This window comes from Nocardioides segetis (assembly GCF_051390595.1).
Taxonomy (GTDB): domain Bacteria; phylum Actinomycetota; class Actinomycetes; order Propionibacteriales; family Nocardioidaceae; genus Nocardioides.
This window is the reverse complement of the sequence record NZ_JBNINR010000002.1, coordinates 186,639-411,438: the sequence shown is the minus strand read 5'-3', so window position 1 is coordinate 411,438 and position 224,800 is coordinate 186,639. Positions and strand designations below refer to the sequence as shown.

The following is a 224,800-nucleotide window of genomic DNA, read 5'->3' as shown; positions in this document are numbered from 1 at the left end:
CGCGACCGACGGCGGCGTCGACGCCGGCCTGTTCGACGTGGCCAAGTACGACGCGGACATCTCCTCGATCGCCGAGGTCTCCTGGCAGCCCGTGCCCGCCTGCACGGGAGCCTTCGTCGCGTTCGCGCCCGGCTACTACGACGACGCCGCCGCGCTGGAGGCGCTCAACAGCTGCAACAAGCCGCTGTGGTTCAAGCCAGGGACCTACTACTTCGACTTCCACAACGACGACAACGGCGACCCGCTGTTCGAGGCCGGGATCGCCGGCGACACCGACAACGAGTGGCTGATCGAAGGGCGCAAGGTGATCGGCGGCGCGCTCAAGCCCGGACTGACCCTCGACAACAGCACGCCGGTGCCGGGCGCCTGCCAGAACCCGATCGAGGACGTGACCGCGCAGGGGGTGCAGTTCGTCCTCGGCGGCGACAGCCGGATCAACGTCGGGTCGGACTCGCTCGTGGAGCTGTGCGCGGACTACCGGGCCGACCAGCCGCCCATGGTGGTCTACGGACCGCGCGCGACGGACGCGGACTTCGGCGGCAACCCCACGCTCACGCAGCTGACGGGCAGCACGAACGGGTCGACCACGACCGCGGACGCCGCCGTGACCGCCCCCGGCAGCCACGGCACCTTCGTGGGCGGGACGCGGGCTGCCTTGCAGGACGCGGGCAACGGCTCCGCGGTGTGGAGCCGGACCACCTCCACCGGGGGCGCGCAGACGCGGACGCTCACCATGACGGGGTTCCCGCCGTCCCAGGCGGTGCCGAGGGGCGCGGTCCTGACCCAGGCACGCGCGATCGTGCGCCATCGCAACGGCGGGACGGCCACCAACGCGGCCACCCTCCGCATCGTGCCGGCGGCCGCCGGGGCGCCTGCCCTCGACCCGGTCGTGCTCGGCCGCCCCGCGAGCCTCACCGACGAGACCGTGGACCTCAAGACGGCGCTGTCGGCGGCCCAGTGGAGCCGCTTCGCCAAGGGCGTGCACGACCACGGCTACACGGGCGCGACGGTCGAGTACGCCGCGACGCTCCCGACCGGGTCCGCGGGCTCCCCACGCGTCGCCGAGGTCGACCTCGTCCGCCTGGAGCTGGAGTACTACGTCCCCCGGCTCCGGGGCACCTCGGCGATCCCGACCAACTGCGTCACCACGATCGGCGCGAGCGGCTGCTTCCAGCTCGACACCCACAAGAAGTCCGAGGTCTACCTCCAGGGCACGACCTTCCTGCCGCAGGGGCGCATCGACCTCGAGGTGGCGAACACCGACCACCAGGTGTTCCGGTGGGGGGTGATCGCCCGCTCGATCCAGGCGAACCTCAACGGCGCGTACAAGGAGGACGGAGCGCTCATCGAGCTGCCCGACAACTCGCCGGGCCTCGGGCTGAACGGGACCATCGTCCAGTTCGACGTCCATCTCTGTCCCGATGCGCCCACCTGTGACGCCAGCGGCCGGCTCGCCCTCAAGGTCCGCGCCCAGATCTGGGACGTCGACGGCGACGCGACCACCACGGGCGACCGCGAGGTGACGGTCATGAGCTGGAGCCACCAGCGCTGAGCGAGCACGCCTTCCTCGCCGTCGCCGTACCGGCGCTCGCCGGCCTCCTCGGGCTGGCGGTCGGGTCGTTCCTCAACGTCGTGGCGCAGCGGGTGCCGGCAGGGCGGTCCGTCGCGCGGCCGCCGTCGGCCTGCCCGCGCTGCGCCCATCCGATCCGCGCCCGCCACAACGTCCCGGTGCTGGGCTGGCTGGTGCTGCGGGGGAGGTGCTTCGACTGCGAGGCGCCGATCAGCGCGCGCTACCCGCTGGTCGAGGCCGGCACCGGGCTGGCGTTCGTGCTCGTGGCGGTGCGCTTCGGCGCCGACCCGGAGGGCCTGCGGCTGCTCCCGGCGTATCTCACCTTCGCCGCGGTGGCCGTCGCGCTCGCCCTGATCGACCTCGACGTGCACCGGCTGCCGGACGCGATCGTGCTTCCGTCGTACCCGGCCCTCGCCCTGTTGCTGGCGGTCGGCGGGGACGGTCGGGCGCTGTCGCGGGCCGCGACCGGGGCGGTGCTGCTCGGTCTCTTCTTCCTCGTCGTCTGGTACGTCGCACCCGGCGGGATGGGGTTCGGCGACGTCAAGCTCTCCGGCCTGGTGGGCGCGATGACGGCGTACCTGACATGGGGCACCTTCCTGGTCGGCGCCTTCCTCGGGTTCGTCCTGGGCGCCGTGGCCGGGGTGCTGCTGATGGCGGCCGGGCGGGCCGGGCGGCGGACGGCACTGCCGTTCGGCCCGTTCCTCGTGGTGGGAGCGTGGAGTGCCATCCTCGGGGCCGGTCGGCTCGGCGACCTCTATCTGACCTCGCTCGGTCGCTGACCGCGTGGTCCGCGACGCGCTGGACCGGGTCGCTCACGCGCAGCCGTTGTACATGTCCGTGCGCGACGAACAGACTCCGCCGGCGCCGCCCAGACCCCCGCCGCGACGGCAGCGACGATTCCCATCGCCCAACCGATCACCCAGTCGGGGAACGGGTGCCCCACCACCGCGCCTACGCCCACGCTCTCGCCGCCCTGCTCGAGTCCCTCGACCCTGACCAGCGACGCCACTGCCGTCATCGTCACGATGACCATGGGCCCAGCCACCTACTGTCCGAGACCTGTCGTCGCGGTGCCTCAGGGCTGGTTGAGGAACCAGCGTTGCCCGAACGGATCGCGGAAGGAGGCGACCCGCCCGGCCGGGGGCGCGTCCTCGGGGCCGCGGTCGAGGGAGGTCCCCGCGGCGACGACCCGCGCGCAGAGCCCGTCGGCGTCGGGCACCGTGAGGTGCAACGTGACCGGGAGGCCGCGGTCGCCGCGGGGCGCCTCGGCATGCAGCTCCGGGAACTCGTCCGACATCATCCAGCGGGCGCCGCCGACGGCGAGCTCGACATGACCCAGCCGGCCGTCGGGCATCTCGATGGGGTCGGCGACGATCTGCGCGCCGAGCGTGTCGACGTACCACGCGATCGCCGCGCGGGCGTCGCGGACATGGAGATAGGGGGTCAGTTCGGAGGCCATGCTCCAGGGTGCACCCTCAGGGGCGGTCGTCGTAGGGGCGGTCGTCGTAGTGGCGGACCGTGCGCTCGCGGCGCCACGGTGGCGCGACCACGAGGGAGAGGACGATCGCCAGCGCACCGGCGACGATGAGGATGGTGCCCAACAGGTCGTCGTTGACGTAGTCGATGTCCACCGTGATGACGTCGAGCGCGAGGATCAGGCCCAGGACGAGCAGGATGATGCCGAGTCCGATGTACATGCTCCGGTAGTGCCCGGAACGGGGCCGGGGATACGCCCTGGCGTGGGCTGTAACTACCTGTCCTCGCCTCCACCTGACCGGTCTACGGGTCAGGTGGCAGCATGAACAGGTAGTTACACCCCAGGTGACCGCAAACCTCAGCGCTGCGAGAAGCAGAGGAGGCAGGAGCCCGCGGCGTGCTGGATGCCGCTCTCGTGCAGGCGGGAGGCGCGCACCAGCAGGGTGTCGAGGGCGCGCTCGGAGGCGGCGATCTCCAGCATGACCTCCCCGAGGTCCACCGGGAGGCGGGATTCGGCCTCCGGTCGACGCGGGTCAGGCTCGACGATGGTCGCCTCGAGTGCGCTCATGGGTCCTCCCCGGAACTCGGGACCGAAGTCCTTGTGTCCTTCGAGGATCGGGGCAGCGGCGCGCCGGGGCAACAGGGCGGCCGAAGGTCCGGCCCATCGGCGCCGACCGCTGGTCCGTTCGGGCCATCGGGCCGGGACCGGCCGTCCTCACTGCAGCGCGGCGGTCAGCCGGGCGACGTTGTCGACGTACTTCGCGCCGGGGGAGCGCTCGCTCCACGCCGCGAGCGTCAGCTCCTTCGACAGGGAGCGGTAGGCGTCCTCGATGCGGCGCATCTTCGCGACCACGGCGGGGTCCGGCATCATCAGCGACACCTCGTAGTTGAGGGCGAACGAGCGCATGTCCATGTTGCTGGAGCCCACCACGGCGACGTGGTCGTCGATGGTGAAGTGCTTCGAGTGGAGGATGTACGGCGCCGGGTACTGGTAGATCCGCACGCCGGCCTCGAGCAGTGCCTTGTAGTACGACGCCTGCGCATGCCCGACGAGGAACTGGTCGGACACCTCGCTCACGAACAGCTCGACGTCGATCCCGCGCTCGGCGGCGGTGGTGACGGCGTAGAGGAGCGACTCGTCCGGCACGAAGTACGGCGAGGTGAGCGAGATCCGCTCCGTCGCGGCGTAGAGCAGCGTGGTGAACATCCGCAGGTTGTTCTCCGCCACGAGGCCGGGCCCGCTCGGCACCACCTGACACGGGACGTCGAAGACCTCCTCGGGGCGCCGGTCGGGCTCGCCATGGACGGCGACGAGGTCGACCACCTGCCCGGTCTCCACGTACCAGTCGGAGGCGAACACGGCGTTGAGGGCTCCGACGACCGGACCCTCCAGGCGCACCATCAGCTCGACCCACTCGCGTCCGAGCCGCTGGTTGGCGGGCTTGTTGTAGCAGGGCTCGGTGAGGTTCAGCGACCCGGTGAAGCCGACACTGCCGTCGACGACCAGGATCTTGCGGTGGTTGCGCAGGTCCGGGCGGCGGAACCGGCCCCGGAGCGGCTTGATCGGCAGCATCGGGTGCCACGCGATGGACGTGCCGCGCAGCCGCCTGACCATCGACCGGTAGCCGGGGATCCGCCGCGAGCCGATGTGGTCGAAGAGCAGGCGCACGTCGACGCCACGCTCGGTGGCGCGGATCAGTGCCTGGAAGACCGGGTCGGTGACGTCGTCCCAGGCGGTGATGTAGAACTGCACGTGCACATGGCTGCGTGCGCGGTCGATCTCCCGCGCCATCTCCGCCATGAGCGCGCGGTAGTCGGACCACAGCTCGACCTCGTTGCCACCCGTGATCGGGAGTGCGCCGAGGCGCTCGTTCAGGGTGGTCACCCCGGCCACCGGGCGAGGCAGCCGCGCGGTGTCGAACGCCAGGGGCAGCCGCTCGCTGCGCTCGCGGATGGCGGCGATCGCCGTGCGCTGGCGCTTGATCCGGCGGGTGCCCAGCCTGATCCGGCCGAAGAGCAGGAAGATCGAGAACCCGATGATCGGCTCGATCAGGATCAGCAGCAGCCAGGCCATCCCGGTCGACGGCTTGCGGTTGCCGGGGATGATCCCGAGCGCTGCGAGTCGCAGCACCATGTCGAGGCCGAAGACGATCCAGCCGAGGGTCGACGTCGGAACCAGCCAGTTCATGAGGGAACCCTAGGGTGCGGCAGGGATGAAGAACGACAGCCCGGAAACTTCGCGCCAACGGCGGCGCGACGCCGCCGGCTTTCGGGCCATGAGCATGGAATCCTGACCGCATGACGCCCCCAGAACCCGGTTTGCTCGGCCGTGTCGCCGGCGCCGTCACCGGCAAGGTCGTCGACGCGATGCCGGTCGAGGAGATCCTCGAGCAGGTCGACGTCGACGCGCTGCTCGACCGGGTCGACGTCAACCACCTGCTCGACCGGGTCGACGTCAACCACCTGCTCGACCGGGTCGATGTCGACCGCCTCCTGGACCGGGTCGACGTCGACCGGCTGCTCGCGCGCGCCGACGTCGAGGCGCTCGTCCAGCGGGCCGGCATCCCCGACATCGTCGCCGAGACGACGGGCGATCTCGCGGGGCGCACCCTCGACGTCGCGCGCAGCCAGGTGGTCGGCCTCGACCGTGTCGTCGGCGGGTTCGTCGACCGGCTGCTGCGCCGGCGGGGGCCGGCGCCGCTCGGCCCGGCGCTGTTGGTGGGCGAGCGGGGGGAGCCGTGAGCCGCGCGACGGTCACCGGCCAGTACGCCGGACCGGTGAGCCGGGCCGCGGCGGTCGCTCTCGACGTGGGCGTCGTGCTGGGGTCCTACTCGCTCGGGGTGGGCATCCTCGGCTTCCTCCTCCAGGCGCTGCTCGACGTCTCGCTCGAGGAGGGCACCGGCGCCGTCGCGACGGTCGCGCTGCTGACCTGGGGTGCGGTGTACGTCGTCGCCAGCACCGCCGTGAGCGGGCGCACCGTCGGCAAGGCGGTCGTCGGTCTCAAGCTCGTGGCCCGCGACGGGCGTCCGGTCGGCCCGGGAGCGTGCCTGGTGCGGACCCTGCTCCTGCCGCTGAGCACGTCCTTCTTCGGCATCGGCGCGCTGCTCATCGTGCTGCGCCGCGACCATCGCGCGCTGCACGACCTGGTCGCGCGGACCGCGGTCGTCTACGACTGGGGCGATCGCCCGGCCCAGCTGCCGGGACCGCTGACGGCCTACCTGCGGGCGCACGACGCGGCCTCCTGACCGCCTTCCGCTCACCGGAAGCGGCGCCTTGCGCCGTCCGGTGCGGGCACGGTTGGCTGCGGACGTGCTGCCGCAACTCACGCCGACGCGCAACGACCTCGGCCGCGACGTCACCGTCCACCTGCCGCCGGCGGCCGGTCTGCGCGGCGTCTACGCGCTGGACGAGGCGCACCGCGCGATCTGGGAGCGCGCGGTGCCCCATCTGCGGGTCCGTGACAACGACGCGCACACGATCTACGCCTACGGCCTCGGTCGCGCGCTGCTCGACCTGACGCCGGGGGCGGACCCCGACGTGGTGCTGCCGGCGATCCTGCTCCACGACACCGGCTGGTCGCAGGTGCCGGAGCCGGAGATCCTCGAGGCGATCGCGCCCGGCGGCGGTCGCCCGGACCTCGTGCTGCGGCACGAGCGGGAGGGCGCGCGGATCGCGCGGGAGGTGCTGTCCGACATCGGGTGGGACGCCGGCCGGAGCGAGCGGATCGTCGCGATCGTCGATGGCCACGACAGCCGGCGCGAGGCGATCTCGCTGGACGACGCCCTGATGAAGGACGCCGACAAGCTGTGGCGGCTCACCCCCCACGGCGTCGACACGGTGATGAACTGGTTCGGCCTCACCCGCGACGAGGCGCACCGGCTGATCGCGAGCCGGGTGCACGACCACCTGCTCACCGAACCCGGCCGGGTCCTCGCGCTCGGACTGGCCGCCGTGGCCTCGATCGACGCGGCGCCCGAGCGGGTCGCGCTGGCGTAGCCTCGGGCCGTGGCGACGGGCGACGGGGGCGGCGAGGATCGCGGTGGCGCCGCCGGGCGGACCGTCACCTCCAAGGTGCTCGCGCTGCTCGCCGCGTTCGAGACCGGCCCGAGCGCCCAGTCGCTGAGCGAGCTCGCCGCCCACGCCGACGTACCGCTGCCGACGGCGCACCGGCTCGCCGGTGAGCTCGTCGCCTGGGGTGCGCTGGAGCGCACCCCCGAGGGTCGCTACGTCGTCGGGCTGCGCCTGTGGGAGGTCGCGCAGCACGCCGGCCGCCAGATCCGCGACGCCGCGCGCCCGTACCTCCAAGACCTCTTCTCGCTCACCCAGGAGACCGCCCACCTCGCGATCCGCGAAGGTCACGAGGCGCTCTACATCGACCGGATCTACGGCAGCAAGCGGGTCCCGCGCGCCAGCCGGGTCGGCGGCCGGCTGCCGCTGCACGCGACCGCCGTCGGCAAGGTGCTGCTCGCCTACGAGGACCGCTGGCTGCAGGAGGCGTACGTCGCCGAGCGGCTCGATGCCGTCACCACGCGCACCCACGTCCACCCGCAGCGGCTGCTGGAGGAGCTCGCCGCCATCCGGGAGCGGGGGTTCGCCACGACCTACGAGGAGGTGCGCGTCGGGAGCTGCTCGGTGGCGGTGCCGGTGCTCACGCCCGACGGCCGCGCCCCGGCGTCGATCGGGCTCGTCATGCACTCCGCGCAGGCCGACCAGATGCCCCGCCACCTGCCCACCCTGCGGGGGATCGCGGCGCGGATCGCCCCGTCGGTGAGCCGTTGGGCAGGGCCCGGAGCCGCCGGCCCGCGCTGATCTGCCACGCCGCCGCGACCGACTTCCGTTCACCGGAAGTCGGCCATTGTGACCGGCCCTGCCGCGGGCCAAGGTTGACCTGTGACCGGCACCACGCGGCCCGCCCGGTCCACCACCTCCCAGAAGGGTGCGAGATGACCACCACGCACGACTCCCGGCCGGCCGCCGGGTGCCCCGTCGCCCACGGCGACGCGGACGACCACCACGGCTACCAGCCGTTCGCGATGGACGACCCGTTCCCGGCGTATGCCGCCCTGCGCGCCGAGGCACCGGTCATGTACGACGAGCGCGTCGGCTACTGGGTCGTCAGCCGCTACGAGGACGTCAAGGCGGTCTTCGAGGACTGGGAGACCTTCAGCAGCGAGAACGCGCAGGCGCCGGTGCGCGAGCGCGGTCCCGAGGCCCGCCGGATCATGGAGGAGGGCGGCTTCACGGCGTACTCCGGCCTGTCGGCGCGGGTGCCCCCCGAGCACACCCGGATCCGCAAGGTGACCGCGAAGGCGTTCACCCCGCGGCGCTACAAGGCCCTGGAGCCGGCGATCCGCGCCCACGTCGTCGACCTGCTGACGGCGATGCGCGAGCACCCCGACCGGGTCGGCGACATCGTCCGCGACCTCGCCTACGACGTCCCGACGGTCACCATCCTCACCCTGATCGGCGCCGACACCGGCCAGGTCGACCTGTTCAAGAAGTGGTCGGACTCGCGGGCCGCGATGACCTGGGGCGACCTGTCCGACGAGGAGCAGGTGCCGCACGCGCACAACCTGGTCGACTACTGGACCGAGTGCCGGCGGCTGGTCGCCGAGGCCCACGCCGAGGAGCGGGACTCGCTCGTCGGCGACCTGGTCCGCGCCCAGGCCGAGGGCGACCCGATCACCGACCACGAGATCGCCTCGATCTGCTACAGCCTGCTCTTCGCCGGCCACGAGACCACCACGACGCTGATCTCCAACGCCGTGCGGATGCTGCTGGCCCACCCCGACCAGTGGCAGCGGGTCGTCGACGACCCGAGCCTGATCGCCGGTGCGGTCGACGAGGTGCTGCGGATCAGCCCCTCGATCGTGGGCTGGCGGCGCAAGGCGCTGCGGGACACCACCGTCGGCGGCGTCGAGATCCCGGCGGGCGGCGAGCTGCTCCTGCTGATGGGCTCGGCCAACCGCGACGAGACCCGCTTCGCGGACGCCGACGCCTTCGACGTCACCCGAGCCAACGCCCGCGAGCACCTCGCCTTCGGGTTCGGCATCCACTACTGCCTCGGCAACATGCTGGCGAAGCTGCAGGCCAAGGTCTGCCTCGAGGAGATCGCCCGGCTCGCACCGGACCTGCGCCTCGTCGACGCCGACGCCATCCGGTTCGGCGACAACCTGTCCTTCCGCGCGCCGGTCGCGGTCCCCGTCACGTGGGGCGCGTCCCCCGAGGAGGAGCGGCGATGACCGACCGCTACGTCCAGTTCTTCGACGCCGGCGAGCCTGCCGAGCACGACCTGCTCGGCGGCAAGTGCGCCTCGCTGGTCACCATGACCGCCGCGGGCATGCCCGTCCCGCCGGGCTTCGCGGTCACCACCGCGGCGTACGACGCCTTCGTGCGCGATTCCGGGATCGCCGACCGGATCCACGAGCTGCTCGCGGGGCTCGACCCCGACGACATCGTCCGCGTCGACGAGATGTCGGCGCGGATCCGCGGGCTGCTGTTGGACTGCCCCGTCCCCGAGGCCGTCCGGGCGGCGACCCACGGCGCGTACGACGAGCTGGTCGCCCGGATCGGCGCGGACGTGCCGGTCGCGGTGAGGTCCTCGGCGACCGCCGAGGACCTGCCCGACGCCAGCTTCGCCGGCCAGCAGGACACCTACCTGTGGCTGCGCGGCTGGGACGAGGTCCGCGACCACGTCCGCCGCTGCTGGGCGTCGGTCTACACCAGCCGGGCGATCCTCTACCGGCTCAAGAACGGCATCCCCGACGAGGGCCTGTCGATGGCCGTCGCGGTGCAGAAGATGGTCAACGCCCGCGTCGCCGGCGTGGCGATCACGCTGAACCCGACGACCGGCGACCGCTCGAAGATCGCCATCGACGCGTCCTACGGCGTCGGGGAGATGGTCGTCTCCGGCCAGGTGACGCCCGACAACCTGCTGCTCGACAAGGTCATGCTCAGCGTCGTCGCCGAGCACCGCGGCGACAAGCACGCCGAGCTGGTCCCCGACGTCGCCACGGGACGGCTCGTCGAGCGTGAGGTCGAGGCGGACCGGCGCGACCGGCTCTGCCTGGCCCACGACGAGCTCGTCGCCGTCGCGCAGCTCGCGAAGCGCGCCGAGAAGCACTACGGATGCCCGCAGGACATCGAGTGGGCCTTCGACCGCGACCTGCCGGCGGGGGAGAACCTCCTGCTGCTCCAGGCGCGCCCCGAGACCGTCCACTCGGTCGCGGCCACCACCGCCGCGGCCCCCACGAACACCACCCCTGCCTCGGGCGGGATGACCGGCTTCATGTCCGGCCTCACCAGCTCTCTGACCCCAAGGAACCCCTGATGACCGTCACCGACCCCACCCCGGGCACCGCCCCCGCGATGAAGTCCTTCCCCAAGCCCTCCCAGCTGCCCGTCCCCGACGGCGCCGAGGGCTGGGAGAAGCTCTACCCCTACCACCTGGTCTTCCAGAACCTCAGCGGTGCCGAGGACGAGAAGTTCTGGTTCTGCGACAGCCAGCACTGGCCGACGGTCTTCAAGCCGTTCGAGACCATCGGCGGCGAGTTCGCCGTGAAGTGCCTGGGGCAGTACAACACCCGGCACCTGTTGATCCCGCCCGCCAACGGCATCGAGTTCAAGATCCACCTCGGCTACCTCTACATGTCGCCCGTCCCGGTCCCGGAGGACCAGATCCCGGCGCGGGTGCCGGAGTTCGAGCGCCGCGCCGGCCACTACTTCCAGAACTGGAACGAGCTCCTCGAGTCCTGGCGGGTGAAGGTCCGCGGCACCATCGACGAGATGGAGGCGCTGCGCTTCGAGCCGCTGCCCGACATGGTGCCCTTCGACGACATCGTCGCCGGTGTCGCGAAGGACGGCTCCGAGGTCCTCATGGAGAACTACGACCGGCTGATCCAGCTGTGCTACCAGAACTGGCAGTACCACTTCGAGTTCCTCAACCTCGGCTATCTGGCGTACCTCGACTTCTTCGGCTTCTGCAAGGAGGCCTTCCCCGGCATCCCCGACCAGGCGATCGCGAAGATGGTCCAGGGCGTCGACATGGAGCTGTTCCGCCCCGACGACGAGCTGAAGCGGCTCGCCACGCTCGCCGTCGAGAAGGGTCTGCAGGCCGCCTTCGCCGACACCGACGACGTGGCGGGCACGCTCGCCCGCGTCGGGGCCGGCGACTGCGGCGCGGAGTGGCTGGCGGCGTACGAGGCGGCGCAGGACCCGTGGTTCAACTTCACCGTCGGCAACGGCTTCTACGGTCACGACAAGTACTGGCTCGAGCACCAGGAGATCCCGCTCGGCTACATCAAGGACTACATCCGCCGCCTCGACGAGGGGCAGCAGATCATGCGGCCGGTCGCGGAGCTGACCGCGGAGAAGGAGCGGATCGTCGCGGAGTACCGCGACCTGCTCGACGGCGACGCGCTCGCGGCCTTCGACGCCAAGCGAGGACTGGCCGCGACGGCCTACCCGTACGTCGAGAACCACAACTTCTACATCGAGCACTGGACCATGGGCGTCTTCTGGCGCAAGGTCCGCGAGCTCGGCCGGGTCTTCGCCGCCGCCGGCTTCTGGGCCGACGAGTCCGACCTGCTCTACCTCAACCGGGGCGAGGTCCGCGACGCGATCTTCGACCTGGTCACCGGCTGGGCGGTGGGCGCCGAGGCGACCGGTCCGCACTACTGGCCGGCCGAGATCGAGCGCCGCCGGAGGATCTTCGAGGCGCTCGCCACCCAGCGCCCGCAGCCGGCGCTCAACACGCCGCCGGCCGAGATCACCGAGCCGTTCACGATGATGCTCTACGGCATCACGACCGAGCAGGTGCAGCAGTGGCTGGCCGGCGACGACGAGGGCGACGACGGCGTCATCACCGGCATGGCGGCCTCGCCCGGCGTCGTCGAGGGCATCGCGCGGGTCGTGCACAGCGCCGACCAGCTCGGCGAGGTGGAGCAGGACGAGATCCTCGTCGCCACCATCACCGCTCCGTCGTGGGGCCCGATCTTCGGCAGGATCAAGGCGACCGTCACCGACATCGGCGGGATGATGAGCCACGCCGCCATCGTGTGCCGCGAGTACGGCCTCCCGGCGGTCACCGGCACCGGCAGCGCGTCGACGACGATCCGGACCGGCCAGCGGATCCGGGTCGACGGCGGCACCGGTCGCGTCGAGATCCTGGACTGACGCCGTGCCCGACTCGAGGAGCGACGAGGGCCGCGGTCGCACCGTGCTCGTCACGGGTGCCGCCGGCGGTCTGGGCCGGGCCTTCGCCCTGGGCTTCGCCGCGCGTGGCTACCGGGTGGCGGTCGCCGACATCGACGAGGCCGGCGCCGCGGAGACCGCGAAGCTCGTCGTCGGCGCGGGCGCCGAGGCCTGGCACGGCCCGGTCGACGTCACCTCGGCCTCCTCGACCGCAGCCCTCGCGGAGGCGGTCGCGGAGTTCGGGGACGGCCGGATCGACGTCCTGGTCAACAACGCCGCGATCTACGGCACGGTCACCCGCTCGCCGCTCGAGGAGATCGACCCCGCCGAGTGGGACCTGGTGATGGGCGTCAATCTCAAGGGCCCGTGGCTGATGGTCCGCGCGTGCAGCCCGTACCTGCCGCAGGGCGGGCGGGTGGTCAACCTGTCGTCGGCCACCGTCTACAGCGGATCGGAGAACTGGCTGCACTACGTCGCCTCGAAGGGGGGCGTCATCGCCCTGACCCGGGTGATGGCCAAGGAGCTGGGCCGCCGCTCGATCAACGTCAACGCGATCGCCCCCGGGTTCACCCTCACCGACGCCAGCCTCGGGCTGATGGACGACGCCGCGTCGTACGGCGTCGACCGCGGTGCCCTGCGCCGCGCCAGCCGGCCCGACGACATCGTCGGCGTCGCCCTCTTCCTCGCCGGCCCCGACGCCGGCTTCGTCACCGGCCAGACCGTCGTCGTCGACGGCGGCCGCCAGTTCATCTGAGACCAGGAGCACCCGATGCCCACGATCACCTACACCGACGCCGCCGGCGAGGCACGCGCTGTCGAGGCCAATGTCGGCGACTCCGTGATGGAGACCGCCGTCCGCAACGGGGTCCCCGGGATCGTCGCCGAGTGCGGCGGGTCGCTGTCCTGCGCGACCTGCCACGTCTTCGTCGACGAGGCCGACTTCGCGAAGCTCCCGCCGATGGAGGAGGTGGAGGACGAGATGCTGTGGGGCGCCGCCGTCGACCGGCAGGACACCTCGCGCCTGTGCTGCCAGATCAGGGTCACCGACGGCATGGACCTGCACGTGACCACGCCGGAGACGCAGGTCTGAGTCATGTCACGCACCGATCCCGGTCTGCTGATCGTCGGCTCCTCCCAGGCGGGGGTGCAGCTCGCGGTGTCGCTGCGGGCCCTCGGCTACGAGCCGCCGATCACGCTCCTGGGCGACGAGAACCACCGTCCCTACCAGCGTCCGGCGCTGTCGAAGGAGTTCCTGCAGGGCGCGATCACCAAGGAGTCGCTGATCTACCGCACCCAGGAGTACTGGGACGAGCGCCGGATCCGCGTCGTGCCGAACGAGCGGATCGTCCGCATCGACAAGCGGGACGACGGCAGCGGCGTCGCGCACGCCATGTCCGGCGCCGAGATCCCGTTCGACCGGCTCGCCCTCACCGTCGGCGCCCGCGCCCGGCGGCTGCTGCTGGACGGTGTCGACCTCCCCGGCGTGCTCTACCTGCGCAACGCCGACGACGCCCTGGAGCTCAAGGCCCGGGTGCCGATGGTCGAGGACGTCGTCGTCATCGGCGGTGGGTTCATCGGCATCGAGGCCGCGGCCAGCCTCAACAAGATGGGCCGCCGGGTGACCCTGCTGGAGGCCGGCCCGCGGCTGGTCGGGCGCGCGGTCGGGACCGAGACGTCGTCGTACCTGCTGGCGCACCACCGGGAGCGCGGCGTCGACGTCGTCCTCGACGCGGAGGTGCGCCGCATCGTCGGCTCCGGCGACCGGGTCGCCGGCGTCGAGCTCGCCGACGGTCGCGTGATCCCGGCCGACCTGGTGCTGATCGGGGTGGGCGTGATCCCCAACACCGAGCTCGCCGAGTCGATCGGGCTGGAGTGCGACAACGGGATCCGGGTCGACGCCCACGCACTGGCATCCGACGGCGTCACCGTCGCGGTGGGCGACGTCGCCAACCTGCCGAACCCGGTGCCGGGTGCCCCCGAGGGCGACCGGATCCGCTTCGAGAGCGTCAACAACGCGGTGGAGCAGGCGAAGGTGGCGGCGTACGCGATCGTCGGGCGACCGGAGGAGTACGCCGGCGTCCCGTGGTTCTGGTCGAACCAGGCCGACCTCAAGCTCCAGATCGCCGGCCTGTCCGCGGGACACGACCGCACCGTCGTGCGCAGCGATCCGGCCCGGTGCAGGCACTCCGTCCTCTACTACCGCGGCGACCGGATCCTGGCCGCCGACTGTGTCAACGCGCCGCTGGACTTCATGGCCGTGAAGGCGGCGATCGGGTCCGGTGCGCGGATCCCGCCCGACGAGGCCGCCGACCCGGCCGTCCAGCTCAAGTCGATCACCAGGCCGCTCGCGCCGGTGAGCACGAGGGAGAAGTCATGATCCACGCACTGCCACCGACGCCCGTGCCGCCGTCCGGTCCGGTCGACACCTCGCCGATCTCGCTGACCCCCGCGGCCGGCGCGGACCTCGACCCGGTGTGGCGTTCGGTCGTCCCCGAGACCCGCGCGCGCAGCAACGACATCCACCTGCCGATCTCGCTGGCCTACGCCGAGCGGCTGTGCCGCGCGTACCCGGAGGCCCACGCCGAGCTGGTCCGGGTGGCGATCCTGCTGCACGACACCGGGTGGGGCCGGGTGGACGAGAGCCGGATCATCTCCGAGGGGTTCACCGGCGACTGGCGCAAGGCGGAGATCCGCTTCGAGCACGAGCGCCAGGGCTGCCTCATCGCGCGGGAGGTCCTGCCGCCGCTGGGCTACACCGAGGAGTTCGTCGCCGCGGTGTGCGCGATCGTCGACGGCCACGACACCCGCAAGGAGGCCTACTCCCTGGAGGACGCCCTCGTCCGCGACGCCGACCGGCTGTGGCGCTTCGACCATGCCGGGATCGCGCTCGCGTCGGGCTGGTTCGGGCTCGACCCGGCGACGTACTGCGACCGGCTCGCGCGCGAGATCGTGCCCGAGCTGCTCACCGAGGCGGCGATCGCCATGGCGAACGCCGACCTGACCCGCTCGAACCGGCTGCTCAGGACCGACGTCCTGCGGGAGGAGGCCCCGTGACCGAGCCCGCCGCGACCGTCCGGGCGGCCGATGCGGCGAGCGAGGCACGTCGTTCGCTCGACCTGCCCTGGACGCACGTCGACGACCTCTACGTCGACGGAGTCTGGCGGCCCGCCCGGGGGAGCGGCCGCCTGCCCGTGGTGGACCCGGCGACGGAGGAGAGCTGGGGCTCGGTGCCCGACGCGGCGCCCGAGGACGTCGCGGACGCGATGGCCGCCGCCGTGCGTGCCTTCCGGGCGGGGCCCTGGCCGGCCCTGTCGCCGAGCGAGCGGGCCGCGCACCTGCTGCGGATGGCCGACGAGCTGGACGAGCGGGCCGAGCCCCTGTCCCGGACCATCACCCGGGAGAACGGCTCGCCCGTCGCCGAGACCTCCGGCGCCGCCGCCAACGCCGCCGGGATCCTGCGCCATGTCGCCTCCCTCGCCCCGTGGCTCGAGGCCGAGGACGTGCGGGCGTTCCCGGCAGGCGGCGCCGAGACCGTCGTCCGGCGCGACCCGGTCGGGCCGTGCGTGCTGATCGCACCCTGGAACTTCCCGATCAACCTGATGGTCGTCAAGCTGGCCCCCGCGCTGCTCGCGGGCTGCACGGTCGTGCTGAAGCCGGCGGAGTCGACGCCGCTGTCGATCCGGTTCGTGGTCGCGGCCGCCGAGGCCGCGGGCATCCCGCCGGGCGTCGTCAACCTGGTCACCGGCGGGGCAGCCGTCGGCGAGGCGCTGGTGCGCCACCCCGACACCGCGAAGGTCGCCTTCACCGGATCGACCCCGGTGGGGAGGCGGATCGGCGCCACCTGCGGCGAGCTGCTCAAGCCCGTGACCCTCGAGCTCGGCGGCAAGTCGTCGGCGATCGTGCTGGAGGACGCCGACCTCGACGCGATGGCCCGGGTGCTGGTGCGGTCGTCGATGCGCAACACCGGCCAGACCTGCTACATCTCCACGCGGATCCTGGCCCCCGCCTCGCGCTACGACGAGGTCGTGGAGACGGTGACGGCGACGATCGCGGCGGGCAGGCTGGGCGACCCTCTCGACCCCGACACGGTCTTCGGGCCGCTCGCGACCCGGGCGCAGCGCGACGTGGTCGTGGGCTTCCTGGAGGGCGCCGCCGCCGAGGGCGCCCGGGTCACCACGGGTGGCGCCGCGGTCGAGGGGCCCGGCTACTTCGTGCAGCCGACCGTCCTCGCCGACGTCACGCCGGCCATGACGGTGGCGCGCGAGGAGGTCTTCGGCCCGGTCGTCTGCGTCCTGCCCTACGAGACCCTCGACGAGGCGGTCGCGCTCGCCAACGACACGGACTTCGGCCTCGGCGGCCTGGTCTTCTCCGCCTCCCCGGAGCGCGCGCTCGAGGTCGCCGAGCGGATGGACACCGGCTCGGTCGGCCTCAACTTCTTCGCCTCCAACCACGCCGCTCCCTTCGGGGGGCGCCACGACTCCGGCCTCGGCGTCGAGTACGGCGTGGAGGGGCTCTCGGCCTACCTGACGTTCAAGTCGATCCACCGGCGGGTCTGAGCGCGTCCTACGCGGTCCTCGGCGGACGGAGGAGCGTAGGTTGTGCCCATGAGCGGGCGGAGCGAGGCGGCGCGGTCCCGCCGCGAGGGCGATGGCCGGGGGCGTTTCGAGCGGTTCGTCGAGGTCGTCCACCGGCTGGTGAGCGCCGCGCCGTTCTTCTACGTGATCGTGGCGGTGCTGGTCGTCTGGGCGGCGAGCATGCCGCTGTGGTCGTCGGCGACGAAGTGGGAGCTCGCGCTGCACACGGGCTCCTCGGTGCTCTCGTTGCTGCTGCTCGTACTGCTCCAGAACGCCGGCCGCCGGTCGGAGGAGGCGTCGCAGGAGAAGCTGAACGTCATCGCCGAGGCGCTCTCGGACCTGATGGCGTCCCGCGCCCGCGCCGACGAGGACCTGGAGGAGTCGGTGCGCAAGCTGCGCCAGGCCGTCGGCCTGGAGGGGCGCCACTGACGCGTCGCGCGCCCCGGATCAGCCCAGGGACCGCCCGATGCCCTGGGCCGCGACCTGGAGGCCGGCGACCAGGCGCGCCCGGTCGCGCTTGAGCGAGGGGACCACGACGCCGAGCGCGGCGACCACGCGGCTCCCGGCCAGCACGGGGACCGCGACCGAGCAGGCGCCGAGGGTCATCTCCTCGACGGTCGTGGCGTAGCCGTCGCGGCGCACCCGGTCGAGCTGCTCGCGCAGACGCGCCGGCTGGGTGATCGTGTACGGCGTGACCCGGGTCAGCCGGGCCAGCGCGTCCGTCGCGACGTCGTCGGGAGCGTGCGCGAGCAGCACCTTGCCGACCCCGGTGGCGTGCAGCGGGAGCCGCGAGCCGACGGTGCTCACGACCGGCACCGAGGCGCGCCCGGAGAGGCGCTCGAGGTAGAGCACCTCGGTCCCCTCGCGCACGGCCAGGTGCACGGTCGCGCGGGTGGTGGCGTGGAGGTCGTTCATGAACGGGGCGGCGACCTCGCGCAGCCCGGTCTCGACGGGCGCGAGCAGGCCGACCTGCCACAGCCGGCGCCCGACGACGTACTCCCCGTCGGTGCGCCGCACGAGGGCGCCGCCCGCGACCAGCTCGGCGACGAGCCGGTGCGCGGTGGGCAGCGGCAGGCCGGCGCGCCGGGCGAGCTCGGAGAGGGTGAGCCGGCGGTGGGCGTCGTCGAAGGAGAACAACAGCGCGAGGCTGCGGGACACCACGGTCGCGCCCGGGACGGAGGTGTTGCCGGCCATCGCCACCCCTTTCGCTGAGTGGAAGAAGGCTATCGCGCCGGGCCCGGCCGCGGCCCTAGCGTGGGCACGTGACCACGACCACTGCCCCCACCGCGGCCGCGCCGCCGCCGATGGACTCCCAGGAGCGGCTCACCGCGGAGATCACCGAGGCGCACGCCGCCACGGCGCCGGGTGCCGCACAGCCGCGGATCGACTTCTCGCCGTACCGCAGCTCGGTGCTGCGCCACCCCACCAAGGACCCGCGCCACGCCGACCCCGAGGGCGTCGAACTGGTCGCCCCGGTCTTCGGGCACTCCGACGTCGACCCGGTCGAGGCCGACCTCACGATCCAGCACGGCGGCGAGCCGATCGGCGAGCGCATGTTGCTCACCGGTCGGGTCCTCGACGGCGACGGTCGTCCCGTCCGCCACCAGCTGGTCGAGATCTGGCAGGCCAACGCGGGTGGTCGCTACATCCACAAGCGCGACCAGCATCCCGCGCCGATCGACCCGAACTTCACCGGGGTCGGGCGCTGCCTGACCGACGGCGACGGGACCTACCGCTTCACCACGATCAAGCCGGGCCCCTATCCGTGGCGCAACCATCTCAACGCCTGGCGGCCCGCCCACATCCACTTCTCGCTGTTCGGCACCGAGTTCACCCAACGGCTGATCACCCAGATGTACTTCCCGGGCGACCCGCTCTTCGCGCTCGACCCGATCTACCAGTCGATCACCGACCAGGGCGTCCGCGACCGGCTGGTGGCGACCTACGACCACGACCTGACCACCCACGAGTGGGCGACCGGCTACCGCTGGGACATCGTGCTGACCGGCACCCACGCGACCCCGCTGGAGCGTGACGACCGATGACCACGCCGACGGAGACCCTCGCGCCCACGCCGGGACAGACCATCGGGCCGTTCTTCCACGACGCCCTGCCCTACGCCGGCGACAGCCTTCTCGTGCCGCCGGGATCGGCGGGCGCGGTCCGCCTCCACGGCACCGTGTACGACGGCAGCGGGGCGCCGGTCCCCGACGCGCTGATCGAGATCCGCCAGGCCGATCCGGCGGGCCGATCGCCGCGCAGCGAGGGCTCCCTGCGGCGCGACGGCCGGTTCACCGGCTGGGGCCGGGCGGCGACCGACGCGTCCGGGCGCTATGCGTTCACGACCGTCGAGCCGTCGGGCGTCGACGGGGGAGCGGCGTTCTTCGCCGTGGTCGTCTTCGCCCGGGGGCTGCTGGACCGGCTGTTCACGCGGGCCTACCTGCCGGGGGAGACCGACCCGTTCCTCTCCGGCCTGCCCGAGGCCGACGCCGCGACGCTGCGGGCCGCGCGCGAGCCCGACGGCAGCCTGCGCTTCGACATCCACCTGCAGGGCGACCGGGAGACGGTCTTCCTGCGCTACCCGCGGCACGACGGATGAGCGGCCTGCTCCGGCCCGGCGCGCACCGGGCCGCGGGGGTCGCCGACGACGCGGCGGTCCTGGCCGCGCTGCTCCGGGTGGAGTCGGCCTGGGCGCGCGCGCTCGTGGCCGCGGGCATCGCGACCGAGGCGGAGGCGGCGCAGGTCGCCGCGGCCGCAGCCGGGCTCGACGTCGACCTGCCGGCGCTCGCGGCCGCGTCCGAGGCGGCCGGCAATCCCGTCGTACCGCTGGTCGCGCTGCTCCGCGACGCCGCCGGCGACGCCGCCGGAGCCGTGCACCGCGGCCTGACCAGCCAGGACGTCGTCGACACGGCGCTGGTCCTGCTCGCCCGCGACGCGGTCGCCCTAGTGCGCGCCGACCTGGTGGCCGCGGGCGACGCGCTCGCGACCCTCGCTCGCGCGCACCGCGACGACGTCGCCGTCGCGCGGACCCTCACCCAGTGGGCCGTGCCGACCACCTTCGGCCTGCGCGCGGCGCAATGGCTGGCGGGGGTGGACGACGCCCTCGCCGGGCTGGACCGACTCGTCCTCCCGCTCCAGTACGGCGGGGCCGCGGGCACGCGCGCCCTGCTGGGCGATCTGGCCGGGCCCGGCGCCGTCGCCGCGCCCGCCGCCCTGGCCGCCGCTCTCGACCTCGACGGGACGGACCTGCCCTGGCACACCCGTCGTGCCGCGGTCACCGCGATCGGCGACGCGCTCACGACGGTCACCGACGCCCTGGGCGTCGTCGCCGGCGACGTGCTGCTGCTGGGCCGCCCCGAGATCGCCGAGACCCGCGAGGGCGCGGTCGCGGGGCGAGGCGGCTCCTCGACGATGCCGCACAAGCAGAACCCGGTCCTCGCCGTGCTCGTCCGCGCCGCCGCCCGGCAGGCGCCCGGTCTCGCCGCCCAGCTGCACCTCGCCGCCGCGGACGCCGTCGACGAGCGCCCCGACGGTGCCTGGCACGCCGAATGGCCCGTCCTGACGCGGCTGCTGGAGATCGCGGTCACCGCGGCGAGCCAGGCCGCCGAGCTCGTCGCGGGCCTGCGGGTCGACACCGGCGCGATGGCGGCGCGGGCCGACCTCGCGACGGCGACCGGAGCGCTGGACGGCCGGGGCGGTGTGGGCGAGGCCGGCCGCCTCGTCGACCTCGCCCTCGCCCGCTGGGAGGAGACCCGTGGTTGACCTGACCTTCGCGCAGCTGTCCGGCGCCGAGGGCACGCCCGGCGCCGAGCGCGTCCTCGTGGTCGGCCCGTCGCTCGGCACCGGCGTCGCCGACCTCTGGCGCCGCTGTGTCGCGCTGCTGCCGTCGTCCTGTCAGGTCGTGGGGTGGGATCTCCCCGGCCACGGCGCCGGCACGCCCACCACGACGGCCTTCACCGTCGACGACCTCGCCGGCGAGGTGCGCGAGCGTGCGGGCGCGATCGCGGCCGGGCGCCCGGTCGCCTACGCCGGTGTCTCGTTCGGGGGAGCCGTCGGCTTCGCGATCGCCGCCGACCCGGGGCCCTTCGGTGCCGTCGTCACGCTCGCGTCCGCGCCGCGGATCGGTACGCCGGAGGGCTGGCACGAGCGGGCGGCGTACGTCCGCACGGCGGGGACCGCCGCGATGGTCGAGGGCTCGGCGGCCCGTTGGTTCGCGCCCGGCTTCCTCGACCGCGACCCCGCCACGGGCAGCGGCCTGCTCCTCGCGCTGCAGGACGTCGACGACGAGTCGTACGCGCTGGCGTGTGAGGCCTTGGCGTCCTACGACGTCCGCGACCGCATCGCCGCCCGGGACGCGACGAGCGTCCCCCTGCGGGTGGCCGGCGGCGCCGCGGACGTCGTCGTCCCCGCCGACGGGATGGATGTCGTCCTCGACGGGGTCGCGCACCTGCCGCCCGCCGAGGACCCCGCCGCCACCGCCGACCTGATCGCCACGTTCCTGGAGGCCCACCGATGACCCACGACGATCCCCACGCCGATCCCTACGACGCCGGCATGAAGGTGCGCCGCGAGGTGCTCGGCGACGCGCACGTCGACCGCGCCCAGGCGGCCACCACCCCGTTCACCGAGGACTTCCAGGCCCTCATCACCCGCTTCGCGTGGGGCAGCGTCTGGACCCGGCCCGGACTCGACCGGAGGACCCGCTCGGTCGCGGTGCTCACCGCACTGATCGCGCTCGGCCACTGGGAGGAGCTCGCCATGCACGTCCGTGCCGCCCGCACCAACGGGCTCAGCGACGCCGAGATCGCCGAGGTGATCCTGCAGGCCGGCATCTACTGCGGCGTCCCCGCCGCCAACCACGCCTTCGCCGTCGCGAAGGGCGTCCTCGAGGAGCTGGACCGATGAGCGCCGCCGTGACCACGACCGGCACCGACGTCGCCATCGTCGGCGCCGGACCCGCCGGCCTCATGCTCGCGCACCTGCTGCAGCGGGCCGGGATCTCCTCGGTGGCGATCGACATCCGCGAGCGCGAGGAGATCGAGAACACCCACCGTGCCGGGATCCTGGAGCAGGACAGCGTCCGGCTGCTCACCGAGTCGGGCGTCTCCGACCGGGTGCTGCGCGACGGCTACCGGCACGCCGGCATCGACCTGGCCTTCGGCGGCGGCGGCCACCGGATCGACTTCGAGGCCCTGACCGGAGCCGCGGTCCAGCTCTATCCGCAGACCGATGTGTTCATCGACCTCGCCGACGCACGGCACCGCGACGGGGGCGACGTGCGGTTCGGTGTGAGCGAGGTGTCGGTCGCCGACCTCACCGGCGACCGGCCACTGATGAGGTTCACCGACGCGTCCGGCGTACGCCACGAGGTCGCGGCTCGGGTCCTGGTGGGGGCCGACGGCTCGCGCGGCATCTGCCGTCACGAGTTCCCGGAGGCGCGGCGGCGGCAGTACTTCCGCGAGTACCCCTTCGCCTGGTTCGGCATCCTCTGCGCCGCGCCCCCGAGCAGCGAGGAGCTGATCTACAGCCACTCCGACCGGGGCTTCGCGCTGATCAGCCAGCGCACCGAGACCCTGCAGCGGATGTACTTCCAGTGCGATCCGGGCGAGGACGTCGGGGACTGGCCCGACGACCGGATCTGGGAGGAGCTGCAGGCCCGGGTCGGCGCCAACGGCTACGTCCTCAAGGAGGGGCCGGTCACCTCCAAGACGGTCCTGCCCTTCCGCAGCTTCGTCCAGGAGCCGATGCGCCACGGCAACCTCGTGCTCGCCGGCGACGCCGCGCACACCGTCCCGCCGACCGGTGCCAAGGGCCTCAACCTCGCGCTGGCCGACGTCAAGGTGCTCGCCGAGGAGCTCGAGCTGCACCTGCGGGGCGACACCGCCGCGCTCGACCGGTACGCCGAGCGGGCGCTGCGGCGGGTCTGGAAGGCGCAGCACTTCTCCTACTGGATGACCACGATGCTGCACCGGCTGCCCGAGGCGAGCGACTTCGACGTCCGTCGCCAGGTCGGCGAGCTGACCTCGGTCGTCTCCTCGACGGCCGGGTCCACCTACCTCGCGGAGGGCTACACCGGCTGGCCGTCCTGAGCGGGGTCAGCGGCTGAGGAGACGGCGGAGGAACCCGCCGCCGGGCGGCTCGTCGTGCCCGCCGCACCACTGGTCGGCGGGCACCCGCGCCTTCACGAGGCGATGTGCTGGCCGCACCCGGCCCAGGTCGTCCCGCCGCACCTGCGGCAGCGCACCGGACGGCACACGGCTCAGGCCTCCGCCGTCGCTGCGGCGGGATCGAGGGCGTCGGCGAACGAGCAGAAGGCGTCGTACGCCCGAGCTCCGTGGATGGTCGCCGGACCGCCGTGCATCAAGAAGGTGACGCCGATCGCCTCGGCGGCCCCCTGCTTCGTGGCTCCGGCGCGGGCGGCGGCCTGGGCGTGGGAGGCGATGCAGCCGTCGCAGCCTTCGACGACGCCGATCGCCAGTGCGATCAGCTCCTTGGTGCGCTGGTCGAGCGCACCGTCGGCGAAGGCGGCCTTCGAGAGCGCTCCGAAGCCGGTGTAGACGTCGGGGATGGCCCGGCGCAGCCGGCGGTGCAGGGGCGAGAGCTCGTCGAGGACGGGCTTGGCGTGGGGTGAGTCGGTCATGGTGGTTCCTCTCGTTGCAACGGGCGGGGAGCTCAGTCGTGGGCGAAGGTGATGGGGGGCAGGAGCCGGCGCAGCCAGGCCGGTGCGGCCCAGGCGGCGCGGCCGGAGAGCCGGAGCAGGACCGGCAGCAGGACCAGGCGGACCAGGAAGGCGTCGAGCAGGACGGCGACGCCCAGGATCACGCCCATCTCCTTGGGCGGCAGCGGCCCGGACAGGGCGAAGGTGAAGAACACCGCCACCATGACGCCGCCGGCCGCGAAGATCACCCGCCCGGAGTGGGCGACCGCGCCGACCATCGCCTCGTGGGCGTCGCCGGACCTCTCCCAGTGCTCCTTGGCCGAGGCCAGCAGGAACACGGTGTAGTCCATCGCGATCGCGAAGATCATCGCGAAGAAGAACACCGGCGCCCAGGCGTCCAGGAAGCCCTGGTGCTCGAAGCCGAGCAGGCCGGAGCCGTGGCCGTCCTGGAACAGCAGCCGCGCGACGCCGAAGGCCGCGGCCGTCGACAGCAGGCTGGCGAGCGTGCCGAGCAGCGAGATCAGCGGCGCCTGCAGGGCGACCAGCAGGAGCAGGAACCCGAGCAGCAGCACGACGCCGATCACCAGCGGGGTGGACCGCCGGAGCTGGTCGGTCAGGTCGACGTTCTCCACCGCGGCGCCGCCGACGAGCGCGGACGACGGCAGGTCCGCGCGCAACCGGTCGATCGTCTCGGGCAGGGCCGGGTCGGACGGGTCGACGGTCGGCACCGCCTGGATCATCGCGAGGTCGCTGCCGTCGGTCGCGGGCATCGGCGGCAGCACGGCCTGGATGCCGGCGTCGTCGGTGAGGACGGCGGCCGCCGTACTCGCGTCGGATCGGTCGACGACGATCTGCACCATGCCCGGCGCACCCGGGCCGAAGGCGTCCTTGACCTGCTCGTAGCCCACGCGCGCGCTGGCGTCCTCAGGCAGTACCTTGATCGACGGCATCCCGGTCTTCAGGCCGGCGATCGGCGCGGCGAGGACCAGCAGGACGACGGTCGCGCCGACGCCCCAGGCCACCGGACGGCGCCACAGGTGGGCGCCCCAGCGGGCGAAGACGGGGGAGCGGTGCTCGCCGACCTTGACCCAGGGCAGCGCGAACCGGTTGATCCGGTCGTCGAGCTTGAACAGCACGAGCGGCAGCAGGGTCAGCGTCGCGGCGAGCACGAAGACGACCGAGATCATGATCCCGCCGGCCATCGAGCGGAACGACGGGGATGGCACCAGGAGCACGGCGGACAGCGACACCAGGACGGTCGCGCCCGAGAGCAGGACGGCCTTGCCTGCCGTGTCCATGGTCTCCGCGATGGCCTGCTGCACGGAGCCGTGCTGGCCCATCCGTGCGGCGCGGTAGCGGACGACGAGGAAGAGCGCGTAGTCGATGCCCAGCGCGAGGGCGAACATCATCGCGAAGTTCATGGCCCAGATGGAGACGGGCACGAGCTCGTTGACCAGCACCAGCGAGCCGGCCGACGCGACGAGTCCGGCGAGCGTCAGCAGCAACGGCAGGCCGGCGGCCACGAGGGCGCCGAACGCCAGGACCAGGATCGCCAGGGTCACCGGCCAGGACATCATCTCCGAGGTCAGCATCGCGTCGAGGTTGGCCTCGTTGAAGTCCGACCAGAGCAGCGACGAGCCGGTCGGGTTGACCTGCACCGTGCCGGTCGACAGGTCCTGCAGCTCCTCCTTGAGGTCGGTCGCGACCCGGACCATCTCGTTGGTGTCGGCACCGGCGCCGCCCAGCACGACCGCCGTCCGGCCGTCGGGGGAGAGGCTCGCACCCGGCATCGGGGGCACCACCTCGGCGATCCGCGGCTCGGCCTCGAGCGCCCGGGTGACCTCCGCGAGGACCCGCGCGCCGTCGCCTTGGTCCAGCGGGCCGTCGGTGCTGTGCACGACGACCTGGATCGCGTGGCTCGCGTTGCCGGCGAAGTGCTCCTGCGCCAGGTCGCGGACGGCCACCGACTCCGAGCCGTCGGCCTGCCAGCCGGCCCCCGACAGATTCCGCTCGACCGCCGGAGCGAAGATCCCGAGCCCGATGACGAGCGCGATCCAGGCGACGCCGACGACGCGGCGATGCTCGGTCACCCAGACCCCGAGGCGACCGAGTGGCCCCGGCCGCCAGGTGTGCGGAGCCGCCTTCGGTGCGGCGGGTGTCGTCTGCGCCACGGCGGCGCCTCCTTTCGAGATATCCCCCCGGGGGGTTATGCTCGGACGGTAGCAGATCCCCCAGGGGGGATAGCGAATCAACGAAGGAGAGACCGATGGAGCTCGCAGAGTTCACGCTGAGCACGACCCTCGCCGCGTCGTACGACGACACGGTGGCGCGGGTGCGGACGTTGCTGGCCGACGCCGGGTTCGGCGTGCTGACCGAGATCGACATCCGCGCCACGCTCGAGGCGAAGCTCGACGTGGACGTGCCCGCCCAGCTGATCCTCGGCGCGTGTCGCCCTCAGCTGGCCCACCGCGCGCTGCAGCTCGAGCCGCGGATCGCGGCGCTGATGCCGTGCAACGTCGTGGTGGCCGACACGGGGGAGGGGCGCACCCGCGTCGACGTGATGGATCCCGGCCTGCTCGCCTCGCTGGCGCCCGATCCGGAGCTCGCCGAGGTGGCCGCCGACGCCCGCGCCCGGCTCACCGGGATGATGGAGGCCCTGACCGACCCGACGGGAGCGACCCATGAAGCTGGAGCCTGAGGAGATCAAGGCGATCATCACCCGCCTCAAGCGGGCCAACGGGCACCTCGCCTCGGTGATCCGGATGCTCGAGGAGGGCGCCGAGTGCGAGGACGCCCTGATGCAGCTCGCGGCCGTCAACAAGGCCGTGGGTCGCGGAGGCTACGCGCTGGTCGCCACCGGGCTGCAGAAGTGCCTTCAGGAGGGCGGTCCGGACAGCGTGGACGCCAAGAAGCTGGAGAAGCTGTTCCTGGCGCTGGCCTGAGGGGCGTCCGGTCCTGGTTCAGGGGGCGGCAGGGCCGGGTCGGGTGGCGCGGCCGATGGGTTGCTCAGCGCTGCAGGACGAGCTGCCAGGCGAAGCCGACCCGGTTGTACGGCTCTCGGTCGCAGAGCCGCAGCTCGAGCGCCAGAAGGTCCTCGAAGAAGTCGGGGTCGTGCTTGGCGGTGTCGTCGATGAGCAGGTCGTTCGCGATCCGGTTGCCGTAGACCCCGACGAGCTCCAGACCTGCTTCCGAGGCTTCGGCAGTGATGGCGTCGACACTGATCTTCCTGGTGTCGGTCCGGAAGATCTCTACCGTGGCCCTGTCCGATTGCAGCTCGGCGAGTGCGGCGACGGGGCCGTCGGTCAGCAATGTGCGGAGGATCCGGCCATCGGGGTTGGCCTCCATGATCGACAGCCGGCCGCCCGGACGGACACGATGTGCAAGCGCGACGAGATCGTTCTCTGTGCCGCTGCGATAGCGCAGCACGAAATGGCAGATGACCAGATCCCACTCGCCGTTCGGGAGGTCATCGAGCCCGCCTCGGACCGTGGTGACGGTGGCGCCCGACGCGGCCGCCCGTCGTGCCGCCTCGGCCAGCCAGCGGGGTGACGGGTCGACGATGGTCACGTGGTGGCCAGCCGACGCGAGCGGCAACGAGTCCATGCCGTCGCCGCCACCGACGTCCAGGACGCGGATCCGGTCACCCAGGTACTCGGTCTGACGCCTCAGGATCTCCTCGGCGACGCGGTAGCGGATCCGCGCCCATGGCGTCGCGGTGTAGTCGCGCCAGGCCGCCAGCCGCTCGCTGAATACGTCGGTCACGTCGCCAGTCTGCCGGTCGTGCGATCGTCCGTGCCTGCCGGCCGTTCTGCGACGCCGGGAGCGGTGACATGATCGAGAAGAGAAGGCTCGGTCGGCCCGCGTACTCCGGCCTGTCCGTCGGAGAAGGTGACGTGGTTCTCCACACCCGCCTGATCGCGTGTCCTCTGTCCCCAGGCGGGTTTGCGACGCTGGGGTTGTGTCGTGGGTGGGTGGGAGGATCCGGTCATGGATCTCGGAACCCGCGCCTCGTCGACAGCAGTCCTGCTGTCGCGTGTGGGTGAGCGGATCCGGTCCCGCGAGGCACTGCTCGTCGAGGAATGGGAGGACATCACCGCCTGGGCGAGCGACCACGTCATCGCCGGTCCTGAAGGGGTCGCGACGATCACTGAGGGCTATCTCGACACCGGGGTCCCGATCGCCGGTCCCGGTGCACCGTTGGTGTCGGAGTTCGCGTTGATGGAGCTCATCGCCGTCCTCGGGCGCACCCCCGACGGTGGGAAGGCGTATGTCGGGCGGGTCATCGAGTGCGCCTGGCGCCTCCCCCACGTCTACGACGCCGTCGTGGCGGGGCGGTTGGCGCCGTGGCGGGCCGAGCGGATCGCCGACCTCACCCGACCCCTGTCCGCGGACGCGGCGGCGTTCGTGGACCGGCAGCTGTGGGATGCCTCCGGGGTGGGGTGGGCCCAGCTCGAGCGACTCGTCACTGAGGCGGTGCTCCGGTTCGATCCGGAGAAGGCGGAGGCCGAACGACGCGAGGCCGCGGACAACCGGCACTTCGATATCGGTGAGGTCGACGAGCACGGCCTGGTCCACCTCGACGCCCTGCTGGACGCCGCCGATGGGCACGACCTCAACCAAGCGGTCGCCCGGCGAGCGGAGGTCCTGGGCCGGTTGGGTGACGAGTCGTCGTTGGATGTGCGGCGGTCGAAGGCCGCTGCCGAGCTCGCCCGCCAGGATCTTGCGTTGGACCTGTTGGTCCCCGACCCCGACACCGGAGAAGTGGTCGCCACGGTCCCGGGACGCAAGGTCGTGCTCAACGTCCACGTCACCGACACCACCCTCACCAGCGACACGCCGGCCGACCAGGCGGGCTGGAACCCGGTGGGTCGGTGGGAAGAGGGCCGCTGCCCGGTCACCTCGGCCCAGATCCGCGAATGGCTCCGTGCCCGGCACACCACCGTCATCGTCCGCCCGGTCATCGACCTCGCCGACCATGTCCCGGTCGGCTCGTACGAGATCCCCGGACGCCACAGGACCCGCGTGATCCTGCGCGACCACACCTGCCGGTTCCCCCACTGCACCCGCCCCGCCCAGCGTTGCGACGTCGACCATGCCCGACCCCACGCCGAGGGCGGTCCGACCTGTCCGTGCAACCTCGTGCCGCTGTGCCGGCGCCACCATCGTGCGAAGACCCATTCGACCTGGCGCTACGACGCCGTCATGCCGGGCACCTACCTGTGGACCAGTCCGAACGGCCACCGGTTCCGCGTCGACCACCGCGGCACCCACCCGGTCAGGACCAACCGGGCCGCCGAACCGCCGGACGAGTAGTCACCCCGCCCCGGACCCCGCAGGAGCATTCACCTGCGGGCTTCAGGCATGTCCGGATCCGCCCAGGACCCGCGTTACGGCGCGCCCAGGACCTCACGGACCCCGGCGGCGGCGTACGCGTTCCACTGCGGGACGCGCCGCAGCAGGTAGTGGCCGACGGCACCCATGTCGGTGAACTCGGCGTCGGCGACCGTCGCGGCGCGCGCGACGTAGGCGCGGGTGGCGCGCGGGGAGGTGATCTTGTCGAGACGTCCGTGCGCGGCGCGCAGCGTCTTGCCGGCGAGGGGCGCGACCGGGTCGTCCGGGGGCAGCCAGGGCGCGAGGGCGACGACGCCCCGCACGGAGGGGTGATCGGCGACGGCGACGCCGGTGCGGGCGCCCATCGAGTGCCCGAGGACGGCGACCGGGAGGTCGTGGAGGCGGGCGATCTCGTCGAGGGCCCAGCGGGCGTCGGCGACCGGGGCGGGGACCTCGCCGGCGCCGGCGTTCCAGCCCTTGACCCGGTAGCGGAGCAGCAGCACGCCGACGTCGTCGCGACCCACCGCCGCCGCGAGCCGGCGGGCCAGTGCCCGGCCGCGCCGCCAGGACAGGCTGCGTGTCGTGACCGGGTCGGTGCCCTGCTCAGCGCCACCGTGCAGCACCAGTGCGATCGCCCGGGCCCTCGCCGGAACCCAGCTGTCGGTGAACGACGGGACGGTCATCGGCCGTGCCTCCTGAGCAGCTGATAGGCCTCCAGCGTCGCCGCGCGCTGCTCGGCGTGGTCGACGATCGGCTCGGGATACGTCCCGAGCGAGGGGTCCGCCAGCTCCGGCACCCAGCGGCGCACGTAGGTGCCGTCCGGGTCGAACTTCTCGCCCTGGGTGGTCGGGTTGAAGATCCGGAAGTACGGCGCCGCGTCGGTGCCGCAGCCCGCGACCCACTGCCAGTTGTGCTGGTTGCTGGCGAGGTCGCCGTCGACGAGATGGCGCATGAAGTGCCGGGCGCCGTGCGTCCACTCCACGTGGAGGTCCTTGACCAGGAACGATGCGACGATCATCCGCACGCGGTTGTGCATCCAGCCCTCGGCGAGCAGCTGCCGCATCCCGGCGTCGACGATCGGGTAGCCCGTGCGCCCGGTCGTCCAGGCAGCCATTCGCCGCCGCAGCTCGGCCCCGCCGACGTACGGCAGGTCGCGCAGCTCGGGCCGGAAGTAGGAGCGGGCCGAGGCGGGCCAGTGGTGCAGGACGTGGGCGTAGAACTCCCGCCACGCCAGCTCCTTGCGGAACCCTGAGTGATGACGGGCGTGCGGGTTGCGGGCGCCTGTGACATCGAGGTCGGCGAGGACGGTGCGCGGGTGGATCGTCCCCCAGCGCAGGTCGGGGGACAGCCGGGAGGTCGCGTCGAGGTCGGGCCGGTCCCGGACGTCGTCGTACGGCGTCCCGCGCCACGCCTCCCAGCGCGCGAGCGCCGCCGCCTCGCCCGCCTCGGGCAGGTCGACGGCCGCGAGGTCCGGCTCCGGCGGGAGCTCATCGGTCGGCGCGCCCACCCAGTCCACGGCAGCCGGGTCGGAGTCGGCGGGAGCGCGCCAGCCGTGCTCGACCCAGGCCCGGTGGAACGGTGTGAAGACCTGGTACGGCCGCCCATCGCGGGTCAGCACCCGCCCCGGCGCGACGGCGTACGGCGACCCGGTGCGGACCAGCGGGACGTCGCCCAGCGCGGTGGCGACCCGCTCGTCGCGCGCGGCGCCGTACGGCGCGAAGTCGGCACTGATGTGGACCGCCCGCGCGCCGGACTCGGCGGCGACGGCGGGCACCACCTCCTCCGGACGACCGGTGCGCACGACGAGGCCGGGGCCGTGGCGGCGCAGGTCGGTGTCGAGCGCGCGCAGGGTCCGCAGCAGGAAGGCCCGCCGGACGTCGCCCGCCGGGCCGAGGAGGGCGGGGTCCATCACGAACAGCGCGAGCACGGGGCCGTCCGCGGCGGCCGCCAGGAGTGCGGGGTGGTCGCCGAGGCGCAGGTCCCGCCGGAACCACAGGATGCTCGGGCTCACCCGGCCATGCTGGCAGGTCAGTGGGCGCGGCGGACGGACACCGTGCCCGCCCGAGCGGTCCTCGGATGGTGGGTTCGTGGCTGTGCGCTCGGTCATGGCCGCGGCGACCGAGGTTCCGGCGCGGCTTCGTCCGCCACCGACGACAGCCGCACTGGCTACGGTGGGTCCCATGCGGGTCCCCGAGTTCTCCGACGAGCAGATCGCCGCCGATCTCGCCGCGGCGGCCGCCGAGCTGGGCGAGCCGCTGACGGCATCGGCGTACGACGGCTGGCAGCGCCCGCGGTCCGCCGCGTCCCCGGCCCTGCTGATCCGCCGGTTCGGGTCCTGGAACGCCGCGTGCGCGTACGCGGGTGTCGCGACCAACAAGACCCGCTCGACCAGCCGCCGGTGGAGCGACGACGACGTGGTGGCGATCGTGGCCCGCTATCTCACGGCGCCCGGCAGCACCGGCTCCTTCGCGGACTATGCGGCCTGGGCCAAGGAGCAGGACGGCGTGCCCAGCGGCGCGACGCTGCGCCAGCGGTTCCCGTGGGCCGAGGTCAAGAAGCGGGCATCGCGTGGCTAGTGGTCATCTCCGGAAGTCGTTCGGGAGTGGCCCGTGCTCCGAGTGCGTGCATCGCAAGGCGCCGGCGCGATGCCATACCGGGTTGTCGGGAACGAGCGGAGCGAGCGCCCGAGAACCCGGTGCTCCGCTGGCGTCTCGCGAGCGTCTGCAACGCCGCGAGATGCGTGCTCGGGGTGCGGGACACCCGAAGAAGCTCCGGAGATGACCACGAGTGCCGTGTCTCGGGCCGCGCTGCGGGAGCACGCGGCCCGGCTGCGGCGGCGCCCGGACCTCGCCGAGGCGCCGATCCTGTCCGCCACCGGCCTGTGGCTGCTGCTCGGCGCGGTGGCGGAGGCGGTCGAGGAGCCGAAGGAGCGGGCCGCGCTCGAGTCGGTGCTGGGCGTGCCGGCCACCCAGGCGTCGGCGGCGGTGACCGCGCTCCTGGCCGACCCCCATCTCGCGGTGGGGGCGGCGCTCGGTGGCTGGATCCGGCCCGACCTCGCCCTGACCGCCCCGGTGCCCGGTCCGGTCCCGGTCGGGCCGCTGCCCGGCCAGGCGGCGCTCGACGCCTGGGCGCGACACCACACCCGCGGCCTGATCGACTCGTTCCCGGTCCGCGTCGACGAGCGCACGCTGCTCCTCCTCGCCTCGGCGCTGGTGACCGAGCCGCGCTGGCGCACCCGGCTGGCGACCGGCCGCGACGGGCTCCTGGTGCTCGACGGCGAGCTGCAGGCCGTGGTGACGACGGAGTCGGCCGGCCCGGTCGGCGTGGCGTGCCCGCCGACCGACGACGGCATCGACGTGCTCAGCGTGATCGCCGCGCCCGAGTTCGCCGCTGAGGACGTGTGGCGCGCGGTCGACGAGGTCGTCGCGCGCCGCCTCGACGGCACCCTCCTCCACGGCGACCGGCCCTCGGGCGCGCTCGGGGACGGACACGCGTGGCGGGTACGCACGGGGACCGAGTCGTTCCCGGCCCGCCGGGCGCCCGCGGACGGCGCCGAGCTGTGGACCGGCCGGCTGCCGGCCTGGCACGCCGACGCGCGCCACGACCTCACCGACGCTCCCGGCGTCCTCGAGGCGGGGCGCGGGCTGGGCCGCCTGTTCCCGCCCGCGGCACTGACCGACGGACTCGACCTGCGCTGCGTGCAGGCCGCCACGGCGACCTACGACGCCGACGGCTTCCGGGCGGCCGCCGTGACGGCACTCGAGGTGCGCGCCGCCTCCATGGCGGCGTACGTCGAGCGACGGGTGCGGCGGGTGACCCTCACCTTCGACCGGCCGCACGCCGTCGTGGCGCTGGCCCGCGGCGGCACCTGGGACGGCGTACCGCTGTTCCACGCCTGGGTCACGCCGGCGGGTAGGGCGCGGACCTGAGCAGCGCGGCGAGGTGGGCCGCGTTGGCCGCCAGGGTCGCCGTCGTCGCGGCGGTCTTCTCGGGCTCGGGGTCGAGATCCTGGTAGTCGGTGGACTGCATCGCCTCGCCGACCCAGTAGGTCACGCCGTTCGCGGGGATCGTGAACCCCACGTCGTCGAGCGCCTGAAAGACCTCCGCGGAGACGTGATGGGCGCCGTCCTCGTTGCCGACGACGGCCACCCCCGCCACCTTGCCCGACGTGAGCATCCGGCCCTGGTCGTCGGTCTCCCCGAGCTCGGCGTCGAGCCGTTCGAGCACCAGCTTGCACACCGACGACGGCTGGCCCACCCAGATCGGCGTCGCGATCATCAAGATGTCGGCGTCCAGCATCCGGCGCCGCAGCTCCGGCCACGCGTCGCCGTCCCCCTCGTCGGTGCTCACGCCGAACGCCACGTGGTGGTCGACCACGCGCACCAGGTCACCCTCGACGCCGTGGCCGCGCAGGGCCTCCAGGAGCCGGAGCCCCAGGAGCTCGGAGCTGGACCGCGACGGCGACGGCTTGAGCGTGCAGCAGAGCACGAGGGCGCGGAGCGGGTCGGTCGGTGTCTCGTCCATGCGCCCGGTGGTACCCGCCGACGGCGCCCGTCAGCCGGGACGGCTCAGAGCAGGCCCTCCTTCTCGAGCCAGTCCTTGGCGATCGTCGCGGCGGGCAGCTGCTCGTCGACGCTGCGGGCGTCGAGGTCGACCAGGTCCTCCGGCGACATCGCGGCGCTGACCTTGTTGATCACCCCTGCCGCCTCGTCGCTCAGGTCCTCGCTCGCCACGGGGACGACGTGCGAGGCCAGGAACAGGCCCTTGGTGTCCTCGAGGGTCACCAGGTCGTTCTTCTTGATCGACGGGTCGGCGGTGTAGATGATCGCCAGCTGGATGTCGTCGTCCTTGAGCGCCTTGACCGTGAGCGGACCGCCGCTGTCCTCGATCGGGGTGAAGGACACGTCGACGCCGTAGGTGTCCTTGAGGCCCTTCGGCCCGTTCGGGCGGTTCTCCGCCTCGGAGTTGGCGCCGAAGACCATCGGGTCGGTCACCTTGGCGAGGTCGTCGATCGTCTCCAGGCCCCACTTCTCGGCGAAGGCGCGGGTGACGACATAGGAGTCCTGGTCGGTCGCTGGCGACTGGTCCAGCACCTGCAGGCCCTTGTCCTCCGCGGCCGTGACGAGGGCCGCGTAGACGTCGTCGGACAGGCGGGCCTCGGTGTCGGGCTCCCAGACCTGCAGCAGCGGACCGGTGTACTCCGGGAACAGGTTGATCGAGCCGCTCTCGATCTCGGGCAGGTAGGCCTCGCGCTGACCGATCTTGAAGTCGCGCTGCACCTCGATGTCGGCGGCCTCCAGGGCCTGGGCGTACGCCTCGGCGATGATCTCGTTGGAGTAGTAGTCCTGGGAGCCGATCACGACCGTGCCGCCCCCGCCGTCGTCGCCGCCGGAGCTGAGCGGGTCGGAGTCGTCGCCGCAGGCGGTGAGGGCGAGCGACGCGACGGTGAGCAGCGCGATGCCGATCTGCGTCGATCGGCGCTGCCCGAATCGAGAGGGACGGGTCATGACGGAACCTTTCCTAGGGTGGGGCGGCTGGCCCGCTGGAGGGCAGCCAGGGCGAGATCGAGCAGCAGAGCCAGCGCCGCGACGAGCAGGGCGCCGGCGAGCATCTCGTCGTACTGGCGGGACTTGAGGCCGGAGAAGAGGTAGCGCCCCAGGCCGGTGTCGGAGATGTAGGCGGCCAGCGTGGCCGTGGCGACGACCTGCAGGGTCGCCGCGCGGATGCCGCCGAGGACGACGTCGGCGCCGAGGGGGATCTCGACCCGGGTGACGAGCTGCCATTCGCTCATCCCGAGGGCCCGCGCCGCGTCGACGGCGCCCCGGTCGGCGGACTCGACCCCCGCGTAGGCGCCGGCCAGCAGGGACGGGAAGGCGAGCGCGACCAGGGCGAGCAGCGGCGCCTCGATGCCGATGCCGAGCGCCAGGCCGAGCAGCGTGAGCAGACCCAGGGTCGGCACCGCCCGCACCGCGCCGGCGAGGGCGACCACGACCAGGCGGCCGCGGCCGGTGTGGCCGATGAGGATGCCCAGCGGCAGCGCGACCACGGCCGCGATCGCGACCGCCGCGAAGGTGACGAGGAGGTGCTGCACGATCCGGTGGTCGATGCCGCTCGTGCCGCCCCAGTGGGCGCCGTCGGCGATCCAGGCCAGCGCGTCGCCGAAGAGGTTCACGTCGTCACCCCCGTCGGAACGGTCCCGCGCCACGGCGTGACCACGCGCCCGAGCGCCACGAGGAGCCCGTCGAGGGCGATCGCGAGCAGCATGGTCGCCACGACCCCGGTGACGATCTCGGCACGGATGTCGCGCTGGAAGCCGTCGGTGAGCAGGTTGCCCAGGCTCGGGATGCCCACCAGGGCGCCGATCGTGACCAGGCTGACGGTGCTCACGGTGATCACCCGGATCCCCGAGAGCAGGACGGGAACGGCGAGCGGCAGGTCGACCTTCCAGAACAGTCCCGTGCGCGAGTAGCCCATCGCCTCCGCCGCCTCCCGCACGCGGGCGTCCACCGAGCGGAACGCGTCCGCCGCGGTGCCGGCGAGCAGGGCCGTGCCGTAGACGGCCAGCGCGACGACCAGCGTCAGGCCGGAGCGCAGCGGGATGCCGAGCAGCACCGGGATGACGATGAGCAGCGGCAGCGCCGGCACGGAGTAGAGCAGGCTCGCCGTCCCGAGGACGACGGTGCCGGCGCGCGGCCAGCGCCAGGCGATCCGGCCCAGCACGATCGCGACCAGCACGCTGATCACCACGGCGGGCACGGCCAGCCGGACGTGCTGCACGAGCATGTCCAGGACGTAGGCGCGGTTGGCGTCGAGCCAGGTCATGCGGGCTCCCGGGGACGTCGGGGTGCGCTCACGGGAGCACCCCCACCGGACGGCCGTCGCCGTCGACGACGACCGTGCGCCCGTCGACCGCGACCGTGCGCAGGGAGCGCTCGGCACGGTCGGCGCCGATGAAGTCGCGGACGAAGTCGTCGGCGGGCGCGGCGACGATCTCCTTGGGTGAGCCCGTCTGCGCGACGATGCCGCCGGTGCGCAGGATCACGACCTCGTCGCCGAGCCGGAACGCCTCCTCGATGTCGTGGGTGACCAGCACGATGGTCTTGCCCAGCTCGGCCTGCAGGGCGAGCAGCTGGTCCTGCAGACCGCGGCGCACGATCGGGTCGACCGCGCCGAACGGCTCGTCCATGAGCAGGATGTTGGGCTCGGCCGCGAGCGCCCGGGCCACCGCCACCCGCTGCTGCTGGCCGCCCGAGAGCTGGGCGGGATAGCGCCGGCCGAGGCTCGGGTCGAGGCCGACCAGCTCCAGCAGGGCCAGCGCGGCGTCGCGGGCGGCCCGCTTCGGGATGCCGGTCAGCACCGGGACGGTCGCGACGTTGTCGACGACGCGCCGGTGGGGGAGCAGGCCGCCGGCCTGCGGGACGTAGCCGATCGAGCGGCGCAGCTCGACCTTGTCGAGGCCCAGCACGTCGCGCTCGTCGATGAGCACCGAGCCCGTCGTGGGCTCGACCATCCGGTTGACCATCCGCATCAGCGTCGTCTTGCCGGACCCGGACGTGCCGACCAGCGCGAGGGTGCGGTGGGAGGGGACGGTGCACGAGAAGCCCGTCACGGCGACGGTGCCGTCGGGGTAGGTCTTGCCGACATCGCGGAACTCGATCCCCATGCGTGGCACCCTACGGGGCCGCACGGACAACCGGGGGGACCTGCGTGTGAGCGGGCGCCGGGCACGGTGCGAGGCGGGAGTGAGTTTCACCGGCCGGCCGGTGAAACTCACGCTTGGACGAGGAAACTTCCTCGTCCAAGCATGAGTTTTGTCGTCCAGCCTCACGTTATGTCGTGTCGCGGTGGCGAAATCGCTGGTCCGCAGGGGGCCACCTCCGGCCGGCCCCCGCGTGCCGTCGTCGTGGTTCCCGGTTCGGCCCGAGAGGGCCGGGTACTGCCGGGTGAACCGACGAGAGGAGCACGAACCATGAGCACGATCGAGAAGTCCGTGACGGTCGACGTCCCGGTCCGCACGGCCTACGACCAGTGGACCCAGTTCGAGACCTTCCCGTCCTTCATGGAGGGCGTCGAGGAGGTCCGCCAGCTCGACCCCACCCACCTGCACTGGCGGGCGGAGATCGCCGGCGTCCGCCGCGAGTGGGACGCCGAGATCGTCGACCAGACACCGGACGAGCGAATCACCTGGCGCGCCCTCGACGGCACCCGCAACGACGGCACGGTCTCGTTCGCGCCGGACGAGCTGGGGAGCTCGACACGGGTGACGCTGCGCATGGAGTTCGAGCCGGAGGGGATCGTCGAGAAGGCCGGTGACGCGCTGAACATCGTCGACCGCCGCACCCAGGGGGATCTCGACCGGTTCAAGAAGTTCATCGAGAGTCGCGGCACCGAGACCGGGGCCTGGCGGGGCGAGGTGAAGCCTGGCGACGCCGACAACCCGGCGTTGTGAGGCCGTGACGAGTGAGTTTCACCGGCCGGCCGGTGAAACTCATGCTGGGACGAGGAAGCTTCCTCGTCCCAGCATGAGTTTTCTCGTCCCAGCACCCGTTATGTCAACCCCCTGCCGGCTCCGCGGCCGCGGCAGCCTCGGCGGCGATCTGGTCGAACCGGGCGGCCATCCGAGCGGCCAGCGCCTGGGTGGCCTTGAGGGGGCGGACCATGACCATGAAGTCGGTGATCAGGCCGTTCTCGTCGATGACGAGGAAGTCGCAGCCCGCGAGCTGGAGGCCGTCGACCGTCGCCTCGAAGACCAGGGCATGACCGGTCGCGTCCTCCAGCTCGCGCACGTAGCGGAAGTCTTCGAACACCTCGATCACGTGGGAGAGGATCGCCCCGGTGATCGCCTTGCCGGCGTACGGCCGGTGGGCGACCGGGCTGCGGAAGACCACGTCGTCGGCCAGGCAGGCGCGCATGGCCGCGACGTCGCGGGCCTCGACCGCGGCCCGGAACGCCGAGCCCGCTGCCGGGGCGTTCACAGCGCCGCCGCCAGCTCGGTGCCTTGCTTGATCGCGCGCTTGGCGTCCAGCTCCGCCGCGACGTCGGCGCCGCCGATCAGGTGGACCCGACCCGGGAAGGGGGAGGCCAGCAGGTCGTCGTACAGGCCGCGCACCGACTCCTGGCCCGCGCACACGACCACGTGGTCGACGGGCAGGACCCGTGCGGCGCCGTCGACGGTGACGTGCAGGCCCGCGTCGTCCACGCGTTCGTAGGTCACCCCGCTGAGCTGGTGGACGCCGAGGTCCTTGACGACGGCGCGGTGCACCCACCCCGAGGTCTTGCCGAGGCCCTTGCCCTGCGCGGACTCTTTGCGTTGGAGCAGCCAGACCTCCCGGGCCGGGGATCGGGGCGTCTTGTCGGTGATCCCGCCGCGTACGACGGCCGGGTCCGCCACGCCCCAGTGCGCCTTCCACTCCTCGACCGTCTCCGGTCGGTGCGCCAGCAGCTCGGTGACGTCGAAGCCGATGCCACCGGCGCCCATGACGGCGACGCGACGGCCGATCGGCACCCGGCCGGTGATGGCGTCGGGGTAGGAGACGACCTTGGGGTGGTCGATGCCCGGGATGGCCGGGACGCGCGGCTCGACGCCGGTCGCGACCACCACCTCGTCGTACCCGTCGAGCAGGGCGGGCGTCGCCCGGGTCGCGAGCTTCACGTTGACCCCGAGCACCTCCATCCGGCGGCGGAAGTAGCGCAGCGTCTCGGCGAACTCCTCCTTGCCGGGGATCTGCATGGCCAGCCGGAACTGGCCGCCGAGCTCGTCGGCCGCCTCGAACAGCGTCACGTCGTGGCCGCGCTCGGCCGCGCTGACGGCGGTCGCGAGGCCCGCGGGGCCACCGCCGACGACGGCGACCCGCCGCGCGCTTCGGGTCGGGCCGAGCACCAGGGTCGTCTCGTGACAGGCCCGCGGGTTGACCAGGCAGGAGGCCCGCTTGGCCTGGAAGGTGTGGTCGAGGCAGGCCTGGTTGCAGCCGATGCAGGTGTTGATCTCGTCGGCGCGGCCCTCGCGCGCCTTCGCGACCAGGTCGGCATCGGCGAGGAAGGGGCGTGCCATCGAGACCAGGTCGATGCCCTGCGCCAGGACGGACTCCGCGACGTCGGGGGTGTTGATCCGGTTGCTCGCGCACACCGGGATCGACACGACCTGCTTGAGCCGCAGCGTGCTGTCGACCCACGCGCCGCGCGGCACGCTGGTGACGATCGTGGGGACCCGTGCCTCGTGCCAGCCGATGCCGGTGTTGATGACGCTGGCGCCGGCCTCCTCGATCCGGTGGGCGAGCTCGACGGTCTCCTCCCAGGTCTGGCCGTCGGGGACCAGGTCGAGCAGCGACATCCGGTACATCACGAAGAGGTCGGGCAGCTCCTGGCGGATCCGGCGCACGATCTCGACGGGGAAGCGCATCCGCCGCTCGGCCGAGCCGCCCCACCGGTCCGTACGGCGGTTGGTGCGCGCCGCGAGGAACTGGTTGATCAGGTAGCCCTCGGAGCCCATGATCTCGACGCCGTCGTAGCCGGCCTTGCGCGCCAGCCGGGCCGAGGCGACGAAGTCGTCGATGGTGCGCTCGACGGCGCGACCCGACAGGGCCGACGCCTTGAACGGGGTGATCGGCGACTTGGTGGCGCTCGCCGAGACGCTGAACGGCGTGTAGCCGTAGCGGCCGGCATGCAGGATCTGCAGCGCGATCCTGCCGCCGTGGGCGTGCACGGCGTCGGTGACCCGCTGGTGACGGTGCGCGTTGAGGCGCGTGGTCATCTGCGAGCCGAACGGCAGCAGCCAGCCGCGGATGTTGGGGGAGTAGCCGCCGGTGACGATGAGGCCGACGCCGCCGGCCGCCCGCTCGGCGAAGTACGCCGCCAGCTCGTCGACGTGCCACGGCCGGTCCTCGAGCCCGGTGTGCATCGAGCCCATGACCGCGCGCGACTGCAGCTCGAGGCCGCCGACGGTCGCCGGCGTGGTGAGCAGGGGATAGGTGGTCATCGGGGCTCCTCGGTGGTTCCGGGGGTGTGGGCGTCGAGGTACTCGGTCAGCCAGCGGATCCAGAACTCCTCCATGAGGAGGCCGCCGCGCAGCACGAGGTAGATGTCGAGGTCGGCGTCGGCGAGCGCGGCGGGGTCGGGGAAGTCGCGCGCGGCGAGGTACTCGTAGAGCGAGAGCCGCTTGGTGTGCTCGTCGAGCTGGCGGCGCAGGTCGTCGAGCAGCGCCGCCCGGTCGCCGTACGACGCCCCGCGCATCTTGACGCTGACGCTGCTGCGCATCGCGTCGGGCGCGGTCGGCTCGCCGATCCAGCGGGCGAGCTCGGCACGGCCGGCGTCGGTGACGGCGTAGACCTTCTTCGTCGGACGGTCGGCCTGGGTGACCGCCTCCGAGGCGACCCAGCCGTCCCGCTCCATCCGCCCGAGCACGCGGTAGATCTGCTGGTGGGTGGCGGACCAGAAGAAGCCGATCGACGCGTCGAAGCGGCGCACCAGGTCCGAGCCCGAGGCGGCACGCTCGCTCAACGACACGAGGATCGCGTGCTCGAGGGCCATGCCCTCAGGGTGCCCCACCCGCGGGGGCTATGCAACTAGTTGCGCAACTCGTTTCAGTGGGTCGGGTCACGCCGTCGCGCGGTGGTAGGTCTTGTTCGCGATCCGCCAGGCGCCGTCGACCCGCAGCAGCGCGAACGAGTCGGTTAAGACGTCGCGGCCGTGGTGCAGCGTCATCGTGGCCACGCCGGTGGTCCCGGTGACGCTGAGGTGGTCGATCCGGCGCCACCGCGCGGGCTCGTCGGGGGCGGGGGAGCCGGTGAAGAGAGCGCAGTACTCCTCCAGGGTCCACGACGCGACGGCGCCGTCGCGCAGGCCCTCGACGTGGGCGCTCGGCAGGAACGCGCGGCGGTGGTACGCCGGATCGCCGGTCGCGTGGCCCGCCACGTAGTCGCGCAGCGGGGCGATCGCCTCGGGCGGCGCGGCGACGGACGCAGCGATGGTGAGGCGGTGTGGCAGGCGACCCAAACCGGCGATGTCGTCGCCCGGCGCGAGCGCACCCGCGAGGAGGGCGACGTCCTTGGCGAGGGCGCTCGCGGTGAAGTCGGCGTCGGTGAGGTCGCCGGTCGCGAGCCGGTCCCGTTTGGCCGCGACCAGGCGCCCGAGCGTCGTGCGCTCGAGCAGGTCGAGGGTCAGGACCGGGTCCAGCCCGAGGCGCCCGGCCCGGGCGAGGCTGTCGCGGATCGTCAGCAGGGCGCCGGCGAGCACACCGTTGGCTACCAGTTTGGCAGCGGCCGCGCTCGCGACGTCCCCGCAGGGCAGCACGTCGCCGAGGTCGGCGAGGACGGTGTCGGCGAGGACGGTGTCGGCGAGGACGGTGTCGGCGAGGGCCGGGTCGGGCCACGGCGCACCGCCCGCGAGGACGGTCAGGGCGCCGCTCGCGGCGGCGGCCGTCGAGCCGAGCACGGGCGCGTGCACGTAGCCGGCGCCGCTCTTCGCGACGCGCTCGGCGAGCGCCCGCGCCTCCTCCGGGCCGACCGTCGCCGTGTTGACCACGACGGCCGTGGGCCGCAGGGCGTCGGCCACCTCGTCGATCACCGCGGCGCAGGCCGGGCCGTCGAACAGGCAGAGGAGGACGAGGTCCGCGCGCGCGACCGCCTCGGTGGCCGTGGCGGCGCCGGCCGCCGAGGCGACGGTGCGGCCCGAGCGGGTCCAGGTGACGACGGTGTGGCCGCGGTCGCTGAGCCGGGACGCCATGGCGGCGCCCATCCGGCCCAGCCCGAGCAGGGCGATGGCAGGCATGGCTCCCATGCTGGGGCCCTGCCCGACCTGCGACAAGCGCAGATCTGGCATCCGCTCCATGCGGATGACGCATAGCATGCGTTCATGACGCTGACCGCCTGGCGGACCTTCGTGGCCGTGTGCCGCCTCGGCTCGCTCTCCGCGGCGGCCGACGAACTCGGCTACACGCAGTCCGCGGTGTCGCGGCAGGTCGCCTCCCTCGAGCGGGAGGTGGGCCGGCCCCTGCTCGCCCGACGCCCGCGCGGCGTCGTACCCACGGCGGCGGGAGAGGCGTTCGCCGAGCACGCCCGGGCCGCCGTGGCGGCCACCGACCGCGCGCTGCGGGCCGCGCGGGAGGCCACCGTGCCCGCGCGGGTGCTGACCGTCGGGGCCACGCCGTCGGCCGCGGCGGGACTGGTGCCCGCCGCCCTCCGCGCGCTCGGCACGACGCCGTGGTCGCTCGCGACCGGACTGTCCGTCGCGCTCGAGGAGCTCGTCGTGAGCGGTGAGCTCGACGTCGCCGTCGTGACCGACGCTCCGCCCGGCCTGCCCGACGACGACCGCGTGGTCCGTCACCTGCTGGGAGCGGACCCGATGCGCGTGGTCGTCCCCGCCGCGCACCCCCTCGCACGGGCCGCGCACGCCGCGGGTGGCTCGGCGGACCTCGCTGACCTCGCCGACGCGATCTGGGTCGAGGACAACGACGGATCCGCGGCGCTCCTGCGCGCTGCCGCGGCCCGGGCCGGGTTCGCGCCGCGGATCGACCTGGCGGCCGCGGACCTGGCCGGCAAGGTCGCGCTGGTCGCGGCCGGCCACGCGGTCGCCCTCGTCCCCGGGCTGCTGGTTCCGGCGCTGCGCCGCGACGTCGTCGCGGTTCCCGTCGCCGACGCGCCGACCCGCCGGATCTACGCGAGCGTCGCGGCCGGGCCGCCCGCGCCGCCGGCGGCCGTGGCCGGGATGGTCGAGGCGTTGCGGGACCAGTACGCGGACCTCGCCGCCCGGTAGCCGGAGGCGCGCTCGGGGCACAGCGGTCAGCGGGCGCCGAGGAGGAAGCGTGTCGGTGCGGTGCGGCGGACGAGCAGGTCGTAGCAGGCGACGGTCAGCACCGACGCGAAGCTGACGATCAGCAGGTACTTGACGACCATCGGCAGGTCCCACCCGACGACGACCGCGGCCATCGCGACGACGACGGGCTGATGGATCACGTACAGCGGCAGGACCGCGTCGCCGAGGTACGCGCCGATCCGCGCCCGCCGCCCGCGGGAGGCGGGTGGGTTGACTGCGGTGCTCGGCCGCGGCCGGTCGAGCAGTCCCAGGATCGCGACGACGGCGCACCAGCCGGCTGCGCCGAAGAGCGCTCGACCCGCGACGGCCGACGGGGTGAGTGCGGTGAAGGGCTCGTCGCCGAGGACGAACGTGGGCGCGCCGAGCACGAACAGCGTCACGGCGAGCCCGGCGGCGACCGGCGCGACGCGTCGCATCGCCGTCCGGAAGCGGGGGTCGGCGGCGAGGACCAGGCCGTAGGCGAAGAACAGCAGGTAGCCGAGCCGGTGCCAGCCGCCGTACTGCTCCTCCAGGCCGAGCCCGCCACAGACCAGCGCCGTCGGGATGCCGGCGAGGAGGAGACCGGCGGGACGGCGGTCGACGACGCCCGCGGCCGCCGTGACCGATTGTCGCAGTCGGTCGGGCGTCAGCCTCACCGTGACCGCGACCGCGAGCGAGAACGTCAGCAGGAGGACGACGAACCACAGGTGGCCGCTCTCGAACTGGTCGCCCCGGACGACGAACGGCAGCTCGTCGAGCGAGAGGTGGACGTCGAAGAAGTGCGGATAGAAGGCGAGGTACGACGGGTGCCCGTCGGGATCGGCGGCCCGCAGCCGCAGCCACGGGGGAAGCGGGAGGAGCACCAGGGTCGCGACGACGAGTGGGACGCCGAGGCGACGCAGTCGCTCGACCGCGAACCCGCCGACGCCGCGCCGCCGCAGGGACTGGGCGGCGCCGAAGCCCGCGATCAGGAACAGCAGTGGCATCGCCCAGATGACGATCGGGCCGGCGGCGACGAGGACCGAGGTGGTCGTGTCGTTCTTGATGTAGAAGTCGTCCTCGCTGTCGAACACCAGCGCTGAGTGGAAGAAGATCAGGCCGACGACCACGAGCGCCCGGAGGGCGTCCATCTCCGGCCGGCGCTCGGCCACCGGCGCGGGCGACCGGTCGCGGATCCCGCCGCCGGCCCCGTCGGCCGGGACTGTCGCCATGGCCGGGCAGTGTACGCCGCCGAGGGCGGCATGATCAGCGCGCGCGGAACTCCTTCATCCGCGCCAGATAGCGCCGCAGACGCACCGCCGGGACCGGTCGCGGCCAGTCGGCGGCACGGAACCACGCGTCCGAGCCGCCGTCCACGAACACCACGCTGCCGCACAGGAAGTCCGCGGCGTCGGAGAGCATGAAGACGACCCACGCGGCGAGGTGGCCGGGGTCGCCGAAGCCGCCGATCGGAACCGGGAAGGCCCGGATCCGCCTCGCCTCGGCCGGCGTGGCGAGCTGCTGCTCCAGCAGCGGCGTCATGATGGCCCCGGGTGCGAGGGCGTTGAGCCGGATGCCCGCGCCGGCCCAGGCGGGGGTGACGGCCTGGTGGCGCACCCAGTGGCTGACGGCGATCTTGCTGGCGGCGTAGGCGAAGGTCGGAGCGGCCTTGCCGAGCAGGCGCAGCGTGCCGAGGGCCCGGTCGACGTCTCCGTCGAGCAGCGCGCGGACGACGCGGCCCGGCACGAGCGGCACCGTCGTCGTCGAGTTGCTCGCGAAGACGACCACCTTGGCGCGCTCGGCCGCGGCGAGTGCGGGACGCCAGGCGTCGAGCAGCTCGACCACGCCGAGCACGTTGACCTCGGCGATCAGCCGGCAGCGCTCCCGGCCGGGCGCCGGCCCGAGCCCGGCCGCGAGGACCGCGCCGTCGAGCACGCCGCCGGCCCGCTCGAGGACCGCGGCGGCCGCCGTACGCCGGCCGTCGGCCGTCGCGAGGTCGGCGACGACGTCGGCCGCCTTGATGTCGACGCCGATGACGGTGTGCCCGTCGGCGACCAGGCGCTCGGCGACGGCGGCGCCCATGCCCGAGGCGGAGCCGGTGACTGCGTAGGTACCCACGCGCCGACTCTAGAACAGGTTCTAGTTGGTGAGTGCGCGATCCGCCCGTTCCCGGGTCACCGCTGCCCAGGGGCTCCACAGGAACCACCGCGGCAGGGCCTCGACGAGGCGGGGCAGCCCGGCGACCTCGAGCCGGCCGGCCTCGACCGCCTCGCGCCACGAGCAGTACCCCTGGAACACGTCCGCCAGGGTCGGTGTGCTCGCCGTCACCTCGACGTCGACCTCGAAGCCCGGGTGCTGCAGGCACACCGAGACCTCGGTGCGCTCCATGACCATCCAGATGGTCGTCGGCTCGGGGGCGGTGTGCCGGAACGCCACGACGGTCCGGACCGGCGGCAGCCGGTCGAGGTCGACGCGGCGGTGCATCCACCACATCAGCGTCGTGGGCGCCACGTCGTGCGGCCGCAGCTCCTCGAAGAGCCATTCGATCGCCCAGCGCCCGAGGCTGTCGATCACCCGCTCGAGGTCGCGCCCGGCCGGGGTGAGGTGGTACTCGCTGCCGCGCCCGGTCGGCGCCGGCCAGGTCTCGAGCACGCCGCGCCGCTCGAGGTGGCGCAGGCGCTGCACGAGCAGCGAGCGCGAGATGCCGGGCATCGCTCGGGCGATGTCGTTGAAGCGCGTGTTGCCGAGCACGAGCTCGCGGATGATCAGGGGCGTCCATCGGTCCGCGACCACCTCGGCGGCCATCGAGACGGGGCAGTAGTTGCCGTAGTCGGGCATCTGTCCATGGTGCTCCCGCGCGACCGCGGCGGGTAGTCCCGATCCTGGACCGGCGAGGTCATCTTTCTGGACTGGAGGGCGTCCGTCCCCGAGCGGAGATTGGTCCCATGACGAGCACACTCCAGCCGGCCGGAGCGCCGGCCACCCACCTCACCCCTGCCACGCGGGCCGCCGAGATCGGCCCGCGCATCGCCGCCCACGCCGCGCGCCACGACGCCGAGGGCAGCTTCGTGTCCGAGGCGTACGACGAGCTGCGCGCCGCGGGCCTGCTCCGGGCCGCGGTCCCGGTCGAGCTCGGCGGTGACGGCGCGAGCGTCCGCGACCTGGTCGCGCTGCAGCGCGAGCTCGGCCACCACTGCGGCTCGACCGCGCTGGCCAGCGCCATGCACCAGCACGTCGTCGCGTTCACGGCCTGGCGCTACCGCCGCGGCCTGCCCGGCGCCGAGGCGACCCTGCGCCGGGTGGCCGAGGAGCAGATCCTCCTCGTCTCCACCGGCGGGGGCGACTACATCCACCCGCAGGGGGAGGCGGTCAAGGTCGACGGCGGCTTCCGGGTCACCGGCCGCAAGCGCTTCGCCAGCCAGTCGCGGCACGGCACGGTGATCTCGACGATGGCCTGCTACGACGACCCCGACCGCGGCCGGCGCGTCCTCAACCTGGCGGTCCCGGTCGCAGCGGAGGGCGTCGCCGTCGCCGACAACTGGGACACGCTCGGCATGCGCGGCACCGCCAGCGACGACATCGACCTGGTCGACGTCTTCGTCCCCGACGACAAGGTGCTGGCCGACCGGCCCTGGGGAGTCGTCGACCCGCCGCTCCAGGTCATCTCGAGCATCGCCTTCCCGATCATCTGCGGCGCCTACCTCGGCATCGCCGAGGCGGCGTACGACGCCGCGGTGGCGGCGGCCGGACGGCGGGCCGGCGACGTGACGGTCCAGCGCCAGGTCGGTGTCATGCGGGCGCGGATCCAGGTCGCGGACTGGGCGCTCGCCGGCGCGCTCGCCCTCGTCGGCGACGACCCCTCGCCGTCACGGGCGACGGTGCTGGCCGTGATGAGCGCCAAGGGCGAGGTCGCCCGGGCCGGCGTCGAGGTGTGCGACCTCGCGATGGACGTCGCCGGGGGACCGGCCTTCTTCCGCGGCTCGGTCATCGAGCGGTGCTACCGCGACATCCGGGCCGTGCGGTTCCACCCGTTCACGCCCGAGCAGACGCTGGTGCACCTCGGCGCCGACGCCCTCGGGGAGCCGCTTCCGATCGCGGAGTAGGCCGCGCCCCGAGCCCGCCCCAGCCCGCCCCGCCCCGCCGCCGACGGGACGGGGCGGGGCCTGCGCTAGGCTGGAGCCACCACCGGATGCCGTCCTCCCGACGGGTGCCCGGTGACGTACGCCCGATCGGCGCCTCCCGCAGCAGCGCGAGCCGCCGTCGGACCAGCCGAAGAAACCTGCGCCGCTGTCCGTCGGTGGCCGCTGGGAAGGACGCTTGTGGCTCGAGGAGGCCAGCGGGGAGCGACGCAGCAGCGTCGCACCGCGCAGTCGGCGCGGACGCGCCGCAACGAGGAGGGCATCATCCCGCAGCTCGCCCGCGCGGTGCGCGAGGTCGAGGCGGCGGTCGCGCGTCGCTCGGCGATGCCCGAGGTGCGCGCGAAGTTCCAGGTCGTCGCCCTGCTGGCGCGCGAGGAGCGGGCGCGGGTCAAGACCGACCCCGACCTCTCCGACAGCCGCCGCGGCGAGGAGCTGAAGCGGCTCGACGGGATCGCGACGATCCTCGCCCAGACCGCAGCGCGCGACAGCACGCTCTTCACGCTGCTCGACGAGAACGCCGAGGTCTCGGAGTCGGCGAAGGCGATGCGCCGCGAGCTGCTGCGCAAGGCCGGGGTCGACGAGCCGGAGCCCGAGCCGGAGCCGATCGTGGTCGACCCGGAGCTCGCCGCGCTCGCCGAGAAGCGGGTGGTGCCGATGTCGGTGCAGTCCTACCAGCTCTCGCACCCGTTCCTGGCCCCCGACTTCAGCCACGCCCAGGTCGCGGTGGCGCCGCGCCGGCTGGCCGGCTGGGAGCTGCTCGAGCCGCTGTTCCGCTCGTTCGAGCGGGCCGCGCCCGACGCGCCGGCCTGCATGCCCCTGCCCGACGCCGACCAGCTGACCGCGCTCACCGGTCGGCACGCGCCGGTCGGCCGCGAGCTGATGGCGCACCAGGCGCAGCTCATCGCCTCGGCCGCCGAGGGGCACCGGACCTACTTGCTCGCCGACGAGCCCGGCCTCGGCAAGACCGCCCAGGCGCTGCTCGCCGCGGAGGCGGCGGGCGCGTTCCCGCTGCTCGCCGTCGTGCCCAACGTCGTCAAGACGAACTGGGCCCGCGAGGTCGAGATCTGGACGCCGAACCGCCGCGCCACCGTGCTGCACGGCGACGGTGACGACGCGGACGGCTACGCCGACGTGTTCGTCGTCAACTACGAGATCCTCGACCGTCACGTCGGCTGGCTCGGCACCCACGGCTTCCGCGGGATGATCGTCGACGAGGCGCACTACATCAAGAACAAGACCTCGCAGCGCTCGCAGAACGTGCTGGAGATCGCCGGACGGATCCGCGCGCGCATCGCGCGGCCGCTGATGATGGCCCTCACGGGCACCCCGCTCATCAACGACATCGAGGACTTCCGTGCCATCTGGCAGTTCCTCGGCTGGATCGACGAGGTGGTGCCCCGCGGCGCGCTGATGGAGATGCTGGAGGAGACCGGGCTGACGCCGGCCGACCCCGCGTTCTACCCGGCCGCCCGCCGTGCCGTCATCGAGCAGGGCATCGTGCGCCGCCGCAAGATCGACGTCGCCGCCGACATCCCGGCGCGTCGGGTCGCCGACATCCCCGTCGAGCTCGAGGGCGAGACCGGCCGCTCCATCCGCAAGGCAGAGCAGGAGCTGGCCCGCCGGATGGTGGAGCGCTACGACGCCGCGATCGCGACCCGGCGTACCGGCGCCGAGGTCGAGGGCATCGACCACCGCCTGGTCCGCCAGGTGGCCGGGTGGGAGCGCGAGGACAACTCGACCAAGACCGGCGAGAACGTCTTCACGATGATGCGGCGCATCGGCCAGGCCAAGGCCGGCCTCGCCGCCGACTACACGGCTCAGCTGGCCCGCAACGTCGGCAAGGTCGTGTTCTTCGCCAAGCACGTCGACGTCATGGACACCGCGGAGCGGACCTTCGCCGAGCGCGGCATCAAGTACAGCTCGGTGCGCGGCGACCAGAGCTCGACGACGCGGCAGAAGGAGATCGACGCGTTCGTCAACGACCCCGAGGTCCAGGTTGCCGTCTGCTCGCTCACCGCGGCCGGCGTCGGTCTCAACCTGCAGGTGGCGTCCAACCTGGTGCTCGCCGAGCTCTCCTGGACCGATGCCGAGCAGACCCAGGCCATCGACCGGGTGCACCGGATCGGCCAGGCCGAGCCGGTCACCGCCTGGCGGGTCATCGCCACCCAGACCCTCGACACCCGGATCGCCGAGCTGATCGACAAGAAGGCGGGGCTCGCCGCCCGCGCCCTCGACGGTGCCGGCGAGGAGGTCGAGGGCGGTGCGATCGACCTGCAGACCGAGGCCCTGGTCGCGCTGCTCACGGCGGCGCTGGAGGCCCGCGGGGACTGATGTCACAATCCGCCGATCCGTCTCGTCCTCCTGGCATGGAGATGAGGATCGCCGTCGCGGGCGGCACGGGACTGGTCGGCGCGATGGTCGTCGAGGAGGTACGACGCACGGGCGCGACTCCCGTCGTGATCGCCCGGTCGCGGGGCGTGGACCTGACGACGGGTGCCGGCCTGGCGGCGGCGCTCGACGGCGTCGACGCCGTGATCGACACGAGCAACGTCGAGACGATGAGCGCGAAGCGGTCCGTCGCCTTCTTCGAGGCGGCGACCGGGCACCTGCTCGCCGCGGGCGCCGCCGCCGGGGTGCGCCACCACGTCGCCCTGTCGATCGTCGGCTGTGACCGGGTCGACCTGCCCTACTACCTCGGCAAGCGCCGCCAGGAGGACCTGGTCGCGGCCGGGCCGCTGCCCTGGACCGTGCTGCGCGCGACCCAGTTCCACGAGTTCGCCGGGCAGGTCATCGACCGCAGCCCGCGACCGATCGCGCTCGGGCTCCGGATGCGCACCCAGCCGATCGCCGCCCGCGAGGTCGCCGTCGAGCTCGTCGCGGCCGCCGTCGACCGGCCGGCCGGGCTGCTGCCCGACCTCGCCGGACCGCGACCGGAGGCGATGGACGACATGGTGCGCCGGGTGCTCCGCGCCCGCGGATCACGACGACTCCTCGTCCCGGTGCCCATGGCGGGCCGCGCCGGACGCCAGGCCGCCGCGGGCGGCCTGCTGCCGGGCGAGGGCGCGACGCTGGGTCGGCAGACCTTCGAGGAGTGGCTCGCCGGTGCCTGACGTCCGGGAGGGCCTCGCCGAGGAGTACGACGCGCTCCGCCCCCGCCTGGTGCGCGTCGCCTACGCCATCCTCGGCAGTCGCGCCGAGGCCGAGGACGTCGTCGCCGACTGCTGGCCCCGGCTGGTCGAGGCCGACGCCCGCGAACCGGTCCGCGACCTCACCGGCTGGCTGACGGTCGCGGCCGCGCGCGCCGCCACCGACGTGCTGCGCTCGGCGCGGGTGCGCCGCGAGGAATACGTCGGACCGTGGCTGCCCGAGCCCTATGTCGACCTCGCGCCGGACCCGGCGGACCGGGTCACGCTCGACGAGACCGTCAGCTACGCCCTCGCCGTCGTCCTCGAGTCGCTCTCGCCGGCCGAGCGGACCGCCTGGGTGCTGCACGACGTCTTCGGCATGGGCTTCGCCGAGGTCGCCGCCGTCGTCGGCCGCACCCCGGCCGCCGTGCGCCAGCTCGCCTCCCGTGCCCGCGCCCACCTCGCCACCCAGCCCGCCCGGTTCGAGGTCGACCGGAGTGCGCACGAGGCGGTCCTCGGGCGCTTCCTCGCGGCCGCGGCCGGCGGCGACCTCGACGCCCTCGTCGCCACCCTCGACCCCGAGGTCGTCGTCACCTCCGACGGCGGTGGCGCGGTCAGCGCGGCCCGTCGCCCGGTGCACGGGGCCGAGCGGTCGGCGCGCTTCCTCGCCGGCCTCGTGGCCAAGTACGCCGGCCAGGTCGAGATCGAGCTGCTCGGCGTCAACGGCGCGCCCGCGATCGGGCTGCGCGAGAGCGGCGTGCTGACCTCGCTGATCGTGCTCACCGTCGCCGGCGACCGGGCCACCCGCGTCGACATCCTGCGGGCCCCGGCGAAGCTGGCGGCCGCGGGCTACCGCTCCGCCGGGCCCGGCAGCGGATCCGCGGCCACGGGAGTGCCGGAGGGCGCGAGCCGGCGGTCGGCGTACCGGAAGCCCGCGAGGAGCGCGGTGAACAGCGCGGTGATCGCGACGCAGACCACGACCACCGCGCCCCAGCCCTCCTCGCGGAAGTCGAGGAAGGGATAGGGCACCCACCGGGTCGCCGCCGCCACGGCGAGGGTCACGGCGAGCCAGGCCACGGGCCAGCCGAACGCGACCGCGGTCGCGCGGCCGTTGACGCGCGGGCGCGGGCCGAAGGCGAACCAGCCGACGACGGCGACGAGCGGCACCGCCATGTGGAGCATCTTGTCGGCGAGCCAGTCGGCGCCGTGCAGGTCGAGCAGGGGACGGAGCAGCAGGAAGTGGACCAGCCCGGTCACGGTGATGCCGACCGTCGCCGCCAGACGCAGCGCCCGGAAGGCCGGGCCGTCGCGGAGCGGGTCACGGGCCAGCAGGGTGGTCGCGACGGCCACCAGGAGGTTGCTCTGGATGGTGAAGTACGCGACGAACCGGGACAGCCGCAGCCCGACGCCGGGCGGCTCGGCCTCGTCGAGCACCCGGCCGCCCTGGAGCACCAGGACGAGTTGCAGGACGAGCGCGGCGATCGTGACTGCCGCGGTCAGGGTGTGCCAGCCGCGGGCGCCGCGCATCAGACCTCCTCGGGGTCGGTCGGGGTGAGCAGCCGCTGGATCGCGTCGCCGTAGGTCGCGATCACCACCTCGGGGTCGGCCGCGGTGAGGATCGGGTCCCGCTGCAGGAGGAGCAGGTCGAGCAGGCCGGCGAGCTGGGCGACGGCCAGCGCCACCCGCAGCTCCGGGTCCGGCCCGGCCAGGCGCGGGGCCAGGGGAGCGACGTAGGTCTCGGCCGTGTGCCGGTTCATCTCCTCGCGCACCTGGTCGTGGTGCGCGGCCTGGGCCAGCGCGACGTAGCGCTGGCGGACCACGGACCGCGCGGGATCCAGGAAGTAGGCCACCAGGCGCCGCCCGACGCTCTCCAGCGGCCCGTCGAGGACCGAGCCGATGCCGAGGGAGGTGTCGACGGTGCGCAGGAACAGGGCCTCCTTGGACCCGAAGTGGCGGATGACCAGAGCGGGGTCGACCCCCGCCTCCGCGGCGATGCCACGCACGGACGCTCCGTCGAAGCCGCGTTCGGCGAACAGCGTCCGCGCGGCGCCCTCGATCGCGGAGCGGGTCGCCAGGCCCGCCGGCCGGAGCCGGCTCGCGCCGGGGGAGGGGTGCGTCACACCGCAACCGTAGGGCATGGCCGTGCTCGGTCAACGGTGTTGACACAGGGACGTCAACGCCGTTGACTCAGCGGTCGTGACAGCGTCCTCCTCCGCGCCGGCCACCGGCGTCACCGGCACCTCGGGTGCGGGCACGCCCGGCTCGCCCCTCCTCACCGTGGCCGTCCTGTGCCTCGGCGGCCTCGTCGCCTCCCTCACCCAGACCATGGTCATCCCGATCCAGGGGGAGCTCGGCCGGCTGCTCCACACCTCCGAGGCCAACGCCTCCTGGGTGGTCACGGCAACCCTGGTCGCCGGCGCGGTCGCGATGCCCATCTCCGGTCGGCTCGGCGACCTCTACGGCAAGCAGCGGGTCCTCGTCGTCAGCGCGCTGCTGCTGGTGCTCGGCTCGCTCGTCTGCGCGCTCAGCAGCACCCTGGTCCCGATGCTCGCCGGGCGCCTGCTCCAGGGCTTCGCGATGGGCTTCATCCCCGTCGGCATCGCCCTGCTGCGCGAGGTCACCCCGCCGCGGGTCACCCCGACCGCGATGGCCGCGATGAGCGCGACCCTCGGCGTCGGTGGCGCGATCGGCCTGCCGCTCTCGGCGTGGATCGTCGAGGACTTCAGCTGGCACACGCTCTTCTGGGTCTCGACCGGGCTCGCCGCCGTCGTCGCCGCGGCCGTCGTGGTGCTGGTCCCGCACGTGCGCGACGCCACGCCCGGGCGCTTCGACGCGGTCGGCGCCGCGGGCCTGGCCGTCGGCCTGGTCGCCGTGCTGGTCGCCGTCTCCAAGGGCAACGAGTGGGGCTGGGCCCACGGCCGCACCCTCGGACTGCTGATCGCGGGCGTGCTCGTGCTCCTCGCCTGGGGCAGCTACGAGCTGCGCGTCGCCGACCCGCTGTGCGACCTGAGGGTCTCGGCGCGCCGCCCGGTCCTGCTCACCAACGTCGCGGCGATCGCCATCGGCTTCGGCATGATGGCCCAGGCGATCGTCGTACCCCGCCTGCTGCAGTCGCCCGCCGCGACCGGCTACGGCCTCGGGCAGACCCTGCTCGAGACCGGACTGTGGATGGCGCCGGGCGGGCTGGTGATGATGGTCTTCTCGCCGGTCTCGGGCCGGCTCATCCGGGTCGTCGGCGCCCGGGTGACGCTGATGGTCGGGGGTGCCGTCCTCGGCCTCGGCTACGTCTTCGCGCTCTTCCTCACCGACGCTCCCTGGCAGCTCATGGTCGCCAGCTGCATCACCTCGGCCGGCGTCGGCATCGGGTACGCCGCCATGCCCACCCTCATCCTGGAGTCGGTGCCGTTGGCGGAGGCCGGCTCGGCGGTCGGCGTCAACGGGCTGATGCGCTCGATCGGGACCAGCGCCTCCGCCGCCGTCATGGCGGCGATCCTGACCGCCTCGACCATCGACGTCGGCGGCTACGCGCTGCCGACCGAGGACGCCTTCGCGGTGTGCTTCGGCGTGGGCGCGGCGGCCGCGTTCCTGGGCGTCCTGCTCGCCGCCCTCGTGCCGCGGCGGCGGGCGTAGGCCGCGCCTGCCGCGCGCGGAGGGCGTCGTGGACGGCTCCGGAACCTCTCCGGGACCGGATCGTTGATCGGATGGACGAGGTGTCGCGGTGACTGGGGGGTTCCGCCCGGCCTCGTGGCGGCCCCGGGGCCAGCGCCCCGGGGCCGCGTCGTGTCCGCCGGCGAGGAGCGGCGCGCGGCTCGGTAGGCAAGGATGGGCGCGTGTCCGGCCCGCTCATCCCCTCCGACCCGACGGCCGATGCCGTGCGGCGCGCCGCCCTGCGCCGGATGCGCACCGTCGCGGTGTCCCTGCTCCTGCTCGCCGCCGCGGTCTACGTCGCCACCCTCGGTGAGGACGGTGCCTGGGGGTTCGTCAACGCCGGCGCGGAGGCGTCCATGGTGGGCGCGATTGCCGACTGGTTCGCCGTGACCGCGCTGTTCAAGCATCCGCTCGGGCTGCCGATCCCGCACACCGCGCTGGTGCCCAAGCGCAAGGACGACCTCGGCAAGGGACTCGAGCAGTTCGTGGGGGAGAACTTCCTCCAGGAGGACATCATCCGCGAGCGGGTCCTGGGCGTGCAGATCTCCCGGCGGGTCGCGGACTGGCTCGCCGTCCCCGCCAACGCCGAGCGCGTGGTGACCGAGGGGTCCGAGCTCGCCGCGCTCGCGCTCGGCAAGGTCCGCGACGACCACATCGAGGCGCTGGTGACCGAGGCGCTCGTGCCCCGGTTCCGCGAGGAGCCGATCGCGCCACTGCTCGGCGGGCTGCTCGCCGAGGCGATCCGCGACGACCTGCACCACGGCCTGGTCGACCTCATGCTCGAGGAGATGCACGGCTGGCTGGTCGCCAACCCCGACACCGTCCACGAGGTCCTGGGGGAGCGCGCGCCCTGGTGGGCGCCGGACTCGGTCAACACCTACGTCATCAACCGGCTCCACCTGGAGATGGTGCGCTGGCTCTCCGAGATCCGGGAGAACCCCGAGCACCGGGCGCGGCGGGCACTCGACTCGATGCTCGACCAGCTGGCCGAGGACCTGCTCACCAACCCGGCCACCCAGGAGCGCGCCGAACGGCTCAAGGACCGCGTGCTCGACCATCCCGCCGTCATCGCCAGCGCGATCTCGCTGTGGCAGGCGCTGCGCAAGGCGCTGCTGCCCTCGCTCGGCGACCCCCACGGCGCCGTACGCCGCCGGCTGCTGGTCGAGATCGAGGGCGCGTCCGCCCGCCTCCGCTCCGATGCCGCCCTCCGGGAGCGCCTCGACGGCCTCGCCGCCGATGCCGCGGTCTTCGCCGTCGACCGGTACGGCGCCGAGCTCACCGCCGTCATCACCCACACCATCGAGCGCTGGGACGGCAAGGAGGCCGCACGCCGCATCGAGCTCCACGTCGGCCGCGACCTGCAGTTCATCCGGATCAACGGCACCATCGTCGGCGGCCTGGTCGGCGTGCTCATCCACACGATCTCGGTGATGCTGCACTGACCGCTGCGATAGTCCCTGCTCAAAAGCACCGGATTCCCACGCGATTCGGTGCTTTTGAGCAGGGACTATCCTCAGCGGGTGGGTGAGCCGATGGACGTCCCGATCCGCGACGAGTCGATCCGGCTCGGCCAGTTCCTCAAGCTCGCCAACCTGGTCGAGTCCGGTGCCGAGGCGAAGCCGGTGATCGCCGACGGCCTGGTCCGGGTCAACGGCGAGGTCGAGACCCGCCGGGGCCGCCAGCTGGTCCTCGGTGACGTGGTGGAGCTGCAGGGTCAGGCCGCCCGGGTGTCCGACGAGGACGTCCCGGACAACCTGCCCTGGTAGTCAAGGGCCGAGCGCGTCGCCGATCGAGGGCGGCGGACGGACCCTTCGGGCCCGCCCTTGCCCTCGATGCGCTGCGCGCGGGCGCCGCGCTGCCGGCCACGCGGTCGAGGCCGACAGTACCTCCGTTCACTCGGCGGCAAGACCCGCCTCGGCGGAGGTCAGATCACTTCACCTCGAGCAGGTCGACGACGAAGATCAGGGACTCGCCGGGCTTGATGACGCCGCCGGCGCCGCGGTCGCCGTACCCGAGGTGCGGCGGGATGACGAGCTGGCGGCGACCGCCGACCTTCATCCCCTGCACGCCGGTGTCCCAGCCCTGGATGACCTGGCCCACGCCGAGGCGGAACTGGAGGGGCGTGCCCCGGTTGTAGGACGCGTCGAACTCCTCGCCGCTGGACAGGGCCACGCCGACGTAGTGGACCGACACGGTGCTGCCGGCGGTCGCCTCCGCGCCGTCGCCGACGGTGAGGTCGGTGATGACGAGGTCGGTGGGCGGGGTGGGGTCGACGAAGTCGATCTCGGGCTTCTCGCTCATCCCGTCAGCCTAACGGGGGGTCCGGGCCGCCTCCCGCGGTGTGCTCCCCGGGCCGATCACGAGTGTCCCGGCGATGGGGTTACGACGCCCCGCGGCGGGTTAGGCTGCCCTCCAGCGTCCCAGCCGGTGGGTGGATGGGGCATGGGACGGTCTCGGGGGTTCGAGCGGTGCGGGTCAGTGTGACGGGTGCCGAGTCCTGGTCGTCGCCGGGGCGCGCGACCCGCCTGGTGCATGCGGCGGGCACCCACCCCGGACGGGTCCGCAGCGTCAACGAGGACTCCTCGCTGGTCGCGCCGCCGGTGTTCCTCGTCGCCGACGGCATGGGCGGCTACGCCCGGGGCGACGTCGCGAGCCGGCTGGTCGTCGAGTCGTTCGAGTCGCTGGCCACGCTCCACGAGGTGCAGCCAGCGGACGTCGAGGCGGCGATCGCCACCGCGCAGCACCGGGTCGCGTCGCTGGCCGCGGAGTTCAGCTCCGCGCCGGGTTCGACGCTGGTGACGGCGGCCTACGTCCTGGAGGACGGTCACGGCTACTGGCTGCTCGCCAACATCGGCGACTCGCGGGCCTACACGTACGCCGACGGCGTCCTCGAGCAGATCTCCACCGACCACTCGGTGGTGCAGGAGCTGATCGACGCCGGGCGCCTCACCCGCGACCAGGCGCTCGGTCACCCCGAGCGGCACGTGATCACCCGCGCGATCGGCGCGCTGACCCGCTCGGAGGCCGACTTCGCGCTGGTGCCGGCCGAGCCCGGCTCACGGCTGCTGCTGTGCTCCGACGGCCTGACCTCGGAGCTGTCGGACACCGCGATCCTGCACATCCTCTCCGAGGGCAGGTCGCCCGACCTCACCGTGCACACCCTCGTCGACGCCGCGGTGGCCGCGGGCGGTCACGACAACGTCACGGTGGTGCTCGTGGACGTCGTCGCCGAAGGGGCGTCGGCGCCGGCCTCGGAGAACACCGAGCCCTGCCCGCGGGGGGTCGGATGAGCCGCGTCCCGACCACCTCGACCTACCACGCCGGAGAGCTCGCGACCCTCGTCGCCACCGAGGGCGTCGTGGTCACCACGCCCGACCGGATCGCCGAGGTCGTGACGCTGCTCGACCGCGACCTCGAGGCGCCCACGATCGTCGAGGTGCTCTCGCGCGGCGACCTGCGTGCCCTCCCCGAGTTCGCGGCCGTCCGGGTCGACGGCGCCGAGGCCCGGATCCTCATCCGCGGCGGGCTCGTCGTCCGCGTCGACGGGTTCGCGGTCGACGGTCGCGACGCCACGATGTGGACCGAGGCCTCCGCGACCCTGGGTCCCGGCGCGGTCGTCGAGATCGCCCCGCTCGGTGCGCCGCCGACCGGACCCGCGCTGCCGCTCACCACCGGCGTGGTGCGCAGCGCCGGGGTGACCTGGCGTCCCGCCGTGCGCCCCACCAGCGCACCCGCGAGCCCGGCCGCGGCGCCGCCGAGCCCGGCCACCCCGTCGGCGGCCTCGCCGCCGGTCGCCCCGGTCACGCCGACGGCCCAGCCCGCGGCGTACCCCGCATCGGAGTACACCGTCGTCCGCGGCAGCCGCCCCACCCCGCCGGCCCCACCAGGTCCACCCGCGCCGACCTCCGCGCCCGTCACCGCCGCGCCCTCGAACCCGGCGCCGCCGGCGCCCCCGCCCTCGACCCCGCCGTCGACCCCGCCGTCGACCCCGGCACCGTCGACCCCGCCACCGAGCTGGTCTCCACCGGCCGGCGGCCCCGTGGTCGAGACCGCGGAGCACGACGGTCGCACCATCACCCCCGCGCAGCTGCAGGCGCTGCGCGCCGCCTCGGCCGCCCAGCCGGCCCCGCCGCCGCCCGTGCTGCCCGAGCGGCCGGTCGTCGCGCTGGCGCTCTCGACCGGCCGCACGGTCCCCGTACGACGCCGGGTGCTCATCGGTCGCAGCCCGCGCATCCAGCAGGTGGGCGGCAGCCAGAACCTGCCCGCGCTGGTCACGCTGGACGACCCGTACGTCTCCAGCACGCACCTGGAGGTCGCCGCGGAGGGCACCCGGGTCACCGTGACCGACCGCTCGACGAACGGCACCCTCCTGGCCCGCCAGGGCCGGGTGCCGGTGCCGCTGGACCGGGGCGTCGCGACGGAGGTCGCGATCGGCGACGTCCTGACGCTCTCCAAGGGGCTGACGGCGACGGTGGTGCACGCACCGGAGGACGCCTGAGATGACGATGCACGCCCCGCAGATCCCCGGTTTCGCCTTCGTCGACCTCGTCGGCGAGGGCGGCTTCGCCGACGTCTTCCGCTACCAGCAGGAGCTGCCCACCCGGCAGGTCGCGATCAAGGTCCTGCGCAGCGGCAGCGACGCCGCGTCCATCGAGCTGTTCCGGGCCGAGGCCAACGTGATGGCCCAGCTGTCCAACCACCCCTCCATCGTGCCCATCTACCAGGCCGGGGTGAGCTCCGACGGCCGCGCATTCCTGGTGATGGAGTACTGCCCGCCCCCGCACGTGGCCCAGCGCTACCGGACCCAGCCGCTGTCGGTCGGCGAGGTGCTCGACATCGGCGTGAAGATCGCCAGCGCCGTCGAGACGGCGCACCGGGCGGGGATCCTGCACCGCGACATCAAGCCGCACAACATCCTGACCAGCACCTTCGGCGTCCCGCTCCTCACCGACTTCGGCATCGCCTCGGTGGTGGGGGAGACGGGCGCGGGCGCGCAGGGCCTGTCGATCCCGTGGTCGCCCCCGGAGTCGTTGAGCGCCGACAGCCACGACGTGCGCAGCGACGTCTACTCGCTCGCGGCGACCCTCTACTCGCTGCTCATCGGCCACCCGCCCTTCGAGCGGCGCGACGCGCCCAACGACAACGCCAGCCTGATGACCCGGATCGAGCGGGGCCAGCTCACCCCGCTGCGGCGACCGGACGTCCCCGCCTCGCTGGTCGACGTCCTGCGGCGGTCGATGTCGGTGGAGATCGACAAGCGCCCGGTGTCCGCGATGGTGCTCGGCCGGCAGCTCCAGGACGTCCAGATCGAGCTGCGCCAGTCCCCGACCCGGCTCGAGGTCATGGACGCCTCGCCGTCGGCCCTGGGGGCCGAGCATCCCAACGACGCGCGCACGCTGGTGCGCCCGGTCTCGGTCATCATCCCGGCCGCGGTCCAGGAGCGACCGGGTCAGCTCGGTCCCGAGCAGGGCGAGCACCTGTCCGGTCACGGCACCGGCGGGCCCGGGAGCACCGGTGGCCGCGGCGCGACCGGCGGCTCGGCGGGTCGCCGCGGACCGCGCCGTCCCGCCCCGCAGCGCTCCGAGGAGCGCCGCCGCGGCGTCGCGGCCCGGATCGGCATCGGCGTGGTCGCGGCCGCGCTGGTCGGTGCCGTGGGATACGCCCTCGTGGCCGGAGCCGCCGGCGACGACGGCTCGAAGGAGGGCCCGCTGCGGGGCGAGGATCCGCCGGACCCGGTCGAGCTGATCGACGTGCCGCCGGCACCGGTCGTCTCGAAGTCCGACAAGGGCGGTCGGGTCACCTTCACCTGGACCCAGGAGGATCCGCGTGACGGCGACGAGTTCAAGGTCCTGCTGACCGGCGACGGGGCCCAGCAGACCGAGCCGGAGTACACCGACGCCACCAGCAAGACGCTCCGGGTCGAGCGCGGCGCGACGGTGTGCATCCAGGTGGTGCTGTCCCGGGCGGGCAGCCCGCCGTCCGCTCCCTCCGACCAGATCTGCGCGGTGGGCTGATGAGCACGTTCCGCAGGTGGCGCAGGACGGCGTCCGCGACGGCGCTCGCCGTCGGTCTGGGCGTGCTGGTGGTGCTGGCCTACCAGCACGACGGCAAGCCGTTCACCGAGGTGGAGCTCAACGACGGCGGCGTGTGGGTCACCAACCGCGACCTGGGCCTCGTCGCGCGGTTGAACCCGCAGATCAAGGAGCTCGACCTGGGGGTCGACTCCGGCAGCGTCGACTTCGACATCTTCCAGCGCGCGACGAGCCTGTACGTCGACGACGCCTCCGCTGAGCGTGCGGTCAAGCAGGTCGACATCCCGCGAGCCGCCGCGCTCGACCCGACCAGCCTGCCGACCGGCGCGGTCGTCGCCAACGGCGGCTCGACCTTCGCCGTCGTCGACCCCGTGTCGGGCAAGGCCTGGGTCCGCACGGCCGAGCGCTTCCGCGGCTTCTCGGTGAAGAGCACCCCTCCCGACCTGAAGGGCGCCCTGCAGGCCGCGGTCGGCACCGACGGCCGTGCGTACGTGCTCGGGCGCGACGGCAAGGTCACGACCGTGGGCATCGACGAGACCGGTGTCGCCGTCCCGGGCGACGAGCTCGAGCTCGGTGAGGACGTCGGCACCGACCCCGCGATGGTCGAGATGACCGTCGTCGGCACCACGCCCGTGCTCTACAACCGCAACAGCCTCGAGCTGAGCCGGCCGGGCGCCGACCCGGTGGTCGTCGAGACCTCCGACCCGTCGCGGCTCCGGCTGCAGCAGCCGTCGGCGGGGAGCGACGAGATCTACGTCGCGACGGTGGAGGGTCTCCTGGTCACGTCCGTCGACGGCGGAGACCTCGAGGACGCGGGTCGGGGGGAGGTGTCCGGGTCGCCCGCCGCGCCCGTCCAGATGGCGACGGGCTGCGTGTACGCCGCCTGGTCCGACCCGCAGTCCCCGCACAACTACCTGCGCGACTGTCCCGGCACCGCCGACGACGACACCTCGCCGATCCCCGGGATGCAGGAGGGGGCCGAGCTCCGGTTCCGCGTCAACCGCGACGTCGTCGTCCTCAACGACACCCGCACCGGCGACAGCTGGCTGGTCCAGGACCCCGGCAAGGCCAAGATCGACAACTGGCCCGCCGTCGACCCGCAGAACCAGAACAAGTCGAAGCTCAAGGAGACGACCGAGGAGGTTCCCGACCAGGAGAACCGCCCGCCGGTGCCGCAGGACGACGACCTCGGCGCGCGCCCCGGTCGCTCGACGGTGCTGCCCGTCGTCGCCCTCAACGACCACGATCCCGACGGCGACATCATCAGCATCGTCAAGACCCAGCACGTGAGCGGTCCGGAGCTCGAGGTCAGGATCGTCGGCGGCGGCACCCAGCTCCAGGTCGCGGTCCCCGCCGACGCCACGGGCCTGTCGACGTTCTACTACTACGTCACCGACGGCCGGGTGAACGAGGAGGTCCGCGCCGAGGTCCGCCTGCAGATCCGCACCGACGCCGACAACAACAGCCGTCCCCAGCGGATGGACGACCGTGACCCGCGGCTGAAGGTCGCCAAGGGCGCCTCCGCCAGCTACTACCTGCTCGCCGACTTCTACGACATGGACGGCGACGACCTCACCCTGAGCGACGCCACGGCGCCCGGCGGTGAGGTCGAGTTCCGGCCCGACGGCACGATCACCTTCTCCGACACGGGTGCGGGCTCGCCGGTCAGCGAGATCGAGTACACCATCGACGACGGTGTCGACAGCTTCGTCGGCAAGCTCCCCGTCGACATCCTGGGCGACACCGCGCCCCCCGAGCTGATCCCTGACCTCACCTCGGGCGTCGCGGGCACGCAGGTCGTGGTCCAGCCGCTCACCAACGACCGCAACCCCGAGGGCACCGACCTCACGCTCAAGAGCGTGCGGGTCGACGGTGACGACGCGGGCACCAAGATCTCCAAGGACCTGGAGTCGGGCACCTTCACGTTCTTCGCCACCAAGGCGAAGAGCTACTACCTGGAGTACACCGCCTACAACTCCTCGGCGACCGAGTCGTCCTTCATCCGGCTCGACATCGAGTCGCCGCCCAAGGACAACCGCCCGCCGGTCGCCGTACGCGACAAGGCCGTGATCACCCCCGGCGGCACCGCGCAGGTCGACCTGCTGCTCAACGACCTCGACCCCGACGGCGACGTCCTCGTCGTCAAGCGCGTCGGCCGGCCGTCGATCCCGGGCGTCAAGGTGTCGGTCGTCGACAAGCGACTCGCGGTGATCAGCTCCGCCACCGACATCGTCGGACAGCAGGCGACGGTCGAGTACGTCGTGTCCGACGGCCGGAGCTCCGCGCTGGGCCAGCTCGTGATCTCCCAGCGGCGCTCCACCCAGGAGAACCGGCACCCGGTCGCCAACAAGGACCAGGTGACGGTCCGGGCCGGCTCGGTCACCACCATCCCGGTCCTCGCCAACGACTCCGACCCCGACGGCGGGAAGCCGCGCCTGTTCCAGTCCGATCTCGACCCGCAGGGGCTCGACATCTGGGTGGCGGGCGACACCCTGCGACTGCGGGCACCCGACGAGCCCGGCACCTACTCGGCCATCTACGGCGTCCGCGACGCCGACGGGCTCAAGGCCACCGCCGAGGTGAGCGTCTACGTCGTCGCCGACTCGGCGAAGAACAACCACCCGCCCCTGCCGCAGCCGATCATCGACCGGGTGATCGCCGGGCGTCCCAAGGTGATCTCGGTCGACCTCGTCGGGGCCGACCCCGACGGCGACTCGGTGACCTTCCGGAGCATCCTCACCGCGCCGTCCTTCGGCCGGGTGCTCGACACCGGCGTCGACTGGATCCGCTACGAGGCGTTCGAGGACAAGACCGGCACCGACTTCTTCCAGATCCTGGTGCAGGACAAGTACGGCGCCACGGGGGTGGCCGAGGTGCGCGTCGGCGTCGTACCCGAGGAGACGGAGAACCAGCCACCCGTCGCCCTCGACGACAGCGTCCTCGTGCAGCCCGACCGCACCATCTCCTACAACGTCCTCACCAACGACGTCGACCCCGACGACGACCCGCTGCGCATCGAGCAGCTCAACAGCACGACCCCGGCGGAGCACAAGAACGGCTTCATCGAGCTCGAGGTCGGCAGCGCGCCGGACACCGGCGCGCAGGCGACCAACATCGGCTACACCATCCAGGACGCCGCGGGCGCCGAGGACAACGCGGTGCTCAAGGTGTCGGCGAGCAAGGACGCCCCGTTCTACGCCCCGATCGCGCGTGACGACGTCGCCGACCTGAGCGACATCATCGGCAAGGAGCCCGGCGCCACCGTCGAGGTCTCCGTCCTCGACAACGACCTCGACTTCGACGGAGCGAAGGCGGACCTGCGGGTGACCGCCTGCGACGCGGGGAAGCGGGGGAGCTGCGAGGTGGTCGGCGAGTCCGCCGTCCGGGTCCGACTCAAGGCCGAGGACCAGGTCGTCCTCTACAGCCTCGACGACGCCGACGAGGAGTCCACCGGCACCTTCGGCGTCATCTACGTCACCGGCACCGACAACGTCCCGCCGCAGCTGACGACCGACGAGTCCCGGATCCCCGTCGAGGCGGTCGCGGGGGAGCCGGTGGTGTTCGACCTCACGGACCTCGTCGTCACCCGCGCGGGCCGTGAGCCGCAGATCGCCCCCGACTCCCTCGCCACCGCCGTCAACGGAGCGGTGGAGGCCGTGCCCGACGAGCCCACCTCGCTGGAGTTCACGCCCGCGCGCAACCACGTCGGCCCCGCCTCGGTGACGGTCAAGGTCAGCGACGGCCGCACGGCCGCGGAGGATGCCGCCCTCACCTCGCTGCTCACGATCCCGATCGACGTGAAGCCGTCGGGCAACGTCGCCCCCGTCATGCGCAACGCCGCGGTCGACGTCACGGTCGACGGCGACGCCGCGGAGGTGGACCTGGCCGGCCTCACCCGCGACGCCAACCCCGACGACCTGGCCACGATGACGTGGACGGTGAAGTCCGCCGACCAGGGTCTGGACGCCCGGGTCGGCACCGACAGCAGCATCCTGTCGATCAAGGCGGGCGGCGGCCCCAAGGACGGCGAGACCCTGGCCGTCCACGTGATCGCCGACGACGGCCACGGCGGGCAGGCGGAGGCGACGGTGAGCGCCCTGATCGTCGACAGCGACCGGCCCCTGCTCCAGGTCCCCCCGATCACGGTCCCCGCCACCAAGGGCAAGTCGATGGCGGTCGACCTCTCCGACTATGCCGTGAACCCCTATCCCGGGGAGCCGATCAAGGCCAGCAACGCCCGGTTCGAGGGCAGCGGCCTCTCCAAGCTGGAGACCGACGGCTCCGTCGTCTCGTTCACGCCGACGGCGACGGGGACCTCCACGATCAGGGTGACGGTCGCCGATGCGTCGGGCGACCGCGCGCGCCAGATCACCGCCCGCATCACCGTCGAGGTGGTCGACGTGCCCGGTGCGCCGCAACGGCCGACCCTCTCGTCGGTGGAGGCCTCCTCCGCGGTGCTGACCTGGCGCGAGCCCGACGCCAACGGCGCCGTCATCGACCAGTACGAGGTCCGCGGCTCGCAGGGCTTCCGCCAGACCTGTACGGCGACCACCTGCCGCCTGGTCGACCTCACGCCGGGCAAGGCCTACACCTTCACCGTGCTCGCCCACAACAGCGAGGGCTGGGGCGAGGAGAGCCCGCCGTCGGAGGAGATCATCCCCAACAAGGCTCCCGACCTGATGACGCCGCCCGTCATCGTCAACGAGTCCAAGCCGACCGGGAGCCGGATGGACCGGCAGCTCACCCTGCGCTGGACCCCGCCCACCAACGAGGGCTCCCCGATCACGGCGTACGAGATCAAGGAGGCCGGCGGCAGCCGCACCCTGCAGGCACCGGGCAACGCGACGTCGATGGTCGTCACCGGCCTGACCAACGGCACGCCCTACGCCTTCCAGATCCGGGCGGTCAACGACGTCGAGCCGCGCCGTCAGTTCTCCGGCGCCTCCAAGGCGGTCGCGCCGTTCGGCGTCCCGATGCGCTCGGGCGCGCCGCCGCAGCTCACGGCCAGCGAGGACAGTCCCTACAACCAGCAGCCCTGGGTGCGGATCGACTGGTCGAAGTGGTCGGACTCGCAGAGCAACGGCAACGCGGTCAGCAGCTACGTGATCACGTGCAACGGCTGCGCCCGGTCGCAGTACGTCGTCGACGCCTCCACGTCCTCCAAGACCTTCGACCCGGCCGACGGCATCCGCAAGGGCGAGGTCTTCACCTTCACCGTGGCGGCGACCAACGACGCGGGCACCAGCGACCGCAGCCCGAGCGTCTCGGGGCGGCCGTGGACGAAGGCCGGTCCGGTGCGCAACCTGCGCGAGATCGGCGACTCGCCCTCCGACAAGACCGCGACGCTCGCCTGGGAGCCGCCCGCCGACGACGGCGGCCTCGCGATCCGCCACTACGTGGTCCAGTCGAACGACGGGCTGTCGACGACGGTGAACGCGGCCCCCACCGGCGGGGCGAACTTCACCTTCCCGACCAACGGCAGCCACGAGGTGAAGGTCTGGGCCGTCGCCTACAACGGCAACGACGCCGTACCCGGTCAGTCGAGCTCGGTGTCCAACGTCGACACCTGGGGCAAGCCCGGCATCCCCGAGGTCGACAACCTCAGAAGCAGCGAGTACTACTACGTCATCTTGGACATCGAGCGCGGGGTCGCCAACGGCCGCAACGTCACGGGGGTGCAGTACAGCCTCGACGGGTCGCATTGGGAGGACAAGTCCCGGTTCCAGCAGCGGGTCGACCAGGGGGACACGCCGATCACCATCCGGGCCCGCACCGTCTCGGACGCACCGGACGACGCCCGCCGCTTCAGCGACGTCACGACGTTCACCGGCATCTCGCGGGAGCGCGAGCTCGGGATCACCCTGAACTGCTCGAGCGACGCCGCCGACGCGTCCTGCGTGGTGCGGGTCACCGGTGCCGGGTTCATCGACGCCGGCCACACCGTGCGGGTCAGCCTCAACGGGCTGAGCGTCGTCAACGCCGACAACTGCCCGAGCTTCGACTCCACCGAGTCCGGCTCGTTCAACTTCATCGCCGGGGGCAAGACCAACTGCCGCGTCACCGGTCGCGGCTACGCCACGGTGACCGCCGGGGGCATCAGCCGCAACACGCCGGCGCGCTGACCCGAACGCCACGAACCGTCCCACGAACCGTCACCCACGCACCACCACGAGACAGCACGAACCGCAAAGGACACCATGTCGCTCACCACCGAAGAGACCGAGTGGTTCTCGCAGACCTTCGCCCAGCTGGTCGCCAACGTCGAGCAGGCCATCGTCGGCAAGACCGAGGTCGTCCGGCTCGCCTTCGTGACGCTCCTGGCCGAGGGCCACCTGCTGCTCGAGGACTACCCCGGCACGGGCAAGACCTCGCTGGCCCGCGCGATCGCGCAGACCATCCAGGGCGACCACCACCGGATCCAGTTCACGCCCGACCTGCTCCCGAGCGACGTGACGGGCGTGACGATCTTCGACCAGCGCAGCCAGGAGTTCGAGTTCCACCGCGGGCCGATCTTCTCCAATGTCGTCCTCGCCGACGAGATCAACCGCGCCTCGCCCAAGACCCAGTCGGCGCTGCTCGAGGTGATGGAGGAGAGCCAGGTCACCGTCGACGGCGTGACCCACCAGGTCGACCAGCCGTTCATGGTGATCGCGACCCAGAACCCGATCGAGCAGGCCGGCACCTACCGGCTGCCCGAGGCCCAGCTGGACCGGTTCCTGGTCAAGACCTCCCTCGGCTACCCCGACCACGAGAACACCGTCCAGATCCTCGCCAACGCGCCGAAGGGCAAGGCGGCCGCCGTCCTGCGCCCGATCATCAGCGGCGACAACGTGCTGCACCTGATCCGGCTGGCCCAGCAGGTGCACGTCGAGTCGGGCATCTACGAGTACGTCTCCAGCATCACCGAGGGCACCCGCGAGGCGTCCGAGGTCGTGCTCGGCACCAGCGTCCGCGCCGGCCTGGCGCTCGTGCGCGCGGCCCGCGCCTGGGCACTGTCGTACGGCCGCAGCTATGTGGTCCCCGACGACGTCAAGACGCTGGCGGTGCCGGTGCTCGCGCACCGCATGGTCCTCGACCCCGAGGAGGACTTCCGCGGTACGACGACCGAGGAGGTCGTCCGCCGGGTCCTGGAGCGTGTCTCCGTCCCCCTGGAGCCCGCCCGTTCATGAAGGGTCCCCGCTCCTGGGCGGCCGGCGCGCGCCGGACGCTCACCGACCTCTCCCGGCGCCGGCAGGCGCTGGCGGGTCGGCTGCGCGACGGCGTCGCGGAGCGCACCCGGCGGTTCCGGCGCGCGGTGGCGCCCGTCACCGGCGCGGTCACCCCGGCGGGCTGGGTGGTCGCGGTGATGGCGGTGGCGCTGCTCGTGGCGGGCCCCCTGCTGCGCTGGCGTGAGCTGCTCGTCGGCGGGATCTTCCTGACCCTGGTGCTGCTCATCGCGATCCTCTTCGTGGTCGGGCGACTCCCGCTGCTGGCGCGGCTGGACCTCGCGCGGGACCGGGTGATCGTGGGGGAGCGCGCCAACGGCTACCTGACGGTCGCCAACCCCAGCGCGCGCCGCTCGCGGTCGCTCGTCGTGGAGTTCCCGGTGGGCGCCGGGCGGGCGGCCTTCGAGCTCCCCGGCCTGGCGCCGGGCGCCGAGCACGAGGAGCTGTTCGCCGTCCCCACCGCGCACCGGGCCGTCCTCGACGTCGGCCCGGTCACCGCCGTGCGGTCCGACCCGCTGGGCCTGCTGCGGCGTGAGCGGCACCTCAGCGAGATGGACACGCTCTACGTGCACCCGAAGACGCTGCGCGTCGAAGGCTCCGCGGCCGGCCTGGTGCGCGATCTCGAGGGCCGCACCGTGCCCAAGGTCTCCGACAACGACGTCTCCTTCCACGCGCTGCGCGGGTACGTCGCCGGCGACGACCGGCGCCACATCCACTGGAAGTCGAGCGCCAAGACCGGCACGCTCATGGTCCGCCAGTTCGAGGAGACCCGGCGCTCCCACCTCCTCACGATGGTGAGCTCGCGGCTCGAGGACTACTCCAGCGACGACGAGTTCGAGCTGGCCATCTCGGTCGCCGGCTCGCTCGGCACCCAGGCCCTCGCGGACGGTCAGCAGCTCAGCGCCGTGACCTCGCACGCCTCGCTGCCCGCGGCCAGCGCCCAGCGGTTCCTCGACGGCCTCTCCGGCCTGACCTACGACTGGCAGGCCCGCCGACTCGTCGACGTGGCCCGCTACCTCAGCGCCGACGAGCTGGCGGCCAGCGTGATGGTGCTCTGCATCGGCTCCGGCGTGACGATCACCGACCTGCGCCGCGCCCGGCAGTTCCTGCCCGTCGACACCCGCGTGATCGCGGTGCGCTGCCTGGTCGGCAACGAGCCCTCGGTGCGCTGGCTGGGCGACCTGGGCGTGGCCACGGTCGGCCGCCTCGAGGAGCTCGGCGTCGCCGTACGACGGGTGTCCGCATGACGTCACCCCACGAGGCTCCGCCTCTTCGCCGCTGCGCACCTCCGGCCGACGACTCCGCGGGGAGCGCGACGTGAGCCGCCCCGCGCCGCCGCCGGGGAACGGCCCGGTCGCGCCCCCGACCCGCTCCGCGAGCCGGAGCGGCCCGGTCCTGATCGTTCCCGACCGGCGCCGCGGACGCGGCAGCCTGCCGCCGTGGTGGCTGGTCCTCGTCGACGCGGCGCTCGTGGTCGGCCTCGGGACGCTCTGCGCCTGGCCGCTGGGGGAGGCCTACACCGGCGACCGGTGGCTGCTCGCTGTCGTGGTCGGGCTCGGGCTGGGTGTGGCGATCGCCTTCCTCGGCGCCCGGTGGCGCTGGGGACCCTGGCTGACCGCGCTGGCCGCCGCGGCGGCGTACCTCGGGGTGGGATCGGCCGTGGTCGTCCCCGACCGCACCCGGGGCGGCCTGCTGCCCACCGCCGACTCGCTGCACGACCTCGTGGTCGGCCTGGTGCACACCTGGCGCGAGGCGCTGACGCTGCCCGTGCCGCTCGGCGAGAACGGCATCGTGCTGATCGTCCCGTTCGCGACCGCGCTGGTCGGGGGGCTGCTCGCCGGCGTCCTGCTGTGGCGGTCGCGGTGGCCCGGGCTCGCCGGTCTGGTCCTCGGGCTGGTGCTGGTCCTGGCCTCGGCCTTCGGTGACATCGCTGCCGAGGCGGCCCTGACCCGGGGGCTCGTGGTCGCCCTCGTCGGCGTGGTCTGGCTGCGCTGGCGCTCGCTGCGGCACGTGCGCCAGCGGTGGGGGCGCCGGGTGCTCGCGACCCTCGCCGTGGTCGGTGTCGCCGGCAGCGCCGCGATCGGGCTGGGGGCGACAGCCGACCCCGACGCGACGCGGGTGGTGCTGCGCGACCACGTGGACCCGCCGTTCGACCCGCACGACTACCCCAGTCCGCTGGCGAAGTTCCGCGCGTACAAGAAGGAGCCGCTGCGGACCGCCACGTCGCTGTTCACCGTCGACGGGCTCGAGAGCGGCGCGCTCGTCCGGCTCGCGGTCATGGACACCTACGACGGGATCGTGTGGAACGTCTCCGGCGGACCGGGCTCGGCCCACGACTCGGGCACCTTCCGCCGGCTGCGCAACGACCCGGACGCCAACGCGAAGGCGACGGTCCACGGCACCATCACGATCAACGACTACACCGGCGTCTGGGTGCCGAGCGTCGGGGAGACCCTCGCCCTGACGCCGATCAGGAACGGCCGTCCCGACGGTGACGCCGCCGGCGAGCTGGTCATCAACCGACAGACCGGCACCGTCGCGCAGATCGGCGGTGTCGAGCGCGGCACCACCTTCGAGGTCGAGGCGATCGCCCCGCCGCCGCTCGCCGACGAGGAGACGTCCCTCCTCGACGCCGACGGCTCGGTCTCGCTGCCGCCCCCGGCGATCGTGCCCGAGGAGCTGGTCGACCGGGTCCAGCGCTGGCAGACGGAGGACGGCTTCGCCGGCGGCCCGGGCGGCGAGCTCGCCCAGTTCCTGCGCGACTCCTTCCGGGAGCACGGCTTCTACTCCGACGGCATCGACGACGACGTCCCCGCCGGGCACGGCGCCAGCCGGCTGGCCGTGCTGGCGAAGACCGCGACGCCGGTCGGCAACGCCGAGCAGTACGCCGCCGCGCTGGCGCTGATCGGCCAGCGGATGGGCCTGCCGATCCGGGTGGTCATGGGCTTCAAGGTGCCGCCCGGGGGAGGGGAGGTCCGCGGTGAGAACGTCACCGCCTGGGCCGAGGTCAAGCTGGAGGGTGCCGGGTGGGTGCCGCTCGACCCGACCCCGCCGGAGGACAAGAAGCTGCGCCGCCCCAACGACGACCCCAACGAGGACCCGCAGCCGCAGGTGCTCCAGCCGCCCCGCGTCCCGGGCGAGCCCAAGGAGGCGAGCGACAACCTCCAGCAGGGCGACGGCCATCGCAAGGACCTCGACGTGCTGGCCGTGCTCGGCACGATCCTCGGCATCGTGCTCGACGTCCTGCTGATCGCGCTCCTCCTGTCGCCGCTGTGGGGCGTGCTGCTCTACAAGTTCCTGCGCCGGCGGCGCCGTCGCCGCCGCGGCGCCCCCGCCGTGCGCCTCAGCGGCGCGTGGCGCGAGCTGGCCGACCGGATGCGGGATCTCGGGGTGCGGCCCACCCCGGGCGCGACCCGGAGGGAGAGCGCGTACGCGGCCGCCGAGCGGTACGACGACGCCGTCGGTGTGGTCACGCTGGCGCACACCGCCGACCGTCATGTGTACGGCGAGGGCGAGCCCACCGCCGAGGAGGCCCGTGCCTACTGGGCCGATGTCGACACCGCGCTGCGGCGGATGCGCAAGGCCACACCGTGGTGGCGCCGGATCCTGGCCCGCTTCTCGCTCGCCTCGGTGCCGTGGCGCGCCGCTCTCGGGCGGATCCGCTCCGCGGTGGCACGCCGTGCCCGACGGGTCGGGCGGTGGCTGGTGGACCTCGGCCCGATCGCGCGGGCGCGCGCCCTGCTGCGGCGGGTGCTCAGGCGTCGCTGACCCGGCGCGGATCGAATGCCGTACGTCGCCGACCCGGCGCAGATCGAATGTCGGTCTGCGCCGGCGCGGGGCGCCGCCGGGCGCCGTCAGCGGCTCGCGGAGCTCAGGACTGGTGCACGTAGTTGTCGAGCTGGTCGCGCTCGAACTGCAGCTGGTCGATCTTGTGCTTGACCAGGTCGCCGATGCTGACGATGCCGACGACCCGGCCGTGCTCCACCGTGGGGATGTGCCGGAACCGGCGCTCGGTCATCAGCTGCAGGACGTCGTCGAGGTCGTCGTCGGGGGAGCAGGTGCTCACCTCGGTGGTCATGATCGCCGAGACGACGTTGTTGATCACCGTGCCGTCGCTGTGGAGGTGTCGCACGATGTCACGCTCCGACACGATGCCCTCCAGTGCGGTGCCGTCGGTGCTCACCACCACGGCACCGATGTTGTGCTCCGCGAGGGTGGCGAGCAGCTCGCGCACTCCTGCCCCGGGGCTGATGGTGACCACGTCGCGAAGCGACTTCGAACCGAGCACGTCAGCGATGCGCATGTGACGCAGGTTACTCAACCGCGCCGCCGGTGTCAGCGGCCTCGGCGCCGGTCGATGGTCGAGACCTCCTCGGCCAGCGTGCGTGCAGCGCGGCGCGCAGCAGGCGGGCCCTCTTGCCGGTCGCTCTCAGTCGTCCCGCTCGTCGGTCGGCCGCTGGCGGTGGGTGCGCAGGTCGGAGACGCTGCCGGGACCGGTCCGGGGCCAGTCGGGGTCGTCGCCGTCGTCCGCGACGCTGCCGAGGTAGGACAGGGCGGCCTCGTGGAGGTGACCGTTGCTGGCGACCGCGTTGCCGCCCCAGGGGCCGTCGCGTCCCTCGAGCGAGGTGAACCGCCCGCCCGCCTCGCGCACGATGATGTCGAGCGCGGCCATGTCGTAGACCTCGAGCTCGGGCTCGGCGGTGAGATCCACCGCCCCCTCCGCGAGCAGCATGTAGGACCAGAAGTCGCCGTACGCCCGGGTCCGCCACACGCGCCGCATCAGGGCGAGCAGGTCCTCGCCGAGCCCGCGGTCCTCCCAGCCGCTGATCGACGAGTACGAGAAGGACGCGTCCTCCAGGCGTCGTACGTCGGAGACGCGGCACTCGGTCGCCTTCATCAGCGACTTGCCGGTCCAGGCGCCCTGGCCGGCCGAGGCCCACCAGCGGCGCTGCAGCGCGGGTGCGGACACGACGCCCAGCACGACTTCGTCGTCGACGGCGAGTGAGATCAAGGTGGCCCACACGGGCACGCCGCGGACGTAGTTCTTCGTCCCGTCGATCGGGTCGACGATCCAGCGGCGCTGGGAGTGTCCGGAGGTGCCCTGCTCCTCGCCGGTGACCGCGTCGCGGCTGCGCGCCTTGGACAGGGTACGGCGGATCGACTCCTCCACCGCCTGGTCGGCGTCGGTCACCGGGGTGAGGTCCGGCTTGCTCATGACGTGCAGGTCGAGCGCGCGGAAGCGGGCCTGGGTGAGCGAGTCCGCGTCGTCGGCCAGGAGGTGGGCCAGGCGCAGGTCGTCGGTGTAGTCGGGGGCAGCCACAGGGGCACCCTAGTGGCCCTCGTCGCGCGCGCGTCGTGGGTCCCGCTCCCGACGGAGGCCCGGCCCCTGGTCGGCCCCGCGTCGACCCCGCGTCGACCCCGCGTCGGCCCGGTTCTGGCCGCGGTCACCATCGGTCGTGCAGGATTCAACCATGGAGATCAACGGCGTCCCGCTGCATCCGCTCGTCGTCCATGCGGCCGTGGTCTTCACCCCGCTCGCCGGACTGGTCGCCGTCGCGTACGGCGTCCCCGGCTGGCGCGACCGGCTGCGGTGGCCGCTCGTGGTGCTGGCCGCGGTGTCGGTGCTGAGCGTCTGGGTGGCCTTCCTGTCGGGCGAGGACCTGCGTGAGGAGCGGTTCGCCACCGCCACGGGCCCCTTCGCCGAGCGGCTCGACGATCACGAGACGTGGGCCGAGCGGCTGCGGATCGGGGCCAGCGTGTTCGCCGTCCTCGCCTTCGCCGCGGCGTGGTTCCACTCCCGCTCGGGCGCCGTCCGTGCCGCCCTCACCGCGCTGACCGTGCTCGGCGGCGTGGCCACCCTCGTCCTCGCCTTCCTCACCGGCGACGCCGGCGCCCAGGCGACCTGGCGGATCGACGGCTGATCCGCGGGCCGGGGTGCGTCAGCCGGGCGAGAACCGTCCCAGCCACTGGTCGATGACGCGCACCGCGAGCGGCTCGTCGGCGCGCATGATGCGCCCGAGCTCGAGTCCGCGCAGCATGGCGAGCATCGACTCGAAGGTGGTCCGGGCGAGCTCGGGGTCGTCGATCCCGGCGGCGCGGTCGAACTCCTCGCGCAGCGCCTGACCGAGCCGCCGCTCGGCGGGCAGCAGCGCCGCCCGGAGCTCGGGGTCCGTGCGCGACGCGGTCCACAGCTCCATCGCCGCGAGGAACGCCGGGCCGCTCATCGCGTCGTGGATGGCGAGGACGAGGGCGCGCAGGACGGGCTCGTCGCCGCTCTGCGCCGCGGCGCGGATCTGCGCGATCCGCATGTCGGCGATGTGGTGCACCGCCGCCGCGAAGAGCTCGGCCTTGGAGCCGAAGTGGTGCAGGAGCGCCCCCCGGGAGACGCCGACGTGCTCCTGGACCCGCTGGGTGGTCGTGCCGGCGTACCCGTGCTCGACGAGGGACATCATCGCGCCCTCGAGCAGACGCTGTCGGGTCTGCTCGCGCTGCTCCTTGCGGGTCATGGCCACCCGCGGAGTGTAGTGACCTCTTTCATTGACAGTCCAGACGGACTGTGAAAACGTCTCCGCATCCCACCCGATGACGCGCCGAAGGAGAGCAGCCGGATGACCCTGGCCACCCGCACGATCAGCTACGAGGTCCGCGACCACCGGGCCTATCTCACGCTGGACCGCCCCGAGCGGCTCAACGCGATCACCGCCGAGATGGGTCGCGAGATCGCGGCCGCCGTCGCCGCCGCGAACGCCGACGACGAGGTGCGGGTGATCGTGGTCCAGGGCGCCGGCCGGGCGTTCAGCGCCGGCTACGACCTCAAGCTGTACGCCGAGGAGGGCGAGGACCTGCAGCCCGAGGTCTGGGACCCGATCCAGGACTTCCGGATGATGAAGGCCAACACCGACAACTTCTTCAGCCTCTGGCGCTCGGCGAAGCCGACCATCGCCAAGGTCCGCGGGTACGCCGTCGCCGGCGGCAGCGACATCGCGCTGTCCTGCGACATCGTGGTGATGGCCGAGGACGCGCGGATCGGCTACATGCCGGCGCGGATCTGGGGCTGCCCGACGACCGCGATGTGGGTCTACCGGCTCGGCGCGGAGCGGGCCAAGCGGATGCTGCTGACCGGCGACACCATCACCGGCGCCCAGGCCAAGGAATGGGGCCTGGTCGTCGACGCCGTGCCGGACGCCGAGCTGGACGCCGAGGTCGAGCGGCTCGCGGACCGGATGGCCGGCGTGCCGATCAACCAGCTCGTGATGCAGAAGATGATGATCAACCAGGCCTACGACAACATGGGCCTGCAGACCACGCAGAACCTCGCGGTCCTCTTCGACGGGATCACGCGGCACTCGCCCGAGGGGCGCTGGTTCGTGGACTTCGCCCAGACCCACGGCTTCGACGCGGCGGTGCGCTGGCGCGACCAGGGGCGGTTCATCCCCGACGGCGGCGGCCCGGTGCCGAGTGCCGAGGAGGTCGCCGACCTCGCGGGACGCGGGGAGGGCGCGCGATGACCGGGCTCGCCACGTCGTACTTCCCGGCCGACGAGAGCCGGCCGGTGCTCGACCTCTCGGTCGGGGCGCTGCTGCGAGCGGCGGCCGCCGAGGCGCCCGAGCGCACCGCACTGGTCTCGATCGCCCCCGAGCGCGCGCCGATGTCGTGGACCTATGCCGAGCTGCTCGACGACGCCGAGCACGCCGCGGCCTGGCTGCTCGAGCGGTTCGCGCCCGGCGACCACGTCGCCGTGTGGGCTCCCAACCTGCCCGAGTGGGTCGTCCTGCAGTACGGCGCCGCGCTGGCCGGCATGGTCCTCGTGACGACGAACCCGGCGCTGCGCGGACCCGAGCTGGAGTACGCCCTGCGCCAGTCACGGGCCGTGGCCGTCGCCTATGCCGAGTCCTTCCGTGGCACCGACATGGCCTCGCTGGTCACCTCCGTCCTGCCCGCGGTCCCGGGCGTGCGCGCCGTACCGCTGACCGACTGGCTCGCCGACGTCCGCGCCGTGGACGTCGCGGGTCTGCGGCTGCCGGAGGTGGACCCGGCGTCGGCGACGCAGATCCAGTTCACCTCCGGCACGACCGGCTCGCCGAAGGCCGCGGTCCTCACCCACCGCGCCATGGTCACCAACGCCGGCGACGTCCGCACCCGGGCGGACTCGCCCGACGGAGCCGTGTGGCTCAGCGCGATGCCGCTGTTCCACACCGCGGGCTGCGGCCTGGTCGGCATCGGCAACCTGGTCCAGCGCGGCACCCTGGTGCTGGCGGAGCTGTTCGAGCCGGGCCTGCTCCTCGACGCCGTCGGGAGGTACGGCGCGCAGGTGCTCGCCGGGGTGCCCGCGATGCTCAAGGCGCTGCTCGCGCACCCCGCGGCGGCGAGCGGCGACTACGGGACGCTGGAGGTCGTGATGTCCGGCGGCGACGCAGTCCCGGCCGACCTGATCGCCGCCTGCGAGGCGACCTTCGGCGTGGGGTTCAGCACGGTGTACGGGCAGACCGAGCTCAGCCCGATCGTGACCCAGACCAGCCCTGACGACTCGGTGGAGGACAACCGCGGTACGGCGGGCCGTCCGCTGTGGAACGTCGAGGTGGCCATCCTCGACGCCGAGACCGGCGCGGTCCTCCCTGTCGGTGCCGAGGGCGAGATCTGTGCCCGCGGCTACCAGCGGATGCTCGGCTACCTCGACATGCCCGAGGCGACCGCCGCCACCATCGACGCCGACGGGTGGCTGCACACCGGGGACCTCGGGACCATGGACGCCCGCGGCTACGTGCGGGTGACCGGTCGGCTCAAGGACATGATCATCCGTGGCGGCGAGAACATCTACCCGCGCGAGATCGAGGACGTGCTGCTCCAGCACCCCGCGGTCGGCAACGCGGTGGTCGTGGGCATCGACGATCCCGACTGGGGCGAGTCGGTCGCCGCGATCGTCCAGCTCGCGCCGGGCGCGGCGGCACCGACCGCGGCGGACCTGCACGATCTGGTCCGCGGGCGGCTGGCGCCGCACAAGACGCCGAAGGCGTGGTACGTCAGCGCCGACCTGCCGACGAACGCTATGGGCAAGCTGCAGAAGTTCCGGCTGCGCGACCAGATCGCCGCGGGCGCACTCGCGCCCCTGGAGTCGCGGTGAGCCGGGGACCCGCCGACCTCGCCGGGCGCACGGCGGTGGTGACCGGTGCCGGCCGCGGAATCGGCCGTGCCCTCGCCCTGCGGCTGGCCGCCGAGGGGATGCGGGTCGCGGTGAACGACGTGGACGCCGCCGCGGCCGCCGAGGTGGCCGGCCTCGTCGACGGACCGGCGATCGCCGTCGACCTCGGCACCCCGGACGGTCCGGCCACGCTCGTCGAGCGGGCCTGGGCGGCGCTCGACGGGATCGACGTCTTCTGCGGCAACGCCGGCATCGGCGGGGGCGGGGGAGCCGAGGCCGGCGACGACGTCTGGGCCCGCGTGCTCGACGTCAACCTGCTCGCCCACGTCCGCGCCGCCCGGTCGCTGGTGCCGCGCTGGCTCGAGCGCGGCGGCGGGCACTACGTGCTCACGGCCAGCGCCGCGGGCCTGCTCACCATGATCGGCAACGCGCCGTACTCCGTGTCGAAGCACGCGGCCGTCTCCTTCGCCGAATGGCTCGACATCGAGTACGGCGACCGTGGGATCAGCGCCCAGGCGGTGTGTCCCCAGGGCGTCGACACCGCGATGCTGCGGGCGTCCGGGCCGGTCGAGGCGCTGCTCAGCAAGGACACCGCCGTCGCGCCCGAGCAGGTCGCCGAGGCGGTGGTCGCGGACCTGCGGACCGGACGCTTCCTCACCCTCCCGCACCCCGAGGTCGCCGGCTACTACCGCGCCCGCGCCACCGACACCGACATGTGGCTGCGCGGGATGCGCCGACTGCGCGCAGCGACGTTCGGCCCAGCCTGACGTCGAGCCGTCAGCCTCCCCGACTCGACCGCCGACTCGGCGTCAGTAGTCCGTCACCGAGCGGGCCGCGAGCAGCCGCCGGAAGGAGGCCACCCGCTCCGGGTCGGCCTCGCCGGCGGCGACCGCGACATCGAGCCCGCACTCGGGCTCGTCGTCGCCATGGGTGCAGCCGCGGGGGCAGTCCTCGGTCATCTCGTCCAGGTCGGGGAACGCCTCGATGAGGTGCTCGGGCTGGACGTGCGCGAGCCCGAACGACCGGATCCCGGGGGTGTCGATGATCCAGCCGTCGCCGTCCGCGAGCGGCAGCATCAGCGCGGACGTCGACGTGTGCCGACCCTGCCCGGTCACCGCGTTCACGTGGCCGGTCTCCCGGCGCGCGTCGGGGACCAGCGCGTTGACGAGCGTCGACTTCCCGACGCCGCTGTGCCCGATCAGCACACTGACCTGACCGCGCAGCCGGTCGTGCAGCGCGTCCAGGCCGACGATCGTGCGGTCGGGGGCGCGGCGGGTGACCTCCCACGGCACCCCCAGTGACCGGTACGTCGACAGCAGGGTCTCCGGGTCCTCCAGGTCCGCCTTGGTGAGGCAGAGCAGGGGCGACATCCCGCCGTCGTACGCCGCGACGAGGGCCCGGTCGATCCACCGTGCCCGCGGCTCGGGGTCGGCGAGGGCGGTGACGACGACGAGCTGGGTGACGTTGGCGACGATGACGCGCTCGACCGGGTCGTCGTCGTCCGCCGTGCGCCGCAGCGTGCTGCTGCGCTCGAGGACCTCGACGATCCGCGCGAGCGAGCCGTCGGCGCCCGACACGTCGCCGACCACCCGCACGCGGTCGCCCACGACCACGCCCTTGCGGCCGAGCGGCCGGGCCTTCATGGCCAGCACGCTGCGTCCCTCGATGAGGAGCGTGAACCGGCCGCGGTCGACGGTGACGACGAGGCCCTCGACGGCGTCGTCGTGACTCGGGCGCTCCTTGGTGCGGGGACGGGTACGGCGGCGCGGACGGTCGTAGTGCTCGACGTCGTGCTCGTCGTACCGGGGCATCAGAGGAGCCCGGACCAGAATCCGGCGAAGTCGGGGAAGGTCTTGCTGGTGGTCGCGACGTTCTCGACCAGCACGCCCGGCACCGCGGCACCGACGATCACGGCGGCGTGGGCCATCCGGTGGTCGGCGTAGGTGTGGAAGACACCGCCGGTGAGGGGCGCCGGCCGCAGCGTCAGCCCGTCGGCGTGCTCCTCGACGTCGGCGCCGAGCGCGCCGAGCTCGCGCGCCAGCGCGGCCAGCCGGTCGGTCTCGTGCCCGCGGATGTGCGCGATGCCGGTGAGCCGGGAGGGGGTTCCGGCGAGAGCGCAGAGCGCCGCGACGGCGGGCGCCAGCTCGCCGACGTCGTGCAGGTCGGCGTCCAGGCCCCGCAGTCCGCGCCAGCCGTCGGGCGGTCCGCTGACCCTCAGGCCCTCGGCCACCCGGGCGACGGTGCAGCCCATCCGCGCCAGCAGGTCGCGCAGGGCGTCGCCGGCCTGGGTGGTGCTCCGGGGCCAGTCCCGCACGGTGACCGACCCGCCGGAGACGGCGGCCAGGGCCAGGAAGGGCGCGGCATTGGAGAGGTCGGGCTCGATCGCCTCGTCGCGGGCCGCGATCGGTCCCGGCGCCACCACCCACCGATCGGTCTCGCCGTCGTCGACGACCACGCCGCGGTCGCGCAGCATCGCGATCGTCATCTCGATGTGGGGGAGCGAGGGGATCGGCAGTCCGTCGTGCCGGACGTCGACCCCCGCGTCGAAGCGCGCGCCCGCCAGCAGCAGCGCCGAGACGAACTGGGAGGACGCCGACGCGTCGATCACGACGGTGCCGCCGGCCACCGCGCCGGTGCCGTGCACCGTGAACGGCAGGGCGCCGTCGCTGTCGTCGATCGCCATCCCGAGGCCGCGCAGCGCGGCGAGGATCTCGCCGATCGGCCGCTTGCGCATGTGGGCGTCGCCGTCGAACGCGATCTCGCCGCGCACCAGGCCGGCGGCGGGCGGCACGAACCGCATCACGGTGCCCGCGAGTCCGCAGTCCACGGCCACCCGGCCGTCCGGCACGGCGCCGTCGAGCGGCGTCACCGCCCAGTCGTCGCCGTCGGTCTCGACACGCGCGCCGAGCGCCGTGAGCGCGCCGGCCATCAGCAGGGTGTCGCGCGAGCGCAGTGCCCGGCGTACGACGGACGGTCCGTCGGCGAGTGCGGCCAGCACGAGCGCCCGGTTGGTGAGCGACTTGCTGCCCGGGAGGGTGATCGTCGCGTCGAGCGGCCCGGTGATGGTGGGCGCGGGCCAGAGGTCGGCGTGCGGGGCGGGAGTCGTCATCTCCCGCCGCAGTCTAGTGTCGCGACGCTAGTGGACGCCCTGGTGGACCCGGGCCCGCACCTTCGCGCCCACGAGCGCGGCCTCGCGGCGGGCGTCGTGGGTGGCGTGCTTCGCGCGCCACGCCACACCGGGCCTCCCGGCCGTGTCGAGCGCCGCGATGAGCAGCCCGCCGGCCAGGGCGGTGTTCTTCAGGAAGTGCGTGAGCTGCTCGCGGCGCTGCTCCTTGTCGGTGGCCTCCCAGAACCGGTAGCGCGCCGCCGTCGACGGCACCAGGGTCCCGCCGAGCAGGGCGGCGGACAGGCGCGGGAAGTGCCCCGTGGCGAGCGCCAGGCCGGCCACCACCTGGACGGCACCGCTGGCCCGCACCCACAGCACGGGGTCGCGCGGCACGGTGACGCTCGGTGGGGTGGCGTTGTCGACCACCGGCGCGACGGCCTCGGTCACCGGCGCCGCCTGGGCCGCGAGGGTCGGCGCCTCCTTGAGGTCCTGTGCGCCGTTGGCGAGGAAGTACGACGCCAGCAGCGGTCGGGCGATCAGTCTGCTCAGTGCCATGGCCGGTCGGTACCCGGCCGCCGGCCGCGCAGACCGCTGGATGCTCGATGCCCGGGCACGTGCCGGCGGTCTCGGGCTGCCCGGAGCTGCCGGACGCCGCTCGCCGCACGATCTCCGCGCGTCCATCATCTACATTGGCGGCATGTGCGGGCGCTACGCCTCCAGTCGGAGCCCGGAGGATCTTGCCGAGGAGTTCGAGGTGCTCGACCCGCGCCTCGAGCGGGCCATCGCGCCGTCGTGGAACGTCGCGCCGACCGACGAGGTCTACGCCGTCATGGAGCGGGCGTCCAAGGACCGCGACGGCGCCGACCCGGTGCGCCAGCTGCGTGCCCTGCGCTGGGGCCTGGTGCCGTCGTGGGCCAAGGACGCGGGCATCGGCAGCCGGATGATCAACGCCCGGATGGAGACGGTGGCCGAGAAGCCCGCCTTCCGCCGGGCGTTCGCCGCCCGGCGCTGCATCCTGCCCGCCGACGGCTACTTCGAGTGGTACGACACCCAGCAGCGGACGTCGAAGGGCAAGCCGCGCAAGCAGCCGTTCTTCATCACCTCCGGCGACGGCTCCAGCCTCGCGATGGCCGGCCTCTACGAGATCTGGCGCGACCCCGCCAAGCCCGAGGACGCCGACGACCGGTTCCGCTGGACCTGCACGGTGCTCACGACCGAGGCCACCGACGACCTCGGCCGCATCCACGACCGGATGCCGCTGCTCGTCGAGCCGGAGCGCCGTCACGAGTGGCTCGACCCGCGCACGCCCGCCGAGGACCTGCCCGGTCTGCTGCGCCAGCTGCGACCCGCCCAGCAGACCGGCCTCACGGCGTACCCCGTCTCGACGGCGGTGGGCAATGTCGCCAACAACGGCCCCGAGCTGGTCGAGCCCATCCCGCTCGACGGCGCGAGTGAGGACACCGGGCCCGACGACCACGACGGACAGGGGACCCTGCTGTGAGGGACGAGCGGATCGTCGTGACCGAGTACGGCGAGGGGCGACTCGTCGTACGTCGTGCCCGTCGCCCGATCGCCCTGCTGCTCGTCAGCCACGGCGCCGGCGGCGGCATCGAGGCGCGCGACCTCGAGGCGCTCGCCGCGCAGCTGCCCGGCCAGGGCATCAGCGTCGCCAGGTTCGAGCAGCCCTGGCGGCGTGCCGGGCGCAAGGTCGCCGGTGCGCCGGCCACCCTCGACGTGGGCCTGCGGGCGGCGGCCGCGGCGCTGCGGACCCGCACGCCCCTGGTCGTCGGGGGCCGCTCCGCGGGCGCCCGCTCGGCCTGCCGGACCGCGACCGAACTCGGCGCGGCGGGCTGCCTGGCGCTGTCCTTCCCGCTGCACCCGCCGGGGAGGCCCGAGCGCTCCCGGCTCGACGAGCTGGCCGGCGCCGGTGTGCCGACCCTCGTCGTGCAGGGGGAGCGGGACCCGTTCGGGCGTCCCGAGGAGTTCCCCGACCCTCTGCCGGGACGCACCGACCTGGCGGTCGTCCCCGGCGCGGACCACGGGCTCGCCGTCCCCAAGCGCGGCGCGCTGACCGAGGACGAGGCGATGGGCATCGTCGTGGAGTCCACCCTCGAGTGGATCGTCCGCGAGGTCGTCGGCACCGGCGCCGCGTCGGTCACCGGCGCGGTCACCGGCGCGGGCGCCGGCGGCGGGAATGCCGTGCGCCACTGAGGCGTTCGGTATCCATGATCGCCACGCTGGAGCGCCCCACGGCGGGAGGCACCGTAGGCTGGGACGCGATGACCGAGACTTCCGATCTTTCGTCCCTGGACGCCGGCACCTCCCACGAGGAGCTCGTCGACGTCGCGTCGGAGACCCCCGAGGAGCGTGCCGCCCGCTTCGAGCGCGACGCCCTGCCCTACCTCGACCAGCTCTACGGCGCCGCGATGCGGATGACCCGCAATCCGGCCGACGCCGAGGACCTCGTGCAGGAGACGTTCGCCAAGGCGTTCTCCGCGTTCCACCAGTTCAAGCCGGGCACCAACCTCAAGGCCTGGCTGTACCGGATCCTGACCAACACCTTCATCAACTCCTACCGCAAGAAGCAGCGGCAGCCGCAGCAGGCGCTCGCCGGCGACACCGGCGACGTCGAGGACTGGCAGCTGGCCCGGGCCGAGTCGCACACGTCCAGCGGCCTGAAGTCCGCGGAGATGGAGGCGCTCGAGCACCTCCCCGACAGCCAGGTGAAGGACGCTCTCCAGCGGCTGCCCGAGGAGTTCCGCCTCGCGGTCTACCTCGCCGACGTCGAGGGCTTCGCCTACAAGGAGATCGCCGAGATCATGGACACCCCGATCGGGACCGTGATGTCCCGCCTCCACCGCGGCCGGCGCCAGCTGCGCGACATGCTCTCCGACTACGTCCGCTCCGGCGGCGACGCCCCGCTCGAGGGAGGCGAGTGATGACCGACCACCTCGACAGCGGCGGCCACGAGCACATCCACGTGTCCGACGACCCCAGCAACGCCGAGTGCGCCGACTTCCTCGAGCGCATCGTGCGGCTGATCGACAACGAGCTCGAGGCCGGCGACTGCGCCGTGGTCCGGGCCCACATCGACTCCTGCAGCCCCTGTCTGGAGCGCTACGACCTCCAGCGCACCGTCAAGGCCGTCGTCGCCCGCTCCTGCGGCGAGACCGCCCCCGCCGAGCTGCGCGAGCGGGTGCGCATCCAGATCCAGCAGATCCAGGTCCGGATCACCGAGGGCTGAGCTGCGAGAAGCGCAGAACCCCCGGACCGTGACGGTCGGGGGGTTCTGCGGATCGCTGAGCGCTCAGCTGTTGGGGCGCTTGCCGTGGTTCGCGCCCTTCTTGCGGCGCGCGCGGCGCTTGCGGCCGGTCTTGCCCATGGTTCCTCCTGAAGTCGTGAATCGAGCCATTCTCTCAGCCGCGGCTACAGCGGCGAAATCCGGGCGGCGCGCCCGCCGCTCAGGCCGCCGGCGGCTCCGGCAGCCGGCGCAGCACCTCGATCAGGGTCTCCTTGATGTCGGTGAGCTCGGTGGTGTGGCCCTCGACGGGCGTGCTCCGGGCCTGTGGACGACCCGGGAGGACCGCCCCCGAGCGGCGAGGTCATCCCTCCAGCCGGGCCAGGAACCGGTCGGCGTCGACGACGACGCGGGTGACCTCGCCCGACCCGACCAGCTTGCCGGTCCGCCCGTCGGCGCCGACCTCGCGCGCGGCGACGGCGAAACGGCGCAGGCGGCCGTCGGCGTACACCTGGCGAGCCGTGATCTCGACCTCCCCGGCCACCGCGGTCGCGGCCAGGTGCTCCAGCTCGACCCGGGTGCCGACGCTCGTCTCGCCGGCGCCGAGCGAGGCCTCGACGGCGGCGCACGTGGCCGCCTCGCACCACGCCAGGAGACGGGGTGTGCCGAGCACCGGGAGGCTGCCCGACCCGACCGCGAGCGCGGTGTCGGCCTCGGTGACCGTGAACCTCAGCGTCGCGTCGGCCATGCTCAGATCCCGAACGTGCTGCGCGGGTAGGCGGCGTCCACGTCGGTGATGACGTTGACGAGGTACGGCGCGTTCGCGGCGAACGCCCGGTCGAGGGCGGGACCGATCTGGCGCGGGTCGGTGACCGTCTCCCCGGCGCCACCGAGCGCGGAGACCACCTGGTCGTACGCCGTGCGCGGGGCGAGGTCGGCCGCGACGTCGTAGCCGTAGAGCAGCTGCATCGGCCCCTTCTCCAGCCCCCACGCCGAGTTGTTGCCCATCACCATCACGACCGGCAGGCCGTGGCGCACGAGCGTGTCCACGTCCATGAGCGAGAAGCCGGCGGCGCCGTCGCCCAGCAGCAGCACGACCTGTGACGAGGGGCGGGCGATCCGGGCCGCCACCGCGGCACCCAGCCCGGCGCCGAGGCAGCCGTAGGGACCGGGGTCGAGCCAACAGCCGGGTCGCTTCGGCTCCACGAACTTGCCCGCGAAGGACACGAAGTCGCCGCCGTCACCGATGACGACGGCGTCGTCGGCCAGCCGGGGCACCAGCTCGCCGTAGATCCGGGCCGGGTGGATCGGGTCGGCCTCGGCACCGAGCAGCTCGGCGTCCTTCGCGCCGGCCGCGGCGACGGTGTCCTGCAGCAGGGTGAGCCAGGCCGAGCGGTCGGGCTGCCGAGCGCGGGCGAGGGCCGCGAGCAGCCCGTCGAGCACGCGCGTGAGGTCGCCGCTGACCGACGCCGCGAGCGCTGCGTGGCCCGACAGCTGCCCGGGCGAGTCGGCGATGTGGACGACGGCGGCGGGCGCGGCTCCGTCCTTGCCGCCGAACACGCCGTACCCGAGGCGGAAGTCCAGCGGCGTGCCGACGACGACCACCAGGTCGGCCCCGTTGATCGCCGCGCCGCGCGCCTTGGTCACCAGCAGCGGGTGCCCGCCGGGGACCACGCCGCGGCCCATACCGTTGGTGATCGCGGGCAGCCGCATCTCCTCGACCAGCCGCAGGGCGGCCTCCTCGGCGTGGTCGGCCCACACGTCGGTGCCGAGGATGAGCAGCGGTCGCTCCGCGCCGGCCACCAGGCCCGCGATCCGGGCGATCGCGTCGCCGTCCGGCTCCGCGCCGCGGTCGTCGCCGACCACGGGCGCCGGTCCCGAGCCGACGTTGAAGAACTCGTCCATCGGCACGTCGACGTACGTCGGCCCGCGGTGCGAGGAGCGGGCCTCGGTGAACGCCCGGTCGAAGCCGGCGGCCACGTCGTCCGCCGTCATCAGCGTCGCCGCGTGCTTGGTCACCGGGCTGACGATCGGCAGATGGTCGATCTCCTGCAGCGCCCCGGTGCCCCAGCGGTTGTTCGGCGCCCGACCGCCGACGACCACCATCGGCGAGCCGGCGAAGCGGGCCTGGGCGAGGGCGCTGACACCGTTGGTGACCCCCGGGCCGGCGGTCAGCACCGCGAGACCGGGAACCCGGGTCAGCTTGCCCGTCGCCTCGGCCGCGAAGGCGGCGGTCTGCTCATGGCGCACGTCGACGAGGCGGACCGGCGCGCCACCGTCCTGCTTGGCCCGCTGTCGACTCCGTACCGCCCCGTCGTACATCGGGAACACGTGTGCTCCCGAGAGCGTGAACATCGTCTCCACGCCGTGGGCCCGGGCGACGGCGACGGCGATCTCTCCCGCGTGGCCGGAGAGCTGGCTGGGATCGGGGGTGCTGTCCGCGGTGGTGGTCACCCCGGCACCCTAGCCAGCCGCAGTGCCCGGGTCAGCAGGCTCAGCCTCAGCCGACGTCGTCGAGGAAGTAGGGGTGCACCCGCCGCAGCGACGCCACGAGGGCGAGCAGCAGGTCGGGGCGGACCGCCGGGTGACGCGGCGAGATCGTCAGCTGGAGGTAGAGCGCGCGCAGCACGGCCTGGGCGTTGCCGGTGCCGCGGTACGGGTCGCGGCCTCCGCTGGGCTTGGCCCGGGCCCCCCGCTCGAGGCGGACCACCCAGGGCTCCAGGACGTTCAGCGGCACCCGGTCGCGGCGCAGCACCTCCATCACCGCATGCGCGATCCGGTCGGGCTCGCCGTGGACCAACGGCGGCGTGTCGGGGTTGAGGACCCGGTCGGCGATCACGTCGAGCAGGACGGTCAGCTCGGTCATGCCGAAGTGCCGGGAGGCGGCCAGCGCCGCCAGCGCGTCGGCACCGTGGGCGGCGGCGTGGGCCCAGCCCTTACCGGGAACGAACCCGCGCAGGTCGCGCTCCCGGACGTACCAGGCCGCGATCCGGTCGCCCCAGCGCAGCACCTTGCTGGGAGGAAGACGCCGGATCCGGGTGTCGCGCTGGATGCACTCGGCCAGCAGCAGCACCGAGAAGCTCCGCCGGAAGACCGAGTCGGTGTCGCGCTCCCCGACGCCGGCGTCGAGACCGGCGCACATGCCGTCGCCCAGCCCGGCCAGCAGGTCGTCGTAGGTGCCGTGCTCGATCCAGGTCGCGAGGAAGGAGTAGGCCATGCCGTCGCGCACCTGCGGGTCCGGGTCGCCCAGCATCTGGGTCAGCTGGGCGGTGAGGTCGCCGATCGGGTGGTCGGCAGGGGGATGCCGCTCACCGTCGCGGAGGGCCTGCTGGAGGCGCGCCCAGTCCACCGACACCATCAACCCACACCCTCCGGAGCAGCCGAGCCTTCTTCCCCCAGGCCCCTATCCTGCCAAACGATCTGAAGTCACCCTAAGTCGGGACGCGCGGGCGTCGGCCCGGAGTGGTCGGGGCCGATAGGTTGGGCGCCGTGCCCTCCCTGTCCGCGATCGCCCGGCGTCACACCGACCTCGACGACGCGGACATCGCCTGGCTCCAGCTCATCCAGGCCGACTGGCAGGTCATCGCGGACCTCTCCTTCGCCGATCTCGTGCTCTGGCTGCCGGCCAGCGACGGCACCGGATTCTGGGCGGGGGACCAGATGCGGCCGACGACCGGGCCGACGGCCTACGTCGACGACATCGTCGGCAGCTTCGCAGCCGCGGGGCGCCGGGTCCTGGTCGACGCCGCCTTCGAGCTCGGCCGCATCGCCCGCGAGGGCGACCCCGAGTGGCGCGACGACGTCCCGGTGCGGGTCGAGGCGATCCCCGTGCGGCGCGATGGCCGCGTGATCGCGGTCATCAGCCGCAACACGAACCTGCTCGGCGTGCGCACGCCGAGCCTGCTGGAGATCAACTACCTCCAGGCCGCGACCGACCTGTCGCAGATGATCGCGGCCGGGCTCTTCCCGACGACGGCGCAGCGCAGCGACCACGCCGACTCGCCGCGGGTCGGTGACGGCTTCCTCCGCGTCGACGCCGAGGGTCGGGTCATCTATGCCAGCCCGAACGCGCTGTCGACCTACCGCAAGCTCGGGCTCACCGGCGACCTCACCGGTCACCGGCTCACCGACCTGACCCGCGAGCTGATGCCCTCACGGCTGCGCCCCGACGAGGAGACGCTGAGCGCGGTCCTCGGGGGGCGGGCGCACCGCGACGTGGAGCTCGGGGCCTCCAGCGGCCCGGGCGAGGGCACGGCCCTGATCGTGCGGGCGATCCCGCTGCGCCCGAAGGGCGAGCACATCGGTGCGATCATCCTGCTGCGCGACGTCACCGACCTGCGCCGCCGCGACCGGGAGTTGGTCACCAAGGACGCCACGATCCGCGAGATCCACCACCGGGTGAAGAACAACCTGCAGACGGTGGCGGCGCTGCTCCGGCTCCAGGCCCGCCGGATCGACGTACCCGAGGCCGCCGCCGCCCTCGAGGAGGCGGTACGCCGCGTCGGATCGATCGCGATCGTCCACGAGACGCTCAGCCACGCGGTCGAGGAGACGGTCGAGTTCGACGACATCGCCGACCGACTGGCCCGGCTGGTCACCGACGTCGGCGCGACCACCGCCCAGGTCGGCGTCCGCCGGGAGGGCAGCTTCGGCGTCCTCGTCTCCGAGATCGCCACACCTCTCGCGATGGTCGTGATGGAGCTGATGCAGAACGCCGCCGAGCACGGCTACGACGCCGGCGGGTCCGGTCAGATCGTGGTGCGGGCCGCACGGCACGGAGCGGTGCTCGAGGTCGCCGTGGAGGACGACGGCCGCGGGCTGCCGGAGGGCTTCGACCTCGACGCCGCGACCAGCCTGGGGCTGTCGATCGTCCGCACCCTCGTCGAGTCGGAGCTCGGCGGTCATCTCAGCCTGGGCCGGGCTCCCGACGGCGGCACCCGGGCAGGCTTCAGCATCCCGATCGAGTGAGGTTCTCTCCGCGAGCCGGCTGTGTGGGCGCCAGGCGGGCTGGGCGCCTCCGTGGCTCGACCGCGCGCGGCAGCGCGGCGCGAGGAACGAGCGACGCGCTCGCGCCCAACAGGCTAGACCGGCGTGCGGACCCGGGCCCGGGCGTTGCGGCGCTTGAGAGCGCGGCGCTCGTCCTCGCTCAGGCCGCCCCAGACACCGTGGTCCTGCCCCGCCTCGAGCGCCCACGCGAGGCACTGCTCGCGCACGTCGCAGCGTCGGCACACCGCCTTGGCCTCCTCGATCTGGAGGATCGCCGGGCCGGTGTTGCCGATCGGGAAGAACAGTTCCGGATCCTCGTCGAGGCATGCGGAACGGTGTCGCCAATCCATGGGTGGGGATGCCCTCTTCTTTCACTACCGGGGGTGCCAACGTCTGGGCACGCATGAAGCCGCAAAAGTGAACGGCTTCACGATCGCTCCGGCAAGGTTTCCAAGGATTGCGCCGCGAATCAAGCAATTCGGGTGGTTCGTTGGGTCACAACCGGATGCTGGACACCGACGCTGGTGGCCACCGCCCTCAGGGGCACGTCCTAGGCTGCGGCCGTGACCGAAGGCCCGACCGACGACTCGCCCGACCACCCGACCGGCAGCTCCGGTGGCTCCGGTGGCGCCCCCGGTGCTGCGGGGGGCAACCCGCCTCCGCTCACCGTCGCCGCCTCGCTGGCGGCGGTGCAGGGCCTGGTGCTCCTGATCCTGGCGGTCCTGGAGCTGGCCAGCGTCTCCTCGGACCGTCCGGGCGTCGCCCTGTCGACGGCGGTGTTCTTCGCGGCGTACGGAGCGGTGCTGACCGGCGCCGCCTGGGCGCTGTGGCGCCGCCACGGGTGGGCCCGGGGGCCGGTGCTCATCACCCAGCTGATCGTGCTCGGCCTCGCCTGGAACCTCCGGGAGCAGGTCCTGGCAGCGGTCGGCCTGGCGATCCTCGGCCTCGTGGTGATCGCGGCCGTGATCCACCAGGACACGATCGCCGCCCTCGACGGCCGCCCGGAGGAGGACGACGCGCCCTGACCCCGCTCTAGCCCTCCGCCTCGAGGGAGTCGCGCAGCTGCGCGAGGGTCCGGCTCAGCAGCCGGGAGACGTGCATCTGGGAGACGCCGATCTCCTCGGCGATCTGCGACTGGGTCATGTTCTTGAAGAACCGCAGCAGGAGGATCTTCTTCTCCCGCGGCGGCAGGTTCTCGAGCAGGGGCTTGACCGACTCGCGGATCTCGACGTGCTCGAGCCCCGCGTCGTCGATGCCCATGGCGTCGAGCATGCTCTGGCCGGCGCCGCCGTCGGAGTCGTCGTCGGTGGCGTCGAGCGACAGGGTGGAGTAGGCGTTGCTCGACTCCATGCCCTCGACGATCTCCTCGACGGTGCAGCCGATCGCCTCGGCGAGCTCGCGGGGTGTGGGGGAGCGGCCCAGGGACTGGGTCAGCTCGGCGGTGCTCGCGCTGATCTGCATCCGCAGCTCCTGGAGCCGCCGCGGCACCCGGATCGCCCAGCCCTTGTCGCGGAAGTAGCGCTTGATCTCGCCGATGATCGTCGGCGTCGCGTACGTCGAGAACTCGACCCCGCGCTCGGTGTCGAAGCGGTCGACGGACTTGATCAGCCCGATGGTGCCGACCTGGACCAGGTCCTCGTAGGGCTCGCCCCGGTTGCGGAACCGGCGGGCGCAGTGCTCGACGAGGGGCAGGTGCAGATGGACGAGGGACTCGCGGGCGACGTCGCGCTCGGACTGCGCGGCGTGCTCGTCGCGGAACACCACGAACAGCTCCGCGCTGCGCCGGCGGGTCAGCTCGACGTTGGTCGGCGGCCCGCTCTCGGCGCCGTCCCGAGACAGGTCGGTGGTCATGACGCCAGCGACGACCGAACGAGCAGGCGGACGGTGTAGCGACCGGCGACGGCATCGATGGCAGCCTCGTCGGCGAGGGTCGCGAGGACCTGCCAGCCGAAGCTCTCGTAGTCGGGCGCGGTCGGCGTCTGGGCGGCCGCGCCGATGGTGAGGGCCAGCTGGTCGCCGCCGATCCGGAAGCTGCAGTCGAGCACGGCGCCCGGGTCCGCCTCGTCGAGGACCATCGCCGCGGCCTCGGAGACCGCGATCCGCAGGTCCTCGATGTCGTCCATGGTGAAGTCGAGGCGGGCGGCGAGCCCGGCCGTCAGGGTGCGCAGGACCGAGGCGTAGGCGCCGTCGGCGGGCAGCCGCAGCTCGACCTCGTCCGGGCGGCCGGCCGCCGTCGTACCTCCGACAGCTGGGCTGCTCGTCTCGGACATGCCGCATCCTCCGGTCGCGTGGGAACAGTGGGGTCGAGCCTACGACAACGGCCGTGCCCCGAGGGGCACGGCCGCTGTTGGATGTGGCGTTCGGGTCGCGAACGTCAGTTGCGCAGGTCGCCGAGACCGAGCAGGTCGAGCAGGCCGGTGCTGTCGAGCAGGTCGAGCACTGCCTCGAGGCCGAGCGACTTGAGCAGGAAGCCCAGGCCGAGGCTGTCGAGCAGGTCGCCGACGTAGTCGAGCAGGTTGTCCTTGTCCGGCGTGCCGCTCGGCAGCGGGGTCGTGTTGCCGGCCTGGCAGGCGGCCAGGAGCGCCGTGGTGCCGCTGACGGCCTTGGCGGCGTTGGCGCGCAGCACCTTGGTGTTGCGGAGCTTGCGCTTGACCTTGTTGAGCTTCTTCTCCAGCTTGGCGACCCGCTTGGTCGCGTGCGCCTTCTTGGCCTTCTTGATCTTCTTCTTGAGCTTGACGACCTTGGCCTTGAGCTTCTGGACCTTGATCTGGGCCGCGGAGCGGGTCTGGGTCGCGACGTCGACCGCCTTGGCCTGGACGACGCAGCCGGCCGCACGCTCCGCCGTGCCGGCGGCCGGAGTCGCGGACGCGACCGGGGCTGCCGAGGCGACCGGAGCAGCGCTCAGCGTGAGGCCGAGTGCGACCGCCACGCCGAGGATCAACTTGAGCAGGGCACGATTCATGCCGGTTTCTCCCTCAGGATCTGCCGAGTGCCACGAACCCCCCATGGGCGACACCCGGTGATGGCACCGGGCGCATGGGATGCCCGGCTGGAAGGTCACCCTAAAGCATGAACCGGGCCCGAACGGCCCAGGGGGCCCGGGACGTCGTCCCGGGCCCCCTGCGCGTGCTGGTCGTGTCGCTCAGCAGACGAGCGGCAGCGGGAGGATGGAGCACAGCGGGTTGTCCCCACCCGAGGGGACGCCGGGGAGCCCCGGGAGGCTGGGCAGGCCCGGGAGGCTCGGCAGGCCGCCGGCCAGCAGGTCGAGGACCGAGTCCAGCGCGTCGAGCACGGGCGAGAGCGGTGCCACCAGGTCGCCGAGACCGAGGCCGATCAGGGTCTCCTTGAGGATGTCGACGAGGCCGGCCGGGTTCGACAGGCCCGCCTTGAGCGCGTCGCACAGGCTCTTGGCCTGCGCCGGCGCCATCGCGCAGAGCTGGTCGAAGGTGGTCAGTAGCGGGTCGATCGCCGTGGGGATCAGGTCGCACAGCGGCTGCAGCTGCGGGACGGCGTCGCACAGGGCCTGGATCGGCAGCTGCGGGGTCGACGGGGCGGGCGGCGAGGGAACGCCGGGCGCCTTGCAGGCGTAGTACGCGCCGTAGGCGGCGTTGTACTGGTTGACGTACGCGTCGCGGACGGCGACCCCGGACTTCTTCGCCTTCTTGGCCTTCTTGACCTTCTTCTTGAGCTTCTTGATCTTCTTGGCCGGCGCGTCGTGCTTCTTGGCCTTCTTCAGCTTCTTCTTGAGCTTCTTGACCTTGGCGTCGGCAGCGACGGCGTAGGCGTTGGCCGCCTGGTAGTTGTTGTAGGCCTTGGTGAGGTTCTGGCCCTCGGTCGTGCACGCGGCGGTCGGGGCGACCCGCTGGGCGGGTCCCTGGGCCGGCTGCGGCGCGGCCGAGGCGATCGGCGCGGCCGTGAGCGTGAGGCCGAGTGCGACGGCCATGCCGACGAGGATCTTGCAAAGGGCGCGATGCATCGCGGGATGTCTCCCTCCGGTTGTGTCGGTCCGCCGTCGCCGTTGCCTCCCCGACGACGTCCCGATGTGGCCCGGACCCCATGGCCCGGTTCCCAGGAGGCTAGGTGAGTTCACCCCCGTGCGGGACCCCGAACGACGAACCGCACGCCCGAAATGGACGTGCGGTTCGTGAAGCACGGGCGCCCTGGCCCGGACGGACTAGTCCGTTCGGGTCAGGCCTTCTTGGTGGCCCAGAAGATCTCGGCGATCTCGTCGATCTTGGCGAGCAGCTCGTCGGCCTTGGCCGGGTCGAGGGTGCCCTTGGTGCCGGTCGCGCCGGCGAGCTTGGTGGCCTCGTTGACCAGGGTGTGGAGCTGGGGGTAGGCCTCGAAGTGCGGGGGCTTGAAGTAGTCGGTCCACAGCACCCAGAGGTGGTGCTTGACGAGCTCGGAGCGCTGCTCCTTGATGAGGATGGCGCGGGTGCGGAAGTCGGGGTCGTCGCTGTCGAGGGCCTTGGCGATCACGGCCTTGACGGACTCGGCCTCGATGCGGGCCTGGGCGGGGTCGTAGACGCCGCAGGGCAGGTCGCAGTGGGCGGAGACCTCGACGGTCGGGGCGACGAAGCGCGTCGTGAGACGGGAGAACATGTCGGTCCTCTCAGTTGTGTCGGCGGATGGTCCAGCAGGTGGGTACGTGCTGCCTGCGACACTACTCGTCATGGCTGGTGCGGTGGCGGGAGGGAGGCGCCCGCGTGCCCCGCGGCCGCGGGTCGGCATCGCGGTGGTGCGGGGCGACTCGATGCGCCCCACCCTGCGGCCCGGCGACCGGCTCCTCGTCGGGTACGGCGCACGCGTGCGCCCGGGGCGGGTCGTGGTGGCCCGGTTCGCCGACGGCACCCTCGTGGTGAAGCGGGCGGTCGAGCGCCGGGGGAGTGGCTGGTGGCTGCGGGGCGACAACCCGTCCGTCGGGGTGGACTCGCGCCACCGCGGGCCGGTCCCGGACGAGGCGGTGCTGGGCGTCGTACGGGCCCGCGTGTGGCCGCTGCCCCGGCCGCTGGGCAGGTTCGCGGATGTGAAAGGATGAATGACCGTGGCTGACGTTCTCTCCCCCCACCCGCGCGCGGGTGAGCCGGTCTTCGATCTGCATCTCGGCGGGAAGATGGCGACGGTACCCACGGCCGACGTCGGCACCCGCGACCAGCTGTCGCTGGCCTACACGCCCGGCGTCGCCGAGGTCTGCGAGGCCATCGCCGCCGACCCCGGGCTGACCCGGCACTACACCTGGGTGCCCAACACGGTCGCGATCGTCACCGACGGCACCGCCGTCCTGGGGCTCGGGGACATCGGTCCCGCGGCCGCGATGCCGGTCATGGAGGGCAAGGCCGTCCTGTTCAAGCAGTTCGGCGGCGTCGACGGCATCCCGATCTGCCTGGCGACGACCGACGTCGAGGAGATCATCGAGACCGTCGTGCGGCTCGCGCCGAGCTTCGGCGGGATCAACCTCGAGGACATCTCCGCGCCGCGTTGCTTCGAGATCGAGGACCGCCTCAAGGAGGCGCTCGACATCCCGGTCTTCCACGACGACCAGCACGGCACCGCCGTGGTGACGCTGGCCGCGCTCGTCAACGCCCTCAAGCTCACCGGACGCACGGCCGAGACGACCCGCGTCGTCATCTCCGGCGCCGGCGCCGCGGGCGTCGCGATCGCGAAGATCCTGCTCGCCGCCGGCGTCAGGGACATCGCGGTGACCGACCGCAAGGGCGTCGTCAGCTCCGACCGCACCGACCTGACCGCCTCGAAGAAGGCCCTGGCCGAGCTCACCGCCGACCAGTGCGGCCGGCGCGGCACCCTGGCCGAGGCCTTCGACGGCGCCGACGTCTACATCGGCGTCTCCGGCGGCACGGTCCCGGAGGAGGTCGTGGCGACCATGGCCGACGACGCGATCATCTTCGCGATGGCCAACCCGAACCCCGAGGTGCACCCCGACGTCGCGCACCGCCACGCGCGGGTGGTCGCGACCGGCCGCTCCGACTTCCCCAACCAGATCAACAACGTGCTGGCGTTCCCCGGCATCTTCCGCGGTGCCTTCGATGTCCACGCGAGCGCGATCACCGAGGGCATGAAGGTCGCTGCTGCCGACGCACTCGCCGCCCTCGTCGGTGACGACCTGTCCGAGGACCTCGTCATCCCTTCGCCCTTCGACCCGCGGGTCGGGCCGGCCGTCGCCGCCGCCGTGGCGGAGGCCGCGCGCCGCGACGGGGTCGCGCGGATCTGACCCTCCCGGGACCCGTCGGACGGCGCCGGGCGCCCTCCGCCGAGGGCGCGTGGTGAGCGGTGCGGAGCGGGCGGGATCTCGGCGGTCGGCCACCGAGGTGCGTGCCCGGGGTGCGGGACACCCGGAGCGCGCCAGGAGTCGGCCACTAGGGTCGGAGACGTGCTAGCCGTCTATGCCGACTCCTTCGCCAGCTCCGCCGACGACCCGCTGACCGGCCTCGTGGTCGGGGACCGACCCGACCCGGTCGCCCCCGACGGCTGGACCACCGTCACCGTGAAGGCGGCCGCCCTCAACCACCACGACCTGTGGTCCCTGCGCGGCGTCGGCCTCAAGGCCGAGGCCCTGCCGATGATCCTCGGCTGCGACGCGGCCGGGTACGACGAGGACGGCAACGAGGTCGTCGTCCACGCCGTGATCTCCGACCCGGACTGGACCGGCGACGAGACGCTCGACCCGCGCCGCTCGCTGCTGTCGGAGCGCTACCAGGGCACGCTCGCCGAGCGCGTCGTCGTACCCCGGCGCAACGTGGTGCCCAAGCCGGCCTCGCTGTCCTTCGAGGAGGCCGCCTGCCTGCCGACCGCCTGGCTGACGGCGTACCGCATGCTCTTCACGCAGGGCGACCTCAAGGCGGGCGACACCGTGCTGGTCCAGGGCGCCGGCGGCGGCGTGGCCACCGCGATCATCGCCCTGGCCCGCGCCGCCGGGCTGCGGGTGCTGGCGACCAGCCGGGACGAGGCGAAGCGCGCCAAGGCGCTCGAGCTCGGCGCCCACGAGGTGTTCGAGACCGGCGCCCGGCTGCCCATCAAGGTCGACGCGGTCATGGAGACCGTCGGCCGCGCGACGTGGTCGCACTCGATCCGGGCGCTGCGGCCGGGCGGGCGGATCGTGATCTCCGGCACCACCTCGGGCCCGAACCTGGACGACGCCGAGCTGACCCGGATCTTCTTCACCCAGCTGAGCGTGATCGGCTCCACCATGGGCACCCGCGGCGAGCTCGCCTCGCTGGTCAACCTCCTCGACAGCACCGGTGTGCGCCCCGTCATCGACCGGGTGCTTCCCCTCACCGACGCCCGCGACGGCTTCGCCGCGATGGCCTCCGGTGACGTGTTCGGCAAGGTGGTCTTCACGCGCTGACGGCGCGACAGTTTCACCGGCCGGCCGGAGAAACTCATGCTGGGACGAGGAAGCTTCCTCGTCCCAGCATGAGTTTTCTCGTCCAACCTCGGCCTTTGTCCACAGGCCGGCCGGCGGATCCTGTGACGGAGGGGACAGCCGAGCGGCCGGTTAACCATTGGCGGGAATGACTGTCGGTGGTGGACGATTGACTCCTGTCAGCGCCGGATCGGGCGGACCGATGAATTTCTCGGGCTCGCCATGTCGAATCGGTGACGGCTGGTTCGTCGTACCTGTGAAGCGACGGTCAGCCCGAGCCACGCGGCGTCACCTGGTCGGCCACCGCTGGACCATGCCACCCAACCGATAGGACCTGTCATGACTGCGCCCTCCGGGCCCGCCGATACGGGCAGCGACACCGGCAGCATCGCCGAGTTCGAGGAGGAGTTCACGAGCGCCTCGGCGACCCCGGGCCGGACCCCCCTCGTCATCAAGCTCCTGGTCGCGGCGACCTTCGTCGTGATCTTGAACGAGACCATCATGGTCAACGCCATCCCGCGGCTGATGACCGAGTTCGCGATCACCTCCACCACCGCCCAGTGGGCGCTGACCGTGTTCATGTTGACGATGGCCGCCGTCATCCCGGTCACCGGCTGGTTCCTCCAGCGGGTGAGCACGCGGACGGCGTACGCCACGGCGATGACGACCTTCAGCATCGGCACCCTGGTCGCCGCCGTCGCGCCGACCTTCGAGATCCTCCTCGTGGGCCGCGTCGTGCAGGCCGGCGGCACGGCGGTGATGATGCCGCTGCTGATGACGACGCTGATGACCGTGGTGTCGGCCGAGGACCGCGGCCGGGTGATGGGCCAGGTCACGCTCGCGATGTCGTGTGCCCCGGCGCTCGGGCCCGCAGTCTCGGGCATCCTGCTCGACCTGGGCTCCTGGCGGCTGATCTTCGTCACCGTGCTGCCGATCGCCGTCCTCGTCGGCTTCTTCGGCTTCCGGCAGCTCGAGAACGTCGGCGAGACGACCCGCAGCCCGATCAGCTGGCTGAGCGTGGTGCTCGCGGGCGGCGGCTTCAGCCTCTTCGTCTACGGCCTCAGCAAGGTCGGCAACGGCGGCTGGGCGGAGCCGACCCTGCTCATCGGCTCCGGCGTCGTCCTGATCGCGCTGTTCGCGGCGCTGCAGATCCGTCTCCAGCGCTCCGAGCGACCGCTGCTCGACCTGCGCACCCTGCTGCACCGCAACTACGCGGTGTCGCTGGTCCTCATGGCAGCCGGCTTCATGGCGTTCCTCGGCTCGATGATCCTGCTGCCCCTCTACCTCCAGGACCTGCGCGGGCTGACCGAGCTGCAGACCGGCCTGCTGGTCATGCCCGGTGGTCTCGCGATGGGCCTGCTCGGCCCGCAGGTCGGCAAGGTCTACGACCGCATCGGCGCCCGGCCGCTGGTCATCCCCGGCTCGGTCGCGATGGTGGCGCTGTTGTTCGGTCTGAGCCGGATCGGCGCCGAGACGCCGTACGCCGTCATCCTGGCCCTGCACATCGCGCTGATGGTGAGCCTCGCGATGGTCTTCACGCCGGTCTTCACCATCGGCCTCGGTGACCTGCCGCCGCAGCTCTACTCGCACGGCAGCTCCCTGCTGGGCACCCTCCAGCAGGTCGCCGGCGCCATCGGCACCGCGCTGCTGGTGGTCATCATGACCAACCGCACCGAGCACCTCGCCGATGCCGGCAGCGGGCCGGTCGAGTCCTTCATGGGTGGGCTGCAGTGGGCGTTCGCCGCGGGGGCCGTGATCGGCGTCGTCGTGGTCGCGATGGCCCTGCTGCTGCCGTCGAAGGTCGACGCTCCCGAGGGAGCGCACGCCGGCCACTGATCGTTGGGTGCAGGGATCACCGGTCGACCGGTGATCCCTGCGCCTGCCGGTGGTCACTCCGGACCAGCTGGAACCGTCGGTCCGCCGCGACCCGGTCGGGTGCGGGGACTACCGTGCGGCCAGGAACGCGTCGACCAGCGGCCAGCTGACCTCGGCGGCCCGGGGCCCGGCGACCAGGCCGAGGTGGCTGAGCCCGTCGGCCGCGGCGTACCGCGCCCCAGGTACGACGTCCGCCCCGGCGCGCACGGCCGGGCCGTCCGCGATGTTGTCGGTGTCGCTGCCGACGAACAGGACGCGGGTGCGCACGTCCGCAAGCCGGATCTCGCGCCGCCGGCTGAGCCGCACGGTGCCGGTGGCCAGCTCGTTGCGCACCATCAGCCTGGTGTGGATCTGGTGGTACGCCCGCCCGGGGTAGCCCGGCATCTCGCCGATGAACCCGTCGACGGCGCTGGTGCGCGCCAGGGTCTCGGTGTCGAGGATGTTCCTCGCCAGATGGACGGCCCTGGTCAGCTCGCGGCGCGGTGCCATCGCGCGATAGCTGGCCCGCACCAGGTGGCGCGGCACGCCGCCGAGCGCCGCGGTCGGGGCGGTGACGGCACGGGTGCCGAGCATCCGGTCGGCGACGACGAGGGGGCGGATCGCCGGGATCCGCGTGTAGTCGACGGGGGTGCCCAGCGCCGTGAGCGAGGCGATGGGCAGGTCGGGGTGGGCTGCCGCGGTGAGCAGGCCCATCGTGCCGCCGAGCGACCAGCCGACCAGGTCGACGCCGTCGGCGTGGTCGCCCCCGGCCGCGTGGTCGGCCAGCACGGCGCGGATGGCGGTCGGGAGGATGTCGTCGACCCACGCCTCGAAGCCCATCCCGCGGTCGGCGAAGGTGATTCGCCCGTAGTCGACGAGGTACGTCGCCCGGCCGGTGCCGAGCAGATGGGCGGCCAGGCTCTGGCCGGGGCGCAGGTCGAAGCAGCGTGCCGACACCGCGAGCGGGGGCACGAGCAGGACGGGCCGCTCGGCTCGTGCCGAGGTGGCCCGGTCGTAGCGGACCAGTCGGCGGTGCGGGGCGTCGGACAGCACGGTGGCCGGCAGGCCGTCGTACTGCTCGATGCCGTCACCGAGGGGCGAGAGCGCCCAGGCGTTGCGCGCGGCGGTGCGGGTGGCGGTGCTCAAGAGGTCTGCTGCGGTCGGCACCGCGACATGGTCGCCGTCGTGAGAGCCGGTCGTCCACCGAACGTGACGAGACCGACGTCCTCCCGAGGTCCGGCCGATGCCGCGGGTCGAGGTCAGGACGGGCGCGAGCGCCAGTTCCGCGCCCCGACCAGCAGCATCCGGATCTGGGTCCGGGCGTCGTCGGCGACGCGCTGCTCGGCCGGGGAGCCGGGGGAGGTGCCGAGCAGGCGCTCGGCGGTACTGACCATCGCGCCGACGATGAGCGCGGAGAGCACCTGGAGGTCGCGCTCGCTCCAGGCGTCGGTGCCCGGCAAGTGAGCGAGGTCGGTCGCCAGCTCGCGTTCGGCGAGCTCGATGCCACGCGCGATGGCGTCGCGCACCGCGGCCGGTCCGGCGAACCGCTCGCGGGCGATGAAGCCGTAGTGCGCGTGGTCTTGTCGCACCTGCTCGACGAGGACGGTGACGGAGCCGTCGATCAGGGTGGCGGCATCCTCGCCGGCGGTGCGCCGCAGCTCGCGCAACAGCGCCCGCAGGGTGTCGAGCGACTCCTCGACCAGGGCGAGCCCGAGGTCCTCGATCGAGGGGAAGTGCCGGTAGAAGGCGGTCGGCACGATGCCGACCTCCTTGGCGACCTGGCGCAGCGACAGCGCGACCAGCGCGGATCCCTCGGACAGCGAGAGGGCGGCGTCCAGGATCGCGCGGCGGGTCCGCTCCTTGCGCTCGCCCCGGCTCTCGGTCATGCCTGGATCCTACGAGAGTGAACGTGTGTGCACTGTCACGCGGTGGGGGGTGTTGACGTACGCCGGGCGGGCGGGTCAGAGTTTGAGAGTACGGTTGTGCACTGAAATTCCGCCCTTGAAGGAGACGCGATGTCCGCGCTCATCTCTCCACCCGGCACCGCGGGCCGCGTGGCGGGCCGGCTCCTGCGCTCGCGGCTCGCCGCGGCGCTGACCACCCCGCACGGCGTCGACCGGTACCTCGAGCGGTTCAACCCGATGTGGGCCGCGCACGAGGTGCGCGCCCGTGTCGTGTCCGTCCACCGCGAGACCGCCGACGTGACCGGCTCCGCACCCGTCGCGACGCTGACCCTCCAGCCGACCAGCACCTGGCGCGGTCACCGCGCCGGCCAGCACGTGCTCGTCGGCGTCGAGCTGCCCGGCTCGGCCAAGCGGCACACCCGGGCGTTCTCGATCTCCTCGGCCGCGTCAGGGCCGGGGGAGCCGATCACGCTCACGATCCGCGCGCACGACGAGGGCCAGGTGTCGTCGTACCTCGTCCGCGAGGCGCGGCCCGGCACCATCGTGCACCTGAGCCAGGCGCAGGGCGCGTTCACCCTCAACGAGAGCCCGGCCACGCCGACGACCAACCACCTCCTGTTCGTCACCGGCGGCTCCGGCATCACCCCGGCGATGTCGATGGTCCGCACCCTCCTGCGGGACGGGTATGACGGCCACGCGGGTCGCCGGGTGACCTTCTTGCACTTCGCGCGCAGTCCCGAGGACCAGATCTTCGCCGACGAGCTCGCCGAGATCGCCGCCGCCGACAACGGCGTCGACGTCCACCTGCGTCACGGCGACCGGCTCTTCAGCGAGTTCGAGCTGCGCCGCCTGGTGCCCGACTTCCGCGACACCGACACCTGGCTGTGCGGCCCCGCCGGGCTGGTCGAGCTCGTCAAGGACGCCTACACCGACGCCGCGGGCGCGCTGTCGCCACGGCTGCGGATGGAGTTCTTCAAGCCCGCCGTTGCCCGCGCCGCCCAGCCCGGCGAGGCCGCCGCGGGCGAGGTGTCCTTCACCCGCTCCGGCAAGACCGTCGCGGCGAGCGGAGCCAGCCTGCTCGAGCAGGCCGAGGAGCTCGGCCTGACGCCGGAGTTCGGCTGCCGGATGGGCATCTGCTTCTCCTGCACCACGACCTTGACCGCGGGCACCGTCCGCAACGTCCTCACCGGCGAGGAGTCCTCCCTGCCGGACGAGGAGATCCGCATCTGCGTCACCGCCGCAGCCGGTGACTGTCACATCGACCTCTGAGGAGATCCCATGAGCACCGACACCCGGACCGACCCGGACGCCCTGGACACCCCGGACACCCCGGACACCCCGGCCGACGAGAGGTACCACGGCCTGACGTCCGCGCAGATCGAGCAGCTCGGCGCGGAGCTCGACGCGCTGCGCCAGCGGGTCCTTGCCGACCTCGGCGAGGCGGACGCGGCGTACCTCCGCAAGGTCGTCAAGACCCAGCGCTCCATGGAGGTGGCCGGCCGGGCGTTGTTCTACCTGCCGGTGATCGGCTGGCTGCCGGCCGTCGCCTGCTTGAGCGTGTCGAAGATCCTCGACAACATGGAGATCGGGCACAACGTCATGCACGGGCAGTACGACTTCCTGGGCGACCCGGCGTTCAACTCCCGGATGTTCGACTGGGACACGGTGTGCCCCGGTGAGCAGTGGAAGTACTCCCACAACTACATCCACCACACCTTCACCAACATCGTGGGCAAGGACCGCGACGTGGGGTACGGCATCCTGCGGATGGACCCCGAGCAGAAGTGGCACCCCTACTACCTCGGCAACCCGATCTACGCGTTCTTGCTGATGGTGTTCTTCGAGTGGGGCGTCGCCCTGCACGACCTCGAGGTCGAGAACATCGTGTCGGGCAAGAGGAAGCTCGCCGACAACAAGCCGCTCTACCCCGGTCTGATCCGCAAGATCCGGCGTCAGGCGGTCAAGGACTACCTGCTCTTCCCCGCGCTCACCGGCCCGCTCTTCCCGCTGACCTTCGCGGGCAACGCCGTGGCCAACCTGGTGCGCAACGTGTGGGCGTTCAACATCATCTTCTGTGGGCACTTCCCGGCCGGCGTCGCGAGCTTCTCCGAGGAGGAGACCGCCAACGAGACCCGCGGCCACTGGTACCTGCGCCAGATGCTCGGCTCCGCCAACATCGAGGGCGGCCGGCTGATGCACCTGATGAGCGGCAACCTCTCGCACCAGATCGAGCACCACCTGTTCCCCGACCTGCCGGCACGCCGCTACCCGGAGCTGGCCGTCGAGGTGCGAGAGATCTGCGAGCGCTACGGACTGCCCTACAACACCGGCGGCCTGCACCAGCAGCTGTTCAGCGTCTTCAAGAAGATCGTCCGCTACTCGCTGCCCGGCGGCCGGGCGAAGGTGGCGCCGGTCCTCGGTCCCGAGGCCGTGACCGAGGACTCGTTGGCAGCCTGAGGATGCGCGGGGGACACTGGCCGGCATGACCGGACGGGACCATCTCAGCAGGGGCGAGATCACCAAGGACGCGTTCCAGGCGGGCGCCGAGGCCGCGGCGCAGACCGTCGGCGAGGTCGCCAGCATCGTGACCCGCGCCGTCGGTGAGGTCGCCGCGGCCGTGGGCGGCTTCGCCACCGAGATCTTCGAGATCAAGGACGCCTCGCGGCGGGCGCTCGCCGAGCATGTCGGCGACCCGGCGCCGGCCGTCGGCGAGCGCGACGACGACGTCCGCTAGGGCCCCCGATTGGGCACAAACCGCACGTCCCGGGCCCGAAATGTCGCGGTTTGGTCCCAAACCGCAACGCCCAGCGTTCCGCTCAGTCGAACGCGAGCCGGAAGTCGGCCATCCGGAACGAGCCCAGCTGCCGCGCCTCCCGCATGAACCCGAGCGGGCCGTCCGGGGCGAAGCTCCACCGTCCGCGGCACGGCAGTGCCTTCGCGGTGCCCTTCATCACCACGTGGGCGGTGTCCGGGTGCTCGGGGATGCCGGGCTGCTCGACCCGGCCGCTGAAGGGCACCCGCAGCGCGGCGCGGGAGACGTCGGTGAAGTGCGCCTCGGCGATCGGACGCCGCTCGACGGTCGCGCTCCAGTCGGTCGAGGTGAGCGGGCCGCGGAACGAGGTGTCCAGGTCGAAGTCGCACAGGTCCTTGGGGATCGCCCACAGCGCGCGCCCGCCGGCCTGCGAGGCCGGGGAGTCGACCCAGATGTCGGTGATCGTCACCGCGCCCTTGCCGGCGCTGTCCTTCACCGTCCGCGCGAGCAGGAGCTCGTGGTAGGTCAGCGGACTCGGCTCCTCGTAGGAGACCAGTGCGACGCCGTACGTCCCCGCGGGGTGGTGCGCATCGACGGCGCGTGGCAGCCGGAACACCGACAGCCACAGGGAGCCGTGCATGTGCCACGGGGCCGGGGGATAGGTGCTCACGTGTCGTCCTCCAAGAACAGTTGGGCGGTGTGCTCGATCTCGGCCTCCATGGCCGCCGGCAGGTCGTCGGTGAGCTCGTCGGCCATCGGACTCTCCTCGCGCGGCCCGAGTCCGGCGGCGGCCCTCTCGACCGCGGCGCCGACGTCGATGATCGTGGCCTGGCGGACGTAGGGCTTCTCGAGCTCCTTGGCGACGTACTTCGCCACGAAGCGGCGCAGCTCGCCCTCGACGTTGGCGGCACGGCCGGTCAGCGAGGCGCGCAGGCCCTGCGCCTTGAGGCGGACGAGCACCTGCGCCGCGCGCGGGGGCGTCACGTCGAGCACGATCGCGAGATCGGTGCGGCCGTGGGCGGTGATCAGCAGTGGCACGGTGATCGCGGCGTCGAAGTGCTGCTTGTCCATGCCGAGGTCGATGCTGAACCGCAGGCTCACCGGCAGGTCGACGTGGAAGGTCACGGGTTCGGCGCCGATCCGCTCGCCCGTGGCGGTCCCGATGGTGCCGGTCGCGGTGACCTTGGCGATCCGGCCGGGACCCACGCCGAGCGGGCCGACGTCGATGGGTCGGCCGGCGAGCACGTTGACGCCGCCGAGGACCCGCTCGACCGTCACGGCGGTGGCGAAGAAGCGCTCGCCCCACGCCGCGTAGTCGATCAGCTCGTCGCTCACGCGGGTGAGACTAGATGATTGATGCGCGGGTCTCGCACGCTCCGCGACGCTCGGCATCCGCGCTCGCTGCGTTGCCGACGCTCGACGTGCGCCCAGCATGCCTTCGCGCCGGCGCCTTGCGAGCGCGGCGCCGAGCGCCGCTCGCAGCACGATCCCCGCGCATCAATCATCTAGTGGGTGGGCCGCCCCCGCGGGCCGGTCGCCAGTCCGCGGGTCACCAGCTCCAGGGTGCGCGCGACCGCGGTCTCGCGCTCCGCCTCGCCCAGGTCGGCCAGGGGGCCGTCGATGAGGAGCATGGCGAGTCCGTGCACCGCGGCCCATGGACCGGCCTCGGCGCCCGGGCGGTCCTCGGGAGCCAGGTAGCCGACCGCGACCAGCTCGTCGAGCATCTCGCCGAGCAACAGGTACGGCGCCGGCTCGCCCATGCCCCGCTGGTCGTCGGCGCGCAGCCCGCCCGTGAAGCAGGTGCGGAACACCCCGGGCTCGTCGAGTGCGAACCGGATGTAGCCGCGACCGGTCGACCGCAGCCGCTCCAGTGCACGGCTGACGGGATCGCCCTCGGTCGGGACCCGGTCCAGGTAGACCGCCATCGCCGCGACCATGCCGTCCATGGCCAGCGCCCGCGCGGCCTCCAGCAGGTCGGCCTGGTTCTCGAAGTGCCGATAGGCGGCGGTCGGCGTGACGCCCACCTCGCGCGCCGCGCCGCGGATGGTGACCGCGTCCGGCCCCCCGGTCGCGGCGAGCTCGGCGGCCGCGCGGACGAGGGCGTTGCGCAGGTCGCCGTGGTGGTAGCCGCGCTTGCCACCGGTACGGCGCGCCCCGTCGCCGGTCCGTGCGCCGGTGCCGTTGCCGTCGGTCGTCGAGCTGCTCACGCCGAACATGTTGACACCTGCACACATTCATGCCAAGTTGACACCCATAAAGTTAACGGGCGCACACATTGGAGGAGTGTCATGTTCAGGTGGATCGGTGGACTGGTGACGAGACGGGCCCGCACGGTGCTCGCGCTCGGTCTGCTGGGGGTGGTGGTCGCGGGGGTGCTGGGCGTCGGCGCCTTCGCGAAGCTGGAGGCCGCGGGATTCGACGACCCCGACTCCGAGAGCAGCCGCGCCGCCGCGCTGCTCGAGGAGCGCTTCGCCGGGACGGCCGACTACGTGTTCGTCGTCGAGGCCGTCGACGGCGACGTCGACTCGGCCGCCTCGACGCGGGCCGGCGCGGCGCTCGCCGAGCGGTTGCGCGCCGATCCCGCACTGGCCGACGTGGCGTCGTACTTCGACAGCGGGGCGGAACCCCTGCGCTCGCTCGACGGCCGCTACGCGCTGATCACCGCCTCGAGCGCCGCAGGCGAGGAGCCCGACCCCGGCGCCGTCCTCGACGAGTACGCCGGCACGGACGGCCCGATCCGCGTCGAGGTCGGCGGCGGCGAGGTCGTCGGCGAGGAGATCGGAGCGCAGATCGGGAAGGACCTCGGACTCGCCGAGAGCATCGCCATCCCACTCATCCTCGTCCTCCTCGTGCTCGCCTTCGGCAACGTGGTCGGCGCGCTCGTCACGCTCGGCGTCGGGGTCGCGGCGATCCTCGGGACCTTCGCCGAGCTCTCGATCCTCGGCTCGGCCACCGACGTGTCGATCTACGCCGTCAACCTCACGACCGGGCTCGGCCTCGGGCTCGCGGTCGACTATGGGCTGCTCATGGTGGCCCGGGTCCGCGAGGAGCGGGCCGCGGGCCGCGCGCACCAGGACGCCGTGCTCCGGGCGGTCGAGACCGCCGGCCGTACGATCGCCTTCAGCGCGACCACGGTCGCGGTAGCGCTCGCCGCGCTCCTGGTGTTCCCGATGTACTTCCTGCGCTCCTTCGCCTACGCCGGCATCGGCGTCATGCTGATCACCGCCTTCGCCGCCGTCGTGGTCCTCCCCGCCGGGCTGAGCCTGCTCGGCGATCGCGTCGACGCCTGGCGGGTGCCGCGCGTGCGGGGCATCCGCGGCGAGGAGGCGCCCGCGTGGGCCCGCCTGGCCCGGATCGTGGCCCGGCGACCGCTGCTCAGCGCCCTGCCCGTCCTCGCTGGACTCGCTGTGATGGCCGTGCCCCTCGCCGGCATCGAGCTCGGTACGCCGGACGACCGGGTCCTGCCCACCAGCGCCTCCAGTCGTCAGGCCGGTGACGTGCTGCGCTCCGCCTTCGCCGGCGACGGCACCCACCCGATCCAGGTGGTCACGACCGAGACGCTGCCCGAGGCCGATCTCGCGTCGTACGGCGCTGCGCTGGGGGAGCTGCCCGGCGTCGTCCGGGTCGACACCCGGGCCGGTCGGGACGCGGACCTGGTCTCGGTGGTCACCGACCTCGACCCGATGTCGGCCGACGCGCGCGGTCTGGTCGAGGAGGTCCGGTCGGTGCCGGTGCCCGACGGAGCGGACGCCCTCGTCGGCGGCGCCAGCGCGGAGCTGCACGACCAGATGACCGGCATCGGCGACCGCCTGCCGCTCGTCGCGGGCTGGCTGGTGCTGACGACCCTGGTCATCCTGTTCCTGTTCACCGGCAGCGTGGTCCAGCCCCTGCGCGCCCTCGTGCTCAACGCCGTCGGTCTGGCCGCCACCCTCGGCGCGATGGTCTGGGTGTTCCAGGACGGCCACCTCTCCGGCCTGCTCGGCTTCACGCCCCAGCCGATGGACAGCTCGATGATGGTGCTGCTGTTCTGCGTGGCCTTCGGGCTGTCGATGGACTACGAGGTGTTCGTGATGAGCCGGACCAAGGAGATGCGCGACCGGGGCATGGCCAACGACGAGGCGCTGGTCCACGGGCTGGCCCACACCGGCCGGATCGTCAGCACCGCGGCGGCGCTGATCGCGATCAGCTTCTTCGCCTTCCTGGTCAGCTCGGTCAGCTTCATCCAGTTCTTCGGGCTCGGCACCGGGTTGGCGATCCTCATCGACGCCACGCTGATCCGGGGCGTCCTGCTGCCCGCCAGCATCCGGCTGTTGGGGGAGCGCTCCTGGTGGGCCCCACGTCCGTTGCGGGTCCTGCACCGCCGGGTCGGTCTCTCGGAGGCGGCTCCGGCCTGACCCCGCCCGGCGCAGATTGAACTCGGAGAGGCGCCGGGTCGGGGCGTCCGGGAGTTCAATCTGCGCCGGGTCGGGGACTCCTACGACTCAGTCCTCGGGGTCGTCGAGTCGGGCCAGCCAGGTGGCGAAGCGCTCGACGGCGACCTCGAACTCGGGGTGCGTGTCGACGAACTCCTGCAGCCGCTCGCCGAGCCAGGCCAAGGTGACCTCCTCGTCACCCCGGCGCTGCTCGAGCTCCTCGATCCCGCGGTCGGTGAAGTACATCGGAGCCTCCGGTCAGGCGAAGGCCTGGCCGATGAGGACCTTGGCCTCCTCGAGGTGGCGCTTGGCGGTGCCGACCGCGGTCGTCGAGGACGCCGGCCGGGTGACCGGCTCGATGGCCCGACCCAGGTGCGGGACGACGTTCAGGTAGAACGACGGCCACGGACCCTGGTTGTAGGGCTCGTCCTGGACCCACTTGACGGTGGCGTTCGGGTACTTGTCGAGCTCGGCCCGCACCTGCTCGGTCGGCCAGGGGTAGAGCTGCTCGACGCGCAGGATCGCCACGTCGTCGCGCTCGGCCTTGCGCCGCTCGACCACGAGGTCCCAGGTGAGCCGGCCCGAGACGAGCAGCACGGTCTTCACCCGCGCCGGGTCGGCCGTCGCGTCGCCGATCACCGGGCGGAACTCGCCGGAGGTGAAGTCGGCCGGCACCGAGGCCGCCTCCTTGCGCTTGAGCATCGACTTCGGCGTGAAGACGATGAGCGGCTTGTGCTCACCGCCGAGCGAGTGGCGCCGCAGCAGGTGGAAGTACGACGCCGGGGTGGACGGCTGGGCGACGACCATGGAGTCCTCGGCACACAGCGTGAGGAACCGCTCGATGCGGGCCGAGGAGTGGTCGGCGCCCTGACCCTCGTAGCCGTGGGGCAGCAGCAGCACGACGCCGGAGTCCTGGCCCCACTTGGTCTTGCCGGCGGAGATGTACTCGTCGATCACCGACTGGGCGCCGTTGACGAAGTCGCCGAACTGCGCCTCCCACAGCACCAGCGCGTCGGGCCGCGCCACCGAGTAGCCGTACTCGAAGCCGAGCGCGGCGTACTCCGACAGGAGGCTGTCGTAGACGAAGAACTTCGCCTGGTCCTCGGTGAGGTTGGCCAGCGGCGTCCACTCGTCGGCGTTGTGCCGGTCGATGATCGTCGCGAACCGCTGCACGAAGGTGCCGCGCCGCGAGTCCTGGCCGGCCAGGCGGACCGGGCGGCCCTCCATGAGTAGCGACCCGAACGCCAGGATCTCGCCGGTGCCCCAGTCGATCGGGCCGTCGGCGATCGCCGCGGCACGGCGCTGCAGCTGAGGCATGACCTTGGGGTGCACCGTGAAGCCGTCCGGCGGGGTGACGTAGGCGTCGGCGATGCGCTTGAGCACCTCGGCGGACACCGCGGTCTGGGTCTCGCCCGCGGTCTTGTCCGGGTAGTCGGGGACCGTCGTCCACTCCTTCGGCGCCGACGACGCCTCCCGGACCTCGGTGAAGACCCGCTCCAGCTGCTGCTGGTAGTCGCGCAGGACCTGCTCGGCTTCCTCGATCGTGATGTCGCCACGACCGATGAGGGACTCGGTGTAGAGCTTGCGCACCGAGCGCTTCTGCTCGATCAGGTCGTACATGAGCGGCTGCGTGTACGACGGGTCGTCGCCCTCGTTGTGACCGCGGCGGCGGTAGCAGACCAGGTCGATGACGACGTCGCTGTTGAACGCCTGGCGGTACTCGAACGCCAGCCGTGCGACGCGGATGCACGCCTCCGGGTCGTCGCCGTTGACGTGGAAGATCGGCGCCTGCACCATCCGGGCCACGTCGGTGGCGTAGAGGGTCGAGCGGGACGAGCCGGGGGAGGTGGTGAACCCGACCTGGTTGTTGATGACGACGTGGATCGTGCCGCCGGTGCGGTAGCCGCGCAGCTGCGAGAGGTTGAGCGTCTCGGCCACGACGCCCTGGCCGGCGAACGCGGCGTCGCCGTGGATGAGCAGCGGCAGCACGGGGAACTCGGTGCCCCGGTCGAGCACGTCCTGCTTGGCGCGGGCGATGCCCTCGAGGACCGGGTCGACCGTCTCGAGGTGCGACGGGTTCGCCGCGACGGACACCTTGATGGTCTCGCCGGTGCCGGCGACGAACGCGCCCTCGGCACCGAGGTGGTACTTCACGTCGCCCGAGCCCTGGACCGTGCGCGGGTCGATGTTGCCCTCGAACTCGCGGAAGATCTGGTTGTAGGACTTGCCGACGATATTGGCCAGCACGTTGAGCCGGCCCCGGTGGGCCATGCCGATGGTGACCTCGTCGAGGCCGGCCTGCGCGGCGGCCTCGGCGATCTCGTCGACCACCGGGATGGTCGTCTCGCCGCCCTCGAGCGAGAACCGCTTCTGGCCGACGAACTTCGTCTGCAGGAAGGTCTCGAACGCCTCGGCCTGGTTGAGCTTGAGCAGGATCCGCAGCTGCTCCTCGCGGGGCGGCTTGGTGTGGGGCTGCTCGACCCGCTCCTGGATCCAGCGGCGCTGCTCCGGGTCCATGATGTGCATGTACTCGATGCCGGTCGTGCGGCAGTAGGAGTCGCGCAGGATCCCCAGGATGTGGCGCAGCTTGAGGAAGCGACGGTCGCCGCCGCCGAACGACCCGGTCGGGAACTCCCGGTCGAGGTCCCACAGCGTCAGGCCGTGCGACTCGATGCGCAGGTCCGGGTGGCTGCGCTGCTTGTACTCGAGCGGGTCGGTGTCGGCCATCAGGTGGCCACGCACGCGGTAGGCGTGGATCAGCTCGAGGATCCGGGCCTGCTTGTCGATCTCGTCGTCGTGCGAGGTCGCGACGTCGGCGTTCCAGCGGATCGGCTCGTAGGGGATCCGCAGGGCGCGGAAGATCTCGTCGTAGAAGCCGTCCTGGCCGAGGAGGTACTTGTGGACCTGGCCCAGGAACTCGCCCGACTGCGCACCCTGGATGACGCGGTGGTCGTAGGTCGAGGTCATCGTCATGATCCGGGAGATCGCGTTGCGGGCGATCGTCTCCTCGGAGGCGCCCTGGAACTCCGGCGGGTAGTCCATCGAGCCGACGCCGATGATCGCCGCCTGGCCCTGCATCAGCCGGGGCACCGAGTTGTTGGTGCCGAGACCGCCGACGTTGGTGAGGCTGACCGTCGTACCGGAGTAGTCCTCCATGGTCAGCTTGTTGTCCTTGGCCTTGCGCACGATCTCCTCGTACGCCGTCCAGAACTGCGCGAAGTCCATCGACTCGCACGCCTTGATGCTGGGAGCGACCAGCTGGCGCGTGCCGTCCTTCTTCTGCTGGTCGATGGCCAGGCCGAGGTTGATGTGCGCCGGCGAGACCATCGTGGGCTTGCCGTCGATCTCGTCGTAGGTGTTGTTCATGGCGGGCAGCGCCTTGATCGCCTTGACGATCGCGTAGCCGATGATGTGGGTGAACGACACCTTGCCGCCGCGGGCGCGCTTGAGGTGGCTGTTGATGACGATGCGGTTGTCCCACAGCAGCTTGACCGGGATGTTGCGCACCGAGGTCGCCGTCGGGACCGACAGCGAGATGTCCATGTTCTTGGCGGTGGCCGCCGGGATGCCGCGCAGCACGGTCAGGGTCGGCTCGTCACGCGCGGTGACGGGCTCCGGGCGTGGAGCGTCCTTGGGGGTCGGCGCGGGCGTGTCGGCCTTGGGGGGCGTCGGCGTGGTGGTCGAGGCGGGGCTCACCTGCGGGGCCGGCGTGGCCTTGGGGGCCGGCGTGGTCTTCGGGGCCTGCGCGGCCTGGGCCGCGGCCGGGGCTGCCGGGGTGGGAGCAGCCGGGGCGGGAGCAGCCGGGGCGGGAGCAGCCGGCGCAGCGGCTGCCGGGGCGGGAGCGGTGGCCGTCGTCGTACCGTTGCCGCTCTTGAAGTACGTCGCCCAGGCGGGATCGACGCTGTTCGGGTCGGCCTCGAACCGCTCCTTCATCTCCTCCACGAGCCACTCGTTGGCCCCGAAGTCCGCGGGAACGGGAGATCCGGTGGACTGGTCTGACGACTGCGTCACGACGTGCTTCGCCTCTTCCGATGAGCTGGACGCACTCGCCGCCGATAGCGAGTGGCTGTCGTCCGCCAAGGCTAGTCCCATGCCGAAGCAAATACCGACCCGTGGGCACCCTTTGCGGCAGGGTGTTGCGCAACAGACATCGGGACGCGGTTTCGAAGCGACGGAGAACAGGGGCAGCAGACGTGCGGACACGACCAGGACGGGCTCGGCCGAGCGGTCGGCCGAGGGGGCGGCAGGGTGTCGCCACGGTGGCTCTGGTGGGCGTCGTGGGACTCGCGCTCGCGGGCTGCTCGGGCGACGGTGACGGCACCGACGGCGGAGCCGGCGGCGGTGGCTCGGAGGGCGAGCAGGCGGTCGAGACCGACGCGACGCTCGGCAAGGTCCGCGGTGACCTCGACGACGCACAGGCCGCGGACGCGCTCGCCGCCGTGACCGAGGCGGTCGACGGATGGATCGACGGCGGGTACGCCGGCGACTACCCCCGTACCGCGTTCGACGACGCGTTCGCCGGGTTCACCGACGACGCCCGGGAGCTGGCCCTGGGCCAGCCGGCGATCATGAGCAACGCGGAGGTCGGCGGGCGCCTCGAGTCCGCCGAGGTCACCCAGCGCTCGGTGAGTGTCGACGTGCTGGGGGTCCGCGGGAAGCCGGCGGGCGCGACGGCGCACGTCGTCTTGACCGTGAAGCTGGCCGGCGAGGTCGAGCGGTCCGACCAGGTCACCGGCCGGCTGCTGCTGACGCCCGGCAAGGACGGCTGGCGGGTGTTCGGGTTCGACGTGAGCCGTGGCGAGGGAGGAGCCTGAGATGCGCTTGATGATGCGGACCCTCGTCCTGGGCCTCGTGCTGGGCCTGACCGCGCTGCTCGTGCCGGACAGCACGCCCGCGCCGACCCGCTTCACCCTCGTCAAGGTCGACCGTGCGGCCGGCGTCGACGTCGACCCGGACGTGCTGTGGATCCTCGGCGTCGGCTCCGACGCCCGTCCCGGCGAGGACCCCGAGCGCACCCGCGGCGACGCTCTCCAGATGGTCGGGATCGACACCCGCACCGGTGCGGCGACCGCCGTCGGCATCCCGCGCGACAGCTGGGTGCCGATCCCGGGCGTCGGCTCCAACCGGGTCAACGCCGCGCTCTATTACGGCGGCCCGCAGCTCCTCGGCGAGACCGTCGGGAATCTGCTCGGCGTCCAGCCCGACTACGTGATGCTCGCGCCCTTCAGCGCCCTCGCCAACCTGATCAGCGGGATCGGCGGCATCACCGTCGACAACCCGCGCGCGTTCGCCGACCAGGACCTCCACCCCGAGGGCTGGCCCGCCGGCAAGGTCCGGATCAACGGCATGAAGGCCGTCGAGTTCGCCCGGGTCCGCAAGGCCCTGCCGCGAGGCGACTTCGACCGCTCCGCCAACCAGCAGCTCGTGCTGCGCGGCATCCAGGACAAGATCGCCCGCAAGGCCGACCAGCCCGGCTGGATCGAGAAGCAGGTGCTCTCGGTCCTCAAGCACCTCAAGACGCACGACGTCTCGCCGAAGGACCTGTTCCGCATCGCCCAGGCGATCGCCCAGGTCGACCCCGCCAAGATCACGACCTGCGTGCTCCAGGGCAGCATCGGCAACGTCGGCGGCGCCAGTGTCGTGCTTCCCAACACCGCCGACGCGAAGCGGTACGGCGACGCCGCCCGCGACGACGCCACCATCGAGCGCTGCTGACCCGTTTGCGCGAGCGTGTCGCAGACCGGGCTCGCCGCACGGACCTCGCTTCGCTCGGCCCGCGGGCGTCGCCCGGTGCGGCTTCGCCGCCGTGCGCCACGCTGCCGCGCCCGCGGTCGGGCTGGGTCGGTGGTGGGGTTCGCGTGGCGGCAAGACCGCTGCACCGGCGCGAGCGTGTCGCAGACCGGGCTCGCCGCACGGACCTCGCTTCGCTCGGCTGGCGCTAGGCCGGCAGGCCGCCGCGTGCCTCCCGCGCGCCCTTCCCGGCGAGGGCGTCCGCACGCTCGTTCCCGGGGTCACCGGCGTGGCCCTTGACCCAGTGCCAGGTGACGTCGTGAGCGGCCGCGGCGACGTCGAGGCGCCGCCAGAGGTCGTCGTTCTTGACCGGGGCCTTGGCCGCGGTGCGCCAGCCGTTGGCCTTCCACTTCGCGACCCACGACATGATCCCGTTGCGCACGTAGCTGCTGTCGGTGTGCAGGTCCACCGCTGAGGGCCGGGTGAGCTCCTCGAGGGCCCGGATGGCCGCCATCAGCTCCATCCGGTTGTTGGTCGTCGCCGGATCGCCGCCGTACAGCTCCCGCTCGTGGGCGCCGTAGCGCAGCACCGCGCCCCACCCTCCGGGGCCCGGGTTGCCCAGGCAGGCGCCGTCGGTGTGGATGGTGACGCGGGAGGCGGCTTCGGTCGGCACAGGGGGAGAGCGTACGGGCTCCGGAACGACGAGAACCGCAGGCCGTCGGGCCTGCGGTTCACAGCGCGCCTCCGGCAGGATTCGAACCTGCGACACCTGGTACCGGAAACCAGTGCTCTATCCCCTGAGCTACGGAGGCATGCGCCCCGACCGTCGTGGTCGACAGGCGCGGTGAGGAACCTTACCGGTCGATATCGCTGCATCGGAAACCGGTGCCCCTCGATAGGCTTCGGGGGTGACTCCTGCGCAGCTCTCCACCACGATCGTCGATGCCCTTGCGGCGCTCGTCGACCAGGGCGACCTCGCCCTGCCCGACGGCGTCCCGAGCGAGGTCACGGTGGAGCGACCCCGGCAGAAGGGGCACGGCGACTACGCGACGAACGTGGCGCTGCAGCTGGCGAAGAAGGCAGGCACCAACCCGCGGGCGCTCGGCGAGCTGCTGGCGGCCAGGTTGAGGGAGGCCGTCGGGATCGCCGACGTCGAGCTGGCGGGTCCGGGCTTCCTCAACATCACCGTCGAGGCCGGGGCGCAGGGCCAGGTCGCGGCCGACGTCGTGGCCGCCGGCGCGGCGTACGGGCGCACCGACACGCTGGGGGGCCAGCGGATCAATGTGGAGTTCATCTCCGCCAACCCGACCGGTCCGCTGCATCTGGGCCACACCCGGTGGGCGGTGCTCGGCGACGCCATCGGCCGCGTGCTGGCGGCCGCGGGTGCCGACGTGACCCGCGAGTTCTACATCAACGACCGCGGCGTGCAGATGAACCACTTCGCCGACTCGATCATCGCCGCGGCGCTCGGGCAGCCGAAGCCCGAGGACGGGTACGCCGGCGAGTACATCGAGGACCTCGCCAAGGCCGTCGAGGCCGCGAGCCCCGGCATCTTCGGGCTCGAGGGCGACGAGCGGCGCGCCGCCGTCCGGGCCCGGGGCTACGAGATCCAGCTGCGGGAGCAGCAGGAGCAGCTCGACTCCTTCAACACCCACTTCGACGTCTGGTTCTCCGAGCTCTCGCTCCACGAGTCGGGCTCGGTGCCCGACACCCTCCAGCGTCTCAAGGACCTCGGCCACGTCTTCGAGCAGGACGGTGCGCTGTGGATGCGCACGACCGACTTCGGCGACGACAAGGACCGCGTCCTCATCAAGAGCGACGGCGAGCTCACCTACTTCGCCAGCGACACGGCGTACTACCTCGACAAGCGGGCGCGGGGCTTCGAGCACTGCATCTACCTGCTCGGGGCCGACCACCACGGGTACGTCGGCCGGCTGCGCGCCATGGCGGCCTGCGTCGGCGACGACCCCGACCAGACCCTCGACGTGATGATCGGGCAGCTCGTCAAGATCCTGCAGGACGGCGAGGAGCTCAAGCTCTCCAAGCGGAGGGGCACGATCGTGACGCTCAACGAGCTCGCGGAGGAGATCGGCGTCGACGCCCTGCGCTACTCCCTGGCGCGCTACCCGGCGGACTCGCCGCTCACCCTCGACGTCGCGGAGATCACCAAGGCCTCCAACGACAACCCGGTCTACTACGTGCAGTACGCCCACGCGCGCACCTGTCGCATGCTCGCGAACGCCGCCGACCTCGGCATGACGCTGCCCGAGGGCGACGCCTTCGACCCGGCCCTGCTCGCCCACGAGCGCGACGGCGAGCTGCTGCGGGCGCTCGCGGAGTACCCCCGCGTGGTCGCCAGCGCCGCCGAGCTACGCGAGCCGCACCGGATCGCGCGCTATCTCGAGGACACCGCCTCGGTCTTCAACAAGTGGTACGACACCAGGGAGTGCCGGATGCTGCCGCAGGGCGACGAGCCCGTCGGCCCGGCCAACCTCGCGCGCATGGTGCTCGTCGTCGCGACGCAGACCGTGATCGCCAACGGCCTCGACCTGCTCGGTGTCTCCGCGCCGGAGCGGATGTGATGGGACGCGTCCCGCCCGGCGACTACGCCGGCACCTCGCCCGTCTGGCTCCGCGAGCCGACCGACGTCAACGCGCTGGTCCCGGCACTGTGGTCCGCGTCGGCCCGCAAGGACGACGGGGTGCTGCACATCGGCGGCCTCGCGGTCCCCGACCTGGTCGCCGACGTCAACACCCCGGCGTACCTCCTCGACGAGGACGACTTCCGGGCGCGCGCCCGGGCGTTCCGCGACGGCTTCGCCGGCTACGACGTCTACTACGCCGGCAAGGCGTTCCTCTGCACCGCGGTCGCCCGCTGGGTGGCGGAGGAGGGCCTCTGCCTCGACGTGTGCAGCGACGGCGAGCTGACCGTCGCCCTGCGGGCGGGCACCGACCCGGCGCGGATCGGCTACCACGGCAACAACAAGACCGCGATGGAGCTGCGCCGTGCTGTCGCGGCCGGGGTGGGCCGGATCATCGTCGACTCCTTCCACGAGATCGAGCGGGTCGGCGACGTCGCGCGCCAGCTGGGCGTCACCCAGAGCGTCATGGTGCGGGTCACCGCCGGGGTCGAGGCGCACACCCACGAGTTCATCGCGACCGCCCACGAGGACCAGAAGTTCGGCTTCTCGATCTCCGCGGGCGACGCCTTCGAGGCGGCCTCGCGCGTCGCGGCCGAGGACGGCCTCGAGCTGCGCGGTCTGCACAGCCACATCGGCTCGCAGATCTTCGACACCTCCGGGTGGGAGGTCGCCGCGAGGCGCGTGCTCGCCCTGCACGCCCGCATCGGCGCCGAGCTCGGCCTCGAGCTGCCCGAGCTCGACCTCGGCGGCGGGTTCGGCATCGCCTACACGACACAGGACGACCCGGCCGACCCGGCGGTGCTCGCCGAGCAGATCACGAAGATCGTGACGGGGGAGTGCGCCGCCCTCGGCATCGCGGTCCCGCACCTGTCGATCGAGCCGGGTCGCGCGATCGTCGGACCCGCGATGTGCACGGTCTACACGGTGGGCACGGTCAAGGAGGTCGCGCTCGACGGCGGTGCCACCCGCACCTACGTCTCCGTCGACGGCGGGATGAGCGACAACATCCGCACCGCGCTGTACGACGCCGACTACTCCTGCACCCTCGCCTCTCGCGCGTCGGACGCCGCGCCGGTCCTGGCCCGCGTCGTCGGCAAGCACTGCGAGTCCGGCGACATCGTGGTCAAGGACGAGTTCCTCCCCGGCGACATCGTCCCCGGCGACCTGGTCGCGGTGCCCGGCACCGGCGCCTACGGCCGCTCGATGGCGTCCAACTACAACCATGCCCTCCGCCCGCCGGTCGTCGCGGTCAAGGACGGCCGGTCGCGGGTCGTCGTGCGTCGCGAGACCGTCGACGACCTCCTCGCCACCGACCTGGGCTGAGCGGGCAGGGCTGGGGGACGGTTTAACTACTGAATTTGTCGTCCGCAGCGGATATCCACGACGAATTCGGTAGTTGAACCGTCGCCGGGAGCAGTCAGGCGCCCGACCGCCCGACCAGGCGAATCGGCCCGTCGCCGTACTCCTGCAGGACGTCGCCGGGATTCGCCAGCGAGCACGACCGCAGGGACAGGCAGCCACACCCGATGCAGTCGTCGAGCGTGTCGCGGAGCCTCTCCAGCCGGACGATCCGCTCGTCGAGAGCGCCGCGCCACGTCCGTGAGAGGCGGGCCCAGTCCGCCTTCGTCGGCGTCCGGCCCTCGGGCAGCGTGGCCAGCGCGTCCCTGATCTCCGCGAGGGAGACGCCGACGCCCTGGGAGACCCGGATGAACGCGACCCGGCGCAGCATGTCGCGGTGGTAGCGGCGCTGGTTGCCCGCGGTCCGCAGGCTCGTGATCAGGCCCTCGCGCTCGTAGTAGTGCAGGGCGGACACCGCGACACCCGAGCGGTGGGCGAGCTCGCCCGGGGTGAGGTCGTGGCTGCGCAGGGCGCGGTTGATGTCGCTCATTGACCTCAACCCTAGTTCAGGTTGTCCACTGACGTCATGCACGCGATCCGCCACCATGCCTTCGGTCCGGCCGACGTCCTTCGTCTCGAGCGGCTCCCCGACCCGCAGCCCGCGTCCGGACAGGTGAGGATCGCCGTCGAGGCCGCTGGCGTGCACCTGTTGGACACCTCGATCCGGGCCGGCGTGGCGTTCCCGTCGACGCCGCTGCCCGACCTGCCGATGGTGCCGGGGCGGGAGGTCGCGGGCGTCGTCGACGCGGTCGGGGCCGGGGTCGACGAGGGTTGGCTCGGCCGTCGGGTGGTCGCCCACCTCGGACCGGGAGCCCGGGGTGGCTACGCGGAGCTCACCCTGGTCGACGCCGAGCGCGTGTACGACATCCCCGACGGACTGGACGCCCCGACGGCCGTCGCCGCGATCGGCACCGGGCGCACCGCCGCCGGCATCCTCGACCACGCCGCGATCACCGCCGACGACATCGTCGCCATCACCTCCGCGGCGGGCGGCCTCGGCGCCCTCTTCATCCAGGGCGCTCGCAACGCCGGGGCCCGCACCGTCGGGCTGGCCGGCGGCGCGAAGCTCGACGTCGTGCGCGGCTTCGGCGCGGACACGGTCGTCGACTACCGCGACCCGGCCTGGGTCGACGTGCTGCGGGCCGCCGAGCCCCGGCTGACGGTGCTCCTCGACGGCGTCGGCGGACCGGTGGCACGCACGCTCCACGCGCTGCTCGAGCCCGGCGGGCAGATGGTGCGGTTCTCGGGCGACACCGAGGGGTACGACGCCCCGGACCGTCCCGTCGTGGACGTCCTCGGTCCGGTCATGCTGCCGCGGCTGGCCGAGTTCGAGCGGCAGGCGCTCGCCGCCGCGGCGGACGGCAGCCGGGTGCCGCACGTGGGGACGGCCCTCCCGCTCGCGGAGGCCGCCGCCGCCCACCGCGCGCTCGAGGAGCGTACGTCCGTCGGCAAGGTGGTCCTCCTGGTCGACCGATCCGGCGGATGAGCGCCCTCGCCCGTGCCGCGGTGACCTCGCCGCCGCCCAGCCCGCCCCGCCCGCCCCGCCTGCCGTGACTACTGCTGGACGGCCTGCTCGAGCTTCTGGATGGCCTGCTTGCCGAACGTCTCGAGGTCGGCGCCGTCGGCTCCGGCGAGGCCGCCGTTGAGCAGCGTGATGCCGTTGTGTCCGATCTGGATCATCACGACGTTCATCGTGGCCGAGAAGCCCTCGGAGTCAACGGTCATCGCGATGGCGAGGGAGGCGTCGCCGAGGTTGGCCATGGACAGGGGCGCCACCTTGAAGTCCGACTTCACGCCGTCCTCGTCGACGGTCGAGAAGGACGAGCAGTCGCTCAGTGCGTCGGCGACCTGCTGGAGCCGGTCCTCGTCGATCTCCTCGGGGAAGGAGGAGATCGTCTCGCTCAGGAAGGTCCCGAACGCCCCGCCCTTGTTGAGGTTGATCTCCTCCTCGACCGAAGGCTCGGAGGAGTCGTCGTCGAGCGCCTCCATGACCTTGTCACATCGGGCAGGGGTGACCTCGTCGTCGGAGTCGTCCTCCCCGTCGTCCTCCTCGCCGAGGGTCCAGCCGGAGGGCATGTCGGTCACGGCGAGGAGAGCGGCCTTCGCCTGCGCCTGGGTGAGCTCCCGTCCGGCGGCGGCGGCAGGCTCCTCCTGCTCCTCCTGTGCCTCCGGCTTCTCCGCCTTCGCGTCGCTGCTCTTGTCGCCGTCGACGGTGATCGCCCGCTCGTCGCGCCCACCGCAGCCGGCGAAGGCTCCGGTCGCGAGCGTGATGGCGAGGATGCTGGCTGCGAGGCGGCGGTGTTCCACGGGACTCCTTCGTCGGGTTGTGTCGCGGGGAGCCTAGGAGTCCCGGCGCGTGCGTGAGGGGGAAATCGGCGGAATCGACGGCGAACCGTCGATATCGCACCGCAAGGTGTCCGCGATCCGCCGTCCCTGACCGGACGGACCCCGACCGCCGATACCCTTGCGGCGTGAACAGTCCTCTCAAGGTTGCCGTGCTCGGCTGCGGCTCCGTCGGGTCGCAGGTGGTGCGACTCCTCGGCGAGCAGGCCGACGACCTGGCCGCCCGCGTCGGGGCACCCGTGGAGCTGGTCGGGGTCGCCGTACGACGCCTCGACGCGCCCCGCGAGGTCGACGTGCCGGCCTCGCTGCTCACCACCGACGCCGCGGCGCTCGTCGCCCGCGACGACGTCGACGTCGTGATCGAGGTGATCGGCGGCATCGAGCCCGCCCGGTCCCTGATCCTCTCCGCGCTCGAGCACGGGGCCTCCGTCGTCACGGCCAACAAGGCGCTGCTCGCCGAGGACGGTGCGACGCTCTTCGAGGCCGCCGAGAAGGCCGGTCGCGACCTCTACTACGAGGCGGCCGTCGCCGGCGCCATCCCGATCCTGCGCCCGCTGCGCGAGTCGCTGGCCGGTGACAAGGTGACCCGGGTGCTCGGCATCGTCAACGGCACCACCAACTTCATCCTCGACAAGATGGACACCGCCGGCAGCGGCTTCGGCGACGCGCTGGAGGAAGCCCAGGCACTCGGCTACGCCGAGGCGGACCCGACCGCCGACGTCGAGGGCTTCGACGCCGCCGCCAAGGCCGCGATCCTCGCGAGCCTGGCCTTCCACTCGCGGGTGACCGCCGCCGACGTGCACCGCGAGGGCATCACCGAGGTCACCGCCGGCGACGTCCGCTCCGCGCGCGACATGGGCAGCGTGGTCAAGCTGCTCGCGATCGCCGAGCTGCGCACCGATGCCGAGGGCGAGGAGGCGGTCAGCGTCCGCGTCCACCCGGCGATGATCCCGCGGTCGCACCCGCTGGCGAGCGTCCGCGAGGCCTACAACGCGGTCTTCGTCGAGTCCGAGGCCGCGGGCCAGCTGATGTTCTACGGTCCCGGCGCCGGCGGCTCGCCGACGGCGAGCGCGGTGCTCGGCGACCTCGTCACGGTCGCCCGCAACCATCGCCAGGGCACGCGCGGCGTCGGGGAGTCGGCGTACGCCGACCGGGCGGTGCTGCCGATGGGCGAGACCCGGACCCGCTACCACGTGGCCATCGACGTCGACGACCGTGCCGGTGTCCTGGCTGCGGTCGCGCACGCGTTCGCCGAGAACGGCGTCTCGATCCAGACCGTCCGTCAGGAGGGCCGGGGCAACGACGCCCAGCTCGTCGTCGTGTCGCACGAGGCGACGGACGCGGCGCTGTCCGCGACCGTCGAGCAGTTGCGGGACATGGAGATCGTCCGCGAGGTCACCTCGGTGATGCGCGTCGAGGGAGCCGAAGAGTGAGCATGAGCAACCCCGTCCGTCCCGCCAACGGCCAGTGGCGCGGGGTGATCGAGGAGTACCGCGAGCTTCTCGACATCCCCCAGGACACCCCGGCGGTGACGCTGCGCGAGGGCGGCACCCCGCTGGTCCACTCAGCGTGGCTCTCGGGGCTGAGCGGCGCCCAGGTGTGGCTCAAGGTCGAGGGCAACAACCCGACCGGCTCGTTCAAGGACCGCGGCATGACCACGGCGCTGTCGGTCGCCGTCCACGAGGGCGCCAAGGCGGTCGTCTGCGCCTCCACCGGCAACACGTCGGCGTCCATGGCGGCCTACGCCGCGAAGGCGGGGGTCACCCCCGTCGTGCTGGTGCCCGAGGGCAAGATCTCCGCCGGCAAGATGGCCCAGGCCGTGCTCCACGGCTCACAGGTCATCCAGGTCCGCGGCAACTTCGACGACTGCCTGCGGATGGCCCGCGAGATGGCGTGGAAGTACCCCGTCGCCCTCGTCAACTCGGTCAACCCGGCCCGGCTCGAGGGCCAGAAGACGGCCGCCTTCGAGATCGTCGACTTCCTCGGCGACGCCCCCGACTTCCACCTGCTGCCGGTCGGCAACGCCGGCAACATCTCGGCCTACTGGCTCGGCTACACCCAGTACGCCGGCCTGGGCCGTGCCTCGAAGAAGCCGGTCATGCGCGGCTTCCAGGCCGAGGGCGCCGCGCCGCTGGTGACCGGAGAGCCGTTCCCCGACCCGGAGACCCGCGCGACGGCCATCCGCATCGGCAACCCCGCCTCGTGGAAGCTCGCCGAGGCCGCCCGCGACGAGTCCGGCGGACGGTTCGCCGCCGTCTCCGACGCGCAGATCCTCGCAGCCCAGAAGGCGCTCGCCGCCAACGACGGCGTCTTCGTCGAGCCCGCCTCGGCCGCCGGCATCGCCGGTCTGCTCGCCGAGCTCGACGCGGGGGAGTCCTACCAGGGCGCCACCGTCGCGATCACCGTCACCGGCCACGGTCTCAAGGACATCGCGACCGCGCTCGACGGGCTGGTCCTCCCCGAGACCGTGGTCGATGCCGACGTCGACGCCGCCGCACAGGCCGCCGGCCTCTGAGTCGCAGCCGATGACCTTCGTGGAGGGCCCGGCCCGGGTCCGAGTGCCCGCGACGTCGGCGAACCTCGGCCCGGGCTTCGACACCCTCGGCCTCGCGCTCGACCTGCACGACCGGCTCGAGGCGGAGGTCACCTCCGGCGGGCTCGTCGTCGAGGTGCACGGGTACGGCGAGGGTGAGGTCCCGCTCGACGACCGGCATCTCGTGGTCCGGGCGATGCGCGCGACCTTCGACCGGCTCGGGAAGCAGCCGCCCGGCCTGCGGCTCTCGTGCGCCAATGTCATCCCGCACGCCCGCGGCCTCGGGTCCTCCTCGGCCGCGATCGTGGCCGGGGTGTGGCTGGCACGCGAGCTCGTGGCCGGCGGTCGGCTGCTGCTCGACGACGCCGCGCTGCTGGACCTCGCCGCCCGGCTGGAGGGGCACCCGGACAATGTCGCCCCCGCGCTGCTGGGCGGCTTCGTGATCTCCGGGCAGGACGCCGACGGCTCGTTCTGGGCGGTCCCCGGCAGCGTCGACCCCCGCGTCGGGGTGGTGGTGTTCGTGCCGACCACCCCGGTCGAGACCGAGGCCGCGCGGGGACTCCTGCCCGCCGTCGTACCCCATGGCGACGCGGCGGCCAACGCCGGACGCGCGGCCCTGCTGGTCGCCGCCCTGTCGAGCCACCCGGAGGAGCTGCTGCGGGCGACCGAGGACCGGCTGCACCAGGAGTACCGGCGCCCCGCCATGCCCCGCAGCCTCGCGCTGGTCGAGGAACTGCGCTCCGACGGCATCCCCGCCGTCGTCTCGGGCGCGGGGCCCACGGTGCTGGCGTTCGCGGACGGGCCGGGGTCGGTCACGACGGAGGCCCTGCTCGCGCGCTGTCCCCAGGGCTGGTCCGGGCAGGCCCTGGCCGTGACCGGGACCGGCGCCGCGCCCGACGACGGGTGAGCGTGAGCGCGGACACCGTGGTGGTACATTGACGCTGCGGCGCAGTTCTCGGCGCCCGGCGAGCATGGCTCGCCCCTCTTCCGGGTCCACACCGACCGTCGGCCGGACGGACCTTCGCAGAACCAGACCGATGCGCGTTCCGCCGTCCTGTCGGACCCGGAACCCACGAGATACGTGGGAAGGACTCACGTGACCGAGACCCCCGACTCCACCGCGCCCGCCCCGGCGGCCACCACGGCCCCGAAGAAGCGTGCCGGCGGACTCAACTCCATGCTGCTGGCCGATCTCAAGGCGATGGCCAACGGCATGGGCATCCCCGGCGCCGGCTCGATGCGCAAGGCCGCGCTCGTCGAGGCGATCAAGTCCGCCCAGGCCGGGGGCGGCGCCCGCAGCACCGCGCCCGCCGCCGGTGCCGGTGCCGGGCAGCCGAAGGCCGAGGCCGCGAAGAACGACGCGCCTCGGACGGAGGTGCCCCGGACCGAGGCACCCCGTACCGACGCGCCCACGGCTGAGGCGGCCCCGACCGCGGCGCCCGAGAGCGGCGCGGCCCGGGCCGAGGCGCGCTCCGAGCGCCAGGGCGCGCCGAAGGCGGAGTCCAGGCCGGACCGCAGGGCCGACCAGGACGCGGAGCCGAAGCAGGCGCGCAGGTCCGAGCAGAAGTCGGGCCAGAAGTCCGAGCAGAAGTCCGACCAGAAGTCCGAGCAGAAGTCCGACCAGAAGTCCGAGCAGAAGTCCGACCAGAAGTCCGACCAGAAGTCCGAGCAGAAGTCCGACCAGAAGGGTGGCCAGGCCAAGGTCACCCAGCGTCAGCGCCAGCAGGACGGCAAGCAGGACGGCGCCGGCCGGCAGGGCAACCAGAAGCAGCAGGACCGACAGGATCGGCAGCAGGACCGACAGGACCGACAGGACCGGCAGCAGGACCAGGCCCGCGCCGAGGCCCAGCGGCCGGAGGCGGCCCGCGACCAGGACGACGCCGACGACGACGGCGAGGGTGGCAGCCGGCGCAACCGGAGGCGGCGGGGCCGCGACCGCGACCGCGCCAACCGGACCGGCCGCGAGCCCGACACCGAGGTCCGCGAGGACGACGTCCTGGTGCCGGCGGCCGGCATCCTCGACGTCCTCGACAACTACGCCTTCGTCCGCACCGGCGGCTATCTCGCCGGTCCCGACGACGTCTATCTCTCGCTGTCGATGGTCCGCAAGTACGGCCTGCGCCGCGGCGACGCCGTCACCGGGCAGGTCCGCCAGCCGCGCGAGGGCGAGCGGCGCGAGAAGTTCAACCCGATGGTCCGCATCGAGACGGTCAACGGCGTGGACCCGGAGCAGGCGAGGAACCGGGTGGAGTTCACCCAGCTCACGCCCGTCTCGCCGACCGACCGACTGCGCATGGAGACCGGTCCGGACGACCTGACCGGCCGCCTCATCGACATGACTGCGCCCGTCGGGAAGGGCCAGCGCGGCCTCATCGTCTCGCCGGCCCGGGCCGGCAAGACGACGCTGCTGCAGTCGATCGCCAACGCGATCACCGCCAACAACCCCGAGTGCCATCTGATGGTCGTCCTCGTCGACGAGCGGCCCGAGGAGGTCACCGACTTCGAGCGCTCGATCAAGGGCGAGGTCATCGCGAGCACCTTCGACCGGCCGGCCGTCGACCACACGACGGTCGCCGAGCTGGCCGTCGAGAGGGCCAAGCGCCTCGTCGAGCTCGGGCACGACGTCGTCATCCTGCTCGACGGGCTGACCCGGCTCGGCCGCGCGTACAACCTGGCGGCTCCGGCCAGCGGCCGGATCCTGTCCGGTGGGGTGGACGCCTCGGCGCTGTTCCCGCCGAAGCGGTTCTTCGGCGCGGCGCGCAACATCGAGAACGGCGGGTCGCTGACCATCCTCGCGACGGCGGTCGTCGGCTCGGGCTCACGGGTGGACGAGGTGATCTTCGAGGAGCTGCGCGGCACCGAGAACCTCGAGCTGCGCCTGCGCAGCGACTTCGCGGAGAAGCGGCAGTTCCCGGCCATCGACGTGGTCGCGTCGGGCACCCGGCGCGAGGAGCTGCTGCTCGGCAAGGAGGAGCTCGAGATCATCTGGAAGCTCCGCCGCGAGCTCGCCGAGGGCGACCGCGCCGAGGCGCACGCCGCGCTGCTGCAGCGGCTGCGCAACTCCCGCACCAACTACGAGTTCCTGCTCAAGGTGCAGCGCGACTGAGACCCGCCGGCCGAGCACCCCGCGCATTTGGGGTGGTGTGCCCGGCCCCGTAGAATCGACTGTTGGCTCCGGTTCACGTTCCGCACCCCGCGGGGCGACCCGGACCCGTGAGAGGACACCATGAAGAAGGACATCCACCCCGAGTACGTCGTGACCCAGGTGACCTGCACCTGTGGCGCCAGCTTCACGACCCGCAGCACCGCGACCTCCGGCACGATCCACGCCGACGTGTGCTCGCAGTGCCACCCGTTCTACACCGGCAAGCAGAAGATCCTCGACACCGGCGGCCGCGTCGCCCGCTTCGAGGCCCGCTACGCCAAGGCCGCCAAGAAGTAGCTGCCTCCGAGCGCCGGCCGTCCGCCTTGAGCGGATGGCCGGCGCTTCGCTTTGTCGCGGCCGCTTGACGGGCATTTCCTGCACTTGTCGGGCGTTGCAATGCCCGACAAGCGCAGGAATCGCCGGTCGACCGGCGATTCCTGCACCGCCCAGCCGAAGGAGTCCACGTGTTCGAAGCCGTCGAGGGCATGCTCGCCGAGCACGCCGAGCTCGAGGCGAAGCTGGCGCTTCCCGAGACGCATGCCGACGCCCGGCTGGCTCGCACGGTCAACCGTCGCTACGCCGAGCTCGACGCGGTGATCGCGACCTGGCGCGAGTGGCGGCGGTACGGCGAGGACGCCGACGCCGCGCGGGAGCTCGCCGCCGACGACCCCGCGTTCGCGGCCGAGGTCGACGGTCTGCTCGCGCAGCGCGAGGAGGCCGCCGAGCGGTTGCGCCGGCTGCTGGTCCCGCGCGACCCGGCCGACGACAAGGACGTCCTGCTCGAGGTCAAGTCGGGGGAGGGCGGCGAGGAGAGCGCGCTGTTCGCGGGCGACCTGCTGCGGATGTACAGCCGCTACGCCGAGCGGCGCGGCTGGAAGACGGAGATCCTCGACGCCACCGAGTCGGACCTGGGCGGCTACAAGTCGGTCACCGTCGCGGTCAAGGCGCCCGGCGCGAGCGCGACGTCGGGGCCCGGGCAGACGCCGTACGCGCTGCTGAAGTTCGAGGGCGGCGTCCACCGTGTGCAACGGGTGCCGGTCACCGAGTCGCAGGGCCGGATCCACACCAGCGCCGCGGGCGTCCTCGTCATGCCCGAGGCCGAGCAGGTCGACGTCGAGATCAACGACAACGACCTGCGCATCGACGTCTTCCGCTCGTCGGGGCCCGGCGGGCAGAGCGTCAACACGACCGACTCGGCCGTGCGGATCACCCATGTGCCGACCGGGATCGTGGTGAGCTGCCAGAACGAGAAGTCGCAGCTGCAGAACAAGGAGCAGGCGCTGCGCATCCTGCGCGCGCGGCTGCTGCAGGCCGCCCAGGAGGCCGCCGACGCCGAGGCCAGCGACGCGCGGCGCAGTCAGGTCCGCACCGTCGACCGCTCCGAGCGGATCCGCACCTACAACTTCCCCGAGAACCGGATCTCCGACCACCGCACCGGCTACAAGGCCTACAACCTCGATCAGGTCCTCGACGGCGACCTGCAGCCGGTCCTGGACGCGTGCGTCGAGGCCGACCTCGCCGCCCGCCTCGCCGCCCTCGAGGACTGAGGCTCCCGATGAGCGAGCCCAGGCTGCTGCTCCGCGAGGCCGCCGACAGGCTCCGCAGCGCGGGCGTGGCCAGCCCCGAGCACGACGCCGGCGAGCTGCTCGCCCACGTCCTGGGCACCACGCGGGGACAGCTCGCCCTCGTCTCCGAGGTCGCACCCGACCAGCGCCGGAGGTACGACGCCCTGCTGGCCCGCCGCGCCGCGCGGGAGCCGCTCCAGCACCTGCTCGGAGCGGCCTGGTTCCGCCACGTCGAGGTCGCCGTGGGCCCCGGGGTCTTCGTGCCGCGCCCGGAGACCGAGCTGCTCGCCGGCTGGGCGATCGAGCAGGCTGCCGCGCTCGCCGCCGCGGGGAGGACGCCGGTGGTCGTCGACCTGTGCACGGGCTCCGGCGTGATCGCGAAGAGCATCGCCGACGAGGTGCCGGGGGCGCGGGTGTTCGCGGTCGAGCTCGACCCACCGGCGCACGCCTGGGCCGAGCGCAATCTCGCCGGGACCGGGGTGGAGCTGCGCCTGGGCGACCTCGCGACGGCGTTCGACGAGCTCGCCGGGGAGGTCGACGTGCTGGTCAGCAACCCGCCCTACGTGCCGCTGGAGGCCTGGGAGTCGGTGGCCGTCGAGGCGCGCGACCACGACCCCCACCTGGCGCTGTTCTCCGGTGACGACGGGCTCGATGCGATCCGTGTGATCGCGCGTCGGGGCCTGGTCCTGCTCAAGCCCGGGGGCGTGGTCGGAGTCGAGCATGCCGACGTCCAGGGTGCGTCGGCGCCGGCGGTCTTCAGCGACGGCGCTCGCTGGGAGGAGGTCCGCGACCATCGCGACCTCGCCGGCCGACCGCGGTTCACCACGGCACGCCGCCCACACTCCGGCATCGACTCGGTGGGAGGATGGAGCGCGTGAGTGCCGAGCGGTTCCCGACCGAGACCGACGAGGAGCGCGAGGCCGCGCTGGACGCGGCCGGCCGTGCCGTGCGCCTGGGCCGCCTGGTCGTGCTGCCCACGGACACCGTCTACGGCGTCGGCGCCGATGCGTTCGACCCGGACGCCGTGGCCCGGCTGCTGGCCGCGAAGGGTCGCGGCCGGGAGATGCCGCCGCCGGTGCTGGTCGGCACGAAGGGCACGCTGGAGGCGCTCGCGACCCGGGTCCCGCCGTACGTCGCCCCGCTGGTGGAGCGCTTCTGGCCGGGTGCGCTGACGATCGTGTGCCACCAGCAGCCGTCGCTGCAGTGGGACCTGGGGGAGACCCGGGGCACCGTCGCCGTCCGGATGCCCGATCACGAGGTGGCCCGTGCGCTGTTGGACCGCACCGGTCCGCTCGCGGTGAGCTCGGCGAACCTCTCCGGCCGGCCGCCGGCGCTCGACGCGGACGCCGCGACGGAGATGCTGGGCGAGTCGGTGGCGGTCGTCGTCGACGCGGGCGTCTCGCCGGGCGGGGTGGCCTCGACGATCATCGACGCCACCACCGACCGGCCGCGACTGCTGCGCCTCGGCGCCATCCCGGTCGCGGACCTCGACGCCGCGCTCGCCGACCTCGGCGTCAGCGTCGAGGTCGAGCCCGAGCCGGCGGGGGAGTCGCCGGAGGAGCCGCGGAAGGAGCCGGAGGAGCAGGCCGGGGCCGCCGATGCGTGAGTACCTCGTCGTCTTCCTCGTCGCCGCGATCGTCACGCACCTGCTGACGGTCGTCGCCCGGGAGATCGCGATCCGCACCGGGGCGGTCGCCAAGGTCCGCGACCGCGACGTCCACGCGGAGCCGATCCCCTACCTCGGCGGCATCGCCATGCTCGGTGGGCTGTGGGCCGCCTACGTCGTCGCCCAGCAGCTGCCGTTCCTCAGCACCCGCAACCCGTTCGCGAGCGACGCCCTGCCGGTGCTGGTGGCGGGCACGCTGGTGTGCGCGGTCGGCGTGGTCGACGACATCCTGGACCTCGACGCCCTCACCAAGTTCGGCGGTCAGGTGCTCGCGGTGGGCGTGCTCGTCTACGCCGGCATCCAGTTCAGGTACTTCTACCAGTCGACCGGCGAGGTCTTCGCGCTCGACACCAGCCAAGGCGCCCTGTTGACCGCCTTCGTGGTCCTCGCGACCGTCAACGCGGTCAACTTCATCGACGGTCTCGACGGGCTCGCCGCCGGCGTCATCGGCATCAGCGCCGCCGCGTTCTTCCTGTTCTGCTATGCGCTGGCCTATCTCAACGACCTCACCCTGGCCACGACGGGCGCGATGCTCGCCGCGGCGCTGACCGGGGCCTGCGCGGGCTTCCTGATCCACAACTTCCATCCCGCCCGGCTCTTCATGGGCGACAGCGGGTCGATGCTGATCGGACTGGTCCTGTCGGCCACGGCGATCACGATCACGACCCAGTTCCCGCCGGGCGACCTCGTCGAGGGCGCGGACGGCGCCCGGGCGAGCCTGCTGCCCGTCTTCCTGCCCTTCGCGCTGCCGATCCTGATCCTGATCGTGCCGCTGGCCGACCTGGTCCTGGCCGTCGTACGACGCACGCGGGCGGGTCGCTCGCCGTTCGCGCCCGACAAGCAGCACCTGCACCACCGCCTGCTCGAGATCGGGCACTCCCACCGCCGCGCCGTCATCATCATGTGGATGTGGGCGGGGCTGATCGCCTTCGGCGTCGTCCTGGCCAGCGTGTTCACCGGTCCCGTGGTGTGGGCCGGCCTCGGGGTCGGACTGCTCCTCACCGTCGGCCTCACCTTCGCGCTGCCCCACGTCCACGACCCCAACGAGGCGGCTGTCGCGGACCCGTCGCCGGACGACGTCGCGGCCGCCCCCGATTCGGAGCCCTCCGGGACTTTGTGATAACTTTCACGAACTCCCGGAGCACGCCTCCCGGGACCGCCCCCGCACCCGAGCAGGACGGCCGCCGATGATGACGACCGAGACCCGGACCCACCGAGTGGTGGTGCGCGCGGCCGTGGCGGCCACTGCCGCGGCGGTGCTCCTCGTGGTCGTCGCCGCCTTCGCGGGCGGCGGGTCCGCTGCGCTCGGGGCCGCGGTCGGCGGTGCGGTGGCCGTGGGCGTCTTCGCCTTCGGGTCCTTCGCCGTGGAGCTCGTCTCCCGCCTGATGCCGGCCGCCTCCCTGTTGTTCGCGATGGTCACCTACACCTTCCAGGTGGTCGCGATGGCGCTGGTGTTCGTCGCCGTCAATCGCTCGGGCCTGCTCGACGACGAGCTCGAGCGCAACTGGCTCGGCGGGGCGATCATCCTCGGTGCGTTCGTCTGGATGGCCGTGCAGGTCCGGCTGGCCACGACGGCCCGGATCCCCGCGTTCGAGAGCCCTCCGACCACCCCGTCCGAGGGCGGTGCGCGATGACCCTGCGCGACTGCTATTGTCCGGGGCGCAATGAGTCAGCCCGAGGAGAAGCCCAAGGGCGATCCGTGGCATGCGTTCGGCTACATCACCGCCGGGGTCGCGTTCTACGGGCTGCTCGGATGGCTCGCGGACCAGTGGCTCGGCACCCGGTTCCTGGTCGCGGTCGGGATTCTCGCGGGTGCCGCCCTGGGGATCTATATGACCGCCGCACGGTTCCGTCAGGAGCCGGGAGATCCGCCCGACCGACCCAAGCCCGACAGTTCGACCGAGCAGTGAACGCAGAGGAGACCTGGTGACCATCGCAGCCAGCGCGACCATCGCCGCCGAGGGTGGGGAGGGATTCCACGCTCCCGGGCCGAGCATCTTCGACCTGCCGCCGGTCTTCGAGATCGGCAGTCTCGGGGTGACCAAGCCGATGCTGCAGCTCGTGCTCGCCGCCGCCTTGGTGTTCACGTTCCTCTACATGGCTGCGAAGCAGCGCGCGTTGGTCCCCGGCAAGCTCCAGTTCGCCGGCGAGGGCGCCTACGGCTTCGTCCGCAACAGCGTCGCCCGCGACATCATCGGCAGCCACGACTTCCAGAAGTTCGTCCCCTACCTGGTGACCCTGTTCTTCTTCATCCTGGTGAACAACCTGTTCGCCAGCATCCCGTTCATCCAGTTCCCGACCTTCAGCCGCGCGGGCATGGCCTACGCCCTCGCCGGTCTGTCCTGGCTGATCTACAACGGCGTCGGGATGAAGAAGCACGGAGTGCTCGGCTACCTCAAGCTGCAGAGCGTCCCGTCCGGCGTGAGCCCGGCGATGTACCCGCTGCTCGTGCCGCTGGAGTTCTTCTCCAACATCCTGGTCCGTCCCGTCACGCTGGCGCTGCGTCTGTTCTGCAACCTGTTCGCCGGCCACATCCTGATCGTCCTGTTCGCCACCGGTGGGCTTTACCTCATCGAGCACGTCGGGGGCATCGGCTACGTCGCCGGCCCGCTCGCGTGGGTCCTCGCCATCCTGGTGGGCTTCCTCGAGCTCCTGGTGCAGTTCCTGCAGGCCTACGTCTTCGTCCTGCTGAACGCGATGTACATCCAGGGCGCGCTCGCCGACGAGCACTGATCCGCCAGCACGACCCCCGACCACAACCCACAGTTCTCGCACGAGAAAACAACCCGAAAGGAAAGTAGCCATGGGTGGCTCTCTCAACATGATCGGTTACGGCCTGGCCGCCATCGGCCCGGGTATCGGCATCGGTCTCATCTTCGCCGCGTACATCAACGGCGTCGCCCGCCAGCCCGAGGCGCAGAGCCGCCTCCAGTCGATCGCGATCCTCGGCTTCGCGCTCGCCGAGGCGCTCGCCATCATCGGTATCGCCCTCGCCTTCGTTCTCACCGGCTCCAGCACTGAGTGACGATCGTCTTCCGACGGTCGCTGAGCACCGAACCCAAGCTCGACCCAGATAGGTCAGGTCCATGAAATCACTGGTGATCCTCGCCGCCGCGGAGGGGGAGGAGCACAACCCGCTCCTCCCGCTGTGGGAGGAGGTGGCGCTCGCCCTCGTGGTGTTCGGCATCCTCTTCTTCGCCATCAAGAAGTTCGTCGTCCCGAACTTCGAGAAGACGTTCGCCGAGCGCTCCCAGGCGATCGAGGGCGGCATCGCCGCGGCCGAGACGAAGCAGGCCGAGGCGGATGCCAAGTTGGCCGAGCTCGAGCAGCAGCTGGCCGACGCCCGTCACGAGGCCGCGCGCATCCGCGAGGAGGCGCGTGAGCAGGGTGCCGCGATCGTGGCCGAGATGCGGGAGCAGGCCCAGGCCGAGTCCGCCCGCATCGTCGAGCACGGCAAGGCCCAGATCGAGGCCGAGCGCCAGCAGGCGGTCACCTCGCTCCGGGCCGAGGTCGGCACCCTCGCGACCGGCCTCGCCGGCCGCATCGTGGGCGAGTCGCTCGAGGACGACGCGCGTCAGGCGCGGGTCATCGAGCGCTTCCTCGCCGACCTCGAGACGGTCGACGCCTCCGACGCGGGCAAGGACGCCTGATGGTCTCCTTCCGTGGCGCCTCCGCAGACGCCATGGCCGCCCTCACCGACCAGGTCGGTGGGGTGGCCGAGGCGTCGGCCTCGGCGGTGGCCGGCGACCTGTTCGCCGCCGCCGGCACGGTGCGCGGCGAGGCCTCGCTGCGCCGGGTCGTCACCGACCAGTCCGTCCCGGCCGAGGCTCGCTCTGGCCTGGTCGGCGACCTCTTCGCGGGCAAGGTCGACGCGGCCACCCTCGGCCTGCTGCGTGACGCGGCGGGTCGGCGCTGGACCCGCACCCGCGACCTCGCCGACGCCCTGGAGCAGCTCGGGGTCGTCGCCGCGGTCCGGTCCGCGGGGCTCGAGGCGGCCCGGCTGATCGACGAGCTGTTCGCCGTGCGCCAGCTGGTGACCGGCCACAGCGACCTGCGCAACGCACTCTCCGACCCGGTCCGCTCGGTCGCCGACAAGGCCGCCTTGGTCGACAGCCTGCTCAGCGGCAAGGTGCTCCCGGCGACCGGTCAGCTGGTCAAGCAGGCCCTGTCCGGCTCCTACCGGACCGTCGTCGCGGCGCTCGAGGACTACGAGCGCACCGCGGCCCAGGTGCAGGGGGAGGGCGTGGCCACGGTGCACGTCGCCCGCCCGCTCGCCGAGGCCGACCAGCAGCGCCTCGCCTCCGCACTGACGCGCCAGTACGGCCGCCCGGTGCACCTGAACATCGTCGTCGACGCCGAGGTCCTGGGTGGCATCAGGATCGAGATCGGTGACGACGTCATCGACGGCACGGTCCTCAGCCGCCTGGACGACGCTCGCCGCAAGATCGCCGGCTGACCGGCACCCACCAGACTCAGAGCAGCAGAGAAGAGAGAAGGCACCTGAGATGACGGAACTCTCCATCCGTCCGGACGAGATCCGCGACGCCCTCGCCAAGTACGTCGCGGACTTCCAGCCCGCGGCCGCCAGCAAGGAAGAGGTCGGCACCGTCGCCTCCGCCGCTGACGGCATCGCCCGCGTGGCGGGCCTCCCGTCGGCCATGGCCAACGAGCTCCTCGAGTTCGAGGACGGCACGCTCGGCCTGGCGCTGAACCTCGAGGACCGCGAGATCGGTGTCGTCATCCTCGGTGACTTCGACAAGATCGAGGAGGGCCAGACGGTCCGCCGGACCGGCGAGATCCTCTCGGTCCCCGTCGGCGAGGGCTACCTCGGCCGCGTCGTCGACCCGCTCGGCAAGCCGATCGACGGTCTCGGCGACATCGCCACCGAGGGTCGTCGTGCGCTCGAGCTCCAGGCCCCCGGCGTGATGATGCGCAAGTCGGTCCACGAGCCGCTCGCGACCGGCATCAAGGCCATCGACTCGATGACCCCGATCGGCCGTGGCCAGCGCCAGCTGATCATCGGCGACCGCGCCACCGGCAAGACCACGGTCGCGATCGACACGATCATCAACCAGAAGCAGAACTGGGAGTCCGGCGACCCGTCGAAGCAGGTCCGCTGCATCTACGTCGCCATCGGCCAGAAGGGCTCGACCATCGCCTCCGTGCGTGGCGCCCTCGAGGAGGCCGGCGCGCTCGAGTACACCACCATCGTGGCCGCCCCGGCGTCGGACAGCGCGGGCTTCAAGTACCTCGCCCCCTACACCGGCTCGGCCATCGGCCAGCACTGGATGTACCAGGGCAAGCACGTCCTCATCGTGTTCGACGACCTGACCAAGCAGGCCGAGGCCTACCGCGCCGTGTCGCTGCTGCTGCGCCGCCCGCCGGGCCGCGAGGCGTACCCCGGCGACGTCTTCTACCTGCACTCCCGCCTGCTGGAGCGCTGCGCGAAGCTGTCCGACGAGCTGGGCGCCGGCTCGATGACCGGTCTGCCGATCATCGAGACCAAGGCCAACGACGTCTCGGCGTTCATCCCGACCAACGTCATCTCGATCACCGACGGCCAGATCTTCTTGCAGTCGGACCTGTTCGCGGCCAACCAGCGCCCCGCGATCGACGTCGGCATCTCGGTCTCCCGGGTGGGTGGAGCCGCGATGACGAAGGCGATGAAGGCCGTCACCGGCTCGCTCAAGGTCGACCTCGCGCAGTACCGCGCGATGGAGGCCTTCGCGATGTTCGCCTCCGACCTCGACGCCGCCTCGAAGCAGCAGCTCGCCCGTGGCCAGCGCCTGATGGCCCTCCTCAAGCAGCCGGCCTACTCGCCGTACCCGCTCGAGGAGATGACCGTCTCGCTGTGGCTCGGCACCTCCGGTCGCCTCGACGCCGTCGACACCGGTGACGTGCTCCGCTTCGAGAGCGAGTTCCTCGACTACCTGCGCCGCTCGCACGACGGCCTGCTGGCCGCGATCCGCGAGACGCAGAAGTTCGAGGACGAGGACGGCCTGGCCGCCGCCTACGACTCCTTCCTGAGCCAGTTCGAGACCTCCGAGGGTGGCAGCATCAAGGTCGGGCACGAGCCCGAGGCCGAGGCGCTCGCCGACGACGAGCTCGAGCAGGAGCAGATCGTCAAGCAGAAGCGGGGCTGACGCATGGCCGTATCGCTGCGTGAGTACCGCGCGCGGATCAAGTCGACGGAGTCGATGAAGAAGATCACGCGCGCCATGGAGCTCATCGCTGCGTCCCGGATCATCAAGGCGCAGCAGCGGGCCGCGGCGGCAGCGCCGTACGCCCGGGAGCTGACCCGTGCCGTGTCGGCGGTGGCGACGTTCTCCAACGTCGACCACCCGCTGACGCGGGAGGAGGAGAACCCCAAGCGCGCCGCCGTGCTGGTCATCACCAGCGACCGTGGCCTCGCGGGCGCCTACTCCTCGAGCGTCATCAAGGAGACCGAGCGCCTCGCCGAGCGGCTGCGTGCCGAGGGCAAGGAGCTCGACTTCTACCTCGCCGGGCGCAAGGCGGAGGCCTACTTCAAGTTCCGCCAGCGTCCCTTCGTCCAGGCCTGGACCGGCTTCTCCGACCAGCCGACCTACGACAAGGCGGCCGAGATCGGCGCGGCGCTGATCGAGGCGTTCCTCAAGGAGCAGGGGGAGGAGGGTGACGTGGACGAGGTCCACGTCGTCTACACCCGCTTCCGCTCGATGCTCACCCAGGAGCCGACCGCGATCCGGCTGCTGCCGCTCGAGGTCGTCGAGGGCGAGGAGGCTCCCGAGCCCGACGAGCTGCTGCCGCTCTACGAGTTCGAGCCGTCGGCCGCCCAGGTGCTCGACGGTCTGCTGCCGCAGTACGTCCAGAGCCGCATCTTCTACGCCCTCCTGCAGGCCGCGGCCTCCGAGCTCGCCGCCCGCCAGAAGGCCATGAAGTCCGCGACGGACAACGCGGAGGAGCTGATCAAGAAGCTCACCCGGGTTGCCAACCAGGCACGCCAGGCGGGCATCACCCAGGAGATCAGCGAGATCGTCGGCGGCGTGAACGCGCTCGCCGACGCGCAGGCCGCGAACGACTGACCCACCAGAGAAAACACCCAACGGAGTAAGACATGACTGCAACGGTTGAAGAGACCACCGCCAGCGGTGCGGCCTCGGTGGGCCGGATCGCTCGGGTCATCGGCCCGGTCGTCGACATCGAGTTCCCGACCGACGCGATGCCCGACATCTACAACAAGCTCGAGGCCGAGATCACCCTCGACGGCGAGAGCTCGGTGCTGCCGCTCGAGGTGGCCCAGCACATCGGCGACGGCATGGTCCGCGCCATCTCGCTGAAGCCGACCGACGGCCTGGTCCGTGGCCAGGCGGTCACCGACACCGGCGGCCCGATCTCCGTCCCCGTCGGCGACGTCACGCTCGGCAAGGTCTTCAACGCCACCGGCGACTTCCTCAACCTCGCCGAGGGCGAGCGCGTGGAGGTCAACGAGCGCTGGGGCATCCACCGCAAGGCGCCGGCGTTCGACCAGCTGGAGTCGAAGACCCAGATGTTCGAGACCGGCATCAAGGTCATCGACCTGCTCACGCCGTACGTCACGGGTGGAAAGATCGGCCTGTTCGGCGGTGCCGGCGTCGGCAAGACCGTGCTCATCCAGGAGATGATCGCGCGTGTCGCCAAGAACCACGGTGGTGTGTCGGTGTTCGCCGGTGTCGGCGAGCGCACCCGTGAGGGCAACGACCTCATCGAGGAGATGAAGGACGCGGGCGTCTTCGACAAGGTCGCCCTGGTCTTCGGCCAGATGGACGAGCCGCCGGGCACGCGTCTGCGCGTCGCGCTCTCCGCGCTGACCATGGCGGAGTACTTCCGCGACGTCCAGAACCAGGACGTGCTGCTGTTCATCGACAACATCTTCCGGTTCACCCAGGCCGGTTCCGAGGTGTCCACGCTGCTCGGCCGCATGCCGTCCGCGGTGGGCTACCAGCCGAACCTCGCCGACGAGATGGGTGTGCTCCAGGAGCGGATCACCTCGACGCGCGGTCGCTCGATCACCTCGATGCAGGCGATCTACGTCCCCGCGGACGACTACACCGACCCGGCACCGGCGACGACCTTCGCGCACCTCGACGCGACGACCGAGCTCTCGCGTGAGATCGCCTCGCTCGGCATCTACCCGGCCGTGGACCCGCTCACCTCGACGTCGCGGATCCTCGACCCGCAGTACATCGGTCAGGCTCACTACGACTGCGCGATCCGCGTCAAGCAGATCCTGCAGCGCAACAAGGAGCTCCAGGACATCATCGCGATCCTCGGTGTCGACGAGCTCTCCGAGGAAGACAAGATCATCGTCTCCCGTGCGCGTCGTATCCAGCGGTTCCTGTCGCAGAACACCTACGTCGCCAAGCAGTTCACCGGCATCGAGGGCTCGACCGTTCCCGTGGCCGACACCATCGAGGCGTTCAACAAGATCGCCGACGGTGAGTACGACCACGTGGCCGAGCAGGCGTTCTTCATGTGCGGCGGTCTCGACGACGTCGAGCGCAACTGGGCCGAGATCCAGAAGAGCCTCTGATCATGGCGGACACGGTCGAGCACCTGCACGTCGAGCTCGTCGCTGCCGACCGGACCGTGTGGTCCGGTGAGGCGGCGATGATCATCGCGCGCACGGTCGAGGGCGACATCGGCGTGCTGCGCGGTCACGCGCCGACGCTGTCGTTGCTCTCGGCCTCGGTGGTCGAGATCCAGGTCGCTGACAAGAACCAGCTTGTCGTGGTGGCCGTCGACGGCGGCTTCCTCTCGGTGGCGGGCGACCGGGTCTCGATCCTGGCCGAGCGCGTCGAGCGTGCCGAGGACATCGAGGTGTCCCAGGCCCGCATCGACCTCGAGGAGGCCAAGCGCCTGCTCGACTCGAGCAACGAGGCGGAGCAGCGGGTCCGGCACGCCGAGGCGCGGATCCGCGCCGCGGAGATGGTCGCGTAGAAGGCCACTGATACGCAGATGGCATGGTGGGAGTGGCTGCTCGACATCTCTGGCGCGCTCCTGCTCCTGTGTGTGCTGTACGGCGCCGGACTCATCGTCCGGCGCCGTCTGCTCTCCCGGGACGGCGGCACCTTCGAGCTGAGCCATCGGCTGCGTGACTCCACGCCCGAGCGCGGTTGGGTGCTCGGCCTGGGGCGCTACTCGGGGGAGCGGCTGGAGTGGTTCCGGGTGTTCACCCTGTCGCGCCGGCCGCGGCGCTCGTGGCGTCGTGACGAGCTGTCGTACGACGGGCGGCGCGAGCCGGTCGGCACCGAGCACGCGTCGTTGTATCCCGACCATCTGGTCATCCGGTGCCAGTCACCCGACGGGCTCGTCGAGCTCGCGATGAGCGTCTCGTCGCTCACCGGCTTCCAGGCCTGGCTCGAGGCTCAGCCTCCCGGCACCGATTGGAACCGGTCGAAGGGCTTGTAACACGCCGCCCGCCCGACTGCCTGTCGGTGGTCGGCGCCCAATACCGCTTTCGGGCCGATGCTGCCGACAAGTGGCGGGTAGTCCTGCGGACGGCGTAGGACAGCGCGCGAGAAACGAGATCGGCGGCATCCGCGCGTGTCCTCGAGGCAGACAGAAACCGGACACTGATTCATGTCTGAGCGGGAAACTGGCGCTCGGATGACAAGTTGTGGTGCCCTTTCTGATATCGCGCTGCTGTGACCCTTGACACGTGGCCCTCGCTGGTGTGAGGTGGAGCCGATGTGTAACAGCTTGTTACAACTGGCAGTTGCACTCGCCGTTCGAACGGGAGAGCGAGCGGCGAAGGCACGGCCCGTGCGGGGAAGCAGGAGCCCCGCGGCGAGCCGTGCATAACCTGCACACCGGAGGGCCCGTCCGTGACGACCGGATCATCACTCACCCAGATTGACACCGCGGCGGACGCCGCGGCAGGAAACACCGAAATCGACGCGGCGTCGTCCGCGGGGATCGCCCCCGACGCCGTCATCGCCCTCCGCGGCGTCAGCAAGTCGTTCGGCCCGATGCAGGTGCTCGACGACGTCAGCTTCGACGTGGCCCGCGGACAGATCACCTCCGTGCTCGGTCCCTCGGGCACCGGCAAGTCGGTCCTGCTCAACACCATCATCGGGATGTACCCGCCCGAGCAGGGCCAGATCTACGTCGACGGGGAGCCCATCGTCGGCATGCGCCATCGCGACCTGATGCGCGTACGCCGCAAGTTCGGCGTGCTCTTCCAGGACGGCGCCCTGTTCGGCTCGATCAGCCTCTACGACAACATCGCCTTCCCGCTGCGCGAGCACACCGATCTGTCCGAGGAGCAGGTGCGCGAGATCGTGCACACCAAGGCCGACATGGTCGGTCTGGTCAAGCACCTCGGCAAGATGCCCGGTGAGGTGTCCGGCGGCATGAAGAAGCGGGCGGGCCTCGCTCGGGCGCTCGCCCTGGACCCGGAGATCGTGTTCTTCGACGAGCCCGACTCCGGACTCGACCCGGTGCGGGTCGCGCACCTCGACGACCTGATGAAGTCGGTCCAGGCCGTGACCGGGTGCACCTTCTTCGTGATCACCCACAACATCGACTCGGTGCGCCGCACGGCCGACCACATCGGCATGCTGTTCCGCTCCAAGCTGGTCGCCTTCGGGCCGGCCGACGAGGTCCTCGCCAGCGACCGACCGATCGTGGAGCAGTTCTTCGCCGGCCGCGCGCGCGGCCCCATCGGCATGGACGAGATGGTCGACGCCGAGACCGACTTCTCCGCCGAGCTCTACACCGCCTGATCGCAGCGCCGACCTCGGCGCTGCTCTGATCGCAGCGCCTCCTTCGATGTTCCGTCGACCCCCAGGGAGAGCCATGTCCACGAGCGTCATCACCAAGAAGCGGCTGGTCACCAGCAAGCCCCCGGCCGAGCAGGCGGCCGAGGAGACCGACGCGTCCGCTGAGCCGACCATGGCCGGCGCGGCGCCGGACGGCGCCGACGGGCCGCCGCCGGCGGAGCCGCCGACGGCCTCGCGGTTCGGACGCAGGACGCCCCTGCTGGCCCTGGTCCTGCTGGCCGTCCTGCTCGCCGGCGCCGTCGGCTTCCTGTGGTTCCGGCTCGACGACAGTCGTGCCGAGGTCGACCGACTGAGCGCGGCGCAGGCGGATCGGGCCGCGGTGCTCGCGCAGGCCCGGGACCTGGCGGTCGCCCTGACGACCTACGACTACCGCGACCTCGAGGCGCAGCAGCGCCTGCTGGAGCAGGGCACGACCGACGCCTTCCAGCAGAAGTTCGCCGAGACCAACAAGACGCTCGCGCCGATGTTCACCCAGCTGGAGGCGTCGGCGACGGGAAGCGTGCTCGATGCCGCGGTGCAGAAGGTCGCCGGCGACCTGGCCACCGTGCTCGTGTTCGCCGACCAGTCGGCGAGCAGCAACCAGAGCGAGGAGGCGACCACCCAGGCCAGCCGGCTGCGCCTCCACCTGGTCCGCCATGGTGCGACCTGGCTGCTCGACAACGTGGACCTGCTGTGAGGGGCGGTTCGGTCCCGGCGCTCGGTGAGAGCGCCCGCAGCTTCGGCGGCATGGTCGCGATGTTCGTGGACTCGTGCACCGTCACCGTGCGGGCCCTGATCCGGCGCCGGTTCTCCTGGTGGGAGTTCCTGCTCCAGACCAGGTTCCTCGCCTCGGTGGCGCTGCTCCCCACCATCTTGATCGCGATCCCGTTCGGGCTGGTGCTGGTGCTGACCGTCGGCGGGCTGACCAGCCAGGTCGGCGCGGCGTCCCTGGTCGGCGGCGTCAACTCGGTCGGCACCGTGCGCCAGGCGGCGCCGATCATCAGCGGCATCGTGCTCGCCGGAGCGGGCGGGTCGGCCATCTGCGCCGACCTCGGCTCGCGCGCGATCCGCAGCGAGATCGCGGCCATGCGGGTGATGGCGGTCGACCCGCTGGAGCGCCTGGTGGCGCCGCGGATCCTCGCCACCATGCTGGTCAGCGTCCTGCTCAACGGGGTCGTCGCCTTCGTCGGCATCATCAGCGGGTACCTCTCGGCGGTCTACCTGCTCAACAGCACCGCCGGCGGCTTCCTGCACTCGTTCAGCGCGTTCTCCCAGCCCGCCGACCTGATCGAGTCGACGGTCAAGGCCGCACTCTTCGGCCTGGTGGCCGCGCTCGTGGCGTCGTACCAAGGACTCAACGCCCAGCACGGTCCCGCCGGCGTCGGCGACGCGGTCAACCGCTCGGTGGTGCTCACCGGTGTCCTGCTGTTCGTCATCAACCTCGTCGTGAGCCAGATCTTCCTGCTGGCCGCGCCGCCGAGAGTCGGGTGAGGGCGATGGCGACCTCACTGCTGCCGCGCACCGGACCACGCTGGGGCGGGATGCTGGTACGCGCGCTCGCCGGCAACCTGCGCCGGCAGGGCACCATGCTGCTCTTCTGCATCCACGCCGTCGTCACCATCCCGATGGCCCTGCGCCGCTACCGCCACGAGGTATGGCGCCTGCTCGCCGAGATCGCGTTCGGCAAGGGCCTGCTCACGGTCGCGGCGAGCACGGTGTTCGTCTCGGCGCTGCTGTCGGCCGTGATCGGCGTGCAGCTCGGCCTGGAGGGGATGGAGGGCCTCAGCATCGTCGGCCTGGCGCCGCTCTCGGGCCTGGTCGCCGCGGTCGGCAACACCCGCGAGCTGGCGCCGCTGATCACCGCGTTCGGCCTGGCTGCCCAGATGGGCTGCCGCTTCACCGCACAGCTCGGCGCGATGCGGATCAGCGGCGAGATCGACGCGATGGACACGATGGCGGTCTCCAGCATGGAGTACCTCGTGACGACGCGGCTGATCGCGGTCAGCATCTTCGTGGTTCCGCTCTACCTGGTCACGCTCTCGGGCGCCTACTTCGCCTCGAAGTTCACGGTCCAGCTCATCGCGGGCCAGGGGACCGGCACCTACGACCACTACTTCTTCCTCTTCCTCGATCCCGGCGACGTCTTCCTCTCCGTGCTCAAAGTGGTGGTGCTCGCGTTGATGATCACCTTCATCCACTGCTTCTACGGCTTCACGGCCGAGGGCGGCCCGGAGGGCGTGGGCGTGGCGTCGGGCCGTGCGATCCGGGCGAGCATCGTGACGATCGCGGTCGCCGACATGCTGATGACGCTGCTGTTCTGGGGCACCTCGACCGGGGTGCGGATCTAGATGGACATCTACGCCCTCTACCGCAACCCCCGGGTCCTGGCCCGGCTGGGCGTCGTCTTCACGGTCGTCGTGCTGACGGTGGGCGGGCTCGTCTTCGCCCAGTTCGGCGGGGCGTTCTCGGCAGCGCCGGTCCTGCGCGTCCAGCTCCCGCCGGCCAGCTCGGTCGTCGCCGTCGACAGCCCGGTGACCTACCGCGACGTCCGCATCGGCACCGTCGTCGAAGGCGCCCGGAGCGGGACCGGCGACGGCACCGGCGCCCTGCCGGAGGTCCGGGTCCGCATCGACCGGAAGTGGCTGGACAAGCTGCCGCGCGACGTGGTCGCGACCGTCGGGCCGATCTCGATCTTCGGCAACCAGTACGTCCAGCTGCTGGCCACCGACGACGGCGGACCCGCCGGCCTGTCCGACGATGCCGTCGTCCCGGCGTACGACGCCTCGCGCAACCCCTCGCTCCAGGGCACCTTCGTCGCGCTCAACGACGTGCTCAAGGAGGTCAGCCCCGCCCGGCTGAACGCCGGGCTGTCCGGCCTGGCCACGGCGCTGCAGGGCCAGGGGACGGAGCTCGGCGAGACCCTGGTCGCCACCAACGACTACCTCGGCATCATGCTGCCGCTGTGGCCGACGCTGGTCGAGAACCTCGGCGAGCTGGCCACCTTCGCGGGCGGCCTCAGCGAGATCACGCCCGAGTTCCTCTCCCTCATCGAGAACGCGTCGACCACCGCGAAGACCGTGCGGGAGAACGCCGACTCCTTCCGCTCCCTGGTGAGCAACGGCGCCACGCTGTCGACGACCTCCGCCGCCCTGCTGAACAGCACGATGGACGCCTACGCCGACTCGGTGGATGGCGCGGTCGCCCTGTTGGCGGCGCTGTCCCAGGGCCCCGACGTCATCACCAAGATGCTCAAGGGCATCGACAGCTGGGCCTCGACCTGGGCGCCGGCGCTGGCCGACGGGATGCCCGACATCCGGATGGCCGCGCTGTCGGTGCGCAACCCGGCGGACCTGGTGCTGGCGATGACCGCCGGCGGCGACGCCGACCAGCTCGCCCGCCTGCTCAACGAGGCGGTCCGTGCCGGCTTCGCCAACCCGTCCACGTACCAGCGCTGCCCGGAGCCGCTGTGCTCGTTCAGTCGCCGTCCCGCGGACGGCACCGCCGAAGGGAGCACCCCATGACCAGCACCCGGCCCGCACGCGCGGGGCGCCTGCTGGCGTCGGTCGCGGTCTTCGTCGCGGTCTCGGTCCTGCTGACCGTCTTCGTGGTCATGTCGGTGCTCGACCTGGGGCAGCGCAACGGCGAGGAGTACCACGCGCGGCTCGCCGACGCGGCGGGCCTGCGCTCGGGCGACGACGTCACGGTCGCCGGCCTGGAGGTCGGCAAGGTGACCGGCGTCGAGCTGCGCGACGAGGACGTCGAGGTCACCTTCGTGGTCAGCGGGGGACACGCGCTGCACACCAACACCCGCACTGCCGTCCGCTACGCGAACCTGATCGGGAGCCGCTATCTCGCGCTGGTGCCGCCGGACGGCGCGCCCGCGCGGCGGCTGCGTCCGGGCGGCACCCTCCCGGAGTCCCAGAGCCTCCCGGCGGTCGACCTCACCGCGGTGTTCGACGGTTTCCAGCCGCTCTTCGACGCGCTGGACCCCGAACAGGTCAACCAGCTGACCGCCTCGATCGTCGCCATCTTCCAGGGCGAGTCCGGCACCGTGGCCAACCTGGTCGAACAGGTCGGCACGATCACCACCCACCTCGCCGGACGCAAGGAGGTGATCTCCACGGTCATCACGAGCCTCGCCGACCTGCTCACCAGCGTCAACGAGCAGGGGGAGGCGCTGGGCAGCATGATCGACGACTTCGGCTCCGTGGTGGGCACCCTGAGCGACCAGCGCACGGTGCTCGCCTCGACCATCGACGGTCTGGCCCGCTTCGGGGAGGACGCGTCGGCGCTGACCCGCGAGTCGACCGAGGCCATCAACAAGGGCATCGACGGCGTCGCCGACGCCTCGGCGGTGCTGACCAAGAGCTCCGGCGCGATCGTCGACCTGATGCGCGACATCCCCGACCTGGTCGACAACCTCAACCGGATCATGGACTCGGGCTCGTTCGTGAAGGTCTACCTCTGCAACCTCGACCTCCGGGCGACGGGGCGGCTCAACCTCTCCCTCGTGCCGGGCCTGCCGGCCCCGCAGGATCCCGTCGGGCTCGAGCTGCCGTCGGGCCAGGTCGGCGATCCCGGCCGAGTCGGAAAGGTGTGCCGATGAGAGCCGTGCGATGGCGCGACTTCGACCTCGACGACTGGCGGGTCTCGGACCGGGACCCGCTCAAGGTGGCGGCGATCGCGGCGGCGGTGCTGCTGGTGCTGGTCCTGCTCGGGCTGAACCTGACCCGGCTGCCGTTCCTCACCAGCAAGGACGACTACTCCGCCTACTTCACCAGCGCCTCCGGCCTGACCGGCGGGGAGACCGTGCAGGTCCGCGGTGTCCGGGTCGGCAAGATCACCGGCATCCTGCTGGAGGACGACCGGGTCCGGATCGACTTCGAGGTCGACAGCGACGTCGACCTCGGCGAGGAGACCTCGGCCCGGGTCAAGGTGCTCAACCCGCTCGGCGCCCAGTTCGTCGAGCTCGAGCCGGCGGGACCGGGTGCGCTGAGCAAGCCGATCCCGGTCGAGCGCACCTTCGCCAGCCGGACCCTGGTCAACGAGCTGGGCCGGGTCTCGGGACAGCTCGACCAGACCGACATCCCGCAGCTTCAGCAAGCCATGGACGTGCTCACCGAGACGCTGTCCGCCTCGTCGTCGGAAGCCGTGGCCAAGGCGCTCACCGGGCTCAACGACTTTGCCGGCAACCTCGCCGAGGACGCCGACAAGATCTCCGAGCTGGTGTCGTCGGGCAGCGACCTGATCGCCATCATCAACGACCGCAGCGACGTGATCGTCAACCTGGTCTCCCAGGGCGACGCGCTGGCGGCGGTGCTCAACGAGCGCCGCGACGCGATCGTCCGGCTGGTGCGCGGCACCGCCGACCTCAGCAAGCAGATCGCGGGCATCCTCGAGGTCAACCGCGACAAGCTCGGCCCGATGCTGCGCAACCTGGAGCAGATCTCGCGGGCACTCGCCACCGAGAACGAGAGCCTCGGCAGGGCGATCCCGGCGATGGAGCAGCTGAGCAGGAACATCGCCCGGGTCACCGGCACCGGGCGGTTCGTCGACATCGTCGCCCCCAACGGGCTGATCCCCGACGCCGTCATCCAGCAGTGCGCCGACGCGGGCGCCTACCCGGCGCCGAACGACCCGAGAGTGGGGTGCCGTCCATGAGCCGCCGACGACTGCCGAGGCCGCCGAGGCTCCCGCGCGGGCGGGGTCTGCTCGTCGCCGGGGCGGCCGCGCTGGTGCTGCTCCTGGCCGTGGTCCTGGTCTGGCGCCAGGCCTCGGGGCCCGACGACTACCGCGTGACGGCGACCTTCGCCGAGGCGCCGGGCGTCTACGAGGGCAACGCCGTGAAGATCCTGGGCGTCCCGGTCGGGCGGGTGACTCGGGTCGATCCGGGCCCGAAGGGTGTCGAGGTCGAGCTGGAGGTCAGCGGTGACCACCGACTCCCCAGTGACGTCAGCGCCTTCCTGATGGCACCGAACGCCGTCAACGACAGGTTCATCGAGCTGGCTCCGGCCTACAGCGGGGAAGGCCCGCACCTCGACGACGGCGACCGGCTCGGGGTCGACCGGACCGTCGTGCCGCAGTCGGTGGACCAGATCATCGACAACCTCGAGGAGTTCTCGCGCACCCTCGGACCGGAGGGCGCCAACGCCGACGGCTCGCTCTCCCGGGTGCTGGCCGCGGTGGCCGAGAGCATGGGTGGGCAGGGCTCGACGATCCACGAGCTCGTCGACAACCTGGGCACCACGCTGGACGCAACGGCCTCCGACAGCGACGCCCTGACCCAGGGACTCACCGACCTCGGCGAGCTGAGCACAGCGGCGGCGGGAGTGAGCTCGACGTACCGCAACCTGGCCGAGAACCTCGCGTCGGTGAGCAGCACCGTGGCGGGCGACGCCCCGCAGGTGACCGCGGTGCTCACGAACCTGCAGGACCTGCTGGCCGAGCTCAACACCTTCGTGAAGGAGAACAAGGACCAGCTGGCCGGCACCATCACCAGCCTCTCCGGCATCGCGGGCGAGGTCGGCAAGCAGCAGAAGGCGCTGACCCGGCTGATGCGGAACCTGCCGCTGGCCGTGGCCAACGCCGGCAACACGGTCGTCGACACCCCGCAGGGCAAGGCCATCCGGGCCCGGTTCGATCCGGTGGCGGGCGCGAAGGTGCGCGGAGAGGTCTGCGGCGACGGCCTGCTCCGGCTGATGGCGGCGGCACTCGCCGCCCCGGCCGACCGCACCGTCCTCGACGTCGCCTGCGGCGCCGACCGCTGGCTTGACGAGCTGAGCAAGCCGAAGGGCACGCCGGACGCCGGGGCGTGGACCCGGCAGGCGCTCGCGGGACTGGGAGGCTGAGATGCGACGGACCGACCAGACGACGGCCAAGCGTGGTCGCCCCGCCCTCGTGGCCGGGGCGCTGATCGCCGCCGTCACCGTGTCCGGCTGCTCGCTCAGCCTGCAGGACATGCCGAAGCCCGGCGGCCTCAGCGAGGAGACCTACAGCGTCACGGCGTCCTTCGACGACGTCCTCAACCTCCCGGCCAACGCCGAGGTCCGCGACGGGGCTCGGGTCGTCGGCGAGGTCGGCACGATGAAGGTCGACGGCTACCGCGCCGAGGTCGAGCTGCGGTTCCTCTCGGGGGTGGAGATCCCGACCGGGACGACGGTCGAGGTCCGCTTCGACAACCCGCTGGGCGACCAGTTCGTCGAGATCCACCGCCCCGCCGAGGGCGGGGGAGGAGAGCTCCTGCGCGACGGCGACACGCTCGACGCCGAGGCGACCGCCGCCGCGCCGACGGTCGAGGACACCTTGGGCGCGTTCGCGACCGTGCTGACCGGCGGCGGCGTCGGCGACCTGCACTCCATCTCGCGCGAGCTCAACGCCGTGTTCTCCGGCAACGAGCCGCAGATCAAGCAGCTGCTCGCGCGGCTGGCGGAGTCCGCGGAGCTGCTCGCCGGCGGTCTGGGGCCGATCGACCGGGCGCTCGAGGAGGTCGCCCGGCTCTCGAAGCAGCTCGACGACAACAGCGACGTCCTGGTCGACGGGATCGAGGCCATCTCCCCGGCGATCGGGGTCCTGGCCGACCTCAACGACGACTTCACCACGCTGCTCGAGGGGCTCGACGGCTTCGCCGCCGCGGGCAACCAGATCATCGGCCGCAGTGGCAGGCAGACCGTCCGGGCGCTCAAGCGGCTGGTCCCCGTCGTCCAGCAGATCGTCGACTCCCGTGCGCTGATCACCCCGATGATCAAGAACATCCGGACGCTGGCCGCCCAGGTGCCCGACGTCACCGCCTACGGGTACGCCCGGACCTCGGTCGCCGCGCAGCTCGACTTCAGCTCGGCGCCGTCGACCGCGAGCGGCACCGTGTCGGGTCGGCTGTCGGGCCGTCCGCCGGCGACGTCGCTGATGACACCGCTGGGCCCGCTGGAGTCAGGGCGTCTCGACGAGGGGAGGCAGCCATGAGCCGCACCTCACTGGTGCCGCGGTTGGCCGGCATCGTGTTCGGGATGCTCGTCGGTCTCTACTACATCGGCGTGCAGATCATCGGCTGGTCGCCGGTCGACGACGACTACACCGTCGCGGTCGAGGTGCCCCGCGCCGCCGGCCTGTTCGAGGACAGCGACGTCAGCTACCGCGGTGTCGGGGTCGGCAAGGTCTCCTCGATCGCGGTGAGCCCCTCGGGGGTGCAGCTGCGGCTGAGGCTGACCGACGACCAGCCGATCCCGCAGCAGGTCGAGGCCCGGGTCCGCATGCTCTCGGCGTTGGGGGAGAGCTATGTGGACCTGGTCCCGACCGGCGCCGCCGAGCCGCGGTTGCGCGAGGGCAGCACGATCGCCTCGGCCACGGTGCCGAGCACGGTCAGCGAGGCGCTCGCCAGCAGCGCCGCGCTGCTGCGCTCCCTGGACCCCGAGGACCTGGAGACCGTGCAGACCCTGATGGCCGACGCCTTCAGCGGTCTCGCCCCCGAGCTGGGCACCCTGGTGGTCGGCGGGCAACGGCTGATCAACGCGGTGACCGCGGCCGCGCCCGGCACCCGCCAGCTGATCGTGGACGGCCTCACCGTGCTGCGCACCGGCAACGCCACCCAGGCCCAGCTGGCGCAGATCGTCAGCGCCTTCGACACCCTGGCCCAGCAGTTCGCCGACAACGACGCCGACTTCGAGCAGCTGCTCGTCGACGGCGGCGAGGCGGCCGACAACATCGAGGAGCTGGTCCGCACCCAGACCGGCCCGTTCCAGGAGCTGTTGAAGGGCACCGGCGCGATCGGCACGGCGCTGAGCCGCAACACCGACGCCATCCAGGTGCTCTTCGACCTCCTGCCCGGCGTCAGCAACGACCTGAGCAAGGTCGCCCGCGACGGTGTCTTCCACGGCGACCTGACCCTGAACCTCGGGCAGCCGCTGTGCAGCACCCGTTCCCTGGCGGTGCCATCGACCTCCGGCACCGCCGTACCGAAGTCGTGTGCGAAGGGCCCGCGTCTGCTCCAGCGCGGCCCGGACTGAGACGAGGAGCGATATGACGCAGTTCTATCCATAAATTGATATCGAATCATGGGGGTGATCGAGCGCTATTGCGGCCCGAATTGTGGGTAGGGATCGCGATTTAGTGAGTCGCGGCCAAAATCGAGCGCGCGGATAAGAAAAATCTGAAAAAGGTCCAGCGAAGGGCTTTTCAATGGATGTAACACGGTGTTGCATAGGGGCGTGGCAAAAGTGATCGGTAACACATTGCGGACGCTGCGTCCGCGCCCCCGCGTGCTTCGAGTTGCAGCCGCCGGGATCGGCACAGCGGCGCTGCTCGGCGCTGCCCTGACGATGCCGGGCGCGGAGGCGGGCGCATCGACCAGTGTGCCGCCTCAGGGTGGCAACTTCGTCGGACTCGCGGCAACTGGGCCCACTGATCCCTTCACGCCGCCTGTGCTCACTCCGCAGACGATCATCGACCACCCCGATCAGCTGCGCACCGGTGGGGTCAACTGCGCCCGCCCGGAGCCGCTGCCGGCCGGCAATGCGGGTGACGGCGGCGGCCACGGCTATCGGGTGCCCTTCCTGATGTCCATCACCGACGGTCGCGCCCTGGCCGGCTACAGCGCGGCGGCCAAGGCCCACGGCCAGTTCCCCTTCGGCACGGGGGCCGTGGGGATCACCGGATGGGTCCGGGGCTGGATGACGCTGCCCTCGCTCGAGGTGGTCGTCCCCGACGACGGCGTGACCCTGTGCGGTGGCACCGGCGCCTACTGGTCGCGGATCGCCGATCTGGAGACGCCGGAGGCCGGCACCTTCGTCGGGCTCGCGGCGTGTCCGGCTCCCTGTTGGCTGCAGGCGCTCTTCGACGTCGCTCAGGACGGTCCGGTTCGGGCCGCGGTGACCGGTGTCGCCGCCGATGGCTCGCTCGAGTTCGAGGCGGCGATGGCGATCGCCATCCGGATCCGCACCCGCTACGGCTCCGGAGGGGACCAAGCGACCATGGACTGCACGACCCGGGCCGAGCTGAGCCTCGCCACCGCGCCGGCACCGCTGATCCAGCAGTTCCGCCCGATCCCGAGCCCGTTCACCGATCGCTCGCAGTGGACGCCGCCGGCCAACTACGACCTGTACTTCAAGCCGGAGTATCCGATCGCGGTCGACCCGCCCGAGCGCTATTACATGCCGCCGCGGGCCCTGGACGGCGCGATCGTCGGCGGCAGCGCCACGCTGGCCGACGCGCGGGTGCTGATCCCCGCGGCGCGCAACAGTCCGGCCGGCAGCCCGCTGCCGCGCGGGCTCTGCGCGAGCGCAGATCCGGCGGCGGGCGGAGTCAGCCTCGTCTCGACTCTGCTCGACGTCAAGGACGCGCGGGGCCACAACGCCATCCCCGCTCAGGCGTACATCTCCGAGGGAGCGCCCCAGTACGTCGGCTGGGACGTGCAGCCGGGCGCGGTCCAGACCAGCATCGACCTCACCATCGCCGACATCGGCATGCCGACCGGACTGCCGTCCGGGTTCGGCTTCTCCTAGAGCATCGACTGTTTCCGAGAGAAAGGAGGCTATCTGAACGGCCCGCAACAGATCGCGGGCATCTGCGCAAACCAACCTGATGAAAGGCAACACTGGCTATGTCAATCCACCTCAAGACCCTGCGGAGGACGGCCGTCGGCTTCGCGACGGGGGCTCTCGTCCTCGCCGGAGCGACGCTCTCGCCCGCGCACGCCGCCAACACCTGGGAGCTGGGCTACAACGACGGCACCCTGGCTGCCCCCGGTGACATCATCACCAACGTCAACACGGCCTCACTCCCGACGAAGCTCAAGTTCAGCGGCCTCTACAACGGCGCGCCGGCCAGCATCGACTGTTCGATCGCGACGGGTCAGCTGTCCTACACGGTGCCGTCCCCGCGCCCCTCGGCTGCCCCGGGCGGCACGATCAGCGTCGGGATCACGCCGCCAGCCACGATCACGAGCTGCATCGAGAGTGTGTCGATGAACAGCGTCACGGTCTACAACCAGCCGGGGGTGGCGTGGACGCTCAATGTCACGGTGCCGAGCGGCACCACGCCGAGCCCCTGGGCGTCCACGTTGACGGGGTCGATCCACATCCCGCAGAACAGCATGGTGGTGCGCTCGAACTTCCTCGCCGACGTCACTGGCAACCCGCCCTGCGTCATCCAGGGCCCGGCGGACGCCGGGGGCCTGACGGTGAACGGTCAGTACAACGCAGCGCCGAGCGCGGGAACGGCAACCCCGACCAGCCCGCTTCCGCAGTTCCAGATCATCGACACGGTGACCCCGGCGACCGCACCCTGGTACACCGCAACGCCGTTCAACCAGTGCCCGGTCACCGCGACGGGGACCTTCCGCCCGCAGTTGCAGAGCGCCACCGTCTCGCTCCGCAAGGGTACGAAGACACCCACCGTCGTTTACGTCCCGTGAGCGGCCTTCCCTGAGCCCCGAGCAAGCCCTGGGGTGAGGGGCGGAGAGCCGGTTGCCGGCCGCCGAATGTGGCGGCGGCCGGCAACCGGTCGGCCGAGCGCGGGACGCTCACCGGGCCTATCGACCAGCAGTGCCTGCACGACCCCGCGGGACGCGCCCGCGGCGAGAGACCAGCGACACCTCAACCAAGGAGATACTGTCATGCCCCCCAAGATCCGCCTGCGGCGCTCTGCCGTCGGGCTGGCCGCCCTCGCTGCGGCCGTCGGTACCGTCGGCTTGGTCGGCGTTGCGGCCAGCCCGGCCCGTGCCGATGTGCTGCCGCCGGCGCTGGAGAAGTTCGCGAACTGCCCAGTGCAGAACCCGGATGTCACCTCGTGCTACTACATCGAGACCAACAACACCTCGCTGACCGCCGGTTCGTTCCCGACCATGACCAGCGCCGACCCGATCATCATGCAGTTCGGCGGGATCCCTGACCTGGTCAACGAGACCACCATCGAGGTCGCGCCGGCCAACGGGGTCTCCGCCCTGACGGCCTCGCCGATGGAGGTTCCCGGCGGCATCCTCGGCATCCCGGGCGCCTCGGGGCCGTTGGCGGCCTATGTCACCCCGGAGATCGTCGGCCTGCCCGAGCTCAACCTCAGCAATCTGAACACGCCGACCGATGAACCGGTGATGAACCTCAACCTCAAGGCCAGGATCTCCAACCCGTTCACCGACGCACTCACCATCCTCGGCACCAAATGCACCATCGGATCGAACTCCTCGCCGATCAAGCTGAACCTGACGACCGGCACCACCAACCCGCCGGGACCCAACACCCCGATCTCTGGGGTTCCCGGGACGTGGGACTTCAGCCAGGTCGGTGCCGGGGTCATCAAGATCACCGGCCAGACGGTGGTCGACAACGCCTGGGCCCTGCCCAAGGCCGCCAACTGCGGCCTGACCGGGGCGCTCAACCCGATCATCGATCTCGCCGACGGTCAGGCTAACGCCGGGCCGGGCCACAACACGGCCATCTTGAAGACGACCATCTACCAGGCGAGCGCCGCACGGGTGCGCGCGGCGCTGGCGGCGCCCGGCAACCAGGTCGCGGACGCCGGCTTCGAGGACCCGGGTATGGGGCCGTGGGAGTGCGTCCGGCAGTGCGGCGTCGACCACGGTCTGGGCAACGCCCGCACCGGCACCGGCAACGGCTGGGTGCGCAACACCGAGGACTGGAACGACATCCACCAGACCATCTCGGTGGCGCCGAACACCGACTACACGCTGACCGGGTGGGTCCGCACCTCGGCGAGCAACGAGAACGGCTACTTCGGGGTGCGCACCGTGGACGATGCCGTGATCGGCGAGAAGAAGTTCGGCCGGCTCAACGGCTACACCCAGTTGAGCGTGAGCTTCAACTCCGGCGACCGGACCCGGGTCGAGGTCTACGGCGGGGTGCACCCGACCTGGTGGCGCGACACCTGGGCCCAGTTCGACGACTTCTCGGTGACTGCGAGCTAGCGGCGCCGAGAGGCCGCGACGCAACCAACTCGATCGGCGGTCCGGAGCGCACCCGGCGTCCCGGACCGCCGATCACCTCTCCTTCTCCAGATCAGTCAAGGACATCCATTGATCCCTCCCACGCTCCGCCGCTCTCGTTGTTCGGCCCCCTTCCTGGCGGCGTCGACGATGTCGGCCGTCGTGATCCTCGCGATGCTGCCCGGTTCCGCGGCCCCGGCGGCGGCCCCGCCGGCGGGAGCGTCGGCACCATCGTCGGCGAGGCTGGCTGCGGAGGTGCCGCTGCCCGCCGCTTGCAGGCCGAACCCGGGCCCGCCCCCCACCGAATACGGCTTCGTCGCACGGGTCACGGAGGGCAGCGTCACCGGCCCCGGGCCGCTGAGGATCGTCGACGTCGACGTCTCCGTGTGCGGGGTGATCCGGTTGGTCAACGCGCAGCCGGGCAGCGGCTGCACCGGCATCCAGGCCCAGTTGGTCATTCCCGCCGAGGGCGTCGTCACCAACGGACTGAACGCCAGCCTGGCCATTGCCGGGGCGCCGGTGATCGACAACGTCCCGACCAAGGTGAACGCCGCTCCGATGAGCAGCGATGTCGCCTGTGGCGACTCCGTCGGGGGCTTGAAGATGGATCTCAGCCTGAAGGTCGACGGCTCCGCCGGCGTCTTCGGGCTGCAGTGCAGGGTTCCGCTCACCGGGCGGGTCCATGCGACCGTCAGCGGGGCGCTGCTCAGTCCGCCGTACCGGGGACAGGCGACCATCAAGGGGGCGGTCGAGGTGGGCGCGGTGAGCAACCACGACGAGTTCTGCCCTGGCCGCCTGCCACGGCGGCTCAACGGCCTTGTCGGCCTGCCGGCCTCGGGCTACCAGGTCGACTGGCCCGCCGAGGTCTCCGTCTACCAGCCCTCGTGACCTCCCCTTCGTCTCTCTCGGGGCTGTTTGCCCGGATCGATTCGCCCACTACTGAAGGAGTGTTTCCTGTGCGATTTCGGATGTTCATCGCGTGGACGGGGGTGACCGGCCTGCTGGCCGGTGGCACCCTGGTCGCCGCGTCACCCCAGGCCCGCGCGGCCGAGACCGTGCCGCCCGAGCGTGCCGGCGTCGTTGAGGTCATCGGGATCGACATGTGGTCCGGCAACACCCCGATCCGGGAGAGCTATCCCTTCACCGGCGGGCCGACGGGACCCTGGATCGGTGTCAACGCTGGATCTGACAGCGAAGTCATCTACGGCGTCCGAGCCGATGCCGGCCTGGATCTCCTCACGCCCAACGCCGCCCCGGTCTGGCAGGTGCCGCCGGCGTTAAGCGGCGAGAAGGTCGTCTCCGTCTCTGCGGGGAGTACCACCAAGGGCGCGTTGACCGATGAGGGTGTACCCCACCTGTGGGGCCTCTACGCGGCCGACTACGTCTTCCCCGCCGACCAGGCCACGCTGGGAGGCAAGCCCGTCCAGATCGCCGGGTTGGGGCTGAGCACGGCACTGCTGCTCGACACCGGCAAGGTCGGCCTGGCCCGCAACGACGGCACCTATCAGATCCTTGCGGCGCTGGGTGAAGATGTCGAGGAGATCGTCCCGGCCGGCATCGGCTTGGCGGTGCGGCTGGGTGACGGCGGATCCCGCTTCTGGAACGCGAATACCGGCGAGGTGACCTCGCCGCCGGCGCCGATCGCGGCCGCGCTGGTCAACGACCCGCTGGTCGACGTCGACGCTGGGGACAATGGCCAGGTCGGGGTCACCGCGTCCGGCGCTGTCTACGTCTGGGGCTACGCCGGGGATGCCATGCCGGGCTGGACCGCATTCCCTGCCGACCAGAGCGGCGCTCGCGGCAGGGTCGTCGAGGTGGCGAGCGGGTCTAACCAGTCTGGGTACCTCGCGCGCACCAACACCGGCGACCTCGTCTCCTGGGGCAGCAACGACAGCATCGCGCCGGATCCGGCGAGTCAGGCCATCATGACTGACCTCGCCGAGGAGCTGAGTGGCCCGGGCGTCGTCCGGATCGCCAACGGCTACCAGACCTTCCGGGTGATTGTCGGCCCCGAGGTCGCCGAGTTCGTCGACACGCCGAGCATCGCGGGTACCCCGGAGGTGGGCAGCACGCTGACCGGCACCCCGGCGACCTTCAGCCTCGATGGCGTCACGGTGGCCAACCAGTGGCTTGCGGATGGCGCCGAGATTGCCGGTGCGACCGCCACCACCTTCGAGCCGACCAGTGCGCAAGTGGGGAAGAGCATCACCTTCCGCAGTTCCACCGTGCACGAAGGCGACACGCTAGAGGCGACCTCGGCTGCGGTCGGGCCAGTGACAGAGCCGGTGGCTGCTCTGGAGGTTGATGCCCCGCCGACGATCGCGGGTACGCCCAAGGTGGGGAGTACGTTGACGGGTACGCCGGCGACGTTCAACGCGACGGACGGTGTGACGCTCAGTAACCAGTGGTTGGCTGATGGCTCGGAGATCGCTAGTGCGACCGGCACGACTCTCGTGCTGACGAGCGCTCAGTTGGGCAAGCAGATCACCTTCCGTACGACTGCCGTGCGCGGTGGGGAGACGGTGCCGTCGACGTCGGCTGCGGTCGGGCCGGTCACGGAGCCGCTGCCGGACCTGGCGGTCGGTGACCCGCCGACGATCGCGGGTACGCCGCAGGTGGGGAGCACGCTGACGGGTACGCCGGCGACGTTCAACGCGACCGACGGTGTGGTGCTCAGCAACCAGTGGTTGGCCGATGGTGCGGAGATCGACGGTGCGACCGGAACGACGTTCGTACTGACGAGCGCTCACCTGGGGAAGTCCATCACCTTCCGCACGACGGCTGTCCGCGGCGGCGAGACGGTGCCGTCGACTTCGGCTGCCGTCGGGCCGGTCACGGAGCAGGTGGTCGTCAATCCGCCCGTCCCCGGAGACACGCCCGAGTGTCAGGCCGCCAAGTCAGGTGCCGTTGCGGCGCAGGCTGCCCTCGGCGCGGCCCAGGCCAAGGCGACGAAGGCCAAGACCAAGCTGAAGAAGGCGAAGAAGGCGAAGAAGCCGGCGAAGGTCAAGAAGTTGAAGGCCAAGCTGAAGAAGGCGAAGCAGGCCCAGAAGGCAGCTGCCGCGGCGGCGGCCACTGCCAATGCGAACGTCACGACGAAGTGCAGCTGATCGAGGCGGCCTAGCGTCGAGTAGCTGCCCCGTGGCGCGGGGACCGAGTTCCCGCGCCACAGGACGGGCCGGCGCTCGCCCGCGCCGAGTCATCCCCTTGTCCGGCGCCGGTGCGCGTCGGTCCCGATCGCACGACCGGCGCCACATCTCTCCCGCGGCGCCGGTCGTGCCCCTTCGTCCGCGACAGTGCCCCTCGCGCATGGTGGTGTCAGGAGTTCCTCATGATGAGCCGCCTCGTCGACAGGGTCGTCGGCAGCATCGTTGCCGACGACGGCATCGCGGGTCGGGTCGCCAGCTATGTCATCGATCGCACCCCCGGCGCGATCCTGAACGTGCTGGTGAACCGAACTCCGGCCCGCGTCGTCGAGCGCATCGCCCGGCGCGTCGCCGCGGATCCGCCGTGCTGTCGTGTCGGCTGCGGCTGGGCTCTCCTTGAGGGCGAGGAAGGGTCTCGGGTGGATGATGACGTCACCTGACGTCGTGTCGGAACCGTTCGGGATCATGATCGCTGACGAGCCGGTGCCGACAGTGGCGGGCCGACGGCACCGATCGTGGTTCGCCGCTGCCGCGATGGGGTCGCTCCTGTCGCGCGATCGGCCGACGTCTGTCCACAGGATCGTCTCGAGTCGCTGCCGTCCACAGATCGTCGCTCTGAGGAGTCCCGGCGTCGCCGCTGACGCCTACGCTGGCGAAGCTGCTGGCGATCGTCATGTCGGTCGCGCACACTGAAGGAGTGGAGCTCACCATGGACCTCGAGACCTGGGTATCGCTGGGCGCCCTGATCGGCGTGGCCGCGACGCTCTACGGCCTCCTGGCCGGCAAGATCGACAGGATCGATGCGAAGATCGATGCGAGATTCGACGCCGCGCGGGACGAGGCGAACTCCGGCATCGCCGGCCTCGACGCGAAGGTGGATGCCACGCGGAGCGAGCTGAGCGCGAGGATCGACGCGACGCGGACTGAGTCGAAGGCAGATATCTCCGATCTCGGCAACAGGATCGACGCGACGCGCAGCGTGTTGATCGAGCGGGTCGAGGCGACGCGCAGCGAGTTGATCGAGCGGGTCGAGGCGACGCGCAGCGAGTTGATCGAGCGGGTCGAGGCGACGCGCAGCGAGTTGACCAAGCGGGTCGAGGCGACGCGCAGCGAACTCCGGGTCGACATCCAAGCGCTCGACGGCCGGATCTACGCGCTGGCGACGGGTCTGCATCTGCCGACGGGGCCGACCGCTGCCGCCACGGCGGCCGGGAGCGACGCACCGGGTGGGGGATCCAGCGGTCGCGCCGGCTAGGCCCCGACGTCGAGGTCCTGTGCGTGCCCGCCGCGGGCCTACGAGCCGGACGCCGACTCCTTGATCAGGTCCCAGGGCTCGACATCCAGGGCCTCGGCGATGCCGAAGAGCGTGCTCAGCCGGAGGTTGATCGGACGGCCCATGTCGAGCCGTCCGGCGGCCTCGATCACCTGCACGTGGTTCTTGGTGCAGCCGGCGAGGTGGGCCAGCGTCTCCTGGGTCATGTCCTTCTCGTCGCGCAGCTCGCGCACCCGCTTCCCGAGCAGGCGACCGGCTTCCGCGTCCCAAGGCACGGCCGCATCGTGGCGATAAGGCCTCACAAAGAACACCAATAGAAGAAAGCCTTCTATAGATGGCTGACCGTCGGATCCTGGCGACTCATGCCGGGAGGTCGCCGGACTATGCTGGCGCCGAACGGGTGACCAGGTAGGGGGAGTGACTACCTGGGGTGCATGCTCGTTGGGGCTGGGAGCCTGTGACGTGGGAAGGGGGACGGGCCGGGCTGTCGGCGGCGCCGGCTCGGACGACGAGATGCCAGCTGTGGATCAGCGGGCTGCACGGACCGAGAAGATCCTGGCAGCCACCCGTGCGCTCTTCGATGAGCGCGGCATGCGCGACGCGCATGTCGAGGACATCGCCCGCGTGGTCGGGATCAACCGCGCGATCGTGTACCGGCACTTCTCCAGCAAGGAGGAGCTCTTCGCCTTGACGCTGGTCGGCTACCTGGCCGACCTGAACGACCTGATCACGCAGCGGCTCGACGAGGCGGCCTCGCCGTCCGACCAGCTGCGCGCGGTGGCCGGGGCCTTCCTCGACTTCGGCCAGGAGCACCCGGCCTTCGTCGACTGCGCCCTCGTCCTGCTGCGGCGGCGCGGCGACGAGCTGCTCAAGGAGATCAGCGAGGAGACCATGCTCAAGCTGGGCATGGGCATGGCCACCGGCTTGGGCCGGATGACGGCGATCCTGGAGAAGGGGAACGCCGCGGGGGAGTTCCACGTCGCGGACCCCGGCATGCTGTCCAACCTCTACTACGCCCAGGCGCTCGGGGTCCTCAACCTCACCCACATGCGCCTCGCCGTCCGCGAGGAGGATCCGGGCCTTCCCGGGACCGAGGTGATCCCGTACCAGCCGGTGAAGGAGTACGTCATCGAGACGGCCGTCACCATGGCCCACGGGGACGGTCCGGCCACCGCCGTGCGCGACGGCGTCTAGCCTGCCGCCGTGGATCCGACCTGTGCCGAGGTCACCGTCGGGTCGCGCACCGGCCGCGCGGTGCTCGCCGCCGCGATCCTCGGCTCGTCGCTCGCGCTGCTCGACAGCACCGTCGTCAACGTCGCCCTGCACCGGATCGGCGAGGACCTGGACGCCAGTCTCGAGCAGCTCCAGTGGGTGTCCAACGGCTACCTCCTCAGCCTCGCGTCGCTGACCCTCCTCGGCGGGTCGCTGGGTGACCGGTACGGACGCCGTCGGATCTTCATGACGGGCGTCCTCGGCTTCGCGCTGACGTCGGTCGCCTGCGGCCTCGCGCCGACGGCGCCACTGCTGATCCTGGCCCGGATCGCCCAGGGGGTCACGGCGGCCCTGCTCGTCCCCGGCAGCCTCGCGATGATCCAGGGCACCTTCGCGCCGGCCGACCGGTCCCGGGCGATCGGGACCTGGTCCGGCCTCGGCGGCGTCGCCACCGCCGTCGGTCCCTTCGTCGGCGGCTGGCTGGTCCAGGCGGTGAGCTGGCGCTGGGTGTTCCTGATCAACCTTCCCGTCGCCGTCGTCACTCTCCTCGTGGCCCGCCGGGTCCCCGAGACCCGCGACCCGGCATCCGTGCCCGGTTTCGACGCGGCCGGTGCGGTGCTCGGCACGCTCGGGCTCGGCGGCATCACCTACGCGCTGATCGAGTGGACCGGCGAGCCGAGGGTCGCGCTCGTGTCGCTCGCTATCGGTCTCGTCGCGGGGGTGGCGTTCGTGGTCAACGAGCGCCGCCGTCCGCACCCCATGCTGCCCCCGGCGCTGTTCGCGTCGCGCCAGTTCAGCGCGGCGAACGCCATGACCCTGTTGACGTACGCCGCGCTCGGCGGGGTGCTCTTCTTCCTCGTCCTGCAGCTCCAGACGGTCGCCGGCCTCGGTCCGCTCGAGGCGGGTCTCGCCACCTTGCCGATCACCGTCGTGATGCTCCTGCTCGCCGGGCGCGGCGGCGCCCTCGCGGGCCGGATCGGTCCCCGCCTGCCGATGACGGTGGGACCGCTGCTCTGTGCCGTCGGGACCGTGCTGCTCAGCCGGGTCGACGAGGATCTCCACTACTGGAGCGATGTCGCCGTCCCTCTCACCGTGTTCGGGCTGGGACTCGCCACGCTCGTGGCGCCGCTGACGGCGGCGGTGCTGGCCGCCGCGCCCGACCAGCATGCCGGCGTCGCCTCGGGCGTCAACAACGCGGTGGCCCGCGCCGGATCGCTGCTGGCCGTGGCCGCGCTGCCGCTGATGGTCGGCCTCGCCGGCGGGGACTATCAGCGGCCGGAGGTCTTCGGCGCCGGCTACCGCGGCGCCATGCTGTGGTGCGCCGGACTGCTCGTCGCGGGCGGCGTGCTGTCGTGGCTGCTCATCCGCAACCCCGATCGGGAATGACGGGGAGGAGTGCTGGCTCGAAGGATTGGAGAGACGTGGAGCAAGGTTGCTACGGATCGAGAGCAGCGAGCACGCCCCTGTGCGTGAGACCTGCTGTCTTGCGGCAGCGGCGTTAGACTGGCGTCATGACGACTGCCGAGGTCATCCGCGCCGCGATGCAGCTGTCATCCGTCGAGCGCGAGCACCTGGCATATGCACTGTTGGACAGCATCGAGGGCGCGGGCGAACGCGCCACGAGGCTGACCACGCTCCGAGCGGAGGTCCAGCAGGGCTTCGACGATCTCGCCCAGGGCCGCTACGTCGATGTCGCGGATGCCGACCTCGACGATCTTGTCGCGGACATCGGCCGTCGCGCTGCCCAGCGGGTCGACGCTGAGCATGCCGGTTGACTTCCGACTCAGCGAGGCAGCACTGAACGACATTGACCACGTTCTGGCAATGTCGTATCGGCAGTTCGGTGAACAGGCCCGTCTACGTTATGAGGCGCTCATCGCGGCGGCCCTTCGCCACGCGGCCCAAAGCCGGGACAGTGCGCTGCTCAAGCGCCGCCCAGAGCTCGGTGCCGACGTTCTGAGCTGGCACCTGAGGAACAGTGTGGTGCGAACGTCGAACGAACGAGTCAAGCGGCCCCGGCACGTGCTGTACTGCCGATGGGAAGGCGAGAGGCTGGCCGTCGGTCGGTTCCTTCACGAGGTCATGGACCCGCGACTGCACCTTGATCCAGCAGCCGACTGGGCGTAGGGCCAAGCGCCGACCGTCGCTTCAGTCCGCGAACAGCCCGCGGATGTCGTCGGCGCCGATCGACGTGCTCATCGCGCCGTCGCCGTCGATGACCTGCGCGAACAGCTCGGCCTTGCGCGCCTTGAGCTCCATCACCTTCTCCTCGATGGTGTCGGTCGCGACCAGTCGGTAGACGTGGACGTGGCGGGTCTGGCCGATCCGGTGGGCACGGTCGACCGCCTGCGCCTCGGCGGCCGGGTTCCACCACGGATCGAGCACGAACACGTAGTCGGCCTCGGTCAGCGTCAGACCGGTGCCCCCGGCCTTGAGCGAGATCAGGAAGACCGGCGCGGCGCCGGAGCGGAACCGCTCGATGACGGCCGCGCGGTCGTGGGTCGACCCGTCGAGGTAGGTGGTCGTGATCTCGGCGTCGTCGAGACGTGAGCGGACCCGGGTGAGGAAGGAGGTGAACTGGCTGAACACCAGCGCCCGGTGGCCCTCCGCGGTGATCTCGCCGAGGTGCTCGACCAGCAGGTCGAGCTTCGTCGAGCCGACGGTCTCGTGCTCGTCGTCGACGAGGGCCGGGTCGAGGGCGAGCTGGCGCAGGCGGGTCAGGGCGCTGAAGATCGCGACCCGGTTGCGGTCGAAGTCCTCGACCAGCCCGAGGATCCTCTGCCGCTCCTTGGCGAGGTGTGTGTCGTAGATCTTGCGGTGCGCCGCGCCCAGGTCGACCTGCAGCACCTGCTCCTGCTTGGGCGGGAGGTCGTCGGCGACCAGCTCCTTGGTGCGGCGCAGCAGGAACGGCTTGATGCGGGCGCGGAACCGGTCCAGCACCGTCTGGTCGCCGTCGCGCTCGACGGGGCGGACGACCTTGTCGTTGAAGGTGCGCGGCCACGGGTAGAGCCCGGGCACGGTGATGGAGAGCAGCGACCACAGCTCCATCAGCCGGTTCTCGAACGGCGTGCCGGTCACCGCCAGCTTGAACGGCGCCGCGACGGCCCGGACCGCCTGATAGGTCTTGCTGTGGTGGTTCTTGGCCTGCTGCGCCTCGTCGAGGACGAGCCCCGACCACGCCTGTGCGGCGTACTCCTCGTGGGCCAGCCGGACCAGGGTGTAGGTCGTGACGACCACGTCGTGGTCGCGGGCGAGCGCCGCCACGTCGTCGGTACGACGCGAGGCGATCGCCACGCGCAGTCCCGGTGCGTGGCGCGCGGCCTCGGTGGCCCAGGCGGTGACGACACTGGTGGGCGCGACGACGAGGAAGGGCGCGTCGTCGGGCCGCTCGGCACGGGCATGGGTGATCAGCGCGAGGACCTGGAGCGTCTTGCCGAGCCCCATGTCGTCGGCGAGCACTCCGCCGAGGCCGTGTTGCCACAGGAAGGCCAGCCACCAGAAGCCCTCGCGCTGGTAGCTGCGCAACGACGTGGCGAGGCCGCGGGGCTCGGGCCGGGGGATGTCGGTGAGGTCGCGCAGCGCCTGGGCGCGCTCCACCCACGCCGCGGCCTGGGCGTCGACGAGGCCGGTCTCGGCGAGCTGCGCCCACAGCCCGAGGTCGTGGTGGCCGATGCCGATCCGGTCGGCGTCGCTCTCGCGCAGCTCGGCGGCGGCGGTGACCACCTCGCGCAGGCGGTCGAACTCCGGTCGGTCGGTGGTGACGTAGAGGCCGCTGGGCAGGACCAGGAACTCTAGGTCGAGGGTGAGGGCGGCGAGCACGTCGGGCAGCGGGATCTGCTCGCCGTCGACGGTGACCGTCACCGCGAGGTCGAGCCAGTCGGTGGCGCCCGGGTCGGGCTCGACGAGGTCGAAGCGGATCTCGGGCGCGACGTCGGCCTCGCGGAAGTCGGGGCGCTCCTCCTCGACGACCCGCACCCCCGTGATCTCGCGCAGGTGCGGCAGGTCGTGCATGGCGAGGCTGAGCGCGTCGCCGTCGGTCACGGTCGAGACCTGCAGCAGCGCCGGCGGGACGAGGGAGAGCACGGCCTGCTCGGCGGCGCGGTCGCGCACGCCGCCGAGGGAGTCGCGGCTGGTCAGCGGGCAGCTCCGGGCGGGATCGTCGCCGTACTGCCAGTGCCAGGCGAGACCCGCCTTGGTAGAGGTGTGCCATGACACGGTCAGCACCAGCGTCGGTGTCAGCGGCGCGGGGAGCTCCACGACCGAGTCGGCGGCGCGCACCGGCACCAGCCGCATCAGGCCGGGCAGCGTCTCCCGGAACTCGGCGAGGTCGGTCGGCGGGACCAGGATCGGCGGTCCGTCCACGAGGTGGCGCAGCGCGGGCGGCACCGGCGCCGTGGTCGTCGCGATCACGAGGTGCCCGGCATCGTCGAGCAGTCCGACCACCGAGGCCGGGGAGCCGACCAGCACGACGGACTCGCCCCGCCAGGTGTGCTCGCCGAGGCTGACCGCGGCGCGCAGGGTCGTGCCGCCGTCGACGTCGCCGAGCTCGGCGACGACCTCGGCCGGCTCGTCGGCGATCGCCACCGAGCTCAGCGGGCGGGCGGCGAGCAGCTCCACCCCGGCGTCGCGGGCGTTGCGTAGCGCGCGCACGACCTGGTCGCCGAACTCGTCGAGGGACGGCGCCACGCCGGCCGAGTAGTAGCCGCGATGACCTGCCCACTGGGTGTGCAGCGCCGCCAGCGCGTCGGCCTGGCGGGCGACGAAGCCGCGCGGGCTGCCGGCCACGTCGCCCCAGTCGGCGCCGGTCTTGATCCACGGCTTGCTCTTGCCGCGCCGCAGCGGCCGCACGCGCAGGGTGGGGCCCGCGCTGCGATAGCCGCCGCGCCCCTGGTCGAGCGAGATCTCCAGCGCCAGCGGCACCTCCTCGCGCACCAGCGGCTGCTGCCGCTCGAGCTCGCCCACCAGCCGCTCGACGGAGCGCCGCCAGGCCGCCTCGCCCGCCGGCGAGGTGAAGGTCCGGCGCAGCGTCAGCGCGAGCGCCGCGCCGTGCTTGCACACCGACCGCACCGGACACGTGCACACGGTGAACACCCACCCGGCGTAGCCGGACTGGGGCGCCTCCGCGTGGAGCTGGACCTGGTAGGGCACCGGACGGCTGCCGGCGACCTCGGCGGTCGCCGTCACGGACGAAGCCGAGAGCAGTCCGATCTCCGGTCGCTGCACGTCGCCGCGGGCCACGATGCCCCGGGCGCGCTCCAGCGTCGCGGCGTCGAAGTGACGCGCCAGGAAGTCGTCGGTGAGCTCGGCGAGGATGTTCACGGTCCGCTCATCGTGGCACGCGGGACCGACGCCACCGACATCCCTCCACAGGCCCCGCTCAGCGTCGGGTGCGTCGCCGCTTCCCACTGCCCTCGGGGAAGGGCCACGCCACCGTCACCGATCCGCCCGCCGGGAGGGCTGCCCAGCGGGCGGCGAAGTCGTCGTACCTTGCGAACAGCCGATCGAGCAGGCCCGGGTCCACCCCGCTGTCCTCGACCCGGCCGGGCCAGGCGGCGTCCGGCCGGCGCCGGCCCCGGGCCACCTCCCACAGGGCGACGGTGAGCGAGGCGAGCCGCTCCGAGCGCGCCATGTCGGCCGACTCCTCGGGCGTCGGTGCCCGGCGGTTCTTCAGCGAGGCACGGCGGGCCGCGGGGTCCAGCGGCCAGAACAGCCCGTCGTCGCCGTCGGCCGCCGCCAGCCGCCCGTAGACCGCGCCGCGGATGCCGTCCTCGATCTCGACGAGCAGGTGCGCCACGTCGTGGGGTACGGCGTCGCTGTGGCCGGGCCCGTTGCGCGGGGCCAGTGCGGCGCCGGCCGTCCGGCGTACCGCGATCTCGTACCGGCCGGCGAGCTTCGTGAAGGTCACGTCCACCCGCACCATGCTCGGGATCGGCGGGCGGATGGGCAACCGGATTAGGTGGTCCCGCGGCACCTCTCAGTCGGTCGCGTCAGTCGGTCGCGGTGCCGAGCAGGCGCTCCGGGTGCCGGGCGACGTAGTCGGTCACGGGCAGCGGCGCGCGCCGGCGATAGCCCTGGGGCAGCCAGAGGTCGCCCTGCTCGGACAGGTAGAGGATCTGCCAGCGGTAGAGGCCGGCGAGGGCACCGGGGTCGCGCTCGAGGATCCGGGCGTAGGCACGCACGCCGCGCACGTAGCCGGTGTGCCGGTTGTAGGCGTGCAGCGCGCCGTCGATCCGGTCGGCACGGGCGCCGCCGTTGGCGGCGAGGTAGCGGGCCGCGGCGAGGATCGCGTCCCGCGGGTCGTCGATGTCGCCCTCGCCGTACGCGGCCCAGGTCGCGGGGACGAACTGCATCGGCCCCCGCGCGCCGGCGGTGGAGTAGCCGCGGATCTTGCCGAACCCGGTCTCCACGAGGTTCACGGCCGCCAGCACCTCCCAGGGCACGCCGAATCGCCGCTCGCCCTCGTCGTAGTGCGAGCGCAGCTCGGGGAGGGGAGCGGGACGGACGATCCGCCAGGCCGGGACCTCGTCGGACAGCCGGGTGAGCACGCTGCGCAGCTCGTCGCGGGCCTCGACGTGGTCGGCCATCAGCTCCCGGTAGGGACCCGCCGCCGCGAGCACCGTCTCCCGCCAGCCGGAGCGGCGCGCGAGCTGCCGGTAGAGCACCTGGGTCTCGAAGGCGGCCTGCGCCAGCGCCGGCTCGTCGGTGTCCGGTGCGCGCAGGGCGTCCTCGGCGGCGACCAGCCGCCGGGCGAGCTCGGCCGCATCCGCGGCGAGGGCGGGAGGGGCGAGGGCGGGAGCGGCGAGGGCGGACGCCGCCGGACCGGTCGAGGGCGCCGCGGGGTCCGAGGGCACCGGCGCACCGGAGGGTCCCGACGGACCGGTCGGTGCGCTCGACCCGGCGTCCGGGCTGGACGCGGCCGGCGCCGGCGTGCGGGGCGGCGCGGGCGCGCCGCCGCAGCCCGCCAGCAGGGCGGCCGTCGCCGCGAGCGCGACCGCCGGCCGCGGGCGAAGCATCAGTCCCGCTCGCCGCCGGGCACCCAGAGGACGTCGCCCTGGGCGCGGTTGGCGTACCGGGCGAGGATGAACACCAGGTCGGAGAGCCGGTTGAGATAGGTGATGGCGACCTTGTTCATGATCTCGCCGTGCACCTCGTACGCCGCCCACGCTGCCCGCTCGGCACGACGGATCACGGTGCGCGCGACATGGAGCTGCGCGGCGGCGGGCGTGCCGCCGCTGAGGATGAAGGAGCGCAGCTTCGGCAGGGACGCGTTGTACTCGTCGCACCAGCTCTCCAGCCGGTCGACGTAGTCCTGCTCGACCCGCAGCGGCGGGTACTCCGGCTCGGCGACCACCGGCGTGGACAGGTCGGCGCCGACGTCGAAAAGGTCGTTCTGCACCCGGAACAGCACCCGGACCACGTCGTCCTCGAGTCCGCCGGTCGCGACGGCCACGCCGAGGTGGGCGTTGGCCTCGTCGACGTCGGCGTAGGCCTGGAGGCGCAGATCGGTCTTGGTCGTGACGCTCATGTCGCTCAGGCGGGTCTGGCCGGCGTCGCCGGTGCGCGTGTAGATGCGGGTGAGGTTGACCATGACTCGGAGCGTAGTCCGCGGGGGCCGCCGAAAAACTTCGGACCGAGATGCAACCGATCGGACTGCTGGAGCGTCATGGGGGTAACAGGCGTGTGGGGCGTCTGTCCGGATCGATCTCGGGAGGGGAACCATGGGAGCACGGCAGTCCACTGTCATCTGCGTCGAGCATGTCCTCGGCGAGCCGGTCCTGGTCCTGGGCGGCGACCTCGACGTCCGGTCGACCGGAGAGCTCCGGGCGGCGGTCCACGACCACATCCACCGGTGCGGCACCGACCGGATCAGCCCGGTCGTCATCGACATCAGCGCCGTCCGCTCGGTCGACGCCACGGCGCTGAAGGTCATCGCGGCCGCCAGCCGCCAGGCCCAGCGGTACGGCGTGCGCGTCGTGCTGCGCGGCGCCCGGCCGACCGTGCGCCGGATGCTGCACCTCACCCGGCTGATCCGGCTGATCGAGCTCGAGCGCGAGCCGATCCCCGCCTGACCCGGCCCGGCGTTGTGGAGAACCCCACACGTCAGGCGGTTACCAAGGGGTAGTGATCGGCCTACGCTTCGGCCTATGAGCACCTCGCCCGACGCAGCCGGCACGGCCGGGAAGGCCGGATCCACGCGGCACGCCAAGGACCGCCCGTGGGTGATGCGGACCTACGCCGGTCACTCGACCGCCGAGGCGTCCAACGCGCTGTACCGCACCAACCTGGCCAAGGGCCAGACCGGTCTGTCGGTCGCCTTCGACCTGCCGACCCAGACCGGCTACGACCCCGACAGCCCGCTCTCGCGCGGCGAGGTGGGCAAGGTCGGCGTACCCGTGCCGCACCTGGGGGAGATGCGCAAGCTCTTCGACCAGATCCCGCTCACCGAGATGAACACCTCGATGACGATCAACGCGACGGCCATGTGGCTGCTCGCTTTGTATCAGGTCGCAGCCGAGGAGCAGAACCCCGATCTGTCCCCGTCGGAGGTCGCCCACAAGCTCGCGGGCACGACCCAGAACGACATCATCAAGGAGTACCTCTCGCGCGGGACCTACGTGTTCCCGCCGGAGCACTCGCTGCGCCTGATCGGCGACATGATCGCCTACACGGTCCACGAGATCCCGAAGTGGAACCCGATCAACATCTGCAGCTACCACCTGCAGGAGGCCGGCGCGACGCCGGTGCAGGAGATCGCCTACGCGATGTGCACGGCGATCGCCGTACTCGACCAGGTGAAGAACTCCGGCCAGGTCTCCGACGACGACTTCGAGAAGGTCGTCGGACGGATCTCGTTCTTCGTCAACGCGGGCGTCCGCTTCGTCGAGGAGATGTGCAAGATGCGCGCCTTCGTCGACCTGTGGGACGAGATCACCCGGGAGCGCTACGGCGTGACCGACGAGAAGATGCGCCGGTTCCGCTACGGCGTCCAGGTCAACAGCCTCGGCCTCACCGAGGCACAGCCGGAGAACAACGTCCAGCGCATCGTGCTGGAGATGCTCGCGGTGACGCTGTCCAAGAAGGCCCGTGCCCGCGCCGTCCAGTTGCCCGCCTGGAACGAGGCGCTCGGCCTCCCGCGGCCGTGGGACCAGCAGTGGTCGCTGCGCCTGCAGCAGGTCCTCGCCTTCGAGTCCGACCTGCTCGAGTACGACGACATCTTCGACGGCTCGCCGGTCATCGAGGCCAAGGTCCGCGAGCTGGTCGAGGGGGCCAAGGCCGAGATCGACCGGGTCCAGGCGATGGGCGGCGCGATCGCCGCCGTCGACTCGGGCTACATGAAGCAGGAGCTCGTCTCCTCCCACGCGCGCCGCCGTGCCGCCATCGAGGCCGGCGAGGAGATCATCGTCGGCGTCAACAAGTTCGACACCACCGAGCAGAGCCCGCTGACCGCGGACCTCGACGGCGCGATCATGGTCGCCGACCCGGAGGCCGAGCGGTCCGCCCTCGCCTCCGTCGAGGCCTGGAAGGCGCAGCGCGACCAGGCCGAGGTCGACGCCGCGCTCGCCCGCCTCGCCGAGGACGCCAAGACCGGCACCAACCTGATGGCCGCCACGCTGGCCGCCGCCCGTGCGGGCGCGACGACCGGCGAGTGGGCCGGCACCCTGCGCGAGGTGTTCGGCGAGTTCCGCGCCCCGACCGGCGTCGCCGGCGCGGTCGGCGTCGCCGAGGCCGGCGCCGAGCTAACCGCGGTTCGCGAGGCCGTGCGGACGACGGGCGAGGAGCTCGGCGGACGGCTGCGCCTGCTGGTCGGCAAGCCCGGCCTCGACGGTCACTCCAACGGGGCCGAGCAGGTCGCCGTCCGGGCGCGCGACGCGGGCTTCGAGGTGATCTACCAGGGCATCCGGCTCACCCCCGAGCAGATCGTCGCGGCCGCCGTCGCCGAGGACGTCCACTGCGTGGGCCTGTCGATCCTCTCCGGCTCCCACATGGAGCTCGTGCCCGCCGTCCTCGACGGACTCAAGGCAGCCGGCATGGGCGACGTGCCCGTCATCGTCGGCGGCATCATCCCCGAGTCGGACGGGAAGGCGCTGGTCGAGCTCGGTGTCGCAGCGGTCTACACGCCCAAGGACTTCGGGCTGACCGAGATCATGGGGGGCATCGTCGAGGTGATCCGCAGGGCGAACGGCCTGGCCTGACGGCGGCGCTCGCCCTTGTAACTAAGGGTTACAGACGCGATTTGGGGCTGATGTGACCAGAGTGGTGGATAACCGTGCTGTAACACTTAGTTACATGTCGTCGGCCGCGATCACCCGGGACACCGATTCCGGATCGCGGCCCACGACCGTCGTACCGTCGGACGCCGTGAGGATCGGGCGCTGGATCAGCTGCGGATGGACGGCCATCAGGTCCAGCCACTGTGCGCGATGCGCGGCATCCCTGCCCGGCAGGGAGACGCCGAGCTTGCGGGCGTCGGCGGTCCGGGCGATGTCCCACGGCTCCAGCGCGAGCCGGGCCAGGATGTCCTCGAGCTCGGCGACGGTGGGTGGCTCGTCGAGGTAGCGGCGCACGGTGTAGTCGGCGCCGGCGGCCCGGAGCTCGCTCTCGGCGGTGCGGCACTTCGAGCACGCGGGGTTGAGCCAGATCTCGATCACGACCGCACCCTAGCCACGAAACCGGGGGTGCCGGCGCCCGTCGCGCGGGATGGACGTGCTGCCCGGCGTGACGTGGGTCACTGCGGTTAGGTCTGCCTACCCTTCGTGACTTACCCTGCTGTCGTGGGTAAGGGCAAGAAGAAGTCGAAGGGGAAGCAGAAGCTCCCCAAGACGAAGTGCTGCGTCTCGAAGTCGAAGTGCGGCCGCTGCCCCCTGCGCATGCTCAAGGAGGGCACGCTGCCCGACGGGCTCACCGTGAAGCGGCGCGTGCTCGTGACCACCAGTGGCAAGAAGGTCACCAAGAAGGACCTCCAGAAGGCTGCCTGAGCGACCGGGCGGGGCGGCGGACCCGCAAGGCCTCTCCACTAGGCTGGCGCCCATGGCCGCTCCGCGCTTCACCGACCAGCTCAACGTCCAGATCGGCAACGAGTTCGCCGCGCACAACCAGTACCTCGCGTGCGCCGTGCACTACGACGCGCTGACGATGCCGCAGCTTGCCGCGTTCTTCTACGCACAGGCGCTGGAGGAGCGCCAGCACGCCATGATGATGGTGCAGTACCTCCTCGACACCGACGCCGCCGTCGAGATCCCCGGCGTCGAGGCGCCGGTCGCGGGCTTCGCCGACGTCGTCGCACCGGTCGCGCTGGCCCTGGAGCAGGAGAAGCGGGTCACCGAGCAGATCAACGGCCTGCTGCGGATCGCCCGCGAGGAGAACGACTTCGCCTCCGAGCAGTTCATGCAGTGGTTCATCAAGGAGCAGGTCGAGGAGGTCGCCACGATGAACGACCTGCTGACCGTCGTGACCCGCAGCAAGGACGACATCAACGCCATCGAGGACTGGGTGGCGCGCGAGCGTGGTGGCGGCGACACCGACCCGACCGCGCCGCCGGCCGCGGGCGCCTGACCGCTGGCGCGATCACGCGGGCCGGGTACGACCGGCTCAGGCCCGGCGGCCGCCGTGGCGGCGGCGGAAGAGCAGCACCGCCGCGCCGATGCCGACCACGACCCCCGCGAGGCCGCCGATGCCGACGCCGCCCTCGTCGGACACCGCGTGGCCGGCGAGGGCGCCCAGCAGTCCGACCGCGAGCACGACGCACAGCAGTGTCACGTTGACGAACATCTCGCGGAAGTACACCCGCGAGAAGCTCTCCCGCGGCGCGTCCGGGCGGCCTGGGGCCGCCGGGACGTCCGGCAGCAGGGCCGACGGCTCGGGCGGGCCCGGCGGCGCCGCGGCGGCCCGGTCCAGGGGGATCGCCCTGACCACCGCCCGGACCGGCAACGGGCCGTAGATGTGCGGGAAGGTCTCGCTCGCCCCGGGCCCGGGCGGCTCCTCGACGACGGGTACGTCGAGCAGGGCCGGGTCGATCCGCAGCAGGACCATCGGCTCGGTGACGTCGGCGTAGAACCTGTCGCGCACGCCGGTCCACTGGTCGGCGCGACTGGCGTGGATGAACCCGACCTCGGCCAGCGACCGGCCGCGGGTGGACACCGTGTAGGTCCCCGCCCGCTGGGCCGCCTCCCAGTCGCGAGCGAGGGCGAGGTGGAAGATCGGCGTCATCGCGGCGCTCAGAAGAGCCGGTCCTCGGCGTTGTCGAGGCCGCGGAGGGCGTCGTAGTCGACGACGGCGCAGGTGATGCCGCGGTCCTCGGCGAGGACCCGGGCCTGGGGCTTGATCTCCTGGGCGGCGAAGATGCCGCGCACGGCGCCCCTGCCCGTGAGCAGGGGGTCGCGGTTGAGGAGCTCGAGGTAGCGGGTGAGCTGCTCGACGCCGTCGATCTCGCCGCGCCGCTTGATCTCGACGGCGACCGACAGGCCGTCGCCGTCGCGGCACATCAGGTCGACCGGACCGATCGCCGTGGGGAACTCGCGCCGGACCAGGGTCAGCCCCGTGGCGAGCGTGGCGGGGTGCTCGGCGAGCAGCTCCTGCAGGTGCTTCTCGACGCCGTCCTTCTGCAGGCCCGGGTCGATGCCGAGATCGTGGCGGGTGTCGTGGTGGATCTCCTCGATGAGGATCCGCAGCGTGTCCGGCGTCTGGCCCTTGGCCGCCTTCGCGGTGACCGTCCACTCGACGCGGCCGTCCTCGGCCTCGCCCTCGCGAACCGTGCACGGCGGCGACATCCAGTTCAGCGGCTTGTAGGAGCCGCCGTCGGAGTGCACGAGGACCGAGCCGTCGGCCTTGATCATGAGCACCCGCGTCGCCATCGGGAGGTGGGCGGTCAATCGGCCTGCATAGTCCACCTGGCAACGCGCAACGACGAGTCTCACGAGCCAGCAACATACCCTCAGCCCCGTGGAGATCGAGCCCGACCAGCCGTGGTGGCGTCCGGAGCCCGGGAGTACGTCGACCTGGCTGCTCTCCGTCCGGGTCCAGCCGGGCGCGTCCCGTACCGGCGTGGCCGGTCCGACGGGCGTCGACGGTGCCGAGCTGAAGGTCCGGCTCGCGTCGCCGCCCGTGGACGGCCGGGCCAACGACGAGCTGGTGCGGTGGCTGGCCAAGCAGCTCGGCGTACCGCGCTCGGCGGTCGTGCTGGTCCGCGGGCAGGCGTCCCGCTCGAAGGTGGTGCGGGTCGTCGTACCGCCGCCGCGGGACTGAGTCTTGTGACCTCGGTCTCGATCGTCCCGGATGGGTTACCGACGGGTAGTCAGCGCCGCCATCCGGTGCCATCATGCGGCCCATGACTTCGAGCGAGCAGATCTTCAACACGCTGGTGCTGCCGTACCTCAACCATGCGGTCCGCACCTACGAGTCGGGCTACGCCTCGGTGAGCGACATCGACGCCGCCATGCGCTTCGGCTGCGGCTACCCCAAGGGCCCGCTGACGGTCGTGGACGAGATCGGCGTCGCCCAGGTCCGCGACCTGCTGGCCGCTCGCTTCGCCGAGACCGGCGACCACCTGCACGAGCCGGCCGGACTGCTCGACAAGCTCGTCGCCGAGGGCCGCACGTTCGCCGACGAGGCCGCCGCCGCGGGCGAGGGCGCGGCGCCGACGTTCCGCCACGACATCAAGCGGGTCGGCGTGGTCGGCACCGGCACGATGGCCTCGGGGATCGTCCAGGTCTTCGCCCAGGCCGGCTACGACGTCGTCTTCGTGGGCCGCAGCCAGGAGAAGCTCGACGGCGTCGTCGGTTACATCACCAAGAACCTCGACCGCGCGATCGCCAAGGGCAAGGGCACCGAGGCCGACAAGGACGCGCTCCTCGGGCGCCTGACCGGCGCGGTGGAGCGCGAGGCGCTGGGCGACGTCGACATCGTCGTCGAGGCCATCGCCGAGGACCTCGAGCTGAAGCTGCAGCTGTTCCGCGACCTCGACCGGATCGCCAAGCCCGGCGCCATCCTCGCGACCACCACGTCCTCGCTCCCGATCACCAAGCTGGGTGAGGTGACCGGGCGGCCGCAGGACGTGATCGGCATGCACTTCTTCAACCCGGCCCCGGTCATGAAGCTGGTCGAGATCATCACGACCCCGGCCACCTCCGCCGACGTCGACGAGACCGTGCGCGCCCTCACCGCCAACGTCGGCAAGGTCGGCGTCTCGGCCGGCGACCGCTCCGGCTTCATCGTCAACCTGCTGCTCTTCCCCTACCTCAACGACGCGATCAGGCTCGCCGAGGCCGGCGAGGAGATGGCGACCATCGACGCCGCGATCAAGGAGACGGCGGGCTTCCCGATGGGGCCCTTCGAGCTGCTCGACGTGGTCGGCAACGACGTGTCGCTGGCCATCCAGAAGGAGCTCCACGCAGAGTTCGGCGAGCCCGGCTTCGCGCCGGCCGCCACGCTGGTCGCCAAGGTCGAGGCCGGCGAGCTCGGGCGCAAGACCGGCAAGGGCTTCCACACCTACTGAGCCCGCGAAAAAGTGCTGCGGTTTGGGACCAAACCGCAACAATTCGGGCCTCGGACGTGCGGTTTGTGCCCAATCGGCGGGTCGCGGAGGGCGGCTGCGGAGCCGGGCGACGGGGGCCAGTAGGCTCGCAGCGTGACGCTTCACCACACGGCTCTCGGGACCACCGGGAGCCGTGTGGTCTTCCTCCACGGCCTCTTCGGGCAGGGCAAGAACTGGACCGGCGTCGCCAAGCAGCTCGCCGAGCGGCACCGGGTCCTGCTCGTCGACCTGCCCCATCACGGCCGCTCGCCGTGGCCGGATCGGTTCGGCTTCGCCGAGGCGGCCGGCGACGTCCTCGCCACCGTGGGCGCGGCGGGCGGTGACGAGCCGGTCACGGTCGTCGGTCACTCGCTCGGCGGCAAGGTCGCCATGGTGCTCGCCCTGCTCCACCCGGAGCGGGTCGAGCGGCTCTGCGTCGCCGACATCTCGCCCGTGAGCTACCCCGAGAGCCGCGAGTTCCCCGGCTACATCGCCGCCATGCGCGACCTGGACCTGACCCGGGTGGTGCACCGCGCCGACGCGGACCGGCTCCTCGCGCCTGCGGTACCCGACACCACGGTGCGCTCCTTCCTGCTCCAGAACCTGCGCCGGGACTCCGCGGCCCCCTCCGGTTGGTCCTGGCAGGTCAATCTCGACGTGCTCGACCGCGACCTCGCGGTCATCGGCGCCTGGCCGGAGGAGGAGCTCGCCGGCCGGGCGCCGTACGACGGCCCGGTGCTGTGGCTCGCCGGCGGTCGGTCGTCGTACGTCCGGCCGGAGTACGAGCCCGCGATGGACCGCTGGTTCCCGCGCAACCGCAAGGTGACGCTCAAGGACACCGGGCACTGGCTGCACTCCGAGCGTCCCGAGCTCTTCCTCGAGGTGCTGCGCAGGTTCCTGGGGGACTGACCGTCCGCCCCGTCGCGCGCCTCGGCTCCTCGGGCCTACTCGACGGCCTCGAGCTGGCGGGCGATCTCGGCCGCGGTCGAGCGGAGCCGCGCGATGATCTCGGGGAACTCGGCCGGCGCGGCGGTGACCGACGGCCGGGCCGCGGCCATGGCGGCGACGAGCCCGGACCGCTCCGTGCGGATGGGCACGGACACGGCGTGGAGCCCGATCTCGTTCTCGCCCAGGTTGGTGGCGTAGCCCTGCTCGCGGACGGTGGCGAGCTCGCGCTCCAGCGCGGCCAGGGAGTCGACGGTGTGCTCGGTGACCGGTGCGGGGTGGTCGGGATAGAGGCTGCGCAGGTGCTTGCCCGGGAGGTCGGCGAGCAGGACCTTGCCGCTGCTGGTGCTGTGGGCGGGGAAGCGGGAGCCGACGCGCGCCGTGACGCGCACCGGACGCGGGCTCTCCGCCCCGTCGATGAAGCGGATGTCGGAGCCTTCGAGGACGGAGAGATGGATGGTCCACTCGATCTCCTTGGACAGCCGGACGATGTGCGGCATGGCGACCTGCCGCAGCTGGCGATGGCCGGTCGACGCGAGCGCGATCTCGACCAGCACGCTGCCGGGCACGTACGCCCGGCGGATCGGGTCGTGGCGCAGGAAGCCGACGTAGGTGAGCGTCGAGAGCAGCCGGTGGGCCGTCGACCGGGCCACGCCGAGCTCGTCGCTGACCTGGGTCACCCGGATCTCCGGAGCGTTGCGCAGCTGCATCAGGATCCGTAGCGCGTTCTCCGCGGAGTCGATCAGATACGCGGGCCTGCGCTCCGGCTGGGGGTCGCTCATGGCAGAGCCTCTCACTCTCGGGTGGGCCGACCGGCACGAGATTACCGCCAGCCGACCGAGTTTGTCTTGCACAGCAGAAAAGATCTGACAACTGGTGTCGTTCTGCGAGACATACTGCTTCAATCGGGCCACCGAGTGATCTCCACCACAGGCGGTGGGGGACGAAGGAGGCAACGTGAGCGAGCACCGCACGTCAGCGGCGACGTTCGAGGGATCGGTCCCGCTGGGGCAGCTGCCCGAGCCGGGCGAGGTGCCGAGCCACATGACGGCGCTCGTCGTGAGGGCGGAGCGGTTCGGCGACCCGCAGACCGCGTTCCAGGTCGAGGAGCGGATCGAGGTCCCCCCGATCGGACCCGAGGAGGTCCTCATCGGGGTCAAGGCGGCCGGCGTCAACTACAACAACGTCTGGGCGGCGCGGGGCTACCCGGTCGACGTGATCGCCGCTCGGCAGCGGGCCGGCGAGCCGTACGACTTCCACATCGGCGGGTCCGACGCGTCGGGCATCGTCTACGCGACCGGCGAGGCCGTCAGCGACATCCGCGTCGGCGACGAGGTCATCGTCCACCCCGGCTACTGGGACCCCGCCGATCCGTGGATCGCCGGCGGCAAGGACCCGATGATCGCGCCGAGCGCGCAGATCTGGGGCTACAACACGAACTTCGGCTCCTTCGCCCAGTTCGCGCGCGTCCAGGCCCACCAGGTCCTGCCCAAGGCGAGCCGCCTGAGCTGGGCCGAGGCGGCCGCGCCGACCCTGGTCGGCACCACGGCGTACCGCATGCTGCACGGCTGGGCGGGCAACACGTTGCAGGCCGGCGACGTCGTGCTGGTCTGGGGAGGCTCGGGCGGTCTGGGTACGCAGGCGATCCAGCTGGCGAGCCTGGCGGGTGCCCGGGCGGTCGCGGTCGTCTCCGACGACGAGCGTGGCCAGTACGCCGAGAAGCTCGGCGCGATCGGCTACATCAACCGCAGCGACTTCTCCCACTGGGGCATCCCGCCGCTGGTCGACGACGCGGCCGGGCAGAAGGCATGGACGGCGGAGGCGCGGCGCTTCGGCAAGGCTCTCTGGGACATCGTGGGGGAGCGCAAGGACCCGGCGATCGTGTTCGAGCACCCCGGCAGCGCGACGATCCCGACCAGCATCTTCGTCTGCGAGCCCGGCGGCATGGTCGTCATCTGCGCCGGGACGACCGGTTACGACGCGATGGTCGACCTCCGCTACCACTGGACGCGGCAGAAGCGGCTCCAGGGCAGTCACGGCACCAATGACGACCAGGCCCGCGCCTACAACGACCTCGTGCGCGACGGGCGGATCGACCCGTGCGTCGGGCGGGTCGTGCCCTTCGCCGACCTCCCGCGCGTGCACGCCGAGATGGGGCGCGGTGAGCAGGTCTTCGGCAACACGGTCGCGCTGGTCGCGGCGGCGGACGAGAACGACGGGCGGGGCTGAGCCGGATGACGACGACCACGACGACGCCGACGGCCCTGCGAGCCGACGGCTACGACGATCTCCTGGTGAGCGTGACCGCGGGGGTCGCCACGATCACCCTGAACCGTCCGGCCAAGCACAACGCCCTGCGGCAGCAGACCTTCGCGGAGCTGGGCCGGGCCTTCGACGAGGCGGGCGCGGATCCCTCGGTGCGCGCCATCGTGCTCACGGCGGCCGGCGACCGGATCTTCTGCTCCGGGATCGACCTCGACGCCGACGGGCTGCCGGACAACTCCCAGGAGTGGGACGACCACACCCGCGGCAACGCCGCGGTGATCAGCAAGATCTGGTACTGCGACAAGCCGGTGATCACCGCACTCAACGGCGGCGCCATCGCCGGCGGCTGCAACCTCGCGGTGGTGGGCGACCTGACGATCGCCGCCGAGCACGCCTTCCTCTCCGAGCCCGAGATCAGGCACGGGGCACTCTCGCCGCTGTTGATGCTGCCCTGGCTCATGCAGTTCAAGGCCTTCAACGAGCTCTACCTGACCGGCGACCGGCTCTCGGCGGAGCGGGCCCGGGAGGCGGGCCTGGTCAACCGCGTGGTCCCGGCCGACCAGCTGCGGGCCGAGGCGCAGCGGTTGGCCGAGCGGGTGGCGCACGCTCCGGCGTACGCCGCGACGCTGGCCAAGCGGGCGGTCCGGCTCACGCTCGACATCCAGGGCTTCAAGGCCGCGCAGGACGCGCACCGCTACATCGACACCTACCTGCTGGCCTCGAACGGCGTGACCGAGAAGGAGCGGCTCATGAGCATCCTCGCGGAGCAGGGCATGGGCGCCTTCCTCAGCGAGCGGGACACCCCCTACGGAGAGCGATGATGGCCGATCTCGCGGCGCTGCTGAACCCCGCGTCGATCGCCGTGGTCGGCGCCTCGCCGCGCGGCAACCGCGGCAGCCAGATCCTGCAGAACCTGCGCAGGTTCGGGTCGACGGCGCGCATCCATCCCGTCCACCCCACCGCCGCGAGCATCGCCGGCTACGACGCCGTGCCCGACCTCGGGTCGCTGCCGGAGCCGGTCGACTTCGTCGCCGTCGCGCTCAGCGCGGAGCCGGCGCTGGACGTGCTGGCGGAGGCGATCGCGGGTGGGGCGAAGGCCGGCCTGCTCATCGCCAGCGGCTTCGGCGAGGGCGCGACGGGCGGTGAGCGCCGGGATCGCCTCAGTCGGCTGGTCGGGGAGTCGGACTTCCTGCTCTGCGGCCCCAACTGTTACGGCATCCTCAACGCGACGACGGGCTTCGCCGCCTACAGCGGGCAGATCGTGACGCCCTTCGCGCCGGGACGCATCGCGCTCGTGATGCAGTCGGGAGCGCTGACGCACGCCGTGACCGACTCCTCGGTCGGGCGTGGCCTCGGGCTGAGTCACCTGATCACGACCGGCAACGAGGTGTCGGTGACGCTCGGGCAGTACGTCGCCGCGCTGGCCGACGATCCGGGCGTCGATGTGATCGGGGTCTTCCTCGAGGGCCTGCGCGACGCCGAGGAGTTCGCCCGCGCGGCGATCCGGGCCGCCGAGCGCGGCAAGACCGTGGTGGCGCTGAGTGTCGGTCGCTCCGAGCTGGGTCAGCGGGCCGCGCTGGCGCACACGGGAGCGGTGGCCGGGCACAGCGAGGCGCTCGCCGGTCTGCTCCGCCGTTGTGGCGTGGTGCAGGCCGACGACCTCGACGAGTTCCGCGAGATGCTCATCCTCTTCTCGAGCCGGATCCGGCCGACCGCGAGGGGACTGGCGGTGGCGTCGATCTCCGGCGGCGGATCCGGGCTGGTCGCCGACCGGATGACCGAGCTCGGCATCGCGGCGGCGCGCCTCGGCGAGCGTACGACGGCCGAGCTGACGACGGTGCTGCCGGACTTCGCGACGGTCGCCAACCCGCTCGACCTCACGGGAGCGGCGGCAGAGGACTCGGGCCTGGCGAGCGCTGCGCTGACGGCGCTGCGCTCCGACCCCCAGGTCGGCCTCGTCGCCCTCGCCCTCAACGTCCTGCAGGGATGCGACGGACAGGCCGAGCTGTACCGGGAGCAGGCGCGGGTCCTCGCGAAGCAGGCCGCGCTGCCGGGTGCGCCGGTCGTGGCCTTCGGCCTGGCCGGCGGCCCGGCCGACCCGGCGATCGTCGAGACCCTGGGCGAGCAGGGTGTGCCGCTCCTGGGCGCGATGACGCCGGCGCTCACCGCGATCGGTGCGCTCATGGCATCGGGCACCGCCCCGGAGCCGTGGGTCGCCCGGCCGACGGTCCCGCGTCGCGAGCTGGCACGCGGCGTCATCGCCGGGCAGGAGGCGCTCGACCTGCTGTCCACCGCCGGCATCGAGACCCCGGCCACCTTCCTGGTCGCCGACGAGGGCGCCGTCGCCGCGATCGGGGCCGCGCTGCCGGACCTCGCCGTCGTCAAGGTCGAGTCGCCCGGCCTGGCGCACAAGACCGAGATCGGGGGCGTGCGCACCGGCCTCGCCGGCACCGAGGCGGTGGCGCGTGCCATCGCCGAGATGCGCGCGGATCTCGCGGCCGCGGCCCCCGACCTGGCGGTGGACGGCTTCCTCGTCCAGCAGCAGGTCACCGGTCCGGTCGTGGAGTGCATGGTGGGGGTGGTGCGGGATCCGCAGGTGGGACCGGTGCTCACCGTGGCGCTCGGCGGTGTCCTCGCCGAGCTCGGCGGCCGGGCGCTGACCACGCCCGTGCCGATCACCCGGCGGGAGGTGGAGCGCATGCTCGACTCCTCGTCGCTCGGCCGCCTTCTCGACGGCTACCGCGGGGCACCGCGCGCCGACCGGGCCGCGTTGATCGATCTGGTCCTCGCGTTCGGCGAGCTGGCCGACGCCTTCGGGTCGCAGCTCGCCACCGCCGAGCTGAACCCGGTCCTCGTCCGGCCCGAGGGCCGCGGCGCAGTCGCAGTCGATGCTCTGTTCATCAGGGAGGAGTTGTGAGCACGATGTCGAACACCGACGTGGTGTCCGAACCCACGATCACGGACAGCCTGATCACGATCGAGCAGGTGACGCTGGCCTATCCGACGGCCACCGGCACCCCGGTCCAGGCGTTGCGGCCGATCGACCTCGAGATCGCCGACGGCACCTTCGTGTCGCTGGTCGGGCCCTCGGGCTGCGGGAAGAGCACCCTGCTCAAGATCCTGGCCGGACTGCTGCGCCAGAGCGAGGGCGAGGTCCATCTCGGCGGTCGCGAGCTGAGCGGACCCTCGCCCGACGTGGGCGTCGTGTTCCAGCAGCCGGTCCTGCTGCCGTGGCTGACGATCCTGGACAACGTCCTGCTGCCGATCCGGGTGCAGAAGCGCGACGTCGCGCAGTACCGCGACCGGGCGATGGACCTACTCCGGATGGTCGGTCTGGACGGGTTCGAGAAGAGGTACCCCTCCGAGCTCTCCGGCGGCATGCAGCAGCGGGCGGGCATCGTGCGGGCGCTCGTACCCAATCCGCGGATCCTGCTGATGGACGAGCCGTTCGGCGCGCTCGACGCGCTGACGCGGGAGCGGATGAACGACGACCTGCAGCGGATCTGGTCCGAGGAGCGCAAGACGGTCTTCTTCATCACGCACTCGATCCCCGAAGCGGTCTATCTCAGCGACCGGGTGCTGGTCATGTCCGAGCGCCCGGGGCGGATCGTGGCCGACTTCTCGGTCGACATCGAGCGGCCCCGGCGGCTCGACGCGACCGGGGACCCGAGGTTCCAGCAGACGGCCACGCAGATCCGTGGCCTGCTCAACGCCCGAGGAGGGATCGACTGATGTCCGCCAACATCGCCGTGAGAGCCGGTCGCGGCACCGCCGCCGGACGCCGCTCGACCCCGCGTCGCATCGTCCCGGCCGACTGGCTGGCCGTGATCGCCACGTTCGTCCTCGTCGTCGGCGCCTGGGAGGCGATCGTCCGCATCTGGGACGTCTCCGAGATCGTCCTGCCGCCACCGTCGATGATCGCGCAGAGCCTGTACGACGGCCTGGTCCACGGGACCTTCCTGGCGAACCTGCGCTACACGCTGACCGAGACGGTGCTGGGCTTCCTGATCGCCGCGGTGCTCGGCATCGGCCTCGGTGCCCTGGTCTCGGAGGTGCGCTGGATCCGACGCGCCATCTATCCCTACATCGTCGCGTTCCAGACGGTGCCGAAGATCGCCCTGGCCCCGCTGCTGGTGATCTGGTTCGGATTCGGGATGACCAGCAAGGTCATCGTCGCGGTGACGGTCGCGTTCTTCCCCATCATCGTCAACACGATCGAGGGCCTGCAGAACACCGAGCAGCAGCGGGTGGACATGATCCGCGCGATGGGCGCGGGACGGGTCGAGACGTTCCGGCGGGTCAAGCTGCCCTCGGCGCTGCCCTACATCTTCGCGGGCCTGGACGCCGCCATCGTCTTGTCGCTCCTCGGCGCGGTCGTGGGCGAGTTCATGGGCGCCCGGGCGGGACTCGGCAACCAGATCCTCACCTTCAACGCGGTCCTGGACATCTCCGGCTCGTTCGCCGTGCTGGTGCTGCTGTCCCTGATCGGCTATCTGCTCCACCTGATCCTGGTCCTCGTCCAACGGCGGGTCGTCTTCTGGACCAAGGTCAGCTCCACCTCCAGCGGCGTCTGAGCCGCACCATCCTCGAAGGAGCTCAAGCTCATGCGTGTGCGCACTAGGAAGAACCGGGCGCTGGCAGCGTCCGCCGTCGTGCTGGGACTGGCCCTGGCGGCGACCGGGTGCTCGGGAGACCCGGGCGACGACAAGGACTCCATCACGGTGGCGATGGGCCACGAGGCGCCGTACCCGGGGGAGGAGGCGATCCTCTACGCGGTACCGAAGCAGCTCGGGCTCTTCGACGAGTACGGCATCGACGTCAGCTACATGCCGACGTCGGGCTCGTCGGTCGCGGTCCAGCTGGTCCAGGCGGGCAAGGCGGACCTCGGCCAGGGCAACCCGTCGTCGGTGATGGCGGCGATCAACAAGGGCGTCGACATCAAGATCGTCTACAACCTGATCCCCGAGTACGGCTCCGGGCTCGCCGTCCTCGAGGACAGCGCGATCCGCTCGCCCGAGGACCTCGCCGGGAAGACTGTCGGTGTCGCGTCGCTGTCCTCCTCGCGCCTGCCGGAGGCCAAGGCGATGGCCGAGGAGGCCGGTGTGGGGGACGACGTCGAGTTCGTGGCGGTCGGCATCGGGGCCCAGGCGGCGAACGCGCTCACCTCCGGCAAGGTGGACGGACTCTACCTGTGGGACGCGGCGTACCAGGCGATCGAGCTCAGCGGCACCGACCTGCGGGTGATGGACGACGTCTTCAGCGACGCCGGCATGCTGCTCGACTTCGTCGAGTACGCCAGCACGGACGCGATCAAGGAGAAGTCCGACGCGATCGAGAAGCTCGGCCGGGCCGGCGCGGTCGCTCAGGAGTGGGCGAAGCAGAACCCGGAGAAGGCGCTGGACATGTTCTACGCGGAGTTCCCCAACGCCAAGTCCGACGAGGCGGGCCGGGCGCGTGACCTGGAGATCCTCAAGGCGACGATCGCGCAGTACGACCCGGCGAACGCCGGTCAGGAGGACTACGGCTACACGCCCGAGGACCGTGCCGAGGCGACCGCCGCCTTCCTCGCGAAGTACGACCTCATCCCCGAGGCACTGCCCGTGGCCGACTACGTCGACAACTCGCTGGTGTCGGCCTACAACGACTTCACCGCTGAGGACGTGAGCGCCGCGGGGACCTCGAAGTGACCCTCGACGTCTCGACCGCCGTCGCTCGGACCCTCCTCGCCTCCGGGGTGGGGACCCTCACCGGGCTGATGGGCGACGGCAACATCCCGCATGTCGTCGCCTTCATCGAGCACGGAGGCAGGTTCGTGCCCACCGTGGACGAGTCGGCCGCCGTGAGCGCGGCGGACGGGATGGCGCGGACGACGGCCGGCCTCGGCGCGGCGTCGGTGACGCACGGCCCCGGGTTCACCAACACGCTCACGGCGCTGACTGAGGCGGTGCGGGCGCGTTCGCCGCTGTTGCTCCTGACCGGTGACACCCCGTCGGTGCCGCACCACCTGCAGCGCTTCGACCTGGAGAAGGCCGCACGCCTGACGGGAGCGGAGTACGTCCGGGTGACGCGCCCGGATGACGCTGTCGGCCGACTGGCGTGGGCGGTGCGCCATGCCGTCCAGCGCTCGCAGCCGGTGGTGTTCGACATCCCGCTCGACCTCGCGACCGCGCCGTGCGCCGAGCCGGTGGCCGCGGTGTCCGTCGACCGCCCGCGACCGCTGCCGGACGACGCCTCGCTCGACGCGGCGCTCGGCATCCTCGCGTCGGCGCGGCGCCCGGTCGTCCTGGCCGGGCGGGGCGCGGCCGGCGCCCGCGAGGAGCTCCTCCTGCTGGCCGGCCAGCTCGGCGCGCCGGTGGCGACGACCCTGCTCGCCAAGGGCATGTTCGCGGGGGAGCCCGGCGACCTCGGGGTCGCCGGGACCGTGGGCCGTACCGAGTCGCTGCGCCTGCTCGCCGAATCCGACTGCGTCGTCGCCTTCGGTGCCGGCCTCAACCGGTTCACGACCGCCGACGGACTCGTCGGCTCGCGCGGGGCCGTGGTGCAGGTCGACTCCGACCCGGATGCCCTCGGTCGCCACGGTACGCCGGCCGCCACCGTCGTCGGCGACGCCGCGATCACCGCCGGCCGGATGGGTGCCCTGCTGGCGGAGTCGGGCCCGGCGGCGCCGTACTGGCCGGGGGCGTGGGACCCGGCAGCGCCCCCGGAGCGCGTCGCTGTCGGCGAGGACGGCTCCGGCCTCGACCTGGCCGCTGCCCTGCGGATCGTGGACGCAGCGCTGCCCCGCGACCGGCTCGTGGTCTCCGACACCGGCCGGTTCGTCTACACGGCCTGGCGCGAGCTGAACGTGGCCGCGGCGGGGGACTTCGTCCACACGCTCAACTTCGCGTCCATCGGCCTGGGCATCGCGACCGGAGTCGGTGTGTCGCTGGCCCATCGAGATCGCCTCACCCTGGTCGTCGCCGGCGACGGGGGCGCGATGATGGGCCTGGGCGAGCTGGCGACCGCGGTCCGCGAGCGGCTGCCCCTGCTGGTGCTCGTCGCGAACGACGCGGCCTACGGCATGGAGTTCCACCACCTGCGCGGCGCCGGTCGGGACCCGGACCATGCCCGGATGGCGTGGCCGGACTTCGCGGACGTCGCCCGCGGCTACGGCGCCGAGGGCCACACGGTCCGCACGCTCGCCGAGCTCGGGAAGGTCCTCGACACCCTCGACCCGGTGCCCGCCGGGCCGGTCGTCCTCGCGCTCGAGCTGGATCCCGCGACGATCGCGGGGGAGTGAGCCCGGCGCTCAGCCCTCCTCGGCCTGCCGGGCGCGGTAGGCCGCGACGGCGTTGCGGTTGCCGCACGTCACCGAGCAGAACCGCTTGGACCGGTTGCGCGAGAGGTCGAGGACCACGCCCTCGCAGGTGTCGTCGGCGCACACGGACAGCCGGGACATCTCGTCGGCGCGGATGACGTCGATCATCGCCATGGCCGTCTCGACCAGGATCCGCTCCGCCAGCGGCGCGTCGTTGTCGACCGCGTGCAGGTGCCAGTCGTGACCGTCGTGGCGGCGCAGCTGGGGGAGCGCGGCCGCATCGCGCAGCATGGCGTTGACGATGCCGGCCGCGTCGTCGCGGTCGGCCGTGAGGAGCTCGCGCAGGCGGGGCGCGATGGCCAGCGTGGCGTCCACCTCGGCCTGGTCGCGGTCGTGGCGTCCGGTGTAGCCGAACTCGGTGAAGAAGGCGTCGAGCTCGTCGGGGGAGCTGATCGTCACCGGGTCGAGACTGCCGTTGACCAGCGCCACGGCGGCCTGCAGGGAGAGCGAGGTGTCATGGGCGAAAACCACGTTGACAGATTACCGCACGCCGCCGTACTGTCATGAGTCATGAAGACGTTGACTCGTGACAGCCGTCGCGACGCGACGACCGCCGGACTCGCCCTCGCGCTGACGTCCGCGGTCTCCTTCGGCCTGTCCGGGTCACTGGCCCGCCCGCTGCTCGACAGCGGCTGGACGGCAGGCAGCGTCGTGCTGATCCGGGTCGCGATCGGCGCGCTGGTCGTCCTGCCCTTCGGGATGGTCGCGCTGCGCGGCCGGTGGGGCGTGCTGCGGCGCGGCGCCCCCGTCGTGGTGCTCTACGGCGGCCTCGCCGTCGCCGGTGCCCAGTTCTGCTACTTCTCGGCCGTGCGCACGATGGAGGTCGCGCCGGCGCTGCTGATCGAGTACACCGCGCCCGCGGCCGTCGTCGTGTGGATGTGGCTGGTCCACGGCCAGCGTCCCGGCCGGCTCACCGTGGCCGGAGCCGCCGTCGCCGTCCTCGGCCTGGTCCTGGTCCTCGACCTCTTCGCCGGCGCCGACGTCGATGTGCGGGGGGCGGCGTGGGCCCTCGGGGCGATGGTCGGCGCCGCTGCCTACTTCGTCATCTCGGCCGACGAGCGCAGCGGACTCCCGCCGCTGACTCTGGCCGCCGGCGGGCTCGCGGTCGGGGCCGCGCTCCTCGGCGTGCTGGGACTCCTGGGGCTGATGCCGACGGCGATGGCGTCCGAGCACGTGGCGTACGCCGGTGTCCACGTCGCGCCGTGGGCGGCCCTCCTGGCACTCGGTCTGGTCACCGCCGCGCTCGCCTACACGACCGGCATCGCGGCCAGCCGCCGGCTCGGCTCCCGGCTGGCGTCGTTCGTCGCGCTCAGCGAGGTCGTCGCGGCCGTGGTCTGGGCCTGGCTGCTGCTCGACCAGCTGCCCGCCGCCGTCCAGCTCCTCGGCGGCGGGCTGATCGTCGCGGGCGTGGTCGCGGTCAAGCTCGGCGAGCGTGGGGTCCGCGTGGGCACGGACGAGCCGGTGCTCGTCTGAGCCCGTCGCGGCGTGACGTCATGCGGAAGCGTCAGCGCAGGTCCTGCCGACGGACCACGACCTCCCGGATGATGAGCAGGATCGCGGCCGCGACCGGGATGGCGAGCAGGGCGCCCACCACACCGAGCAGCCCGGCGCCGATGAGCGCGGCGATCACGATCACCGCGCCGGGCAGGTCGACCGACTTGCTCATCACCCGCGGGTAGACGACGTAGTTCTCGAACTGCTGGTAGATGACGTAGAAGATCACGCAGGCGATGCCGGTCTTGATGTCGGTCGCGAACGCGATCGCCGAGACCAGCACGGCACCGATCGTCGCCCCGATCATCGGGATCACGTCGAGCAGCGCGACGACGAAGGCCAGCGCGACGGCGTACTCGCGCACCTCGGTGAAGTACAGGAACACCAGCGAGCTGAGTCCGGCGCACAGCGCCACCAGGAACGCCCCGGAGACATAGCCCCCGATGTTGGCGATCACCTTGTCGCCCAGCGCCGCCACCCGCTCGCGGCGCGACGCCGGCGCGAGGCGGTACATCGCTCCGGTCGTGGTCTTCAGCGAGGCGAGGAAGTAGAGGGTCAAGACGATGACGATGAAGGCGTTGAACAGCGCCGAGATGACCTTGAGGCCGACACCGAGCGCGCCGCCGAAGAGGTTGGAGATGAAGTCGCCGTCGGTGACGAAGGCGGTGATCCGGTCGAGGATGCCGTACTCCTCGTTGAGCTCCTGGACCTTCTTGTTCCGCTCCAGCTCGTCGATCCAGACCGGGATGTTCTTGCTCAGCGCCGTGACCTGGTCGGTGATGACCGGCACGATCGCGACGAGGAACAGGACCACGGCGGCGAGGGCGGCCACGATGACCACCACGACCGAGAACGAGCGGCGCAGGCCGCGCCGCTCCAGGAACTCCACGGCCGGGTTGAGGCCGGCCGCGAGGAAGAACGCGACCACGATGAGCATCAGCGTGGAGCCGACGCCCAGCAGGGCCTCGAAGAGCCAGAACGCGGTCAGCGCGCCGAGCGCCCCGACGAAGCCGTAGAAGAACGGCGAGCGGCGGTCGAACGGCTTGCCCGGCTCGCCGTACGGCGACGCGGTGGCGGCGGGTGCGGCAGCGGCCGGGTCGACCCCGGCGTGCTCGCTGACGCCGTCCGCGTCCGCGATCTCCGCGTGGCCGGAGCCGCTCAACTCTCGTCCTCGCCGAAGCCGGCGACGAGGTCGGCGAGCGAGGACAGCTGGGCGGTGATGGAGGCGCGCCGCTTGGTCAGGCGGTCGAGCTCGGCGCGCTTGGCGGCGATCTCGCGCTGGAGGTCGGCGTCGCCGCTGGCGGTGATGGCCTCGGCCTGGGCACGGGCGGAGGCGATGACCTGCTCGGCCTCACGGCGGGCCCGCGTCAGCACGCCCTCCGCCTCGGCCTGGGCGGCCGCCCGGTTGGCTGCCGACTGCTTGCTGGCCTCGGCGGCGCGCGCCTCGGCGGCGTTGGCCCGCTGCTCGGCCTCCTCGACCAGGCGGCGGGTCTCGGCGACCGCGGTGTTGTGGTGGTCGGTGGCCTCGCGGGCCAGCCGCTCCTTCTCCATGGCCAGCGCGCGGCGGGCCTCCTGGACCTCGCGGTCCACCGCGGCCCGGGCCTGCTCGACCTCGCGCTGGGCCTGGCTGCGCAGCTCGGTGGCCTCCTGCTGCGACGCCAGTCGGAGCTGGTCGGCCTCGCGGCGGGCGGCGGCGAGCATGTCCTCGGCCTCGCTGCGGGCGAGCGCGCGCTCCTGCTCGGCGTCGGTCAGCAGGCGGGTGCGGTTCTCCTCCAGCTCGCGGAGCTGGACGGCGCGCATGTCGTCGGCCTCGCGGGCTGCCTCGGCCCGGATCGCCTTCGCGTCGCGGCTCGCCTGGTCGCGCACCTCGGCGGCGTCGGCCTCGGCCGTGGCGCGGATCTCGGACGCCTCCTCCTCGGCGAGGCGCAGCATGGCGCTGGCGCGGCCACCGAGCCCGGCGTACGACGGGTTGTCGATCTCGGCGAGCTCGCCGCGGAGCCGCGCGACCTCCTGCTCGAGGTCGATCACCCGCTGCTCGGACTCGGTCAGGCTGGCGCCCAGCGTGGCCTTCTCGCTGGCGAGCTGGCGGATCTGCGCGTCGACGGCGTCGCGGTCGTAGCCGCCCTTGCGCACGATCGGCAGGCCGCCGGTCGCGCCGGGGGCGTTGAAGCCGACCGGCCGCCCGGACGGGGCGGCGCTGGGAGCGGGGGCCGGGGGGCGCGGGGACGCAGCAGGGCGGGCGGCCGCCTGGGGCCGGGCCGCCGGAGTCTCGGCCGTCTTCACCGCCGGGATGACCTGGGTGGGCTCGTCGTCGGTGGCCTTGGTGGTCACGGTCTTGGACTCCTCGGTCGGGGTGGGCTCGTCGTCGAAGATGGACAGACCCTCGTCGCTCATGGAACTGAGCCTCCCTGGCTCTCGCTGCGGTCATGGGGGGTGCGGTGCACGAACCCGCCCATGATCCCTGATCACCCCAACCTTGCCCACCCCGGCTCGCCGGGAGCGACCGACCTGGCCGGGGAGGACGCCGACCCGGCCCAGATTGAACGCAGAACGACGCCGACCCGGCCCAGATTGAACAGCAACTGTTCAATCTGCGCCGGGTCGGCGTGCTCTCGGATTCAATCTGCGCCGGGTCGGCGGGGGAGTCAGATGCCGCGGAACAGGTTGATCTTGTCGAGGTGCTGCGCGCGGAGCTCCTCGTTGCGCACGCCGAGGCCCTCCTGCGGGGACAGGCACAGCACGCCGACCTTGCCCTGGTGCTTGTTGTGGTGCACGTCGAGGGCCGCCTGGCCGGTCTCCTCGAGCGTGTAGGTGCGCGACAGGGTGGGGTGGATCTTGCCCTGCGCGATGAGGCGGTTGGCCTCCCACGACTCGCGGTAGTTGGCGAAGTGGCTGGAGATGATCTTCTTGAGGTTCATCCACAGGTAGCGGTTGTCGTACTCGTGCATGTAGCCCGAGGTCGACGCGCAGGTGGTGATGGTGCCGCCCTTGCGGGTCACGTAGACCGATGCGCCGAAGGTCTCGCGGCCCGGGTGCTCGAAGACGATGTCGATGTCCTCGCCGCCGGTGAGCTCGCGGATGGCCTTGCCGAAGCGCTGCCACTCCTTCGGGTTCTGCTTGGTGCCGTCCTCGTTCCAGAACTTCGGCGCGAGCTCGGAGCGGTTGATGACCATCTCGGCGCCCATGTTGCGCACGATCTGGGCCTTCTCCTCGTTGGAGACCACGCAGACCGGGTTGGCGCCGCCGTTGAGGGCGTACTGGGTGGCGAAGCCGCCGAGGCCGCCGGAGGCGCCCCAGATCAGCACGTTGTCGCCCTGCTTCATGTTGCCGCCGTTGGCGGAGACGAGCTGGCGGTAGGCCGTGCAGTTGACCAGGCCGGGGGAGGCGGCCTCCTCCCAGGTGAGGTGCTCGGGCTTGGGCATCAGCTGGTTGGCCTTGACCATGGCGACGTCGGCGAGGCCGCCGAAGTTGGTCTCGAAGCCCCAGATGCGCTGCGAGGGGTCCATCATCGTGTCGTTGTGGCCGTCGGGCGCCTCGAGCTCGACCGACAGGCAGTGCGCGACGACGCGGTCGCCCGGCTTCCACTTGGTCACGCCGGCGCCGACCGCGAGGACGACGCCGGACAGGTCGGAGCCGACGATGTGGTACGGCAGGTCGTGCCGCTTGCCGAGGTCGGACTCGCGGCCGTAGCGCTCCAGGAAGCCGAAGGTGGAGACCGGCTCGAAGATCGAGGTCCACACCGTGTTGTAGTTGATCGCCGAGGCCATCACCGCGACGAAGGCCTCGCCGGGACCGAGCTCGGGCAGCGCGACCTCGTCGACGTGGAGCGACTTGCGGGGGTCCTTGTCGCGAGAGGCGACGCCCTCGAACATGTCGACCTCGTCCTTGTGGACCGTGACGGCCCGGTAGGACTGCGGAAGCTCGAGCGCGGCGAAGTCCTCCGCGGAGGCCTCCCCGGACTCGCTGGCGAGGATGGCGTCAAGGATGTGCTGCACGGTCGTCGTCTCCCTGGGATCAGTACGTGCCAGTGGGCTGGGTGGCAATACGGCCGCCGCGAAGATACCCAGTGGTAACCACTCGTAGGTGGGTTCGTGACACTCGTCTCATCGAGCATCGGCCACACGGGCAGTGCGGGGCGGAAGGCGTCGTCCTGGGCTCGGCGGCACGTTCCATGGGCCACCATAGGGCCATGTCGCCGCAGCCGGGCCGCCCGTCCACGCCGAGCGTCGCGGCGGCGCGGGTGATCGACCTCAACGCCGACGTCGGCGAGTCCTTCGGACGCTGGCGGCTCGGCGACGACGAGGCGCTGCTGCCGCACCTCACCAGCGCCAACGTCGCCTGCGGGTTCCACGCGGGCGACCCGCTCACGCTGCGTCGTACCTGTGAGACGGCGGTCGCCCGCGGCGTCGTCATCGGCGCCCAGGTCGGCTACCGCGACCTCGCCGGCTTCGGTCGTCGGTATGTCGAGGTGCCCGCCGACGAGCTCGCGGCCGACGTGCTCTACCAGCTCGGCGCGCTCGACGGGATCGCGCGGGCGGCCGGCGCCCGGGTCGCCTACGTCAAGCCCCACGGGGCGCTCTACCACGCGGTCTCCCGGCATCCGGAGCAGGCGGACGCGGTCATCGACGCCGTGCGCGCGTATGGCGGACTCCCCGTGCTCGGCCTCGCGGGCTCGGCGTTCCTCGCCGCCGTGGCAGCGGCGGGCCTGACGGCGGTCGGCGAGGGCTTCGCCGACCGGGCCTATCTCCCCGACGGCGGGCTGGTGCCGCGCTCGGCTCCGGGAGCCGTGCTCACCGACCCGGTCGCGGTGGCCGCGCAGGCCGTCGAGCTGGCGCGGTCCGGCGACGTGCGCTCGCTGTGCGTCCACGGCGACTCGCCCGGTGCGCCGGAGCTCGCCGCGGCCGTGCGGGCCGCCCTGGAGAGGGCGGACCTCGCGGTCGGCGCCTTCGCGGCCCCATGAGGCTCCTCCCGTACGGCGACCGGGGGCTCCTCGTCGAGCTCGCCGACATGGCGGAGGTGCTCGCCTGTGCGGATGCCGTGCGTGCTGACCCCGCTGCCGCCACTCTCCTGCAGGACGTCGTCCCCGGGGCGCGGACGGTGCTGTTGGTCGCGCGCCCGGGCGTCGCGGTCGACCAGCTCCGCGCGATAGTCCCTGCTCACCAGCACCGTCACAGGTCGAACCCCGGTGCTGGTGAGCAGGGACTATCGCAGCGGGAGACCGTCATCCCGGTCGTGTACGACGGCCCGGACCTGGCCGACGTCGCCCGGCTGACCGGGCTGAGCGAGCGGGAGGTCGTCACCGCCCACACGGCGACGCCCTGGCGGGTGGCGTTCGGTGGCTTCGCGCCGGGGTTCGCCTACCTCGTCGGCGGCGACCCGCGGCTGCAGGTGCCGCGGCGCGAGGAGGCGCGCACCAGCGTCCCGGCCGGATCGGTCGGCCTGGCGGGGGAGTTCAGCGGCGTCTACCCGCGTGCCTCGCCCGGCGGGTGGCAGCTGATCGGGCGCACCGACCTCGCGCTGTGGGACCTCGACCGGGACCCGCCCGCGTTGCTGAGCGCCGGCGCGACCGTGGTCTTCGAGGAGGCGCGATGAGCGGGCTGCTCGTGCGCGCGGTCGGCGGTCCGTGCCTGGTGCAGGACGCCGGGCGTCCCGGGCACGCCGCGATCGGCGTCGGCGCGAGCGGCGCGGCCGACCGGGCGTCGTACGCGCTGGCGAACCGCCTCGTCGGGAACGAGCCCGGCGCGGCCGCGCTCGAGGTGGTCCTCGGCGGGCTCGAGGTCGAGGCGACCGCCACGGTGTGGGTCTGCGTCACCGGAGCCCCCGCGCCGCTCACGGTGGCGGGCCGGGCCGAGCCGACCGGCGCCGTACGGGTGCTGCGACCGGGCGAGCGGCTGCGGATGGGCGTGCCGGCGAGCGGCCTGCGCTCCTACCTCGCCGTCCGCGGCGGGATCGCGGTGCGGCCCGTGCTCGGCTCGCGCTCGCGCGACACCTTGGCCGGGATCGGGCCCGCGCCCGTCGCGGCCGGCGACCTGCTGCCGCTGGGAACGGCCGGGACGGGAGCGATGCTCGTCGACGCGGTGCCCCCGGCGTCGTACGACGACCCGGCGCTGCTGCGCGTGGTCCGCGGGCCGCGCGCCGACTGGATCGCCGACGTCGAGCGCCTGGTCGCCGCGCCCTGGCGGGTGGGCGCGGCCAGCGATCGGGTCGGGCTCCGCCTCGAGGGGGTCGCGCTGACCCCGGCCGTGAGCCGCGGCGAGCTGCCGAGCGAGGGGGCGCTGCGCGGGGCGATCCAGGTGCCGCCGGGTGGCGGTCCGGTCGTCTTCGGGCCGGACCACCCGGTCACGGGCGGCTACCCGGTGGTCGGTGTGGTCGTCGATGCCGACACCGACCGGCTGGCCCAGCTGCGCCCGGGCGACGCGGTGCGCTGGCGCTGGGTGTGACCCTCCGTCGCGGATCGAGGCCGTGAGGGTCTCAGTGGCCGCCGTCGGCGGCCGGCTCGACCAGCTCGACCAGGACGCCACCGGCGTCCTTGGGGTGGATGAAGTTGATCCGGCTGTCGGCGGTCCCGCGCCGCGCCTCGGGGTAGAGCAGACGCAGACCGCGCTCGCGCAGCACGGCGGACACCTGGTCGAGGTCGGCCACGCGGTAGGCCAGCTGCTGGAGGCCGGGGCCGCTGCGGTCGATGAACTTCGCGATCGTGGAGTTCTCGTCGAGCGGCGCCAGCAGCTGGATCTTGGAGTCGGTGTCGCCGACGGCGACCATCGCCTCGCGCACCCCCTGCTCCTCGTTGGTCTCCTCGTGGGTCACGTGCATGCCGAAGTTGTCGCGGTAGAACGCGATCGCCTCGTCGAGGTCGGGCACCGCGATGCCGACGTGGTCGATGGCGGTGAACAGGTGCAGGGGCAGGCCGTCAGTACTCATGAGCGTCATTGTGGACCACCGCCCAGCGGTGACGAGTGCCACATCCACGCCCCCTGTGGACCCCTCGCGACCCCAGGCGACCCGCGAGTAGAGTCGATGGAGTTCACGTTTCGGTATCACCGATGTTTTCTTCCACGGAGGCAGCAATGTCCGACAACACCACCGTCATCGTCGCAGGAGCCCGCACGCCGATCGGCCGGCTGCTGGGCGGCCTCAAGACCCTGTCGGCTGCTGACCTCGGTGGCGTGGCCATCAAGGGCGCGCTGGAGAAGGCCGGCGTGTCCGGTGACCAGGTCGACTACCTGATCATGGGGCAGGTCATCCTCGCCGGCGCCGGTCAGAACCCGGCCCGCGCGGCCGGCATCGCCGCGGGCCTGCCGTGGAGCCTGCCGTCGATCACGATCAACAAGGTCTGCCTGTCGGGCCTCAACGCGATCGCCATGGCCAGCCAGATGATCCGCGCGGGCGAGGCCGAGATCGTCGTCGCGGGCGGCATGGAGTCGATGACCAACGCTCCCCACCTGCTGCCGAAGTCGCGCGAGGGCTTCAAGTTCGGCGACACCAAGCTCGTGGACTCGATGGCCTACGACGCGCTCTACGACCAGGCCACCAAGCAGGCCATGGGCGGCCTGACCGAGCAGGTCAACGCCGAGGGTGTGAAGCTGACCCGTGAGGAGCAGGACGCGTTCGCGGCCGCCTCGCACCAGAAGGCCGCCGAGGCGTGGAAGAACGGCGTCTTCGACGACGAGGTCGTCCCGGTCACCATCCCGCAGCGCAAGGGCGACCCGATCGTCGTCAGCGCCGACGAGGGCGTGCGTGGCGACACCACCGCGGAGTCCCTCGCCAAGCTTCCCCCGGCCTTCGCCAAGGACGGCACCATCACCGCCGGCTCCGCCTCCCAGATCTCCGACGGCGCCTGCGCGGTCGTCGTGATGAGCAAGGCCAAGGCCGAGGAGCTCGGCCTCGAGTGGCTCGCCGAGATCGGCGCGCACGGCATGGTGGCCGGCCCCGACTCCTCGCTGCAGCTGCAGCCGGCCAACGCGACCGCCAAGGCCTGCGCGAAGGAGGGCATCGACCCCAAGGACCTTGACCTCGTCGAGTTCAACGAGGCCTTCGCCGCGGTCGGCATCGAGTCGACCCGCAGCCTCGGCCTCGACGAGTCCAAGGTCAACGTCAACGGTGGTGCGATCGCCCTCGGCCACCCGGTCGGCATGTCCGGCGCCCGGGTCGTCCTGCACCTCGCGCTCGAGCTCAAGCGCCGCGGCGGCGGCATCGGCGCGGCCGCGCTGTGCGGTGGCGGCGGCCAGGGCGACGCGCTCATCGTGCGGGTGCCCAAGGCCTGAGGTTGCCTGACTCGACTACCGGGAGCGGCCGTCGCGGGATCACCGCGGCGGCCGTTCCTGACATCGTGGCCAAGGCGCGCGAGGGCGACCCGCGGTCAGTGGGGCGCCTGGTGTCGCTCGTCGAGGACGAGTCCCCGCTGCTGCCCGAGCTGATGCGGGCCCTGGCGCCGTACGCCGGGCACGCGCACGTGGTCGGGCTGACCGGCTCGCCGGGCGTCGGCAAGTCGACGTCGACCAGCGCCCTGATCGGGGAGCTGCGGCGTCGTGGGCGGCGGGTCGCCGTCCTGGCCGTGGACCCGTCGTCGCCGTTCTCCGGCGGCGCCCTCCTGGGGGACCGGATCCGGATGGGCGACCACGTCCTCGACCCGGGCGTGTTCATCCGGTCGATGGCGGCGCGCGGACACCTCGGCGGCCTCGCGTGGACCACCCCGCAGGCGCTGCGGGTCCTCGACGCGGCGGGCTTCGACGTGGTCCTGGTCGAGACCGTCGGCGTCGGGCAGAGCGAGGTGGAGATCGCCGGCCAGGCCGACACCACCATCGTGCTCCTCGCCCCCGGCATGGGCGACGGGATCCAGGCGGCGAAGGCCGGCATCCTCGAGATCGGCGACCTCTACGTCGTCAACAAGTCCGACCGCGACGGCGCCGACAAGGTACGCCGCGACCTGCGCTCGATGCTCGGCCTCGCCGAGCGGCGCGAGGGCGCCTGGCGGCCCCCGGTGCTGAAGACGGTGGCGTCCACCGGCGAGGGAGTCGGTGACGTCGCGGACGCGCTCGGTGAGCACGCCGCGTGGCTCGAGGAGAGCGGGGAGCTCCGGCGGCGCCGGGTACGCCGCGCGCGCGACGAGATCGAGGCGCTCGCGCTGACCGCGCTGCGGCGCCGCTGGGGCGGCGTCGGCGAGGGTGACCGGCTCGACCGGCTCGCGGCCGCGGTCGTCGCGGGCGAGGTCGACCCGCACACTGCGGCGGCCGAGCTCGTCGGCTGACGTCGCGCGTCGGGCCCGGCCAGCTGTAACTATCTGTTCGTGCTGCTACCGCACCCGTCTACCGGTGCGGTAGCAGCACGAACAGATAGTTACAGCCATCCCGGGCCGGTGCCCGTCAGCGCCGGACCAGCGGCAGGAACGGCGGCCCCGGCAGATCGATCCGGGTGGCCGCCGCGGCGTCGACGATCCCGACGGGGACGCTCTCCTGGCCCAGCGCCAGCCCCTCGGGGTGGTGCAGCCGGAGCGTGACCTGCTCGGCCGGCTCGACCGCGGTGTCCGTGCCGATCGGGATCCGGACCTTCGCCGTCAGCCGGCCGGCGGGGAACTCGACGCGGGCGGTGAAGGGCGGCAGGTCGGCGCCGACGCTCGCCGTACCGGACGCGACGTCGACGCTCAGGGCCGTGTCGCGCCCGGGGGCCCGGTCGAGCCGGAGCCGGACGACGGCCTCGCCGCCCTCCACGCCGTCCGTGGCGACCGCGGTCACGACGGGTGTCGGGAAGCCGGGCCGGCCCCGCTCGTCGAGCGCGGTGAAGCAGTAGCCGCGCCGCTTCGCCACGCGCACCACCTGGCTCACGGCGGCGACGGAGATCGGCGAGCGGTTGACGCCGTCGTGCTGGAGCACGATGTTGCGGCCCGGGTGGAGCCCGGCGAGGATCCGGCGCGCGATCTGCCGGGCGTCGCCGGACTTCCAGTCGAGCGAGTCGGCGCTCCACATCACCGGCACCAGGCCGGAGTCGCGGATCGCCCGCCGGGCGGGCGGCGCGAGGGCGCCGTACGGCGGGCGCATCAGGTCGGTGGGGTGCAGGCCGGCCCCCTTCATCGCCCGCCGGGTCGCGCGCAGCGAGCGGCGGACCTCGCGATAGGTCTGGGTGCGCATGTCGTGGTGTGCCCAGCTGTGGTTGGCCGTGAGGAACCCGGCGCGCTCCACCTCGCGTGCCGCGCGCGGGTCGGCGGCGACCCGCTGCCCGACCATGAAGAAGGTGGCGGGGACGTCGGCGCGGCGCAGCACCTGCACGAGGCGCCGGGTCGTCGCCCGCGACGGTCCGTCGTCGAAGGTCAGGGCCACCACGCCCTTGCAGTCCGCGCGGGGGGCCCGCTCCGGCGGCATCGCGTCGGCCGGGGACGCCATCGTGAGGCCCAGGAGCGCGGCGAGGACGAGCGCGACGGGACGGAGGAGTGGGGCAGCCGGACGGAGCACGGGGCACAGCATGATGGGTGAAGGCTCGCCAGTCCGGCATTTCGGGCGATTCCCACCCGGTGAGGGAGGAGATCCTGCCCACAGGCGCCGCCCGGCCCGTCGTGGCGCCGGCACCGCCCCTGACAGGATGACCGCGTGAAGGACGTCGTCATCCTCGGCTCGACCGGCTCGATCGGCACCCAGGCGCTGGACCTCGTGCGTGCGAACCCGGACCGCTTCCGGGTCGTCGGGCTCACCGCCGGCGGCGGGAACCCGGACCTGTTCGCGCGGCAGGTCGCGGAGTTCGCGCCGGCGTACCACGGGCTGGGGGAGGAGGCGAGCGTCGAGGCGGCCCAGCGGCCCTGCGACGTCGTCCTCAACGGGATCACCGGCGCCGTCGGCCTGCGGCCCACGCTCGCGGCGCTCGAGGCGGGGACGACGCTCGCGCTCGCCAACAAGGAGTCGCTGGTGATGGGCGGTCCGCTCGTGCTGGACAAGGCGAGGCCTGGACAGATCGTGCCTGTCGACTCCGAGCACAGCGCCCTGGCGCAGTGCCTGCGGAGCGGCACGCCCGAGGAGGTACGCCGACTGGTGCTGACCGCCAGCGGTGGCCCGTTCCGCGGGCGGACCCGTGCGGAGCTCGCCGGGGTGACGCCGGCGCAGGCGATGGCGCATCCGACCTGGGACATGGGGCCGGTGATCACGATCAACTCCGCGACCCTGGTCAACAAGGGCCTGGAGGTCATCGAGGCGCACCTGCTCTTCGGCGTCCCGTACGACCGGATCGAGGTCGTGGTGCACCCGACCAGCGTGGTGCACTCGATGGTGGAGTTCGTCGACGGCTCGACCCTGGTCCAGGCGAGCCCGCCGACCATGCTGATCCCGATCGCCCTCGGGCTGTCCTGGCCCGAGCGCGTGCCCCATGCGGCAGCGCCGGTCGACTGGACCCGGCCGGAGACCTGGGAGTTCCTCCCGCTCGACGACGAGGCGTTCCCGGCGGTCGCGTTGGCCCGGCGGGCGGGGGAGCGGGGCGGCGTCGCACCGGCGATCTACAACGCCGCCAACGAGGTCGCCGTCGACGCCTTCCGGGCCGGACGGCTGGCGTTCACCGGCATCGTCGACGTGGTGGCCGGCGTCCTCGCCGCCCACGACGTACCCTCGAAGCAGCAGCTCTCCCTCGACGACGTGCTCGATGCGGACACGTGGGCGCGGGAGGCGGCCAGCACCGCCATCGCCCGGGCCACGGCCCCCTGATCGAGGACGAGATCCGCCCCATCATGGACAACGCAGCATGACCGCACTGCTCTACCTGCTCGGCGTCGTCGTCTTCGCGGCGGCGATCCTGGCCTCGATCGGGCTCCACGAGCTCGGCCACCTGATCCCGGCGAAGAGGTTCGGCGGGAAGGTGACGCAGTACTTCATCGGCTTCGGGCCGACGGTGTGGAGCCGGCAGGTCGGCGAGACCGAGTACGGCGTCAAGGCGATCCCGCTCGGTGGCTTCGTCAAGATCGTCGGGATGCTCCCGCCGGGCGCCGTCGCGCTCGCCGACGAGGTGACGGACGAGCTCGACGCCGACGGCCGTGTCATTGGGCAGGTGGTGCGGGTCCGCAAGTCCAACACCGGCATGTTCACCCAGCTGATCTCGGACGCGCGCGCCGCCGAGTGGGAGACGATCCGGCCCGAGGACGCCGACCGGCTCTTCTACAAGTTTCCCTGGTGGCAGAAGGTCATCGTCATGGGCGGCGGCCCGTCGGTGAACATCCTCATCGCCTTCCTGATCTTCACCGGGGTCTTCGCGACCTACGGCAACCCGGGCGACCGCACCGCGGAGCCGACCGTCGCGCAGGTCAGCGCGTGCGTGATCCCCGGCTACGAGAACAACCGGGTCTGCACCGAGGAGGAGGTCCGCGACCAGCCCACGCCGGCGTACTCCGCCGGGATCGAGGCGGGCGACCGGATCGTGGCGTTCAACGGCACCGAGATCACCAGCTGGGAGCAGGTGCAGCGGCTGGTCAAGGCCAACGGCACCGACCGGGCGGAGGTCGTGGTCGAGCGCGACGGCCAGCGGCTGACCTTCGTCACCGAGACCGCCGTCCGCCCGCCCGACCAGAAGGGCCAGAGCGCCGACGAGAAGGTCGGCTTCCTCGGCATCGTCCCGGAGACGCATCCCACCACCGGCGGCGTGGGCTACACCGTGGGACAGATGGGCCACATGACCGTCGAGGTCGTGAAGTCCCTGGCCACCCTGCCCGCGAAGGTCTGGGGTGTCGCCCAGGCGATCGTCGGCCTCGAGGAGCGCGACCCGGAGGGGCCGGTCAGCATCGTCGGCGGCGGCCGGCTGGCCGGTGAGACCGCGGCCCACGAGGAGATCCCGCTCGACGGCAAGGTCGTCTCGCTGTTCCTCCTCATCGCCGGCTTCAACTTCTTCATCGGCATGTTCAACTTCGTGCCGCTGCTGCCGCTCGACGGCGGTCACATCGCGGGCGCCCTCTGGGAGGCGCTGCGGCGGGGCTGGGCCCGGCTGCGCCGCCGCCCCGACCCCGGGTACGTCGACGTGGCGAAGCTGCTCCCGATCGCGTACGTCGTCGGCATGGCGGTGCTCGTCATGGGCGTCGTGCTGATCGTCGGCGACCTCGTCGTGCCGGTGCACCTGGAGTCCTGAGCGGCGGGCCCGGGCCCGGCCCCGGCCGGGTCAGCCGGCGTACTGCGGGTCGGGCGGTGTCACCCACTGCACGAGCTGGTAGATCACGCCGTTGGGATCGGCCATCTGGAAGTAGCGCTCACCCCACGGCTCGGTCTCGATGGGCGTGACGATCTCGACCCCCTCTCCGCGCAGCCGCTCGTAGTCGGCGTCGATGTCCTCGACGGTGAACACGACGAGCAGTCCGTCGGCGCGCCCGGCGGCGGACGCCGGCTTGAAGGTCGGCAGCCCGGTGCGCAGGTAGATCAGGTGGCAGCCGGCGTCGGGGTGGGCGAGCGAGCAGAAGCCGTCGGCGGCCATCTGCTCGGTGAACCCCAGGTGCCGTCGCACCCAGGTGGCGGACGCCTCGACGTCCGGGACGTTGAGCGAGACGGCGGTGGCGGTGATGCGCATGGAATCTCCTGTCGGCAAACACTGTACGACGTACAATGTACAACGTACAACGAACGTATGGGAGAATGGTTCCCGTGACCGCGCACACCGGCTCGGGAGAGCCCAGCCGCACCCTCGCGCTGCTGTGGGGGGAGCCCGCCACCGGCCCGGAGGCACGCCGCCGCAAGGGCCCGGCCCGGTCCGTGACGCCGGAGCGGATCGTCGACGCGGCGCTCGCGCTCGCCGACGCGGAGGGCCTGGCCGCCGTGACGATGCGCGCGGTCGCCGAGCGGGTCGGCGTCTCGGCGATGTCGGTCTACACCTATGTGCCCGGCAAGCCCGAGCTCCTCGACCTCATGGTCGACGCCCGATACGCCCGGATGCCCCGTCGGCCGTGGGTGGGGGAGACCTGGCGGGAGCGGCTCACCGGCGTCGCCCTGGCCAACCGCGACTTGCTGACGGCCCACCCCTGGCTCACCGAGGTGGCCGCGCTGAGCCGGCCGCCGCTCGGGCCCGGGGTGATGGCGAAGTACGAGCACGAGCTCTCCGCGCTGGACGACACCGGCCTCGACGACGTCGACACCGATGCCGCGCTGGCCTTCCTGCTCGGCTTCGTGCAGGCCCACTGCCGCGCGGCGCACGACGCGGAGCGGGTCGCCACCGACGCGGCGATGAGCGACGCCGAGTGGTGGGCGGCCAACCAGCCGCTGCTCGCCCGGGCCTTCGATCCGCGGACCTATCCGCGCGCTGTGCGGATCGGCGCGGCGGCGGGGGCGGCCCAGGGCAGTGCGTGGAGTCCGGACCGGGCTTGGGAGTTCGGCCTGGCCCGCACCCTGGACGGCCTCGCCGCCCTGATCGGCGATGGGGGCGGCTGACGGGCGAGCCTCTAATCTTGGTGCCATGACGTCGATCAGCCCGACCATCAGCTTGGGCATGCCGGCCGCGCCGCCGCCGGTGCTCGCCCCCCGCCGCCCGACCCGCCAGATCCGGGTGGGCAAGGTCGGGGTCGGCAGCGACCACCCGATCTCGGTGCAGTCGATGACCACGACGCTCACCTCCGACGTCAACACCACGCTCCAGCAGATCGCCGAGCTCACGGCGGCGGGCTGCGACATCGTCCGGGTCGCCTGCCCCAGCCAGGACGACGCCGACGCCCTGCCCGAGATCGCCCGGCACAGCCAGATCCCGGTCATCGCCGACATCCACTTCCAGCCGAAGTACGTCTTCGCGGCGATCGAGGCCGGCTGCGCGGCCGTCCGGGTCAACCCCGGCAACATCAAGAAGTTCGACGACCAGGTCAAGGAGATCGCCAAGGCGGCCCAGGACCACGGCACCTCGATCCGGATCGGCGTCAACGCGGGCTCGCTCGACAAGCGGCTGCTCGAGAAGTACGGCAAGGCGACCCCCGAGGCGCTCGTCGAGTCGGCGGTCTGGGAGGCGAGCCTCTTCGAGGAGCACGGCTTCCGCGACTTCAAGATCTCGGTCAAGCACAACGACCCGGTCGTCATGGTCCGCGCCTACGAGCTGCTCGCCGAGCAGGGCGACTGGCCGCTGCACCTCGGCGTGACCGAGGCCGGGCCGGCGTTCCAGGGCACCATCAAGTCCGCCACGGCCTTCGGCGCGCTCCTCTCGCGCGGCATCGGCGACACCATCCGGGTCTCGCTCTCGGCCCCTCCGGTCGAGGAGGTCAAGGTCGGCATCCAGATCCTGCAGTCCCTCAACCTGCGGCCCCGCAAGCTCGAGATCGTCTCCTGCCCGTCGTGCGGGCGCGCCCAGGTCGACGTCTACACGCTGGCCGAGCGGGTCACCGCGGGCCTCGACGGTCTCGAGGTCCCGCTGCGGGTCGCCGTCATGGGCTGCGTCGTCAACGGGCCGGGCGAGGCGCGCGAGGCCGACCTCGGCGTCGCGTCGGGCAACGGCAAGGGGCAGATCTTCGTCAAGGGAGAGGTCATCAAGACCGTGCCCGAGTCCGAGATCGTCGAGACCCTGATCGAGGAGGCGATGAAGATCGCCGAGTCGATGGAGCCGGTCGAGGGCGCGGAGCCCACCGTCTCGGTCTCCTGAGACCGGACCGCTCGTCCACGCCCTAGGGTGGTCCTGTGTTGACCACCCGGCACGGCGTGCGCGTGCTCGCCCAGGCCGACCTCCCCGCCTTCGTGGCCCTCGCGGGCCGCGACCCGGTCGTCAACGTGTTCGCGATCCACCGCGCCCACACGACCAACCTCGAGCCCCGCTGGCTCGGCGGCGAGATGTGGGGCCGGTTCGACGGCGGTCACCTGGTCGCGGCCTGCCACGTCGCCGCCAACCTGGTGCCCGTGCAGGCCACGGCCGAGGACGCCGAGGTGTTCGCGGGCCGCGCACTGGCCCGGCGTCGTACCGCCTCGACGATCGTGGGCCCGCAGGACGCTGTTCGCGCCTTCTGGGACCAGGTCCGCCCCGAGTGGGGCCATCCGCGCGACGTCCGCTGGGACCAGCGTCACCTGGTCATCGACAGCGAGCCGCTGGTCGCGCCCGACCACGGGGTGCGGTGCGGCACCCAGGACGACCTCCGCACGCTCTACCCGGCCTGCGTCGCGATGTACACCGAGGAGGTCGGCGTCTCCCCGGAGCTCGGCGGGGGAGCCGACCTCTACCGCGCGCGGGTCGCCCAGCTGGTGAGCCGCGCCTGGTCCTTCGTCCGGTACGACGGCGACGAGCTGGTGTTCAAGGCCGAGGTCGCCTGCGCGACGCCCGACGCCGCCCAGATCCAGGGCGTCTGGGTGCCGCCGCACCGGCGCGGCCAGGGGCTCGCGACCGCCGGCATGGCGGCCGTGGTGCGCCAGGTGCGGGCCCGGATCGCGCCGACGGTGTCGCTCTACGTCAACGACTGGAACCACGCGGCCCGGGCGGCCTACGAGCGGGTCGGGTTCACCGAGACCGCGCGCTTCGCCACCGTGATGTTCTGACCGCGGCGGCTCGGCCGCTCGTCGTCGACGGGCCGAACCCCTTACTGGTTCGCGGTGCGGCGTCGCCCGGCCGTAGGCTTCGGCCCGTGCTCATGCGGATGTCGACCCTGTTCGTCCGGACCCTGCGAGAAGACCCCGCGGACGCGGAGGTCCCGAGCCACCGGCTGCTCGTGCGCGCCGGCTACATCCGCCGCGCGGCGCCGGGCATCTACACCTGGCTGCCGCTCGGCCTCGCGGTGCTGCGCAAGATCGAGGGCATCATCCGCGAGGAGATGAACGGCATCGGCGCGCAGGAGGTCACCTTCCCCGCGCTGCTTCCCCGCGAGCCCTACGAGGCGACCGGCCGCTGGACCGAGTACGGCGACAACATCTTCCGGCTCAAGGACCGCAAGGACGCCGACTACCTGCTCGGCCCCACCCACGAGGAGATGTTCACGCTCCTGGTCAAGGACATGTACAGCTCCTACAAGGACCTGCCCCTGAGCCTGTACCAGATCCAGACCAAGTACCGCGACGAGGCGCGTCCGCGCGCGGGCCTGCTCCGCGGGCGCGAGTTCACCATGAAGGACTCCTACTCCTTCGACGTCAGCGACGCCGGGCTCGACGCGTCGTACCAGAGGCACCGCGACGCCTACGTCCGGATCTTCGACCGGCTCGGCTTCGACTACGCGATCGTCAAGGCGACCGCGGGCGCCATGGGCGGCTCGAAGTCCGAGGAGTTCCTCGCCAAGGCCGCGGTCGGCGAGGACACCTACGTCCGCTGCACCCACTGCGACTACGCGGCCAACGTGGAGGCCGTCCAGGTGCGTCCGCCCGCGCCCACGTCGTACGACGACGCGCCGGCCGCGCACGCCGAGGACACCCCGGACACGCCCACGATCGACACCCTGGTCGACCACCTCAACGCCGCCTTCCCGCGCGCGGACCGTGCCTGGACCGCCGGCGACACGCTCAAGAACGTGCTCGTCGTCCTCAAGCACCCCGACGGCACCCGCGAGCCGCTCGCCATCGGTCTGCCCGGTGACCGCGAGGTCGACCAGAAGCGCCTCGAGGGCCAGCTCGAGCCGATCGAGGTCGAGCCCATGGACGAGGCCGAGCTCGCCAAGCACCCCGCACTCGTCAAGGGCTACATCGGTCCCGGCGTCCTGGGCGAGGAGAACAAGTCCGGCATCCGCTACCTCCTCGACCCGCGGGTCGCCGAGGGCACCCGCTGGGTCACCGGTGCCGACGAGGCCGGGCGGCACGTGCTCGACCTGGTCGCCGGTCGCGACTTCACCGCCGACGGCACCATCGAGGCCGCCGAGGTCCGCGACGGGGACGCCTGCCCGAACTGCGCCGAGGGCACGCTCGAGTCGGCCCGCGGCATCGAGATGGGTCACGTCTTCCAGCTCGGCCGCAAGTACGCCGACGCGCTGGACCTCAAGGTCCTCGACGAGAACGGCAAGCTGGTGACCGTCACCATGGGCTCCTACGGCATCGGCGTCACCCGCGCCGTCGCCGCGATCGCCGAGGACACCCTCGACGACATCGGGCTGTGCTGGCCGCGCCACGTCGCCCCCGCCGACGTCCACGTCGTCGCCGCGGGGAAGGAGGAGGCCGTCTTCGCCGCCGCCGAGGAGCTCATCGCCGGCCTCACCGCCGCCGGCCTCGACGTCGTCTACGACGACCGCGCAGGCAAGATCAGCCCCGGCGTGAAGTTCAAGGACGCTGAGCTGATCGGCGTCCCCACCATCGTCACGGTCGGCCGCGGCGTGGCCGACCCCGACAACCGGGTCGTCGAGGTCAAGGACCGCCGCAGCGGTGAACGGCAGGAGATCGCCCTCGACGGCGCCGTCGCCGCGCTCGCCGCCATCGTCCGAGGCTGAGCCGTCGCCGCTGAGCCCGCCGTGGCCGAGCCGGTCGAGCTGGTCGAGATCAGCGACCTGGTGCGCGGCTGGGCCCCGGACGGCTCCCGGTCGCCGATCCGTCGCTCCGACGTCGTCTTGGCGCTCGCCGAGCGCGGTCAGCGCCGCGCGGCGCGGATCGCCGCCCGGCTGCCGACCGACGGCGATGACTGGCTGGATCTCGAGGCGGTCGACGCCTTGATGCTGCGGGTGCATGCCGAGTTGCAGCGACTCGGTGAGGAGCTCCATCAGGGGCGTCGTACGGCGGCGTACCTGCTGACCCTCGCCGACCGGCTCGGTCCGGGCCCGCTGCGCGTCGTCGACGTCGGCTGCGGTCTGGGCCACGTGGTGCGCTGGTTGGCAGCGAACGACGCAGTGGGCCCGGACGTCGAACTGGTGGGGGTCGACCTCGACCGCACCCTCATCGCCTCCGCCACGGCCTTGGCTGCGAAGGAGCAGGTGTCCTGCCGGTTCGTCGCGGGCGATGCGCTGGCGCCCGGCGGTGTCGTCGCCGACCCTGCCCGGACCGTGCTGGTCTCCTCCGGGCTGCTTCACCATCTCCGGGGCGACCGGCTGCGCGAGTTCCTCCAGGCGTCATGCGAGCTGGGCGTGGCGGCCTTCGCCCACTGGGACCCGGTGCCCGGCTGGTGGCCGACGCTGGGAGCGCGGGTCTTCCATCAGGCGCGGATGCGCGAACCGCTCGCGCGTCACGACGGAGTCGTCTCCGTCCGCCGGGCGCACACCGCGGCCACGTTGCTTGCGGCGGCCGACCACCCGGCGTACGACGTGTCCTGCGCCGATCCGGCCGGCGCCCTCACGAGTCGGGTCCTGCGTCCTCTCGCCGGGGTGCGACGGTGACGGGCGCCGCCGTCGCGCTGGTGGTGTTGGCCGCTCTCGACGGCATGTTCAGCGGCTTCCGCTCGGCGGCTGGCCGGGATGGGCTGATCCGCACGCGGCGGCGCGACCTGCTGGCGCAGGTGCGCGGTCTCGTTCTGGCGGTGATCCTGCTCGTGCCCGCGGCGCTCCTCGGGGTCGCCGGCCTCGCCCGCGGCGACCGGCTGTCGTGGCAGCGGGCCGCGGAGACGATGGTCTCCTGGTATCTGCCGTTCGGTGTTCTGGTCCTGCTCGCCCTGGTTGCCTACGGCACGCTGCGTTGGGAGCACAGGTTCCTCGCAACGGCCGCGATCCTGGGACCCGGCACCTTCCTGCGACCGGTCGTCGTCCTCGCCGGCGGCGTGCACGCCGCCGTGCGGGCGGATGACTGGTCGGTCACTGGCGCGGCGGTGCTCGCCGTGGCAGGGGTGCTCGCGGTCCCCTCCGTCTGCGGCCGGCTCTGGCATCAGCGGCTCGCGCCACCGGCCGGGGATCTCGCGCAGTCGGTCATCTAGGGTTTCCGCATGGGGATCGAGGCGGTCATCTTCGACTGGGGCGGCACGCTGACCGCCTGGCACGACATCGACTTCCACGCGGAGTCGCTCGCCCTCGCCCAGGCGGTGCTGACCACGCCGGACACCTCCGACGACCACCACGCCCACGCGGCGCGGCTGCACGAGGCGGGCAGCGTGATCTGGGGGCGCAGCCGCGACCACCAGCAGAGCGCGACGATCGCGGACCTGTTCGACGCGGCCGGACTCGACCACGACCCGGACCTGCTCGACGCCTACTACGCCTTCTGGGAGCCGCACACGCTCACCGACCCCGACGTCGCGCCGCTGTTCACCTGGCTGCGTGACGAGGGGATCAAGGTCGGCGTCCTCTCCAACACGATCTGGCCGCGGGCCTGGCACCGCGGGTTCTTCGAGCGCGACGGGGTCCTCGAGCTCATCGACGGCGACGTCTATACGAGCGAGGTCCCCTGGACGAAGCCGTCGCCCGACGCGTTCCGGGCGGCGATGGCCGCGGTCGAGGTGAGCGACCCCGCGGCCTGCGTGTATGTCGGCGACCGGCTCTTCGACGACGTCTGGGGCGCGCAGAACGCCGGGATGCGGGCGATCCACGTGCCGCACAGCACCATCCCCGCCGAGCAGATCGGCCACACCGAGGGAGAGCCGGACGCCGTCGCGCGACGGCTCGCCGACCTTCCCGGCCTCCTCGCGCCCTGGCGCTGAGCGGCGTCGGCGGGGCCGCGCCCCGCTCAGGTGAGGGTTCCCTGATCTGCAGGTTTGTGCAGTGCACATTTATGAGGATCGCGATGACGGGCTCCCGGAGCCGTTCTGTTGCATGATTGTGCACACGGCGATCGGTGAGCCCCACCTCTCCCGTCGTCGATGACCGTTGTCCCCGGTCACCAGCGGTTCGCGACCCCGACTTCGGGGGACGTCTCGGGAGTTCCCCGGATGTCGGAGGTCGCGGACCGCTGCTCGTTTCCACCGGCCCGTGTCCGGCCGGAGAGGTCGAGCAGTCCCTCAGAGCCCGGGCAGCCGGTCGGGCCGGGCGCCGAATCCCAGGCCACGCACCGCGGCGTCGAGCAGCGCCTCGACCGCCCAACCCCGGGCGTCGTCGGCGGTGCTGGCCACGAGGTAGGCGTACGTCGCGGCAGCGGCCTCCTCGAGCTCGCGGGCCCGGGTGGTGACGGCCGCGGGCGTTGCGAGGTCGGCGGGCAGGGCGTAGCCGGGCTCCGCCGCGATCGGCTCCGCGCCGGCCGCGTGCAGGCGCGCCATCAGGTCGTCGCGCCGGGTCCGGTGCGCGGTGTACGCCGCGGTGAGGGCGGCATAGAGGTCCGGGGCACCGGACTCGGAGGTCTGCGCACCGAGGGCGCCGTACACGAAGACGGCGGCGTGCTCGGCCGCGAGCGTGGTCTGCAGCGCGTCGACCACGGGGTCCGCGACGTCCGGTGCCGGCGTGGCGGGGGAGCTCGGCGTGACGCTCATGCCAGCACCGCCCGCTGCTGCGCGACCGCCGCGGCCATCGCGGCCAGCACCTGGGCCAGTCCTCCGCTGTGCGCCCGGAGCGCCGCCTCCACGAGCTCCTGCTGGAGCTCGGCCTCGGCGGTGAGGAGCGCGGCCCGCGCGGTGGCGCGCTCGCCCGACACGGTCGGTGCCGGGGCGTCGACCGCGCCACCGAGCTCGGCCGCGTGGGCGTCGTGCATGCGGCGCAGTCGTGAGCCGGGTCTGGCGAGGCCGGGGACCGTCGCTGCCGTGGCGGAGGCCAGGGCGCCCGCGGCGGAGATCGCCCCGAGCACGCCCTCGACGAGGTCGCTGTCGGCGTCCTCCGCGGGCGCCGTGGGCGTGACCGCACCCGACACGCCCGGGTCGTCGGTGTCGTCCGGGCCGCCGAGGACGTCGTCGATCAGGTCGCAACCCGTGAGGACGAGCGTCGCGCCGCCGATCCCCCCGGCGAGGAGCAGGCGCCGCGAGACGGGGGCGGGACTGACGGGCACGCGGTGACCCTATCTCGGCGGGTAGGGTGGTCCCCGCACAGCCACAACAGGACACGGGGAGGACTCGCCATGGGTACTCATTCCGCTCGAGGAGCGACAGCAGAGCGGATCGAGCACGTCCTCGTCGCTCCTCTCGCCGAGCTCGGCCTCGATCTGGAGGCCGTCGAGCTCACCCCGGCGGGGAAGCGTCGCGTGCTGCGGATCGCCGTCGACACCGACGGCGGGCTCACGCTCGACGACGTCGCCGCGGCGACCAAGGTGATCGACCGCGTCCTGGAGGACGACGGCCCCGACGGTGCGGCGCAGGCCCTCGGCGAGCTGCCCTACACGCTGGAGGTCACCTCCCGCGGTGTCGACCGGCCGCTGACCCTGCCGCGCCACTGGCGCCGCAACGCCGGCCGACTGGTCAAGCTCTCCCTCGCCGGCGAGGAGACGCTCACCGGCCGCATCGGCGCGTCCGACGACGACGGCGTCGTGCTGGACGTGGCCGGCGCCGAGCGACGGGTGCCGTACGCCGACATCGCCAAGGCCCTGGTGCAGATCGAGTTCAACCGCAAAGACACGACGGACAAGGACGCCGACTGATGGACATCGACCTCAGCATCCTGCGGACGCTGGAGCGCGAGAAGGAGATCAAGTTCGACGTCCTCGTCGAGGCGATCGAGCAGGCGCTGCTCACCGCGTACCACAAGACCGAGGGCTCGGTCGCCCAGGCGCGCGTCGAGCTGAACCGCAAGACGGGACATGTCACCGTGCTGGCCGCGGAGCTCGACGCCGAGGGCACCAAGATCGGGGAGTACGACGACACCCCGGACGGCTTCGGCCGGATCGCCGCGACGACGGCCAAGCAGATCATGCTGCAGCGGCTGCGCGACGCCGAGGACGAGATCAAGTTCGGCGAGTTCTCCGGCAAGGAGGGCGACATCCTCTCCGGCGTCATCCAGCAGGGCCGCAACCCCGAGGACGTCCTCGTCGACCTGGGCCGGATCGAGGCGCACCTGCCCGCCAGCGAGCGGGTCCCGGGCGAGGACTACGCGCACGGCACCCGGATCAAGTGCCTCGTCGTGTCCGTCCGCAAGGGCATGCGCGGCCCCCAGGTCACGCTGTCGCGCTCGCACCCCAGCCTGGTGAAGAAGCTCTTCGCGCTCGAGGTGCCCGAGATCGCCGACGGGACCGTCGAGATCGCGGCGATCGCTCGCGAGGCCGGCCACCGCACCAAGATCGCGGTCCGCTCGACGGTCCCCGGCGTCAACGCCAAGGGCGCCTGCATCGGCCCGATGGGCCAGCGGGTGCGCAACGTGATGGCCGAGCTCGGCGGGGAGAAGATCGACATCGTCGACTGGTCCGACGACCCCGCGAAGCTCGTCGCCAACGCGCTGTCCCCCGCCCAGGTCCAGTCGGTGACGGTCGTCGACGAGGCGGGCCGCTCGGCGCGCGTCGTCGTTCCCGACTTCCAGCTCTCCCTCGCGATCGGCAAGGAGGGGCAGAACGCCCGCCTCGCCGCCCGCCTCACCGGCTGGCGTATCGACATCCACTCGGACGAGGAGGCCGGCGCAGCCGGCTGACGAGTCCGAGTGGATGCAGCCGACCCGGCGGAAACGCACCGGGGGAGCGAAGCGGAGGAGGGCGGCTTGCGCCGGGTCGGCGTCCCCGCGGCTCCCGGTTCGTGAACTCGATACCCGAACCGGTAGAGTTGGCTCTCGGTGGCACACCGACCGAATTCCCCTGCACGACCTGACGTCGTCCCGATCCCGGGACCCGTCCGGACCTGCATCGGATGCCGGGCGCGGGCCGCCAAAAGCGAGTTGTTGCGGGTGACCGCCGGCTCGGGCCCCGACGGCCGCCTGGTCGTCGTACCCGATCCTGACGGCACCGCGCCGGGGCGTGGAGCGCACCTGCACCCCACGACCGGTTGCTACGACCTCGCCGTACGTCGCAAGGCTTTTGCGCGCGCGCTCCGGATCGCCGGGGTCGCGCTGGGCGACGCGCCGGTGGGGGAGTATGTCGCCGCCCGGGCAGCGACTCGGACCGATCCGACCGACAGAGACTGGAGCAACAGCTCATGAGCACTCGATGAGTACCTCGCGATGAGCCAGTTCGTTCTGCACCACCCACCAACGGTCTGAAGATCCCCCCGGGTCTTGGGCCAGAAGGAGAACCGTGGCCAAGACCCGAGTTTCCGAACTCGCGAAGCAGTACGGCATCAAGAGCGCCGATGCGCTCAAGATGCTGAGTGACATCGGAGAGTTCGCCAAGACAGCGTCCTCGAGCATCGAGCTTCCTGCCGTCAAGAAGTTCGAGGCGACCTACGGAGCCGAGCTCCTCGCCAAGATGAAGCCCGCCGGCGAGGCGGGCGACGCGGCGAAGCCGGCTCCCAAGGCCCCGGCCAAGAAGGCCGCGCCCGCCCCGGAGGCCCCGGCCGCCGCGGCGTCCGCGCCCGCCGAGGCCCCCGCGGCCGAGACCCCGGCCCCCAAGCCGGGCGGCCCCAAGCCGGGCCCGCGCCCCGGCCCCGCCAAGGCTCCCGCGGCGCCCGAGGCGCCGGAGGTGCCCGAGACCCCGGCCGAGCCGGCTGCGGAGAAGCCCGCCGCCGCGGCGGCCCCGGCCGCGCCCGAGGCTCCGGCCAAGCCGGCCGCGCCGAAGCCGCCGACGCCGAAGGCTCCGGCCCCGGCGCCGCGTCCGGTCGGCAAGCCCGGCGGTACGCCGCGCCCGGGCAACAACCCGTTCGCGCCCAGCCAGGGCATGGGGCGGCGCCCCGCCCCGCCGCCGCGCGAGGGCGAGGCCGGTCCGGCCGGCCCGCGTCCGCCGGCGTCCGCCGGCGGCGGTCGTCCCGGCATGCCGCGTCCCAACCCGGCCATGATGCCGAAGTCGGCCGGCTCGTTCGGCCAGGGCGGCCCCGGTGGCCGTGGCCCGGGTGGCCCCGGTCGTCCCGGTCCCGGTGGCCGTGGCCCGGGTGGTCCCGGTCGGGCCGGCGCGCCCGGCCGCGGTGGCGCCGGCGCGGGTGCCGGTGCGCCCGGTGGTCGCGGCCCCGGCGGCTTCGGCCCCGGTGGCGGTGGTCGTCCCGGTGGCGGCGGTCGTCCGGGTCAGCGCGGCCAGACCCAGGGTGCCTTCGGTCGCCCGGGCGGTCCGGCCCGTCGTGGTCGCAAGTCGAAGCGGGCGCGTCGCCAGGAGTTCGAGGCCATGGAGGCCCCGACGATCGGCGGCATGCGGGTCCGCAAGGGCAACGGCGAGACGGTGCGTCTGGCGCGTGGCTCGTCGCTGACCGACTTCGCCGAGAAGATCGGCGTCGACGCAGCCTCGCTCGTGCAGATGCTCTTCCACCTCGGCGAGATGGTCACGGCCACGCAGTCGGTGGGCGACGAGACGCTGGAGCTGCTCGGTGAGGAGCTCAACTACAACGTCGAGGTCGTCTCCCCGGAGGACGAGGACCGTGAGCTGCTCGAGTCGTTCGACATCGAGTTCGGTGCCGACGAGGGCAGCGAGGACGACCTGGTCGTCCGCCCGCCGGTCGTCACCGTCATGGGTCACGTCGACCACGGAAAGACCAAGCTCCTCGACGCGCTGCGCAACGCCAACGTCGTCGAGGGCGAGGCCGGTGGCATCACCCAGCACATCGGTGCCTACCAGGTCCACACCGACGTCGACGGCGAGGACCGCCGGATCACCTTCATCGACACCCCGGGTCACGAGGCGTTCACCGCCATGCGTGCCCGTGGTGCCCAGGCGACCGACATCGCCATCTTGGTGGTCGCGGCCGACGACGGCGTCATGCCGCAGACGGTCGAGGCGCTCAACCACGCCAAGGCGGCCAACGTGCCGATCGTGGTCGCAGTCAACAAGATCGACAAGGAGACCGCGGACCCGACCAAGGTCCGGGGCCAGCTCTCCGAGTACGGCCTGGTGCCCGAGGAGTACGGCGGCGACGCGATGTTCGTCGACGTGTCCGCCAAGGCGGGACTCAACCTCGACAAGCTGCTCGAGGCGGTCGTCCTCACGGCCGACGCGTCCCTGGACCTGCGGGCCAACCCGGTGCAGGACGCGCAGGGCCTCGTGGTCGAGGCGCACCTCGACCGCGGTCGCGGCCCGGTCGCGACGATCCTGGTCCAGCGCGGCACGCTGCGGGTCGGCGACTCGATCGTCGCCGGTCCGGCCCACGGTCGGGTCCGCGCCATGCTCGACGAGCACGGCAACGAGCTGACCGAGGCCGACCCGGCCCGGCCCGCGATGGTGCTCGGCCTGTCGTCCGTCCCGGGCGCGGGTCAGAACTTCATCGTGGTCGAGGACGACCGGATGGCCCGCCAGATCGCCGAGAAGCGCGAGGCGCGCGAGCGCGCGGCCATGCAGGCCAAGCGGCGCGTGCGTCGTACCCTCGAGGACTTCATGGCCTCCATGGAGAAGGGCGAGAGCCAGGAGCTCAACCTCATCCTCAAGGGCGACGTGTCCGGTTCGGTCGAGGCGCTCGAGGACGCCCTGGCGCAGATCGACGTGGGCGAGGAGGTCAGCCTCCGGGTCATCGACCGCGGCGTCGGCGCGATCACCGAGACCAATGTCGACCTCGCCGCCGCGTCCGACGCCATCATCATCGGCTTCAACGTCCGCCCGCAGGGCAAGGCGGGGCAGATGGCCGAGAAGGAAGGCGTCGAGATCCGCTACTACTCGGTCATCTACCAGGCGATCGAGGAGATCGAGGCCGCGCTCAAGGGCATGCTCAAGCCCGAGTTCGAGGAGCAGACCCTCGGCCAGGCGGAGATCCGCGCGATCTTCCGCTCGTCCAAGATCGGCAACATCGCCGGCTGCATGGTCATCGACGGCGTCATCCGGCGCAACGCGAAGGTCCGTGTGCTCCGCGACGGTGCGGTCATCGCCGACAACCTCGACCTTGCCTCGCTCAAGCGGGAGAAGGACGACGCGTCGGAGGTCCGGGAGGGCTTCGAGTGCGGTCTCGTGCTCAAGAACTTCCAGGACATCAAGGAGGGCGACATCGTCGAGGCCTTCGAGATGAAGGAGATCCCCCGGAGCTGACAATCACCGAGCCGTCGCATCTGAACGCGCAGTGCGTTCAGATGCGACGGGTCGAACCGATTCCCGCGTTCAGATGCGACGGGTCGGTGACAAAGGAGGAACGACTCATGGCCAGTCCGCGGGTACGCAAGATCGCCGACCGGATCCAGGTGATCGTCGCCGAGATGCTCGAGCGGCGGATCAAGGACCCGCGGCTCGGCTTCGTCACCGTGACCGAGGTCCGCCTCACCGGCGACGCCCAGAACGCCACCATCTACTACACCGTCCTCGGGGAGCACGCCGACCAGCAGGCGACCGCGACCGCGCTGGAGTCGGCCAAGGGCGTGCTGCGCTCCGAGGTCGGCAAGCAGCTGGGGATGCGGCACGTCCCGACGCTCGCCTTCGAGTTCGACGGCGTCCCCGAGAACGCGCGCCACCTCGACGAGCTGCTGGCGCGCGCCCGCGAGGCCGACGCGGCCGTCGCCGCCGCCCGGGCGGGAGCGCAGCCGGCCGGCGAGGCCGACCCCTACAAGAAGCCGCGTGAGGCGGAGCCCGACGAAGAGGCCGAGGACGGCGCGTGACCGCGACCGGCGTGCCGTCGGGTCTCGTCGTCGTCGACAAGCCCGCCGGCATGACCTCGCATGCCGTCGTGTCCCGGGTACGCCGGGCGGTGGGCACCCGCAAGGTCGGCCACGCCGGCACGCTCGACCCCATGGCGACCGGCGTGCTCGTCCTCGGAGTCGAGCGGGCCACCCGCCTGCTCGGCCACCTCATGCTCACCGAGAAGGCGTACGACGCCACGGTGCGCCTGGGCAGGTCCACGTCCACCGACGACGCGGAGGGCGAGGTCGTCGCCGACGCGCCGGCCGGAGGTCTCGCGCCGGAGGCGGTCCTGGCCGCGTTCGAGGCGCAGGTCGGTGAGATCCTGCAGGTGCCGACGGCCGTCAGCGCGATCAAGGTCGACGGCAAGCGTGCCTACCAGCGGGTGCGCGACGGTGAGCAGGTCGAGCTGCGCGCCCGTCCGGTGACCGTCCACGAGCTGCGGGTCCACGACCAGCGGGTCGTGGGGGACTGGCTGGACGTCGACATCGCCGTGCGCTGCTCCAGCGGCACCTACATCCGGGCCATCGCCCGTGACGTCGGCGCCGCGCTCGGGGTCGGCGGGCACCTGACGGCGCTGCGTCGTACCGCCGTCGGGCCGTTCACGCTCGACGCCGCCGTCACCGACCTCGACGAGGTGCGGGTGACGCCGCTGGCCGATGCCGCGCGCGCGACCTTCCCGGCGATCGACCTCGACGCCGGCCAGGCGCAGGCTGTCCGCTACGGCCGGCCGCTGCCGCTCGCGATCGACGCACTCACCGGGCTGTACGCGCCGGACGGCGAGTTCCTCGCGCTCTATCGCCCCGAGGGCGGAGCCGCCCGCCCGGCGGCCGTGTTCGTCGGTTGATCCCTCGCCCTTCGCCTGGATCCACCGATGTGGGAGAGTTGCCGCCGTGCGAGTGTGGCGTGACTTCTCCGACGTGCCCCGCGATCTCGGTCGCACGGTCGTGACGATCGGGAACTTCGACGGCATGCACCTCGGCCACCAGCACGTCATCCGGCGCGCGCGCGAGGTGGCGGCCGAGGTCGAGGCGACGACACCGATCGACGGCGTCGTCGCGGTGACCTTCGACCCCCATCCGATCGCGGTCCTGCGTCCCGAGCACGCGCCACCCACCCTCACGACCATCGAGCAGCGGCTCCGGCTGCTGGGCGAGGCCGGCATCGATGACGTGCTCGTGATCCCGTTCTCGCGCGACATCGCGGCCTGGACGCCGGGGGAGTTCATCGACCGCATCCTGCTCGACACGCTCCACGCCCGGGCCGTCGTCGTCGGCGCCAACTTCCGCTTCGGCAACCGCGCCGCGGGCGACTGCAACCTGCTGCGCGCCGCCGGTGCCGAGCACGACTTCGTGCTGGAGGAGGTCAGCCTCGACGGCGGTCCGCAGGTGTGGTCCTCGACCTACGTGCGCACGTGCCTGGCCGCGGGCGACGTCAGCGGCGCGGCGGAGGCGCTCGGCCGGCTCTTCACGGTCACGGGCGTCGTCATCGAGGGCGACAAGCGCGGACGCGAGCTCGGCTACCCGACCGCCAACGTCCCGGTCCGGGCCGGCGCCGCCGCACCCGCCGACGGCGTCTACGCCGGCCGGCTCACCCTGCGCGACGGACCGGACGCCGGGACGACGTACCCGGCCGCGATCAGCGTCGGCACCAACCCCACCTTCGCCGGAGAGCGCGAGCGCCGGGTCGAGTCCTACGTCCTCGACCGCACCGACCTCGAGCTCTACGGCCGGGAGGTCGAGGTCGCCTTCGTCGACCGGCTGCGCGGCATGGTGCGCTTCGACTCGGTCGAGGACCTGCTCACCGCGATGGCCGACGACGTCGACCGGGCGCGGACGATCCTGGCCGACTGACGGGCTGCCCATGACCCGTGCGCAGGACGACGTCGCCGTCGCCGAGGGCTGGTTCGTCGAGCACGGGCTGCCCTACTTCGTCGACGACGTCCGGGCCGGCGTGGCGCGCGGGCTGGGACGCGGTCGCCTCCTCGGCGTCCTCGCGGTGGCCGTCGTGCTGGGGGTGGCCGGTGGCTGCGGCGTGGGGGCCGGGCTCGGCGCGGCCGCCGGCCTGGGAGGCGGCCTGACCGTCGCGGGCATCGTCGCCGCCGCCTACGCCGTGGCGACGCTGCGGGCCTGGCTGATCGTGGGCTGGGCGGTGCGGCGGACCCTGCGCTCCTTCGGCCTGGTCCTGCCGCTGGTCACCCGGGCGCTGCCGTTGCTGCTGCTGTTCATCACCTTCCTGTTCATCAACGCCGAGGTGTGGCAGGTCGCCGCCAGCCTCGACGGCGGCGTGCTGTGGGTGGCCGTCCTGCTGTTCGCGGCGATCGCGGTGGGCTTCCTGCTCTCCCGGCTCCCCGAGGAGCTGGACACCGTCGACGCGGGCCTGCGCGGCCTGGAGCGGGTCAACCTGCTGTTGGTGCTGCTCGTCGCCCAGGCGGTCCAGGTGCTGCTCCTGGCGCTGGCGGTGTTCGCCTTCTTCATCGTCTTCGGCGTCGTGGCGATGGAGCCGTCGGTCGTGAGTCAGTGGACCGGCGGGGCGCTGCACCCACCGGACGGCCCCGTCGGCGACTGGCTCGGCGACAGGCTCAGCCTCGAGCTGCTGCGGGTCTCGACCTTCCTGGCCGCGTTCAGCGGGCTCTACTTCACCGTGTACGCCGTCACCGACGAGCTCTACCGCAAGCAGTTCTTCACCGTGGTGATCCGTGAGCTGGAGCAGGCGGTCGAGGCTCGGGCGGCGTACCGCGGCCTTCGCGACGGGGACGGCGCGTGACTCCGGTCGTCCTCGACTGCGACACCGGCACCGACGACGCCGTGGCGATCCTGCTGGCCACCCTGCACCCCGATCTCGACCTGCTCGGCGTGACCACCGTGTGGGGCAACCACGACGTGCGCCACACGACCGACAACACGCTGCGGGTGCTCGACCTGGTCGGCCGCGGCGACGTCGGCGTGCACCCGGGCCGCAACGCCCCCGTCCGGCCGCGGATCGAGCCGCTCCCCAGCGGCCGGGCGGACCTGCCGTCGACTCTCAACCTGCCGGCCCCGTCGTCGAGCGCGGGGAGCGACGCGGTCGAGTGGCTGGTGGAGACGCTGCGCGCGGCCGTCGAGCCGGTCGCCGTCGTCGCCACCGGCCCGCTGACGAACATCGCGGCCGCGCTCGCCGCCGACCGGCGCGTCGCCGGCTCCATGGGACGGCTCGTCGTGCTGGGCGGCTGCCATCGGCAGGCCGGCGTGACGCCGTACGCCGAGCGGAACGTGTGGTGCGACCCGGAGGCCGCCGCCGACGTGCTCGCCGCGCCCGTCCGCGACGTGCTGCTGGTGACCATGGACGCCACCTTCTCCGCGCCGCTCACCGCCGCCGACGCGGCCCGGCTGCGCTCCCTCGGGACACCTGCCGCCGCCACGGCCGCCGACCTCCTCGACGCCAGGATCGCCTGGTACCGCCGGGATCCCGCCATGGCCGCGCTCGGCGCGGCGCCGCTGCACGACCCGCTCGCCGTGGCCGCCCTGGTCGATCCGGGGCTGCTCACCACGTTGCGTGCGCAGGTGCGGGTCGAGCGCGCCGACCCGGCGACGTACGGCGCCACGCGGTTCGCCGCGGAGGTCGACGACGCGCGGGGCCGGGCCTCCGTCGCGATCCGCGCCGACCGGGCACGGTATGCGGACCTGCTCTGCGCGACCCTGGGAAGCAGGGCGACTCGGCCGGGGTAGCGAGGCACGCCGGTGGGGTCCTCTGCTCAGTCCTGGACCCGGCCGCGCAGCTGCTTGGTCTGCCCGCGCTGCCGTTTGGCCTCCAGGCGGCGCTCCTTCGATCCGCGGGTCGGCTTCGTCGGGCGCCGGGGCGGTGGCGGGGGAGCGAGCAGCTCGCGCACGCGAGCCGCGAGGCGCTCACGGGCGGCCGCGCGGTTGCGGTGCTGCGAGCGGTGCTCGTGGGCGACGACGACGAGCGGCCCGGCGTGGCGGCCGGTGAGCCGGGTGCGCTGCGGCTCGTCGAGCACGGAGGAGGCCGCCGGGTCCCAGACCAGCTCGACGCGGGTGTCGGTCGTGTTGACCGACTGGCCGCCCGGCCCCGGCGAGCGGGAGAAGCGCTCCACCAGCTCGCCGTCGGGGATGACCAGGCCCCGGGGCAGACCAGGACCCGGTGGGACGGTCAGGTCCACGGCCCCACCGTGACCGGTACGCCGGACAGTGCGGCGTTGCCCGACACGTCGAGCCGCTCGGGGTCGGTGAGGTCGTTGATCGAGACGCCGGCGACCCCGGCCGCGACGCCCAGCCGGGTGCCGTCGCGGCCGTGACCGTAGCCGTGGGGGAGCGAGACCACTCCCGGCATCACGTCCTCGGTGGCGCTGACCTCGACCTGCACCTCGCCGACCCGCGACCGGACGGTGACCGTCGCGCCGTCGCGCAGACCGCGGGCGTCGAGGTCGACCGGGTGCATGAGCAGCTGGTGGCGTGCCCGCCCCCGGGTGAGCCGGTCGGTGTTGTGCATCCAGGAGTTGCAGTCGCGCTGGTGTCGTCGACCGATGAGCAGCAGCTCGCCGTCCCGGGGGAGCGCACGCTCGCGTAGGCGGGCGACGTCCTCGGCGACGAGTGCGGGGACCGTGTCGATCCGCTGGCCCCGGGTCCGCAGCCGGCCGGGCAGCTGGCCGGCCCGCAGCGGCCCGAGGTCGACGCCCTCCGGGTGCCGGCGCAGCTCGGTGAGGGTCGTCTGCGAGCGGCCCGAGCGCAGCAGCATCCCGATCAGGAAGGTCGGGCTCATCCGCATCCGCGCCTCGGCCACGATCCGGCGCTTCAGCGGCGGCTTCCGGCGTCGGCGGCGGGTCACCCGCAGGTAGAGGTCGCGGAAGATCTCCCAGTCGTGGCGCTGGTCGCGTCCCTTGGCGAACACCGCGGGGGTGAACCGCGCCGTGTTGCGCACGGCCAGCAGATGGAAGACGAGGTCGTAGTGGTCGCGCTCCAGCAGCGTCGTCGGCGGCAGGATGACGTCGGCGTGCCGGGTCGTCTCGTTGATGTAGAGGTCGATCGCGGCATAGAAGTCCAGGCCGCGGATCGCGCGGTCGAGCGCCGCGCCGTCGGGTGTCGACAGCACCGGGTTGCCGGCGACGGTGAGCAGCGCCCGCACCTGCCCGTCACCGGGCGTCTCGATCTCCTCGCGCAGCACCGACACCGGCAGTTCGCCACCGAACTCGGGCACCTCCCGCACGCGCGAGCGGTACCGGTCGTGGTGGCCCCTCCCGATCAGGCCCCGCCCGACCGCGTCGATCGCCGGGGTGGTCAGCAGCACGCCACCCTCCCGGTCCAGGTTGCCGGTGACCAGGTTGGCCAGCTGGATCGCCCACTGGCACACGGTCCCGAACTCCTGGGTCGAGACCCCGATCCGGCCGTAGGCGGCCGCACCGTCCGCGGCGGCGAACTCCCGGGCGATGCGGCGTACCTCGTCGGCCGGCACGCCGCTGGCCTGCTCGGCGAGCTCGGGCGTGAAGGGCGCGACCAGCTCCTCGACGCGCGCCAGCCCGTCGACGTACGACGGCGGGCGGGTCAGGCCCTCGGCGAACAGCACGTGCAGCAGCGCGAGCAGGACCCACGCGTCGGTGCCGGGCCGCACGAAGTGGTGCTCGTCGGCCGCCTTCGCGGTCTCGGTGCGGCGTGGGTCGAGCACGACCATCCGGCCGCCGCGGCCGCGCAGCTCGCGCAGCCGGGCCGGGAAGTCGGGCACCGTCATGAGGGAGCCGTTCGACGCCATCGGGTTGGCGCCGAAGACCAGGAAGTACGACGTCCGGTCGATGTCGGGCACGGGCAGCAGCAGCTGGTGGCCGTAGAGGAGGTGGCCGATCAGCTGGTGGGGCAGCTGGTCGACCGAGGTCGCGCTGAACTTGTTGCGGGTGCGGAACGACTGGGCCAACGCCACGCCGTGGGTCATCGCGCCCAGGCTGTGCACGTTGGGGTTGCCGAGGTAGATCGCCAGTGCGTCCTCGCCGTGCTCGTTCACCGCCGCGGCGAGGCCGTCGGCGACCAGGTCGAGCGCCTCGTCCCAGCCGATCTCCTCCCAGCGGGCCGCGTCGCCGTCGCCGACGCGGCGGACCGGGCGGCGCAGCCGGTCGGGGTCGGCGTGGATGTCGCCGATCGCCACGCCCTTGGGGCAGACGTGGCCCCGCGAGAGCGGGTCGTCGGGGTTGCCGCGGACCCCGGTCACGCGCTCGACACTGTCGGTGCGCTCGATGGTCAGCAGCAGGCCGCACGTGGCCTCGCACAGGTTGCACACGGCGACCTGCTGTCGGACCTGTCGTGGCTCCATCTGGGCATCGTCGCACAGCGTCGGGCTAGTGCCGCGTCTCAGAAGTTCTTGAACGCTTCGCGCACCCAGGGCACGCACCTCGCGGCGTTGCCGACGCTTGCAAGACGACCCGGTATGGCTGCGCGCCGGCGCCTTGCGATGCACGCACCCTAGGCACGCCAACCGAGCAACAACTTCTGAGACGCGACACTAGGACGCGGGGAACCAGTCGGCGGTCGTGGCCAGCGCGACCAGCTCGTCGCGGGACAGCACCGGCGCCCCCGAGCCGGTGGCGGTCAGGTCGATGACCAGGCCGTCGCGGCGGAAGTAGGTCACCCGGGCGAGTCGGGCGCGTGGGTCGACCCCGTCGACGTCGGGCCGGCTGACGGACGAGACCGCCCACCCGTCGGCGGTCTCGGTGCAGCCGGTCGGCCCGGGGGAGCCGGACACCCGGTCGCAGTGGTTCTCGGCGGGTAGTCCGCCGTCGAACATCTCGAAGCCGTCATAGGCCAGAGCGGTGACCGTGCCGCCGTCGTAGGCACGCCGGACCTCGGCCCGGCCCGGGGTCGGGGTGACCGGCAGGGACGTGCTGGGGCCGGGGAGGGCGGCTCGCAGCCGGGCGTCGAGCTCGTCGGGCGTGGGCGGCCGGAGGGCGGCCGCGGTGACCGGGGCGGTGGGGCGGGAGGCGGGCGTTGCCACGCCGGCGTCGTCGGCGACCGGCCGCGGACCGCCGGCCATCAGCGTCGTGGTGAGGACCGCGGCGGCGGCGATCCCCCCGGCGGCAAGTGTCGCGCGGCGTCGGTCGCGGCGCCGCCGCGCGCTGCGCAGCACGGAGTCCAGCAGCGCCTCGTCGGCGTGCACGTCGGCCATCGCGGCCCGGGCCAGGGCCGCGAACCGGTCCTCGGTCGTGGTGGTCATGGCAGCTCCTTGTCAGGTCGGGCGGGGGTGGCTCCCGCGAGGTCGGGATCGAGCAGATGCCGTAGCCGGGCGAGCGCCCGGGTGCTGCGGCTGCGGACCGCCTGGCCGGTCAGGCCCAGGTCGGCGGCGACGCCGGCCACGTCCTGGTCCAGCAGGTAGCGCTGCACGACCACCGCCCGGTCCACCGGTGCCAGCTCGCGGAGCGCGGCGACGAGGGTGTGCCGGAGCGCGACATCGGGCTCCTCGGAGACGGCCGGGCGTGGGTCGTCGGGCAGCCCGGGCCGCTCGCCGGCGCTGCGCCGGCGGGTCGAGTCCACATAGCGGCGGACCAGGATGGTGCGGGCGTAGGCGACCGGGTTGTCGGCCCGGCGTACCCGCGACCACCGGGTGAGCACCCGCAGCAGCGTCTCCTGGAGGAGATCCTCGGCTGCCGGCCGGCTGCCCGTCAGCAGCCAGGCGGCCCGCAGCAGCTCGCTCGAGCGTACGCGCACGAACTCCTCGAACTCCGCCTGCTCGCCGGCCCTCATCCAGGTCCTCCTGTCGCTCGCCCGTCATCCTGTTCGACGGGCCGACCCGGCCGGATGTGTCAGCGTCAGCGATTCGGCCGGGTCCGGGCCCCACTGTTAGCCTTGTGCGGTTGCCGTCAGAACGGCCGCGGATCAAGAGAGCTCCAGGATTTCAGGCTGGGGCGCCGCGCAACGAGCGAACAGGGAGTTCCCATGGCAGTCGGTACCGACGCTGAGACCAAGAAGAAGATCATCGCGGAGTACGCCACCACCGAGGGTGACACCGGTTCGCCCGAGGTCCAGATCGCGCTCCTGAGCCACCGGATCAGCCACCTGACCGAGCACCTCAAGCAGCACAAGCACGACCACCACAGCCGTCGTGGCCTGCTGCTCCTCGTCGGCCAGCGCCGTCGTCTTCTCAACTACCTGAAGAAGACCGAGATCGAGCGCTACCGCTCGATCGTCGAGCGCCTCGGCCTGCGCCGCTGACTCGAAGCGAAGGGATCCACCACACCGGTGGGTCCCTTCGCTACATTCAGCCCTAGCAACAACTGAAGACACACCCACTGGAGCGATCCGCGTCTCTCACGGGCCCGATCCTCGGTAGTAGCTCTCCCTGCGCAGCGCGCAGGGCGGGCTTCGATCGAAGATCGGCCAACGGACGCGGGCGTCGCGGATCGCACCGCGAACGAAAGAGTCAAACGTTGACTGAACCCGTCATCTCCGAGGTCGAGACCGTTCTCGACAACGGCAAGTTCGGCACCCGCACCGTCAAGTTCGAGACGGGCGTCCTCGCCCGCCAGGCCGCCGGATCGGTGAGCGCCTACCTCGACGGCGACACCATGCTGCTCTCGGCCACCACGGCCGGCAAGCACCCGAAGGACCACTTCGACTTCTTCCCCCTGACCATCGACGTCGAGGAGCGGATGTACGCCGCGGGCCGGATCCCCGGCTCGTTCTTCCGCTCCGAGGGTCGTCCGGGCGAGGACGCGATCCTGGCCTGCCGCCTCATCGACCGCCCGCTGCGCCCGACCTTCAAGAAGGGTCTGCGCAACGAGGTCCAGGTCGTCATCACCGTGATGGCGCTCAACCCCGACACGCCGTACGACGTGCTGGCGATCAACGCCGCATCGCTGTCCACCCAGCTCTCCGGCCTGCCGTTCAGCGGCCCGGTCGGTGCCACCCGCGTCGCCCTCATCGACGGCCAGTGGGTCGCGTTCCCGACCCACAGCCAGCTGGAGAAGGCCGTCTTCGACATGGTCGTCGCCGGCCGGGTCACCGAGAGCGGCGACGTCGCGATCATGATGGTCGAGGCCGAGGCCACCGAGCAGACCATCGAGCTGGTCCGTGGCGGCGCCTCCGCGCCGACCGAGGAGGTCGTCGCCGGCGGCCTCGAGGCCGCCAAGCCCTTCATCAAGCAGCTCGTCGAGGCCCAGGTCGAGCTCGCCAACGTGGCCGCGAAGCCGGTCCAGGAGTTCCCGATCTTCCTCGACTACGAGGACGACGTCTACGCCGCCGTCGAGGCCGCCGCGAAGGCCGACCTGACCGCCGCGATGTCGATCGGCGACAAGCAGGAGCGCGAGTCCCGCACCGACGACCTCAAGGCCGAGGTCCTCGACAAGCTGGCCGGCGACTTCGAGGGTCGCGAGAAGGAGATCGGGGCGGCCTTCCGCGCGGTCAACAAGCAGGTCGTGCGCGAGCGCATCCTGCGCGACAAGGTCCGCATCGACGGTCGCGGCCTCGCCGACATCCGCCCGCTGCACGCCGAGGTCGACGTGATCCCGCGCGTCCACGGCTCCGCGCTGTTCGAGCGTGGAGAGACCCAGATCCTGGGCGTCACCACCCTCGACATGCTCAAGATGGAGCAGCAGCTCGACACCCTCTCGCCGGAGACCCACCGGCGCTACATGCACAAGTACATCTTCCCGCCGTTCTCCACCGGCGAGACCGGCCGCGTCGGCTCGCCGAAGCGCCGCGAGGTCGGTCACGGTGCGCTCGCTCGTCGGGCGCTGCTGCCGGTGCTCCCGAACCGCGAGGAGTTCCCGTACGCCATCCGCCAGCTCTCCGAGGCCATGGGCTCCAACGGATCGACCTCGATGGGCTCGGTCTGCGCCTCGACCCTGTCGCTGCTGCAGGCCGGCGTGCCGCTGAAGGCGCCCGTCGCCGGCATCGCGATGGGCCTGGTGTCCGGCGAGATCGACGGCAAGACCGAGTACGTCGCACTGACCGACATCCTCGGAGCCGAGGACGCGTTCGGCGACATGGACTTCAAGGTCGCCGGCACCAAGGAGTTCGTCACCGCGCTCCAGCTCGACACGAAGCTCGACGGCATCCCGGCCGAGGTCCTCGCCGCGGCCCTGACCCAGGCCCGCGACGCGCGCCTGACGATCCTCGAGGTCATGGGCGAGGCGATCGACGCTCCCGAGGAGATGTCGATCCACGCCCCGCGGATCATCACGGTCAAGGTGCCCGTCGACAAGATCGGCGAGGTCATCGGGCCCAAGGGCAAGGTCATCAACCAGCTGCAGGACGACACCGGCGCCTCGATCTCGATCGAGGACGACGGCACGGTCTACATCGGCGCGACCAACGGTGAGGCGGCCGAGGCGGCCCGGGCCGCGATCAACGCGATCGCGAACCCGACGATGCCCGAGGTCGGCGAGCGCTACCTCGGCACGGTCGTCAAGACGACCAACTTCGGCGCCTTCATCGCGCTCATGCCCGGCAAGGACGGCCTGCTGCACATCAGCAAGCTGCGTGGCCTCGCCGGCGGCAAGCGCGTCGAGAACGTCGAGGACGTCGTCTCCGTGGGCCAGAAGCTGCAGGTCGAGATCGCCGAGATCGACGACCGCGGCAAGCTGTCCCTGATCCCCGTGGTCGAGGAGGCCGAGGCCGCCGAGACCACCGAGGGCGAGGAGTCGGCCGACTCCGAGTGAGTCGCTGAGACACCCGAGGGGGTGGCCGCCTGCGGGCGGCCACCCCCTCGTCTCGTTGGGGCCGGCGAGCGGCTCCGGCGCTCAGTCGCGCTCGTAGTGGCCCGTGGGGGTCGGGTCGGGACGGGGCATGACGAGCTCGTCCGCGCCGTCGAGGGTCGCGGCGAGGGCGGTGATGCCCTCGCCTGCGGTGGTGACCGCCGCGTCGCCCTCCGTCGCGATGGCGCGGAACGCCTGCTCGACCTTGTCGAGGATGGCCTGTGCGGTCGGCTGCGACTCGACGTCCTTCTCGTTCGCTTCGAGTGCGGTCAGGATCTTGTAGGTCGTCGTGGCCGGCTTGACCGCGGGGATCTTGGAGATCAGCGTGTCCTTGGCCTTGTTGAGGGCCCAGTCCTTGCCGAGGTTGCCGAGCGGGCCCAGGTCCGGCAGCGTGTCGGAGAGGGCGTCCACCTTGCTCTGGATCAGGCCCCCGACCGCCTTGCCGATGTCCTTGAACTTCCAGCCCGAGCCGGGCGGGAAGGGGAAGGCGTCGGCGTCGTCGTGCCAGGCCTTGAGGGTCGTCTCGAGCACATCGCGGGCGGATTCCGCCTGCTGCAGCATCGCCTCCTGCGTGGCGCCGATCGCGGCTCCTGCCTTGGCGACGGTCGACTGTGCCGCGTAGGCGAACAACAGCATCACCGCCGGGGCGGCGTCGGCGACCGCGACCCAGGTGAAGAAGGCGTCCATCGAGTCGCCGTCCCAGTCCCATTCGTCGGCGAGCGCCGCGTTGACCTCGCCGAGGTTGGCGGTGAGCGTGGTGCCGTGCTGGATCACCAGGGCGGCCTGCTGGTCGGCTCCGTCGATCAGTGCCTCGGCGTCGACCAGGTAGAAGTTGTCCATGATCGAGCGCAGCCAGGCACCCGTACCCGCCGCTCCGATCCGGCCGAGCTCGTAGGCCTCGTTGATCCAGGCCTGGTAGGAGTGCTGGTCGCCCGACGTGTCGAAGGGCGGCTCGGGCAGCACGGGGTAGACGGTGAAGGGCTCGGCGGCCGGCAGCGTCATCGGCCGGACGGTGGGCGCCACCTGCTCGCCCTCGTGGTGCAGCTTGAGGTTCGCGAGGTAGGTGCGGAACATCTCGGCGGCGGCCTCGATGCCCATCAGATCCGCGAGCAGATCCTCGATCTCGCTGGTGACGGTCTCGAAGCGCTGGTCGCTGTAGTCGAACGAGATCCCGCCGCCACCGCCGCCGTCCGGCCGGGTCACGACGTCGCCTGGTCGAACGTCGGAGGTGTAGCCATCGGCGGGGTCTCGATGTCGGACGCCTTGAGGCCCAGGGTCTCCATGGCCTCGCGCGCCGCGGCGTCGCTGGCCTGGAAGTCCTTGGTGATCAGGACGACCGCTGCCGCGGCGTCCTGGAAGGACAGCACGGCCCGGCGGAGCAGGCCGTACACCGTCCGGTTGATCTCGAGGGCCTGGGTGAGTGCGGGAGGCGACCCGGCCCGGATCGTCGGCTCGTACCACCGCTGGTGGACCTCGCCGATCCCTTCGAGCGCCGCGGCGAGGTCTGCCGCCTGGGCGGGGAAGTCCTCGGTCCCCGCTCGATAGAGGACCTGGAACTGCATCTTGACCGACTCGGCCATGGACCGTGACTCCTCTCGCCTTCGGACGGACCCGCTGGCTGCCCCTGAGACGGGTTCCCGATACCGCTCCGGGTCAAACGCTTGGGTACCGTCAGGGCCATGCAGGCTCGCGCGTCCTCCGGCGCCATCACCAAGACCGTGCACACGGTCACCGAGGCCGACGGTCTCGTCGTCTCCCGCGTCCGCCGTACCCAGCTGCCCTCCGGGCTGCGGATCGTCACCGAGCAGATGGCCGGGGCGCGTTCCGCCTCCATCGGGGTGTGGGTCGGCGTCGGTTCGCGGGACGAGAGGGCCACGACCCACGGCGCGTCGCACTTCCTCGAGCACCTGCTGTTCAAGGGCACCGCCGAGCGCTCCGCCCTCGACATCTCGGTGGAGCTCGACGCCGTGGGCGGTGAGTTCAACGCGTTCACCGCGAAGGAGTACACCTGCTTCCACGCGCGGGTGCTCTCCGACGACCTGCCGTTGGCCGTCGACGTGCTCGGCGACATGATCACCGGCTCGGTCATCGCGAGTCACGACGTCGACGCCGAGCGTGACGTCATCCTCGACGAGATCGCGATGCACGACGACGATCCCGACGACGTCGTCCAGAACCTGCTGGCCGAGCTGGCCTGGGGTGCGGACTCGGCGCTCGGGCGCCCGATCGCCGGCACGACCGGCTCGATCGAGGCGATGACACGGGCCCAGATCAAGCGGTTCTACCGCCGCCACTACGTGCCGGCCAACACGGTGATCTCGGTCGCCGGTGCGCTCGACCACGGCGCCGTCGTCCGAGCGGTGAAGAAGGCGTTCGGCCGGCACGGCTGGCTGGACGCGCAGGCGGCGCCGCTGCCCGCGCGTACGGCGACCGCGCGGCGCCGTCTCGCGGTCGGCTCCTCGACGGGCCGGGTGGACCGGCCGTTCGAGCAGGTCAACCTGGTCATCGGGCGCGAGGGCCTCACCCGCGACGACGACCGACGCTACGCGCTCGGGGTGCTCAACACCGCGCTCGGCGGCGGCACGTCGAGCCGGCTGTTCCAGGAGGTCCGCGAGCTGCGCGGGCTCGCCTACTCCGTCTACTCCTTCGCCAGCCACTACGCGGACTCCGGTCTCGTCGGCGTCGCGGTGGGCTGCCTCCCCGACCGCACCGACGACGTGCTGGCCGTGGTCCGCGACCAGCTCCGCCTGATCGCGGAGGAGGGGATCACCGACGAGGAGCTGGGCCGCGGCAAGGGTCAGCTCGTCGGCGGCATGATCCTGGGGCTGGAGGACTCGGGCTCGCGGATGATGCGCCTGGGCAAGAACGAGCTTGTCAACGGCGAGGTGCTCGGCATCGACGAGGTGATCGCCCGGATCGAGGCGGTCACCCTCGACGAGGTCCGTGCGGTGGCCGCCGAGGTCTTCGGCCGACCCGAGCTGCTCGCTCTCGTCGGGCCGGCCTGAGGGTACGGTTCAACTACCGAATCTGTCGTGAGCAGGGCGATCTGCCGACGAATTCGGTAGTTGAACCGCAGACCTCAGGGCGCGGGCTCGGGCTCCGGTGCACGCCCCGGCGCGGTCCCGGGCTCCCGCACGTTCTCCGCCTCCGCCTCGGGCTCCGGCTCGGGGTCGACCGGCTCGATGGAGAGCACGAAGTCGTCGCCGTGCTCGGTGACGCCGGTGATGACGGCCTGCTCGACCGCCTCCTCGCCGTACCTGCGGCGGACGACCATCGGGTCGTGCCGCAGCTCGCGCACCAGGGCTGAGGCGAGCCCGATCATGATGAGCACGAACGGCAGCGCCGCCACGATGGTGATGGTCTGCAGGCCGGTCAGCGCGTCCTCGCCGCCCGCGAGCAGCATCACCGCCGCCACGGCGCCCGTCGCGACGCCCCAGAAGATGACGACCGCGCGCCGCGGCTCGGTCGTGCCGCGCTCGGAGAGGCTGCCCATCACGATCGACGCCGCGTCCGCGCCGGAGACGAAGAAGATGGCGACGAGCAGCATGACCAGCACGCTGGCGATGGTCGCGAGGGGCAGGGCGTCGAGCGTGCCGAAGAGCTGGGCCTCCAGGCCGCCGGCATCGGCGATGTCGGTGCCGTCGCCCTGCAGGTCGATCGCGGTGCCGCCCAGGATGCAGAACCAGATCACGCTCACGACGCTCGGCACGAGCAGCACGCCGGTGACGAACTGGCGGATGGTGCGCCCGCGCGAGATGCGCGCGATGAACATGCCGACGAACGGCGTCCACGAGAGCCACCAGGCCCAGTAGAAGACGGTCCAGCCGCTCAGCCAGGCCTCGGTGTCGGCGCCCTCGGCGCCGGTGCGGGCCGCCATCATCGCGAGGTCCTGGACGTAGCTGCCGACCGAGGTCGGCACCAGGTTGAGGATGAACACGGTCGGGCCGACCACGAACAGGAAGAGGGCGAGGACGACGGCGAGCACCATGTTGATGTTCGAGAGCCACTGGATGCCCTTGGCGACGCCGGACACCGCCGAGAGGACGAAGGCCACGGTCAGCACGGTGATGATCACGACGAGGGCGCCGTTGCCGAGCGGGCCGATGTCGCCGACGATCTCCAGGCCGCTGCTGATCTGCAGTGCGCCGAGGCCGAGCGACGTGGCGGAGCCGAACAGGGTCGCGAAGATCGCGAACATGTCGATCACCTTGCCGGCGCCACCGGAGGCGCGCTTCCCGAGCAGCGGCGCGAACGCCGCGGAGATCAGCTGGACCCGGCCCTTGCGGTAGACGCCGTACGCGATGGCGAGGCCGACGACGGCGTAGATCGCCCAGGGGTGCAGCGTCCAGTGGAACATCGTGGTCGCCATCGCGGTCTGCGCCGCGGCGTCCGGATCGCCGCCGGTGCCCGGCGGCGGG

Annotated in this window: 222 protein-coding genes, 1 tRNA gene and 2 pseudogenes (2 of these 225 only partly in view); 147 read left to right on the top strand and 78 right to left on the bottom strand. The window is 72.3% G+C overall.

The features are described from left to right. Positions 1–1,552, top strand: partial view of a hypothetical protein gene (locus ACPZVR_RS05675; protein ID WP_436698598.1) — the 3' portion only. The gene continues 662 nt to the left of window position 1, outside the view; the window shows 1,552 of its 2,214 coding nt (coding positions 663–2,214); its start codon lies beyond the left edge, outside the window; it ends in the stop codon at positions 1,550–1,552. After that, positions 1,534–2,349 carry a prepilin peptidase gene (locus ACPZVR_RS05670; protein WP_436698736.1) on the top strand — a complete coding sequence of 272 codons (816 nt, stop codon included), beginning with the start codon at positions 1,534–1,536 and terminating at the stop codon, positions 2,347–2,349. Before ACPZVR_RS05675 ends, ACPZVR_RS05670 begins: the two co-directional genes overlap by 19 nt. A 296-nt stretch (positions 2,350–2,645) precedes the next feature. On the opposite strand, the gene ACPZVR_RS05665 is transcribed toward ACPZVR_RS05670, so the two are convergent. The 4 genes from ACPZVR_RS05665 to cls all read right to left on the bottom strand — a co-directional run bounded on the left by ACPZVR_RS05665 (position 2,646) and on the right by cls (position 5,234). Continuing rightward, the gene (locus ACPZVR_RS05665; RefSeq protein ID WP_436698597.1) at positions 2,646–3,029 is read right to left on the bottom strand and encodes a VOC family protein; all 384 of its coding nucleotides are present in this window, start codon (positions 3,027–3,029) and stop codon (positions 2,646–2,648) included. Positions 3,030–3,045: 16 nt separating this feature from the next. Further along, a complete protein-coding gene (locus tag ACPZVR_RS05660; RefSeq protein ID WP_436698596.1) occupies positions 3,046–3,267 on the bottom strand; it encodes a DUF6458 family protein in 222 nt (73 codons plus the stop codon). 137 nt (positions 3,268–3,404) lie between these two features. Next, positions 3,405–3,614 (bottom strand): hypothetical protein, encoded by a 210-nt coding sequence (locus ACPZVR_RS05655; RefSeq protein ID WP_436698595.1) that lies wholly within the window; start codon positions 3,612–3,614, stop codon positions 3,405–3,407. Between the two features lie 147 nt (positions 3,615–3,761). Further along, the gene (gene cls, locus ACPZVR_RS05650) at positions 3,762–5,234 is read right to left on the bottom strand and encodes a cardiolipin synthase (RefSeq protein WP_436698594.1); all 1,473 of its coding nucleotides are present in this window, start codon (positions 5,232–5,234) and stop codon (positions 3,762–3,764) included. A gap of 110 nt (positions 5,235–5,344) precedes the next feature. On the opposite strand from cls, the gene ACPZVR_RS05645 reads away from it, so the two are divergent. From ACPZVR_RS05645 to ACPZVR_RS05585, 13 genes are all read left to right on the top strand, one after another. Further along, positions 5,345–5,788, top strand: coding sequence for a hypothetical protein (locus tag ACPZVR_RS05645; protein ID WP_436698593.1), 444 nt, complete (start codon positions 5,345–5,347; stop codon positions 5,786–5,788). Continuing rightward, complete coding sequence (locus ACPZVR_RS05640; protein ID WP_436698592.1) at positions 5,785–6,291, top strand: RDD family protein; 507 nt, start codon at positions 5,785–5,787, stop codon at positions 6,289–6,291. The genes ACPZVR_RS05645 and ACPZVR_RS05640 overlap by 4 nt, the downstream gene beginning before the upstream one ends. Positions 6,292–6,355: 64 nt before the next feature. Then, on the top strand, positions 6,356–7,042 hold the full coding sequence (locus ACPZVR_RS05635) for an HD domain-containing protein (RefSeq protein WP_436698591.1): 687 nt from the start codon (positions 6,356–6,358) through the stop codon (positions 7,040–7,042). Positions 7,043–7,051: 9 nt separating this feature from the next. Continuing rightward, positions 7,052–7,855 carry an IclR family transcriptional regulator gene (locus ACPZVR_RS05630; RefSeq protein ID WP_436698590.1) on the top strand — a complete coding sequence of 268 codons (804 nt, stop codon included), beginning with the start codon at positions 7,052–7,054 and terminating at the stop codon, positions 7,853–7,855. A gap of 134 nt (positions 7,856–7,989) precedes the next feature. Continuing rightward, positions 7,990–9,288: a cytochrome P450 gene (locus tag ACPZVR_RS05625; protein ID WP_436698589.1), complete on the top strand. Its 1,299-nt coding sequence runs from the start codon at positions 7,990–7,992 to the stop codon at positions 9,286–9,288. Further along, positions 9,285–10,376 (top strand): PEP/pyruvate-binding domain-containing protein, encoded by a 1,092-nt coding sequence (locus ACPZVR_RS05620; RefSeq protein ID WP_436698588.1) that lies wholly within the window; start codon positions 9,285–9,287, stop codon positions 10,374–10,376. The genes ACPZVR_RS05625 and ACPZVR_RS05620 overlap by 4 nt, the downstream gene beginning before the upstream one ends. Beyond that, a complete protein-coding gene (locus ACPZVR_RS05615) occupies positions 10,376–12,220 on the top strand; it encodes a PEP-utilizing enzyme (protein WP_436698587.1) in 1,845 nt (614 codons plus the stop codon). Before ACPZVR_RS05620 ends, ACPZVR_RS05615 begins: the two co-directional genes overlap by 1 nt. Positions 12,221–12,224: 4 nt before the next feature. Next, positions 12,225–12,992: an SDR family NAD(P)-dependent oxidoreductase gene (locus ACPZVR_RS05610; protein ID WP_436698586.1), complete on the top strand. Its 768-nt coding sequence runs from the start codon at positions 12,225–12,227 to the stop codon at positions 12,990–12,992. Positions 12,993–13,007: 15 nt separating this feature from the next. Beyond that, entirely contained in the window at positions 13,008–13,328 is a 321-nt protein-coding gene (locus ACPZVR_RS05605; RefSeq protein ID WP_436698585.1) for a 2Fe-2S iron-sulfur cluster-binding protein, read from the top strand. 3 nt (positions 13,329–13,331) lie between these two features. Next, positions 13,332–14,615 carry an NAD(P)/FAD-dependent oxidoreductase gene (locus ACPZVR_RS05600; protein ID WP_436698584.1) on the top strand — a complete coding sequence of 428 codons (1,284 nt, stop codon included), beginning with the start codon at positions 13,332–13,334 and terminating at the stop codon, positions 14,613–14,615. Then, on the top strand, positions 14,612–15,292 hold the full coding sequence (locus ACPZVR_RS05595; RefSeq protein ID WP_436698583.1) for an HD domain-containing protein: 681 nt from the start codon (positions 14,612–14,614) through the stop codon (positions 15,290–15,292). The genes ACPZVR_RS05600 and ACPZVR_RS05595 overlap by 4 nt, the downstream gene beginning before the upstream one ends. Then, entirely contained in the window at positions 15,289–16,794 is a 1,506-nt protein-coding gene (locus ACPZVR_RS05590; protein ID WP_436698582.1) for an aldehyde dehydrogenase family protein, read from the top strand. The genes ACPZVR_RS05595 and ACPZVR_RS05590 overlap by 4 nt, the downstream gene beginning before the upstream one ends. Positions 16,795–16,842: 48 nt before the next feature. Beyond that, positions 16,843–17,241 carry a low affinity iron permease family protein gene (locus tag ACPZVR_RS05585; RefSeq protein ID WP_436698581.1) on the top strand — a complete coding sequence of 133 codons (399 nt, stop codon included), beginning with the start codon at positions 16,843–16,845 and terminating at the stop codon, positions 17,239–17,241. Positions 17,242–17,259: 18 nt separating this feature from the next. Here the strand turns inward: ACPZVR_RS05585 and ACPZVR_RS05580 are convergent, their stop codons facing one another. Further along, complete coding sequence (locus tag ACPZVR_RS05580; RefSeq protein WP_436698580.1) at positions 17,260–18,006, bottom strand: IclR family transcriptional regulator; 747 nt, start codon at positions 18,004–18,006, stop codon at positions 17,260–17,262. Positions 18,007–18,074: 68 nt separating this feature from the next. Between ACPZVR_RS05580 and pcaH the strand changes: the two genes are divergently transcribed. The 6 genes from pcaH to ACPZVR_RS05550 are packed head-to-tail and all read left to right on the top strand — an operon-like array spanning position 18,075 to position 22,901. After that, complete coding sequence (gene pcaH, locus ACPZVR_RS05575) at positions 18,075–18,857, top strand: protocatechuate 3,4-dioxygenase subunit beta (protein WP_436698579.1); 783 nt, start codon at positions 18,075–18,077, stop codon at positions 18,855–18,857. Continuing rightward, entirely contained in the window at positions 18,854–19,411 is a 558-nt protein-coding gene (gene pcaG / locus ACPZVR_RS05570) for a protocatechuate 3,4-dioxygenase subunit alpha (RefSeq protein WP_436698578.1), read from the top strand. The genes pcaH and pcaG overlap by 4 nt, the downstream gene beginning before the upstream one ends. Then, complete coding sequence (locus tag ACPZVR_RS05565; RefSeq protein WP_436698577.1) at positions 19,408–20,574, top strand: lyase family protein; 1,167 nt, start codon at positions 19,408–19,410, stop codon at positions 20,572–20,574. The genes pcaG and ACPZVR_RS05565 overlap by 4 nt, the downstream gene beginning before the upstream one ends. Beyond that, positions 20,567–21,328, top strand: a complete 762-nt coding sequence (locus tag ACPZVR_RS05560; protein ID WP_436698576.1) for an alpha/beta fold hydrolase — start codon at positions 20,567–20,569, stop codon at positions 21,326–21,328. The genes ACPZVR_RS05565 and ACPZVR_RS05560 overlap by 8 nt, the downstream gene beginning before the upstream one ends. After that, entirely contained in the window at positions 21,325–21,717 is a 393-nt protein-coding gene (gene pcaC, locus ACPZVR_RS05555; RefSeq protein WP_436698575.1) for a 4-carboxymuconolactone decarboxylase, read from the top strand. The genes ACPZVR_RS05560 and pcaC overlap by 4 nt, the downstream gene beginning before the upstream one ends. Next, complete coding sequence (locus ACPZVR_RS05550) at positions 21,714–22,901, top strand: 4-hydroxybenzoate 3-monooxygenase (protein WP_436698574.1); 1,188 nt, start codon at positions 21,714–21,716, stop codon at positions 22,899–22,901. The genes pcaC and ACPZVR_RS05550 overlap by 4 nt, the downstream gene beginning before the upstream one ends. A 57-nt stretch (positions 22,902–22,958) precedes the next feature. Here the strand turns inward: ACPZVR_RS05550 and ACPZVR_RS25440 are convergent. From ACPZVR_RS25440 to ACPZVR_RS05540, 3 genes and pseudogenes are all read right to left on the bottom strand, one after another. Further along, positions 22,959–23,068 (bottom strand): annotated as a pseudogene (locus tag ACPZVR_RS25440) (DUF8730 family Cys-rich protein); the annotation flags it as partial. Between the two features lie 3 nt (positions 23,069–23,071). Next, a complete protein-coding gene (locus tag ACPZVR_RS05545; protein WP_436698573.1) occupies positions 23,072–23,452 on the bottom strand; it encodes a carboxymuconolactone decarboxylase family protein in 381 nt (126 codons plus the stop codon). Positions 23,453–23,484: 32 nt separating this feature from the next. Continuing rightward, positions 23,485–25,641, bottom strand: coding sequence for an MMPL family transporter (locus ACPZVR_RS05540; protein WP_436698572.1), 2,157 nt, complete (start codon positions 25,639–25,641; stop codon positions 23,485–23,487). A 95-nt stretch (positions 25,642–25,736) separates the two neighbouring features. Between ACPZVR_RS05540 and ACPZVR_RS05535 the strand changes: the two genes are divergently transcribed. Together ACPZVR_RS05535 and ACPZVR_RS05530 are read left to right on the top strand one after the other, a co-directional pair. Next, a complete protein-coding gene (locus ACPZVR_RS05535; protein ID WP_436698571.1) occupies positions 25,737–26,168 on the top strand; it encodes a DUF302 domain-containing protein in 432 nt (143 codons plus the stop codon). Further along, a complete protein-coding gene (locus ACPZVR_RS05530) occupies positions 26,152–26,412 on the top strand; it encodes a metal-sensitive transcriptional regulator (protein WP_436698570.1) in 261 nt (86 codons plus the stop codon). Before ACPZVR_RS05535 ends, ACPZVR_RS05530 begins: the two co-directional genes overlap by 17 nt. Before the next feature lie 64 nt (positions 26,413–26,476). Here the strand turns inward: ACPZVR_RS05530 and ACPZVR_RS05525 are convergent, their stop codons facing one another. Then, on the bottom strand, positions 26,477–27,232 hold the full coding sequence (locus tag ACPZVR_RS05525) for a class I SAM-dependent methyltransferase (protein WP_436698569.1): 756 nt from the start codon (positions 27,230–27,232) through the stop codon (positions 26,477–26,479). Between the two features lie 225 nt (positions 27,233–27,457). Between ACPZVR_RS05525 and ACPZVR_RS05520 the strand changes: the two genes are divergently transcribed. Continuing rightward, positions 27,458–28,783: an HNH endonuclease signature motif containing protein gene (locus ACPZVR_RS05520; RefSeq protein WP_436698568.1), complete on the top strand. Its 1,326-nt coding sequence runs from the start codon at positions 27,458–27,460 to the stop codon at positions 28,781–28,783. A 74-nt stretch (positions 28,784–28,857) separates the two neighbouring features. Here ACPZVR_RS05520 and ACPZVR_RS05515 read toward each other — a convergent pair whose 3' ends face one another. Then, positions 28,858–29,484, bottom strand: coding sequence for an alpha/beta hydrolase (locus ACPZVR_RS05515; RefSeq protein ID WP_436698567.1), 627 nt, complete (start codon positions 29,482–29,484; stop codon positions 28,858–28,860). Continuing rightward, positions 29,481–30,812, bottom strand: a complete 1,332-nt coding sequence (locus tag ACPZVR_RS05510) for a cryptochrome/photolyase family protein (protein ID WP_436698566.1) — start codon at positions 30,810–30,812, stop codon at positions 29,481–29,483. The genes ACPZVR_RS05515 and ACPZVR_RS05510 overlap by 4 nt, the downstream gene beginning before the upstream one ends. Before the next feature lie 169 nt (positions 30,813–30,981). Between ACPZVR_RS05510 and ACPZVR_RS05505 the strand changes: the two genes are divergently transcribed. Then, entirely contained in the window at positions 30,982–31,377 is a 396-nt protein-coding gene (locus ACPZVR_RS05505; protein WP_436698565.1) for a homing endonuclease associated repeat-containing protein, read from the top strand. 201 nt (positions 31,378–31,578) lie between these two features. Then, entirely contained in the window at positions 31,579–32,730 is a 1,152-nt protein-coding gene (locus tag ACPZVR_RS05500; RefSeq protein ID WP_436698564.1) for a hypothetical protein, read from the top strand. Here ACPZVR_RS05500 and ACPZVR_RS05495 read toward each other — a convergent pair. The 5 genes from ACPZVR_RS05495 to ACPZVR_RS05475 are packed head-to-tail and all read right to left on the bottom strand — an operon-like array spanning position 32,702 to position 36,464. After that, positions 32,702–33,325: a flavodoxin family protein gene (locus ACPZVR_RS05495; protein WP_436698563.1), complete on the bottom strand. Its 624-nt coding sequence runs from the start codon at positions 33,323–33,325 to the stop codon at positions 32,702–32,704. The genes ACPZVR_RS05500 and ACPZVR_RS05495 overlap by 29 nt on opposite strands. A gap of 44 nt (positions 33,326–33,369) precedes the next feature. After that, complete coding sequence (locus tag ACPZVR_RS05490) at positions 33,370–34,308, bottom strand: ABC transporter substrate-binding protein (RefSeq protein ID WP_436698562.1); 939 nt, start codon at positions 34,306–34,308, stop codon at positions 33,370–33,372. Continuing rightward, positions 34,305–34,973: an ABC transporter permease gene (locus ACPZVR_RS05485; RefSeq protein ID WP_436698561.1), complete on the bottom strand. Its 669-nt coding sequence runs from the start codon at positions 34,971–34,973 to the stop codon at positions 34,305–34,307. Before ACPZVR_RS05485 ends, ACPZVR_RS05490 begins: the two co-directional genes overlap by 4 nt. Further along, a complete protein-coding gene (locus ACPZVR_RS05480; protein ID WP_436698560.1) occupies positions 34,970–35,623 on the bottom strand; it encodes an ABC transporter permease in 654 nt (217 codons plus the stop codon). The genes ACPZVR_RS05485 and ACPZVR_RS05480 overlap by 4 nt, the downstream gene beginning before the upstream one ends. A gap of 28 nt (positions 35,624–35,651) precedes the next feature. Next, the gene (locus tag ACPZVR_RS05475) at positions 35,652–36,464 is read right to left on the bottom strand and encodes an ATP-binding cassette domain-containing protein (RefSeq protein ID WP_436698559.1); all 813 of its coding nucleotides are present in this window, start codon (positions 36,462–36,464) and stop codon (positions 35,652–35,654) included. A gap of 306 nt (positions 36,465–36,770) precedes the next feature. On the opposite strand from ACPZVR_RS05475, the gene ACPZVR_RS05470 reads away from it, so the two are divergent. Further along, the gene (locus tag ACPZVR_RS05470) at positions 36,771–37,250 is read left to right on the top strand and encodes an SRPBCC family protein (RefSeq protein ID WP_436698558.1); all 480 of its coding nucleotides are present in this window, start codon (positions 36,771–36,773) and stop codon (positions 37,248–37,250) included. Positions 37,251–37,353: 103 nt separating this feature from the next. Here ACPZVR_RS05470 and ACPZVR_RS05465 read toward each other — a convergent pair whose 3' ends face one another. The 4 genes from ACPZVR_RS05465 to ACPZVR_RS05450 all read right to left on the bottom strand — a co-directional run bounded on the left by ACPZVR_RS05465 (position 37,354) and on the right by ACPZVR_RS05450 (position 41,566). Beyond that, positions 37,354–37,776: a nuclear transport factor 2 family protein gene (locus tag ACPZVR_RS05465; RefSeq protein ID WP_436698557.1), complete on the bottom strand. Its 423-nt coding sequence runs from the start codon at positions 37,774–37,776 to the stop codon at positions 37,354–37,356. Further along, positions 37,773–39,776: an FAD-dependent oxidoreductase gene (locus ACPZVR_RS05460; RefSeq protein ID WP_436698556.1), complete on the bottom strand. Its 2,004-nt coding sequence runs from the start codon at positions 39,774–39,776 to the stop codon at positions 37,773–37,775. Before ACPZVR_RS05460 ends, ACPZVR_RS05465 begins: the two co-directional genes overlap by 4 nt. Then, positions 39,773–40,327 carry a PadR family transcriptional regulator gene (locus ACPZVR_RS05455; RefSeq protein WP_436698555.1) on the bottom strand — a complete coding sequence of 185 codons (555 nt, stop codon included), beginning with the start codon at positions 40,325–40,327 and terminating at the stop codon, positions 39,773–39,775. Before ACPZVR_RS05455 ends, ACPZVR_RS05460 begins: the two co-directional genes overlap by 4 nt. Positions 40,328–40,393: 66 nt before the next feature. Continuing rightward, positions 40,394–41,566, bottom strand: coding sequence for a nuclear transport factor 2 family protein (locus ACPZVR_RS05450; RefSeq protein ID WP_436698554.1), 1,173 nt, complete (start codon positions 41,564–41,566; stop codon positions 40,394–40,396). An 84-nt stretch (positions 41,567–41,650) separates the two neighbouring features. Here ACPZVR_RS05450 and ACPZVR_RS05445 point away from each other — a divergent pair, with 84 nt between their 5' ends. Continuing rightward, entirely contained in the window at positions 41,651–42,550 is a 900-nt protein-coding gene (locus tag ACPZVR_RS05445; RefSeq protein ID WP_436698553.1) for a LysR family transcriptional regulator, read from the top strand. Positions 42,551–42,576: 26 nt separating this feature from the next. On the opposite strand, the gene ACPZVR_RS05440 is transcribed toward ACPZVR_RS05445, so the two are convergent. From ACPZVR_RS05440 to ACPZVR_RS05430, 3 genes are read right to left on the bottom strand one after another with little or no spacing between them, the layout of a single operon-like run. Next, the gene (locus ACPZVR_RS05440) at positions 42,577–43,800 is read right to left on the bottom strand and encodes an acyltransferase family protein (protein ID WP_436698552.1); all 1,224 of its coding nucleotides are present in this window, start codon (positions 43,798–43,800) and stop codon (positions 42,577–42,579) included. A 34-nt stretch (positions 43,801–43,834) separates the two neighbouring features. After that, positions 43,835–44,686, bottom strand: coding sequence for an SDR family oxidoreductase (locus ACPZVR_RS05435; protein WP_436698551.1), 852 nt, complete (start codon positions 44,684–44,686; stop codon positions 43,835–43,837). A gap of 21 nt (positions 44,687–44,707) precedes the next feature. Next, positions 44,708–45,406, bottom strand: coding sequence for a winged helix-turn-helix transcriptional regulator (locus ACPZVR_RS05430; RefSeq protein WP_436698550.1), 699 nt, complete (start codon positions 45,404–45,406; stop codon positions 44,708–44,710). A 107-nt stretch (positions 45,407–45,513) separates the two neighbouring features. Between ACPZVR_RS05430 and ACPZVR_RS05425 the strand changes: the two genes are divergently transcribed. The 4 genes from ACPZVR_RS05425 (at position 45,514) to sigJ (ending at position 50,856) form a co-directional block, all read left to right on the top strand. Next, positions 45,514–46,671: an acyl-CoA dehydrogenase family protein gene (locus ACPZVR_RS05425; RefSeq protein ID WP_436698549.1), complete on the top strand. Its 1,158-nt coding sequence runs from the start codon at positions 45,514–45,516 to the stop codon at positions 46,669–46,671. Positions 46,672–46,887: 216 nt separating this feature from the next. After that, on the top strand, positions 46,888–49,038 hold the full coding sequence (locus ACPZVR_RS05420) for a DEAD/DEAH box helicase (protein WP_436698548.1): 2,151 nt from the start codon (positions 46,888–46,890) through the stop codon (positions 49,036–49,038). A gap of 35 nt (positions 49,039–49,073) precedes the next feature. Then, positions 49,074–49,817 carry an SDR family oxidoreductase gene (locus ACPZVR_RS05415; protein WP_436698547.1) on the top strand — a complete coding sequence of 248 codons (744 nt, stop codon included), beginning with the start codon at positions 49,074–49,076 and terminating at the stop codon, positions 49,815–49,817. After that, the gene (gene sigJ, locus ACPZVR_RS05410) at positions 49,810–50,856 is read left to right on the top strand and encodes an RNA polymerase sigma factor SigJ (RefSeq protein ID WP_436698546.1); all 1,047 of its coding nucleotides are present in this window, start codon (positions 49,810–49,812) and stop codon (positions 50,854–50,856) included. The genes ACPZVR_RS05415 and sigJ overlap by 8 nt, the downstream gene beginning before the upstream one ends. Here the strand turns inward: sigJ and ACPZVR_RS05405 are convergent. Continuing rightward, positions 50,832–51,359: pseudogene (locus ACPZVR_RS05405) on the bottom strand (Pr6Pr family membrane protein); the annotation flags it as partial. The gene sigJ and the pseudogene ACPZVR_RS05405 sit on opposite strands and share 25 nt — an antisense overlap. Continuing rightward, the gene (locus tag ACPZVR_RS05400; RefSeq protein ID WP_436698545.1) at positions 51,359–51,952 is read right to left on the bottom strand and encodes a TetR/AcrR family transcriptional regulator; all 594 of its coding nucleotides are present in this window, start codon (positions 51,950–51,952) and stop codon (positions 51,359–51,361) included. The pseudogene ACPZVR_RS05405 and the gene ACPZVR_RS05400, both read right to left, overlap by 1 nt. Positions 51,953–52,028: 76 nt before the next feature. Between ACPZVR_RS05400 and ACPZVR_RS05395 the strand changes: the two genes are divergently transcribed. The 3 genes from ACPZVR_RS05395 to ACPZVR_RS05385 all read left to right on the top strand — a co-directional run bounded on the left by ACPZVR_RS05395 (position 52,029) and on the right by ACPZVR_RS05385 (position 55,246). Then, positions 52,029–53,462: an MFS transporter gene (locus tag ACPZVR_RS05395; RefSeq protein WP_436698544.1), complete on the top strand. Its 1,434-nt coding sequence runs from the start codon at positions 52,029–52,031 to the stop codon at positions 53,460–53,462. 200 nt (positions 53,463–53,662) lie between these two features. Further along, positions 53,663–54,922: a DUF445 domain-containing protein gene (locus ACPZVR_RS05390; protein ID WP_436698543.1), complete on the top strand. Its 1,260-nt coding sequence runs from the start codon at positions 53,663–53,665 to the stop codon at positions 54,920–54,922. 90 nt (positions 54,923–55,012) lie between these two features. Beyond that, positions 55,013–55,246 carry an RNA-binding S4 domain-containing protein gene (locus ACPZVR_RS05385; protein ID WP_282404673.1) on the top strand — a complete coding sequence of 78 codons (234 nt, stop codon included), beginning with the start codon at positions 55,013–55,015 and terminating at the stop codon, positions 55,244–55,246. A 163-nt stretch (positions 55,247–55,409) separates the two neighbouring features. On the opposite strand, the gene ACPZVR_RS05380 is transcribed toward ACPZVR_RS05385, so the two are convergent. Then, positions 55,410–55,781, bottom strand: coding sequence for an FKBP-type peptidyl-prolyl cis-trans isomerase (locus tag ACPZVR_RS05380; RefSeq protein ID WP_436698542.1), 372 nt, complete (start codon positions 55,779–55,781; stop codon positions 55,410–55,412). Positions 55,782–55,948: 167 nt separating this feature from the next. Here ACPZVR_RS05380 and ACPZVR_RS05375 point away from each other — a divergent pair, with 167 nt between their 5' ends. From ACPZVR_RS05375 to ACPZVR_RS05345, 7 genes are all read left to right on the top strand, one after another. Then, positions 55,949–56,770: a protein phosphatase 2C domain-containing protein gene (locus ACPZVR_RS05375; protein WP_436698541.1), complete on the top strand. Its 822-nt coding sequence runs from the start codon at positions 55,949–55,951 to the stop codon at positions 56,768–56,770. Further along, complete coding sequence (locus ACPZVR_RS05370) at positions 56,767–57,978, top strand: FHA domain-containing protein (RefSeq protein ID WP_436698540.1); 1,212 nt, start codon at positions 56,767–56,769, stop codon at positions 57,976–57,978. Before ACPZVR_RS05375 ends, ACPZVR_RS05370 begins: the two co-directional genes overlap by 4 nt. 1 nt (position 57,979) lies before the next feature. After that, positions 57,980–59,494 carry a serine/threonine-protein kinase gene (locus ACPZVR_RS05365; RefSeq protein ID WP_436698539.1) on the top strand — a complete coding sequence of 505 codons (1,515 nt, stop codon included), beginning with the start codon at positions 57,980–57,982 and terminating at the stop codon, positions 59,492–59,494. Further along, positions 59,494–65,634 carry an Ig-like domain-containing protein gene (locus ACPZVR_RS05360; RefSeq protein WP_436698538.1) on the top strand — a complete coding sequence of 2,047 codons (6,141 nt, stop codon included), beginning with the start codon at positions 59,494–59,496 and terminating at the stop codon, positions 65,632–65,634. The genes ACPZVR_RS05365 and ACPZVR_RS05360 overlap by 1 nt, the downstream gene beginning before the upstream one ends. Before the next feature lie 75 nt (positions 65,635–65,709). Continuing rightward, the gene (locus ACPZVR_RS05355) at positions 65,710–66,681 is read left to right on the top strand and encodes an AAA family ATPase (protein ID WP_436698537.1); all 972 of its coding nucleotides are present in this window, start codon (positions 65,710–65,712) and stop codon (positions 66,679–66,681) included. Further along, complete coding sequence (locus ACPZVR_RS05350; protein WP_436698536.1) at positions 66,678–67,964, top strand: DUF58 domain-containing protein; 1,287 nt, start codon at positions 66,678–66,680, stop codon at positions 67,962–67,964. Before ACPZVR_RS05355 ends, ACPZVR_RS05350 begins: the two co-directional genes overlap by 4 nt. A 70-nt stretch (positions 67,965–68,034) precedes the next feature. Then, positions 68,035–70,485, top strand: a complete 2,451-nt coding sequence (locus tag ACPZVR_RS05345) for a transglutaminase domain-containing protein (RefSeq protein WP_436698535.1) — start codon at positions 68,035–68,037, stop codon at positions 70,483–70,485. Positions 70,486–70,588: 103 nt separating this feature from the next. On the opposite strand, the gene ACPZVR_RS05340 is transcribed toward ACPZVR_RS05345, so the two are convergent. Continuing rightward, the gene (locus ACPZVR_RS05340; protein ID WP_436698534.1) at positions 70,589–71,020 is read right to left on the bottom strand and encodes a CBS domain-containing protein; all 432 of its coding nucleotides are present in this window, start codon (positions 71,018–71,020) and stop codon (positions 70,589–70,591) included. Positions 71,021–71,146: 126 nt separating this feature from the next. Beyond that, the gene (locus ACPZVR_RS05335; protein WP_436698533.1) at positions 71,147–72,037 is read right to left on the bottom strand and encodes an inositol monophosphatase family protein; all 891 of its coding nucleotides are present in this window, start codon (positions 72,035–72,037) and stop codon (positions 71,147–71,149) included. 151 nt (positions 72,038–72,188) lie between these two features. On the opposite strand from ACPZVR_RS05335, the gene ACPZVR_RS05330 reads away from it, so the two are divergent. Beyond that, positions 72,189–72,638, top strand: coding sequence for a DUF2231 domain-containing protein (locus ACPZVR_RS05330; protein WP_436698532.1), 450 nt, complete (start codon positions 72,189–72,191; stop codon positions 72,636–72,638). 18 nt (positions 72,639–72,656) lie between these two features. On the opposite strand, the gene ACPZVR_RS05325 is transcribed toward ACPZVR_RS05330, so the two are convergent. Continuing rightward, positions 72,657–73,223, bottom strand: a complete 567-nt coding sequence (locus tag ACPZVR_RS05325) for a TetR/AcrR family transcriptional regulator (RefSeq protein WP_436698735.1) — start codon at positions 73,221–73,223, stop codon at positions 72,657–72,659. Between the two features lie 102 nt (positions 73,224–73,325). Between ACPZVR_RS05325 and ACPZVR_RS05320 the strand changes: the two genes are divergently transcribed. The 3 genes from ACPZVR_RS05320 to ACPZVR_RS05310 are packed head-to-tail and all read left to right on the top strand — an operon-like array spanning position 73,326 to position 76,623. Further along, a complete protein-coding gene (locus ACPZVR_RS05320) occupies positions 73,326–74,225 on the top strand; it encodes a crotonase/enoyl-CoA hydratase family protein (RefSeq protein ID WP_436698531.1) in 900 nt (299 codons plus the stop codon). After that, complete coding sequence (locus ACPZVR_RS05315) at positions 74,222–75,838, top strand: class I adenylate-forming enzyme family protein (protein ID WP_436698530.1); 1,617 nt, start codon at positions 74,222–74,224, stop codon at positions 75,836–75,838. Before ACPZVR_RS05320 ends, ACPZVR_RS05315 begins: the two co-directional genes overlap by 4 nt. Further along, on the top strand, positions 75,835–76,623 hold the full coding sequence (locus tag ACPZVR_RS05310) for an SDR family NAD(P)-dependent oxidoreductase (protein ID WP_436698529.1): 789 nt from the start codon (positions 75,835–75,837) through the stop codon (positions 76,621–76,623). The genes ACPZVR_RS05315 and ACPZVR_RS05310 overlap by 4 nt, the downstream gene beginning before the upstream one ends. Positions 76,624–76,665: 42 nt before the next feature. On the opposite strand, the gene rsgA is transcribed toward ACPZVR_RS05310, so the two are convergent. The 3 genes from rsgA to ACPZVR_RS05295 are packed head-to-tail and all read right to left on the bottom strand — an operon-like array spanning position 76,666 to position 79,517. Next, positions 76,666–77,667 (bottom strand): ribosome small subunit-dependent GTPase A, encoded by a 1,002-nt coding sequence (rsgA, locus tag ACPZVR_RS05305; protein ID WP_436698528.1) that lies wholly within the window; start codon positions 77,665–77,667, stop codon positions 76,666–76,668. Continuing rightward, positions 77,667–78,965, bottom strand: a complete 1,299-nt coding sequence (gene aroA, locus ACPZVR_RS05300) for a 3-phosphoshikimate 1-carboxyvinyltransferase (RefSeq protein ID WP_436698527.1) — start codon at positions 78,963–78,965, stop codon at positions 77,667–77,669. Before aroA ends, rsgA begins: the two co-directional genes overlap by 1 nt. A gap of 27 nt (positions 78,966–78,992) precedes the next feature. Then, entirely contained in the window at positions 78,993–79,517 is a 525-nt protein-coding gene (locus ACPZVR_RS05295; protein WP_436698526.1) for a DoxX family protein, read from the bottom strand. Here ACPZVR_RS05295 and ACPZVR_RS05290 point away from each other — a divergent pair. From ACPZVR_RS05290 to rsrA, 4 genes are all read left to right on the top strand, one after another. Further along, a complete protein-coding gene (locus ACPZVR_RS05290; RefSeq protein WP_436698525.1) occupies positions 79,516–80,463 on the top strand; it encodes an SOS response-associated peptidase in 948 nt (315 codons plus the stop codon). The two genes, ACPZVR_RS05295 and ACPZVR_RS05290, sit on opposite strands and share 2 nt — an antisense overlap. Beyond that, positions 80,460–81,173, top strand: coding sequence for an alpha/beta hydrolase family protein (locus ACPZVR_RS05285; protein WP_436698524.1), 714 nt, complete (start codon positions 80,460–80,462; stop codon positions 81,171–81,173). The genes ACPZVR_RS05290 and ACPZVR_RS05285 overlap by 4 nt, the downstream gene beginning before the upstream one ends. A gap of 68 nt (positions 81,174–81,241) precedes the next feature. Continuing rightward, complete coding sequence (locus ACPZVR_RS05280; RefSeq protein WP_436698523.1) at positions 81,242–81,901, top strand: sigma-70 family RNA polymerase sigma factor; 660 nt, start codon at positions 81,242–81,244, stop codon at positions 81,899–81,901. Next, positions 81,901–82,206, top strand: coding sequence for a mycothiol system anti-sigma-R factor (gene rsrA, locus ACPZVR_RS05275; protein ID WP_436698522.1), 306 nt, complete (start codon positions 81,901–81,903; stop codon positions 82,204–82,206). Before ACPZVR_RS05280 ends, rsrA begins: the two co-directional genes overlap by 1 nt. 63 nt (positions 82,207–82,269) lie before the next feature. Here the strand turns inward: rsrA and ACPZVR_RS05270 are convergent, their stop codons facing one another. From ACPZVR_RS05270 to ACPZVR_RS05255, 4 genes are all read right to left on the bottom strand, one after another. Continuing rightward, positions 82,270–82,344: a 50S ribosomal protein bL37 gene (locus ACPZVR_RS05270; RefSeq protein WP_370249596.1), complete on the bottom strand. Its 75-nt coding sequence runs from the start codon at positions 82,342–82,344 to the stop codon at positions 82,270–82,272. Between the two features lie 220 nt (positions 82,345–82,564). Continuing rightward, the gene (locus ACPZVR_RS05265; protein ID WP_436698521.1) at positions 82,565–82,948 is read right to left on the bottom strand and encodes a thioesterase family protein; all 384 of its coding nucleotides are present in this window, start codon (positions 82,946–82,948) and stop codon (positions 82,565–82,567) included. 2 nt (positions 82,949–82,950) lie between these two features. Next, complete coding sequence (locus ACPZVR_RS05260; protein ID WP_436698520.1) at positions 82,951–84,654, bottom strand: acetolactate synthase; 1,704 nt, start codon at positions 84,652–84,654, stop codon at positions 82,951–82,953. Between the two features lie 46 nt (positions 84,655–84,700). Then, positions 84,701–85,558 carry a DUF2785 domain-containing protein gene (locus ACPZVR_RS05255; protein ID WP_436698519.1) on the bottom strand — a complete coding sequence of 286 codons (858 nt, stop codon included), beginning with the start codon at positions 85,556–85,558 and terminating at the stop codon, positions 84,701–84,703. Between the two features lie 131 nt (positions 85,559–85,689). Between ACPZVR_RS05255 and ACPZVR_RS05250 the strand changes: the two genes are divergently transcribed. Further along, entirely contained in the window at positions 85,690–87,168 is a 1,479-nt protein-coding gene (locus ACPZVR_RS05250; RefSeq protein WP_436698518.1) for a histidine kinase N-terminal domain-containing protein, read from the top strand. 113 nt (positions 87,169–87,281) lie between these two features. On the opposite strand, the gene ACPZVR_RS05245 is transcribed toward ACPZVR_RS05250, so the two are convergent. Beyond that, positions 87,282–87,536 carry a WhiB family transcriptional regulator gene (locus ACPZVR_RS05245; protein WP_038678054.1) on the bottom strand — a complete coding sequence of 85 codons (255 nt, stop codon included), beginning with the start codon at positions 87,534–87,536 and terminating at the stop codon, positions 87,282–87,284. A gap of 213 nt (positions 87,537–87,749) precedes the next feature. Here ACPZVR_RS05245 and ACPZVR_RS05240 point away from each other — a divergent pair, with 213 nt between their 5' ends. Further along, positions 87,750–88,211: a hypothetical protein gene (locus ACPZVR_RS05240; protein WP_436698517.1), complete on the top strand. Its 462-nt coding sequence runs from the start codon at positions 87,750–87,752 to the stop codon at positions 88,209–88,211. A 7-nt stretch (positions 88,212–88,218) separates the two neighbouring features. On the opposite strand, the gene ACPZVR_RS05235 is transcribed toward ACPZVR_RS05240, so the two are convergent. The 5 genes from ACPZVR_RS05235 to sodN all read right to left on the bottom strand — a co-directional run bounded on the left by ACPZVR_RS05235 (position 88,219) and on the right by sodN (position 91,788). After that, positions 88,219–89,037 carry an RNA polymerase sigma factor SigF gene (locus tag ACPZVR_RS05235; protein ID WP_436698516.1) on the bottom strand — a complete coding sequence of 273 codons (819 nt, stop codon included), beginning with the start codon at positions 89,035–89,037 and terminating at the stop codon, positions 88,219–88,221. After that, positions 89,034–89,456 (bottom strand): ATP-binding protein, encoded by a 423-nt coding sequence (locus ACPZVR_RS05230; RefSeq protein WP_436698515.1) that lies wholly within the window; start codon positions 89,454–89,456, stop codon positions 89,034–89,036. Before ACPZVR_RS05230 ends, ACPZVR_RS05235 begins: the two co-directional genes overlap by 4 nt. A 104-nt stretch (positions 89,457–89,560) precedes the next feature. Next, positions 89,561–90,148: a hypothetical protein gene (locus ACPZVR_RS05225; RefSeq protein WP_436698514.1), complete on the bottom strand. Its 588-nt coding sequence runs from the start codon at positions 90,146–90,148 to the stop codon at positions 89,561–89,563. Between the two features lie 180 nt (positions 90,149–90,328). Next, positions 90,329–91,129 (bottom strand): hypothetical protein, encoded by an 801-nt coding sequence (locus ACPZVR_RS05220; RefSeq protein WP_436698513.1) that lies wholly within the window; start codon positions 91,127–91,129, stop codon positions 90,329–90,331. A gap of 245 nt (positions 91,130–91,374) precedes the next feature. Then, complete coding sequence (gene sodN / locus ACPZVR_RS05215) at positions 91,375–91,788, bottom strand: superoxide dismutase, Ni (RefSeq protein ID WP_436698512.1); 414 nt, start codon at positions 91,786–91,788, stop codon at positions 91,375–91,377. Positions 91,789–91,858: 70 nt separating this feature from the next. Here sodN and sodX point away from each other — a divergent pair, with 70 nt between their 5' ends. From sodX to ACPZVR_RS05195, 4 genes are all read left to right on the top strand, one after another. Beyond that, positions 91,859–92,224: a nickel-type superoxide dismutase maturation protease gene (sodX, locus tag ACPZVR_RS05210; protein WP_436698511.1), complete on the top strand. Its 366-nt coding sequence runs from the start codon at positions 91,859–91,861 to the stop codon at positions 92,222–92,224. Between the two features lie 75 nt (positions 92,225–92,299). Continuing rightward, positions 92,300–93,415 carry an NAD(P)-dependent malic enzyme gene (locus tag ACPZVR_RS05205; protein WP_436698734.1) on the top strand — a complete coding sequence of 372 codons (1,116 nt, stop codon included), beginning with the start codon at positions 92,300–92,302 and terminating at the stop codon, positions 93,413–93,415. A 159-nt stretch (positions 93,416–93,574) separates the two neighbouring features. Then, positions 93,575–94,549 carry a zinc-binding dehydrogenase gene (locus ACPZVR_RS05200; RefSeq protein WP_436698510.1) on the top strand — a complete coding sequence of 325 codons (975 nt, stop codon included), beginning with the start codon at positions 93,575–93,577 and terminating at the stop codon, positions 94,547–94,549. A 357-nt stretch (positions 94,550–94,906) separates the two neighbouring features. Then, positions 94,907–96,403: an MDR family MFS transporter gene (locus ACPZVR_RS05195; RefSeq protein ID WP_436698509.1), complete on the top strand. Its 1,497-nt coding sequence runs from the start codon at positions 94,907–94,909 to the stop codon at positions 96,401–96,403. A 108-nt stretch (positions 96,404–96,511) separates the two neighbouring features. Here ACPZVR_RS05195 and ACPZVR_RS05190 read toward each other — a convergent pair whose 3' ends face one another. Both ACPZVR_RS05190 and ACPZVR_RS05185 read right to left on the bottom strand, forming a co-directional pair. Continuing rightward, complete coding sequence (locus ACPZVR_RS05190) at positions 96,512–97,588, bottom strand: hypothetical protein (protein WP_436698508.1); 1,077 nt, start codon at positions 97,586–97,588, stop codon at positions 96,512–96,514. Between the two features lie 92 nt (positions 97,589–97,680). Next, positions 97,681–98,307 carry a TetR family transcriptional regulator gene (locus tag ACPZVR_RS05185; protein ID WP_436698507.1) on the bottom strand — a complete coding sequence of 209 codons (627 nt, stop codon included), beginning with the start codon at positions 98,305–98,307 and terminating at the stop codon, positions 97,681–97,683. A gap of 129 nt (positions 98,308–98,436) precedes the next feature. Between ACPZVR_RS05185 and ACPZVR_RS05180 the strand changes: the two genes are divergently transcribed. Genes ACPZVR_RS05180 through ACPZVR_RS05170 form a run of 3 tightly spaced genes read left to right on the top strand, consistent with a single transcriptional unit; the run spans position 98,437 to position 101,059 of the window. Then, complete coding sequence (locus tag ACPZVR_RS05180) at positions 98,437–99,594, top strand: ferredoxin reductase (RefSeq protein WP_436698506.1); 1,158 nt, start codon at positions 98,437–98,439, stop codon at positions 99,592–99,594. 9 nt (positions 99,595–99,603) lie between these two features. Further along, complete coding sequence (locus ACPZVR_RS05175; protein WP_436698505.1) at positions 99,604–100,782, top strand: fatty acid desaturase family protein; 1,179 nt, start codon at positions 99,604–99,606, stop codon at positions 100,780–100,782. A 25-nt stretch (positions 100,783–100,807) separates the two neighbouring features. Further along, a complete protein-coding gene (locus ACPZVR_RS05170; RefSeq protein ID WP_436698504.1) occupies positions 100,808–101,059 on the top strand; it encodes a hypothetical protein in 252 nt (83 codons plus the stop codon). Positions 101,060–101,141: 82 nt separating this feature from the next. Here the strand turns inward: ACPZVR_RS05170 and ACPZVR_RS05165 are convergent, their stop codons facing one another. The 3 genes from ACPZVR_RS05165 to ACPZVR_RS05155 all read right to left on the bottom strand — a co-directional run bounded on the left by ACPZVR_RS05165 (position 101,142) and on the right by ACPZVR_RS05155 (position 103,284). Continuing rightward, positions 101,142–101,747, bottom strand: coding sequence for an acetoacetate decarboxylase family protein (locus ACPZVR_RS05165; RefSeq protein ID WP_436698503.1), 606 nt, complete (start codon positions 101,745–101,747; stop codon positions 101,142–101,144). Continuing rightward, the gene (locus ACPZVR_RS05160) at positions 101,744–102,412 is read right to left on the bottom strand and encodes a hypothetical protein (protein WP_436698502.1); all 669 of its coding nucleotides are present in this window, start codon (positions 102,410–102,412) and stop codon (positions 101,744–101,746) included. Before ACPZVR_RS05160 ends, ACPZVR_RS05165 begins: the two co-directional genes overlap by 4 nt. Positions 102,413–102,582: 170 nt before the next feature. Beyond that, positions 102,583–103,284, bottom strand: coding sequence for a TetR/AcrR family transcriptional regulator (locus ACPZVR_RS05155; protein WP_436698501.1), 702 nt, complete (start codon positions 103,282–103,284; stop codon positions 102,583–102,585). Between the two features lie 81 nt (positions 103,285–103,365). On the opposite strand from ACPZVR_RS05155, the gene ACPZVR_RS05150 reads away from it, so the two are divergent. Continuing rightward, entirely contained in the window at positions 103,366–105,471 is a 2,106-nt protein-coding gene (locus ACPZVR_RS05150; protein ID WP_436698500.1) for an MMPL family transporter, read from the top strand. An 87-nt stretch (positions 105,472–105,558) separates the two neighbouring features. Here the strand turns inward: ACPZVR_RS05150 and ACPZVR_RS05145 are convergent, their stop codons facing one another. After that, entirely contained in the window at positions 105,559–105,735 is a 177-nt protein-coding gene (locus tag ACPZVR_RS05145) for a DUF6104 family protein (protein WP_179650634.1), read from the bottom strand. A 12-nt stretch (positions 105,736–105,747) separates the two neighbouring features. Next, positions 105,748–109,500 (bottom strand): multifunctional oxoglutarate decarboxylase/oxoglutarate dehydrogenase thiamine pyrophosphate-binding subunit/dihydrolipoyllysine-residue succinyltransferase subunit, encoded by a 3,753-nt coding sequence (locus ACPZVR_RS05140; protein WP_436698499.1) that lies wholly within the window; start codon positions 109,498–109,500, stop codon positions 105,748–105,750. A gap of 257 nt (positions 109,501–109,757) precedes the next feature. Between ACPZVR_RS05140 and ACPZVR_RS05135 the strand changes: the two genes are divergently transcribed. Together ACPZVR_RS05135 and ACPZVR_RS05130 are read left to right on the top strand one after the other, a co-directional pair. Then, positions 109,758–110,303, top strand: coding sequence for a hypothetical protein (locus tag ACPZVR_RS05135; RefSeq protein ID WP_436698498.1), 546 nt, complete (start codon positions 109,758–109,760; stop codon positions 110,301–110,303). A 1-nt stretch (position 110,304) separates the two neighbouring features. Further along, entirely contained in the window at positions 110,305–111,204 is a 900-nt protein-coding gene (locus ACPZVR_RS05130) for an LCP family protein (RefSeq protein ID WP_436698497.1), read from the top strand. Positions 111,205–111,427: 223 nt separating this feature from the next. Here the strand turns inward: ACPZVR_RS05130 and rnhA are convergent, their stop codons facing one another. Together rnhA and ACPZVR_RS05120 are read right to left on the bottom strand one after the other, a co-directional pair. Next, positions 111,428–111,892 (bottom strand): ribonuclease HI, encoded by a 465-nt coding sequence (gene rnhA, locus ACPZVR_RS05125; RefSeq protein ID WP_436698496.1) that lies wholly within the window; start codon positions 111,890–111,892, stop codon positions 111,428–111,430. 66 nt (positions 111,893–111,958) lie between these two features. Next, a tRNA-Arg gene (locus tag ACPZVR_RS05120) sits at positions 111,959–112,031 on the bottom strand. Between the two features lie 96 nt (positions 112,032–112,127). Between ACPZVR_RS05120 and argS the strand changes: the two genes are divergently transcribed. Together argS and lysA are read left to right on the top strand one after the other, a co-directional pair. Beyond that, complete coding sequence (argS, locus tag ACPZVR_RS05115) at positions 112,128–113,801, top strand: arginine--tRNA ligase (RefSeq protein ID WP_436698495.1); 1,674 nt, start codon at positions 112,128–112,130, stop codon at positions 113,799–113,801. Beyond that, entirely contained in the window at positions 113,801–115,183 is a 1,383-nt protein-coding gene (lysA, locus tag ACPZVR_RS05110; RefSeq protein ID WP_436698494.1) for a diaminopimelate decarboxylase, read from the top strand. The genes argS and lysA overlap by 1 nt, the downstream gene beginning before the upstream one ends. 94 nt (positions 115,184–115,277) lie before the next feature. On the opposite strand, the gene soxR is transcribed toward lysA, so the two are convergent. Then, entirely contained in the window at positions 115,278–115,748 is a 471-nt protein-coding gene (gene soxR, locus ACPZVR_RS05105) for a redox-sensitive transcriptional activator SoxR (RefSeq protein WP_436698493.1), read from the bottom strand. Positions 115,749–115,784: 36 nt separating this feature from the next. Between soxR and ACPZVR_RS05100 the strand changes: the two genes are divergently transcribed. Next, positions 115,785–116,744 (top strand): zinc-binding dehydrogenase, encoded by a 960-nt coding sequence (locus tag ACPZVR_RS05100; RefSeq protein WP_436698492.1) that lies wholly within the window; start codon positions 115,785–115,787, stop codon positions 116,742–116,744. A gap of 68 nt (positions 116,745–116,812) precedes the next feature. Here ACPZVR_RS05100 and ACPZVR_RS05095 read toward each other — a convergent pair whose 3' ends face one another. Further along, a complete protein-coding gene (locus ACPZVR_RS05095; protein WP_436698491.1) occupies positions 116,813–117,565 on the bottom strand; it encodes a hypothetical protein in 753 nt (250 codons plus the stop codon). Positions 117,566–117,729: 164 nt separating this feature from the next. Here ACPZVR_RS05095 and ACPZVR_RS05090 point away from each other — a divergent pair, with 164 nt between their 5' ends. The 37 genes from ACPZVR_RS05090 (at position 117,730) to ACPZVR_RS04910 (ending at position 154,614) form a co-directional block, all read left to right on the top strand. Next, on the top strand, positions 117,730–119,034 hold the full coding sequence (locus tag ACPZVR_RS05090; protein WP_436698490.1) for a homoserine dehydrogenase: 1,305 nt from the start codon (positions 117,730–117,732) through the stop codon (positions 119,032–119,034). A gap of 2 nt (positions 119,035–119,036) precedes the next feature. Further along, positions 119,037–120,116, top strand: a complete 1,080-nt coding sequence (thrC, locus tag ACPZVR_RS05085; RefSeq protein WP_436698489.1) for a threonine synthase — start codon at positions 119,037–119,039, stop codon at positions 120,114–120,116. 10 nt (positions 120,117–120,126) lie between these two features. Next, positions 120,127–121,041 carry a homoserine kinase gene (thrB, locus tag ACPZVR_RS05080; RefSeq protein ID WP_436698488.1) on the top strand — a complete coding sequence of 305 codons (915 nt, stop codon included), beginning with the start codon at positions 120,127–120,129 and terminating at the stop codon, positions 121,039–121,041. Between the two features lie 189 nt (positions 121,042–121,230). Then, positions 121,231–123,240: a transcription termination factor Rho gene (gene rho, locus ACPZVR_RS05075; protein WP_436698487.1), complete on the top strand. Its 2,010-nt coding sequence runs from the start codon at positions 121,231–121,233 to the stop codon at positions 123,238–123,240. 120 nt (positions 123,241–123,360) lie between these two features. Next, positions 123,361–123,576, top strand: a complete 216-nt coding sequence (gene rpmE / locus ACPZVR_RS05070) for a 50S ribosomal protein L31 (protein WP_141003058.1) — start codon at positions 123,361–123,363, stop codon at positions 123,574–123,576. 167 nt (positions 123,577–123,743) lie between these two features. Beyond that, entirely contained in the window at positions 123,744–124,826 is a 1,083-nt protein-coding gene (prfA, locus tag ACPZVR_RS05065; RefSeq protein ID WP_436698486.1) for a peptide chain release factor 1, read from the top strand. Between the two features lie 8 nt (positions 124,827–124,834). After that, positions 124,835–125,722 carry a peptide chain release factor N(5)-glutamine methyltransferase gene (gene prmC, locus ACPZVR_RS05060; RefSeq protein WP_436698485.1) on the top strand — a complete coding sequence of 296 codons (888 nt, stop codon included), beginning with the start codon at positions 124,835–124,837 and terminating at the stop codon, positions 125,720–125,722. Next, on the top strand, positions 125,719–126,450 hold the full coding sequence (locus ACPZVR_RS05055) for an L-threonylcarbamoyladenylate synthase (protein WP_436698484.1): 732 nt from the start codon (positions 125,719–125,721) through the stop codon (positions 126,448–126,450). Before prmC ends, ACPZVR_RS05055 begins: the two co-directional genes overlap by 4 nt. Next, positions 126,443–127,630, top strand: coding sequence for a glycosyltransferase family 4 protein (locus ACPZVR_RS05050; protein WP_436698483.1), 1,188 nt, complete (start codon positions 126,443–126,445; stop codon positions 127,628–127,630). The genes ACPZVR_RS05055 and ACPZVR_RS05050 overlap by 8 nt, the downstream gene beginning before the upstream one ends. A 67-nt stretch (positions 127,631–127,697) precedes the next feature. After that, positions 127,698–128,144 carry a hypothetical protein gene (locus ACPZVR_RS05045; RefSeq protein ID WP_436698482.1) on the top strand — a complete coding sequence of 149 codons (447 nt, stop codon included), beginning with the start codon at positions 127,698–127,700 and terminating at the stop codon, positions 128,142–128,144. A gap of 30 nt (positions 128,145–128,174) precedes the next feature. Continuing rightward, entirely contained in the window at positions 128,175–128,420 is a 246-nt protein-coding gene (locus tag ACPZVR_RS05040; protein ID WP_436698481.1) for a hypothetical protein, read from the top strand. Positions 128,421–128,436: 16 nt separating this feature from the next. Further along, positions 128,437–129,243: a F0F1 ATP synthase subunit A gene (atpB, locus tag ACPZVR_RS05035; protein WP_436698480.1), complete on the top strand. Its 807-nt coding sequence runs from the start codon at positions 128,437–128,439 to the stop codon at positions 129,241–129,243. Between the two features lie 70 nt (positions 129,244–129,313). Next, entirely contained in the window at positions 129,314–129,535 is a 222-nt protein-coding gene (gene atpE / locus ACPZVR_RS05030) for an ATP synthase F0 subunit C (protein ID WP_028655139.1), read from the top strand. 61 nt (positions 129,536–129,596) lie between these two features. Further along, positions 129,597–130,160, top strand: coding sequence for a F0F1 ATP synthase subunit B (locus tag ACPZVR_RS05025; protein WP_436698479.1), 564 nt, complete (start codon positions 129,597–129,599; stop codon positions 130,158–130,160). Then, positions 130,160–130,966: a F0F1 ATP synthase subunit delta gene (locus ACPZVR_RS05020; protein ID WP_436698478.1), complete on the top strand. Its 807-nt coding sequence runs from the start codon at positions 130,160–130,162 to the stop codon at positions 130,964–130,966. Before ACPZVR_RS05025 ends, ACPZVR_RS05020 begins: the two co-directional genes overlap by 1 nt. 49 nt (positions 130,967–131,015) lie before the next feature. Continuing rightward, positions 131,016–132,653, top strand: a complete 1,638-nt coding sequence (atpA, locus tag ACPZVR_RS05015) for a F0F1 ATP synthase subunit alpha (protein WP_436698477.1) — start codon at positions 131,016–131,018, stop codon at positions 132,651–132,653. A gap of 3 nt (positions 132,654–132,656) precedes the next feature. Beyond that, positions 132,657–133,571: a F0F1 ATP synthase subunit gamma gene (locus tag ACPZVR_RS05010; RefSeq protein ID WP_436698476.1), complete on the top strand. Its 915-nt coding sequence runs from the start codon at positions 132,657–132,659 to the stop codon at positions 133,569–133,571. Positions 133,572–133,603: 32 nt separating this feature from the next. Further along, complete coding sequence (atpD, locus tag ACPZVR_RS05005; RefSeq protein ID WP_436698475.1) at positions 133,604–135,058, top strand: F0F1 ATP synthase subunit beta; 1,455 nt, start codon at positions 133,604–133,606, stop codon at positions 135,056–135,058. A 2-nt stretch (positions 135,059–135,060) separates the two neighbouring features. After that, positions 135,061–135,465, top strand: a complete 405-nt coding sequence (locus ACPZVR_RS05000; protein ID WP_436698474.1) for a F0F1 ATP synthase subunit epsilon — start codon at positions 135,061–135,063, stop codon at positions 135,463–135,465. 18 nt (positions 135,466–135,483) lie between these two features. Beyond that, entirely contained in the window at positions 135,484–135,936 is a 453-nt protein-coding gene (locus ACPZVR_RS04995) for a DUF2550 domain-containing protein (protein ID WP_436698473.1), read from the top strand. 416 nt (positions 135,937–136,352) lie between these two features. After that, positions 136,353–137,252: an ABC transporter ATP-binding protein gene (locus tag ACPZVR_RS04990; RefSeq protein WP_436698472.1), complete on the top strand. Its 900-nt coding sequence runs from the start codon at positions 136,353–136,355 to the stop codon at positions 137,250–137,252. Positions 137,253–137,325: 73 nt separating this feature from the next. After that, positions 137,326–137,985, top strand: a complete 660-nt coding sequence (locus ACPZVR_RS04985) for an Rv1363c family protein (RefSeq protein WP_436698471.1) — start codon at positions 137,326–137,328, stop codon at positions 137,983–137,985. Next, a complete protein-coding gene (locus ACPZVR_RS04980; protein ID WP_436698470.1) occupies positions 137,982–138,779 on the top strand; it encodes an MlaE family ABC transporter permease in 798 nt (265 codons plus the stop codon). Before ACPZVR_RS04985 ends, ACPZVR_RS04980 begins: the two co-directional genes overlap by 4 nt. Before the next feature lie 5 nt (positions 138,780–138,784). Further along, positions 138,785–139,636 (top strand): ABC transporter permease, encoded by an 852-nt coding sequence (locus ACPZVR_RS04975; RefSeq protein WP_436698469.1) that lies wholly within the window; start codon positions 138,785–138,787, stop codon positions 139,634–139,636. After that, positions 139,637–140,809, top strand: coding sequence for an MCE family protein (locus ACPZVR_RS04970; RefSeq protein WP_436698468.1), 1,173 nt, complete (start codon positions 139,637–139,639; stop codon positions 140,807–140,809). It begins immediately after the preceding gene. Beyond that, on the top strand, positions 140,806–141,894 hold the full coding sequence (locus ACPZVR_RS04965; protein ID WP_436698467.1) for an MCE family protein: 1,089 nt from the start codon (positions 140,806–140,808) through the stop codon (positions 141,892–141,894). The genes ACPZVR_RS04970 and ACPZVR_RS04965 overlap by 4 nt, the downstream gene beginning before the upstream one ends. Beyond that, positions 141,891–142,949 carry an MCE family protein gene (locus tag ACPZVR_RS04960; protein WP_436698466.1) on the top strand — a complete coding sequence of 353 codons (1,059 nt, stop codon included), beginning with the start codon at positions 141,891–141,893 and terminating at the stop codon, positions 142,947–142,949. The genes ACPZVR_RS04965 and ACPZVR_RS04960 overlap by 4 nt, the downstream gene beginning before the upstream one ends. After that, complete coding sequence (locus ACPZVR_RS04955) at positions 142,946–144,136, top strand: MCE family protein (RefSeq protein WP_436698465.1); 1,191 nt, start codon at positions 142,946–142,948, stop codon at positions 144,134–144,136. Before ACPZVR_RS04960 ends, ACPZVR_RS04955 begins: the two co-directional genes overlap by 4 nt. Position 144,137: 1 nt before the next feature. Next, positions 144,138–145,247, top strand: coding sequence for an MCE family protein (locus tag ACPZVR_RS04950; RefSeq protein ID WP_436698464.1), 1,110 nt, complete (start codon positions 144,138–144,140; stop codon positions 145,245–145,247). Beyond that, positions 145,244–146,287 (top strand): MlaD family protein, encoded by a 1,044-nt coding sequence (locus ACPZVR_RS04945; protein WP_436698463.1) that lies wholly within the window; start codon positions 145,244–145,246, stop codon positions 146,285–146,287. Before ACPZVR_RS04950 ends, ACPZVR_RS04945 begins: the two co-directional genes overlap by 4 nt. A 414-nt stretch (positions 146,288–146,701) precedes the next feature. Then, positions 146,702–147,781, top strand: a complete 1,080-nt coding sequence (locus ACPZVR_RS04940; protein WP_436698462.1) for a hypothetical protein — start codon at positions 146,702–146,704, stop codon at positions 147,779–147,781. 98 nt (positions 147,782–147,879) lie between these two features. Further along, positions 147,880–148,692 carry a hypothetical protein gene (locus ACPZVR_RS04935; RefSeq protein ID WP_436698461.1) on the top strand — a complete coding sequence of 271 codons (813 nt, stop codon included), beginning with the start codon at positions 147,880–147,882 and terminating at the stop codon, positions 148,690–148,692. Between the two features lie 201 nt (positions 148,693–148,893). Beyond that, entirely contained in the window at positions 148,894–150,198 is a 1,305-nt protein-coding gene (locus ACPZVR_RS04930) for a carbohydrate binding domain-containing protein (RefSeq protein ID WP_436698460.1), read from the top strand. A 168-nt stretch (positions 150,199–150,366) separates the two neighbouring features. After that, entirely contained in the window at positions 150,367–151,104 is a 738-nt protein-coding gene (locus ACPZVR_RS04925) for a hypothetical protein (RefSeq protein ID WP_436698459.1), read from the top strand. An 80-nt stretch (positions 151,105–151,184) separates the two neighbouring features. Further along, on the top strand, positions 151,185–153,323 hold the full coding sequence (locus tag ACPZVR_RS04920; RefSeq protein WP_436698458.1) for a hypothetical protein: 2,139 nt from the start codon (positions 151,185–151,187) through the stop codon (positions 153,321–153,323). Positions 153,324–153,544: 221 nt separating this feature from the next. Further along, positions 153,545–153,799, top strand: coding sequence for a hypothetical protein (locus ACPZVR_RS04915; RefSeq protein WP_436698457.1), 255 nt, complete (start codon positions 153,545–153,547; stop codon positions 153,797–153,799). A 257-nt stretch (positions 153,800–154,056) separates the two neighbouring features. Continuing rightward, a complete protein-coding gene (locus ACPZVR_RS04910) occupies positions 154,057–154,614 on the top strand; it encodes a hypothetical protein (protein WP_436698456.1) in 558 nt (185 codons plus the stop codon). A gap of 38 nt (positions 154,615–154,652) precedes the next feature. Here the strand turns inward: ACPZVR_RS04910 and ACPZVR_RS04905 are convergent, their stop codons facing one another. Beyond that, positions 154,653–154,907 (bottom strand): helix-turn-helix domain-containing protein, encoded by a 255-nt coding sequence (locus tag ACPZVR_RS04905; protein ID WP_436698455.1) that lies wholly within the window; start codon positions 154,905–154,907, stop codon positions 154,653–154,655. A gap of 238 nt (positions 154,908–155,145) precedes the next feature. On the opposite strand from ACPZVR_RS04905, the gene ACPZVR_RS04900 reads away from it, so the two are divergent. From ACPZVR_RS04900 to ACPZVR_RS04885, 4 genes are all read left to right on the top strand, one after another. Then, complete coding sequence (locus ACPZVR_RS04900) at positions 155,146–155,826, top strand: TetR/AcrR family transcriptional regulator (RefSeq protein WP_436698454.1); 681 nt, start codon at positions 155,146–155,148, stop codon at positions 155,824–155,826. 9 nt (positions 155,827–155,835) lie between these two features. Then, the gene (locus ACPZVR_RS04895) at positions 155,836–157,230 is read left to right on the top strand and encodes an MFS transporter (protein ID WP_436698453.1); all 1,395 of its coding nucleotides are present in this window, start codon (positions 155,836–155,838) and stop codon (positions 157,228–157,230) included. A gap of 125 nt (positions 157,231–157,355) precedes the next feature. Then, complete coding sequence (locus ACPZVR_RS04890; protein ID WP_436698452.1) at positions 157,356–157,619, top strand: hypothetical protein; 264 nt, start codon at positions 157,356–157,358, stop codon at positions 157,617–157,619. Beyond that, positions 157,609–157,971, top strand: coding sequence for a type II toxin-antitoxin system RelE/ParE family toxin (locus tag ACPZVR_RS04885; protein ID WP_436698451.1), 363 nt, complete (start codon positions 157,609–157,611; stop codon positions 157,969–157,971). Before ACPZVR_RS04890 ends, ACPZVR_RS04885 begins: the two co-directional genes overlap by 11 nt. A 21-nt stretch (positions 157,972–157,992) precedes the next feature. On the opposite strand, the gene ACPZVR_RS04880 is transcribed toward ACPZVR_RS04885, so the two are convergent. From ACPZVR_RS04880 to ACPZVR_RS04865, 4 genes are all read right to left on the bottom strand, one after another. Next, complete coding sequence (locus ACPZVR_RS04880; RefSeq protein ID WP_436698450.1) at positions 157,993–161,163, bottom strand: DEAD/DEAH box helicase; 3,171 nt, start codon at positions 161,161–161,163, stop codon at positions 157,993–157,995. A 58-nt stretch (positions 161,164–161,221) separates the two neighbouring features. Continuing rightward, positions 161,222–161,755: a hypothetical protein gene (locus ACPZVR_RS04875; protein ID WP_436698449.1), complete on the bottom strand. Its 534-nt coding sequence runs from the start codon at positions 161,753–161,755 to the stop codon at positions 161,222–161,224. Positions 161,756–161,831: 76 nt separating this feature from the next. Beyond that, positions 161,832–162,857 carry a lytic transglycosylase domain-containing protein gene (locus ACPZVR_RS04870; protein ID WP_436698448.1) on the bottom strand — a complete coding sequence of 342 codons (1,026 nt, stop codon included), beginning with the start codon at positions 162,855–162,857 and terminating at the stop codon, positions 161,832–161,834. After that, positions 162,857–163,432 carry a cob(I)yrinic acid a,c-diamide adenosyltransferase gene (locus ACPZVR_RS04865; RefSeq protein WP_436698447.1) on the bottom strand — a complete coding sequence of 192 codons (576 nt, stop codon included), beginning with the start codon at positions 163,430–163,432 and terminating at the stop codon, positions 162,857–162,859. The genes ACPZVR_RS04870 and ACPZVR_RS04865 overlap by 1 nt, the downstream gene beginning before the upstream one ends. Positions 163,433–163,562: 130 nt before the next feature. On the opposite strand from ACPZVR_RS04865, the gene ACPZVR_RS04860 reads away from it, so the two are divergent. Together ACPZVR_RS04860 and ACPZVR_RS04855 are read left to right on the top strand one after the other, a co-directional pair. Then, positions 163,563–163,913, top strand: a complete 351-nt coding sequence (locus tag ACPZVR_RS04860) for an STAS domain-containing protein (protein ID WP_436698446.1) — start codon at positions 163,563–163,565, stop codon at positions 163,911–163,913. 75 nt (positions 163,914–163,988) lie between these two features. Next, the gene (locus ACPZVR_RS04855; protein WP_436698445.1) at positions 163,989–166,037 is read left to right on the top strand and encodes a protein meaA; all 2,049 of its coding nucleotides are present in this window, start codon (positions 163,989–163,991) and stop codon (positions 166,035–166,037) included. Between the two features lie 90 nt (positions 166,038–166,127). Here the strand turns inward: ACPZVR_RS04855 and ACPZVR_RS04850 are convergent, their stop codons facing one another. After that, the gene (locus ACPZVR_RS04850) at positions 166,128–166,493 is read right to left on the bottom strand and encodes an ArsC/Spx/MgsR family protein (protein ID WP_436698444.1); all 366 of its coding nucleotides are present in this window, start codon (positions 166,491–166,493) and stop codon (positions 166,128–166,130) included. A gap of 123 nt (positions 166,494–166,616) precedes the next feature. Here ACPZVR_RS04850 and ACPZVR_RS04845 point away from each other — a divergent pair, with 123 nt between their 5' ends. Further along, positions 166,617–166,820: a hypothetical protein gene (locus tag ACPZVR_RS04845; RefSeq protein ID WP_282400113.1), complete on the top strand. Its 204-nt coding sequence runs from the start codon at positions 166,617–166,619 to the stop codon at positions 166,818–166,820. Positions 166,821–166,872: 52 nt separating this feature from the next. Beyond that, positions 166,873–167,397, top strand: coding sequence for a ferritin (locus ACPZVR_RS04840; protein ID WP_436698443.1), 525 nt, complete (start codon positions 166,873–166,875; stop codon positions 167,395–167,397). A 36-nt stretch (positions 167,398–167,433) separates the two neighbouring features. Here the strand turns inward: ACPZVR_RS04840 and ACPZVR_RS04835 are convergent, their stop codons facing one another. Both ACPZVR_RS04835 and nucS read right to left on the bottom strand, forming a co-directional pair. After that, positions 167,434–168,051, bottom strand: a complete 618-nt coding sequence (locus tag ACPZVR_RS04835) for a DUF952 domain-containing protein (RefSeq protein WP_436698442.1) — start codon at positions 168,049–168,051, stop codon at positions 167,434–167,436. Between the two features lie 8 nt (positions 168,052–168,059). Beyond that, a complete protein-coding gene (nucS, locus tag ACPZVR_RS04830; RefSeq protein WP_436698441.1) occupies positions 168,060–168,758 on the bottom strand; it encodes an endonuclease NucS in 699 nt (232 codons plus the stop codon). Between the two features lie 25 nt (positions 168,759–168,783). Between nucS and ACPZVR_RS04825 the strand changes: the two genes are divergently transcribed. From ACPZVR_RS04825 to ACPZVR_RS04815, 3 genes are all read left to right on the top strand, one after another. Then, complete coding sequence (locus ACPZVR_RS04825; RefSeq protein ID WP_436698440.1) at positions 168,784–169,086, top strand: DUF167 domain-containing protein; 303 nt, start codon at positions 168,784–168,786, stop codon at positions 169,084–169,086. Between the two features lie 82 nt (positions 169,087–169,168). Beyond that, positions 169,169–170,335 (top strand): 3-hydroxyacyl-CoA dehydrogenase family protein, encoded by a 1,167-nt coding sequence (locus ACPZVR_RS04820; protein WP_436698439.1) that lies wholly within the window; start codon positions 169,169–169,171, stop codon positions 170,333–170,335. 132 nt (positions 170,336–170,467) lie between these two features. Beyond that, the gene (locus ACPZVR_RS04815) at positions 170,468–171,262 is read left to right on the top strand and encodes an alpha/beta fold hydrolase (RefSeq protein ID WP_436698438.1); all 795 of its coding nucleotides are present in this window, start codon (positions 170,468–170,470) and stop codon (positions 171,260–171,262) included. A gap of 35 nt (positions 171,263–171,297) precedes the next feature. Here the strand turns inward: ACPZVR_RS04815 and ACPZVR_RS04810 are convergent, their stop codons facing one another. Beyond that, positions 171,298–172,080: an IclR family transcriptional regulator gene (locus ACPZVR_RS04810; RefSeq protein ID WP_436698437.1), complete on the bottom strand. Its 783-nt coding sequence runs from the start codon at positions 172,078–172,080 to the stop codon at positions 171,298–171,300. A gap of 175 nt (positions 172,081–172,255) precedes the next feature. Here ACPZVR_RS04810 and ccrA (ACPZVR_RS04805) point away from each other — a divergent pair, with 175 nt between their 5' ends. The 7 genes from ccrA (ACPZVR_RS04805) to ACPZVR_RS04775 are packed head-to-tail and all read left to right on the top strand — an operon-like array spanning position 172,256 to position 180,842. After that, positions 172,256–173,527: a crotonyl-CoA carboxylase/reductase gene (gene ccrA / locus ACPZVR_RS04805; RefSeq protein WP_436698436.1), complete on the top strand. Its 1,272-nt coding sequence runs from the start codon at positions 172,256–172,258 to the stop codon at positions 173,525–173,527. A gap of 5 nt (positions 173,528–173,532) precedes the next feature. Continuing rightward, the gene (locus ACPZVR_RS04800) at positions 173,533–174,384 is read left to right on the top strand and encodes an enoyl-CoA hydratase/isomerase family protein (protein ID WP_436698435.1); all 852 of its coding nucleotides are present in this window, start codon (positions 173,533–173,535) and stop codon (positions 174,382–174,384) included. Further along, positions 174,384–176,480, top strand: a complete 2,097-nt coding sequence (locus tag ACPZVR_RS04795) for an acetate--CoA ligase family protein (RefSeq protein ID WP_436698434.1) — start codon at positions 174,384–174,386, stop codon at positions 176,478–176,480. The genes ACPZVR_RS04800 and ACPZVR_RS04795 overlap by 1 nt, the downstream gene beginning before the upstream one ends. Positions 176,481–176,485: 5 nt before the next feature. Continuing rightward, positions 176,486–177,295, top strand: coding sequence for an ABC transporter ATP-binding protein (locus ACPZVR_RS04790; RefSeq protein WP_436698433.1), 810 nt, complete (start codon positions 176,486–176,488; stop codon positions 177,293–177,295). Continuing rightward, on the top strand, positions 177,295–178,137 hold the full coding sequence (locus ACPZVR_RS04785; protein WP_436698432.1) for an ABC transporter permease: 843 nt from the start codon (positions 177,295–177,297) through the stop codon (positions 178,135–178,137). The genes ACPZVR_RS04790 and ACPZVR_RS04785 overlap by 1 nt, the downstream gene beginning before the upstream one ends. Positions 178,138–178,167: 30 nt before the next feature. Then, on the top strand, positions 178,168–179,250 hold the full coding sequence (locus ACPZVR_RS04780) for an ABC transporter substrate-binding protein (RefSeq protein WP_436698431.1): 1,083 nt from the start codon (positions 178,168–178,170) through the stop codon (positions 179,248–179,250). Beyond that, positions 179,247–180,842 (top strand): thiamine pyrophosphate-binding protein, encoded by a 1,596-nt coding sequence (locus ACPZVR_RS04775; protein WP_436698430.1) that lies wholly within the window; start codon positions 179,247–179,249, stop codon positions 180,840–180,842. The genes ACPZVR_RS04780 and ACPZVR_RS04775 overlap by 4 nt, the downstream gene beginning before the upstream one ends. Positions 180,843–180,851: 9 nt before the next feature. Here the strand turns inward: ACPZVR_RS04775 and ACPZVR_RS04770 are convergent, their stop codons facing one another. After that, positions 180,852–181,391: a CGNR zinc finger domain-containing protein gene (locus tag ACPZVR_RS04770; protein ID WP_436698429.1), complete on the bottom strand. Its 540-nt coding sequence runs from the start codon at positions 181,389–181,391 to the stop codon at positions 180,852–180,854. 39 nt (positions 181,392–181,430) lie between these two features. Between ACPZVR_RS04770 and ACPZVR_RS04765 the strand changes: the two genes are divergently transcribed. Beyond that, positions 181,431–182,393 carry an EamA family transporter gene (locus ACPZVR_RS04765; protein ID WP_436698428.1) on the top strand — a complete coding sequence of 321 codons (963 nt, stop codon included), beginning with the start codon at positions 181,431–181,433 and terminating at the stop codon, positions 182,391–182,393. A gap of 31 nt (positions 182,394–182,424) precedes the next feature. Here ACPZVR_RS04765 and ACPZVR_RS04760 read toward each other — a convergent pair whose 3' ends face one another. The 3 genes from ACPZVR_RS04760 to ccrA (ACPZVR_RS04750) form a co-directional block, all read right to left on the bottom strand. Then, complete coding sequence (locus tag ACPZVR_RS04760; RefSeq protein WP_436698427.1) at positions 182,425–183,576, bottom strand: AI-2E family transporter; 1,152 nt, start codon at positions 183,574–183,576, stop codon at positions 182,425–182,427. Then, positions 183,573–184,808: a coiled-coil domain-containing protein gene (locus ACPZVR_RS04755; RefSeq protein WP_436698426.1), complete on the bottom strand. Its 1,236-nt coding sequence runs from the start codon at positions 184,806–184,808 to the stop codon at positions 183,573–183,575. Before ACPZVR_RS04755 ends, ACPZVR_RS04760 begins: the two co-directional genes overlap by 4 nt. A 251-nt stretch (positions 184,809–185,059) precedes the next feature. Continuing rightward, on the bottom strand, positions 185,060–186,409 hold the full coding sequence (gene ccrA, locus ACPZVR_RS04750; protein ID WP_436698425.1) for a crotonyl-CoA carboxylase/reductase: 1,350 nt from the start codon (positions 186,407–186,409) through the stop codon (positions 185,060–185,062). Between the two features lie 194 nt (positions 186,410–186,603). Here ccrA (ACPZVR_RS04750) and ACPZVR_RS04745 point away from each other — a divergent pair, with 194 nt between their 5' ends. From ACPZVR_RS04745 to ACPZVR_RS04735, 3 genes are read left to right on the top strand one after another with little or no spacing between them, the layout of a single operon-like run. Continuing rightward, the gene (locus tag ACPZVR_RS04745) at positions 186,604–187,374 is read left to right on the top strand and encodes a LamB/YcsF family protein (RefSeq protein WP_436698424.1); all 771 of its coding nucleotides are present in this window, start codon (positions 186,604–186,606) and stop codon (positions 187,372–187,374) included. Continuing rightward, on the top strand, positions 187,371–188,006 hold the full coding sequence (locus ACPZVR_RS04740) for a 5-oxoprolinase subunit B family protein (RefSeq protein WP_436698423.1): 636 nt from the start codon (positions 187,371–187,373) through the stop codon (positions 188,004–188,006). The genes ACPZVR_RS04745 and ACPZVR_RS04740 overlap by 4 nt, the downstream gene beginning before the upstream one ends. Then, a complete protein-coding gene (locus tag ACPZVR_RS04735) occupies positions 188,003–188,854 on the top strand; it encodes a 5-oxoprolinase subunit C family protein (RefSeq protein WP_436698422.1) in 852 nt (283 codons plus the stop codon). Before ACPZVR_RS04740 ends, ACPZVR_RS04735 begins: the two co-directional genes overlap by 4 nt. A gap of 31 nt (positions 188,855–188,885) precedes the next feature. Here the strand turns inward: ACPZVR_RS04735 and mce are convergent, their stop codons facing one another. Beyond that, positions 188,886–189,344, bottom strand: a complete 459-nt coding sequence (mce, locus tag ACPZVR_RS04730) for a methylmalonyl-CoA epimerase (RefSeq protein WP_436698421.1) — start codon at positions 189,342–189,344, stop codon at positions 188,886–188,888. A gap of 137 nt (positions 189,345–189,481) precedes the next feature. Between mce and ACPZVR_RS04725 the strand changes: the two genes are divergently transcribed. Together ACPZVR_RS04725 and meaB are read left to right on the top strand one after the other, a co-directional pair. Beyond that, positions 189,482–190,678 (top strand): acetyl-CoA C-acetyltransferase, encoded by a 1,197-nt coding sequence (locus ACPZVR_RS04725; protein ID WP_436698420.1) that lies wholly within the window; start codon positions 189,482–189,484, stop codon positions 190,676–190,678. A 2-nt stretch (positions 190,679–190,680) separates the two neighbouring features. Further along, positions 190,681–191,661 carry a methylmalonyl Co-A mutase-associated GTPase MeaB gene (gene meaB, locus ACPZVR_RS04720; protein WP_436698419.1) on the top strand — a complete coding sequence of 327 codons (981 nt, stop codon included), beginning with the start codon at positions 190,681–190,683 and terminating at the stop codon, positions 191,659–191,661. 115 nt (positions 191,662–191,776) lie between these two features. Here the strand turns inward: meaB and ACPZVR_RS04715 are convergent, their stop codons facing one another. Continuing rightward, on the bottom strand, positions 191,777–192,859 hold the full coding sequence (locus ACPZVR_RS04715; protein WP_436698418.1) for a polysaccharide deacetylase family protein: 1,083 nt from the start codon (positions 192,857–192,859) through the stop codon (positions 191,777–191,779). Positions 192,860–192,994: 135 nt separating this feature from the next. Here ACPZVR_RS04715 and dxr point away from each other — a divergent pair, with 135 nt between their 5' ends. After that, the gene (gene dxr / locus ACPZVR_RS04710) at positions 192,995–194,092 is read left to right on the top strand and encodes a 1-deoxy-D-xylulose-5-phosphate reductoisomerase (protein WP_436698417.1); all 1,098 of its coding nucleotides are present in this window, start codon (positions 192,995–192,997) and stop codon (positions 194,090–194,092) included. Between the two features lie 37 nt (positions 194,093–194,129). Continuing rightward, entirely contained in the window at positions 194,130–195,500 is a 1,371-nt protein-coding gene (locus ACPZVR_RS04705; RefSeq protein WP_436698416.1) for a M50 family metallopeptidase, read from the top strand. Positions 195,501–195,530: 30 nt separating this feature from the next. Here the strand turns inward: ACPZVR_RS04705 and ACPZVR_RS04700 are convergent, their stop codons facing one another. Continuing rightward, positions 195,531–195,932, bottom strand: a complete 402-nt coding sequence (locus tag ACPZVR_RS04700) for a VOC family protein (protein WP_436698415.1) — start codon at positions 195,930–195,932, stop codon at positions 195,531–195,533. Positions 195,933–196,006: 74 nt separating this feature from the next. On the opposite strand from ACPZVR_RS04700, the gene ACPZVR_RS04695 reads away from it, so the two are divergent. The 7 genes from ACPZVR_RS04695 to ACPZVR_RS04665 all read left to right on the top strand — a co-directional run bounded on the left by ACPZVR_RS04695 (position 196,007) and on the right by ACPZVR_RS04665 (position 202,847). After that, a complete protein-coding gene (locus tag ACPZVR_RS04695) occupies positions 196,007–196,786 on the top strand; it encodes a TetR/AcrR family transcriptional regulator C-terminal domain-containing protein (protein ID WP_436698414.1) in 780 nt (259 codons plus the stop codon). Positions 196,787–196,811: 25 nt separating this feature from the next. Beyond that, positions 196,812–197,975 carry a flavodoxin-dependent (E)-4-hydroxy-3-methylbut-2-enyl-diphosphate synthase gene (gene ispG, locus ACPZVR_RS04690; protein ID WP_436698413.1) on the top strand — a complete coding sequence of 388 codons (1,164 nt, stop codon included), beginning with the start codon at positions 196,812–196,814 and terminating at the stop codon, positions 197,973–197,975. Between the two features lie 35 nt (positions 197,976–198,010). Further along, positions 198,011–198,856 carry a GNAT family N-acetyltransferase gene (locus ACPZVR_RS04685; RefSeq protein ID WP_436698412.1) on the top strand — a complete coding sequence of 282 codons (846 nt, stop codon included), beginning with the start codon at positions 198,011–198,013 and terminating at the stop codon, positions 198,854–198,856. An 86-nt stretch (positions 198,857–198,942) separates the two neighbouring features. Beyond that, positions 198,943–200,721 (top strand): proline--tRNA ligase, encoded by a 1,779-nt coding sequence (locus ACPZVR_RS04680; protein WP_436698411.1) that lies wholly within the window; start codon positions 198,943–198,945, stop codon positions 200,719–200,721. A 21-nt stretch (positions 200,722–200,742) separates the two neighbouring features. Next, the gene (locus ACPZVR_RS04675; RefSeq protein WP_436698410.1) at positions 200,743–201,597 is read left to right on the top strand and encodes a class I SAM-dependent methyltransferase; all 855 of its coding nucleotides are present in this window, start codon (positions 200,743–200,745) and stop codon (positions 201,595–201,597) included. Continuing rightward, positions 201,594–202,127 carry a hypothetical protein gene (locus tag ACPZVR_RS04670; protein WP_436698409.1) on the top strand — a complete coding sequence of 178 codons (534 nt, stop codon included), beginning with the start codon at positions 201,594–201,596 and terminating at the stop codon, positions 202,125–202,127. Before ACPZVR_RS04675 ends, ACPZVR_RS04670 begins: the two co-directional genes overlap by 4 nt. Positions 202,128–202,136: 9 nt before the next feature. Beyond that, on the top strand, positions 202,137–202,847 hold the full coding sequence (locus tag ACPZVR_RS04665; RefSeq protein WP_436698408.1) for an HAD family hydrolase: 711 nt from the start codon (positions 202,137–202,139) through the stop codon (positions 202,845–202,847). Positions 202,848–203,144: 297 nt separating this feature from the next. On the opposite strand, the gene ACPZVR_RS04660 is transcribed toward ACPZVR_RS04665, so the two are convergent. Together ACPZVR_RS04660 and ACPZVR_RS04655 are read right to left on the bottom strand one after the other, a co-directional pair. After that, a complete protein-coding gene (locus ACPZVR_RS04660; protein WP_436698407.1) occupies positions 203,145–203,609 on the bottom strand; it encodes a DUF4439 domain-containing protein in 465 nt (154 codons plus the stop codon). After that, complete coding sequence (locus ACPZVR_RS04655) at positions 203,606–204,118, bottom strand: hypothetical protein (RefSeq protein ID WP_436698406.1); 513 nt, start codon at positions 204,116–204,118, stop codon at positions 203,606–203,608. The genes ACPZVR_RS04660 and ACPZVR_RS04655 overlap by 4 nt, the downstream gene beginning before the upstream one ends. 69 nt (positions 204,119–204,187) lie before the next feature. Here ACPZVR_RS04655 and rimP point away from each other — a divergent pair, with 69 nt between their 5' ends. From rimP to ACPZVR_RS04610, 9 genes are all read left to right on the top strand, one after another. Beyond that, positions 204,188–204,703 carry a ribosome maturation factor RimP gene (rimP, locus tag ACPZVR_RS04650; protein WP_436698405.1) on the top strand — a complete coding sequence of 172 codons (516 nt, stop codon included), beginning with the start codon at positions 204,188–204,190 and terminating at the stop codon, positions 204,701–204,703. After that, positions 204,703–205,683, top strand: a complete 981-nt coding sequence (gene nusA / locus ACPZVR_RS04645) for a transcription termination factor NusA (protein ID WP_436698404.1) — start codon at positions 204,703–204,705, stop codon at positions 205,681–205,683. Before rimP ends, nusA begins: the two co-directional genes overlap by 1 nt. A gap of 138 nt (positions 205,684–205,821) precedes the next feature. Continuing rightward, the gene (locus ACPZVR_RS04640; protein WP_436698403.1) at positions 205,822–206,184 is read left to right on the top strand and encodes a YlxR family protein; all 363 of its coding nucleotides are present in this window, start codon (positions 205,822–205,824) and stop codon (positions 206,182–206,184) included. Between the two features lie 94 nt (positions 206,185–206,278). Beyond that, positions 206,279–209,137 carry a translation initiation factor IF-2 gene (gene infB / locus ACPZVR_RS04635; protein WP_436698402.1) on the top strand — a complete coding sequence of 953 codons (2,859 nt, stop codon included), beginning with the start codon at positions 206,279–206,281 and terminating at the stop codon, positions 209,135–209,137. Between the two features lie 107 nt (positions 209,138–209,244). Beyond that, positions 209,245–209,697, top strand: coding sequence for a 30S ribosome-binding factor RbfA (gene rbfA, locus ACPZVR_RS04630; protein ID WP_436698401.1), 453 nt, complete (start codon positions 209,245–209,247; stop codon positions 209,695–209,697). Beyond that, on the top strand, positions 209,694–210,563 hold the full coding sequence (truB, locus tag ACPZVR_RS04625; protein WP_436698400.1) for a tRNA pseudouridine(55) synthase TruB: 870 nt from the start codon (positions 209,694–209,696) through the stop codon (positions 210,561–210,563). The genes rbfA and truB overlap by 4 nt, the downstream gene beginning before the upstream one ends. 46 nt (positions 210,564–210,609) lie before the next feature. Further along, positions 210,610–211,569 carry a bifunctional riboflavin kinase/FAD synthetase gene (locus tag ACPZVR_RS04620; protein WP_436698399.1) on the top strand — a complete coding sequence of 320 codons (960 nt, stop codon included), beginning with the start codon at positions 210,610–210,612 and terminating at the stop codon, positions 211,567–211,569. Between the two features lie 10 nt (positions 211,570–211,579). Then, positions 211,580–212,482, top strand: coding sequence for a hypothetical protein (locus ACPZVR_RS04615; RefSeq protein WP_436698398.1), 903 nt, complete (start codon positions 211,580–211,582; stop codon positions 212,480–212,482). Beyond that, complete coding sequence (locus tag ACPZVR_RS04610) at positions 212,479–213,423, top strand: nucleoside hydrolase (RefSeq protein ID WP_436698397.1); 945 nt, start codon at positions 212,479–212,481, stop codon at positions 213,421–213,423. Before ACPZVR_RS04615 ends, ACPZVR_RS04610 begins: the two co-directional genes overlap by 4 nt. Before the next feature lie 26 nt (positions 213,424–213,449). Here ACPZVR_RS04610 and arfB read toward each other — a convergent pair whose 3' ends face one another. The 4 genes from arfB to ACPZVR_RS04590 all read right to left on the bottom strand — a co-directional run bounded on the left by arfB (position 213,450) and on the right by ACPZVR_RS04590 (position 217,431). After that, a complete protein-coding gene (arfB, locus tag ACPZVR_RS04605; protein WP_436698396.1) occupies positions 213,450–213,872 on the bottom strand; it encodes an alternative ribosome rescue aminoacyl-tRNA hydrolase ArfB in 423 nt (140 codons plus the stop codon). Continuing rightward, entirely contained in the window at positions 213,863–216,007 is a 2,145-nt protein-coding gene (locus ACPZVR_RS04600; RefSeq protein WP_436698395.1) for a molybdopterin-dependent oxidoreductase, read from the bottom strand. The genes arfB and ACPZVR_RS04600 overlap by 10 nt, the downstream gene beginning before the upstream one ends. A gap of 189 nt (positions 216,008–216,196) precedes the next feature. Continuing rightward, a complete protein-coding gene (locus tag ACPZVR_RS04595; protein WP_436698394.1) occupies positions 216,197–216,904 on the bottom strand; it encodes a hypothetical protein in 708 nt (235 codons plus the stop codon). Further along, positions 216,901–217,431, bottom strand: a complete 531-nt coding sequence (locus ACPZVR_RS04590; RefSeq protein WP_436698393.1) for a SigE family RNA polymerase sigma factor — start codon at positions 217,429–217,431, stop codon at positions 216,901–216,903. Before ACPZVR_RS04590 ends, ACPZVR_RS04595 begins: the two co-directional genes overlap by 4 nt. 192 nt (positions 217,432–217,623) lie before the next feature. Here ACPZVR_RS04590 and rpsO point away from each other — a divergent pair, with 192 nt between their 5' ends. Beyond that, positions 217,624–217,899 carry a 30S ribosomal protein S15 gene (gene rpsO, locus ACPZVR_RS04585; RefSeq protein WP_036542197.1) on the top strand — a complete coding sequence of 92 codons (276 nt, stop codon included), beginning with the start codon at positions 217,624–217,626 and terminating at the stop codon, positions 217,897–217,899. Between the two features lie 215 nt (positions 217,900–218,114). Then, positions 218,115–220,346: a polyribonucleotide nucleotidyltransferase gene (locus ACPZVR_RS04580; RefSeq protein ID WP_436698392.1), complete on the top strand. Its 2,232-nt coding sequence runs from the start codon at positions 218,115–218,117 to the stop codon at positions 220,344–220,346. A gap of 81 nt (positions 220,347–220,427) precedes the next feature. Here the strand turns inward: ACPZVR_RS04580 and ACPZVR_RS04575 are convergent, their stop codons facing one another. Together ACPZVR_RS04575 and ACPZVR_RS04570 are read right to left on the bottom strand one after the other, a co-directional pair. Beyond that, complete coding sequence (locus ACPZVR_RS04575) at positions 220,428–221,585, bottom strand: hypothetical protein (RefSeq protein ID WP_436698391.1); 1,158 nt, start codon at positions 221,583–221,585, stop codon at positions 220,428–220,430. Further along, positions 221,582–221,962 carry a hypothetical protein gene (locus tag ACPZVR_RS04570; RefSeq protein WP_436698390.1) on the bottom strand — a complete coding sequence of 127 codons (381 nt, stop codon included), beginning with the start codon at positions 221,960–221,962 and terminating at the stop codon, positions 221,582–221,584. Before ACPZVR_RS04570 ends, ACPZVR_RS04575 begins: the two co-directional genes overlap by 4 nt. A 99-nt stretch (positions 221,963–222,061) precedes the next feature. On the opposite strand from ACPZVR_RS04570, the gene ACPZVR_RS04565 reads away from it, so the two are divergent. Next, entirely contained in the window at positions 222,062–223,387 is a 1,326-nt protein-coding gene (locus tag ACPZVR_RS04565; RefSeq protein ID WP_436698389.1) for a M16 family metallopeptidase, read from the top strand. 74 nt (positions 223,388–223,461) lie between these two features. On the opposite strand, the gene ACPZVR_RS04560 is transcribed toward ACPZVR_RS04565, so the two are convergent. After that, positions 223,462–224,800, bottom strand: partial view of a BCCT family transporter gene (locus tag ACPZVR_RS04560; RefSeq protein WP_436698388.1) — the 3' portion only. It continues 479 nt past the right edge of the window; the window shows 1,339 of its 1,818 coding nt (coding positions 480–1,818); its start codon lies off the right edge, out of view — the gene reads right to left on this strand; its stop codon occupies positions 223,462–223,464.

Bases quoted from the DNA above. Each gene is read 5' to 3' on its own strand.
- ACPZVR_RS04590 (WP_436698393.1), bottom strand. From the start codon at position 217,431: ATGAGGGCCGGCGAGCAGGCGGAGTTCGAGGAGTTCGTGCGCGTACGC.
- ACPZVR_RS04920 (WP_436698458.1), top strand. From the start codon at position 151,185: ATGTTCATCGCGTGGACGGGGGTGACCGGCCTGCTGGCCGGTGGCACC.
- ACPZVR_RS05320 (WP_436698531.1), top strand. From the start codon at position 73,326: ATGACCCTGGCCACCCGCACGATCAGCTACGAGGTCCGCGACCACCGG.
- ACPZVR_RS05040 (WP_436698481.1), top strand. From the start codon at position 128,175: ATGAGTCAGCCCGAGGAGAAGCCCAAGGGCGATCCGTGGCATGCGTTC.
- ACPZVR_RS04725 (WP_436698420.1), top strand. From the start codon at position 189,482: ATGTCCGACAACACCACCGTCATCGTCGCAGGAGCCCGCACGCCGATC.
- ACPZVR_RS04800 (WP_436698435.1), top strand. From the start codon at position 173,533: ATGACGACGACCACGACGACGCCGACGGCCCTGCGAGCCGACGGCTAC.
- ACPZVR_RS04965 (WP_436698467.1), top strand. From the start codon at position 140,806: ATGACCAGCACCCGGCCCGCACGCGCGGGGCGCCTGCTGGCGTCGGTC.
- ACPZVR_RS05455 (WP_436698555.1), bottom strand. From the start codon at position 40,327: ATGGCCCTCGAGCACGCGATCCTCGTGTCGTTGAGCGAGCGTGCCGCC.
- ACPZVR_RS05665 (WP_436698597.1), bottom strand. From the start codon at position 3,029: ATGGCCTCCGAACTGACCCCCTATCTCCATGTCCGCGACGCCCGCGCG.
- ACPZVR_RS05340 (WP_436698534.1), bottom strand. From the start codon at position 71,020: ATGCGCATCGCTGACGTGCTCGGTTCGAAGTCGCTTCGCGACGTGGTC.
- ACPZVR_RS05605 (WP_436698585.1), top strand. From the start codon at position 13,008: ATGCCCACGATCACCTACACCGACGCCGCCGGCGAGGCACGCGCTGTC.
- ACPZVR_RS05145 (WP_179650634.1), bottom strand. From the start codon at position 105,735: ATGTACTTCACCGACCGCGGGATCGAGGAGCTCGAGCAGCGCCGGGGT.
- ACPZVR_RS05150 (WP_436698500.1), top strand. From the start codon at position 103,366: ATGTTCAGGTGGATCGGTGGACTGGTGACGAGACGGGCCCGCACGGTG.
- ACPZVR_RS04765 (WP_436698428.1), top strand. From the start codon at position 181,431: ATGAAGACGTTGACTCGTGACAGCCGTCGCGACGCGACGACCGCCGGA.
- ACPZVR_RS05580 (WP_436698580.1), bottom strand. From the start codon at position 18,006: ATGGCCGGCAACACCTCCGTCCCGGGCGCGACCGTGGTGTCCCGCAGC.
- cls (WP_436698594.1), bottom strand. From the start codon at position 5,234: ATGAACTGGCTGGTTCCGACGTCGACCCTCGGCTGGATCGTCTTCGGC.
- ACPZVR_RS05615 (WP_436698587.1), top strand. From the start codon at position 10,376: ATGACCGTCACCGACCCCACCCCGGGCACCGCCCCCGCGATGAAGTCC.
- ACPZVR_RS05380 (WP_436698542.1), bottom strand. From the start codon at position 55,781: ATGAGCGAGAAGCCCGAGATCGACTTCGTCGACCCCACCCCGCCCACC.
- thrC (WP_436698489.1), top strand. From the start codon at position 119,037: ATGAGCAACCCCGTCCGTCCCGCCAACGGCCAGTGGCGCGGGGTGATC.
- ACPZVR_RS05370 (WP_436698540.1), top strand. From the start codon at position 56,767: ATGAGCCGCGTCCCGACCACCTCGACCTACCACGCCGGAGAGCTCGCG.
- rpmE (WP_141003058.1), top strand. From the start codon at position 123,361: ATGAAGAAGGACATCCACCCCGAGTACGTCGTGACCCAGGTGACCTGC.
- ACPZVR_RS05265 (WP_436698521.1), bottom strand. From the start codon at position 82,948: ATGGCCGACGCGACGCTGAGGTTCACGGTCACCGAGGCCGACACCGCG.
- ACPZVR_RS04935 (WP_436698461.1), top strand. From the start codon at position 147,880: ATGTCAATCCACCTCAAGACCCTGCGGAGGACGGCCGTCGGCTTCGCG.
- ACPZVR_RS04840 (WP_436698443.1), top strand. From the start codon at position 166,873: ATGGCCGCTCCGCGCTTCACCGACCAGCTCAACGTCCAGATCGGCAAC.
- ACPZVR_RS05530 (WP_436698570.1), top strand. From the start codon at position 26,152: ATGAAGCTGGAGCCTGAGGAGATCAAGGCGATCATCACCCGCCTCAAG.
- ACPZVR_RS05425 (WP_436698549.1), top strand. From the start codon at position 45,514: ATGACGAGCACACTCCAGCCGGCCGGAGCGCCGGCCACCCACCTCACC.
- ACPZVR_RS05460 (WP_436698556.1), bottom strand. From the start codon at position 39,776: ATGACCACCTATCCCCTGCTCACCACGCCGGCGACCGTCGGCGGCCTC.
- ACPZVR_RS04960 (WP_436698466.1), top strand. From the start codon at position 141,891: ATGAGAGCCGTGCGATGGCGCGACTTCGACCTCGACGACTGGCGGGTC.
- soxR (WP_436698493.1), bottom strand. From the start codon at position 115,748: ATGAGCGACATCAACCGCGCCCTGCGCAGCCACGACCTCACCCCGGGC.
- ACPZVR_RS04970 (WP_436698468.1), top strand. From the start codon at position 139,637: ATGGACATCTACGCCCTCTACCGCAACCCCCGGGTCCTGGCCCGGCTG.
- ACPZVR_RS05245 (WP_038678054.1), bottom strand. From the start codon at position 87,536: ATGGATTGGCGACACCGTTCCGCATGCCTCGACGAGGATCCGGAACTG.
- ACPZVR_RS04660 (WP_436698407.1), bottom strand. From the start codon at position 203,609: ATGAGCGTCACGCCGAGCTCCCCCGCCACGCCGGCACCGGACGTCGCG.
- ACPZVR_RS05355 (WP_436698537.1), top strand. From the start codon at position 65,710: ATGTCGCTCACCACCGAAGAGACCGAGTGGTTCTCGCAGACCTTCGCC.
- ACPZVR_RS04975 (WP_436698469.1), top strand. From the start codon at position 138,785: ATGGCGACCTCACTGCTGCCGCGCACCGGACCACGCTGGGGCGGGATG.
- ACPZVR_RS05445 (WP_436698553.1), top strand. From the start codon at position 41,651: ATGACGCTGACCGCCTGGCGGACCTTCGTGGCCGTGTGCCGCCTCGGC.
- ACPZVR_RS05520 (WP_436698568.1), top strand. From the start codon at position 27,458: ATGGATCTCGGAACCCGCGCCTCGTCGACAGCAGTCCTGCTGTCGCGT.
- ACPZVR_RS04985 (WP_436698471.1), top strand. From the start codon at position 137,326: ATGTCCACGAGCGTCATCACCAAGAAGCGGCTGGTCACCAGCAAGCCC.
- ACPZVR_RS05495 (WP_436698563.1), bottom strand. From the start codon at position 33,325: ATGGACGAGACACCGACCGACCCGCTCCGCGCCCTCGTGCTCTGCTGC.
- ACPZVR_RS05175 (WP_436698505.1), top strand. From the start codon at position 99,604: ATGAGCACCGACACCCGGACCGACCCGGACGCCCTGGACACCCCGGAC.
- ACPZVR_RS04785 (WP_436698432.1), top strand. From the start codon at position 177,295: ATGTCCGCCAACATCGCCGTGAGAGCCGGTCGCGGCACCGCCGCCGGA.
- ACPZVR_RS05505 (WP_436698565.1), top strand. From the start codon at position 30,982: ATGCGGGTCCCCGAGTTCTCCGACGAGCAGATCGCCGCCGATCTCGCC.
- ACPZVR_RS04705 (WP_436698416.1), top strand. From the start codon at position 194,130: ATGACCGCACTGCTCTACCTGCTCGGCGTCGTCGTCTTCGCGGCGGCG.
- ACPZVR_RS05450 (WP_436698554.1), bottom strand. From the start codon at position 41,566: ATGCCTGCCATCGCCCTGCTCGGGCTGGGCCGGATGGGCGCCGCCATG.
- ACPZVR_RS05295 (WP_436698526.1), bottom strand. From the start codon at position 79,517: ATGGCACTGAGCAGACTGATCGCCCGACCGCTGCTGGCGTCGTACTTC.
- ACPZVR_RS05225 (WP_436698514.1), bottom strand. From the start codon at position 90,148: ATGAATCGTGCCCTGCTCAAGTTGATCCTCGGCGTGGCGGTCGCACTC.
- atpE (WP_028655139.1), top strand. From the start codon at position 129,314: ATGGGTGGCTCTCTCAACATGATCGGTTACGGCCTGGCCGCCATCGGC.
- ACPZVR_RS05430 (WP_436698550.1), bottom strand. From the start codon at position 45,406: ATGCCCGACTACGGCAACTACTGCCCCGTCTCGATGGCCGCCGAGGTG.
- aroA (WP_436698527.1), bottom strand. From the start codon at position 78,965: ATGACGACTCCCGCCCCGCACGCCGACCTCTGGCCCGCGCCCACCATC.
- ACPZVR_RS05205 (WP_436698734.1), top strand. From the start codon at position 92,300: ATGGCGACGGTACCCACGGCCGACGTCGGCACCCGCGACCAGCTGTCG.
- ACPZVR_RS05490 (WP_436698562.1), bottom strand. From the start codon at position 34,308: ATGACCCGTCCCTCTCGATTCGGGCAGCGCCGATCGACGCAGATCGGC.
- sodX (WP_436698511.1), top strand. From the start codon at position 91,859: ATGGCTGGTGCGGTGGCGGGAGGGAGGCGCCCGCGTGCCCCGCGGCCG.
- ACPZVR_RS05415 (WP_436698547.1), top strand. From the start codon at position 49,074: ATGGAGATGAGGATCGCCGTCGCGGGCGGCACGGGACTGGTCGGCGCG.
- ACPZVR_RS05045 (WP_436698482.1), top strand. From the start codon at position 127,698: ATGATGACGACCGAGACCCGGACCCACCGAGTGGTGGTGCGCGCGGCC.
- ACPZVR_RS05660 (WP_436698596.1), bottom strand. From the start codon at position 3,267: ATGTACATCGGACTCGGCATCATCCTGCTCGTCCTGGGCCTGATCCTC.
- ACPZVR_RS05645 (WP_436698593.1), top strand. From the start codon at position 5,345: ATGACGCCCCCAGAACCCGGTTTGCTCGGCCGTGTCGCCGGCGCCGTC.
- ACPZVR_RS05625 (WP_436698589.1), top strand. From the start codon at position 7,990: ATGACCACCACGCACGACTCCCGGCCGGCCGCCGGGTGCCCCGTCGCC.
- thrB (WP_436698488.1), top strand. From the start codon at position 120,127: ATGACCTTCGTGGAGGGCCCGGCCCGGGTCCGAGTGCCCGCGACGTCG.
- ACPZVR_RS05020 (WP_436698478.1), top strand. From the start codon at position 130,160: ATGGTCTCCTTCCGTGGCGCCTCCGCAGACGCCATGGCCGCCCTCACC.
- ACPZVR_RS04835 (WP_436698442.1), bottom strand. From the start codon at position 168,051: ATGACGCCGATCTTCCACCTCGCCCTCGCTCGCGACTGGGAGGCGGCC.
- ACPZVR_RS04700 (WP_436698415.1), bottom strand. From the start codon at position 195,932: ATGCGCATCACCGCCACCGCCGTCTCGCTCAACGTCCCGGACGTCGAG.
- ACPZVR_RS05290 (WP_436698525.1), top strand. From the start codon at position 79,516: ATGGCCGGTCGGTACCCGGCCGCCGGCCGCGCAGACCGCTGGATGCTC.
- ACPZVR_RS04865 (WP_436698447.1), bottom strand. From the start codon at position 163,432: ATGGTCAACCTCACCCGCATCTACACGCGCACCGGCGACGCCGGCCAG.
- rimP (WP_436698405.1), top strand. From the start codon at position 204,188: ATGGGTACTCATTCCGCTCGAGGAGCGACAGCAGAGCGGATCGAGCAC.
- ACPZVR_RS04745 (WP_436698424.1), top strand. From the start codon at position 186,604: ATGTCGCCGCAGCCGGGCCGCCCGTCCACGCCGAGCGTCGCGGCGGCG.
- sodN (WP_436698512.1), bottom strand. From the start codon at position 91,788: ATGTTCTCCCGTCTCACGACGCGCTTCGTCGCCCCGACCGTCGAGGTC.
- pcaG (WP_436698578.1), top strand. From the start codon at position 18,854: ATGACCACGCCGACGGAGACCCTCGCGCCCACGCCGGGACAGACCATC.
- ACPZVR_RS05315 (WP_436698530.1), top strand. From the start codon at position 74,222: ATGACCGGGCTCGCCACGTCGTACTTCCCGGCCGACGAGAGCCGGCCG.
- ACPZVR_RS04565 (WP_436698389.1), top strand. From the start codon at position 222,062: ATGCAGGCTCGCGCGTCCTCCGGCGCCATCACCAAGACCGTGCACACG.
- ACPZVR_RS05180 (WP_436698506.1), top strand. From the start codon at position 98,437: ATGTCCGCGCTCATCTCTCCACCCGGCACCGCGGGCCGCGTGGCGGGC.
- ACPZVR_RS05360 (WP_436698538.1), top strand. From the start codon at position 59,494: ATGAGCACGTTCCGCAGGTGGCGCAGGACGGCGTCCGCGACGGCGCTC.
- rsrA (WP_436698522.1), top strand. From the start codon at position 81,901: ATGACCGACCACCTCGACAGCGGCGGCCACGAGCACATCCACGTGTCC.
- ACPZVR_RS05220 (WP_436698513.1), bottom strand. From the start codon at position 91,129: ATGGCCGTCGCACTCGGCCTCACGCTCACGGCCGCGCCGATCGCCTCG.
- ACPZVR_RS05350 (WP_436698536.1), top strand. From the start codon at position 66,678: ATGAAGGGTCCCCGCTCCTGGGCGGCCGGCGCGCGCCGGACGCTCACC.
- ACPZVR_RS04930 (WP_436698460.1), top strand. From the start codon at position 148,894: ATGCCCCCCAAGATCCGCCTGCGGCGCTCTGCCGTCGGGCTGGCCGCC.
- atpA (WP_436698477.1), top strand. From the start codon at position 131,016: ATGACGGAACTCTCCATCCGTCCGGACGAGATCCGCGACGCCCTCGCC.
- ACPZVR_RS05325 (WP_436698735.1), bottom strand. From the start codon at position 73,223: ATGACCCGCAAGGAGCAGCGCGAGCAGACCCGACAGCGTCTGCTCGAG.
- ACPZVR_RS05500 (WP_436698564.1), top strand. From the start codon at position 31,579: ATGACCACGAGTGCCGTGTCTCGGGCCGCGCTGCGGGAGCACGCGGCC.
- ACPZVR_RS05330 (WP_436698532.1), top strand. From the start codon at position 72,189: ATGGAGATCAACGGCGTCCCGCTGCATCCGCTCGTCGTCCATGCGGCC.
- ACPZVR_RS04945 (WP_436698463.1), top strand. From the start codon at position 145,244: ATGAGCCGCACCTCACTGGTGCCGCGGTTGGCCGGCATCGTGTTCGGG.
- ACPZVR_RS05470 (WP_436698558.1), top strand. From the start codon at position 36,771: ATGAGCACGATCGAGAAGTCCGTGACGGTCGACGTCCCGGTCCGCACG.
- ACPZVR_RS05550 (WP_436698574.1), top strand. From the start codon at position 21,714: ATGAGCGCCGCCGTGACCACGACCGGCACCGACGTCGCCATCGTCGGC.
- ACPZVR_RS04870 (WP_436698448.1), bottom strand. From the start codon at position 162,857: ATGCTTCGCCCGCGGCCGGCGGTCGCGCTCGCGGCGACGGCCGCCCTG.
- ACPZVR_RS05480 (WP_436698560.1), bottom strand. From the start codon at position 35,623: ATGACCTGGCTCGACGCCAACCGCGCCTACGTCCTGGACATGCTCGTG.
- ACPZVR_RS04885 (WP_436698451.1), top strand. From the start codon at position 157,609: ATGCCGGTTGACTTCCGACTCAGCGAGGCAGCACTGAACGACATTGAC.
- ACPZVR_RS05535 (WP_436698571.1), top strand. From the start codon at position 25,737: ATGGAGCTCGCAGAGTTCACGCTGAGCACGACCCTCGCCGCGTCGTAC.
- ACPZVR_RS05230 (WP_436698515.1), bottom strand. From the start codon at position 89,456: ATGTCCGAGACGAGCAGCCCAGCTGTCGGAGGTACGACGGCGGCCGGC.
- ACPZVR_RS05010 (WP_436698476.1), top strand. From the start codon at position 132,657: ATGGCCGTATCGCTGCGTGAGTACCGCGCGCGGATCAAGTCGACGGAG.
- ACPZVR_RS04925 (WP_436698459.1), top strand. From the start codon at position 150,367: ATGTCGGCCGTCGTGATCCTCGCGATGCTGCCCGGTTCCGCGGCCCCG.
- pcaC (WP_436698575.1), top strand. From the start codon at position 21,325: ATGACCCACGACGATCCCCACGCCGATCCCTACGACGCCGGCATGAAG.
- ACPZVR_RS04955 (WP_436698465.1), top strand. From the start codon at position 142,946: ATGAGCCGCCGACGACTGCCGAGGCCGCCGAGGCTCCCGCGCGGGCGG.
- ispG (WP_436698413.1), top strand. From the start codon at position 196,812: ATGACGTCGATCAGCCCGACCATCAGCTTGGGCATGCCGGCCGCGCCG.
- ACPZVR_RS04755 (WP_436698426.1), bottom strand. From the start codon at position 184,808: ATGAGCGACGAGGGTCTGTCCATCTTCGACGACGAGCCCACCCCGACC.
- ACPZVR_RS04855 (WP_436698445.1), top strand. From the start codon at position 163,989: ATGAGCACCTCGCCCGACGCAGCCGGCACGGCCGGGAAGGCCGGATCC.
- ACPZVR_RS04995 (WP_436698473.1), top strand. From the start codon at position 135,484: ATGGCATGGTGGGAGTGGCTGCTCGACATCTCTGGCGCGCTCCTGCTC.
- ACPZVR_RS04810 (WP_436698437.1), bottom strand. From the start codon at position 172,080: ATGAGCGACCCCCAGCCGGAGCGCAGGCCCGCGTATCTGATCGACTCC.
- ACPZVR_RS05050 (WP_436698483.1), top strand. From the start codon at position 126,443: ATGCGTGAGTACCTCGTCGTCTTCCTCGTCGCCGCGATCGTCACGCAC.
- ACPZVR_RS05620 (WP_436698588.1), top strand. From the start codon at position 9,285: ATGACCGACCGCTACGTCCAGTTCTTCGACGCCGGCGAGCCTGCCGAG.
- ACPZVR_RS04950 (WP_436698464.1), top strand. From the start codon at position 144,138: ATGCGACGGACCGACCAGACGACGGCCAAGCGTGGTCGCCCCGCCCTC.
- ACPZVR_RS05600 (WP_436698584.1), top strand. From the start codon at position 13,332: ATGTCACGCACCGATCCCGGTCTGCTGATCGTCGGCTCCTCCCAGGCG.
- ACPZVR_RS05235 (WP_436698516.1), bottom strand. From the start codon at position 89,037: ATGACCACCGACCTGTCTCGGGACGGCGCCGAGAGCGGGCCGCCGACC.
- ACPZVR_RS04820 (WP_436698439.1), top strand. From the start codon at position 169,169: ATGACTTCGAGCGAGCAGATCTTCAACACGCTGGTGCTGCCGTACCTC.
- atpD (WP_436698475.1), top strand. From the start codon at position 133,604: ATGACTGCAACGGTTGAAGAGACCACCGCCAGCGGTGCGGCCTCGGTG.
- rbfA (WP_436698401.1), top strand. From the start codon at position 209,245: ATGGCCAGTCCGCGGGTACGCAAGATCGCCGACCGGATCCAGGTGATC.
- ACPZVR_RS05130 (WP_436698497.1), top strand. From the start codon at position 110,305: ATGCGCTTGATGATGCGGACCCTCGTCCTGGGCCTCGTGCTGGGCCTG.
- ACPZVR_RS05475 (WP_436698559.1), bottom strand. From the start codon at position 36,464: ATGGGGATCGAGTTCCGCGATGTCGGCAAGACCTACCCCGACGGCACC.
- ACPZVR_RS05185 (WP_436698507.1), bottom strand. From the start codon at position 98,307: ATGACCGAGAGCCGGGGCGAGCGCAAGGAGCGGACCCGCCGCGCGATC.
- ACPZVR_RS04600 (WP_436698395.1), bottom strand. From the start codon at position 216,007: ATGGAGCCACGACAGGTCCGACAGCAGGTCGCCGTGTGCAACCTGTGC.
- ACPZVR_RS05515 (WP_436698567.1), bottom strand. From the start codon at position 29,484: ATGACCGTCCCGTCGTTCACCGACAGCTGGGTTCCGGCGAGGGCCCGG.
- ACPZVR_RS04890 (WP_436698452.1), top strand. From the start codon at position 157,356: ATGACGACTGCCGAGGTCATCCGCGCCGCGATGCAGCTGTCATCCGTC.
- ACPZVR_RS05440 (WP_436698552.1), bottom strand. From the start codon at position 43,800: ATGGCGACAGTCCCGGCCGACGGGGCCGGCGGCGGGATCCGCGACCGG.
- rsgA (WP_436698528.1), bottom strand. From the start codon at position 77,667: ATGCCCCGGTACGACGAGCACGACGTCGAGCACTACGACCGTCCGCGC.
- ACPZVR_RS04900 (WP_436698454.1), top strand. From the start codon at position 155,146: ATGCCAGCTGTGGATCAGCGGGCTGCACGGACCGAGAAGATCCTGGCA.
- ACPZVR_RS04615 (WP_436698398.1), top strand. From the start codon at position 211,580: ATGACCCGTGCGCAGGACGACGTCGCCGTCGCCGAGGGCTGGTTCGTC.
- ACPZVR_RS05565 (WP_436698577.1), top strand. From the start codon at position 19,408: ATGAGCGGCCTGCTCCGGCCCGGCGCGCACCGGGCCGCGGGGGTCGCC.
- nusA (WP_436698404.1), top strand. From the start codon at position 204,703: ATGGACATCGACCTCAGCATCCTGCGGACGCTGGAGCGCGAGAAGGAG.
- ACPZVR_RS04665 (WP_436698408.1), top strand. From the start codon at position 202,137: ATGGGGATCGAGGCGGTCATCTTCGACTGGGGCGGCACGCTGACCGCC.
- ACPZVR_RS05255 (WP_436698519.1), bottom strand. From the start codon at position 85,558: ATGGTGTCGGTGGACTGGGCGCGCCTCCAGCAGGCCCTCCGCGACGGT.
- ACPZVR_RS04595 (WP_436698394.1), bottom strand. From the start codon at position 216,904: ATGACCACCACGACCGAGGACCGGTTCGCGGCCCTGGCCCGGGCCGCG.
- ACPZVR_RS05365 (WP_436698539.1), top strand. From the start codon at position 57,980: ATGACGATGCACGCCCCGCAGATCCCCGGTTTCGCCTTCGTCGACCTC.
- ACPZVR_RS05595 (WP_436698583.1), top strand. From the start codon at position 14,612: ATGATCCACGCACTGCCACCGACGCCCGTGCCGCCGTCCGGTCCGGTC.
- ACPZVR_RS05100 (WP_436698492.1), top strand. From the start codon at position 115,785: ATGCACGCGATCCGCCACCATGCCTTCGGTCCGGCCGACGTCCTTCGT.
- prmC (WP_436698485.1), top strand. From the start codon at position 124,835: ATGAGCGAGCCCAGGCTGCTGCTCCGCGAGGCCGCCGACAGGCTCCGC.
- ACPZVR_RS05280 (WP_436698523.1), top strand. From the start codon at position 81,242: ATGACCGAGACTTCCGATCTTTCGTCCCTGGACGCCGGCACCTCCCAC.
- ACPZVR_RS04735 (WP_436698422.1), top strand. From the start codon at position 188,003: ATGAGCGGGCTGCTCGTGCGCGCGGTCGGCGGTCCGTGCCTGGTGCAG.
- ACPZVR_RS04795 (WP_436698434.1), top strand. From the start codon at position 174,384: ATGGCCGATCTCGCGGCGCTGCTGAACCCCGCGTCGATCGCCGTGGTC.
- ACPZVR_RS05655 (WP_436698595.1), bottom strand. From the start codon at position 3,614: ATGAGCGCACTCGAGGCGACCATCGTCGAGCCTGACCCGCGTCGACCG.
- mce (WP_436698421.1), bottom strand. From the start codon at position 189,344: ATGACGCTCATGAGTACTGACGGCCTGCCCCTGCACCTGTTCACCGCC.
- ACPZVR_RS04860 (WP_436698446.1), top strand. From the start codon at position 163,563: ATGGGAGCACGGCAGTCCACTGTCATCTGCGTCGAGCATGTCCTCGGC.
- ACPZVR_RS05385 (WP_282404673.1), top strand. From the start codon at position 55,013: ATGGACGTCCCGATCCGCGACGAGTCGATCCGGCTCGGCCAGTTCCTC.
- ACPZVR_RS04740 (WP_436698423.1), top strand. From the start codon at position 187,371: ATGAGGCTCCTCCCGTACGGCGACCGGGGGCTCCTCGTCGAGCTCGCC.
- ACPZVR_RS04790 (WP_436698433.1), top strand. From the start codon at position 176,486: ATGTCGAACACCGACGTGGTGTCCGAACCCACGATCACGGACAGCCTG.
- ACPZVR_RS05545 (WP_436698573.1), bottom strand. From the start codon at position 23,452: ATGACCGACTCACCCCACGCCAAGCCCGTCCTCGACGAGCTCTCGCCC.
- ACPZVR_RS05000 (WP_436698474.1), top strand. From the start codon at position 135,061: ATGGCGGACACGGTCGAGCACCTGCACGTCGAGCTCGTCGCTGCCGAC.
- ACPZVR_RS04570 (WP_436698390.1), bottom strand. From the start codon at position 221,962: ATGGCCGAGTCGGTCAAGATGCAGTTCCAGGTCCTCTATCGAGCGGGG.
- rpsO (WP_036542197.1), top strand. From the start codon at position 217,624: ATGGCAGTCGGTACCGACGCTGAGACCAAGAAGAAGATCATCGCGGAG.
- ACPZVR_RS05170 (WP_436698504.1), top strand. From the start codon at position 100,808: ATGACCGGACGGGACCATCTCAGCAGGGGCGAGATCACCAAGGACGCG.
- ACPZVR_RS04915 (WP_436698457.1), top strand. From the start codon at position 153,545: ATGATGAGCCGCCTCGTCGACAGGGTCGTCGGCAGCATCGTTGCCGAC.
- ACPZVR_RS05025 (WP_436698479.1), top strand. From the start codon at position 129,597: ATGAAATCACTGGTGATCCTCGCCGCCGCGGAGGGGGAGGAGCACAAC.
- lysA (WP_436698494.1), top strand. From the start codon at position 113,801: ATGGGACGCGTCCCGCCCGGCGACTACGCCGGCACCTCGCCCGTCTGG.
- ACPZVR_RS04780 (WP_436698431.1), top strand. From the start codon at position 178,168: ATGCGTGTGCGCACTAGGAAGAACCGGGCGCTGGCAGCGTCCGCCGTC.
- ACPZVR_RS05585 (WP_436698581.1), top strand. From the start codon at position 16,843: ATGAGCGGGCGGAGCGAGGCGGCGCGGTCCCGCCGCGAGGGCGATGGC.
- ACPZVR_RS05195 (WP_436698509.1), top strand. From the start codon at position 94,907: ATGACTGCGCCCTCCGGGCCCGCCGATACGGGCAGCGACACCGGCAGC.